Origin of the sequence: Desulfovibrio sp. SGI.133, assembly GCF_050313955.1 — a bacterium.
Taxonomy (GTDB): Bacteria; Desulfobacterota; Desulfovibrionia; order Desulfovibrionales; family Desulfovibrionaceae; genus Desulfovibrio.
Genome location: NZ_JBNPMK010000003.1, coordinates 171,654 through 402,339, shown reverse-complemented (window position 1 = coordinate 402,339; position 230,686 = coordinate 171,654). Strand labels below are relative to the sequence as shown.

At 64.4% G+C, this 230,686-nt stretch carries 194 protein-coding genes, 3 tRNA genes and 1 pseudogene (1 of these 198 running past the window's edge); 104 read left to right on the top strand and 94 right to left on the bottom strand.

Annotated elements, in window-relative coordinates:
- The 5 genes from selB to ACQRBR_RS06800 form a co-directional block, all read left to right on the top strand.
- A protein-coding gene (gene selB / locus ACQRBR_RS06820; protein ID WP_427812628.1) for a selenocysteine-specific translation elongation factor crosses the window boundary here: on the top strand, positions 1-1,313 show its 3' portion. 631 nt of this gene lie to the left of the window's left edge; the window shows 1,313 of its 1,944 coding nt (coding positions 632-1,944); its start codon lies beyond the left edge, outside the window; its stop codon occupies positions 1,311-1,313.
- Positions 1,314-1,502: 189 nt separating this feature from the next.
- Positions 1,503-3,212: an FAD-dependent oxidoreductase gene (locus tag ACQRBR_RS06815; protein ID WP_204626167.1), complete on the top strand. Its 1,710-nt coding sequence runs from the start codon at positions 1,503-1,505 to the stop codon at positions 3,210-3,212.
- Positions 3,213-3,895: 683 nt separating this feature from the next.
- A complete protein-coding gene (gene nifJ / locus ACQRBR_RS06810; RefSeq protein ID WP_427812627.1) occupies positions 3,896-7,444 on the top strand; it encodes a pyruvate:ferredoxin (flavodoxin) oxidoreductase in 3,549 nt (1,182 codons plus the stop codon).
- A gap of 293 nt (positions 7,445-7,737) precedes the next feature.
- Complete coding sequence (pta, locus tag ACQRBR_RS06805) at positions 7,738-9,840, top strand: phosphate acetyltransferase (protein WP_303881267.1); 2,103 nt, start codon at positions 7,738-7,740, stop codon at positions 9,838-9,840.
- Between the two features lie 100 nt (positions 9,841-9,940).
- Positions 9,941-11,149, top strand: a complete 1,209-nt coding sequence (locus ACQRBR_RS06800) for an acetate kinase (protein WP_303881264.1) — start codon at positions 9,941-9,943, stop codon at positions 11,147-11,149.
- 803 nt (positions 11,150-11,952) lie between these two features.
- Here the strand turns inward: ACQRBR_RS06800 and ACQRBR_RS06795 are convergent.
- The 8 genes from ACQRBR_RS06795 to epsC all read right to left on the bottom strand — a co-directional run bounded on the left by ACQRBR_RS06795 (position 11,953) and on the right by epsC (position 21,496).
- Positions 11,953-13,479, bottom strand: coding sequence for a YifB family Mg chelatase-like AAA ATPase (locus tag ACQRBR_RS06795; RefSeq protein WP_427812626.1), 1,527 nt, complete (start codon positions 13,477-13,479; stop codon positions 11,953-11,955).
- A gap of 281 nt (positions 13,480-13,760) precedes the next feature.
- Positions 13,761-14,381 (bottom strand): signal peptidase I, encoded by a 621-nt coding sequence (gene lepB / locus ACQRBR_RS06790; protein ID WP_168936401.1) that lies wholly within the window; start codon positions 14,379-14,381, stop codon positions 13,761-13,763.
- An 85-nt stretch (positions 14,382-14,466) separates the two neighbouring features.
- Positions 14,467-15,840, bottom strand: a complete 1,374-nt coding sequence (locus ACQRBR_RS06785) for a sodium-dependent transporter (RefSeq protein WP_303881469.1) — start codon at positions 15,838-15,840, stop codon at positions 14,467-14,469.
- A 330-nt stretch (positions 15,841-16,170) separates the two neighbouring features.
- Positions 16,171-17,550 carry a sodium-dependent transporter gene (locus tag ACQRBR_RS06780; protein ID WP_239463950.1) on the bottom strand — a complete coding sequence of 460 codons (1,380 nt, stop codon included), beginning with the start codon at positions 17,548-17,550 and terminating at the stop codon, positions 16,171-16,173.
- A 43-nt stretch (positions 17,551-17,593) separates the two neighbouring features.
- Complete coding sequence (locus tag ACQRBR_RS06775; protein WP_427812625.1) at positions 17,594-18,895, bottom strand: NCS2 family permease; 1,302 nt, start codon at positions 18,893-18,895, stop codon at positions 17,594-17,596.
- Positions 18,896-19,171: 276 nt separating this feature from the next.
- Positions 19,172-20,425, bottom strand: a complete 1,254-nt coding sequence (locus ACQRBR_RS06770; RefSeq protein ID WP_303881466.1) for an amidohydrolase family protein — start codon at positions 20,423-20,425, stop codon at positions 19,172-19,174.
- 16 nt (positions 20,426-20,441) lie between these two features.
- Positions 20,442-20,588: a hypothetical protein gene (locus ACQRBR_RS06765; RefSeq protein WP_204675233.1), complete on the bottom strand. Its 147-nt coding sequence runs from the start codon at positions 20,586-20,588 to the stop codon at positions 20,442-20,444.
- Complete coding sequence (epsC, locus tag ACQRBR_RS06760; RefSeq protein ID WP_040369750.1) at positions 20,585-21,496, bottom strand: serine O-acetyltransferase EpsC; 912 nt, start codon at positions 21,494-21,496, stop codon at positions 20,585-20,587. Before epsC ends, ACQRBR_RS06765 begins: the two co-directional genes overlap by 4 nt.
- A 289-nt stretch (positions 21,497-21,785) precedes the next feature.
- Between epsC and ACQRBR_RS06755 the strand changes: the two genes are divergently transcribed.
- On the top strand, positions 21,786-22,715 hold the full coding sequence (locus tag ACQRBR_RS06755) for a phosphoglycerate dehydrogenase (protein WP_303881462.1): 930 nt from the start codon (positions 21,786-21,788) through the stop codon (positions 22,713-22,715).
- Positions 22,716-23,290: 575 nt separating this feature from the next.
- Here ACQRBR_RS06755 and ACQRBR_RS06750 read toward each other — a convergent pair.
- The 4 genes from ACQRBR_RS06750 to ACQRBR_RS06735 form a co-directional block, all read right to left on the bottom strand.
- Positions 23,291-26,332 (bottom strand): hypothetical protein, encoded by a 3,042-nt coding sequence (locus ACQRBR_RS06750; protein WP_427812624.1) that lies wholly within the window; start codon positions 26,330-26,332, stop codon positions 23,291-23,293.
- Positions 26,333-27,113: 781 nt separating this feature from the next.
- On the bottom strand, positions 27,114-28,184 hold the full coding sequence (locus ACQRBR_RS06745; RefSeq protein WP_427812623.1) for a radical SAM/SPASM domain-containing protein: 1,071 nt from the start codon (positions 28,182-28,184) through the stop codon (positions 27,114-27,116).
- Positions 28,181-29,185, bottom strand: coding sequence for a hypothetical protein (locus tag ACQRBR_RS06740; RefSeq protein WP_427812622.1), 1,005 nt, complete (start codon positions 29,183-29,185; stop codon positions 28,181-28,183). Before ACQRBR_RS06740 ends, ACQRBR_RS06745 begins: the two co-directional genes overlap by 4 nt.
- Before the next feature lie 77 nt (positions 29,186-29,262).
- Complete coding sequence (locus ACQRBR_RS06735; protein ID WP_427812621.1) at positions 29,263-31,041, bottom strand: GNAT family N-acetyltransferase; 1,779 nt, start codon at positions 31,039-31,041, stop codon at positions 29,263-29,265.
- Between the two features lie 182 nt (positions 31,042-31,223).
- Between ACQRBR_RS06735 and ACQRBR_RS06730 the strand changes: the two genes are divergently transcribed.
- Positions 31,224-32,114, top strand: a complete 891-nt coding sequence (locus ACQRBR_RS06730) for a hypothetical protein (RefSeq protein ID WP_427812620.1) — start codon at positions 31,224-31,226, stop codon at positions 32,112-32,114.
- A gap of 453 nt (positions 32,115-32,567) precedes the next feature.
- Here ACQRBR_RS06730 and ACQRBR_RS06725 read toward each other — a convergent pair whose 3' ends face one another.
- The 4 genes from ACQRBR_RS06725 to ACQRBR_RS06710 form a co-directional block, all read right to left on the bottom strand.
- The gene (locus ACQRBR_RS06725) at positions 32,568-33,293 is read right to left on the bottom strand and encodes a sulfite exporter TauE/SafE family protein (protein WP_337619642.1); all 726 of its coding nucleotides are present in this window, start codon (positions 33,291-33,293) and stop codon (positions 32,568-32,570) included.
- Between the two features lie 626 nt (positions 33,294-33,919).
- Positions 33,920-34,213 carry an ErpA-related iron-sulfur cluster insertion protein gene (locus ACQRBR_RS06720; protein WP_204675142.1) on the bottom strand — a complete coding sequence of 98 codons (294 nt, stop codon included), beginning with the start codon at positions 34,211-34,213 and terminating at the stop codon, positions 33,920-33,922.
- A gap of 18 nt (positions 34,214-34,231) precedes the next feature.
- Positions 34,232-35,128, bottom strand: coding sequence for a glycyl-radical enzyme activating protein (locus tag ACQRBR_RS06715; protein ID WP_289616563.1), 897 nt, complete (start codon positions 35,126-35,128; stop codon positions 34,232-34,234).
- An 89-nt stretch (positions 35,129-35,217) separates the two neighbouring features.
- Complete coding sequence (locus tag ACQRBR_RS06710) at positions 35,218-37,662, bottom strand: glycyl radical protein (RefSeq protein WP_278338327.1); 2,445 nt, start codon at positions 37,660-37,662, stop codon at positions 35,218-35,220.
- A gap of 245 nt (positions 37,663-37,907) precedes the next feature.
- Between ACQRBR_RS06710 and ACQRBR_RS06705 the strand changes: the two genes are divergently transcribed.
- Positions 37,908-39,419 carry a sigma-54 interaction domain-containing protein gene (locus ACQRBR_RS06705; RefSeq protein WP_427812619.1) on the top strand — a complete coding sequence of 504 codons (1,512 nt, stop codon included), beginning with the start codon at positions 37,908-37,910 and terminating at the stop codon, positions 39,417-39,419.
- A gap of 87 nt (positions 39,420-39,506) precedes the next feature.
- Here the strand turns inward: ACQRBR_RS06705 and ACQRBR_RS06700 are convergent, their stop codons facing one another.
- Both ACQRBR_RS06700 and ACQRBR_RS06695 read right to left on the bottom strand, forming a co-directional pair.
- Positions 39,507-40,244: a sulfite exporter TauE/SafE family protein gene (locus ACQRBR_RS06700; protein ID WP_303867220.1), complete on the bottom strand. Its 738-nt coding sequence runs from the start codon at positions 40,242-40,244 to the stop codon at positions 39,507-39,509.
- A gap of 225 nt (positions 40,245-40,469) precedes the next feature.
- On the bottom strand, positions 40,470-41,936 hold the full coding sequence (locus ACQRBR_RS06695; protein WP_278338330.1) for an APC family permease: 1,467 nt from the start codon (positions 41,934-41,936) through the stop codon (positions 40,470-40,472).
- 644 nt (positions 41,937-42,580) lie between these two features.
- Here ACQRBR_RS06695 and ACQRBR_RS06690 point away from each other — a divergent pair.
- Positions 42,581-43,555, top strand: a complete 975-nt coding sequence (locus ACQRBR_RS06690; protein WP_427812618.1) for a DMT family transporter — start codon at positions 42,581-42,583, stop codon at positions 43,553-43,555.
- Between the two features lie 462 nt (positions 43,556-44,017).
- Here the strand turns inward: ACQRBR_RS06690 and ACQRBR_RS06685 are convergent, their stop codons facing one another.
- The 18 genes from ACQRBR_RS06685 to ACQRBR_RS06600 form a co-directional block, all read right to left on the bottom strand.
- Positions 44,018-46,756: a hypothetical protein gene (locus ACQRBR_RS06685; RefSeq protein ID WP_427812617.1), complete on the bottom strand. Its 2,739-nt coding sequence runs from the start codon at positions 46,754-46,756 to the stop codon at positions 44,018-44,020.
- Entirely contained in the window at positions 46,756-48,525 is a 1,770-nt protein-coding gene (locus ACQRBR_RS06680) for a hypothetical protein (RefSeq protein WP_427812616.1), read from the bottom strand. Before ACQRBR_RS06680 ends, ACQRBR_RS06685 begins: the two co-directional genes overlap by 1 nt.
- Entirely contained in the window at positions 48,525-50,603 is a 2,079-nt protein-coding gene (locus tag ACQRBR_RS06675) for a hypothetical protein (protein ID WP_304027476.1), read from the bottom strand. Before ACQRBR_RS06675 ends, ACQRBR_RS06680 begins: the two co-directional genes overlap by 1 nt.
- A gap of 48 nt (positions 50,604-50,651) precedes the next feature.
- Positions 50,652-51,632, bottom strand: coding sequence for a hypothetical protein (locus ACQRBR_RS06670; protein ID WP_427812615.1), 981 nt, complete (start codon positions 51,630-51,632; stop codon positions 50,652-50,654).
- Between the two features lies 1 nt (position 51,633).
- A complete protein-coding gene (locus ACQRBR_RS06665; RefSeq protein ID WP_040369748.1) occupies positions 51,634-51,816 on the bottom strand; it encodes a hypothetical protein in 183 nt (60 codons plus the stop codon).
- A complete protein-coding gene (locus tag ACQRBR_RS06660; protein ID WP_300644650.1) occupies positions 51,813-52,280 on the bottom strand; it encodes a hypothetical protein in 468 nt (155 codons plus the stop codon). The genes ACQRBR_RS06665 and ACQRBR_RS06660 overlap by 4 nt, the downstream gene beginning before the upstream one ends.
- Positions 52,267-52,404, bottom strand: coding sequence for a hypothetical protein (locus tag ACQRBR_RS06655; protein ID WP_155807045.1), 138 nt, complete (start codon positions 52,402-52,404; stop codon positions 52,267-52,269). The genes ACQRBR_RS06660 and ACQRBR_RS06655 overlap by 14 nt, the downstream gene beginning before the upstream one ends.
- A gap of 22 nt (positions 52,405-52,426) precedes the next feature.
- On the bottom strand, positions 52,427-52,906 hold the full coding sequence (locus ACQRBR_RS06650) for an ERCC4 domain-containing protein (protein WP_427812614.1): 480 nt from the start codon (positions 52,904-52,906) through the stop codon (positions 52,427-52,429).
- Positions 52,887-54,074 (bottom strand): primase-helicase zinc-binding domain-containing protein, encoded by a 1,188-nt coding sequence (locus tag ACQRBR_RS06645; RefSeq protein ID WP_427812613.1) that lies wholly within the window; start codon positions 54,072-54,074, stop codon positions 52,887-52,889. The genes ACQRBR_RS06650 and ACQRBR_RS06645 overlap by 20 nt, the downstream gene beginning before the upstream one ends.
- On the bottom strand, positions 54,062-55,168 hold the full coding sequence (locus ACQRBR_RS06640) for an AAA family ATPase (RefSeq protein WP_427812612.1): 1,107 nt from the start codon (positions 55,166-55,168) through the stop codon (positions 54,062-54,064). Before ACQRBR_RS06640 ends, ACQRBR_RS06645 begins: the two co-directional genes overlap by 13 nt.
- A gap of 3 nt (positions 55,169-55,171) precedes the next feature.
- Complete coding sequence (locus ACQRBR_RS06635) at positions 55,172-55,393, bottom strand: hypothetical protein (RefSeq protein ID WP_427812611.1); 222 nt, start codon at positions 55,391-55,393, stop codon at positions 55,172-55,174.
- Positions 55,386-55,697, bottom strand: a complete 312-nt coding sequence (locus ACQRBR_RS06630; RefSeq protein ID WP_427812610.1) for a hypothetical protein — start codon at positions 55,695-55,697, stop codon at positions 55,386-55,388. The genes ACQRBR_RS06635 and ACQRBR_RS06630 overlap by 8 nt, the downstream gene beginning before the upstream one ends.
- The gene (locus ACQRBR_RS06625; protein ID WP_278337793.1) at positions 55,690-55,887 is read right to left on the bottom strand and encodes a hypothetical protein; all 198 of its coding nucleotides are present in this window, start codon (positions 55,885-55,887) and stop codon (positions 55,690-55,692) included. The genes ACQRBR_RS06630 and ACQRBR_RS06625 overlap by 8 nt, the downstream gene beginning before the upstream one ends.
- A 540-nt stretch (positions 55,888-56,427) precedes the next feature.
- Positions 56,428-56,622 (bottom strand): helix-turn-helix transcriptional regulator, encoded by a 195-nt coding sequence (locus tag ACQRBR_RS06620; protein ID WP_006007491.1) that lies wholly within the window; start codon positions 56,620-56,622, stop codon positions 56,428-56,430.
- Between the two features lie 99 nt (positions 56,623-56,721).
- Entirely contained in the window at positions 56,722-57,321 is a 600-nt protein-coding gene (locus tag ACQRBR_RS06615) for a hypothetical protein (protein ID WP_427812609.1), read from the bottom strand.
- Positions 57,322-57,453: 132 nt separating this feature from the next.
- Positions 57,454-58,653, bottom strand: coding sequence for a tyrosine-type recombinase/integrase (locus tag ACQRBR_RS06610; protein WP_300644632.1), 1,200 nt, complete (start codon positions 58,651-58,653; stop codon positions 57,454-57,456).
- 180 nt (positions 58,654-58,833) lie between these two features.
- A tRNA-Lys gene (locus ACQRBR_RS06605) sits at positions 58,834-58,909 on the bottom strand.
- 159 nt (positions 58,910-59,068) lie between these two features.
- Positions 59,069-60,793: a glutamine--tRNA ligase/YqeY domain fusion protein gene (locus ACQRBR_RS06600; protein WP_006007487.1), complete on the bottom strand. Its 1,725-nt coding sequence runs from the start codon at positions 60,791-60,793 to the stop codon at positions 59,069-59,071.
- Between the two features lie 191 nt (positions 60,794-60,984).
- Here ACQRBR_RS06600 and ACQRBR_RS06595 point away from each other — a divergent pair.
- From ACQRBR_RS06595 to ACQRBR_RS06580, 4 genes are all read left to right on the top strand, one after another.
- Positions 60,985-61,079, top strand: a tRNA-Ser gene (locus ACQRBR_RS06595).
- A 75-nt stretch (positions 61,080-61,154) separates the two neighbouring features.
- Positions 61,155-61,844 (top strand): hypothetical protein, encoded by a 690-nt coding sequence (locus ACQRBR_RS06590; protein ID WP_427812608.1) that lies wholly within the window; start codon positions 61,155-61,157, stop codon positions 61,842-61,844.
- 203 nt (positions 61,845-62,047) lie between these two features.
- Entirely contained in the window at positions 62,048-62,425 is a 378-nt protein-coding gene (locus tag ACQRBR_RS06585; protein WP_204625914.1) for an HNH endonuclease, read from the top strand.
- 166 nt (positions 62,426-62,591) lie between these two features.
- Entirely contained in the window at positions 62,592-63,293 is a 702-nt protein-coding gene (locus ACQRBR_RS06580; RefSeq protein WP_303880464.1) for a YczE/YyaS/YitT family protein, read from the top strand.
- 315 nt (positions 63,294-63,608) lie between these two features.
- On the opposite strand, the gene ACQRBR_RS06575 is transcribed toward ACQRBR_RS06580, so the two are convergent.
- Positions 63,609-64,367, bottom strand: a complete 759-nt coding sequence (locus ACQRBR_RS06575) for a DUF4952 domain-containing protein (protein ID WP_427812607.1) — start codon at positions 64,365-64,367, stop codon at positions 63,609-63,611.
- Between the two features lie 353 nt (positions 64,368-64,720).
- Positions 64,721-65,575: a bifunctional methylenetetrahydrofolate dehydrogenase/methenyltetrahydrofolate cyclohydrolase FolD gene (folD, locus tag ACQRBR_RS06570; protein WP_040369739.1), complete on the bottom strand. Its 855-nt coding sequence runs from the start codon at positions 65,573-65,575 to the stop codon at positions 64,721-64,723.
- A 236-nt stretch (positions 65,576-65,811) separates the two neighbouring features.
- On the opposite strand from folD, the gene ACQRBR_RS06565 reads away from it, so the two are divergent.
- Positions 65,812-68,820 carry an EAL domain-containing protein gene (locus tag ACQRBR_RS06565; RefSeq protein ID WP_427812606.1) on the top strand — a complete coding sequence of 1,003 codons (3,009 nt, stop codon included), beginning with the start codon at positions 65,812-65,814 and terminating at the stop codon, positions 68,818-68,820.
- Positions 68,821-69,011: 191 nt separating this feature from the next.
- Here the strand turns inward: ACQRBR_RS06565 and eno are convergent, their stop codons facing one another.
- The 3 genes from eno to ACQRBR_RS06550 all read right to left on the bottom strand — a co-directional run bounded on the left by eno (position 69,012) and on the right by ACQRBR_RS06550 (position 72,603).
- On the bottom strand, positions 69,012-70,313 hold the full coding sequence (gene eno, locus ACQRBR_RS06560; protein WP_006007454.1) for a phosphopyruvate hydratase: 1,302 nt from the start codon (positions 70,311-70,313) through the stop codon (positions 69,012-69,014).
- 207 nt (positions 70,314-70,520) lie between these two features.
- Complete coding sequence (locus tag ACQRBR_RS06555) at positions 70,521-71,309, bottom strand: type III pantothenate kinase (RefSeq protein ID WP_040369738.1); 789 nt, start codon at positions 71,307-71,309, stop codon at positions 70,521-70,523.
- 355 nt (positions 71,310-71,664) lie between these two features.
- The gene (locus tag ACQRBR_RS06550) at positions 71,665-72,603 is read right to left on the bottom strand and encodes a TIGR01212 family radical SAM protein (RefSeq protein WP_427812605.1); all 939 of its coding nucleotides are present in this window, start codon (positions 72,601-72,603) and stop codon (positions 71,665-71,667) included.
- Between the two features lie 257 nt (positions 72,604-72,860).
- Between ACQRBR_RS06550 and ACQRBR_RS06545 the strand changes: the two genes are divergently transcribed.
- From ACQRBR_RS06545 to gap, 7 genes are all read left to right on the top strand, one after another.
- The gene (locus tag ACQRBR_RS06545; protein WP_006007445.1) at positions 72,861-73,901 is read left to right on the top strand and encodes a rod shape-determining protein; all 1,041 of its coding nucleotides are present in this window, start codon (positions 72,861-72,863) and stop codon (positions 73,899-73,901) included.
- 81 nt (positions 73,902-73,982) lie between these two features.
- On the top strand, positions 73,983-74,873 hold the full coding sequence (mreC, locus tag ACQRBR_RS06540; RefSeq protein WP_297140025.1) for a rod shape-determining protein MreC: 891 nt from the start codon (positions 73,983-73,985) through the stop codon (positions 74,871-74,873).
- Positions 74,874-74,876: 3 nt separating this feature from the next.
- Positions 74,877-75,347 (top strand): hypothetical protein, encoded by a 471-nt coding sequence (locus ACQRBR_RS06535; protein ID WP_427812604.1) that lies wholly within the window; start codon positions 74,877-74,879, stop codon positions 75,345-75,347.
- Positions 75,334-77,343, top strand: coding sequence for a penicillin-binding protein 2 (gene mrdA / locus ACQRBR_RS06530; protein WP_427812603.1), 2,010 nt, complete (start codon positions 75,334-75,336; stop codon positions 77,341-77,343). The genes ACQRBR_RS06535 and mrdA overlap by 14 nt, the downstream gene beginning before the upstream one ends.
- Before the next feature lie 18 nt (positions 77,344-77,361).
- Entirely contained in the window at positions 77,362-78,468 is a 1,107-nt protein-coding gene (gene rodA / locus ACQRBR_RS06525) for a rod shape-determining protein RodA (RefSeq protein ID WP_303880474.1), read from the top strand.
- Positions 78,469-78,720: 252 nt separating this feature from the next.
- On the top strand, positions 78,721-79,275 hold the full coding sequence (locus ACQRBR_RS06520) for a GAF domain-containing protein (RefSeq protein ID WP_204626458.1): 555 nt from the start codon (positions 78,721-78,723) through the stop codon (positions 79,273-79,275).
- 134 nt (positions 79,276-79,409) lie between these two features.
- Positions 79,410-80,426 (top strand): type I glyceraldehyde-3-phosphate dehydrogenase, encoded by a 1,017-nt coding sequence (gene gap, locus ACQRBR_RS06515; protein ID WP_303880477.1) that lies wholly within the window; start codon positions 79,410-79,412, stop codon positions 80,424-80,426.
- Between the two features lie 376 nt (positions 80,427-80,802).
- On the opposite strand, the gene ACQRBR_RS06510 is transcribed toward gap, so the two are convergent.
- From ACQRBR_RS06510 to ACQRBR_RS06485, 6 genes are read right to left on the bottom strand one after another with little or no spacing between them, the layout of a single operon-like run.
- Positions 80,803-81,483 carry a DVU0298 family protein gene (locus ACQRBR_RS06510; RefSeq protein WP_289616306.1) on the bottom strand — a complete coding sequence of 227 codons (681 nt, stop codon included), beginning with the start codon at positions 81,481-81,483 and terminating at the stop codon, positions 80,803-80,805.
- 16 nt (positions 81,484-81,499) lie between these two features.
- Positions 81,500-82,099 carry a lysine exporter LysO family protein gene (locus tag ACQRBR_RS06505; RefSeq protein WP_006007419.1) on the bottom strand — a complete coding sequence of 200 codons (600 nt, stop codon included), beginning with the start codon at positions 82,097-82,099 and terminating at the stop codon, positions 81,500-81,502.
- Entirely contained in the window at positions 82,096-82,458 is a 363-nt protein-coding gene (locus ACQRBR_RS06500) for a LysO family transporter (RefSeq protein ID WP_427812602.1), read from the bottom strand. The genes ACQRBR_RS06505 and ACQRBR_RS06500 overlap by 4 nt, the downstream gene beginning before the upstream one ends.
- A 10-nt stretch (positions 82,459-82,468) precedes the next feature.
- Positions 82,469-83,377: a hypothetical protein gene (locus ACQRBR_RS06495; RefSeq protein ID WP_427812601.1), complete on the bottom strand. Its 909-nt coding sequence runs from the start codon at positions 83,375-83,377 to the stop codon at positions 82,469-82,471.
- Positions 83,359-84,588 (bottom strand): bifunctional phosphopantothenoylcysteine decarboxylase/phosphopantothenate--cysteine ligase CoaBC, encoded by a 1,230-nt coding sequence (coaBC, locus tag ACQRBR_RS06490; RefSeq protein ID WP_427812600.1) that lies wholly within the window; start codon positions 84,586-84,588, stop codon positions 83,359-83,361. Before coaBC ends, ACQRBR_RS06495 begins: the two co-directional genes overlap by 19 nt.
- The gene (locus tag ACQRBR_RS06485) at positions 84,585-85,256 is read right to left on the bottom strand and encodes a hypothetical protein (RefSeq protein ID WP_303880483.1); all 672 of its coding nucleotides are present in this window, start codon (positions 85,254-85,256) and stop codon (positions 84,585-84,587) included. Before ACQRBR_RS06485 ends, coaBC begins: the two co-directional genes overlap by 4 nt.
- A 206-nt stretch (positions 85,257-85,462) precedes the next feature.
- On the opposite strand from ACQRBR_RS06485, the gene queA reads away from it, so the two are divergent.
- The 5 genes from queA (at position 85,463) to ACQRBR_RS06460 (ending at position 89,387) form a co-directional block, all read left to right on the top strand.
- Positions 85,463-86,575, top strand: a complete 1,113-nt coding sequence (gene queA / locus ACQRBR_RS06480; RefSeq protein ID WP_303740324.1) for a tRNA preQ1(34) S-adenosylmethionine ribosyltransferase-isomerase QueA — start codon at positions 85,463-85,465, stop codon at positions 86,573-86,575.
- Between the two features lie 156 nt (positions 86,576-86,731).
- Positions 86,732-86,953, top strand: coding sequence for a 4Fe-4S dicluster domain-containing protein (locus tag ACQRBR_RS06475; RefSeq protein WP_168934793.1), 222 nt, complete (start codon positions 86,732-86,734; stop codon positions 86,951-86,953).
- Entirely contained in the window at positions 86,950-88,038 is a 1,089-nt protein-coding gene (vorB, locus tag ACQRBR_RS06470; protein ID WP_204626452.1) for a 3-methyl-2-oxobutanoate dehydrogenase subunit VorB, read from the top strand. The genes ACQRBR_RS06475 and vorB overlap by 4 nt, the downstream gene beginning before the upstream one ends.
- A 1-nt stretch (position 88,039) precedes the next feature.
- Entirely contained in the window at positions 88,040-88,855 is an 816-nt protein-coding gene (locus ACQRBR_RS06465; protein ID WP_204626451.1) for a thiamine pyrophosphate-dependent enzyme, read from the top strand.
- Positions 88,848-89,387 carry a 2-oxoacid:acceptor oxidoreductase family protein gene (locus tag ACQRBR_RS06460; RefSeq protein WP_204674043.1) on the top strand — a complete coding sequence of 180 codons (540 nt, stop codon included), beginning with the start codon at positions 88,848-88,850 and terminating at the stop codon, positions 89,385-89,387. The genes ACQRBR_RS06465 and ACQRBR_RS06460 overlap by 8 nt, the downstream gene beginning before the upstream one ends.
- A gap of 146 nt (positions 89,388-89,533) precedes the next feature.
- On the opposite strand, the gene ACQRBR_RS06455 is transcribed toward ACQRBR_RS06460, so the two are convergent.
- From ACQRBR_RS06455 to ACQRBR_RS06435, 5 genes are all read right to left on the bottom strand, one after another.
- On the bottom strand, positions 89,534-90,001 hold the full coding sequence (locus tag ACQRBR_RS06455; protein ID WP_427812599.1) for a heavy metal-binding domain-containing protein: 468 nt from the start codon (positions 89,999-90,001) through the stop codon (positions 89,534-89,536).
- Between the two features lie 32 nt (positions 90,002-90,033).
- Positions 90,034-90,516, bottom strand: coding sequence for a DUF805 domain-containing protein (locus ACQRBR_RS06450; protein WP_427812598.1), 483 nt, complete (start codon positions 90,514-90,516; stop codon positions 90,034-90,036).
- Positions 90,517-90,608: 92 nt separating this feature from the next.
- Positions 90,609-91,172: an adenylate kinase gene (locus ACQRBR_RS06445; protein WP_427812597.1), complete on the bottom strand. Its 564-nt coding sequence runs from the start codon at positions 91,170-91,172 to the stop codon at positions 90,609-90,611.
- A gap of 146 nt (positions 91,173-91,318) precedes the next feature.
- The gene (gene proB / locus ACQRBR_RS06440; RefSeq protein ID WP_427812596.1) at positions 91,319-92,506 is read right to left on the bottom strand and encodes a glutamate 5-kinase; all 1,188 of its coding nucleotides are present in this window, start codon (positions 92,504-92,506) and stop codon (positions 91,319-91,321) included.
- Between the two features lie 149 nt (positions 92,507-92,655).
- Complete coding sequence (locus tag ACQRBR_RS06435) at positions 92,656-93,093, bottom strand: MerR family transcriptional regulator (protein ID WP_303880489.1); 438 nt, start codon at positions 93,091-93,093, stop codon at positions 92,656-92,658.
- Between the two features lie 140 nt (positions 93,094-93,233).
- Between ACQRBR_RS06435 and ACQRBR_RS06430 the strand changes: the two genes are divergently transcribed.
- A complete protein-coding gene (locus ACQRBR_RS06430; RefSeq protein ID WP_279137393.1) occupies positions 93,234-93,659 on the top strand; it encodes an ester cyclase in 426 nt (141 codons plus the stop codon).
- Positions 93,660-93,717: 58 nt separating this feature from the next.
- Positions 93,718-94,359, top strand: a pseudogene (locus ACQRBR_RS06425) (phosphatidylserine decarboxylase family protein); the annotation flags it as partial.
- A 424-nt stretch (positions 94,360-94,783) separates the two neighbouring features.
- On the opposite strand, the gene ACQRBR_RS06420 reads toward ACQRBR_RS06425, so the two are convergent.
- The 4 genes from ACQRBR_RS06420 to rplU all read right to left on the bottom strand — a co-directional run bounded on the left by ACQRBR_RS06420 (position 94,784) and on the right by rplU (position 97,170).
- A complete protein-coding gene (locus ACQRBR_RS06420; protein ID WP_168934785.1) occupies positions 94,784-95,209 on the bottom strand; it encodes a hypothetical protein in 426 nt (141 codons plus the stop codon).
- Positions 95,210-95,289: 80 nt separating this feature from the next.
- Complete coding sequence (gene obgE / locus ACQRBR_RS06415) at positions 95,290-96,393, bottom strand: GTPase ObgE (RefSeq protein ID WP_204674038.1); 1,104 nt, start codon at positions 96,391-96,393, stop codon at positions 95,290-95,292.
- Between the two features lie 139 nt (positions 96,394-96,532).
- The gene (gene rpmA, locus ACQRBR_RS06410; protein WP_040369732.1) at positions 96,533-96,805 is read right to left on the bottom strand and encodes a 50S ribosomal protein L27; all 273 of its coding nucleotides are present in this window, start codon (positions 96,803-96,805) and stop codon (positions 96,533-96,535) included.
- Positions 96,806-96,861: 56 nt separating this feature from the next.
- On the bottom strand, positions 96,862-97,170 hold the full coding sequence (rplU, locus tag ACQRBR_RS06405; protein ID WP_006007380.1) for a 50S ribosomal protein L21: 309 nt from the start codon (positions 97,168-97,170) through the stop codon (positions 96,862-96,864).
- Between the two features lie 365 nt (positions 97,171-97,535).
- Here rplU and ACQRBR_RS06400 point away from each other — a divergent pair, with 365 nt between their 5' ends.
- The 7 genes from ACQRBR_RS06400 to ACQRBR_RS06370 all read left to right on the top strand — a co-directional run bounded on the left by ACQRBR_RS06400 (position 97,536) and on the right by ACQRBR_RS06370 (position 103,429).
- Positions 97,536-99,074, top strand: coding sequence for a class I SAM-dependent RNA methyltransferase (locus ACQRBR_RS06400; protein WP_427812595.1), 1,539 nt, complete (start codon positions 97,536-97,538; stop codon positions 99,072-99,074).
- A 283-nt stretch (positions 99,075-99,357) separates the two neighbouring features.
- Positions 99,358-99,834, top strand: a complete 477-nt coding sequence (locus ACQRBR_RS06395; protein ID WP_427812594.1) for an AtpZ/AtpI family protein — start codon at positions 99,358-99,360, stop codon at positions 99,832-99,834.
- Positions 99,835-99,845: 11 nt separating this feature from the next.
- The gene (locus ACQRBR_RS06390; protein WP_300644589.1) at positions 99,846-100,262 is read left to right on the top strand and encodes a hypothetical protein; all 417 of its coding nucleotides are present in this window, start codon (positions 99,846-99,848) and stop codon (positions 100,260-100,262) included.
- 40 nt (positions 100,263-100,302) lie between these two features.
- Positions 100,303-101,007, top strand: coding sequence for a F0F1 ATP synthase subunit A (atpB, locus tag ACQRBR_RS06385; protein WP_040369730.1), 705 nt, complete (start codon positions 100,303-100,305; stop codon positions 101,005-101,007).
- 87 nt (positions 101,008-101,094) lie between these two features.
- Positions 101,095-101,418, top strand: coding sequence for an ATP synthase F0 subunit C (gene atpE, locus ACQRBR_RS06380; RefSeq protein ID WP_006007371.1), 324 nt, complete (start codon positions 101,095-101,097; stop codon positions 101,416-101,418).
- Between the two features lie 379 nt (positions 101,419-101,797).
- Positions 101,798-102,442: a redox-sensing transcriptional repressor Rex gene (locus ACQRBR_RS06375; protein WP_072336188.1), complete on the top strand. Its 645-nt coding sequence runs from the start codon at positions 101,798-101,800 to the stop codon at positions 102,440-102,442.
- 408 nt (positions 102,443-102,850) lie between these two features.
- The gene (locus ACQRBR_RS06370) at positions 102,851-103,429 is read left to right on the top strand and encodes a nitroreductase family protein (RefSeq protein ID WP_427812593.1); all 579 of its coding nucleotides are present in this window, start codon (positions 102,851-102,853) and stop codon (positions 103,427-103,429) included.
- A 386-nt stretch (positions 103,430-103,815) separates the two neighbouring features.
- Here the strand turns inward: ACQRBR_RS06370 and ACQRBR_RS06365 are convergent, their stop codons facing one another.
- Both ACQRBR_RS06365 and ACQRBR_RS06360 read right to left on the bottom strand, forming a co-directional pair.
- On the bottom strand, positions 103,816-105,375 hold the full coding sequence (locus tag ACQRBR_RS06365) for a cobyrinate a,c-diamide synthase (protein ID WP_427812592.1): 1,560 nt from the start codon (positions 105,373-105,375) through the stop codon (positions 103,816-103,818).
- Positions 105,376-105,455: 80 nt separating this feature from the next.
- Positions 105,456-106,736: an IMP cyclohydrolase gene (locus tag ACQRBR_RS06360; protein WP_278337909.1), complete on the bottom strand. Its 1,281-nt coding sequence runs from the start codon at positions 106,734-106,736 to the stop codon at positions 105,456-105,458.
- Positions 106,737-106,951: 215 nt separating this feature from the next.
- Between ACQRBR_RS06360 and ACQRBR_RS06355 the strand changes: the two genes are divergently transcribed.
- The 6 genes from ACQRBR_RS06355 to ACQRBR_RS06330 all read left to right on the top strand — a co-directional run bounded on the left by ACQRBR_RS06355 (position 106,952) and on the right by ACQRBR_RS06330 (position 115,755).
- Complete coding sequence (locus ACQRBR_RS06355) at positions 106,952-107,314, top strand: hypothetical protein (protein ID WP_427812591.1); 363 nt, start codon at positions 106,952-106,954, stop codon at positions 107,312-107,314.
- 283 nt (positions 107,315-107,597) lie between these two features.
- The gene (locus ACQRBR_RS06350) at positions 107,598-109,076 is read left to right on the top strand and encodes a phosphotransferase (protein ID WP_427812590.1); all 1,479 of its coding nucleotides are present in this window, start codon (positions 107,598-107,600) and stop codon (positions 109,074-109,076) included.
- Positions 109,073-110,407, top strand: coding sequence for a CDP-glycerol glycerophosphotransferase family protein (locus ACQRBR_RS06345; protein ID WP_427812589.1), 1,335 nt, complete (start codon positions 109,073-109,075; stop codon positions 110,405-110,407). The genes ACQRBR_RS06350 and ACQRBR_RS06345 overlap by 4 nt, the downstream gene beginning before the upstream one ends.
- Positions 110,408-110,443: 36 nt before the next feature.
- Positions 110,444-112,984, top strand: coding sequence for a YidC/Oxa1 family membrane protein insertase (locus ACQRBR_RS06340; protein ID WP_427812588.1), 2,541 nt, complete (start codon positions 110,444-110,446; stop codon positions 112,982-112,984).
- Positions 112,985-113,279: 295 nt separating this feature from the next.
- Positions 113,280-114,557 (top strand): adenylosuccinate synthase, encoded by a 1,278-nt coding sequence (locus tag ACQRBR_RS06335; protein WP_297139177.1) that lies wholly within the window; start codon positions 113,280-113,282, stop codon positions 114,555-114,557.
- A 304-nt stretch (positions 114,558-114,861) separates the two neighbouring features.
- On the top strand, positions 114,862-115,755 hold the full coding sequence (locus ACQRBR_RS06330; RefSeq protein ID WP_303880503.1) for a DNA polymerase III subunit delta': 894 nt from the start codon (positions 114,862-114,864) through the stop codon (positions 115,753-115,755).
- A 313-nt stretch (positions 115,756-116,068) separates the two neighbouring features.
- Here ACQRBR_RS06330 and ACQRBR_RS06325 read toward each other — a convergent pair whose 3' ends face one another.
- Positions 116,069-116,539, bottom strand: a complete 471-nt coding sequence (locus ACQRBR_RS06325) for a hypothetical protein (protein WP_239465015.1) — start codon at positions 116,537-116,539, stop codon at positions 116,069-116,071.
- A 254-nt stretch (positions 116,540-116,793) separates the two neighbouring features.
- Between ACQRBR_RS06325 and asnS the strand changes: the two genes are divergently transcribed.
- On the top strand, positions 116,794-118,158 hold the full coding sequence (gene asnS, locus ACQRBR_RS06320; protein ID WP_006007334.1) for an asparagine--tRNA ligase: 1,365 nt from the start codon (positions 116,794-116,796) through the stop codon (positions 118,156-118,158).
- A gap of 456 nt (positions 118,159-118,614) precedes the next feature.
- Here asnS and ACQRBR_RS06315 read toward each other — a convergent pair whose 3' ends face one another.
- The gene (locus ACQRBR_RS06315; RefSeq protein ID WP_427812587.1) at positions 118,615-119,130 is read right to left on the bottom strand and encodes a nucleoside deaminase; all 516 of its coding nucleotides are present in this window, start codon (positions 119,128-119,130) and stop codon (positions 118,615-118,617) included.
- Positions 119,131-119,485: 355 nt separating this feature from the next.
- Entirely contained in the window at positions 119,486-120,652 is a 1,167-nt protein-coding gene (hemW, locus tag ACQRBR_RS06310) for a radical SAM family heme chaperone HemW (protein ID WP_427812586.1), read from the bottom strand.
- 190 nt (positions 120,653-120,842) lie between these two features.
- Here hemW and ACQRBR_RS06305 point away from each other — a divergent pair, with 190 nt between their 5' ends.
- The 4 genes from ACQRBR_RS06305 to panB all read left to right on the top strand — a co-directional run bounded on the left by ACQRBR_RS06305 (position 120,843) and on the right by panB (position 125,486).
- Complete coding sequence (locus ACQRBR_RS06305; protein WP_303880509.1) at positions 120,843-122,342, top strand: leucyl aminopeptidase; 1,500 nt, start codon at positions 120,843-120,845, stop codon at positions 122,340-122,342.
- The gene (gene cobA / locus ACQRBR_RS06300) at positions 122,343-123,860 is read left to right on the top strand and encodes a uroporphyrinogen-III C-methyltransferase (RefSeq protein WP_427812585.1); all 1,518 of its coding nucleotides are present in this window, start codon (positions 122,343-122,345) and stop codon (positions 123,858-123,860) included. It begins immediately after the preceding gene.
- A gap of 3 nt (positions 123,861-123,863) precedes the next feature.
- Positions 123,864-124,538, top strand: coding sequence for a phosphoribosylglycinamide formyltransferase (gene purN, locus ACQRBR_RS06295; RefSeq protein WP_204625666.1), 675 nt, complete (start codon positions 123,864-123,866; stop codon positions 124,536-124,538).
- A gap of 126 nt (positions 124,539-124,664) precedes the next feature.
- On the top strand, positions 124,665-125,486 hold the full coding sequence (panB, locus tag ACQRBR_RS06290; RefSeq protein WP_303880511.1) for a 3-methyl-2-oxobutanoate hydroxymethyltransferase: 822 nt from the start codon (positions 124,665-124,667) through the stop codon (positions 125,484-125,486).
- A gap of 238 nt (positions 125,487-125,724) precedes the next feature.
- Here the strand turns inward: panB and ggt are convergent, their stop codons facing one another.
- The 6 genes from ggt to ACQRBR_RS06260 form a co-directional block, all read right to left on the bottom strand.
- Positions 125,725-127,479, bottom strand: coding sequence for a gamma-glutamyltransferase (gene ggt, locus ACQRBR_RS06285; protein WP_427812584.1), 1,755 nt, complete (start codon positions 127,477-127,479; stop codon positions 125,725-125,727).
- Positions 127,480-127,887: 408 nt separating this feature from the next.
- Positions 127,888-129,183, bottom strand: a complete 1,296-nt coding sequence (locus tag ACQRBR_RS06280; protein ID WP_303880515.1) for an amidohydrolase — start codon at positions 129,181-129,183, stop codon at positions 127,888-127,890.
- Between the two features lie 2 nt (positions 129,184-129,185).
- Positions 129,186-132,506, bottom strand: a complete 3,321-nt coding sequence (locus tag ACQRBR_RS06275; protein WP_427812583.1) for a DEAD/DEAH box helicase — start codon at positions 132,504-132,506, stop codon at positions 129,186-129,188.
- Between the two features lie 222 nt (positions 132,507-132,728).
- Positions 132,729-133,637, bottom strand: coding sequence for an ATP-binding protein (locus ACQRBR_RS06270; RefSeq protein ID WP_168934765.1), 909 nt, complete (start codon positions 133,635-133,637; stop codon positions 132,729-132,731).
- Positions 133,638-134,103: 466 nt separating this feature from the next.
- On the bottom strand, positions 134,104-135,054 hold the full coding sequence (locus ACQRBR_RS06265) for an aminotransferase class IV (protein WP_303880518.1): 951 nt from the start codon (positions 135,052-135,054) through the stop codon (positions 134,104-134,106).
- Between the two features lie 258 nt (positions 135,055-135,312).
- Complete coding sequence (locus ACQRBR_RS06260) at positions 135,313-136,359, bottom strand: aspartate-semialdehyde dehydrogenase (RefSeq protein WP_006007301.1); 1,047 nt, start codon at positions 136,357-136,359, stop codon at positions 135,313-135,315.
- 471 nt (positions 136,360-136,830) lie between these two features.
- Between ACQRBR_RS06260 and ACQRBR_RS06255 the strand changes: the two genes are divergently transcribed.
- From ACQRBR_RS06255 to lepA, 18 genes are all read left to right on the top strand, one after another.
- Complete coding sequence (locus ACQRBR_RS06255; RefSeq protein WP_006007298.1) at positions 136,831-137,640, top strand: dihydroorotate dehydrogenase; 810 nt, start codon at positions 136,831-136,833, stop codon at positions 137,638-137,640.
- Between the two features lie 28 nt (positions 137,641-137,668).
- Positions 137,669-138,595, top strand: a complete 927-nt coding sequence (locus ACQRBR_RS06250; protein WP_321127797.1) for a dihydroorotate dehydrogenase — start codon at positions 137,669-137,671, stop codon at positions 138,593-138,595.
- A 197-nt stretch (positions 138,596-138,792) separates the two neighbouring features.
- A complete protein-coding gene (locus tag ACQRBR_RS06245; protein WP_427812582.1) occupies positions 138,793-139,926 on the top strand; it encodes a hypothetical protein in 1,134 nt (377 codons plus the stop codon).
- Positions 139,923-140,975 (top strand): NAD-dependent epimerase/dehydratase family protein, encoded by a 1,053-nt coding sequence (locus ACQRBR_RS06240; protein ID WP_304036926.1) that lies wholly within the window; start codon positions 139,923-139,925, stop codon positions 140,973-140,975. Before ACQRBR_RS06245 ends, ACQRBR_RS06240 begins: the two co-directional genes overlap by 4 nt.
- Positions 140,972-142,978, top strand: a complete 2,007-nt coding sequence (locus tag ACQRBR_RS06235; RefSeq protein ID WP_427812581.1) for an ABC-F family ATP-binding cassette domain-containing protein — start codon at positions 140,972-140,974, stop codon at positions 142,976-142,978. Before ACQRBR_RS06240 ends, ACQRBR_RS06235 begins: the two co-directional genes overlap by 4 nt.
- Positions 142,975-143,376, top strand: a complete 402-nt coding sequence (locus ACQRBR_RS06230) for a (deoxy)nucleoside triphosphate pyrophosphohydrolase (protein WP_278338060.1) — start codon at positions 142,975-142,977, stop codon at positions 143,374-143,376. The genes ACQRBR_RS06235 and ACQRBR_RS06230 overlap by 4 nt, the downstream gene beginning before the upstream one ends.
- A gap of 543 nt (positions 143,377-143,919) precedes the next feature.
- Complete coding sequence (locus tag ACQRBR_RS06225; protein WP_303877989.1) at positions 143,920-144,999, top strand: M24 family metallopeptidase; 1,080 nt, start codon at positions 143,920-143,922, stop codon at positions 144,997-144,999.
- Positions 145,000-145,008: 9 nt separating this feature from the next.
- A complete protein-coding gene (aroL, locus tag ACQRBR_RS06220) occupies positions 145,009-145,527 on the top strand; it encodes a shikimate kinase AroL (RefSeq protein WP_297137668.1) in 519 nt (172 codons plus the stop codon).
- Between the two features lie 68 nt (positions 145,528-145,595).
- A complete protein-coding gene (locus ACQRBR_RS06215; RefSeq protein WP_427812580.1) occupies positions 145,596-146,657 on the top strand; it encodes a glycosyltransferase in 1,062 nt (353 codons plus the stop codon).
- A 303-nt stretch (positions 146,658-146,960) separates the two neighbouring features.
- The gene (locus ACQRBR_RS06210; RefSeq protein WP_006007274.1) at positions 146,961-147,380 is read left to right on the top strand and encodes an ATP synthase F0 subunit B; all 420 of its coding nucleotides are present in this window, start codon (positions 146,961-146,963) and stop codon (positions 147,378-147,380) included.
- Positions 147,381-147,528: 148 nt separating this feature from the next.
- Positions 147,529-148,074, top strand: coding sequence for an ATP synthase F0 subunit B (locus ACQRBR_RS06205; RefSeq protein ID WP_168934757.1), 546 nt, complete (start codon positions 147,529-147,531; stop codon positions 148,072-148,074).
- A complete protein-coding gene (gene atpH / locus ACQRBR_RS06200; RefSeq protein ID WP_006007270.1) occupies positions 148,071-148,622 on the top strand; it encodes an ATP synthase F1 subunit delta in 552 nt (183 codons plus the stop codon). The genes ACQRBR_RS06205 and atpH overlap by 4 nt, the downstream gene beginning before the upstream one ends.
- Before the next feature lie 3 nt (positions 148,623-148,625).
- Positions 148,626-150,134: a F0F1 ATP synthase subunit alpha gene (atpA, locus tag ACQRBR_RS06195; RefSeq protein WP_006007267.1), complete on the top strand. Its 1,509-nt coding sequence runs from the start codon at positions 148,626-148,628 to the stop codon at positions 150,132-150,134.
- A gap of 17 nt (positions 150,135-150,151) precedes the next feature.
- The gene (locus ACQRBR_RS06190) at positions 150,152-151,036 is read left to right on the top strand and encodes a F0F1 ATP synthase subunit gamma (RefSeq protein ID WP_303877986.1); all 885 of its coding nucleotides are present in this window, start codon (positions 150,152-150,154) and stop codon (positions 151,034-151,036) included.
- A 12-nt stretch (positions 151,037-151,048) separates the two neighbouring features.
- The gene (gene atpD / locus ACQRBR_RS06185) at positions 151,049-152,470 is read left to right on the top strand and encodes a F0F1 ATP synthase subunit beta (protein ID WP_072336072.1); all 1,422 of its coding nucleotides are present in this window, start codon (positions 151,049-151,051) and stop codon (positions 152,468-152,470) included.
- Between the two features lie 9 nt (positions 152,471-152,479).
- Complete coding sequence (locus tag ACQRBR_RS06180) at positions 152,480-152,881, top strand: F0F1 ATP synthase subunit epsilon (RefSeq protein WP_006007261.1); 402 nt, start codon at positions 152,480-152,482, stop codon at positions 152,879-152,881.
- A 154-nt stretch (positions 152,882-153,035) separates the two neighbouring features.
- A complete protein-coding gene (locus ACQRBR_RS06175; protein WP_427812579.1) occupies positions 153,036-153,239 on the top strand; it encodes a hypothetical protein in 204 nt (67 codons plus the stop codon).
- A 243-nt stretch (positions 153,240-153,482) separates the two neighbouring features.
- The gene (gene lepA / locus ACQRBR_RS06170) at positions 153,483-155,288 is read left to right on the top strand and encodes a translation elongation factor 4 (RefSeq protein WP_427812578.1); all 1,806 of its coding nucleotides are present in this window, start codon (positions 153,483-153,485) and stop codon (positions 155,286-155,288) included.
- A 127-nt stretch (positions 155,289-155,415) separates the two neighbouring features.
- On the opposite strand, the gene ACQRBR_RS06165 is transcribed toward lepA, so the two are convergent.
- Positions 155,416-156,519, bottom strand: coding sequence for a hypothetical protein (locus tag ACQRBR_RS06165; RefSeq protein ID WP_427812577.1), 1,104 nt, complete (start codon positions 156,517-156,519; stop codon positions 155,416-155,418).
- 264 nt (positions 156,520-156,783) lie between these two features.
- Here ACQRBR_RS06165 and ACQRBR_RS06160 point away from each other — a divergent pair, with 264 nt between their 5' ends.
- The 4 genes from ACQRBR_RS06160 (at position 156,784) to ACQRBR_RS06145 (ending at position 163,717) form a co-directional block, all read left to right on the top strand.
- On the top strand, positions 156,784-160,350 hold the full coding sequence (locus tag ACQRBR_RS06160) for an FAD-binding and (Fe-S)-binding domain-containing protein (protein ID WP_303877977.1): 3,567 nt from the start codon (positions 156,784-156,786) through the stop codon (positions 160,348-160,350).
- A 183-nt stretch (positions 160,351-160,533) separates the two neighbouring features.
- Positions 160,534-161,037, top strand: coding sequence for an aspartate 1-decarboxylase (gene panD / locus ACQRBR_RS06155; protein WP_427812576.1), 504 nt, complete (start codon positions 160,534-160,536; stop codon positions 161,035-161,037).
- 748 nt (positions 161,038-161,785) lie between these two features.
- On the top strand, positions 161,786-163,096 hold the full coding sequence (locus ACQRBR_RS06150; protein ID WP_006007250.1) for a malic enzyme-like NAD(P)-binding protein: 1,311 nt from the start codon (positions 161,786-161,788) through the stop codon (positions 163,094-163,096).
- A 210-nt stretch (positions 163,097-163,306) separates the two neighbouring features.
- Positions 163,307-163,717 (top strand): OsmC family protein, encoded by a 411-nt coding sequence (locus tag ACQRBR_RS06145; protein ID WP_168934742.1) that lies wholly within the window; start codon positions 163,307-163,309, stop codon positions 163,715-163,717.
- A gap of 317 nt (positions 163,718-164,034) precedes the next feature.
- On the opposite strand, the gene ACQRBR_RS06140 is transcribed toward ACQRBR_RS06145, so the two are convergent.
- The 11 genes from ACQRBR_RS06140 to ACQRBR_RS06090 form a co-directional block, all read right to left on the bottom strand.
- Complete coding sequence (locus tag ACQRBR_RS06140; protein WP_303877973.1) at positions 164,035-165,063, bottom strand: FAD:protein FMN transferase; 1,029 nt, start codon at positions 165,061-165,063, stop codon at positions 164,035-164,037.
- Positions 165,056-165,988: an RnfABCDGE type electron transport complex subunit B gene (rnfB, locus tag ACQRBR_RS06135; RefSeq protein WP_006007242.1), complete on the bottom strand. Its 933-nt coding sequence runs from the start codon at positions 165,986-165,988 to the stop codon at positions 165,056-165,058. Before rnfB ends, ACQRBR_RS06140 begins: the two co-directional genes overlap by 8 nt.
- 49 nt (positions 165,989-166,037) lie before the next feature.
- Positions 166,038-166,613, bottom strand: a complete 576-nt coding sequence (locus ACQRBR_RS06130) for an electron transport complex protein RnfA (protein WP_168934740.1) — start codon at positions 166,611-166,613, stop codon at positions 166,038-166,040.
- A 27-nt stretch (positions 166,614-166,640) separates the two neighbouring features.
- Entirely contained in the window at positions 166,641-167,321 is a 681-nt protein-coding gene (rsxE, locus tag ACQRBR_RS06125) for an electron transport complex subunit RsxE (RefSeq protein ID WP_168934739.1), read from the bottom strand.
- A 10-nt stretch (positions 167,322-167,331) separates the two neighbouring features.
- The gene (rnfG, locus tag ACQRBR_RS06120) at positions 167,332-167,910 is read right to left on the bottom strand and encodes an RnfABCDGE type electron transport complex subunit G (RefSeq protein WP_006007236.1); all 579 of its coding nucleotides are present in this window, start codon (positions 167,908-167,910) and stop codon (positions 167,332-167,334) included.
- Between the two features lie 2 nt (positions 167,911-167,912).
- The gene (locus ACQRBR_RS06115) at positions 167,913-168,872 is read right to left on the bottom strand and encodes an RnfABCDGE type electron transport complex subunit D (protein WP_006007235.1); all 960 of its coding nucleotides are present in this window, start codon (positions 168,870-168,872) and stop codon (positions 167,913-167,915) included.
- Positions 168,872-170,143, bottom strand: a complete 1,272-nt coding sequence (locus ACQRBR_RS06110; RefSeq protein WP_303877971.1) for an electron transporter RnfC — start codon at positions 170,141-170,143, stop codon at positions 168,872-168,874. The genes ACQRBR_RS06115 and ACQRBR_RS06110 overlap by 1 nt, the downstream gene beginning before the upstream one ends.
- Before the next feature lie 10 nt (positions 170,144-170,153).
- Entirely contained in the window at positions 170,154-170,966 is an 813-nt protein-coding gene (locus tag ACQRBR_RS06105; RefSeq protein WP_303877969.1) for a cytochrome c3 family protein, read from the bottom strand.
- A gap of 277 nt (positions 170,967-171,243) precedes the next feature.
- The gene (locus tag ACQRBR_RS06100; RefSeq protein ID WP_297230735.1) at positions 171,244-172,599 is read right to left on the bottom strand and encodes an alanine/glycine:cation symporter family protein; all 1,356 of its coding nucleotides are present in this window, start codon (positions 172,597-172,599) and stop codon (positions 171,244-171,246) included.
- Positions 172,600-173,098: 499 nt separating this feature from the next.
- Entirely contained in the window at positions 173,099-174,046 is a 948-nt protein-coding gene (locus tag ACQRBR_RS06095; protein ID WP_321128264.1) for a glycosyltransferase family 2 protein, read from the bottom strand.
- Between the two features lie 25 nt (positions 174,047-174,071).
- Positions 174,072-174,344, bottom strand: a complete 273-nt coding sequence (locus tag ACQRBR_RS06090; protein ID WP_427812575.1) for a hypothetical protein — start codon at positions 174,342-174,344, stop codon at positions 174,072-174,074.
- A 195-nt stretch (positions 174,345-174,539) separates the two neighbouring features.
- Between ACQRBR_RS06090 and ACQRBR_RS06085 the strand changes: the two genes are divergently transcribed.
- Positions 174,540-175,313 (top strand): hypothetical protein, encoded by a 774-nt coding sequence (locus ACQRBR_RS06085; RefSeq protein ID WP_427812574.1) that lies wholly within the window; start codon positions 174,540-174,542, stop codon positions 175,311-175,313.
- Positions 175,314-175,555: 242 nt separating this feature from the next.
- Here ACQRBR_RS06085 and pyrE read toward each other — a convergent pair whose 3' ends face one another.
- Genes pyrE through ACQRBR_RS06070 form a run of 3 tightly spaced genes read right to left on the bottom strand, consistent with a single transcriptional unit; the run spans position 175,556 to position 177,770 of the window.
- Positions 175,556-176,116 carry an orotate phosphoribosyltransferase gene (gene pyrE / locus ACQRBR_RS06080; RefSeq protein WP_040369879.1) on the bottom strand — a complete coding sequence of 187 codons (561 nt, stop codon included), beginning with the start codon at positions 176,114-176,116 and terminating at the stop codon, positions 175,556-175,558.
- A 21-nt stretch (positions 176,117-176,137) separates the two neighbouring features.
- Complete coding sequence (gene purB, locus ACQRBR_RS06075; RefSeq protein ID WP_168934734.1) at positions 176,138-177,433, bottom strand: adenylosuccinate lyase; 1,296 nt, start codon at positions 177,431-177,433, stop codon at positions 176,138-176,140.
- A 7-nt stretch (positions 177,434-177,440) separates the two neighbouring features.
- Positions 177,441-177,770, bottom strand: a complete 330-nt coding sequence (locus ACQRBR_RS06070) for an FmdB family zinc ribbon protein (protein ID WP_168934733.1) — start codon at positions 177,768-177,770, stop codon at positions 177,441-177,443.
- Between the two features lie 421 nt (positions 177,771-178,191).
- On the opposite strand from ACQRBR_RS06070, the gene rnhA reads away from it, so the two are divergent.
- The 9 genes from rnhA (at position 178,192) to ACQRBR_RS06025 (ending at position 184,033) form a co-directional block, all read left to right on the top strand.
- Positions 178,192-178,671: a ribonuclease HI gene (gene rnhA, locus ACQRBR_RS06065; RefSeq protein ID WP_427812573.1), complete on the top strand. Its 480-nt coding sequence runs from the start codon at positions 178,192-178,194 to the stop codon at positions 178,669-178,671.
- A 15-nt stretch (positions 178,672-178,686) separates the two neighbouring features.
- A complete protein-coding gene (locus ACQRBR_RS06060) occupies positions 178,687-179,673 on the top strand; it encodes a hypothetical protein (RefSeq protein WP_427812572.1) in 987 nt (328 codons plus the stop codon).
- Positions 179,674-179,861: 188 nt separating this feature from the next.
- A complete protein-coding gene (locus tag ACQRBR_RS06055; protein ID WP_050760298.1) occupies positions 179,862-180,113 on the top strand; it encodes a hypothetical protein in 252 nt (83 codons plus the stop codon).
- 17 nt (positions 180,114-180,130) lie between these two features.
- Positions 180,131-180,532: an MmcQ/YjbR family DNA-binding protein gene (locus tag ACQRBR_RS06050; protein ID WP_427812571.1), complete on the top strand. Its 402-nt coding sequence runs from the start codon at positions 180,131-180,133 to the stop codon at positions 180,530-180,532.
- Positions 180,533-180,612: 80 nt separating this feature from the next.
- Entirely contained in the window at positions 180,613-181,275 is a 663-nt protein-coding gene (locus ACQRBR_RS06045; protein ID WP_427812570.1) for a site-2 protease family protein, read from the top strand.
- Between the two features lie 28 nt (positions 181,276-181,303).
- Positions 181,304-182,296, top strand: a complete 993-nt coding sequence (gene trpS / locus ACQRBR_RS06040) for a tryptophan--tRNA ligase (RefSeq protein WP_168936428.1) — start codon at positions 181,304-181,306, stop codon at positions 182,294-182,296.
- A gap of 5 nt (positions 182,297-182,301) precedes the next feature.
- Positions 182,302-182,739 carry a Holliday junction resolvase RuvX gene (gene ruvX / locus ACQRBR_RS06035; RefSeq protein ID WP_006007180.1) on the top strand — a complete coding sequence of 146 codons (438 nt, stop codon included), beginning with the start codon at positions 182,302-182,304 and terminating at the stop codon, positions 182,737-182,739.
- Entirely contained in the window at positions 182,736-183,782 is a 1,047-nt protein-coding gene (mltG, locus tag ACQRBR_RS06030; protein WP_303877958.1) for an endolytic transglycosylase MltG, read from the top strand. Before ruvX ends, mltG begins: the two co-directional genes overlap by 4 nt.
- Positions 183,783-183,796: 14 nt before the next feature.
- The gene (locus ACQRBR_RS06025) at positions 183,797-184,033 is read left to right on the top strand and encodes a hypothetical protein (RefSeq protein ID WP_006007176.1); all 237 of its coding nucleotides are present in this window, start codon (positions 183,797-183,799) and stop codon (positions 184,031-184,033) included.
- A 318-nt stretch (positions 184,034-184,351) separates the two neighbouring features.
- Here ACQRBR_RS06025 and ACQRBR_RS06020 read toward each other — a convergent pair whose 3' ends face one another.
- The 3 genes from ACQRBR_RS06020 to hisH are packed head-to-tail and all read right to left on the bottom strand — an operon-like array spanning position 184,352 to position 186,538.
- Positions 184,352-185,134, bottom strand: coding sequence for a PP-loop family protein (locus ACQRBR_RS06020; RefSeq protein WP_427812569.1), 783 nt, complete (start codon positions 185,132-185,134; stop codon positions 184,352-184,354).
- Positions 185,128-185,907 carry an imidazole glycerol phosphate synthase subunit HisF gene (hisF, locus tag ACQRBR_RS06015; RefSeq protein WP_278337799.1) on the bottom strand — a complete coding sequence of 260 codons (780 nt, stop codon included), beginning with the start codon at positions 185,905-185,907 and terminating at the stop codon, positions 185,128-185,130. The genes ACQRBR_RS06020 and hisF overlap by 7 nt, the downstream gene beginning before the upstream one ends.
- Complete coding sequence (gene hisH / locus ACQRBR_RS06010; protein ID WP_006007168.1) at positions 185,900-186,538, bottom strand: imidazole glycerol phosphate synthase subunit HisH; 639 nt, start codon at positions 186,536-186,538, stop codon at positions 185,900-185,902. The genes hisF and hisH overlap by 8 nt, the downstream gene beginning before the upstream one ends.
- Positions 186,539-186,851: 313 nt before the next feature.
- On the opposite strand from hisH, the gene ACQRBR_RS06005 reads away from it, so the two are divergent.
- The 5 genes from ACQRBR_RS06005 (at position 186,852) to ACQRBR_RS05985 (ending at position 190,401) form a co-directional block, all read left to right on the top strand.
- Positions 186,852-187,730 (top strand): sulfite exporter TauE/SafE family protein, encoded by an 879-nt coding sequence (locus tag ACQRBR_RS06005; protein ID WP_427812568.1) that lies wholly within the window; start codon positions 186,852-186,854, stop codon positions 187,728-187,730.
- Between the two features lie 291 nt (positions 187,731-188,021).
- Positions 188,022-188,852, top strand: a complete 831-nt coding sequence (murI, locus tag ACQRBR_RS06000) for a glutamate racemase (protein WP_427812567.1) — start codon at positions 188,022-188,024, stop codon at positions 188,850-188,852.
- Positions 188,853-189,039: 187 nt separating this feature from the next.
- On the top strand, positions 189,040-189,315 hold the full coding sequence (locus ACQRBR_RS05995; RefSeq protein WP_006007160.1) for an HU family DNA-binding protein: 276 nt from the start codon (positions 189,040-189,042) through the stop codon (positions 189,313-189,315).
- Between the two features lie 239 nt (positions 189,316-189,554).
- A tRNA-Ser gene (locus ACQRBR_RS05990) sits at positions 189,555-189,644 on the top strand.
- 136 nt (positions 189,645-189,780) lie between these two features.
- Positions 189,781-190,401, top strand: coding sequence for a DUF4125 family protein (locus tag ACQRBR_RS05985; protein ID WP_427812566.1), 621 nt, complete (start codon positions 189,781-189,783; stop codon positions 190,399-190,401).
- Between the two features lie 326 nt (positions 190,402-190,727).
- Here the strand turns inward: ACQRBR_RS05985 and ACQRBR_RS05980 are convergent, their stop codons facing one another.
- The gene (locus ACQRBR_RS05980; protein ID WP_303877949.1) at positions 190,728-191,099 is read right to left on the bottom strand and encodes a hypothetical protein; all 372 of its coding nucleotides are present in this window, start codon (positions 191,097-191,099) and stop codon (positions 190,728-190,730) included.
- A 130-nt stretch (positions 191,100-191,229) separates the two neighbouring features.
- Positions 191,230-191,955: a DUF721 domain-containing protein gene (locus ACQRBR_RS05975; RefSeq protein WP_427812565.1), complete on the bottom strand. Its 726-nt coding sequence runs from the start codon at positions 191,953-191,955 to the stop codon at positions 191,230-191,232.
- A 1,420-nt stretch (positions 191,956-193,375) separates the two neighbouring features.
- Here ACQRBR_RS05975 and ACQRBR_RS05970 point away from each other — a divergent pair.
- The 3 genes from ACQRBR_RS05970 (at position 193,376) to ahcY (ending at position 196,601) form a co-directional block, all read left to right on the top strand.
- Positions 193,376-193,939, top strand: coding sequence for a hypothetical protein (locus ACQRBR_RS05970; protein ID WP_427812564.1), 564 nt, complete (start codon positions 193,376-193,378; stop codon positions 193,937-193,939).
- A gap of 66 nt (positions 193,940-194,005) precedes the next feature.
- A complete protein-coding gene (locus ACQRBR_RS05965; RefSeq protein WP_427812563.1) occupies positions 194,006-194,932 on the top strand; it encodes an ArsR/SmtB family transcription factor in 927 nt (308 codons plus the stop codon).
- Between the two features lie 247 nt (positions 194,933-195,179).
- Positions 195,180-196,601: an adenosylhomocysteinase gene (ahcY, locus tag ACQRBR_RS05960; protein ID WP_303877945.1), complete on the top strand. Its 1,422-nt coding sequence runs from the start codon at positions 195,180-195,182 to the stop codon at positions 196,599-196,601.
- Between the two features lie 252 nt (positions 196,602-196,853).
- On the opposite strand, the gene ACQRBR_RS05955 is transcribed toward ahcY, so the two are convergent.
- A complete protein-coding gene (locus tag ACQRBR_RS05955) occupies positions 196,854-197,861 on the bottom strand; it encodes a hypothetical protein (protein WP_321127610.1) in 1,008 nt (335 codons plus the stop codon).
- 94 nt (positions 197,862-197,955) lie between these two features.
- Between ACQRBR_RS05955 and ACQRBR_RS05950 the strand changes: the two genes are divergently transcribed.
- The 4 genes from ACQRBR_RS05950 to ACQRBR_RS05935 all read left to right on the top strand — a co-directional run bounded on the left by ACQRBR_RS05950 (position 197,956) and on the right by ACQRBR_RS05935 (position 206,331).
- On the top strand, positions 197,956-198,963 hold the full coding sequence (locus ACQRBR_RS05950; RefSeq protein WP_204626365.1) for an NAD-dependent epimerase: 1,008 nt from the start codon (positions 197,956-197,958) through the stop codon (positions 198,961-198,963).
- Entirely contained in the window at positions 198,960-201,131 is a 2,172-nt protein-coding gene (locus ACQRBR_RS05945) for a peptidase U32 family protein (protein ID WP_168935583.1), read from the top strand. The genes ACQRBR_RS05950 and ACQRBR_RS05945 overlap by 4 nt, the downstream gene beginning before the upstream one ends.
- A 329-nt stretch (positions 201,132-201,460) precedes the next feature.
- Positions 201,461-202,525, top strand: a complete 1,065-nt coding sequence (locus tag ACQRBR_RS05940) for a hypothetical protein (RefSeq protein WP_427812562.1) — start codon at positions 201,461-201,463, stop codon at positions 202,523-202,525.
- Between the two features lie 212 nt (positions 202,526-202,737).
- A complete protein-coding gene (locus tag ACQRBR_RS05935) occupies positions 202,738-206,331 on the top strand; it encodes a UvrD-helicase domain-containing protein (RefSeq protein ID WP_427812561.1) in 3,594 nt (1,197 codons plus the stop codon).
- Between the two features lie 440 nt (positions 206,332-206,771).
- Here the strand turns inward: ACQRBR_RS05935 and ACQRBR_RS05930 are convergent, their stop codons facing one another.
- Genes ACQRBR_RS05930 through ACQRBR_RS05920 form a run of 3 tightly spaced genes read right to left on the bottom strand, consistent with a single transcriptional unit; the run spans position 206,772 to position 208,608 of the window.
- The gene (locus ACQRBR_RS05930; protein WP_427812560.1) at positions 206,772-207,512 is read right to left on the bottom strand and encodes a septal ring lytic transglycosylase RlpA family protein; all 741 of its coding nucleotides are present in this window, start codon (positions 207,510-207,512) and stop codon (positions 206,772-206,774) included.
- A complete protein-coding gene (locus ACQRBR_RS05925) occupies positions 207,509-208,342 on the bottom strand; it encodes a hypothetical protein (protein WP_278337774.1) in 834 nt (277 codons plus the stop codon). Before ACQRBR_RS05925 ends, ACQRBR_RS05930 begins: the two co-directional genes overlap by 4 nt.
- Entirely contained in the window at positions 208,339-208,608 is a 270-nt protein-coding gene (locus ACQRBR_RS05920) for a hypothetical protein (protein WP_006007089.1), read from the bottom strand. Before ACQRBR_RS05920 ends, ACQRBR_RS05925 begins: the two co-directional genes overlap by 4 nt.
- Positions 208,609-209,200: 592 nt before the next feature.
- On the opposite strand from ACQRBR_RS05920, the gene dsrA (ACQRBR_RS05915) reads away from it, so the two are divergent.
- From dsrA (ACQRBR_RS05915) to amrA, 8 genes are all read left to right on the top strand, one after another.
- Entirely contained in the window at positions 209,201-210,514 is a 1,314-nt protein-coding gene (gene dsrA, locus ACQRBR_RS05915) for a dissimilatory-type sulfite reductase subunit alpha (protein ID WP_204674661.1), read from the top strand.
- 18 nt (positions 210,515-210,532) lie between these two features.
- Positions 210,533-211,678, top strand: a complete 1,146-nt coding sequence (dsrB, locus tag ACQRBR_RS05910; RefSeq protein ID WP_040369683.1) for a dissimilatory-type sulfite reductase subunit beta — start codon at positions 210,533-210,535, stop codon at positions 211,676-211,678.
- Between the two features lie 60 nt (positions 211,679-211,738).
- Positions 211,739-211,975 (top strand): dissimilatory sulfite reductase D family protein, encoded by a 237-nt coding sequence (locus ACQRBR_RS05905; RefSeq protein WP_006007078.1) that lies wholly within the window; start codon positions 211,739-211,741, stop codon positions 211,973-211,975.
- Positions 211,976-212,616: 641 nt separating this feature from the next.
- The gene (locus ACQRBR_RS05900) at positions 212,617-214,263 is read left to right on the top strand and encodes a sigma 54-interacting transcriptional regulator (RefSeq protein ID WP_427812559.1); all 1,647 of its coding nucleotides are present in this window, start codon (positions 212,617-212,619) and stop codon (positions 214,261-214,263) included.
- A 377-nt stretch (positions 214,264-214,640) separates the two neighbouring features.
- The gene (gene dsrA, locus ACQRBR_RS05895; RefSeq protein WP_303877934.1) at positions 214,641-215,954 is read left to right on the top strand and encodes a dissimilatory-type sulfite reductase subunit alpha; all 1,314 of its coding nucleotides are present in this window, start codon (positions 214,641-214,643) and stop codon (positions 215,952-215,954) included.
- A gap of 17 nt (positions 215,955-215,971) precedes the next feature.
- Positions 215,972-217,117 (top strand): dissimilatory-type sulfite reductase subunit beta, encoded by a 1,146-nt coding sequence (gene dsrB / locus ACQRBR_RS05890; protein ID WP_427812558.1) that lies wholly within the window; start codon positions 215,972-215,974, stop codon positions 217,115-217,117.
- A 60-nt stretch (positions 217,118-217,177) separates the two neighbouring features.
- A complete protein-coding gene (locus ACQRBR_RS05885) occupies positions 217,178-217,414 on the top strand; it encodes a dissimilatory sulfite reductase D family protein (RefSeq protein ID WP_204625834.1) in 237 nt (78 codons plus the stop codon).
- 570 nt (positions 217,415-217,984) lie between these two features.
- Positions 217,985-218,551, top strand: coding sequence for an AmmeMemoRadiSam system protein A (amrA, locus tag ACQRBR_RS05880; protein WP_427812557.1), 567 nt, complete (start codon positions 217,985-217,987; stop codon positions 218,549-218,551).
- Between the two features lie 512 nt (positions 218,552-219,063).
- On the opposite strand, the gene ACQRBR_RS05875 is transcribed toward amrA, so the two are convergent.
- From ACQRBR_RS05875 to mtnA, 3 genes are all read right to left on the bottom strand, one after another.
- Positions 219,064-219,639, bottom strand: coding sequence for a hypothetical protein (locus ACQRBR_RS05875; protein ID WP_303877930.1), 576 nt, complete (start codon positions 219,637-219,639; stop codon positions 219,064-219,066).
- A gap of 313 nt (positions 219,640-219,952) precedes the next feature.
- The gene (locus tag ACQRBR_RS05870; RefSeq protein WP_427812556.1) at positions 219,953-221,860 is read right to left on the bottom strand and encodes a TIGR04326 family surface carbohydrate biosynthesis protein; all 1,908 of its coding nucleotides are present in this window, start codon (positions 221,858-221,860) and stop codon (positions 219,953-219,955) included.
- A gap of 60 nt (positions 221,861-221,920) precedes the next feature.
- Positions 221,921-222,970 carry an S-methyl-5-thioribose-1-phosphate isomerase gene (gene mtnA / locus ACQRBR_RS05865; RefSeq protein WP_427812555.1) on the bottom strand — a complete coding sequence of 350 codons (1,050 nt, stop codon included), beginning with the start codon at positions 222,968-222,970 and terminating at the stop codon, positions 221,921-221,923.
- Between the two features lie 168 nt (positions 222,971-223,138).
- Between mtnA and ACQRBR_RS05860 the strand changes: the two genes are divergently transcribed.
- From ACQRBR_RS05860 to nspC, 6 genes are all read left to right on the top strand, one after another.
- Positions 223,139-224,320, top strand: a complete 1,182-nt coding sequence (locus ACQRBR_RS05860; protein WP_006007048.1) for an aminotransferase class I/II-fold pyridoxal phosphate-dependent enzyme — start codon at positions 223,139-223,141, stop codon at positions 224,318-224,320.
- A gap of 8 nt (positions 224,321-224,328) precedes the next feature.
- Entirely contained in the window at positions 224,329-225,648 is a 1,320-nt protein-coding gene (locus ACQRBR_RS05855) for a homoserine dehydrogenase (protein WP_303877927.1), read from the top strand.
- A gap of 227 nt (positions 225,649-225,875) precedes the next feature.
- Positions 225,876-227,066, top strand: coding sequence for an ATP-grasp domain-containing protein (locus tag ACQRBR_RS05850; protein ID WP_427812554.1), 1,191 nt, complete (start codon positions 225,876-225,878; stop codon positions 227,064-227,066).
- A 19-nt stretch (positions 227,067-227,085) separates the two neighbouring features.
- Entirely contained in the window at positions 227,086-227,418 is a 333-nt protein-coding gene (locus tag ACQRBR_RS05845; protein WP_303877925.1) for a CGGC domain-containing protein, read from the top strand.
- Positions 227,419-227,865: 447 nt separating this feature from the next.
- A complete protein-coding gene (locus tag ACQRBR_RS05840; RefSeq protein WP_006007027.1) occupies positions 227,866-229,068 on the top strand; it encodes a saccharopine dehydrogenase family protein in 1,203 nt (400 codons plus the stop codon).
- Between the two features lie 151 nt (positions 229,069-229,219).
- Positions 229,220-230,449, top strand: coding sequence for a carboxynorspermidine decarboxylase (gene nspC / locus ACQRBR_RS05835; RefSeq protein ID WP_204674645.1), 1,230 nt, complete (start codon positions 229,220-229,222; stop codon positions 230,447-230,449).
- Positions 230,450-230,686 lie beyond the last annotated feature (237 nt).

Below are 230,686 nucleotides of genomic sequence, written 5' to 3'. Positions count from 1 at the left end.
TCTGCTTCATGCCCGGTGCCCTGCCCACCCGCGCCCGCAGCCTGCAACGCCACGGCAGCAGCGTGGAGATGGTCCGCGCCGGCGAGCGCTGCGCCGTCAATGTGCAGGGGCTGGAAGTGACGGACATCCATCGCGGCAACACCCTCTGCCGTCCCGACACCCTTTTCCCCTCCCGCCGCTGGCTGGTGCGTTTGCAGTGCCTCAAGTCCGCGCCGCGGCCCCTGCGCCAGCGTACCGAGGTCCACTTCCACCACGCCACGCAGGAATGCGCGGCCCGGGTGGTCTTCTTCGACCGTGACCGTCTGGCCCCCGGCGACTCCTGCCTGGCCGAACTGCGCTTCTCCAGCGATATGGTGGGCGTGTTCGGCGACCATTGCGTGCTGCGCGCCTACTCGCCCCTGCGCACCGTGGCCGGCGGTACCATCGTCAGCCCCCTGCCGCCCCTGCTGCGCCGCAAGGACCCGGATTTCCAGAACAAGCTCGACCTGCTGGCCCGTCTGCCCGAACTGGCCGCCCCCGAATACATCACGGCCCACTCAGGCCTCGACCTCACCAGGGCGGCCCTGAGCCTCAGCGGCAGCGCGGGCGCCGGCCACAGCCAGTTGCAGGCCCTCACCGGCCAGAGCGCCGCGGCCCTGCAGAAACAGCTGGTCCAGCTTTCTTCCCAGGGCGAGGCCATCTGCTGGCACAAGGAAGGCCGCATGTGGATCTCCAGCCTGCATTTCGAGGCCCTGATCCGCGCCTGCCTGGACAGGGCCGCCGCCCTGCATGCCAAGAACCCGCTCAAGCCCTCGCTGCCCAGTGGCGCCCTGTGCGCCGGCTGGAGCGACAAGCTGCCCCAGCGTCTGGTGGCACGCGTGCTGGAAGCGGCCCAGAAAAAGGGCCTGCTGGTGGCCGAAGGCGACGGCCTGCGCCTGGCCAGCCACAAGGTCACGCTGGCTTCCGACCAGGAGGGCCTGAGCCGCAAGCTGCTGGAGGCCCACACCAGCGCGGGCCTGACCCCGCCCAACCTCAAGGACGTGCTCGAGGAACTGGGCGTGAGCAGCAAGGAGGCGGCGCCCGTCCTGCGCCTGTTGTGCGAACAGAAAAAACTGGTGCGCGTCAAGGACGGCCTCTACTACAGCAACGAAGCTGTGGAAGAGATCCTGGACAAGGTGCGCCTGTGGTTCAGCGACCATGAGGATCTGGACGTGAGCGGCCTCAAGGAGATCCTGGGCCTTTCGCGCAAGTACCTCATCGCCCTGCTGGAGTTCATGGACAGGGAAAAGATCACCGTCCGGGTGGGAGACGCCCGGCAGTATCGGGGCCGCTAGGGACAGGTATCCTGTCCCCGTCCGGTGGTCGGAAGGTCACCGCCCGAGGCCCGACCAACAACAGCGTCATGCTCCGGCGACCGCGCCCGCGGCCGCCCATGTCCGGGCGAGAGATCTCGTCCCCGGACGGCACAAAGTTTGAGACGCCCGGCGTTTCAAACGCCAAATGCTCTACAAGGAGAGTCTATCATGGCACAGAAAATCCTGGTTATCGGCGGCGTTGCCCTGGGTCCCAAGGCTGCCTGCCGCTGCAAGCGCCTGATGCCCGACGCCGAGATCACCCTGGTGGATGAAAACCTCTTCATCTCCTACGGCGGCTGCGGCATCCCCTATTATGTGTCCGGCGAGGTCAACAACCTCGACGACCTGCGCGCCACGCCCTACCACACCGTGCGTGACCCCGAATTCTTCCGTACCATGAAAGGCATCACCGTGCGCAACCAGACCCGCGCCATGGCCATCGACCGCGCCGCCAAGACCCTGCTGGTGCGCAACGTGGTCACCGGTGAGGAAGAAAAGCTGCCCTACGACAAGCTGGTGCTGGCCACCGGTGCCACCCCGCGCATGCCTCCGGTGGAAGGCCACGACCTGAAGAACGTCCTGACCCTCACCCGTCTGGAAGCCGCCGACGTCATCCGCAAAGCCTGCGAACACGGCCAGGTCAACGAAGCCGTCATCGTGGGCGGCGGTTTCATCGGTCTGGAAGCTGCCGTGGCCCTGTCCGACATGTGGGGCGTCAAGGTCAGCGTGGTGGAAATGATGGACCAGATGCTGCCCGGCGTGCTCTCCCACAACATGGGCAAGATGGCCGCCCACGACTGCGAGGCCCACGGCCTGTCCGTCTACACCTCTGAAAAGGTCGTCAAGCTGGAAGGCAAGGACGGCGCCGTGTGCAAGGTCATCACCGACAAGCGCGAACTGCCCGCCCAGCTGGTGATCTTTGCCGCCGGTTTCCTGCCCAACGGCCAGCTGGCCAAGGACGCCGGTCTGGAAGTGGCTCCCTTCGGCGCCATCGTGGTCAATGAAAAGATGCAGACCAGCGACCCCGACATCTATGCCGGCGGCGACTGCGTGGCCATCAAGAACCTCATCACCGGCAAGCTGGGCTACCTGCCCCTGGGCAGCATGGCCAACCGCCAGGGCCGCGTCATCGGTACCAACCTGGCCGGCGGCGATGCCAGCTTCCCCGGCTTCGTGGGCACCTGGGCCGTGAAACTGTTCGACATGTCCTTCTGCGGCGCCGGCCTCACTGTGGAACGCGCCCGCAAGGAAGGCTATGACGCCATCTCCGTGGCCGTGGAACAGCTGGACCGCGCTCACTTCTATCCCGAAAAGAACATGATGAGCCTGGAACTGGTGGTGGACAAGAGCGACCGCCGCGTGCTGGGCATCCAGGGCGCCTGCACCGCCGGTGACGCCCTCAAGGCCCGCATCGACGCCGTGGCCGCCGTGCTGCAGTACGGCAAGCCCACCGTGGAAGACATCTCCAACCTGGAGATCTCCTACGCGCCGCCTTTCGCCTCCGCCATGGACGTGGTCAACGTGGTGGCCAACGTGGCCGACAACGTGCTGGCCGGCCGTGTGAAGCCCATCACCTCCGAAGAGTTCATGGCGCTGTGGGAAAAGCGCGCCGAGAACAACATCTTCTTCATCGACGCCCGTCCCGCCAAGGCCGGTCAGGCCGTACAGGCCGTCCATCCCGAATGGCACTCCATCTCTCTGGAAGAGATGCCCAGCCGGGTCAACGAAGTGCCCAAGGACCGTCCTGTGGCCATCATCTGCAACACCGGTCTGCGCGCCTATGACAGCGTGCTGATCCTGGCCCGCAACGGCATCACTGACGTGGTCAACGCCGCCGGCGGCATGCAGGCCGTGCTCAAGACCGGCGGCAAGATCTAGCTGTCCGTCCTTGTGACCTGTTCAAGGGGCTCCCGTCAGGGGGCCCCTTTTTTATGGGCTGCCGGCGGGCGCCCTGTCCGGCACGGCGGCAGTCACCCCGAGGGCACCCGACCGACCGTCCCTGAAGGCCGGGGCACGACCTCTTGCCCGCCTTCCTTCCCTGTGCTTTCCCGGTCAGCAGCCTGCCGCAGCAAGGTGCCATGACCGGCAGGGCCCCGCCCCTTCCGCAGCCTGCCGGGAGGGCCTTCAAAGCCTTGCGCAGCGCCGTTTTGCGAGCTATGATCACATGACACATTTCATGGGATTTTCCGTAGTTGCCTTTTGTCGCCCTTTTTAGTAGGCAGCCTGAAGAGAGACAAAGGCGGTGGTCACGCGTCCTGCGGGGCCACAGCGGCTCCATATCTCCCTAACTCCTTTGTTTCTCTTGAAAAAATGCTTGCGCATTTTTTTTCACAGCCTGACCACATTAGACTGTTCAAACAAACAATTTTGTGGTAGGGCTCATCCATTGCGAACAAGCACGGTCCCGGCCGTTTTTTTCGGGCTTCTTCCGCCCGGGCCGCTCCGGCCTCATGCCGCGGCATGATGCGATGGATCCTCTCTGTTTGCACAAGACCACCGCTTGCCGGTGTGTCCATTCCGGAAAAACATGCGCGCCAAGATAGACGCGCAAGGAGGAACAGATGGCGAAAATGAAAACCATGGACGGCAATAACGCCACCGCGTATATTGCCTACGCTCTGTCGGACACGGCTGCCATTTACCCCATTACCCCTTCGTCCGTTATGGGCGAAGTCATGGACGAAATGGCCGCCAAGGGTTGCAAGAACCTGATGGGCCAGACCGTGACCGTGCGTGAAATGCAGTCCGAAGCCGGTGCCGCCGGTGCCGTGCACGGTATGCTGGCTGCCGGTTCTCTGACCAGCACCTACACCGCTTCCCAGGGCCTGCTGCTCATGATCCCCAACATGTACAAGATCGCCGGCGAACTGCTGCCCGGCGTCTTCCATGTTTCGGCCCGTGCCCTGGCTTCCCACGCCCTGTCCATCTTCGGTGACCACCAGGACGTCATGGCCTGCCGCCAGACCGGTTTTGCCTTCCTCTGCTCCTCTTCGGTGCAGGAATGCATGGATATGGCCCTGGTCGCCCACCTGTCCGCCCTTGACGCCAGCGTGCCCTTCTGCCACTTCTTCGACGGTTTCCGTACCTCTCACGAAGTGCAGAAGATCGAGACCATCGATTACGAAGACATCCGCAAGCTGGTTCCCTGGGACAAGGTCGAAGAGTTCCGCGCCAATGCCATGAACCCGGAACATCCCCATATCCGCGGTACCGCCCAGAACCCCGACATCTTCTTCCAGAACCGCGAAGCCAGCAACCTGTACTATGACGCCGTGCCCGGCATCGTGCTGGAAAACATGAAGAAAGTGGCCGCCATCACCGGCCGCAAGCATCGCCTGTTCGACTACGTGGGCCATCCCGAAGCCGACCGCGTGATCATCAGCATGGGTTCCTCCTGTGAAGTCATCCAGGAAACCGTCAACTACCTGAACGAACGCGGCCAGCGCGTGGGTCTGGTGAAAGTGCATCTGTTCCGTCCCTTCTCGGCCGAACACCTGCTGCAGGCCATCCCCGCCACCGCCACCACCATCACCGTCCTCGACCGCACCAAGGAACCCGGTTCCCTGGGCGAGCCCCTGTACCAGGACGTGTGCACCGCCTTCATGGAAAAGGGCGAAGCTCCCACCATCGTGGGCGGCCGTTACGGTCTGGGCTCCAAGGACTTCACCCCCGGCATGGCCAAGGCCGTGTTCGACAACATGCTGGGCCTGGCTCCCAAGAACCACTTCACCGTGGGCATCAACGACGACGTGACCAACCTGAGCCTCGACGTTGAAGAAGAAATCGACACCGTGCCCGCCGGCACCGTGCAGTGCAAGTTCTTCGGTCTGGGCGCCGACGGTACCGTGGGTGCCAACAAGCAGGCCGTCAAGATCATCGGTGACAACACCGATATGTACGCTCAGGCCTACTTCGCTTACGACTCCAAGAAGTCCGGTGGCTTCACCGTGTCCCACCTGCGCTTCGGTAAGAGCCCCATCCAGTCGTCCTACCTCATCACCCAGGCCGACTACATCGCCTGCCACAAGGCCGCCTATGTCACCCAGTACGACATCCTGGACGGCATCAAGGACGGTGGTACCTTCGTGCTGAACTCCAACTGGTCGCTGGAAGACATGGAAAAGCACCTGCCTGCTTCCATGAAGCGCACCATCGCCCGCAAGCACCTGAAGTTCTTCAACGTTGACGCCGTTGCCGTGGCCCAGGAAGTGGGTCTGGGCGGCCGCATCAACATGATCATGCAGACCGCTTTCTTCAAGCTGGCCAACGTGATCGACTTCGACAAGGCCGTGGCCCTGCTGAAGGAATCCATCAAGAAGACCTACGGCATGAAGGGCGACAAGATCGTCAACATGAACATCGCCGCCGTGGACAAGGGCATGGACGCCCTGGTCGAGATCAAGTACCCCGAATCCTGGGCTGACGCCACCGAAGGTGCCGAAGTCTGCCATTGCGGCGACGACGACTACATCGCCGGTGTTGTGCGTCCCATCCTGGCCCAGCGCGGCGACAAGCTGCCCGTGTCCGCCATGGAACCCGCCGGCATCATGCCCCTGGGTACCGCTGCCTGTGAAAAGCGCGGTGTGGCCATCAACGTGCCTGAATGGGTGGCCGACAACTGCATCCAGTGCTGCCAGTGCTCCTTCGTGTGCCCCCACGCCGCCATCCGCCCCGTGGTCGCCAATGACGAAGAACTGGCCGGCGCTCCCGAAAGCTTCGTGACCGTGCCTGCCAAGGGCAAGGAACTGACCGGCATGAAGTTCCGCATGCAGGTGTACGCTGAAGACTGCCTGGGCTGCGGTTCCTGCGTGGAAGTCTGCCCCACCAAGCCTGAAAAGCGCGCCCTGTCCATGAAGCCTCTGGATACCCAGATCGACGCCCAGGTGGCCAACCTGGCCTTCGCCGAAGCCAACGTCTCCATCAAGGACGACCTGATGGCTCGCGACACCGTCAAGGGTTCCCAGCTGCAGCAGCCCCTGCATGAGTTCTCCGGCGCCTGCGCCGGCTGCGGTGAAACCCCCTACGTCAAGGTGCTCACCCAGCTGTTCGGCGAACGCATGCTGATCGCCAACGCCACCGGTTGCTCTTCCATCTGGGGTGCTTCTTCCCCCACCACGCCCTACACCACCAACAAGGACGGCTTCGGTCCCGCTTGGGGCAACAGCCTCTTTGAAGACGCCGCCGAATTCGGCTGCGGTATCGGTCTGGGCTACAAGCAGCGCCGCGGCGCCCTGGCCCTGGCTGTCAAGGAAGCCCTGGCCACCGAAGGCATCGACGACGAACTGAAGGCCTCCCTGCAGGGCTGGCTGGACAACATGGACGACGCCGAAGGCTCCCGCAAGTTCGGCGAAGAGATCCTGGACAACCTGGACAGCCTGTCCGAAGCCAACCACGCTCTGGCCCACAAGCTGTGGGATATGGGCGACCTCTTCACCAAGAAGAGCGTGTGGATCTTCGGTGGTGACGGCTGGGCCTACGACATCGGTTACGGCGGTCTGGACCACGTCCTGGCTTCCGGCGACGACATCAACGTCCTGGTGATGGATACCGAAGTGTACTCCAACACCGGCGGTCAGGCCTCCAAGTCCACTCCTCTGGGCGCCATCGCTCAGTTCGCCGCTGCCGGTAAGCGCATCGGCAAGAAGGACCTGGGCCGCATGGCCATGAGCTACGGCTATGTGTACGTGGCCTCCATCGCCATGGGCGCCGACAAGCAGCAGGTGCTCAAGGCCTTCCGCGAAGCCGAAGCCTACAAGGGCCCCTCGCTGATCATCGCCTACGCTCCCTGCATCAACCAGGGTATCCGCAAGGGCATGGGCAAGAGCCAGGAAGAAGAAAAGCTGGCCGTGCAGACCGGCTACTGGCCCCTGTACCGCTTCAACCCCGAACTGGCCAAGGAAGGCAAGAATCCCTTCCAGCTGGACTACACCAAGGATCCCAACGGCGAACTGCAGGCCTTCCTGGCCGGCGAAACCCGTTTCGCCGCTCTGGACAAGAAGGATCCCGAAGTGTCCAAGCAGCTCAAGGCTGAACTGGACAAGGCCTACAACGAGCGTCACGCTCTGTACAAGCAGCTGGCCAGCCTGCCTCATCCCGGCAGCGAAAACTAAGCCGGCATACGCTGAATAAATGAAGGGGCGCGGCCGCAACGGCCGCGCCCCCATTATCTGGAGCGTGGGTCGAGCCCCAGCGTCCTCCGGCCCGCCGGCAAGGACGCGCCCATGCCGGGACGGCAGACCCGCATGGCGCAACACCATATTTCCGCCCGCAAGGGCAGCGGCCCTCGGGCCGCGGCGCGCATCGCGCCACCAGCCAACCCGCGCTTGGGAAGTTTCCGGCTCGCGAAACTTCAAACATAACGGCATCGATTCACCGGGGCCAGCGCCCCGTCCTGGAGGAAACCATGCATCGCGCCCTATATCTTACCGCCACGGGCCCGCGCACCGGCAAGCGCGCCATCGCCCTGGGCACCATGTCCATCCTGAGCCGCAACATGCAGGATGTGGCCATTTTCCGCCCCATCATCAATGAACCCCAGCTGGATGACCGCGCCCCGGACATCAACCTGCTGCTGGAACACTTCAAGCTCAAGCAGGACTACTGCGACACCTTCGCCTACACCTACCAGGAAGTGCGCACCATCATCAATCAGGGCGACCGCAACCTGGTCATCGAGAACATCATCCAGAAGTTCAAGGAACTCCAGAGCCGCCACGATTTCGTGCTCTGCGTGGGCACCGACTTCCTGGGCAAGGACCCGGTCTTCGAATTCGAACTGAACGCCGAGATCGCCTCCAACCTGGGCTGCCCCGTGATGCTCATCACCAGCGGTGAAGGCAAGAACGCCGAAGAAGTGCGCGACTCCCTGCTGGTGACCCGCGACTCCATGGCCCCCTACTCCCTGGACGTCATCGCCACCATCGTCAACCGCTCCAGCCTGACCCGCGCCGAAGCCGACGACCTGAGCGACATCTTTGCCGCTGACGACAAGCCCGGCCTGGTCTACGCCATCCCGGACGAACCCGCCCTGGGCCGCGCCACCATGCGCGACCTGCAGAAGGGCCTGAACGCCGAAGTGCTCTCCGGTGAGGCCCACCTCGACGCCCTGGTGGGCGACTACCTCATCGCCGCCATGCACGTGGACAACTTCCTGGGCTACCTGGCCAAGGACCAGCTCATCGTGACCCCCGGCGACCGCACCGACATCCTGCTGGCCTCCATCGCCTCCCGCCTGTCCTCCAGCAAGCCCGACATCGCCGGCGTGCTGCTGACCGGCGGCATCCGTCCCAGCGCCGAAGTGAGCAGCCTCATCGAAGGCTGGACCGGTGCTCCCCTGCCCGTGCTGCTGACCGAACAGCACACCTCCAAGGCTTTCATGTCCCTGCAGGAGATCTACGGCCTCATCGAGCCCACCGATACCCGCAAGATCAACACCGTGCTGGGCCTGTATGACCACTACGTCAACGGCAAGGAGATCAGCGCCCGCCTGAACATGACCAAACCCGGCCGCATGACGCCCATGATGTTCGAACTGAACCTCATCGAGCGCGCCAAGGCCAACAAGATGCGCATCGTCCTGGCCGAAGGCGAGGAACCCCGCATCCTGCAGGCCACCGACATCCTGCTGCGCCGCGAAGTGGCCGACATCATCCTGCTGGGCAATGAAGACAAGATCAACAAGCTGGCCCGCGAACTGCACCTCGACATCAGCAAGGCCACCATCATCGATCCTGCCACCTCGCCCAAGTTCGAAGACTACGCCGCCACCTACGCCGAACTGCGCAAGGCCAAGGGCGTGACCATCGAACGCGCCCGCGACGTCATGAGCGACGCCACCTACTACGCCACCATGATGGTCAAGAAGGACGACGCCGACGGCATGGTCTCCGGTGCCGTGAACACCACCGCCCACACCATCCGTCCCGCCTTCGAATTCATCAAGACCAAGCCCGGCTACTCCGTGGTCTCCTCGGTCTTCCTGATGTGCCTCAAGGACCGCGTGCTGGTCTTCGGTGACTGCGCCGTCAACCCCAACCCCACCTCCCAGCAGCTGGCCGAAATCGCCGTGGCCTCTGCCGATACCGCCAAGGTCTTCGGCATCGATCCTCGCGTGGCCATGCTCTCTTACTCCACCGGTACGTCCGGCAAGGGTGCCGACGTGGATGTGGTGGTGGAAGCCACGGCCCTGGCCAAGGAAAAGGCTCCCGAGCTCTCCCTGGAAGGCCCCCTGCAGTACGACGCCGCCATCGACCCCACCGTGGCCAAGACCAAGCTGCCCAACAGCAAGGTGGCCGGCAAGGCGACCGTCTTCATCTTCCCCGACCTCAACACCGGCAACAACACCTACAAGGCTGTGCAGCGTGCCGCTGAGGCCGTGGCCATCGGTCCTGTCCTGCAGGGCCTCAACAAGCCCGTCAACGACCTGTCCCGCGGCTGCACCGTGCCCGATATCGTGAATACCGTGGCCATCACCGCCATCCAGGCCGCTGCCGAAAAGCAGAAGTAGTACGGACACGCGCCGGCTCGCCCGGCATCCTGTCCGCAACCACCATATCAGGGACGGAGCCTAGGCTCCGTCCCTCCATTCCCCCCTGACGAGGATCCTCATGAAAGTACTGGTTATCAACGCTGGCTCTTCCTCCTGCAAATATCAGCTGCTGGAAATGGACACCGAGACCGTCCTGGCTTCCGGTCTGGCCGAACGCATCGGCCAGGGCATGGGCAAGCTGACCCACAAGATCGCCCCTGACACCGACCACGAAGAAAAGATCGTGCGCGAAAGCGCCTTCCCCACCCACGTGGAAGCCATGGAACTGGTCATCGCCCTGCTGACCGACCCTGAAAAGGGCGTCATCAAGGACAAGAGCGAGATCTACGCCATCGGTCACCGCGTGCTGCACGGCGGCGAATCCATCACCGAGACCGTGAAGGTGGACGAAAACGTGAAGCAGATCATCCGTGACTGCTTCCCCCTGGGCCCCCTGCACAACCCCGCCAACCTCATGGGCATCGAAGTGGCCGAAAAGCTCTTCCCCGGCGTGCCCAACGTGGCCGTGTTCGACACCGAATTCGGCATGGCCATGCCGCAGGAAGCCTACATGTACGGTCTGCCCTACGAGATCTACGAAGAGATGCACATCCGCCGCTACGGCTTCCACGGCACCTCTCACAAGTACATCGCCAAGAAGACCGCCGAATACCTGGGCAAGCCCCAGTCCGAGCTGCGCTCCATCACCATGCACCTCGGCAACGGCTCTTCCATGAGCTGCGTGAAAGACGGCAAGTGCTTTGATACCAGCATGGGCCTCACCCCCCTGGAAGGCCTCATCATGGGCACCCGCTGCGGTTCCATCGACCCGGCCATCGTCCCCTTCATCATGGAAAAGAAGGGCCTGACCCCCGAGGAAATGGATACCCTGATGAACAAGAAGTCCGGTCTGCTGGGCCTGTGCGGCTTCACCGACATGCGTGACGTGCACAAGGAGATCGAGAACGGCAACAAGAAGGCCGAACTGGCCCTCAACATGCTGGTCCGCAGCATCAAGAAGACCCTGGGCGCTTACTTCTTCCTGCTGGGCGGCAAGGTCGATGCCCTGGTCTTCACCGCCGGTATCGGTGAAAACGACGACATCGTCCGCGCCAAGGTCTGCGAAGGTCTGGAAGAGCTGGGCGTGCGCCTGAACCTGGAAGAAAACGGCACCCGCAAGCCCGGTGCCCGCACCATCTCCACCCCCGACAGCAAGATCAAGGTCCTCATCATCCCCACCAACGAGGAACTGCAGATCGCCCAGGCCACCATGGAAGTGCTGGCCTAAGGCACGAATATGTTGAGGAGGAAGGTCCCCTTTTGCCTGCGGCAACAAGCGGGCCTCTCCTCAAACTCCCCTCCCCAGACGCTCTTGGAAAGGCGCGGCCCACGCACCTTCCTCCGTTCAAAGCAGAGCAACATGGGACAGGGCGCGGCAACAATGGCCGCATTCGGAGCTGTGCCCGCCGCACCGGTGCCTCGCTTCCCGGCGTCAACGACAGCTCCCACGATACGAAACGGGGCCGTCTCTTCAAGAGACGGCCCCGTTTTTGTTTCATTGATGATCTGGCTAGCTGGCTTGAGGGGGAGGGCCCCTTTTTCCTGCGGTCAAAAGCGGGCCCTCCCCCTCAAACTCCCCCTCCCCCCCAAAACCGCTCATGGGAAGGCGCGCTCCACGCGCCTTCCTTCGTTCAGGGCAAAAAAACGCAAGGAGGAGAAGCGACAACAGAAATGTCGCCCAAAGGGTGTCCGCCATACCACACCCCAGCAGTCTAGCGGCGGGAACAGCGCGCCAGACCATGCTGTGCATCACGGAGACATCCCGCCACATGAGCCACCTATACAGCCACAGGTCTCGCTCAATGCTCCGGGGCAGCGATTTTTAAAGGGAGGGCGAAAGAGAACTTTGAAGGACTTTGGAGTGCGGGGAAAAGCCCTTCGCCTGCCCGGGCGGCCTGTACTTTCTTTTCCCCTCCCGGCAGAGGACAGGCCCTGATAAAGTTTTTTGGCGTGGAGGGGGAGCGCGAGGGGGAGGCCGCACCTTTTGTTCACAAAAGGGGGGCCTCCCCCTCGCATAAATCTTCTCCTCCCCTACTGCGGGCGATCCAGCACGCGCAGGGAGATGGCCTCGGCCACATGGGCGGGAGCGATGGCGTCCTTGCCCTCCAGGTCGGCGATGGTGCGGGCCAGACGCAGCACACGGGTGTAGGCGCGGGCGGAGAGGCCCAGGGCACGTACGGCCTGTTCCATGAGCGCGTGCCCGGAGGCATCGAGAGCGCAGAAGCGTTCCAGCAAAAAGCCGCCCAGATCGGCATTGCAACGGCAGGCTGTACCGGCATAGCGGTCATTTTGGCGCTCACGGGCCGCCAGGACGCGTTTTCGGATGGTGGACGAGTCTTCGGCAGGGCTGCCCCCGCGCAAGTCCTCATAAGGCACGGCAGGCACCTCCACGTGGACGTCGATACGGTCCAGCAACGGACCGGACAGCCGGTTGCGGTACCGGTGCAGGATGTCGGGGCGGCAGGTGCATTCGTGGTCGGGGTCCCCGTAGTAGCCGCAGGGACAGGGATTCATGGCGGCCACCAGCATGCAGGCGGCCGGATAGGTGAGGCTCTGCCCGGCTCGGGCGATGGTCACGCGGCCGTCCTCCAGGGGCTGGCGCAGCACTTCCAGCGCGTTCTTGCGAAATTCGGGCAGCTCGTCGAGGAAGAGCACGCCGCGATGGGCCAGGCTCACCTCACCGGGCAGGGGATGCAGGCCGCCGCCCACCAGGGCCACTTCCGAGACCGTATGGTGCGGCGCCCGGAATGGCCGCACGCGCACCAGCCCCTGACCGGGGGCCACCTTGCCCGCCACGCTGTAGACCTTGGTGACTTCCAGGGCTTCTTCAAAGTCCAGGGGCGGCAGGATGGTGGGCAAACGCTGGGCCAGCATGGTCTTGCCGCTGCCGGGCGGGCCGATCATGAGCAGGTTGTGCCCACCGGCGGCCGCCACTTCCAGCGCACGCCGCGCGCCCTGCTGGCCGCGGACCTCGGCGAAGTCCATGCCGGACAGGACGGCATCCTCCGGAGGCGCGGGCAGGGGCTGCCGGGCTTCGAGCTCTTCCCGCCCCAGCAGAAAGGCCACGCACTGGGAAAGATGCGCGGGCGTGTAGACCGCCACGTCCCGGACCACAGCCGCCTCGGCGCCGTTGTCCGGGGGCAGGATGACGGAAGCGAGGCCCAGCTGCCGGGCCATGATGGCCAGGGGCAGCATGCCGGGCACCGGCCGGAGCGCGCCGGAAAGGGAAAGCTCTCCGGCAAAGACCCGGCCCTGCAGGGCTTCCACGGGGATCTGCCCGCTGGCCGCCAGCAGGCCCAGGGCCAGGGGCAGGTCGAAGGCGGTCCCGCTCTTGCGGCGTCCGGCCGGGGCCAGGTTCACGGTGATGCGCGAGGGCGGCAGGCGAAAACCGCAGGCCCGCAGGGCCGAAAAGACCCGCTCCCGGGCCTCGCGCACGGCCGCCTCGGCCAGGCCCACCAGCGTAAAGCCGGGCAGGCCCTGACGCACCAGGTCCACTTCCACATCCACCGGGAAGGCATCCACCCCTTCCAGACCGGCGCTGTACAATCGTATGACCATACTCCTCCCCAGCGCCGCCGTCGCCCTCTTCGGAGGGGGCCATCCCCGTAAGGATGACCGTCGCTCCGGCTCCGTACGGCGGCTGTAAAAAAAGCGCTGCCGCATCTGCGACAGCGCCTGTGATCATGCTTCTGTGGAAAAAGTCCGCAGGACACGGCAGGGATCGTACCCGTCATGCCCTTCCGGCACTATGCACGGGAAAGAGGCCGCGGCCGGGAAAGGAGCGGCCTTCTGCCGGTATGATGCCCCTTCCCGCAACAGGATCTCCCCGGTCCCGCGCCCTAGCGGACGGCCTTGCCGATACGGCTCCAGCGCGGGCTGTTGTCCTTGTCGTCCCAGGACCAGTAGATGCGCCAGGCCTTGGCCTGGATGGCACCGCGATCCACAAAGCCCCAGAAGCGGGAGTCCAGCGAATTGTCGCGGTTGTCGCCCATGACGAAGTACTTGTCCGGCGGCACGGTCACGGGCCCGAAGTTGTCGCGGATGGGCTCGATGATGTTGGGCTGCTCGTAGCGGATGTACTTTTCTTCCACGGGCATGCCGTTGCGGTAAAGGCGCTTGTCACGCACGGTGATGACGTCGCCGGGCAGGCCGATGACGCGCTTGATGTAGTCCACCGAGGGATCGTTGGGGTATTCGAAGATGATGATGTCACCGTAGGCGGGATCATCGCCACGGTAGATGTAGCTGTGGGTGAAGGGGATCTTGATGCCGTAGGCGAACTTGCTGGCCAGCAGGTGGTCGCCCACCAGCAGGGTCTCGACCATGGATTCCGAGGGGATCTTGTAGGCCTGGACCACGAAGGTCCTGATGACGAACGCCAGGACCAGCGCCACCAGCAGGGCTTCGCCGTATTCACGGATCAGCGATTTCTTGGAGGATTTCTGCAGCAGAGTACTCATGGATCTTCCTTTTTCGGGATTGCCGCCCAAGCGTGCGGCCCTTGCACTATGCCCCGGCACGGCGCCGAGGGCAAGTACCCGGAGATTATTTGCCGAACTTGTCCACGTAGCCCATGACGAAGACCAGCAGAATGATGCAGGGCAGGCCGTAACGCAGATAATACTTCATGAAGCGCGGGAAGCGCACCCCCTGGCCCTGGTTGACCTCGGCCACGAAGTTGTCCCAGCCCCAGCCGCGCCGCCAGCTGCAGAAAAGCAGGAAGAGCAGGCAGCCGAAGGGCAGCAGGTTGTTGCTGAGCAGGAAGTCTTCCAGATCCAGCACGCAGGTGCCGGGGCCCAGGGGCTGGAAGTCGGCCAGCAGGTTGAAGCCCAGCGCACAGGGCAGCGAGGCCAGCCACAGGCAGACGAAATGCACGGCGCAGGCCCGGCGGCGCGGCATGCCGCTGACGTCCACGCTGTAAGAGATGATGTTCTCGAACACACCGATGACTGTGGAGAGCGCCGCGCAGCTCATGAACACGAAGAAGAGCGTGCCCCAGAGGATGCCGCCGTCCATGGCGTTGAAGATGTTGGGCAGAGTGATGAAGATCAGGCCCGGGCCGCTGTTGGGCGCCACGTTGAAGGCGAAACAGGCCGGGAAGATGATCAGGCCCGCCATGATGGCCACGAAGGTGTCCAGGCTCATGATCCACAGGGCCTCGCCGGTCAGGGAGCGGTCCTTGCTCTGGTAACTGCCGAAAATGGTCATGTTGCCGATGCCCACCGACAGGGTGAAGAAGGCCTGGGTCATGGCCGCATTGAGCACGGCGTACCAGCCCACGCTCTGCATCTTCTCCACGTCCGGGGCCAGATAGAAGCTCACGCCCGCCCCCGCACCGGGCAGGGTCAGGCTGCGGACCACCAGCAGCACCAGGATGGCCAGCAGGCCCACCATGATGACCTTGACCACGCGCTCCACGCCCTTCTGCACGCCCATGGCGCAGACCAGGCAGCCCACGCCCACCACGATGGTCATGCCCAGCACCTGTTCGAAGGGGCTGGCCAGGGTGCTGCCGAAAAAGGACGCCACGCCCGCGGTGTCCAGACCGGAAAGGTTGCCGGAAAAGCTGTGCCAGCAATAGGCCAGCATCCAGCCCGTGACCGTGGTGTAGAACATGGAGAGCAGGTAGCTGCCCCACAGGGGGATCTTGCTGAACATGTGCCAGCGTGTGCCCTCGGGCGGCAGGACTTTCAGGGCCCGCCCCATGTTGCTGCGGGACGCACGGCCCACGGCGAATTCCATGATCATCACCGGCAGGACGGCCAGCAGGCAGAGCAGGTAGACGCCCACGAAGACCGCGCCGCCGTAAGCACCGGTGATATAGGGGAAGCGCCAGACGTTCCCCAGCCCGATGGCGCAGCCCGCCGAAAGCAGCAGAAAGCCCAGACGGCTGCCCAGCATCTCTCTGGACTGAGACATGAAACCTCCCTGCCGGCCGCTGGGGTCGGCATGTGTCGTTGTGCACGGGAAGAGAGCCGGAGGTCTCTGCCCGGTGCCCTGCCCTTTGCGGTCCGCGCCGCCCCCGGCCGGAGGCGTGCAGCCGTCAGGCTGCTGCGGGGACGCTGCCCGGGCCATCTTCCGGGAGCAGGACATGATGATGCCGTCCCGCGGACGGCCAAAAATCTGTGGATGCGGCCGGAGCTCTCATGCTCCGGGCCGTGCATGACAGGACCGCCCCCCGGAGGCCGCCATGCGGCGCGGGGAACGGTCCCGACAGCGGGAGCGGCCCTTGCGGACCGCCGGGCCCGCCTACTTCCAGAACTTGTCCACGTAGCCCATGACGAACACGAAGATGATCAGACAGGGCAGGACGTAGGTCACATAGCCGCGCAGCCAGCGGGGGAACTTCATGCCCACGCCCTGGTCCACTTCGGCGATGAAGTTGTCCCAGCCCCAGCCGCGGCGCAGGCAGCAGAAGAGCAGGAAGAACAGGCCGCCCAGGGGCAGGATGTTGTTGCTGATGAGGAAGTCTTCCAGATCCAGCACGCAGGTGCCGGCACCCAGGGGCTGGAAGTCGGCCAGCAGGTTGAAGCCCAGGGCACAGGGCAGCGAGCAGACCCAGATGCCCACGGCATGCAGCCAGGTGGCGCGGCGGCGTTCCATGCCCCACACGTCGGCGCTGTAGGAGATGATGTTCTCGAACACGGCGATGACCGTGGAGAGGGCCGCGAAGCTCATGAAGATGAAGAACAGCGTGCCCCACAACTGGCCGCCGGCCATGACGTTGAAGATGTTGGGCAGGGTCACGAAGACCAGACCGGGACCGGAGCCGGGCTCCACGCCAAAGGCGAAACAGGCCGGGAAGATGATCAGGCCGGCCATCAGGGCGACGAAGGTATCCAGGCCCATGATCCACATGGCCTCACCGGTCAGAGAACGGTCCTTGCCCTGGTAGCTGCCGAAGATGCACATGGCGCCGATGCCCACGGACAGGGTGAAGAAGGCCTGGTTCATGGCCGCGTTGATGACCGGGAACAGGCCGGTTTTCTCCAGCTTGGAGGGATCGGGCGACAGGTAGAAGGAAACGCCCGCCTCGGCACCGGGCAGGGTCAGGGAGCGGATGACCAGAGCCATGAGGATGAAGAGCAGGCCCAGCATCATCAGCTTGACCACGCGCTCCACGCCCTTCTGCACGCCCATGGCGCACACGCCGCAGCCCATGAGCACCACCAGGGTCATGCCCACCACCTGGGCCACGGGGTCGCCCAGGGTGGCACCGAAGAACTTGCCCACACCGGCGGCATCCAGGCCGCTCAGGGCGCCGCTGGCCATGTACCAGCAGTAATAGAGCATCCAGCCCGTGACCGTGGTGTAGAACATCATCAGCAGATAGCTGCCGATAAGGGCCACCTTGCCGCCCCAGTGCCACTTGCTGCCCTTGGGCTCAAGGATGTGGAAGGCCAGGCCCATATTGCGGCGGGCGGCACGGCCCACGGCGAATTCCATGATCATGGTAGGCACCACAGCGAACAGGCAGAGCAGATAGATACCCACGAAGATGGCGCCACCATACGCGCCGGTGATGTAGGGGAAACGCCAGACGTTCCCGAGGCCGATGGCGCAGCCCGCCGAAAGCAGCAAGAAGCCCAGACGGCTTCCCAGCATCTCACGCTGTGTGTTACCAGACATAATTCCGCCTTGATCCTTTGAGAGTTGATATGGTCCAGCCCTGCTAGCCGCGCAACGCAAAGTTGGCGGCAAAGCAGACGGCAACAATGTACATGATGGGGCTCACCTCGCGCCAGCGCCCGGTCAGGACGCGCAGCACCACGAAGCTGATGAAGCCGAAGCCGAAGCCCGTAGCGATATTGAAGGTCAGGGGCATGGCGATGATGGTCAGGAAGGCCGGGATGGCCACGCTCAGATCGCGGAACTTGATCTGCACCACTTCCTGCATCATCAGGGCGCCCACCAGCACCAGCACGGGGGCCGTGGCATAGGCGGGCACCATGGCCACCAGCGGCGTGAAGAACAGGGCCAGCAGGAACAGGCCCGCGATGGTCACGGCCGTCAGGCCGGTACGGCCGCCTTCGGCCACACCGGCGGCGCATTCCAGATAGGACGTGGCCGTGGTGGCGCCCAGCACGGCGCTGCACATGGTACCGATGGAGTCGGTCACCAGGGCCCTGTCCAGATGGCGGATGTGGCCATCCTCATCCATGAAGCCGGCCTTGCGCGCCAGGCCGATGAGCACGCCCATATTGTCGAACAGGTCCACCATGGTCAGGGTGAAGATGATGGAGATCAGGCCGTGATGCAGAGCGCCCTTGAGGTCCATCTGCATGAAGGTCTCGGAGGGCAGGGGCAGGCTGAAGCCGGAAAAGGCCTGCTCCGGCATGGCGGTCACGCCGCAGAGCACACCGGCCACGGTGACGGTCAGGATGCCGATGATCATGGAGCCGGGCACCCGCAGGCACATGAGCATGGCCATCAGGGCCAGGCCGCCCAGGGCCAGCAGGGCTTCGGGCTTGGTCAGGGGCCCCAGGGTGACGAAGGTGGAGGGGTCCGCCACCACGATGCCGCAGTTCTTGAGGCCGATGAAGGCGATGAAGGCCCCGATGCCGACCACGATGGCGTATTTCAGATCCATGGGCACGGCGTCGATGATCATTTGCCGCACGCGGGTCACGGTCAGCAGCATGAAGAACACGCCGGAGATGAAGACGGCGCCCAGGCCCGTCTGCCAGCTGTAGCCGGCCGGACCGCAGACGTAATAGGCAAAAAAGGCCGTGATCCCCAGACCGGGCGCCACGCCCACGGGGAAGCGCGCCCACAGGCCCATGAGCAGGGTGATGGCGATGGTCACCCAAATGACGGCGGCCACGGCGCTTTCGCGCGGCATACCCGCATCGGCCAGCATGGAAGGCACCACGAAGATCAGGTAGCACATGGCCATGAAGCTCGTCAGACCGGCACGCAATTCCTGCCGGACCGATGTCCCGTTGGCCTTGAGGGCAAAAATCTTTTCCAGCATACATCCTCCTTTCGAGCCGGAGCGGCGCCGCCGTGGGAGTGCGGGCCCCGGCGCACCGGCAAAAAAGACAGGCCCCCAGGGGCCGGTCCCCGGGCATACGCCCGACCGGCCGGGGCCATACTTCCCTGGCCTGCGGCAGCGCGGCATCCGGCTGCGCTCCGCAACAGTGGTGCGAAGCGTTCTTATACCCGGCAAGGCCCGCTCTGCCAAGTGCGCCGCCAAAGCAAAAAAGGCGCGGCACCCCCGTCAGGGATGCCGCGCCGGCAAAAACGTTCCTCAGGCGGCCGGGCCGGTGCTGCCCTGCTCCGGGCCGCTCCAGACACCTTCGGTGACCACATGGCGGCCCCGCGCCCAGACATGGCGCGGCCAGCCCTGCACCTCAAGGCCTTCATAGGGCGTATAGTCGCCCTGATGCAGGCCGCGGACGCTCAGTTCCCGGCAGCAGACAGGGTCCAGCACCACCACGTCGGCGTCGAAACCGGCTTCCAGACGGCCCTTGTGCTCGCCCAGGCCCAGGAGGGCGGCAGGCGTGGTGCAGGCCACATCCACGAAGCGCGGCAGGGTCAGGCGGCTTTTGCGCACGCCTTCCGAGAACAGCAGGGGCAGGCGCGTCTCCACGCCGGGCATGCCCTGCGGGCAGGCAAAGACCGATTCCCGGCCGGTGGCCCACTTGCGGGCGTAGCTGACCTCGTCATGGGCGGAGACCACATGATCCAGCAGGCCGCGGGCAAGGGCTTCCCACAGCAGGCGCCCGTCGCGCGGGGCCCGCAGGGGCGGCATGCAGACATACTTCAGGCCCTCGGCCGCCCCCTCGCCATAGCTGGCGGCATCCAGCAGCAGATAGCGCGGTGCCGTGCAGGCATGGATACGGCCGCAGTCATGCCCGCCGGAAAGCGCCGTCAGGGCGCGTGCCGACGAGACGGGGCCCAGACACAGCGGGCTTTCCGCCGCATGGGCCAGGGTCAGTGCCAGACGCACGGCCGTTTCTTCGGCATAGGCCGGGAAGACCTGCGGCCAGATCTGCACGTCCCGCTGCCCCTCGGCTTCCAGACGGGCACGCATGCCCCTGACCACGGGCTCCAGCCCGCAGGCCGCCAGCGGCAGCATGCCCTGGCTCTTGAGACCGCGCAGGCGCGTGCAGGCGTCGGCAGCCGTCAGCAGCGACGCGGGGAAAGCCGCACAGGCCGCCGCATCCGGCAGTTCTCCGGCGGCATCGGCGTGCACGACCACATCCAGGGGCAGGCCGTCCGTGACCGGCGTGGAGCCGTCGCACGGCGGCAGCACGCCCAGGCTGGTGGTACCCCCCAGGAGCGCGGCCCGGGCCAGTCCGCCCAGCCCCGCACCGGCGGGACGCACCTGAGCGTCCACCCCACCGGGCAGCACATAGCAGTCCGTGGCATCCACCACGCAGGCGCCGGAAGCGGAAAGGCTTTCGCCCACTTCCACGATACGCTCGTCCTCGAACAAGACATCAGCCCTGCGCACGCCGTCATGGCGCACCACAAGACCACCCTGTACCAGAGTACGCATGATCCCGACCTCGCTGTTACAGGCCGCGTCCCATGGAGACGCCGCCGATCATCTGTCCTTTGGCCTTGACCTCCGTGCCGCAGCCGCTCAGGCAGGCCGCCAGCATCACCGCCGCCAGCAGGAGCAGCGGCAGGAAAAGGCGCCCCCTGCGCACGGGCCTCATGACGGGCGCTCCTGCGTGACCTTGGCCCCGGCGGGCACGTCGTCGGTGATCCAGACGTTACCGCCGATGACAGCGCCCCGACCCACGGTGACACGGCCCAGGATGGTGGCGCCCGCGTAGACCGTTACCTTGTCTTCCAGGATGGGATGGCGCGGGATGCCCTTGGTCAGGGTACCGTCGGCATTCTTGGGGAAGGAGAGCGCCCCCAGGGTCACGCCCTGGTAAAGACGGCAGCTGTTGCCGATGATGCAGGTCTCGCCGATGACCACGCCCGTGCCGTGGTCGATGAAAAAGTCGTTGCCGATGGTGGCCCCGGGATGGATGTCGATACCCGTACGGGAGTGGGCCATCTCGGAGATGATGCGCGGGATCAGCGGCACCTTGAGGCTGTACAGCTCATGGGCGATGCGGTGATGCACCATGGTGTACATGGAAGGGTAGCAGAAGATGGTCTCGCCGGGGCTGGTGGCCGCGGGGTCGCCTTCGTAGCCCGCCTGGGCATCCCCGGCCAGCTTGTGGCGGATGTCCGGCAGCTTGTCCATGAAGGCCAGCGCCAGCTCGCGGCTGTTGCGCTCACAGTTCTGGCAGCCTTCGCCCTCGCCCTTGCAGGAGAAGGATATGCCGCGCTGGATCTGTTCGGCCAGCAGACGGTAGACGCTGTCCAGATTGGCGGCCAGATGATGGCGCATGGATTCCCGCCAGACGCGCGCGGCCCCGAAATAGCCGGGGAACAGGGCGGCCCGCAGGCGATCCATGATCTCGTTCAGCCTGTCCAGGGAAGGCATGGCCATGCCGCGGGCCGAACAATGCCAGACCTTGTCCAGGGATTCGGGATGGCAAAGACGGTCGACCACGGAATCCAGCCGCTCCATGGCGGCGGAAGAAGTATTGTCCTGAAGAATGCTCATAGTCACCTGCGTTGCATTTTTTCGCGCATTGTACACGGCAGACGCCCGCAAGGCAAAGGAAAACGGGTACCTGCCCGCGACCGCGTCCGGCGTTGACAAATCCGCCCGCTGGGCTAGGTTCAGGACGCAGGCCCCTGCCGCCCGCGCAAAAACGGCCCGGCCCGCACAGCGTATCCGCAAGGGCATGAACAGCTCTTCCCCGGGCCTGCCCGGCCCCTTTCCCGCCGGGCATCCTGCGGGCAAGGAACGCCTGCCCCGCCGCACACCTTTCCTTACAAGGAGCCCCGTCATGAAAGTCCTCGCCACCCCGCGTTCCTTCGGTAAGAACAATCCAGAACTCTTCGACATCCTCCGCCATGCGGGGCTGGACGTCGTGCGCAACGATACCGGCGGCATCCTCTCCGCCGCCCGGATGCGCGAAAAACTGGCCGACTGTGACGGCCTGATCGTGGGCGTGGACCCCGTCGATGCCACGGTGCTGGCCGCCGCGCCCCGCCTGCGGGCCATCGCCAAGTACGGCGTGGGCCTGGACAATATCGACCTGGCCGCCTGCGAGGCCCGCGGCATCAAGGTCTCCCGCACCGTGGGCGCCAACAGCGAGGCCGTGGCCGACTATGCCCTGGCCCTCATGCTGGGCGTGGCCCGCAAGGTGGCCCTCATCGACCGCCGCTGCCGTGAACGGGACTGGAGCAAGATCACCGGCATTGACCTGTACGGCAAGACCGTGGGCATCATCGGCCTGGGCGCCATCGGCAAACGGGTGGCCCGCCGCTGCGGCGCGGGCTTCGGCATGAAGGTGCTGGGCCACGACATCGTCTGGGATGACGCCTGGGCCGGCGAGAACCATGTGGAGCGCGCCGATTTGGAACGCATCTTCCGCGAAGCCGACTTCATCAGCCTGCACACCAGCCTCGACGACAGCACCCGCCATCTGGTGGACGCTCCGCGCCTGGCCCTCATGAAGCCCACCGCCATCCTCATCAACACCGCCCGCGGCGAGCTGGTGGACGGCCCCGCCCTGCTGGAGGCCCTGGAGCAAAAACGCATCTACGGCGCCGGTCTGGACGTGTTCGAGCAGGAACCGCCGCAGGATGCCCGCTGGTACGCCCTGGACAACCTGGTCATGGGCTCCCACTGCTCGTCCTCCACCAGCGGCGCCGTGGCCACCATGGGGCACATGGCCGTCAGCAACCTGCTCCGCGATCTGGGCCTGAAGTAGGCGGCAGTACCCAGTGAAATGATGACGAGAGGGGGAGGGGCGTTTTTTGGTAAAAACTGCCCCTCCCCCTCTCGTGCTCTCCCCCACCCCGAAAAAACTTTTGCTCTGACCGGTATGGACGTCCCCGTCGCTGTCTGGACGGCCGCTGACATATCGCTGCTCCAGGCAAATGAAGCACAAGGCATATGGTGTGCCAGCCATCGTCCATCCGGCATCAGGGGAATCCGTTTTCCATCAAAGACTCACGGACACGGCCCCGCTACCGCCAGGAATCAACGCCATCACAAAGTTGAAGATTTTCCGTGTCACGCCGTGGCGCGCAACAGCCTGAAACTCGCAACAAAAAGACCGGGAACAGTAAATCCTCCTGTTCCCGGCATCTCATCAGTCTTCCGTGACGCAAACCTCTCCCCGGCGAATAACGGCGGGGACCATCAGCAACGGCAGTCCTTCAAGTTTCCCCGCCCTGCCATCCTCCCTGATAAAAGTTTTTGGAAAGGATGGAGGGAGGTTGAGGGGGGAGCCTTTTTCCAAAAAGGTTCCCCTCCCCCCTCATTCACATCTTGTCCGCGGGCCTAGAACTCATAACGTACCAGAGCCGTGCCGCTGACGCCCTGCCGCACGCCGGTGTGCCCCTGGACGCCGAAGTCCAGGCTCAGGCCGGAACCTTCCACGGGCGTGAGGGTCAGACCGGCTTCCAGCAGACCGCTGTCGCCCTTCAGGCTGGGCGCGGGAGCCTCAAGGCCGTAGGTGGTGGCGCGGGCCTTGCCGTTGAACTCGTGTTCCCAGGCCGCCCCGGCATAGCCGGTCACCTGCCGGCAGAAGTCATAGCCCAGCCGCGCTCCCAGACGCAGGCGCTGCGAATCCACACCGTCGAACGACCAGGGATCGTCCACGATATGGGTGGACTGGCCTTCGGTATGGGTCCAGAAGTATTTGCCGTAGACATCCAGGCTCAGACTTTCGGTCAGATCCCACACATAACCCAGTCCGGCGTGCAGGCCGTAATACGGCGTAGAAAGGTCATACTCGGCCTTACGACCACTGACGGCATCATGCAGGTCATCGCTCTGCCACTGGCTGTTGAGGCGGCCGTAACGGAAGGAACCTTCCAGATACAGGCCCTTGAGCAGGTCTTCCTTCAGGTCCAGACGGGCCAGCAGGCCGCCGCCGTAGTAGCTGCTCCGGCCATCGCCGTCCACGGAGGGGCCGTCAGAGAAGCTGTTGTGCGTGTCCACACGGGCAAAGCCCGCTTCGAAGAAGACGCCCGCCAGGATGTCCATCATGGACGTCTCTACCCGCTTGGCAAAGCCGGTCATGAAGGCAACACCACTCAGATCCACATGCGAGCCGGTCTGATAGCGCGAACGCGTGCCGGTGACGGCGGCAAAGGGGGCGATGCCCCAGGCCGGACCTTCTCCCCCGGCGACGGCGGCAGAGCGGGCCTGGTCTATGCCCTGCCCGGCCACGAGGTCGGCGCCGATATTGCCCAGGGCCACGTTGGCCAGTACGCCTTCCAGCGGTGCCTTGGCCTGCGACGCCAGACGGGCCCCCGTATCGCCGGACGGCCCGCCCTCCCGGCCTCGAGGCTGCACGCTATCGGTCACTGTGGCCATCAGCGAGGTATCCGTGGTCTTCAGATCGAAGTCATAGACCACGAAGACCCCCTGTTGTCCGCTAAGGCGCTGCTGGGTCATGCCTTCGGCCTTCAGGCCATGCTCATTGGCCAGCAGGGTGACGCTGTCCCCTTTATGGAGCAGAGGCGTGCCCCCGGCAACGGCAACACCCACGGAACTGTTGCTGATGTCCGTGCCCTTGGCATCCGTGAGGGTCAGGACGGTCGTACCGGCAGTGGTCTTTTCCGGCAGGATGAAGCGGTAATTGGCAAAGTTGCCCACATTGACGGCCTTCAGGCCCGAAGTCCGGATTTCCAGAGTATTGCCGGTGCGCATGTCCCCGTGGCCGTTCCCCGTGGCGCCGCCGTACAGGCGTGTGCCGCCCAGATCGGGGGCTCCTTCGAGGATGACGGTATTGCCGGTGGCACTGCCCGTGCCCGTCCAGACGAAACCGCCGCAGACCTCGTTGCCGGGCGTACCGCCGCTGATGAGGACCGTGTTGCCGTTGGCATCGCCCTCGTCCGTGTAACCGCCGTACAGGCCTTCATCGGCACCGCTGATGCTGCCGCCGCTGAACAGTACGGTATTGCCGTTGACCGAACCGGCGCCGCTTTCCACGTAACCGCCCATGACGCTGCGCAGGTTCCCGCCCTCGATGATGACGGTATTGTTGTCGGCACTGCCCGTGTTGCTGTAACCGCCGTGGACAAAGCCCTCGTCATTCTCGGTACCGATGGTGCCGCCCGTGACCCGGACAGTATTATTGCGGGCCGCCGCGCTGCGGCTCTCGCCGCCCATGACGTTCATGCGGACCGTACCGCCGCTGACCGTCACCTCATTGCCGACGGCATCGCCCCTGGCACTGTAGCCACCGACCAGGAACTCTGCAGTGGCTGTCCCGCCGAAGCTGATCTCGCTGCCCTCCGCTGTCTGGGAGCTGTTGTCTGCGATAAAGCTGCCATAGGCACTGCCGGCTATGGTACCGCCGTCGATGAGCAGCTCGTTGGCAGAAGCGCCGCCGCGATCGGTATGACCGGCATAGACGTGTTTGCCCACTTCGCCGCCGTGTATCTCTATCTTGTTGCCGGAAGCGAGGCCGCTCAGGGAATCCCCGCCGGTCAGGGACTCCCTGACGGTACCGCTGCTCATGACGAGACTGTTCCCGCGGGCGTCGGCTCCGCCGCTCCAGCCTGCGGTCAATCTGGTCACGGCACTGGTACTGCCGGAGAATTCCACCCGGTTGTCCGAGGCCTCGCCGGTCCCGGTCCGGACGTGGCCGCCGTAGGCTTCCGTTCCCAGCTCGCCGCCGGTGACGGTCAGGATATTGCCCCGCGCGTTGCCTTCATGGCTGAAACCGGCACTGACGAAATGGTCAGCGCTCGTGCGGCTGATGCTGCCGCCGCTGATGGTGAGCCCGTTGCCCGTGCTGTCGCCTTTTACCGCATACCCGGCAGACACCTCGGTGTGGGAGCCCTCGATGTAGCCGTTGCGGATCTCCAGCGTATTGTCGCGCGCGTCACCGGCCTCACTGAAACCTGCGTAGATGCGGCCACCGGCCCAGACACCGCCGATACGGCCATTTTCCACGCTCACCCTGTTGCCGGATGCCTGCCCGTTTTCCGTAAGGCCGCCGTAGATATTGGCGGCCCGGGATCTTTCGCCCCGCATCTCGACCTTGTTGTCCGTCACATCGCCCTTGCCGTCGGCATGGCCACCGTAAAACGAACTGGCGTCCAGATCCCCTGCCTGGTTGGAGATGATGACGTGCCCCTTGTCCGCCGTGTACGAACCGGAACCGCCATCCGTGGTGCCCGTGTAATGACTGCCCTCAGGATATCCTGGGCGGCCGACCTTGCCGCCGCTGTCGGCCGGCGAAACGGTGGGAGCCAGCAGGACAGCCCCCAGGAGCAGCCCTGCCAGCGCGTTTCGCAACCGGCACTTGCCCAGGATCAGACGGTAGCGGCGCAGCAGCATGCTCAGTGCACCTTGGGTCTCTTTCATGTTTCCTCCTTTTTTGAGCCGCCCCACTGCTCCCTATCACCATGGTATTATAGAAAATGAATTTCGTTTTTTGTTTAGATAAAATCAGACGTCCCTGTCAACTTTATTTTCCACTATTTCATGCTGTTACAAATGGTTGCGAGCGCAATCACTTAAATGGAGCAAGGCAAAGGAGCAAAATTTACTGACTTGGCCCTTTTTTTCGCCCTCCAGGCAACAGCAATGGCGAGAGGGGGAGGGGCGTTTTTTGGTAAAAACTGCCCATCCCCCTCTCGTGCTCTCCCCCACCCCGAAAAAACTTTTGCTCTGACCGGTATGGCCGGTCCCCGGCCCTGACTGGACGGCCGCTGACGTATCGCTGTTCCAAATGAATGGGGCACAGGTCGCGTGATGCACAAGCCATCGTCCATCCGGCATCAGGGGAATCCGTTTTCCACCAAAAACTTGTGGATACGGCCCCAGCTACCGCCAGGAATCAACGCCATCACAAAGTTGAAGATTTTCCGTGTCACGCCGTGGCGCGCAACAGTCTGAAGCCCGCAACAAAAAAATACCGGGAACAGGAAATCCTCCTGTTCCCGGCATCTCATCAGTCTTCCGTGACGCAAACCTCTCCCCGGCGAATAACGGCGGGGACCATCAGCAACGGCAGTCCTTCAAGTTTCCCCGCCCTGCCATCCTCCCTGATAAAAGTTTTTGGAAAGGATGGGGGGAGTTTGAGGGGGGAGCCTTTTTCCAAAAAGGTTTCCCTTCCCCCCTCATCCCAAAACTTCCACCAGCCCTACCAGATCTTCTCGAAGCGCTTGGAGCAGCCCGCGCAGGGCAGGTCGGGCCAGGGCCCGGCCAGAGCGGCACGGAAATCCCTGAAGCCCTTGGTACGCCACAGCTCGGCCAGCTCCTCAGCGGGGCGGCCGTATTCGGCGCGGGCGAAGATGCGCCGCTTGGGGTCTTCCTCGCTGGTGGGCAGGTTGACGTACACACAGGGCGAAAGATTGCCCTGCGTGTCCACATAGATGGTGCGGTCCACATTTTCCCGGCAGCCGTTGCGCACGCGCCCCACGGCCTCGGGATCAGGCAGGGCGTACCACAGCTCCCGGCCGCTCTGGTGCACTTGGGCCGCCACAGGCGCCAGCACGGCGGCCGCTGCGGCCACCTTGTCCGCCTCTTCGGGGCTGTAGGCCTCCACGGCCAGCTCCGGCGAAGCGATATAATCCATGGTGCTGACCACCGCACAGTGCACGTCCAGCTCTTCCATGAGCTCGGGCAGGCGCTTTACGGCTTCCAGCTGCGAAGGCAGGAGCAGGTAGGCCAGATGCACTTCCAGATGGACGCCCTGCTTTTTGCGGCGCACGTCCTGCAGGCAGCGGATGGCCTCGCAGACCCGGCTGAAGGGGATGCCCTGGCGGCTGGCGTTGCTGGCCTCGTCGGTACCGGCCAGGGAAAAGGCCACAACGTCCATGCCGCTGTCCACGATGGCGGCGGCCAGGGACTCGTCCATGTGCTGGCCGCAGGTGGTGGTGGACACGGCACAACCCGCCCGCCGGGCCACGCTGACGAAATCCATGAAGCGGGGATGCAGGAATGGTTCGCCCCAGCCCTGCAGATGGACGCGGCCGCACTGGCGCATGAGCGGCCAGAGGGCGGCGAAGGTCTCGGCGCTCATGAGACGCGACTGCCAAACGTCTTTTTTGGTGGTGTGCGGACAGTAGGTGCAGCGGCAGGCGCAAACGGACGAGACCTCCACCTGCATGCAGAGCAGGGGCGTGGGCCGCCCGGTGAAGGCCTCGCGCAGCCACTGGCGCAGTCCCGGCCCGGGCAGGGCCTTGGGGCTCAGAGGGTCGAGCGTGCTCATGCGGCCTCCTCTCCGCCCAGCAGGCGGCGCAGACGGGCGAACCAGCCGCCGCCCGAGGTGGTGGCTCGGGTGCTCCAGCCGGTCTCCAGACAAGGCAGCGCCGGACGGGCATGCCACTTGCGCTTGAAGAAGCGGATGCCGGGGTCGATGCCCAGCCCCAGGCAGAAACGCATATGGCCGCGAGCCTCGGCCTCGCTGACCAGCCCGGCCAGCAGGGCGTCGGCACAGCCGGGCACGGCCCCCTGCCGCCGGAAGGCGAACATGTAGAAGGCCGTGGTCAGGGAGGCGTAATCGCCCACGGCGAAGGCCTGGAGGCTGTTGTCCTCCCGATGACGGGCGGCCCAGAGCTGCACGTCGGGATGGGAGCCCACATAGTTTTCCAGATGGCTGAAAATGTGCACCGTGCCGGGCTCGAAGGGCTTGCGGCGCAAAAAGTCCTGCACCAGCGCGGCGTGATCCGGCTGCCAGGCCTCGCGCACCACCTCCACGTCGCGCAGGGCGCGGCGCTCCATGTTGCGCAGCTTCTGCCACGGCAGGGAGCCGTCCTCGCGCAGCAAGGGCAGATCAAGATCCCAGTAAGCATCCGGCGTACCCGTACCGGCATCCTGCGGAGCACGCGTGGGGCGCACCGGAGCCAGGACGGTGATCCGGCGCACTTCCGGCAGGGCAAGGGCCGCATCCACAGCGGCATCCACACGCAGCTGCACGCCCTCCGCCGTAGCGGCCTCGGCGCTCTGGCGTACGCTCACGGCCTCCAGACGGGCGGCGGCATCCGTGGCCTCCTTCACTCCGGCCACGGCCGCTTCCAGATCCGGCCCTCCGGAAAAGGTCTCCAGCATGGCCGCGTCGTAGGCCACCAGCACCAGATGCCCTTCCAGCAGATAGGCGGGAAAACCGGCGCAGGCCAGCGGCCGGGAACCGGCCACGGCCGTCACATAGTGCAGCAGCTGTTCCGGGACCACGGCCTCGGCCGTGAAATGCTGCAATCCCTGTGAAAACATGATGGTCTCCTTGTGGCGGAGCGCCCGGGCCACGACCTGCCCCAGCGGGACACGGACCAGCGGGACGCCCCCGGCTGTCAGCGATCCCCGTCAGCGGGGATGCGGTAAAGATCGTCCTCGCCACGCAGGCGGGCGCGCATCCTGTGGATCCAGGTAGGCCGTACCTGCCGCACGGTAAAGCCGTCCTCGGTGAGCATGCGGCGCAGGCGCAGCATGTGGGCCGCGCCCACAAAGACCGCGGCCCCGCCCTTTTCGATGAAGGGCCGCATGCGCTCGCGGAAGCGCTGGTCACGGAAGTCGATGACCTGCTGCGTGCGCGTGGGGAATTCCGTGCTAGTACCCATCATGGGTTCCAGCTCGCCACGCAAGTAGTGGTAGATATTGCGTTTCATGTAGGAGCGCCACTGGCCGCAGTGGCGGAAGAAATCCAGCACGCGCGGCACGGGCACCACTTCCAGGGAATGGAGCTGCTCTTCCATGGTCTCCATGCCCAGCACGGTCTTGCCCATGTCGCGGGCCAGATGCCAAGCCTCCAGATCCACGGAATCGCGCCAGCCCTGCCGCTCCAGAAAGGCCGTCCAGAGGGAGAAGAAGGCGTACCAGTGCCGGGTGGTATGCAGGCGCTCCCGCACGTCCGGCGCGTCCTCCCACTCCATGTTCAGGAAGCGCGCCACCGGCCCGCGCACGCCGCAGACCACGCGCTCCAGCCGCCGGATCTCGGCCTCTGTCATCAGACTGTCCAGCGGCACGGCCCCGGGATCGGGAGATTTGCCGCAGGCCTCCACCTGCGCCAGACTCTCGGCATCCAGCGGGCCTTCAAAGATGACGGTATCCACCTTGCGGAACAGGCGGCGGAACGAGTCGGCAAAGGAATAGCAGAAGAAATGCGCCGTGCCGCAGATCCAGGAGCGGCGGCCCTGCTTCTCCAGCTCCCAGAGCATGGCAAAGGGGCGCTGGTCGGGCAGCCTGTCCAGTATCTGGCGCTTGGAAAGGCCCTCGTCGCTGCGCTCCACCAGGGCCTGCATGAGCTCGTCCAGCACCACTTTATGCACGTCGGCACGCGGCCGCTCCTGCCACTGGGCCATGACGTAGGAAAGCTGCGGCGCTCCGCCCCACTTGCGCTTGAAGCGGGTGATGCCCTCGTTGACGCCCAGGCCCAGCTGGACGAAATCACAGCCCGCCGCGCGGGCCTTTTCCAGCATGACGGCAAAGAGCGCGTCTCCGGCGTGGGGTACGGGATGGCTGCGCGAACGGGCGCCCACAATATAGCTGATGAAGGCGGGCGTGCTGTAATCCAGCACCAGACAGGCCACCAGGCGGTCGCCGTCCCAGGCGTTGAGCAGGCGCACGTCGGCGCCTTCGGCGGCCAGCATCTGCGGCGTGCGGGCAAAGAGCTCGCGCACGTTGGCCCGCAGCACGGCCCGGCCCATGAACTCGGCCCACAGGCGGCGGTGCTGCGGACCGAACTCCCGCGTCTCGTCGATGCGCAGACGCTCCCGGGCCTTGCGCACGGGCGAGCGCAGGCGCGGCGGCACGGGCGCATCGGCCGGAAGGGTGTAGAATTCGTCCCGCTCCAGCACGTTGTCCGCCAGACGCGGCGGCAGATCGGGCCCCACGGCAAAGCAGGCCGTGGCCCCGGTCTCGCGCAGGGCCCCGGACAAGGCGGCCTCGAAACGCTGGTGGCTGTACTCGCCGCCGTCCCGCAAGGGGTAGGCGATGGCCATGAGCCAGTCTTCGGCGGCGTAAAAGACGAAGTTATCCACCATCAGCACCCGGCCCCCGGAAACGGCCTGCATGAAGGGCGCGGAATGCTCGGGGACCACGGCGCGGGCAAGGATGTCGGTGACGGGATTCATGACGCGGCCTCACTGCTGGAGTGCGGAAAGGATGCTCTTCGCATCTTTTCGCAGGATAGCCGCTTTGACGGCGGGCCGCAATGCGGGGTGAGGCGAAGGGATACGGGCCTTTCGGATTCCGGCGTTTGCTGTTAGCAATAGGCGGAGCTCTCCGCAAATTTCATTCCCGACAAGGATATGCCATGAATAATGCATGCACATCCCGCTGGTGCCGCAGGTCTCGCATCATCACCAAACGGCAGTGGCGGCGTTTTGAAAAACATCCCATGCGGCTTTTCTGGTGGCTGACGGGTATAATCACCGGCATTTTCATTCTCTGCATCATTTTTGCCGGGAGTAGTGAGACAGCCTACACGGCTTTCGGCAGTTACTTTACCGCACTGGCGTTCGTGGGCGTCATCGTGACCGTGCTCTTGCAACGCGCGGAATTGCAGGAACAACGCAAGGAACTGCGCGCCCAGCGCATCGAACTGGAAGGCCAGAAACGTGAACTGGAGATCCAGAATCGCACCGCCCAGCTTCAGCGCTTTGAAAACGGATTTTTTCATCTTTTGGATAATTTTAAAACTATTTTAGAAGAATCCAGAAACAGTCATTTAATGATGTCTTTGAAACCATCACAAGGACTATTGACACCTTACACTATAATAGAAAAAGAATATGATATAAATGAAGATATTCAAACATTCATAGCAACGCTATTTATAAATCTCCCAATATCACTAAAAAAACTGGTGCGTACTTACTACGCAATAATAGATTTTATCTATACACATGATGCATTTAAAAATAAAAAATACGACTATTCAAAATATATATCTATTCTAAATATCTATTTAGAAAATATCGAATACGCTATTCTTTTTTATACTTCAATTTTAGATAACAAAAAAATAAAGCTTGCTAACGAATTACATCTTTTCTCACACTATGCTCTTTTGGAGGATCGTTATATTCCTGTACGCCCGGAACATGTCCTCTTCTTCTCTCCACAGGCCTTTGGTGGAGATTATGAGGAATATATCAGACGGCACAACCTGCAAGGCAAGACGCTGGAAGACTTCCTCCAGTAGTGTGCAGCTGAGGCGATAGCCCTCCTTGCTGCCAGCCTCCGCCGCACCTTCCCATTGCCGCACAAGCGGCATTTCCCGGAAGGACTTCTCACAAACACAAAAGGCCGGTGCATAAGCACCGGCCTTTTCATTTTCAGGCATGTCTCCGGCATCCTGCCGCATCAGGAAAGAACTTTTCCGGTCACAGCAAAACCCGTCATATCCACCGTGCCCCCCGTCGCCTATTGAGCGCGCCGTTTGACGGCGTGCGCCGAAGGCGCGGTGCCGTCCGTCCCGGCGCGCCGCCACAGTACCGGGGACCCCACGCGGGGCAGGGGGTGCAGGGGGCCTGGGGCTGCGCAAGCCCCGGCCCCTTGCCGCATCGCCGCGCAGGCAACCAGCCCGTGATGCCGGGCAGCAGCCGCCATCCGGCGGCCCCAAAGGAAGGGAACCTGCCGTATCCGCGCAGGCGCCCTACCCCAGCGCCCGCACCAGGCAGACCAGGCCCGCCACGGCGATGACGCAGAGCAGCACCTTGCGGAAGGCCTGCTGGGAGATGTGCTTGACCACGGGGAAGGCGATGCAGGTGCCCAGGATGACGCCGGGCGCGCCGTACATGGCGCAGGTGAGCACCGTGGGCGTATAGAAACCGGCCATGCCCTGCAGCACCAGGGTCACGGTGGCGCGCAGCACGAAGAAGACGCCCAGCGTGCCCAGCAGCACGCGCGGTTCCCAGCCCATGCACAGGCCGTAAGCCCCCACGGGCGGGCCGTCGAAGGCGATGGCCGTGCCCAGCAGACCGGAGCCGAAACCGGCCACGGCGCCCAGCGCCCGGGGATGGGCGATGGTACCGCGGGCGCGGAAGGTCTTCTGCCAGTAGACGTAATAGAGCAGGAGCAGGCCTACGGCGCCTTGCAGCACGGGGCCGGAACAGATCTGGAGGATGTAGAGCCCGGCAAAGGACCCGGGCACCGAGGCCAGCAGCATGGGCCACAGGGCGCTGACGCGGCAGAAGCGGAAATGCAGGCTGGCCAGACAGATGTCCATGACCATGTTGACGATGCAGGTCAGGGCGATGGCCTCGTGCACCGGCAGGAGCATGGCCAGGAAGGGAAAGGCCACCATGGCGCCGCCGATGCCGCTGACGCCGGAAACGAAACCGCCTGCGATCCAGGCGAGGAACACACAGATTTCTGTCATCCCGGGCATACGCCCCTCCTGCGGCCACGGGCCGCCCCCATCAGTGCATGAAAAATCGAACTACCTTTCCGGCCGTTCCGCTCTGTCAGCGGACAGCCACGGTGCGGGACGATCGCGCGCAGTGCGTTGCTTGCCGCCCCATACGGCCATGACCGTCCCGTCAGGCATGCGCCGTACGGCCTTTTCCGTCCATCCGCAGAAAAACGGACTGTGCCGCCGGGCCCTGCGCCGCATACGGCTTCCTACTCCACAAGGAGCGGCACGAGCCGTGCGGCAGCCTTCCGCACCATGCGGCATCGCTCCCCGCAATGCTTGTCTTGCCTGCGGGCGCCTTCCGGGCCGCGGCCTCTCCCCTGCCCGTCCCGCACGTATGCGGAACAGGCCACCGCGCAGTCCATGCTTAGGGAGGTAGCGGCCTTTTGGCAACAGGAAGAAGGAAAAAAGGCATAAAAAAAGGGAGCCTGTCCAAAATGGACAGGCTCCCTGCGTATTCGCCCTGATGGCGGCAGTCGCCAGCGTCAGGACGGCGTCGTCGGACGGGGAATCCGGCGCTTACGGCAGCCCTTCGCGATGGCATGGCCAGGGCAGGAGGCTTTGCCGTACTCGCCCGGGACATCCCCGGGAGATTAGGCCTGGTTGGCGGTCAGGACCACTTCCTTGTTCTCGCCGTAGCTCAGCGTGAAGGCCGTCCCGTACTTTTCCAGAAAATCCTTCTCCGCGGCGAAAGGAACGCCGTCGATGTCGATCTGCTCGTCTTCGTCCTCATCAAATTCGTCCATGCCCAGACCGAGCACGATCTTGGCATGTCAGCCACCGCCGACCTTGTATTCGCGCAGGCGCACACAAGTACCTTCATCTTCGTCTTCCAGCATGCCGCGGAGCTTTTCCAGCATGCTCTCGTCAACAGTAACAGTGAACATTGTTTTCTCCATCAAGGGTTATACGATGACAGGGACAAGACCGTGGCGGGCAAAGCGCTCTTCCGCGGCCTTGAGACCTTCAGGGGTATATTGCTGCACATCGGGGTAAGGCTTGCCCAGAGCGGCGTACTTGCTCTTGCCGAAGGCATGGCAGGGCATGATCTCCACCTGCTTGCGGCCGAAGCGCCCCAAAAAGGCCGCCATGGCCGCCAGATTCTCGTCGGAATCGTTGAGGCCCGGCATCAGGGGCATGCGCACGCGCACTTCGGTGGAGGAAGAGAGCGCGGCCTCCAGGTTGCGCAGGATGAGGGCATTGTCCTGACCGGTGAGCTTTTTGTGCTGTTCCGGGTCCATGTGCTTGCAGTCGAACAGGAAAAGATCGGCCAGGCCGATGGTTTTGTCAAACCTGTCCTCGGGGCAGAAGCCGCAGGTATCCACCGTGACGTGCAGTCCCTCGTCATGGGCGGTCTGCACCAGATCGAGGAAGAACTGCCCGCCCGCCGTGGGCTCGCCGCCGCCAAAGGTCACGCCGCCGCCGGAGTTCTCGTAGAAGAGCCAGTCCTTGCGGACCACTTCCATGACTTCTTCCACGGTCATGATACGGCCGGACATGACGCGCGCCTTGTTGGGACAGACTTCGGTACAGGCGCCGCAGTGGGTGCACTTTTCCGTATCGCGGCCCATCTTGCCGCTTTCCAGCGGCACCACGGCGCCGTTGGGACAGACCTGCGCACAGGCGCCGCAGCTCACACACAAATTGTCGAACAGCAGCATCTGCGGCGTGAACTGCTGCGATTCGGGATTGCTGCACCACAGGCAGCGCAGAGGACAGCCTTTCAGAAAGACCGTGGTCCGCAGGCCGGGACCGTCCTGAACGGACATCCTCTGGATATTGTAGATCATTCCCTGGCTCATGGCGTCCTCCCCCGTTCTTACAACCGGAGGGACCGCGCCCTTGCGGACGCGGTCCCCAGGCCGGAGGTTATATAAGGATTGGCTGTTGGTTAGGAAGCGTACTCGGTACGCTTGACGATCTCGTTCTGCACGCCCTTGTCCAGACGGGTGAAGTAGGCGCTGAAGCCGGCCACGCGGACCACCAGGTCGGTGTAGTCCTGCGGGTTCTTCTGGGCGTCACGCAGGGTGTCGGAGCTCACGCAGTTGAACTGGATGTGAGAGCCGCCGAAGTCGCAGTAGGTCTTGATGAGCGAGATCAGCGTGCGGGCACCGTTGGGACCTTCCAGGGCGGAGGGCACGAACTTGACGTTGAAGTGGTTGGCGCCGTAGCGCACGGTGTCGATGGCTTCGGCGCCGGACTTGATGAGGGCGGTGATGCCTTCATGGTCGGTGCCGGGCATGGCGGACACGCTGCCGTCGGTCAGGGCCACACCGGCCTTGCGGCCCGTGGGCAGGGCGCCCATGAGGGAGCCGAAGTAGTTGTGGTAGGACAGCGAGTAGGCGTCCAGAGGCGTACGGTGGCCGAAGCAGTCCGGACCCACGGAGTGGTGGATCTCGTCCACGTCACGGTAGTACTGCTGCACGAAGCCTTCCACTTCGGGGTAGTCGTTGCCGTGCTTGGGAGCTTCGAAGCACATCTTGCGGATGTCTTCGTAGCCTTCGAAGTTGGCCTTGATGGCTTCCATCAGCTGGGCCATGGTGATCTTCTTGGTGTCGAACACCAGGTGCTTGATGGCCAGCAGGGAGTTGGCGGCGTCGATACCGGCGGTCATGATGGGGTTGACCTGGGGATAACGGGTGCCGCCGGCTTCTTCGCACATGCCCTTTTCGATGCAGCCGTCGTACATGACCGAGCGGAAGATGCTGGGCACCACCTGCAGGCGGGCCATCTGGCTCAGGTCGGAGTGCTTGCGGGAGATGCCGAAGATGTGGCGCAGCTGCTTCTTGTAGGCGTCGTACACTTCGTCGAAGCTCTGGAACTGGGTCGGATCACCGGTCTCGATGCCCAGCTGCTTCTTGGTCAGCGGATCCTTGCCGTTGTAGAGCATCAGTTCCACGATCTTGGCCAGGCAGGGCTGGTCTTCCTGGGTGATGAAGCTGCCCTTGCCGCAGATGCCGGTGGACACGCAGCCGTAGTTGCCGCAGTTGCGGGCGTCTTCCAGGGTGATGCCGCCTTCGTACTGGGAGAAGCGGGCCAGGTTGCGCTGGATGACCACGTTGTTGTTCAGGATCTGGGGCTGGCCGGAACCGCCGCGGATGCATTCCACCACCTTCTGCATGTAGGATTCCTTCAGCTTGGGATGGTAGAGCAGGGTCAGCGTGGGCTGGATGTTCTTCATCTGGATCTGGGTTTCCAGCAGCAGTTCTTCCAGCTCGGTGCTGGCGTCGTTGCCGTTGGCGTCCACGCCGCCGATGGTGATGCTCTGGCCGGTGTGGCCGGACAGGGTCATGGCGTAGGAGCCGCCCTGGTATTCGGCCAGCTCAAGATGCTTGATCCACTGGAACTTCAGCAGGGTCAGCACCTGTTCGCGAGTCAGATTGCCCTCTTCGATGTCCTTCTTGTAGAAGGGGTACATGTACTGGCCGTAGCGGCCCGGGGAGCAGGCGCAGGCCATCTGTTCCACTTCGATGGCCAGGTGGATGAACCAGAAGGACTGGATGGCTTCACGGAAGTTGCGGGCCGGGAATTCGGGCACGCGGCGGCAGATCTCGGCGATTTCCAGCAGTTCGGCCTTGGCCTTGGGATCGGTCTCGGTCTCGGCGGTCTTCTCGGCCAGATCGGCGTAACGGTGGGAGTGGGCGATGACGGCTTCCGTGGCCACGATCATGGCGCGGTACAGGTCATGCTTTTCCTTGTTGGCCAGGGTGGTGGGGCATTCCAGCAGGCGCTTCTTGATGTCGTCGATGACCCAGCGCAGACCCTTGTTCAGGGCCAGGGGGTAGTCGGCGATACCGGAGCCGCTGGCCACGCTGACGTTGTCATAGTACACGCCGGCCTTGGAGTACGGAGCGGGGTTGAAGCCGTACTTGTCCTTGAACATCTTGTTGTTCAGGTCGATGCAGGTGCGGCCCTTCCACTTCTTGTAGGTCTTTTCCAGCAGCTCGGTGGTCTCCTGGGGGATCTTCATTTCACCCAGAGAGGCCATCTTGGCCATCTGCATTTCTTCCTTGATCCAGGCCACGTTCCATTCAGGATAGGCGTACACGCCGGCGCGGGTACCGGTCAGGGTGCCCACGATGGGGTTGCCGTCCAGGAAGATCTTTTTCTTGGTCAGCACGCGTTCCAGCAGCTTGGCGCGGATGTAGAAAACGGGTTCGCCCTGGAACTCCTCATACACCTCGTTCAGGAACTGCAGCCGCTCGGGGTCCATAACCTGAGGGGCGTTCATGAGATAGGCCTTGAGGTCTTTCACGCGGGCTTCGGCGGTATCCCAGTTGATGGCGTAACCCTGGGCGCCCTTGGCGGCGTTGTCTTCGAACTGATGTACGGTCATGACGATCTCCTGAAAGGCGATGTTGTTTGCATGTCGGGGCAGGGACGCGCCGGGCGCGCTCCGTGCCGATACCCAGTTTAAAGCATAGGCTGTGCCAAAATGGACAAATTGCCGTTTTTCATATTTAACTATTTGTTTTTATTGAAATAAATAAACATCTTGACCGGAAAGAAAAAATAAAGAAATTTTAATGAAAATCAAAAAAACTTTCTCTTTATAAAAGTCCCTTATCCAGGGGGAAAAGCATGTTCAACAGCCGCCAGTTCTACAACGTCAACCGGGCCTCGGTACTGACGCCGCAAGTCCGGGCCATCTGGGATAATATGTGCATCGGTGTGGCCGTGGTCGATGCCGACGGCATCTGCGAATACATGAACCCCATCCAGCGCCGTGCCGACGGTTTCACCCGCATCCCCGTGGAGGGACAGCACATCACCAGCCTCTACGTCCCCCACGAGCTGGAGGTCATCCCCACCATGGAATGCCTCCAGACCGGCAAGCCCCTGCTCAAAAAAGCCTACTGGTACGCCACCTCCACCAACTTCCTGGCCAGCACGGTGACGGACTTCTTCCCCCTGTTCGACCACGGACGCAAGGACGGCGTCATCGCCTTCACCATCTGGACGGGCAACACCGCCCATGTTTCGGAGTCGCGCCGCCCCCTCAAGCCCTGCAACGCGGACACGCCTTACAGTTACTACACCTTCTCCAGCATCGTGGGCCGGGACGAAGCCCTGCAGGAATGCATCCATGAAGCACGCTCCGCGGCCACCAGCTCCTCGCCGGTCATGATCTGGGGCGAGAGCGGCACCGGCAAGGAACTGTTCGCCCAGGCCATCCACTCGGCCAGCAGCCGCGCCGGGCATCCCTTCATCCCGGTCAACTGCGCCGCCATCCCGGAAAACCTGCTGGAAGGTATCCTGTTCGGCACGGTCAAGGGCGCCTATACCGACGCCCCGGACAAGCCCGGCCTGTTCGAAAAGGCCAACTGCGGCACCCTGCTCTTCGACGAGCTCAACTCCATGCCCCTGGGCCTGCAAGCCAAGCTGCTGCGCGTCATCCAGGAAAAGCGCGTGCGCCGTCTGGGCTCCCATACGGAGATCCCCATCAACGTGCGCATCATCAGCATCCTCAACGAGCATCCCCTGCGGGCCGTGGATCAGGGCCTGCTGCGCCGCGACCTTTTCTACCGTCTGGCCGTGGTGGGCATCGCCGTGCCGCCCCTGCGCAAGCGCCAGAACGACATTCCCCTGCTGGTCCGACACATCATCAACCGCTCGGAACTGGCCATGAAGACCGCCGGCGTCACCCTGGACGACGAGGTCATGGGCATCTTCCGCCGTTACCCCTGGCCCGGCAACATCCGCGAACTGGCCCACGTCATCGAAGGCAGCCTGGCCCTGCTGGACGGCAGCGACGTCATCACCGTCCACAACCTGCCGCGCCACTTCCGCGAGGCCTGCAACCTCCAGCCCGCCGATGACGACCTGCGCCCGCCCCTGCCGAACATGATGCGCGCGGAGCCCCAGATGCCGGTCTCCGCGGCCACCACGCCGGACTACTTCGACTACCGCGGCATCCGGCGCGGCGACAGCGTCTCCATCAAGACCTGCCTGCACGAATACGAATCCAGCTGCATCCGCAACGTACTGCGCGTGACCGGCGGCAACGTGGCCAAGGCGGCCCGGATCATGGAGCTGACCCCGGCGGGCCTGCACTACCGCATGAAGGTGCTGCACATCGAGAACGAAGACTGATCCTGCCTCAGGATACCGGCAGACGACGAGAACGGCCGGCGGACATACGTCCGTCGGCCGTTCCGCATACATGCCCTGGAAAGGGGTCTACAGGAAGGCGCGCACTAGGCAGACCGCCCCGGCCACGCCGATGATGACCAGCAGCACCTTGCGGAAGGTCTCCTGCGGGATGCGCTTGGCCACGGGGAAGGCCAGCAGCGTGCCCAGGATGACACCGGGCGCCCCGTACAGGGCATAGCCCAGGACTTCCGGGGTGTAGAAGCCGGCCGTGGCCTGCAGGATCACGGTGAAGGAACCGCGGATCACGAAAAAGACGCCCAGCGTGCCCAGAAAGACGCGCGGCTCCCAGCCCATGCACAGGCCATAGGCGCCGATGGGCGGGCCGTCGAAGGAGATGGCCGTGCCCAGCAACCCGGCCCCGAAGCCCGCCGCGGCACCCAGCATCTGCGGGTGGGACACAGGTCCCTGTGCGGCGCGGTAGGTCATCTGCCAGTACACATAGTAGAGCAGCAGCAGGCCCACGGCCCCCTGCAGGACGGCGCCGGAACAGATCTGCAGGATATAGAGCCCGGCAAAGGACCCGGGCACGGAGCCCGCCAGCATGGGCCAGAGGGAAGAAAGCCGGCAATGGCGAAAATGCATACTGGCCAAGCAGCCGTCCATGACCACGTTGATGATGCACGTCAGCGCGATGAGCTGATGGACGGGGATGACCAGCGCCAGCAGGGGAAAGGCCACCATGGCCCCGCCGATGCCGCTCACGCCGGAGACGAAACCGCCCAGGATCCAGGCGAAGAAAACAAAAAGGTCCGTAGCTTCGGGCATAACCTTCCCTCCTGTGGACGCTGCCCCGCCGCCGGTCTTCCCGGGGCCGCGGCGTCCCGCATGATCTGGATTGCTGCTCCTGCATAGGGGCACCATGCCGTTTTGGCAAGGGGCGCCGGGAGCCCGATAAAAAAGCCGCCCCGGGGGGCAGGGCGGCTTCCATGAAAGGCGGTCCGGCGAACGGACAGCCAGTGTCCGGCTCCCCTTGCGGGGAGCCGCCGGAGGTTACTTCTTGAAGAAGACCGCTATGTCCTTGCGGCCCAGCACGTTCTCACGGACCTTTTCTTCAGGCAGGGAGATCCAGTGCTTCTTGTTGGAGAAGTAGAAGATGAAGCCCAGCACGACCCACACGGCCAGGCAGATGAAGGGGGCGGTACCGATGCGGGCGGGGGAACCGGGCACCAGCAGGAGCAGGATGCACATGACGGCGGTGATGGTACCCACGGCGCAGCAGAACAGCTTGAGGCCCTTCTTGTCCACGCCTTCGCTGCCCATGATCACGCGGCGGGCGGCCAGGCAGGTGAACAGGTAGCCGATACCGGTACCCACGGAGCTCATGTCCACGGTCCAGGCCACGGCGGAGCGGCCGGCGAAGGGAGTCAGCAGCACGACGATGATGGTGAACAGGATGGCCTTGTAGGGGGTGCGGTACTTGGGATGGATCTCACCGAACCAGGCGGGCAGGATGCCGCTGCGGGACATGCTGAGCAGCAGGCGGCTGGTGGCGATGAAGAAACCGTTGGTACCGGTGCACACGGCGCCGAACACGGCCACGGCCAGCACGATGGAGCCGAACTTGCCGAAGGCCATGGTGGCCACTTCACCGGTGCCCCAGGCGGCGCCGCCGGTGGCGCGCTGGGCGTCGAGCTTGGCCAGCAGTTCGGGATACGGCACGGCCATGCCCACGGAGAGCATCACCATGGCGTACAGGAGCACGCCGCAGAAGATGGCGACGACCATGATGTTACGGGCACGGGAAGGATCGAAGGCGAATTCTTCAGCAGCCTGGGGCACGGTATCGAAGCCCACGAACAGGAAGGGAGAGATGGCGAAGACCAGCAGCACGCAGGCCAGCATGCTGCGCTTGTCGGAGAAGGCGGGGCTCAGGTTGGCCACGCTGGCGGTATCCAGGGTCAGCACGCCGCCGAACAGGGCCAGGATGCCGAAGGTCAGCATGAAGGCCAGGATCAGCTGCAGGGCGCCGGCAAAGCCGATACCGCGGTAGTTGATGTAACCGAAGAAGAGGGTACCGGCCGTCATCAATATGACTTCACCGGAATACACGGTCCATCCGGCGATGGAATAGAGCTCTCCGAACTCAAACACACCGGGGAAGAGGAAGCGGAAAATGACCGAAAGGGCTGCGATGTCGATAGCAACAATGGCAAGATAGCCGATCACCAGCGCCCAGCCGCAAACAAAAGCGGCGCGGGGGCCAAAACCGATATACGCATAAGCAAAAGCACCGCCAGCAACAGGGGCGTATTTGACCATGTAGCTGAGGCATACAGCAACGAAGCTGATCAGGCAGGCACCCACAAAGAAACCAAGCAGGGTACCCACAGGACCGGCCTGGGGCAGGAACATATCACCGGGCAGCACAAAGCAACCCCAACCGACAATGGAGCCCAAAGCCAGTGCGCACACCTGCAATGGCGAGAGGGACTTTTCCAACTTGACCTGTTCCGACATACCATTTTCTCCGTTATGAATTTGATACCGCTGCGGATTGCTTGTTATGGCTGCCATACATGCACATGAAGCCTGGTCGTTGCACCTTTTGGCAAACTCCCGGGCGAAAACTATAGTCCCTCCCTGCACAGCAATAAGCGTGCCATATGTGAAAAACTTCCCTATGTCGGGCAATATCCCGTTTTCTCACGAAAAAAGAAATAATAACCATTATTTTAATTTAAAAAATAATAAGTAAAATAAAAAAATTTTAATTTTTATATTAAAATTTATATTACATTATGTAAAAAAAGACCTGCTTGTGATTATTTGGCTAACCGTACCCGCCTACCCCCCCTTCAGTCAGCCATCTCCTCCAGCACCCTGATTTATCTGTCTTATACAGCCCATCCCTACAGGCAGCCCCTCGACAGCGGCATCAGTCACCGGCCATGAATGCCCTGAGCCAGGGGCTCCCGGCCGCAGACAAAGGAAAAACAACCTTACGCAGCCAATATAATTGGCGATCGTCAAAATACCCCTGATGCGGCATGGAAATTGCTGACCACAGGCAAGCTTGTGCCCGACGGCACAGCCTTGTGACCCACATCACCGGCCTGCTCATGCGGACTGGCGAACGTCCTTACAGATGGAGTTGACGTACCATGAGCATCACAGCGAGCCCCGGGCGGATCTCCTGCGGCTCTTCTCTGCTGGCTGGCGGCCCTTTGTGCATCATCCTCGGCGCCCTGTGCTTCAGCACCACCGGCACCGTACAGGCCCTGGCCCCGGATGGCAGCCATCCTCTGGGCATCGGGGCCCTGCGCATGCAGATCGGAGCCCTGGCCCTCTGGGCCTGGTGCGCCTGCCGGCATTCCCTGCCCGCGGGGCTGCGGCACTGGCAGCTGCGCTGGCTCATTCCCGCCACGCTGGGACTGTTGGGCTTCCAGGTCTTTTTCTTCTGGGGCGTCCAGCAGGCGGGCGTCGCCGTGGGCACGGTGACGGCCATCGGCTTCTCTCCCGTCATGGCCGCCATCCTGGCCCGTATCGTCCTGGGCGAACGCCCTGCCCGCATCTGGTACCCGGCCACGGGCCTGGCCCTGGCCGGGCTCGTGCTGCTCAATCTGGGCGGCAGCCAGGAGACCAGCACGGCCGCCCTGCTCCTGCCCCTGCTGGCGGGGGCCTGCTACGGCGCCTACTTCGTCTTCAGCAAGCCTCTGGGCCGGGTCCACGCGCCGGAGCACATCATGCTCCTGCTCTGCGCGGGCAGCGGGCTCCTGCTGCTGCCCGTCCATTTCTGCACGCCGCCGCTCTGGCTGCTGCACCCCCAGGGGATGGGGATGGCCCTGTATCTGGGCGTCGTGACCGCCGCCCTGGCCTTCAGCCTTACCCTGGCCGGGCTGCGCCGCACCCCCACGGCCATGGCCGCCACGCTGGCCCTGGTGGAGCCGCTGGGCGCCGCCTGCTGGGGCATCTTTTTGCTGCATGAGCCTGTCGGCGGACAGGAGCTGGCCGGTATGGGCCTGCTTTTCGGCGGTGTGGCCCTGCTGGCCCTGGGCAAGAAAACGGAGGACACGTCCCCGACGGAGGAACATGCCCCCTCCCGGCCCCTGAGCGGGGAAGGTGCCCCCCAGCACTGATCAGGCAGACAATATCCCGGAGACTGTCGGCTGCAGACGACAGCTCCCAAGGGTCCGGAAAGGATGTTCTCCGTGTCCTCCCGGGCCCTTGTTTTTTACCGGCCTCCGTACCGGCCGTCTGGCTCCGAAACACCAACGGGCCGCCCCTTTCGGGACGGCCCGTTTCGTTATCCGCAGGACACAGCGGCCCCACAGACGCAAAAAGCCCCTGACGCTCTCGCATCAGGGGCTTACATGCAATGGTCGTGCGTCAACAAAAATCACACATTTTATACAATAAATTCTAAGTGTTATATTTTTGTAAAAATTGGGATACCAACAAAAATACCAACACTTTATTTTCATGCCATGGAGCCGATGCCCCCTGTACCCCTTTTGCCCTTGCATCCAGGTCTTGCGTTGGCGTCCCCGTCTTCCGTATCGCCGCCACCAGAAAGGTCTTCATTCCCGGCAGGTGTTGGTTTACCAGGGCCGCAGCCTGTCTTGCGTGGGAGAAACAAAATAGCGTTGTCCGTATTCCTTTTGGGCCTGGCGCTCCATGCGGCGCAGCACCCCCGGGGAAAGGGATTCCCGCACATGGTAGAGGAAGGCCCACTCCAGCACGCCACGCGTCATCCAGAAGTTAACGAAAGGCGCATTGTTCAGAGCAATGGCCGCCGCGTCCTTGCCCGCTGCCTCCCAGTCTCCGCGCAGTGCATGGCCCGGAATGGCAAAAGCGGCATTCAGCATGCTTGTGGCTACAGGGCCGGCTAGCGTCTCCACGGCCGTGTTGCCGTAGCGGTTGAGCTTGCCGAACAGGAAATCCCCGTAGATGCCCAGACCGCCGGATCGGGCCGCGGCAGCTGCCCAGGTCTCCCCTTTGCGGGGATCGCGCGGGGTCTTGCCCCGCACGAAATCGTTGAGCGTCTGCGAGGCATAGCCCAGGGCAAGGGAGATGATGGCGAAGCAGACCACGCCCGGGATGTCCCGTCCCAGCCCCTGCCCGACGGATCGGGCCGTCCAGCCGTAGGTCAGCCCCTGCTGACGCTCGCCGCGTATCCAGCGCCGCCCGCCGAGGATGCGTTGCATATAGGCGATGGGGAAGCTCTTGAACTGCATGACAAGGCGCCACATTTCCCCGGCGGGCGTCCCCGGTCGTGTCCCCTGCCTGGTGACGGCACGGGTGGCATCATCGGCTTCGATGACCCCGAAGGCCACTTCATCGGCCAGCATGGCAAGGGAATCCGTTTCCAGACGGTCGCGCAGGTTGTCCTGGGCCTGCCGGCGCGCTTCCATCCAGGCGGCCTTGTCCGGAGCCGCGGGAAGGGGTGTCCGCGCCGCTTCGGGGTCTTCCCCCATGCGGCGGCGGTTGTCGGCTTTGATGCGGCGGCGTATGGTGCGGGATTCCTGTACCCGGCGGGCAAAGGTCGCCTGCTGCAGAGTCTCCGGCAGGAGCGGTTCCAGCAGGCTTTCCGGCAGATCGCGTGCCGTCACGGGGGCAAAGTAGGCCGTGCCGCCCTCGTCGCGCTGGATCATGTGGCGCAGCACTTCCCAGCGGGGGGCGTCCACCCCGTGGTAACGGAGCATGGCCCGCCGCGCCTCGTCCAGCTGGTCGAAAGCCTTGCCAGCTGCGGCGCCGATATGGCGGGAGAGCCACAGCGTCATGGCGCTGCGCCCTTTTTCCGTGATCCAGTTCAGGCCGCTGTATTTGAACATGGCATTGTTCAGGTCGGCCAGCAGGCCCGGCAGGGAGGCATCCGCATCCCAGCGGGCGGCGAGCTCCCCGGAAAGATAATCGAGGAAGGCGCCTGTCTGCCCGGCGATCTCCTTTTGCCGTGCACTGTAGCGCCGGACATATTGCAAAACGCTTTCCTGGATGGCCTCGCCCCAGGTCAGGCCGTTGACGCGCATGCTGGCCGCCTTGGTGCCCACATCGGAGACCGAAGCCAGGGCCGCGCTCCCCAGCTTGGAAAGCGTCTGGACGCTGCGCAGCAGGTATCCAGCCCGTGCCAGCGTGGGGCTTGCCGCCCGGTTCGTCTCCCCGGTCAGTTCCGCAAGCCAGTTGTTCCCCTTGCCCGGCAAAAAACGATTGTGGCCGAAGGCGCTGTCCAGCTGTCTGATCTGCCTGTTTTTCTCTTCTTCGGAAAGGGACAGGTTCCCCCTGATGGCGGTGCGTTCATCCTCCACCAGGGACATGACCATGGCGCGCGGGTTAGGGCCCAGACGCTCGGCAAGGGAGACGCGCCGGGCCGCGGCATCCAGCTGGTGGATCATGGCGTCGAACAGATTCCCCCGGCCGAACGTGTCATGGTATTCGATGGCGGCATCGGCGTCCCGGAAATGCAGCACCCGGGCCTTGCTCATGATGGTGACGCGGCTGCCCCGCTCCCTGCTGTCCGGGGCCGTGGCGGCACTGTCTTCAGGATGGAGGCGCCGGGTGCGGTCCTCCCCCGTGACCAGCTCGGAATATGTCTCCCGGAGGATCTTCCGGGCCTCTTCGTCAGGGAAGGCATCGGCGCCGAAGGTGCGCGACCTGTCCAGCCGGGCAAGAATGAAGTCAACCCAGGCCTCCTTGCCTGCCTGGAGCATCTTGTGCTCGTCATGGATCTGCGGCGTCCAGCCCTTGCGCTTGCGGATGTCGGAGCCGTTGGCGTTCTGGCGGTCGATGGCCTGTTCCCCGTAGCGGGCAAAGATGTCCGCCACGGCGCGGGCATCGTCGTTGCCGGTGCTGTGCGGGCTGCGCATCTCGCGGAATACGTCGTCATGGAAGGCCTTGTCCTCCCGCAGCAGGGTCAGGGCCGTACCGTCGCCCACGGCCTCAAGCTCGCGGATCATGGGCACGGTCCAGGAAGCGAAGATCCCCTTGCGCTGAAAGGAGATGGAGGCCCGCGCCCCGTCAAAACGCTTGCTGCTGCCCACCAGCATGGCTTGCAGTCCGTCCAAGGAGGTGAAGCCCTGGGCCCGCACCGAAGCCAGGAAAGCCCTTGCCTCGTTGCGGCGTACGATATTGAGCGCGGCCTGCCGGCGCTTCATGGCGGCAAGCCGTTTGTTGTCGGCCTGCAGCTTGCTCCAGGCACGGGAAAGCTCCTGCGGACTGTTCTTCCCTGCGGCCTGCAAGTCCCTCTTTTCCCGCATCATGCGGTCGATGATGCCCGCGGCCTCCACGGCAGGGGCCCCTGCCTCTTGCAGGGCGCGGATACAGTCGGTCCGTGAGATAGCCATTATTCCGCCCTCCATACGCATTCCACGATGCTTTGCCCCAGCTCGTCCAGCCTCGCGGCCTGGAGTTCTGCCTCCCTGGCCTGTGCCAGCTCCAGCTGATCGCGTTCCGTCAGGGCCTGCGCCTGTTCCAGCTCCATGACCCGCATTTCCTCCGGCAGGGGGGAAAGTCCCTCCGGCCCGTCAGCGGACATCCCTTCCCGCAGCGGCGGGGCCGGTGCGTAGGCATCCTGCTGCTCCACGGCATAATTGACCACGGGGCGGCCTTCGGGCATACTGGAAGCAGTCATGTGACTGGCCCCTTGCTTGCCCGCCGGGTGTGAAACATCAATCCCCCGGCCGGTATCTTCGTTTCGGGAGGAACCTGGGACGGAGGACGCAGCAGGGGGCTTTTTTCGTGACACGCCCTCCCCTTCCTTCAACGGCCCCACATACATGCTGACCAGCCGTTCTCCCGGCCTGTCTTCCCCGTGTCGTGTAACGATGCGCAGCACATTGCCGTCTTCACGCGGGATGCGCCATACACGATGGCCGCCCTCAACAAACCCTTCGAAATCCCGTACCAGCCGCGGCAGGGAAATGACCTCTTCCCTCGTGACCGGCGGCATGTCCGGCGTTTTGTTGCCTCCTTCCCCGTGGCCGAAGATGATCTTCACCATACCGAAGCCGCTTTTTGAGCCCGTGACCCGCTGCAAGGCCCGGCCCTGCACCACGATCCGCCCGTCACGCTCCAGTGCCGGGCCTCGATGGACCAGGACGGCCTCGATGTCTTCCGGGCGGAGCGTAGCCAGCACCTCGTCCGGCGGGCCGCCCAACGGATCGGCCCGTACCAGATCATACGCCCGAGCCAGTGCGTCCGATTCCCGAAAAATGGGTGCCACATTCACAGGATGCCCGGCGGACAGATCGGCAAGCCCTTTTTCAAAGGCCTTGGCTATGGTCAGCCTGTCTTTTGCGGGCAGGCCCACGCGCAACAAATCAGTACCGGCATGGCGTCCTTCCGGGACAGCATCGCCCTGCCGCGTCCTGGTCTGCCACCAGTGGCCCGCACCGCCGCCGATACCACCCAGCAGCCCACCCAGTGCGGCACCGAACAGCGTGTCCAGCATGGCGTCGGCAAAGCCCACATCCTCTCCGCGTGCGGCCAGATCCGGCAGAACCAGGGCATCAGCTGCCAGGGAACCGGCCGCGCCCTCGATGGCGCCCGTTTTGAGGCCAGCCATGATGCTGCCGCGCAGACCGGCACCTGCCGCTTTCACGCCCCCGGCAAAGGGAATGAAGTTCACGGGATCGGGCAGACTGCCCAGCATGACGGCCCCCAGACCGAGCGCCCGCAGGGCAGGATTGAAGACCTCGTCCCCCCGGGAGATGAGCGCGTCACGGTAGCGGCGCCGGTCGTAGTTCTCCGCCATGATGCGCGCCCGTGTGGGCGTCATGTCCGGGCGGTAGGCCATGCCCTTGCGATACCAGGAGGACGCTTTCCAGTCCGCTTCCGACATGGCGGCAGGGTGCGGCGCCAGAGGGGTGGAAATCCCTGTCAGCCCCATGACGAGCTGCTGCTGCCGGTAGTCCTCACTGTATTCACCGGCGGCTTTTTCGGCCTGCCGGATGGTGGTCTCTTCCCACACGCGCCCGGTGGTGGTGAAGTCGAAGCCCTGGGCCGCATGCGCTCCCAGGTACTCCCCGGCATCGGGGACGGGCAGGGGCGTATCCTGGCTGAACAGCCGTTCGGGCGTCATGGGCTTCCTTTCCTGCTCGGCGTATCCAAACATCAGAACCCCTCCATGGCCGTGTCCACGGCTTCCTGCAGATCTTGCTTCATGCGTGCGTCCCTGGCCTTCCGGGCCCTGGCGGGAACCTCCGCATACGGGACGCGCACCAGCCTCCCGTCAGGCAGGGCCACCGGAGCACCAGACACAGGGTCCACAAGGACGGCTCCCGTACCGTCCCCGCTGGAAATAAAGATACCGTTCTCCGCCAGTGCCCGTGCCTTTGCGGCGTTGAGCCTGTCCTCATAGCTGCCGGCTGCGGCCGTGCTGGCCTGCATGTATGCCCGGAACACGTCCTTGCGGGCAGACCGCAGCACGTCTTCCAGATCGTCCGTATCCACCTGCGCGGAGCGGGGGATGACCAGACGCATGCCGCTGTCGTCGATCACGGTGAACATGCCGTCCAGCGTGTCGGGTGTAAGGCCCAGCAGGTCGGCATTGACCATGGCCTGGCGCATGTGCGTGGCCAGGGAACGCAGCTGGGGACTTGTGGGCAGGTCCTGTGCCATGCCCGTAACGGCCTGCATGATGTCCGAAGCGTCCACACGGGCCTCGGCTTCTTTGCGCAGATCGCTGTCATGGCCGCCGGGAATGTCGCCAGGTTTCAGACCAGAGGCCTCCAGGAACAGACCGGCTTCCCGCTGCGGCAGGGAAGAGAAGACAGGGGCCACAGCCATGACGGACGGAGGCATCTTGAGCTCGCGCAAGACCTGCGGAAAATAGTCTCCGGTTCCTGCCTGCAGCTTGCCGAGATACGCGGCCTTCGCTGCGGGGGATTCCTGCCGGTCATACTCGTTGCGGGCATTTTGGGCCTCGCTGTCCGTCAGGATGCGTGGCGTATAGGGTAGGCCCTGCCCCAGCTCCAGCTGCAGGGCAAGACGGCGGCGCGAACGGTCGGCAAAAGAGGCAGGCTGCTGCGGATCTGCCCCGTCCTGCTGCATGGCGGGAAGCATCGCCACATAGCCGGCAGGATCATTGAGAAACGCCGTCTGACGCTTGCGGAGCGTTTTTTCCACATTGTCCCGCAGGGCGATGGCGTTTTTTGCATTGTCCGGCGTCAGCAGGGCATTCATAGCATCCCTGGCCCGCATTTCCTGCTCCAGCAGGGGGCCTTCAGCGTTATCGCCAAGAGCAGCTTGCGCCGCTTGATAAAGCTGCAAGCTGGCGGAAAATTTTTCCGCTTCCCTGACAGCTCCCAAAGCACGCAACCGGGTGACGGTAGCGGTGGCCGCGGAGAAATCACCGGTATCCATGCCATAAGCGATCTGATCCCCAAAGCCGGATGCCGTGAGGGAGATGTCCGTTTTGCGCCGGCTCTCCAGTGCCCTGGCATGGGAGGCGATGGATGCCTCGACCCGATTCACCTCCCCGCCCAGCAGGTCACGATATTTGTCCAGCGCCCCGCGGGCACCGCTGATGTCATCGTGGGCAAGGTAGCCTTCGATGATGCTGCCCGCCGTCTGGCTGTCCAGGCGGGAAAAGAGCGCCCGGTTGTCCATGCCCGGCCGCATCCCTTCGATGCGCTGTCGCAGGGCCTCCCGGCTGAACTCGATCAGTTCCGGGTTGTCGTAGTTCTGCGCCACGAGCTTCCGGAACTCTTCCATATCGCCCTGCAGCACGGATTCTTCCCAGGCGCTTTTCTGCTGCCGGCCGTAGGCCTGTCCCTGTTCGGTGAAATGCAGGGCAGTCCCGGACGCCTGTTTCATGAACATTTCCGCAAAGCGGCCGGAGAATTTACCCTCTTGCAAGTATTTCTGGGCTGCCTTCTTGGCGAACTGCTCGAAATGCTGCCCGGCCCCGATGGCGTCCTGTCCCTTGTTTTCGGCCATGTAGCGGTCGCGCTCCGCATTGAGCTCCTGCTGCATCCCCAGCAAGGACTGACTGACGCGCGTGGTCTCGTCTTTGACGTATTCCTGGATGCCGATACCGGTGAGCTGTTTCCCCGCCGCCAGCACGTCCGCCAAAAGGCTGTCCTGCGCCGTACCGCGTACGTCCTGGATGGCCCCACGCGGCGCCCCGGGGTCGATGGGGCCCGCCTGGATGCGCCGGGGGACGGAATCGTAGGTCTGTACCCTGATCATACCAAGCCTTCTCCTGGGGCCCGCCACCCAAGTGCGGGCCCATCCCGGTTAGATGTTTTCCTTGCAGAAGTACGCTTCGCCATAAGGATCGCTCGGGCTCAAGGCACCATCAGGCGAAACTTTGCTCCAGCGCAGCCCCAAGGCAGGGATACGGATACGGTGCACGCCAAGGCCGCAAGTGCGGGGAAGGATGATCCCGGGCTCCAGGCGTTCGGACTGATCTTTCAGTTCAAGGAACCGCCGGACATGCTTTGCCAGTTTTGCTGCCAAAGCGTTGTATTCCGCCGCGATGATGCAGGCCTCAAAAACATGGCGCCGGGCCGTCACCTTCTCGTACAGCTTTTCCACCCTTTCACGGGAGGCGCGCAGGGCAGCGCAGCGTGCATCCAGCGCGGCAACGTCTCCGGCAGCCAGTCTTTTCTGCAGGTCATCCGCCGCGCGTGCCTCTGCCAGCGCCAGCAGTTCCTTGTCCAGTGCATGACAGTCCTTGCCGTCAAGGACAGCTTCCGTACGCTGCGCCTCCAGTTCCGCCAGCCTGGCATTCAGCGCAGGGTCTCCTCCCGTACGTTGCTGCGCATCTGCAAGGCGTTCTTCCGTGGCGCCGATCAACGCGGCCAGACCGGCACCGGCAGTATGGATACGCTCCAGGGCAGCGTCCATCTGCTGGATGTGGCTTTTTTTGACGCAGGAAATGTCCATGCTGCCGACATCGGCCACGAACCTGGGGACAGCGATGTCTTCAAGAGGCGCCGCGGCGATCCCTTCCGCTGCCTTGGCCGCGGCCTCCGCTTCGGCAAGTATCACGTCTCGGCCGAAGGTCCTCAGCAATTCATAGTCCGCAGCCCCGCAGTCTCCTTTAAGGCGCTCTTTGCTGGCGATATAGGCATTATGGACAAGATCAAGGTCATCGGTAAAAGGATCGGCCTTCCTCGCTTCACCCGGCGAGGGGGCAGCATGGGCTGTATCATCCATGATGCCCTGTTCGTTTTCCTTGGGCATTTCGTCGTCGGCTTCATAAAAAAGCGTCATGCTATTTCTCCTCATTGTTGCCGTGAGCATTCGGTGAGATCCACCGTACAACCAGCGTCACGCTGTCTTCCGTGTCCTCGTGTTCCGGGAAGGTCTCCCCCTCTTCAAGAAAGATGACCTTCACAGCGGGCGGCTTGTCGCTGCCCAGGAGCCGTTCCAGTTTTTCGATGCGTCGCTCGATCATCCCCATCCGTCATCCCTCCTGCATTTCCAGGCGGCTTCCAGAGCTTCCAGACGCTCCGCAAGGTTGAGGTTCTCGTCCAGCCGGGCCAGTACGCCCAGCAGCTCCATGCACCCCCGGGCCGTATCCAGCGTCATGGTCCCCTTGGTCACGGCGGCCATGATGGCCTTGCCCTGTTCCAGCAGGTTTTTGTCCGCCGGAAAGGACGGCACGGGCTCCGGCAGGGACACAGGCTTTTGCCGGGGGACAGCCAGTGTCACCAGCAACCTGGTCGCGTCCATGTCTCCCTCTTCGGCGGCCTTCATGAGCAGGGGCAGACCTTTTGTTTCCGCCCATTCCCTGGCCATGCGCACGGCCCGGCAGGAGGCGCCCGGTGGACGCCCCGCGGGGTTGCCGGACCGTCCGGCCCGGAATCGGCCACGGGCATCACGCCCTGCCTGTTCCGCCGTGCTTTTACTGGCTGTCATGGGCCCCATCCATGCTGTCCAGGATAGCCAGAAGTTCGCGGGATCCCGGCATGTCACCGCTCAGGACACGTTCATGCAGGGCGCGCAGGTCTTCCTCCGCGTTCCCCCTGAAATTGAGCTCCATATGCACCTCCGTGCGTTGATGGTTAGCGACCTTCCACCGCATCATGGGCCTTCACGATGGCGGCCCAGCGTTTCCGGGCCCCTTCCAGGTATTGCCGCAGGAAGCCCCAGGCCGTGTACTCCGCCGCGGTCCGGCTCCCGGCAAAGAAGAAGGGCAGGCGGTACCGTCCGGCGAAGGCCAGCACGCTTTGACAGGCCGCATGCGGGTTCAGCCTGCTGCGATACTGCCCGCCTGCCAGATCGGCCCAGCTCGCCTCCACCACCACACAGAAAGCGTCCAGGGCGGCGCCGCGGGCCAGCTCACGTTCAAAGCGTTCCCGCTCACGTCCCAGACAGGCCACCAGATCGGACAGCTCCTTGCGTTCCACAGCCACCTTGTCCGCCAGTCCGGCAAGGGAATAATCGCCCACGCCCAGGGTGCCCACTTCCACCGTCACGCCTTCATAGCGCGGCCCCCGGAAAGAAAAGGGAGCCTGCTCCCGGCTATCCACGATAACGCGCACCGCTGCCCTCCTCCCGCGTTTTCCCCTCGTTTGCGCCCTGTGAATCGTCCGCGCCCCTTTCGTGCGACAGGGCGGCGATACGGGTTTTTTTGACAGGGCTGGACAACGCCACCTCCAGCCATTGCGCGATGGTCGGCACCGGCTCCAGCGCCAGGGCCGCCCGGTGCATGTCGCCCAGGTCCTTGCCTCCGGCGGAGGGGACACATGCGGCGGCAGGGAAAAGGCCCCGCCAGCGCAGCCAGGCGCTTTGCCCGCCCGCGTCATTGTCGGGGCAGGCGATCAGCTGCGGCGCGGCCCGGATGAAATCCGCCGTGTCTGCATCCAGCCCCTTGCAGTTGCCCATCAGGGCCACGGCCGCCACGGACGCTTGGCTTTCCTGCCAGACAAGACAGGCATCCAGCGCGCTTTCCACCAGCACCACCGGCACCCCGGCCCGGCCGGCCACAAAGGGCACGTTGGCGCTCCCGGCCACCTGCCAGTATTTGGGCCGCTTCCCGTCCTGCCGGTCTTCGTCCGGCACACGGATGGCCAGCGCCACCACCCCGGCCTTGCGCCGTGTGGCGATGACGATGCCGCGCGGCAGCAACAGTTTGCGCCTGTCCTCCAAGGGCGGCAGGCCCCATGCCTGTCTGGTGGGGAAGGTGTCCGCCCCATTCCAGCCGACGCCCAGGGCGCGGCATGTGTCGGGGCGCAGGAAGCGGGCCGCGCAGATCCCGGCGGCTGCTTCGGGGGACCCCTCCACAGCGCACAGCCCGGCCAGAAAGGCCCCGGCCTGCTCCCGCCAGGCATCCGGGGGCAGCACGGCAGGGGGGAAGGTCTCTGGTGCGGACGGCACAAAAGGGGCCATGCCGGTCTGTGCCGCCCGTGTGCCGGTGGGGCGGGCGGGGCGTCTGCCCCGGCCCGTGGTCCCCCGTGGTCCTTCCCCGGACGCCAGCCCCAGGGTGCGGCAGGCATCGGCATAGGACAGGCGGCAGAAGTCCCGCAGGAACTGGATGCCGTCGCCCCGGGCACCGCACTGGCGGCACAGGTACGCGCCGCCGCGCGGGCGATCCGGCCAGACCAGGAAACGGTCCCGGCCGCCGCAGGCCGGACAGGGGCCCGCCAGCTCGTGCGGCCCCTTGCGCTTGAATCGCTCCGGGCAGGGAAGGAAGGTGCTCAGATCAGGCATTGTTCCCCTCCTGCACCGGGACATTGGGCTTGTCCCGCTCCCTGTTCCGGCACCCCCGGCAACAGGCCCCGGACACCTCCCGGGACCGGGACATCGGACCGGGACACACCTAAAGGTGTGTGTCCCGGTTGTCCCGCCCCCGGGGAAGGGGGGTGTCCCCCGGGACATGTCCCGCAGTTGTCCCGCTCTGTCCCGCCTGTCCCGGAAGGGACGGAGTACATGTCATCCTGCACAATGATGACCCCCAGGCTGACCAAACTTTCCCGTGCTCTGCCAAAAGCCTTTCGTTTGGCTTCTGTATTGTCCGCAGTGGACCGGGCATAAAAATGCCTGCGCCAGACGTCGATATGCACGGCATCGTCTCCCGCTTCCTGCAGGGCCGCCTTGAGGGAGGCAAGGCCGTATTCCTGCGAAGGGGTCAGGTGCGGCCGACGCTCGGCCCGCCTTGCCGTGACATCGGGAGCCACCACGCAGGAGGACAAGGGGTCCCCGTCCTCGTCGGTTCCCAGCGGCACGGCCTTGAGCAGGAACGGCCAGCGCATGCCGTCCACGCCTTCCTTGCTCTTGCGCAGCACCACGGCGCGGGCGCCGTTCTTTTCCCGCTCCACCTCCAGCACGGCGTCGGCATCGGCTGTCAGGCTGTAATGCCCCCGGGCCCCGCGGCCCTGGTCCTTGCCGGTATGGTGCACCAGCACCACCAGCCCGCCGGTCCGGGTCTGCAACCGCGTGGCTGCCTCGATGATCAGGCCCATGTCCTGGGAGCTGTTCTCGTCCAGATCAGGAGCCGCCGCGTGCAGGGTGTCGATAATGACCACCCCGCCGTCGGGGCTGACATTGGCCAGCGCCTCCACATCGTCCATAAGGCGCAGACGTTCGCGTACGAACTGGACGTCCCGGGGGTAGCTCTGTTCGTATTCTTTTTCCCAGGCCTCAAGGCGCGTCCGCAGCCCGCCGGAGCTTTCCAGGTTCACATAGACCACCGAGGCTTCCTTGACCCGGCAGCCGAACCAGCGGCGGCCAAGGGCGATATGCGCGGCCAGATCGAGCATCACGAAGGATTTGCCGGAGCCGCTGGCCCCAAAGACCACCGCCACGCCCTAGGCCGGCAGGACGCCTTTGACGCGCCAGGCCACGGGCGGCGTGGACAGGATGCCGGCCGCCGTCTCCAGATGGATGGCCCGCACCGGGACCACGGCGGCGCAAGGCTTCCTTCCTGCCGTGTCCGCCCGGGAGGTGAAGGCCGCGGCGTTGGCAAGGATCATGTCCGCATAGGGGGGCTGCCCGCCGCCGGGGATGATGTCGTCCGTGATGTTACTCATGGTCGCCCCCTTCCCGTTCGGGATCCCACAGCGGGGGCAGGTCGCGCTCATGCGGCAGCCCGGCAAGGGGGAAGGAGAGCTCCCCGCCGGCGATGGCGATCTTGTCCAGGAGCAGGTCGAAGCAGAGGGCAAGGCCCATATTGCTTTCATCAGAGGGCAGACCGTTGCCGTCCTGGGCAAACATGTCGCCCACGACGTTGCGCAGGAACATGGCCAGACAGGCGGCGTCTTCCAATGCGCTGTTGGGGGAGATGTGCCGCAGGCTCCGGGGGATGCTGGAAGAGCGGGCGCAATAGTTACGCATGGCGCACCTCCACCACGGTCAGGACATGGCCGAGCATGGCCCAGCGCACACGGGCCGACGTGGACAACGACGTGCCCAGCAGGGCCACAAGGGCGGCAGTTTCACCGGCACGGGCCAGCTTGCGAAGAAGGAAGGACAGGGACGCACGGCCACCGCAGGACGCGGGGCGGAAAAGGGGGATGGAATGCATGGGGGCCTCGCAAAGTTTGGGGAAAACAAAAAAGGCAGGGTATAACGCTCCCCGGCCTTTGCGAAGCCGCCAGTCCTCACGGATACTGGACGTTACAACCCTGCCAATATGTGCAAGCAGCCCGCCGGGCATACGTCCGGCAGGAGCGTTGACAGCAAAAGCAGTCTGTGCGGCAAGGCTTCTTCCGGCATTGGGGATGCTGGAAAGGCGCTTGCTACGCCTCGCAAAGTTTGGGAATTCAACCATGCCCAAAGCCAGGGCGCGCGTCAAGGGCCGCAGTTCTTCCCACTTGCCGGGCGCGAACAGGTCACACCACCCGGCGGCGGTACGGAGCTTTTCGCCGGTCATCATGCAGAGCTTGCGATCATGGCCGGAGGCCAGGGCCACAATACGGAAAAACTGGCAGCGGTCGCAGCTTTCGCCTTGTGCGGGAAGGGCGGGTGTGGCAGAATGGGGGCAAGCAAGATTGACCACCTTGCCGCCTTTTTTACCTGCCCCCACCGCCGCCAAGCCTCGGGGGCTTTTCTTTTGGATCATGGCCTAGGCCTCCCTGCTTGCGCCCTGCTGGCGGACAAAATCTTCCAGAGCCGTCACCGGCCACACCGTGCAGCGTGCAGACAGGCGGGTCCCCTGGGGCAATCGCCCTTCACGGATCCAGCGCCAAAAAGTCGAGGTGCCGATGCCCAACGCCTCGGCAAAAGCCTTTGCCCTGAGATAACGGGTAACTTCCGGCATGAAAAAAACCTCCTGGAGAGTTCGTGGAACTTTCCAAGAGGCTAAGAAAATGCGGACCGGGGAAACCGATCTCGGGGAAATTATTCCCGAATTCGGTTTTTATTTTTGCAGTTCTTCGATTTCTTTGATGATTTTTCTTGTGGTATCCTCGGAAACCGGAAAACCGAAATTTTCCGTTGCCCTGCTGATAGTCACCGCCGCCCCGCGCTCGTGCAGATCTATCTTGCCGTTCCTGTTGGCAAGGGCGGCAATGACCTTGAGGTAGGTATTTCTGCTCCTGGGATTGACCCCTTCCGCCTGCCGGGCCTTCTCCAGTTCCGCTCTGGTCTTCTCCAGCTCTGCTTGCAAGGCCGCCTTCTCTTGCCGGGCCTGCTCCAGTTCTGACTTGACCTGTAGCAGTCCATCTTTCATGTCGCGTAGATTTTTACTTTTATAGCTATTAGTCTGTATAATATCAGTATCTCCAACACTATCTCGAATTGATTTGTATAATACTTTATTTTTATTACTTAAATAAAGTATAGCAATTGACATAAGAACGAACATTAAACCTTGAGTCGTTGGAAATATGAATATGCCAAATGACATCAAATATTCTTGCATCCAAACTATAGGCCGGCTTAACAGCAATACAACTCCGATACATAACATAGGCCAGCCCAAAGATGGTGAAAACATATAGTCTAAAAATTTAGCCATATCCCCCCCTTGCAGGGTCTCCCTTGATAGATCCCCGGCAGGGCGGCAAGGGTTCCGCCTTTTCGGCATGGGTAGCTAGTCCATGCCTAGCCGGGGAAAAGCCCGGCTACAACACGCCACAGCAGGGGCAGGCTACCCTTCCCCGTCGCGCAGGCTGTCCAGGTAGTCAGCCCACTCCTGCATCATGCGGCGACGCTCGGGCAGGTATTCCGCATAATTGTAGGCGGCCCGGACGCTGTTGCGTTCACCGTGGGCAAGCTGCCGTTCGATCCAGTCCCGATTGTAGCCCTGCTCATTGAGCAAGGTGGAAGCCATGCTGCGGAAGCCGTGGACGGTCATCTCATCCTTGCCGTAGCCAAGGCGCCGCAGTCCGCCCAGCAGGGTCATGTCGCTGATGGGCGCTGTCCTGCTCCGCATGCCGGGGAACAGGTAGCGCCCTCCGCCAGAGTACAGCGCAAGCGCCCGGAGCTGTTCCACCACCTGTCTGGCCAGCGGCACGATATGCATGACGCGCATCTTCATCTTCTCGGCAGGGATGCGCCATTCCGCTCTGTCCAGGTCGATCTCCGCCCACTCCGCTTTCCGCAGCTCTCCGGGCCGCACGAAGACATAGGGAGCCAGACGCAGGGCCGCCCGCACGATGACGTTCCCTTTGTAGGCGTCGATGTCACGCAATAGGGCCCCGATGGCTTGCGGCTCCCTGATGCTGGCATAGCTCTGCGAACGGATGGGAGACAGCGCCCCCCTGAGACTGGCCACAGGATCCACGTCCGCACGGCCCGAGGCGACGGCATAAAGGAAAATGCGGCTGCAATCCTGCATGGCCCTGTGAGCGGTGTCCACGGCGCCGCGTTCTTCGATACGGCGGGCCACGGCCAGCACATCCGGCGCGGTGATCTCCCGTATGGGGCGCGATCCAAGCAGGGGGAAGACGTCCCGCTCCTGCCTGGCAAGGATCCTGTCCCTGTTGGACGCCGTCCAGCCGGGGGCATGCTTGGCGAACCATTCCCGCGCCACCACTTCGTATGTCATGGCCTGGGCAAGTACCGCAGCGGCCGCAGCGGCCTTGCGTTCCTTTTTCGCTTCGCCGGGATCGATTCCCCGGGCCAGCAGCTCCCGCGCTTCCTCGCGCCGTTTACGGGCCTCCACGAGGCTGACCGCAGGATATTGCCCCAGGGCGAGCGTTTTCTGTTTGCCACCAAAACGATAGGCAAGGCGCCAGAGTTTCCCCCCGGAGGGCGAAAGATGCAGGTACAGCCCCCCTTCATCGGAAAACTTCTGTGTCTTGCCGGTAGCCTTCAGGCTCCGAAGCTTGGCATCCGTGAGTTTCATGGCAATCTGTTGGTATTTTTTCGGCGGGTGTGTTGGTATTTTCCAAGATACCAACAAAAATACCAACAAATAGGTGAGAGGTACAGGGACTTTCTGGGACTACGCGAGAGAGGACAAAAGGAAAAAAGTTAAGCCCCACAAGGGGTTCGATACCTTGTGGGGCTTTCTGAGATTTTAATTTGGTGGGTCGTGCGGGGTTCGAACCTGCGACTCTCTGCTTAAAAGGCAGATACTCTACCTACTGAGTTAACGACCCGTTGAGACGTTTCAGATATACAAATCCCCACATGAAGTCAAGGATTATTTTACACAAATCCTTTTTTCCGGCCATTCCATGCCGCAACGGCATGGCTTTGTCCCCTCTCATCGTACGGGGCACCGCCACGGCCGGGCACTCTGACCTCTTTCGCCGGGGCTAGGCGTTCTTCTTTTCCTGCTTGGCCCAGGAGTCGCGCAGGCCCACGGTGCGGTTGAAGACCGGACGCTCGTCGGTGCTGTCCTTGTCCTTGCAGAAGTAGCCCACACGCTCGAACTGCACCTTGGCGCCCACTTCCTTGGCAGCCAGGGCCGGTTCCAGCATGGCGGTCACTTCGCGCAGGGAGTCGGGATTGATGGCATCCAGGAAGGTCTGGCCTTCGGGCATGGCATTGGGGTTCTCGGCCGAGAACAGATGCTCGTACAGGCGCACGGTGGCGGGCACGGCATGGCGCGCGGAGACCCAGTGGATGGTGCCCTTGACCTTGCGGCCGTCGGGGCTCTGGCCGCCGCGGCTCTCGGGATCGTAGGTGCAGCGCAGTTCCACCAGATTGCCGGCATCGTCGTACACGGCTTCGCGGCAGGTGATGAAATAGGCGTAACGCAGACGCACTTCCGCGCCGGGCGCCAGACGGTGATACTTCTTGGGCGGATCCTGACGGAAGTCGTCGCGTTCGATCCACAGTTCACGCGAGAAGGGCACGGTGCGGCTGCCGTAGGCGGCATCCTCGGGATGCCAGGGCATCTCGAACTCTTCCACCTGGTCTTCGGGGTAGTTCTCGATGACCACCTTCACGGGATCCAGCACGGCCATGGCGCGCGGGGTGTGGGCGTTGAGGTATTCGCGGATGCAGAATTCCAGCACCGCGTAATCCACCATGGAATCGGAGCGGGCGATGCCGATGCGGCTGCAGAACTCGCGCAGGGCTTCCGGCGGCACGCCGCGGCGGCGCAGGCCGCTCAGGGTGGGCATGCGCGGGTCGTCCCAACCCTTGACGTAGCCTTCCTTCACCAGCTGGATAAGCTTGCGCTTGGACAGCACCGTGTGGGTGAGGTTGAGGCGCGCGAATTCGATCTGCTGGGGATGATACACTTCCAAGGCATCCAGCACCCAGTCATAGAGCTCGCGGTTGTTCTCGAACTCCAGCGTGCAGATGGAGTGGGTGATGCCTTCCAGCGAGTCCGACAGGCAGTGGGTGAAGTCGTACATGGGATAGATGCACCACTTATTGCCCGTGCGGTGATGTTCGGCATGGCGGATGCGGTACAGGGTGGGGTCACGCATGACCAGATTGGGCGAGGCCATGTCGATCTTGGCGCGCAGCACATGCTCGCCGTCGGCGAATTCCCCGGCGCGCATGCGGCGGAACAGGTCCAGGTTCTCTTCCACGCTGCGGTTGCGGCAGGGGCTCTCCTTGCCGGGACGGGTCAGGGTGCCGCGGTACTCGCGGATCTCGTCGGCGCTCAGGTCGTCCACATAGGCCTTGCCCTTGAGGATGAGCTGCTCGGCGTATTCGTAGAGCTTGTCGAAATAGTTGGACGCATAGAATTCGCGGTCGTCCCATTCGCCGCCCAACCACTTCACGTCCTCGCGGATGGAATCCACGTATTCGGTGTCTTCCTTGACGGGGTTGGTGTCGTCGAAACGCAGGTTGCACATGCCGCCGAACTCGCGCGCCACGCCGAAGTTCAGGCAGATGGACTTGGCATGGCCCAGATGCAGGTAGCCGTTGGGTTCCGGAGGAAAGCGCGTGTGCACCTGACCCCCGAAACGACCCGACGCGTTGTCGTCCATGATGCGGGCGCGGATGAAGTCCACACCGGCTTTGGGATTGTCGTTGCTTTCCGCGGCAGCGGCCACGGTCTCGGCCTTGTTTTCGCTCATGGCGTTGTTCCTCCGTAAGATATTGAACGCAGCAGGATACGCCAAGCCGGTACGGGGGTCAACGCTGCCCGCCGGGCCTTCCCGGCAAAGACGAAGATTTTTTTGTGCCTTTGCCGCATTTTCCCTTGACAGATACCCCCTTCCCGACTAATGTACAGCCTCACGCGGGAATGACGATGTCTTCCCTGAGCGGAGAGGTGTCCGAGTCGGCCGAAGGAGCTCGCCTGCTAAGCGAGTATACGGGCTTAAACCTGTATCGAGGGTTCAAATCCCTCCCTCTCCGCCATCTAAAGCGCACAAAGCGGTTCATTCTGAAGAATGGGCCGCTTTTTTGTTATTCGTTCTTGCTAAGGAGGCCATCATGCAAGGAACAGACCTTATCGAGGCGCTGAAAACAGCTTTGCATAAAAACACCAATAGAGAATTGGCACCTTATCTGGGAATCACTGAAGCGCGTATCAGTCAGCTGTACCAGCAAAGAAAGAATCTGTCCGCACGTCAGATTGTTAGCCTCATCCGCCATACATACGAAGTGGCACAAAGGGAAGCACGAGAACAGGCTTTTCAAACAGCCATCAGTCCACTCGTGGAGTTTTACCCTATCGACCTGACACTCAGCAGAAGGGCAGCCAACTGGGAACTCTTCGATGCGAACAGTAGCACATATGCCGCCGGTCTCAGAGACTCACTGGAAGAACACCACGGGATTTACGTCTTCTTCGACAGCAGAGGAAAATCTATCTATGTTGGGAAAGCCAAAAGACAAAGTCTCTGGATGGAGATGAATTCTGCCCTCAATAGGAAAAGAAAAAATTTGCAACGTATGATGCTCGTTAGTCATCCTACACGGAACCAACAATTCATACCATCTTGCGATAAGCCGAGACATATCATTGAGTGCAATGTATTCCTTTCTGATATCGCGACCTACTTCAGTGCCTATAGCGTTGCCGATGAGTTCATCGATATTGCAGAATCCCTGCTGATACGCTGTTTTCCCAATAACTTGCTCAATAAAAAAATGGAGCAAGCTGTATTTAGCAACGACTAGTTTCCCAGCCGGCAGAATTTCCCCAAGCCATCCCAACCTATCGGGATGGCTTTCTTTTTTGATGATCCAGCTGCCCTTGAAAGATTTCCCCCACAGTGTCCGCATTCTGGAACACCGTCATGGCAACCTTGAAGGATCGGGCGTCTGCCCGGCAGGCCCGGCAAAGCGCCGAAGCTACACCGCAAACAGCAGGACGATACACCATGAGCGACAGACATGGACGCAGCAACAAGGAGCGCTTCCCGCGCCGCAAGGACGAGGAAGGGCGGATGCTTTGCCGCATGTGCGGCCAGCGCACCCTGGACAACCGCCACACCTTCTGCGGGCCCCGCTGCCTGCGGGACTTCTTCATGCTCACCGACTGGTCGCGTGTACGTCAGGTGGTCTATGTGCGCGACGGCGGCATCTGCATGAAGTGCGGCGCCCTGGTCAGCAAAAAGAACTTTCATGTGGACCATATCGTCCCCATCGCAGCCGGGGGGGACGAATGGGACCTGTCCAACCTGGAGCTTTCCTGTCCGCAGTGCAACCTGCAAAAAGGGACACGGGAAGAAAAAGAATACGTCGTCCTCAAGCGCTGACCGGCCTCCCCCGCCTGTCCGGCCGGCCCTGTGACCAGTGCCCCTCCTTGCAGTCTTCCCCGCAATGATTACTCTGTGTCTCACACGCCGGTCAGGAGCTCCCCGGCAGCCGTCCCAGGGGGGAGACGCGCTGCGTCCCGGGCATACCGCGTGCAAGGGGGCCATCGTGAAAACTTCGGATGTCGTCAAACGGTATAGCTGTCTTTCCGTTTCACTGTTCTTCAACGCTCTGGGCATCGCCCTGATCACCCAGGCCCACCTGGGCACCACCCCCATCACGACCCTGCCGTATACGCTGGCCGCCATCTTTGGCCTGACTCTAGGCACCACGACTTTTGCCTGCAACCTGCTCTTCCTGCTGCTCCAGCGCATCCTGCTCCAACGCAGGCTGGGCATCGCGGAGCTCTTGCAGATCCCGGCGGTGCTTATTTTCAGCGTGTTCATCGACTTCTGGATGCACCTCACCGGCGCGCTGGTCACGGACGTCTATGTCTGGCAGATCGTCATGTGTATCGTGGGCAGCGCCGTGCTGGGCGCGGGCATCAGTCTTGAGATCATGAGCAATGCCACGGTCATCCCCGGCGAAGGCCTAGTCATCGTCATCGCGGCACGTTCCCGCAAGAACTTCGGCAACATCAAGGTCCTGTTCGACTGCTCGCTGGTCCTGGCCTCGTGTCTTCTCGGCCTTGCCGTGCTGGGCAGCATCGTGGGCCTGCGCGAAGGCACCGTGATCTCGGCCGTCCTGGTGGGCATGTTCGCCCGCCTGTCCTCCCCCTGGACGCGCAAGCTGAAGCCCCTGCTCTGGTCTCCGGAACAGCGCCAGCTCCTGCGCCACATCAAGGAGGAGATGCCGCCCCGGCAAAAGTGACGCCTTTCCGGAAGGATGCCCCTCTGCCTGCCGACGCCGGCAGCACGGGACAGGCGTCCGACAGCCACGGCCACGGCGGACACGGCCATCCTTTTCGTGCTGTCCTCCCGGCGTTCCTGCCGTCTCTGGCCCCTGTGCGGCCTGACTGCTTGCACATGCCGTGATAAAGCCTTGCCGTGCCGCTGGCTCCCAACACCACCTCGCCCTGGTGACCGCGCTAGATGCCGCCCTGCACCGGCCTTCTGCATCCGCCCCGCAGGACATGCCAAAGCCCGTCCAAGCCACGCCCGCGAGCAGGCGTCACACGATCATCGTTTACCGGGGCAGCTCCAAACGCACTGTTACCGCGAACCAGATTACCTTGCCCCAGTCTTCCCGCTGCGGTGCGAAGGTCCCCTGCTGCGGGACCTCTCCCATGCTCACCGTGCAGAAGGGCCCCTTCTTTGGAGCTCTGTCCGCAAGGGCTGCGGCCCCCTCCTCAGCGGAAGCACTCGGTACAGCGGCCGGGCTCCCCTCCGCTATGCTTCCGGCAGCTATGACAGTCCCGTCCTTTGCTGCAGAAGCAGAGACGTCGACAGGCGGCAGGTCGTCCGCGCTACTCCCGGCGGTATCGGTGTCAGCTTCGGGCAGACCGTCCCGCAGTCCTTCGACCGACAAAAACGTGCCCGCCAGCTGTTCTCCGGGCCTGCCCTTCTCTAGGCTCTGCCACAGATCGAACCGCCCTTCCCCGCTTTCCGGCAGCTGCCAAATACCCATCTGGCGCTCCAGAGCGGCCATACCGGTGCGCTCCCGCAAGGCCTTCTCCACAGCAACGGCCTGCGGCCCCGGCACACGATACCGCGCCGTGAGCATCCGGCGGCCTGTGCGCGGCTCCGTGGCCGGACGGCAATACAAATATTCCAGCCCTTCCGGCTTGAGTTTCGCCTCTTCCAGAAAATCGGCACAGCGGTAGCCCGGCTCCACCTCCGCCGTCGGGCCGGACAGCCCCGGCAGGAGCAGGACCGGCCCGCTGTCGGCCGCCCGCGCGGGTACGACCAGATACAGGCCCAGCAGCAGGGCCATCATCATACGCATGATGCGTCTCCTTCCATTCCAGTTTCACAGCCCCGTCCTTTCGGGAACGCGGCTATTGGCCTACCACGGCCCGGCGGCGCAATCAGGGTATCTGCACCGCCCGCCGGACATCCGGCATGCCCGCTCTGCAGAGGATAAACGCCTCTGGCTGTCCGCCAAGATCCCAGCCCGGCATTGCGGAAAAATAGATGGAGGACAGCCAGCCCCTTCCATAGACAGCTCGGCATTCCCGACACCGGAACGACACAGGCAGATGGGGCGATCCTGCGGAAATATCCCCGGCGGGACAAAAAAAGGGGAAGGATGCAAGACGCTTCCTTCCCCAATAGTCGGGCTATGCCGGGGCCGAGCCGTTACGCACGGCTTTCCCAAGCCTGAACGGTGTTCTTCAGCAGCATGGCGATGGTCATGGGCCCCACGCCGCCGGGCACGGGCGTGATGGCCGCGGCCTTCTTGCTCACGGATTCGAAATCCGCGTCGCCGCACAGGCCGTCGTCCGTGCGGTTGATGCCCACATCGATGATCACCGCGCCTTCGCGGACCATGTCGCCCGTGATCATGCGCGGACGGCCGATGGCCAGAAAGAGGAAGTCCGCACTGCGGCATTCCGCAGCCAGATCGGGCGTGCGGGAGTGGCACAGGGTCACCGTGGCATCGCCGAATTCGCCGGGACGGGCCAGCAGCAGGGCCAGGGGCTTGCCCACGATGTCCGAACGGCCCAGCACCACGGCCTTCTTGCCGCGGGTGGGCAGGTTGTAGCGGCGCAGCAGCTCGATGACGCCCGCCGGCGTGCACGAGACCATGCCGGGCAGGTTGAGGGAAAGACGCCCCACGTTCTCAGGATGGAAGCCGTCCACGTCCTTGGCCGGGTCGATGGCCAGCAGGCAGGCGGAGGCGGAAAGATGTTTGGGCAGGGGCAGCTGCAGAAGGATGCCGTCCACGTCGTCACGGCCGTTGAGTTCGGCGATGAGGGCCAGCAGGGCCTCCTGCGTGGTATCGGCAGGCAGGCGGTAGGGGAAGGAAAGGATGCCCGCCTCGGCGCAGGCACGTTCCTTGTTGCGCACATAGACCTGCGATGCGGGATCTTCTCCCACCAGGATCACGGCCAGGCCGGGAGCGCGGCGGCCGGCCGACACAGCGGCCTCCACCTGGGCCTTGAGTTCCGCGCGGATGTCGCGGGCAGTCTGCTTTCCATCAATAAGGATCATGGCGACCTCGTGGCTGACGTTGGCGCCGGGGCCGGCGCGTGGAAGGGGCGGAGTATACTCCGGGAGCGCGCCAAGCTCAAGTCCGCGATATCCCTGACCCATAGGTACCGGAGCGCCTTGCGCTCCGAGCACGATACGTTGTACATTCAAACTTTGTACGGCCCTTCCTGCCCAAGGAAGTCCCTGCTGCCGTGATGCCATGTCCCCCATGCGGCGGCATGATGTGAGAACGTACTATGCTCCGAACTTTGCTGCTTTTCCTGCTTTGCCTGCTCCTGCCCGTTCCTCAGGGAGCTCTTTCCGCCTCCTCCGGGAAAGCCCCGGTCCAGGCGGAAACGGACCTGCCCCTGAACAGGACGACTTTCCACTTTTTCTCTCCCGAAGATATCGCCGCCAATTATAAAGCATCCAAGATCGTCCGTGTGGGCTATTTCGACCAGCACGGCGTTTTCGAAGGCGAAGGGGAACACCTCTCCGGCTATGCCGTGGCCCTGCTCACGGCCATCTCGCGCTATACGGGATGGGAATACAAGTGGGTCAAGATCCGCTTCGACGAGCTGGCCCAGCGCCTGGACGACGGTACCATCGACCTTTCCTGCGGCATCAGCTTCACGCCCGAGCGTTCCCGGCTCTACAGCTTTTCCAAACTGCGCGCCGGATACGAGAATACCTGTCTGCATGTCTCCAGCATGAGCGACATGCACTACATGGATCTGGAAGCCTTCAACGGCATGCGCATCGGCTTCTTCACCGATTCGCTCCAGCATGACGTGATGAAGCGCTTTGCCGCCCAGAACGGTTTTTCCTTCGAGTCGGTCTTCTTTGAGGAAAGCAACGAGATGTCCCAGGCCCTGGCCGAAGGCCGCATCGACGGCTATGTGGACGGCGTCCTCCAGGGCAAGGGCACCAAGGTGGTGGCCACCATCTCCACGGACCCCTTCTTCTTCGTCACCCGCAAGGATGACAGTGCGATCATGGACCCGCTCAACGAGGCCATGCGCCAGATCCTGCTGAACCACCCCACCTACCTGGCCCGCCTGTACGACAGTTATCTCAACATCTCCTCGGACGTGCCCGTGGTCTTCACCCGGTCCGAATGCCGCTGGCTGAAGACGAAACCTGCCATCCGCGTGGCCTACAGCCGCGAACAGGACATGATGGACCCCGAACACGGGGGCAATTTCCTCTATGCCTTCCTGAAGATGCTGGAACGCCAGAGCGGCATTCGCTTTGAGTTCCTTCCCCTGCCCTCCTATGATGCCTGCCTCAAGGCGCTGGCCGACGGTACGGCGGACATCATGCCCGACGTCTATCCCCAGCTTTCTTTCCTGCGCAGCCAGAACATCTTTTCGGGCAGGACCTTCTATAACGCCCCCATCACGGTGGTGGGCCGGCTCCACGCCAAAAAGATCCCCGGCCAGGCCTGCACGGTGGGCTTCACCCGCGAGATGCGCAGCGTGATGCTGGCCTACCAGAGCGCCTATCCCGAGGACATCCCCAGGGTCTTCCCCAATATCGAGGCCTGCCGCAAAGCTTTCGAGAAAGGGGAAGTGGACGTCTATCTCTGGCCCTATCCCGCCGCCGCCCTCCAGGACGATCCGCCCAAGGACGGGCTGCTGCTCCCCACCCGGGCCATGTATCCCATGGCACTGGGCATCTCGCCCCATGCCTCGCCCTTCGTGACCTCCGTGCTGGACAAGGTCATCACCTCCACCACCACGGCCACCATCGACGCCCTGCTCCTCTCCGCCGCGCCGGATTCCCTGCTGGACGTCATCCGCCGTTTCCTGCGCCGGAACCTTGTGGAGACGCTCTGCGGCCTGGGACTGCTGCTGGTCCTGATCATGCTCTTCGTCATGCGCCACAACAGGCGGCGTCTGGCTGATCTCCGCGCGGCGGCGCTCACCGATCCCGTGACGCAGGGCCCCAACCGGGCCAGGTTCCTTATAGATGCGGCCAAGATCCTGCAAAAGGACCCGCGGCGTTACTATCTGTCCACCATCAATATCCGCAAGCTCAAGCTCATCAACCGGGCCTGCGGCCTGCGCACCGGGGACAGCCTGATCCGCTTCTGCAACCGCGAGTTCGCCCTGCGCAGCCGCCAGGGGGAACTGGCCGCCTACAGCGGCTCGGGACAGTATCTCCTGCTCTGGAGATGCCCTGACGAGAGCACTTTCACCCAGCGCATGGAAGAGCTGTTCAGCGTCGCGGACATGGCCCGCAAGCTGTACCAGCGCCCGGTGAGCTTCTCCTGCGGTGTGTACGTCATCCGCAACGACGCCGACATGGAAGAACACGAGCCGCAGCCCACATCGGGGACGGGAAAAAACGTCAATGAATCCGAGCACTTCGTCTCCCGTTATCTGCTCTATGCCGAAACGGCGGAAGCCAGCATCGCTTCCGGCGGCTACCGCTCGCAATTCCTGATATACAACGAGCTCATCGGGGCCCGGCAGCTCAAGGCCAACGACATCGAGAACCGTATGGTCAACGCCCTGGAGCATGGGGAGTTCACCGTCTTCATGCAGCCCCAGGTCTGCCTTGCGGACAGGAGATTGCACGGGGCCGAGGCCCTCATCCGCTGGCAGGGCCCGGATGGGAAGATGGTCTACCCCGACGAATTCATCCCCCTGTTCGAGCAGAACGGCTTCATCCGTGAACTGGACCTCTTTGTCCTGGATACGGTCTGCGCCTGGATACGCCGCCGCCTGGACGAAGGCAAAAAGGTGCCCCCCATCAGCATCAATCAATCCAAGGCCCTGTTCTTCCACGACAACTATGTCGAGACCGTCCTCGGCATCGCGGCCCGCCACGACGTTCCCGCCCACCTGCTGCATGTGGAGGTCACGGAAAGCATGGCCTGGCTGGATGAAGAAGCCTTCATCCGTACCCTTGATGCCCTGCGCCGTGCGGGCATCGGCCTGAGCCTCGACGACTTCGGCAAGGGCTATTCCTCCATGGCCATGCTGCATTCCTTCGGCTTCGACACCATCAAGCTGGACCGGGCTTTCCTGGCCCCCGGACAGGATAAGCAGCGCTCGGTCTGGATCATCATCTCCTCGCTTGTGGACATGGCCCGCCGCCTCGGCATCGAGATCCTCTGCGAGGGCGTAGAGACCGAAGACCAGCTGCAAAAGCTCCTTGCCTCGCACTGCAAATACGGACAGGGCTATCTCTTCTCCCCGCCCATGAATCTGGAGACCTTCGACGCCTATGTGGACGCCCACGACCTGGAGCGGAAATAGCCGCATGCTCCAGAGGGTCTCTCCTTCGACGGAGAAGGGCTCCGTCTGACGCCCCCCAAATGCAAAGCGCCGCCTTCATCAAAAGAAGGCGGCGCTTTTGTCCGGCAAGCTCTCCCTGCCGCATAAAAAAGGGGGCCTTGCGGCCCCCTCGGGAATGCGGATGACGGCAGGTCGTACCTGCGTCTGCCGGATTAGTCTTCGCTCTCGTCCAGGGCGTAGTATTCCGCCAGCATGGGACCGAAGAATTCGGCGCCGTCGCCCAGTTCTTCTTCGATGCGCAGCAGCTGGTTGTACTTGGCCATGCGCTCGGAGCGGCACAGGGAGCCGGTCTTGATCTGGCCGGCGTTGACGCCCACGGCCAGGTCGGCGATGAAGCTGTCTTCGGTCTCGCCGGAACGGTGGGAGACCACCGTGGTGTAGGCGGCTTCTTTGGCCATCTCGATGGTGTCCAGGGTCTCGGTCACGGTGCCGATCTGGTTCAGCTTGATGAGGATGGAGTTGGCCACGCCTTCGGCGATGCCTTCAGCCAGGATGGAGGGGTTGGTCACGAACACGTCGTCGCCCACCAGCTGGGTGCGTTCGCCCAGGCTGGCGGTCAGCATGCCCCAACCGTCCCAGTCGCTTTCGGCCATGCCGTCTTCGATGGAGATCAGGGGGTACTTGCTGGTGAACTCGGCCAGCCACTGGGCCATTTCGGCATTGTTGAAGGTCTTGTTCTCACCCTTCAGCACGTACTTGCCGTCCTGATAGAATTCGGAAGCGGCGGCGTCGATGGCCAGGGCCACTTCGCTGCCGGGGATGTAGCCGGCTTCTTCGATGGCCTTGACGATGTAGCTGAAGGCTTCGTCGTGGTTCTTCAGGTTGGGGGCAAAGCCGCCTTCGTCGCCCACGCTGGTCACGTGGCCGTCCTTTTCCAGCAGCTTTTTCAGCACGTGGAAGATCTCGGAACCCATGCGCAGGGCATCACGGAAGCTCTGGGCGCGCAGGGGCATGATCATGAATTCCTGGATATCCAGGTTGTTGGGGGCGTGGGCGCCGCCGTTGATGATGTTCATCATGGGCGCGGGCAGCACCTTGGCGTTGACGCCGCCCAGGTACTTGTACAGGGGCAGGCCCAGGTATTCGCTGGCGGCACGGGCGCAGGCCATGGACACGCCCAGCATGGCGTTGGCGCCCAGACGGCTCTTGTTGTCGGTGCCGTCCAGGTCGATGAGGGTGTTGTCCAGCTGCACCTGCTGCAGGGCGTCCAGGCCCAGCAGGGCGTCAGCGATCTCGCTGTTGACGTTCTCCACGGCCTTGGTCACGCCCTTGCCGCCGTAACGCTTGCCGCCGTCACGCAGTTCCAGGGCTTCACGGCTGCCGGTGGAGGCGCCGGAAGGCACGGCCGCGCGGCCGCTGTGGCCGGACTCCAGAGAAACTTCCACTTCCACGGTCGGATTGCCGCGCGAATCCAGGATCTCGCGGGCATACACAGACGCAATGCTGCTGCTCATAATCGCTCCTTTGAAGGTTGATTCTTCCGCCGCGCGAAAGAGTCGTTTTCTCCGCTGCGCCCCCACGGGCGGTGGCGGGGCCATTGTCCGGCGACAGGGAAGCCCTGCCGCAAAAATCTTTCTTCCCCACAAGGGGGCGTCCGGGCCCTGCGCGCGACGGCAGGCCCGGGCCCACTGCCGCACGGGGCGGCACGGCCGGTACGGTCCTCAATAGGGGTGACGTTCGTAATACAGGCGGCGCAGGCCCTCCAGCAAGAGCGAAGGCAGCACGGCATCGAAGACGTCGGGGCTGATGCGCGCGATGGACGGGGCAAAACCGCCCGTGGCCAGCACCAGGCAGTCACCGGGCAGGCCTTTTTTCAGGCGCTGCGTCAGGCCTTCCACCATGCAGGCGAAGCCGAAGACCAGGCCGTGCTGGATACTCACCGACGTGCTGCGGCCGGGCGCGGGCTCCAGGGCGTCCACGTCCAGGTTGACGCGGGGCAGCTGGGCCGTTTCGCGCGCCAGGGCCGAGATGGCCGTGCGCGGGCCGGGAAAGATCAGGCCGCCGAGGTAGGCATTGCCGCTGATGCAGTCAAAGGTGACGGCCGTACCGAAATCCACCACGATGAGGGATTCCGGGCCGGGATGCAGACGGCGCGCCTCATAGGCGCCCACCAGGCGGTCGGCGCCCACTTCCTGCGGGCGCTCGTAATGGTTCTGCAGGGGGATGGGCATGTCCTGCGGCACCATCCACAGGGGGCAGCCCAGATAGCGCTGGACGGCTTCACGCAACAGGGGATCGAAACCCGGCACCACCGACGAGGCCACACAGGCCGTGAAACGGGGCTCGGCACCGGCGTGGCGCAGCAGCTCCAGCAGGGTCAGGCCCAGACTGTCCGAGGTCTGGGCGGGGTCCGTGCGCAGATTGTAGGAGGTCATCACCCCCCGGGAGTCGGCCAGACCGACCTTGATGCAGGTATTGCCGATGTCGAAAAGAAGAAGCTCTGGCTGCATGTCATACTCCTTGGGGAACAGATGCCCCGCGCACAGGAATCCGCAGGCAGAAAGTATGCCAGAAAGCCCGCCCGTTCGCAAGGAAGGGCACGGCCGTTGCCTGCCGGTCTGCCGTACATCCTACCTTGCGTCACCACGCTGCCCGACGCTTCCCTTCCCCTGTCATCGACCCTACGAGCGTTTTTTGAAGGGGTGGGGGGGAGGTTGAGGGGGCGGGGAAACTTTTTTCCGCTGGGAGCGACCGAATGGCGGCCCGCAGGGCCGTGCCCGTTACGACGAAGGAAGTTACGGGCATCGACAGCAACGCAAAGTTTCCCCGCCCCCCTCAAAAACACTCTTTCATCCTTCTAGTCCCCTACCCGCCGAACCACTCCGGCCGGGCCTCCGCGGCATCGGCGCGGCAGCCCTGCCAGAGGCCGCGGGCGGCCAGGGCACGGCGCAAGTCGGTGATGATGCCGCGTTTTTCCAGGGCCCAGGCAGGGGCCAGCAGCTCGCCCGGAGCGGGGTCTGCCTGGATGCGCTGCATGACTACGGTGGAGGGGATGCGCGGCAGGGCGGCGCACAGCATGTCCACATATTCGTCCCGGGCAAGGGGACGGTAACCGCCCGCCCGCCACTGCCGGGCCAGTTCCGTACCCTGCGGCACATAGACGTTGTGCAGCTTGAGGCCCTGCATGCCCAGCGAGACGGCCCAGTCCACACCGTCGAGGAAATCGTTCTCGTCCTCGCCCGGCAGCCCGGCCATGAGGTGCCCGCAGACCAGCAGCCCGGCATCCAGGGCGGCGCGCACGGCATCTTCGGCCTGACGTGCCGTGTGGCCGCGGTTGATGCGGCGCAGGGTGTCGTCCCGGCAGGTCTGGAGGCCCAGCTCCAGCCAGACCTCGTCCAGCCCGCAACCGGCCAGCAGGGCCAGCTTTTCCCCATCCAGGCAGTCCGGCCGTGTGCCCACGGCGATGCCCCGGCAGCCGGGCAGAGCCGCCATCTGCTCCAGCAGGCGGGCCAGGCGGGAGGCCGGGCCGTAGGTATTGGAAAAGGATTGCAGATAGGCCATGAACAGGCGGTCGCTGTCCGTGGTGGTGTACTTGGTGTACCAGGCGTCCCACTGGGCGCGCAGGTCGAGGCCGCGCAGGCCCATGCCGGAACCGGAGCCGCTGTCGTTGCAGAAGATGCAGCCCCGCGCGGAGAGCGTGCCGTCCCGGTTGGGGCAGGTGGCGCCCGCATCCAGTGGAATTTTTTGCACCCGGACGCCGTATTTGCGCCGGAAATAGGTGGCCAGGGTATGCCAAAGCAGCATGATTCACGCCTTTTTAGCGGATTTTTTGGGGCCGCGGACAGGAGAAAAAATTTGTACTGTGTCCGCAACAGCTTGACTTCAAGCCCATTTTAGCCGAACAAGTTTTGTCTGCTGCCGTGCGCTTTTCGCCTGCAAGGCCATGGTTCCCGCGGGAACCGGCCCGGAGCCTTACGGCATCCCCCACAGGTTCCGCCCTCCCTTCTCCGCACGACCGGCAGCACCATACGCATACCAGTAGAACGAGGCAAGCTAGCGTAATGTCCAAAATTGTGGATTTCTTCTTGGGAATGTTCTCCAATGACCTGGCCATCGACCTGGGCACGGCCAACACCTGTGTCTATGTCAAGGGGCAGGGCATCGTCCTGCGTGAACCGTCCGTGGTGGCGGTCAAGAAAGATTCGCGCGGCAACACCGTGGTCCTGGCCGTGGGCGCCGACGCCAAGCGCATGCTGGGCAAGACCCCCGGCAACATCAAGGCCATCCGTCCCATGAAGGACGGCGTCATCGCCGACTTCGAGGTGACCGAGGCCATGCTGCGCCACTTCATCACCAAGGTGCACAATTCCCGCCATCTGGTTCGCCCCCGCATCATGGTCTGTGTGCCCACCGGCATCACGCAGGTGGAAAAGCGTGCGGTCAAGGAATCGGCCCAGTCCGCCGGTGCCCGTGAGGTCTACCTCATCGAGGAGCCCATGGCCGCCGCCATCGGCGCCGACCTGCCCATCCAGGAGCCTACCTCCAACATGGTGGTGGACATCGGCGGCGGTACCACGGAAGTGGCCGTCATCTCCCTGGCCGGCATCGTCTATGCCCGCTCCGTGCGCGTGGGCGGCGACAAGATGGACGAAGCCATCATGACGCATGTCAAACGCAAGTATAACATGCTCATCGGCGAAGCCTCGGCGGAAGAGATCAAGATCAAGATCGCCTCGGCCTATCCCATGGATCCCGAACAGCAGATCGAGGTCAAGGGCCGCGACCTGGTGACGGGCATCCCGCAGAACATCATCATCACCTCCGAGGAAGTGCGCAAAGCCATCTCCGAACAGGTGGAAAGCATCGTGCAGGCCGTGCGCATCGCCCTGGAACAGACGCCCCCGGAACTGGCCGCCGACATCGTGGACCGCGGTATCGTGCTGACCGGCGGCGGCGCGCTGCTCAAGGGTCTCGACCAGCTGCTGCGCGAGCAGACCTCCCTGCCCATCACCGTGGTGGACGACCCCCTGTCCACCGTCGTCATGGGTACGGGCCGGGCCCTGGACAACATCCACGTGCTCAAAGACGTCTGCATCGACTAATCTTTGCAAGTGCAGGACGGCCCGTCGCCTTTTTCCGGCACGGCCGTCCTTTTTTTTCCTGCTGCTCTCACGGGTGCCACTGTGACATTCCGACGCTTTCTCCTCATGGCGGGCGGCCTTCTGGTGCTGTTTCTGGGCATGTATTCCTGGAACCAGCGCACGCACACGCTCGATGACATCGCCGCCAACGTCGGCCTGGAGATGAGCGGCACGGTGCTGGGCACCTTCGATTCCGTCAAGGGCAGCGTCATGGACGCCTGGCGGCGCTATGTGGATCTGGTGGGCGTGCGCGAAGAGAACGAGCGCCTGCGCGCCCAGGTGGCCGAACTGCAGGCCCGCATCGTCTCCCACGGTGAGGATCTGGCGGAACTGGCCCGGCTGCGCGAGCTGGTGCAGCTGCCCGTGGACAGCGCCTGGAAGCCCGTGGGCGCCCGCATCCTGGCCGGACGCATGGGCCCCAACGCCATCCAGGACAGCATCACCATCAACCGGGGCTACACCTCGGGCGCCCGCCCCGGCACCCCCATCGTCACCAACATGGGCCTTGTGGGCCGCGTGCTGCGGGCCAGCCCCCATGCCGCCACGGTCCTGCTCATCACCGACCCGGGCAGCCGCATCGCTGTGTTCGCCCAGCAGAGCCGCTCGGCCGGCATCCTGAGCGGACAGGGCCTGGAACAGCCGCTGGAAGTGGGCTTTGTGGAACGCGACGCCCCGGTGACCGCCGGGGAGATCCTCATCACCTCCGGCCTGGACGGCAAATATCCCAAGGGCATCCCCGTAGCCACCGTGGACAGCGTGGCCCCCTCGGACTCCACCCAGTTTTTGGCCGTCACGGCCCGACCCCTGGTGGACGTGCGCCGTCTGGAAGAGGTGCTGCTGCTGGAGCCCAGCGGCATCAACCGGCCCCTGCGCCCCAGCGAGCCCGCCCCGGATTTCGTGGGCCCGCCCCGGCCCCCCAAAAGGGAGCGCTAGCCCATGCAGGCCGTGCGCAACATCTTCTGGTGGCTGTGCTTCGTGGCCCTGGGCATCTGCGTGCAAAGCCTCGTCTCCTGCCTCGATGCCTTGGTGGTGGGGCTGGTCATCCTGTTGCAGGAAAGGGACTACAAGAACCTTTGCTGGCTGCTGCCGCTCTTCGTCCTGCTGCAGGAAGGCATAGGCACCAGCCCCTTCGGGGCCACCATCGTCTGGTACGCGCTGGTCTGCCTGATCTACCGCCTGCTGCGCTGGCTGCTGGGCCTGGGGAACTTCTTCCTCGTGCTGCTGCTCTCCGTCTGCCTGGGCGGGGCCTGCTTCGGCCTGGGCTGGCTGTTCTCCCCGCTCTATGCCGTGCATTTCGATCCGCAGGAATTTTTGGACAGGAGCCTGATCCAGGCCCTTTACCTGCCCGTGGCCTGGTTGCTTCTGACGGCCACGCGGCCCCTGGCATGTTCGCATGACGAAGAATAGGCGTATCTTCCCCTCTGCCGCTCTGGAACCGGCCTCTCCCCTGACGGAAGCCCCCCGCCGCAAGCGCAAGAACTGGCGTTCCTGGCTGACCATACAGGTGGAAAGCGAACGCTACCAGCCGCCGCGCAGCGGCATCCTGCTCCTGCAGGTGCTGGTGGGCATCTTCTTTTTCGTCTTCGTCACCCGCTTCTGGTACCTCCAGCTCCATCTGGGGCCGGAGATGACCACGCAGGCCCAGAAAAACCGCCTGCGCACGGAGCGCATCTTCGCCCCGCGCGGCCGCATCTTCGACGATCACGGTAATATCCTGGCCGACAACCGCACGGCCTACGGCCTGGCCATCATCCGCGAGGACTGCCCGGACATCCCCGCCACCCTGGCCCAGATCAGCCAGTGGACGGACACGCCGCTGGAGCAGCTCCAGAACCGCTACAATCAGGATCGCTTCAAGACCAAGCCCTTCGAGGCCCTGCCGCTGGTCTCCGGTCTGGATTTCGGCCAGGTGGCCCGCATCGAGGCCGAGCTGGTCAACTGGCCCGGCCTGGAGATCATGGTCCGCACCAACCGCTACTATCCCGAAAAAGACCTCTTCGCCCATGTGCTCGGCTATGTGGCCGAAGCCAACAGCGCCGAGATGGAGAAAGACCCCGATCTGGCCATGGGCGACCTGGTGGGCAAGGCCGGTCTGGAACTGGAGCTGGAAAAGCGTCTGCGCGGCCACAAGGGCCTGTACCAGATGGAAGTGGACGCCCACGGGCGCATGCTGGCCAAGAGCCTGAGCGAGGCCCCCAGCGCCGGACAGGAGCTGGCCCTTTCGCTGGACCGCGACCTGCAGCAGGCCGCCTGGGACGCTCTTGCCGGCGAGGCGGGCTGCGTGGTGGTCATGGAGCCGGACACCGGCAAGTTGCGCGCGCTGGTGACCTCCCCGGCCTACGACAACAATTTGTTCGCCGCGGGCATCTCCCGCCGCGACTGGGAAGCCCTGCGCACCAGCAAGCGCTATCCCCTGCAGAACCGCGTCATCCAGAGCGTCTACCCGCCGGGGTCGGTCTGGAAGCTGCTTATGGCCGTGTTCTTCCTCGAAAACGGCGTGGATCCCCGTGAGACAGTCTTCTGCGGCGGCCAGACCAAGCTGGGCAACCAGATTTTCCGCTGCTGGCGGCGCGGCGGTCACGGCAGCCAGACGCTGGAGCAGTCGCTCATCAACTCCTGCGACGTGTACTATTACATCATGGCCGAACGCCTGGGCATCGACAAGATCTCGGCCTTTGCCAAGCGCTGCGGCTTCGGCAGCCCCACCGGGGTGGACCTGCCCCACGAGCGTTCGGGCCTGGTGCCTTCGCGTGACTGGAAACAGCGCTACCGCAAGCAGGTCTGGGTACGCGGCGATACGTTCAACACCTCCATCGGGCAGGGCTTCACCCTGGTCACGCCCATCCAGATGGCCGTCTATGTGTCGGCCATGCTCAACGGCGGCGACCTGCTCAAGCCCCAGCTGCTGGAAGATGCCCCCCGCGAGGTACGAGGCCGCATCCCCGCCGAGCTGAGCCATCTGCGCTTCGTGGTCCAGGCCATGCGCCGCACGGCCGGGGGCGGCACCGCCAAGGTGGTGGGCCGCCACGATGCCGACATGGGCGGCAAGACAGGTACGGCCCAGGTGACCAAGCTGAAGATGACTGCCAACGACCGCCGTTTGCGCACCGCGGAGCTGGCCTACCTGCACCGTGACCATGCCTGGATCGCCACCTGGGGCAGCAAGAACGGCAAGACCTATGTGGTCATCGTCATGGTGGAACACGGTGGCGGCGGTTCCAGCGTGGCCGGGCCCGTGGCCAAAAAAGTCTACGAATACCTTTTCGGGCCGGATACCGCCGCGCCCGGCTACAGGGCCCCGGAAGCGCCCCAGCCCGCCGGCAGGATGCTGGGTCCCGCATCAGGTCCTCTGCCGGGCATGACCAACGACAGCAACGATTCCCCCAAGCGCCGTCGCCGCTGACGACAACAGGAACGCCCCATGGACAAGCGCCTTCTCGGCTATATCAACTGGGCACTGCTGGCCTGCATGCTGCTGCTCTATTTCACGGGCGTGGCCAACCTCTATTCCGCCAGCGGCACCCGCGTGGAAACCGGCTTCGCCTTCGAGAGCTTCTACCAGCGCCAGCTGATCTGGGGCCTGTGCGGCCTGGGCTGCATGCTGCTGGCCACGCTGTTCGACTACCGGCAGCTGCGCAACCTGGCCTGGCCCGCCTATCTGTTTTTTCTTGTGCTGCTGATGCTGGTGCCCCTGGTCGGCTCCACCTTTTACGGCGCCAAGCGCTGGATCTCCTTCGGCCTGTTCACCATCCAGCCTTCGGAACCCATCAAGATCGCCGTGCTCGTCCTGGTGGCGCGCCTGCTGGCCCGCGACAGCCAGCCCCTGGGCTGGAAAAACTTCTTTTCCGTCCTGGCCGTGGGTCTGGTGCCCGTGGTCTTCATCCTCAAGCAGCCCGACCTCGGCACGGCCATGATGGTGCTGCTCATCATGGGCGGCATGATCCTGTTCCACGGACTGCGCCGCTATGTGCTGGGCACCTGCCTGCTGGCCGTGCCCGGCGTGGCCGCCCTCATGTGGTGCGTGCTCATGCACGATTACCAGAAGCAACGCGTGCTCACCTTCCTCAATCCCGGCGACGACCCCCTGGGCGCGGGCTACCACATCCTGCAATCGCGCATCGCCATCGGTTCCGGCGAGCTGTGGGGCAAGGGCTACATGGAAGGCATGATGAACAAGCTCAACTTCCTGCCCGAGCGCCACTCGGACTTTGCCCTGGCCGTGTTCGGCGAAGAGTGGGGCTTTGTGGGCTGCGTGGTCCTGGTGACGCTGTTCTGCCTGTTTCTGCTGTCCATCTTCTCCACGGTGGTCCAGGCCAAGGACCGTTTCGGCAGCATGCTGGCCGTGGGGGTCTTCTTTTACTTTTTCTGGCAGATATGTATCAATATGGGCATGGTTATCGGGCTCATGCCCGTGGTGGGTATCCCCCTGCCCTTCATCAGCTACGGCGGCAGTGCCACAGTGGTGAACTTCACATTACTGGGTATCGTGCTTAATGTTTCTATGCGGCGCTTCATGTTCAAGAGCTGAGCCTGAGGCATGCCTGCCTGCACAGGCGTGCCGGGACGGAGATCTCCCACCTCCTTTCCCGGAGCACAGCCGGGAACCCGCCGCATGTCCCATCTGGATATCCCGTTGCCGGACGACCGGCCGACGACTATCCCATCCCCGCCGCCCTGCGCGCGTCCGTCATCCCCGGTAACGCGCTTACGCCCGGGGCGGCCAACGGCAATCACCGACGCCTGCCGGGGAAGGCGTCACCCCATCCAAAGGAGGTCTTCCATGCCCCAGGATTATTTCCGCGCCCTGCGTGATGTGGCCCTGGCCATCAATGCCAGCCTTGATCCCAAGGACGTGCTGCACAAGATCAGCGAGCACACGGCACAGACCATGAACTGCAAGGCCTGCACCATCCGCCTGCTGGACAGCACCGGGCACTTCCTGCTGCCCAGCGCCGCATACGGCCTCTCCGCCACCTACATGCGCAAAGGCCCCGTGGAAGTGAAACGCAGTGGCCTGGACAGCGAAGTGCTGTCCGGCAAGGCCATCCACCTGAAGGACGCCACCTCTGACGGCCGCTTCCAGTATCCCGAATCCGCCAAGGCTGAAGGCCTGGTCTCCGTGCTTTCCGCTCCCCTGAGCGTGGGCGGCAAGGTCATCGGCCTGATCCGCGTCTACTCCTCCGAAGAGCGTGAGTTCACCGCCGACGAAGACAGCTTCATGATGGCTGTGGCCGCCATCTCCGCCGTGGCCATCGAAAATGCCCGTCTGCATGACGCCCTGCGCAACAATTACGAGCTGATGGCCAAACACGCCTACTCGGTCTACGAAGACTAGCCGGCCTGCCGCACGTCCCGGCCCGCCGGGCCAGACGGCATGCGCCCCGGCATGACGGCATCAGGGGCCCTGCCCGCCGCCGTGCCGCTCCGCCCCCATCAAGACAGGAGCCCGCAAGGGCAAAGGTGAATACAATGAAAAAAGTTCGTGTCGGTATCAATGGTTTCGGCCGTATCGGCCGCCAGGTGTTCCGCGCCCTGCGCCAGACCTACGCTGATCGCGTGGAAGTGGTGGCCATCAACGACCTCTTCGACGCCACCACCAACTTCCAGCTGCTGGAGTACGACTCCGTCTACGGCCGCGCCTTCCTGGACGCCCAGGTGGACGGTCAGGAAGTGAAGGTCGGCGACTGGAACATCCACTGCTTCGCCGAGCGCGATCCCCATCAGCTGGCCTGGGGCCAGTATGACGTGGACGTGGTGGTGGAAAGCACCGGTATCTTCCGCAAGGCCTCCCAGGCGTCCGTGCACATGGACAACGGCGCCAAAAAGGTCATCATCACCGCTCCGGCCAAGGAAGAAGACATCACCATCGTCATGGGCGTGAACCACGACCAGTACGATCCCGAAAAGCACCATATCGTGTCCAACGCCTCGTGCACCACCAACTGCCTGGCGCCCGTGGCCCTGGTGCTGCAGCGCAACTTCGGCATCAAGCTGGGCAACATGACCACCATCCACTCTTACACCAACGACCAGCGCATCCTCGACATGGCCCACAAGGACCCGCGTCGTGCCCGCGCCGCCGCCTGCAACATCATCCCCACCTCCACCGGTGCCGCCCAGGCCGTGGCCAAGGTCATCCCCGAGCTGGCCGGCAAATTCACCGGCTACTCCCTGCGCGTGCCCACCCCCACGGTCTCCGTGGTGGACTTCAACGGCATCCTGGAAAAGGAAACCGACACCGAGACCCTGCTGGCCGCCCTCAAGGACGCCAGCGAGACCTACCTCAAGGGCATCCTGGGCTATAACACCCTGCCTCTGGTCTCCATGGACTTCAAGGGCGACCCGCATTCCTCCATCCTGGAAGCGCCCTACACCACCGTGCAGAACGGCAACCTGGTGAAGGTCGTTGCCTGGTACGACAACGAATGGGGCTACTCCAACCGCGTCTGCGACCTCATCTGCCTGATGCAGGAAAAGGGTCTGTAAACAATCCTCCAGAGCGGACCTCCTCTGCTCCGGCATCCCCATGAACACAAAAGGCCACCCGATTCGGGTGGCCTTTTTCATGCGCGCCATGCGCCCGGCAGCGTCAGAAGAGGGCCGCCGTCACGCAGATAGCCTGCTCCCCTACTTTTCTTTCCAGCCCAGGACGTCCGCGTCATCCTTCACGCTCCATCCACCAGACACAAAAAAATCCCCCGCAGCACCGGGGGACCATCGAACACGGTACGGACAGGGGCACCACGCTCCCTGTCCCATGACCAGAACAGCGTTTTTTGAAGGGAAAGGGGGAGCTTGAGGGGGAGAGGGGAACTTTTTCCAAGAAAAAAAGTTCCCCTCTCCCCCTCAACAGAGCATCACTCTATCCCAGGGCCTCGCGGGCCAGCTCGGAAACGGTCTTTTCCACCACCTTCTCGCCGTCGAAGACCTCGCAGATCTCCTCATGTCCGGCTTCGGCCAGACGACGCAGGGCCGGAGCATCCATAAAGTCGCGCGGCAGCTGGGCAAGGGCCCAGGCGGCCATACCACGGCAGGGGATATCCTCGTCCTCCAGTCCTTTCAGCAGCCAGGGACGGGCGATGACGGCCAGGTCCTGCCGGGCCTGCGCCAGACGACCGATGGCCCAGAAGCAGGAGCGGCGCAGCGGGCCGTGGTCGCAGAAGTTGTCGTCCCGGCCCAAGTCGATGACATAGGAGATGAGCACCCGGTGGAACTCCTTGGCCGCGCGGGGGCAGGCGGCCAGCACTTCGCCGAAGGCTTCGGGGATGCCCCAGCCGATATTGCCGGACTCCTCGTTCATGTGCCACATGAGGCGGCGCATGATGTTATGCATGTCTTCGGCGCTGCCCTCTTCCAGACCGGCCACCACCTGCCCCAGGGCCAGGGCGGCCTTGTGGCGCATGAGCGGTTCCAGCAGCAGGAAGGAGAAGAGCGGCCCCACGGCGGGCTGGCCCATGGAGCGCAGTTCAGGCAGATGGTCACGCCAGTCGGGCGCGGAAAGCAGATCTTTCAGTTGCTGTTTGACGGCACGCATACGGGCCATGGCGCAGCTCCTTGCGTTACAGGGTACAGAAGAAAGTCACCCAGAAAGGCACGCTGAAATCCAGGATCATGGCGTGCACGATGGAAACGAACACCCACTGTTTGCCCGCAAAGCGGGTGATGACCGGCAGGGTGGAATCCATGGTGGACGCGCCGCCGCACGAGATGGCGGCCAGCGGGCTGATCCAGCGTACCATGAGCGGCGTGAAAAGCAATGTGGCCAGCTCGCGCATGATGTTGGCCAGCAGGGCCACGGTGCCCAGCTCCGCGCCTTTGTACTGGGTGATGAAGATGGACGAAAGGGAATAATAGGCAAAGCCGGAACCCACGGCCAGGCATTCGCTGAGGGAATAGGCCAGCGTGATGCTGGCCAGGGCCGCCCCGGCAAAGGTGCCCACGGTGGTGGCCAGGGGCAGCAGCAACACCCGGGGCCGCAGGGTACGCAATATCTCGCCCAGACGGCGGTCGTGCCCGATGGAGATGCCCACAAGGAACATCAGCACATAGAGCACGTAGAGCGTGCCGTCGTGCTCCAGGAAATAGTCCGGTATCCAGCCCAGCCAGGCCAGCAGCACGCCCAGCACGAAACAGCCCAGGATCATCAGGCTCCCGCTCATGCCCGGCCCTCCCCGTCTTCCCGATCGTGACGCACGCTCATGGCCGCGCCCGCGTCCTCGCTGACGGTGTCAGCGGCCGCATGGCGCTGGGGCCCGGCACCGGGGAAGAAACGGCGCACGGCCACGATGCAGATAAGGCTGCCCGCCACGCAGGCCACGGTGAGCACCAGGGCCTTGCCGCCCAGCACGGGCAGGTTGGTCATCAGGGTCTCGTTGCCGCCCACGGCCACGCCGAGGGCGAAGAGCATGAGCATGATGGTGGGAGAGATGGCGCGGCCCAGCAGTTCGGGCCACTGAAAAGAGCGCAGGGCAAAGCCCAGGGCGATGCCCGTGAGCATCAGTCCGATAGCAGTGAACATGGCGTTGTTTTCAGCGTCTGGAGATCTGTTGCAGCGCCCGGCGCACAAAGGCCAGCATGGCCGCGTAGCGCTGCGGTTCATCAAGAAGGAATTCCACGTCCCAGAGCACCCAGACCAGCGTGCCGCGATGCCGCAACTGCTGGAGAGGGCGCACCCCGGCGGGCAGCCCCAGGGCGCGGGCCGCCACGGAACCCATGACCACCACGGCCCGGGCATGCAGGGCCTGCACACCGGACCAGAACACGTCGGCATTGGGCTGGTAGCGGGGCCTGTCCTCCCCCTCGGCCGGGGCCGGGGAGGCGGGCATGGCGTCAGGATCGGGCAGGCAGGCGGGCCAGAAGGTACTGGTGCCCGCCGGATAGGCCAGATCCTGCATGAGACGGCGGAAAAAGGCGCTGCGCTGCGCCTTGCCCGGGGCCTGTGCTTCGCAAAGGTCCGGGCCAAGGTTCCAGTAGGTCCAGACCACCCGTCCCTGCCGGGTGCGCGAAAGACGCTCCTGCCAGACGGCGGGCCAGACGTGGGGCGGCAGGGGCCGCCAGCTCCTGACCGGTGCGGCGGTCTCCGGGGCCTGTTCCGCAGGTTGCGGACGGGCCGGACGCCGCTGTTCCGGGGCGGACGCTGCGGGAGCAGACGCGCCGGGAGCGGAAGAAGCCGCAGGGGCATATCCCTGTCTCACGGCCTGTGCCGGTGCGGCGGGCGCACTGCCCCGGCCTTCCTGCTGCAGCTGGGAAGGCAATGGACGCACGGGACGGGGCGCCCGCGGGGCCGCAGGCTGCGGACGGCGCACGGGCGCGGCCGGGACGGCGTCCGGCATGACGCACAGGGAAAGCTCCGGGGGCAGATCCTCGGGCATGAGCAGCCAGTTGAGGCCGCGTGCCTGCCAGGGGGCCGCCAGCGGGTTTACAAGCGCAAAAGCCACGAACAAAGATCCCAGGCCACATCGGCCTTGCTCTGGTTGGGCCAGATCTCTTCATGGCCGGTACGGTCCACCACGGCCATGCTGTTGGTGGCCGCGCCGAAGCCGCTGTCGCCGCTGTTGACGCGGTTGCCCGCCAGCAGGTCGGCATCCTTGCGGGCGCGCTTGCCCCGGGCCAGCTCCAGCAGGCTGTCCATGTCGGGCGTGGTCTCGGCCGCAAAGCCCAGCACTTTCTGCCCTTCCCGCCGCTGGTGCGACAGGGTCCGCAAAATATCGGGATTGGCCGTGAAGCGGATGCTGAAGCCGTCCTGCCGCCCTTCTTTCTTGAACTTCTGCGGGCCCAGCGGTTCGGGCGAAAAGTCCGCCACCGCGGCGCAGAACAGGCCCATATCCATGCGGGGCCAGCAGTCGGACGCGGCCTCGAACATCTCGCGGGCGCTGCCCACGCCGATGCGCTCCACCCCGGCGGGCAGGTCGGGGCAACCGGGCCCGCACACGGCCGTGACCTCGGCCCCGCGCAGCCAGGCGGACGTGGCCAGCGCCGCGCCCATGGTACCGCTGCTGGGATTGGTCCAGTAGCGCACGCCGTCCCACTTTTCACGGGTGGGGCCCATGGTCAGCATGACGCGCTGTCCCGCCATATCCTGCGGCGAAAGGGCACGCAAGGCGGCCAGGAAAAGATCCTCCACCGGGGCCAGACGGCCCTGGCCGGTATCGCCGCAGGCCGTGCCGCCGCAGCCGGGCACGACGACCTGGGCTCCACGCCGCCGCAGGGTGGCCACATTGTCCTGGGTGGCCGGGTGCCGCCACATGCGCGGGTTCATGGCCGGGGCCACCACCAGCGGCCCGTCAAAGGCCAGCGCCTGCGCCGAGAGCATGTCCGACGCCGCTCCGGCCGCCAGACGCGACAGGGCGTCGGCCGAGGCCGGGGCCACCAGCATGGCCTGGGCCCGCTGGCCCGGCTCCAGATGATCGAAGACCTCGTCGCCCTCGAACATGCGGCCATAGACCGGCATGGCGCCCAGGGCCTCGAAAAGAAGAGGCGTCACGAAACGGCGCGCGCCGTCGGTGAGGGTGACGGAAACGTGGATGTCCAGGGCGTGCAGGGCGCGCAGCAGATCCAGCGCCTTATAGCAGGCGATGGAGCCGCACACGCCCAGATGCAGACGCTTGCCCGCGAAACGGCGGCTGTTGTGGAAGGGCGACGCGCTCACAGCAGACGCTCCTGCAGACCGCTGCCGCTGCTGCTGCCGCCCGAAGAGGAGCCCCAGCCCCCGCTATTGCCTACCGGAGGCGGCGTGCTGCCGCCGTCGGGCGTCTCGAAACCGCCGCCCGTGGCGGGCCCGTTGCTCTCGAAGCCGCCGCCGGAAGCACCGTCGGAGCTGCCGCCAAAGCCGCCGAAACCGCCGCTGTTCTGGCTGCCTTCGCCGCGCAGGGGCAGGAGATTCAGGGAGGAACCGTCGGCCAGCTTTTCCGAGACCCAGATCTCGGCCACGCAGCTGTAAACTGTCTGCGAATACAGACTGATCACGGCAAGGCGGTTACCGTTCTCAAAGGCCAGCATGATGCGGTCGGCCTTGCGCAGGCTCATGCGCACGTTCCAGCCCGCCCCCTGCATGTTGTTGAACAGACTCTGCGCCACCTGCATCCGGTCGGCCTGACCGTACGCGGTCTCCATGCCCTGGGGCTGGCCGTCGCTGCCGGTGGTGCGGGCGCAGTGCTGCGTGGAAAGTTCCATGCCCGCAGGCAGACTGATGCCCAAAAGCTGGCTGCTCGCGGCGGTCGGCGTGGATTCAAAGGGGTTGCTGATGCCCAGGTCCGCGCAACCGGCGGCGCTGGCCAGGAAGACCCCAAGGATCAAGGTGACAAGTAGGCGTCGCATTGGCTATACTCCTTCAACTGTCGTCCGGAAGGCCGGACAGCCCGAAAAGGATAGCCTCTCCGGCACGGACTGACAAGCGTCTCTCCGGCTGCCCGGCTGCCCCTCCCCCTGCGGAGCGGGTATGGAAAACGGCATCGCCCGGCCCTGTCCCGACGGCAGATGTTGCGGCCGCCACGCGGCCCGAAGAGAAGTGAAGGAAAAGACCCATGCCGCCTGTTTTCGTTTCCGAAGATGATTTTCTGCTGCAAAACTATACCTACGAGCTGCCTCAGGAGCAGATCGCCCAGTATCCGCCGGAACAGCGGGGCACGTCGCGCCTGCTGACCATGCGCCGCAACGGCGCCCTGGACCTGGAACACCACATGTTCAGCGACCTGCCGGACTGCCTGCCCGAAGGCGCCCTGCTGGTGGCCAACAACTCCCGCGTGCTGCAGGCCCGCCTGCTGGGCAGCCGCAGTACCGGCGGCAAGGTGGAATTCCTGCTGCTGACGCCCCTGCCGCTGGTACGGGCCGCCGCCACGCCCGTCAAGGGCCGTGAGGACACCTGGAGCGCCGAGGTCAACGGCCTGGTCCGTTCCGGGGGCAGCGTGCGCGAAGGCGAGACCCTGCACTTCGGCGCGGGCATCAGCGTGACCATCCTTGAGTGCGGCACCTTCGGCCACCGGCGTGTGCGCATGTGCTGGAAGGGCGACGTGGCCGATGCCTTTGCCGCCACCGGGCACATCCCCCTGCCGCCCTATATCAAGCGTTCCGACGCCGAAGAAGATTTCAGCCGTTACCAGACCATCTACTCCCGCGAGGAGAAGACCGGCTCCGTGGCCGCGCCCACGGCGGGCTTGCACTTTACCGACGAGCTGCGCGAGACCCTGCGCCGGCGCGGCTTCCAGTGGGCCGAAGTGACGCTCTATGTGGGCTACGGCACCTTCAGCCCCGTGCGCTGCGAGGACATCCGCAATCACCAGATGCACCGGGAATATGTGGAACTGCCCGAAGAGACGGCCAACGCCATCGCCGAGGCCAAGGCCCAGCACCGGCCCGTCATCGCCGTGGGCACCACCTCGGTGCGCACGCTGGAAGGCGTGGCCCAGGTCTGCGGCCGTGCCCAGCCCTTTGCCGGCTGGACGGACATCTTCCTCTACCCCGGCCGTCCCTTCCGCGTGGTGGACGGGATCATCACCAACTTCCACCTGCCCGAGTCCTCCCTGCTGATGCTGGTCTCGGCCTTCGCGGGCCGCAAACGCATCCTGGAAGCCTATCAGGAGGCCGTGAAGGAAGGCTATCGCTTCTTCTCCTACGGGGATGCCATGCTCATCCGGTAGGTGTTTTTTTGCGGCTGCCCGGCTCCCCGGTACGGACGAAGCCGGACGCATCCGCAACCGGCCCTTCGGGGCATGATAAGTGTCAACACCGCATGGTGCGGCACCCTGTGGCAGGATGCCGCGCCATGTGCAATCTGTATCGATCAGGGGAACAGCATGTCGCGAATTGTTTTTCTGGAAGAACGCTGCAAAGGCTGCGGCCTGTGTGTAGCGGTCTGCCCGGCGCACATCATTCGCCCCTCGGGACGGTTCAACCGCCAGGGCTATGAGGTGATGGAAACCGAAGGCCGCTGTACGGGCTGCGCCTCCTGTGCGCTCATGTGCCCGGACGTGGCCATCCGTGTCTTCAAATCCAAAAAAACGGAGAAGACCGCATGAGTCACGACCGCATTCTCATCAAGGGCAATGAAGCTGTGGCCTTTGGCGCCCTGGACGCCGGCTGCCGCTGCTATTTCGGCTATCCCATCACGCCGCAGAACGAGATCCCCGAAACCATGTCCCTCCGGCTGCCCGAATGCGGCGGCCAGTTCGTGCAGGCCGAAAGCGAAGTGGCCGCCATCAACATGCTGCTGGGCGCCGGCGCCTGCGGCATCCCGGCCATGACCTCTTCGTCCAGCTGCGGCATCTCGCTGATGCAGGAGGGCATCTCCTACATGGCGGGCAGCCATATCCCGGCCGTCATCGTCAACATGGAACGCGGCGGCCCGGGCCTGGGCGATATCGGCCCCTCGCAGGGCGACTACTTCCAGGCCGTCAAGGGCGGCGGTCACGGCGACCACCGCAATCTGGTGCTGGCCCCCTCCACCGCGCAGGAATGCTACGACATGATGTTCCGCGCCTTCGCTCTGGCCTTCAAGTACGCCAACCCGGTCATGCTGCTGGGTGACGCCATCGTGGCCCAAATCAAGGAACCCGTGCGCCGTCAGCCCCCGGCCGACGCCCTGAGCCCCGAGGCCCTGGCCGAACTGGCCGCGCCCTGGCGCATGGAAGGCTACGGCAAGCGCGGCCCCGGCGCCAAGCCCCGTCTGCTCAAGTCCGTGTACCTGGCCGAAGGCGCCCTGGCCGCCCGCAACCGCCTGCTCATGGAAAAGTACGCCGCCATGCAGGCCGAAGCCTGCGCCGAATGCTGGAACACCGACGACGCCGAGCTCGTGGTGGTGGCCTTCGGCTCCATGGCCCGCATCGCCCGCAGCGCCATCCGCAAGCTGCGTGAAGAAGGCCTCAAGGCGGGCCTGTTCCGTCCCAAGACGCTCTATCCCTTCCCGGCCGACGCCCTGCGCGCCCTGGCTCCGGGCCGCCGCTTCCTGGTCATCGAACAGAACACCGGCCAGATGGTGGAAGACGTGCGCCTGTCCCTGATGGGCGAGAACGCCAAGGTGGACTGGCACGGCGTCATGCCCGGCCTGTTCATCGGCGCCGATGCCCTGGAAGATCCCATCCGTCAGGCCTGCAAGGAGAACTAAGATGCACGCGCACGAACTTGAACAGGCCCTTGTGCCCCAGGATGGCGAGACCCTGGTCTTCGACACCAATCCCGTGCTCAACGAGCGCGTGACCCACTACTGCCCCGGCTGCCACCACGGCATCGCCCACCGTCTGGTGAGCGAGGTGCTGCACGAGCTGGGCGTGGCCGACAGGACCATCCTGGTGGCCTCCGTGGGCTGCGCCACCTTTACCTACGACTACTTCAACGTGGACGGCCTCGAAGCCCCCCACGGCCGTGCCTGCGCCGTGGCCACCGGCGTGCGCCGCGCCCGCCCCGAAAGCGTGGTCTTCACCTACCAGGGCGACGGCGACATGGGCGCCATCGGTCTGGCCGAGTCCATCCATGCGGCCAACCGCGGCGAGCTCATCACCGGCATCTTCATCAACAACACCGTCTACGGTATGACCGGCGGCCAGATGGCCCCCACCACCCTGCTGGGCCAGAAGACCACCACCAGCCCCCGCGGCCGCGACATGGCCCGCCACGAAGGCGGCCCCATCCGCATGGCCGAACTCATGGCCCAGCTCTCCGGCGTGGCCTATTCCGAACGCTGCGCCCTGGACAGCGTCAAGCATGTGCGCGCGGCCAAGAAGGCCCTGCGCAAGGCCTTCGAAGTGCAGCTGCAGGGCCTGGGCTTCGGCTTCGTGGAGCTGCTCTCCGGCTGCCCCACCAACTGGCATATGGACCCCGTCAGCGCCAACAAGCGCATCAGCGAGGCCATGATCCCTGTATTCCCTCTGGGCGTGTACAAAGACGTGACCGCCCCGGCCGAAAGCGAGGTGCAGCATGGCTAAGTATCAGGACGTCATCATCGCCGGTTTCGGCGGCCAGGGCGTCATGCTCATCGGCAACCTGCTGGCCCAGGCCGGTATGGAACACGGCCTCGAAGTGAGTTTCATCCCGGTCTACGGTGCCGAGATGCGCGGCGGTACCGCCAACTGCACCGTGGTGCTGGACGAGCATCCCGTGGGGTCGCCCCTGGTCAACACGCCCCGCTCCATCATCGTGCTCAACGAACCCTCGCTGGCCAAGTTCCAGCCCCGGCTGCACCCCGACGGCGTGCAGATCGTCAACGCCTCGCTCATCTCCGAAGGCCTGCTGGACGGCAAGCACCGCACGGTCTACATCCCGGTCAACGACATCGCCCACGAACTGGGCAATGTGAAACTGGCCAACATGGTGGCCCTGGGCGCCTGGATCAAGGCCACCGGCGCCCTGCCCCTGGAAGCCGTGCAGGAAGCCCTCAACCGCGTGGTCAGCGCCCACTACGCCAAGCTGATCCCGGTCAACGCCAAGGCCCTGCAGGCCGGCTACGACTTCGCGTAACGAACTGGACGGGGGAAGGGGCCCCCTCTGCTCGCGCGAGAGCTGTCCCCTTTCCCCGTACCCCCATCCCTCCCCAGCGCGCTTTATCGCTAGCTGTAACAGGAAACGGCCCGCATATGCGGGCCGTTTCCTGTTACAGCTATTAGCTATCCCCAAAAACTAAATTTTCTTGTAGGAGCATCCTGTTGTTTCTTCTGGCTCTCTGTTGAAAAATTTTTTACAGCACTGAGAGCATCAGTGATCTTTTTATTTTGAATATTAGACAAAATTGCTGTTCCAGAAACAGAAACGATTAGCATTCCTTTTCCACTAGTTGCTTCACTTACTTTTATATCACAACAATATACGCTATCTGCACCTTTTTTCAGGGCCTCAAGACGCATCATATTCAAAGCACATTCTTCAGCATATTTGAGCTTATCGCCGAAACAACCAGACTGCATTCCAAAAAAGTCAGTAACAGAGGCAAAAAATTCTGAAATTGGCCCTGTTCCAATTACGCTATACCCTGTAACGACACCATAATCCGTAAGTTCTGCAAGCGGTTCTTGAGCTGATATAAATACACAGGGAACAGCTTCTTTTAAAATATTCATAATATCATTTTTATCCATACTAAACTCTCTATATTTAATGTAAAATAAAATTAATCTATATTATCATTATATTCTTTTTCTCTCACGCACGGCGCCGGACCGTACTTGTTGGGGCCTTCCTGACCGCCGGCGAAGCAGAGGAAAAGCAGCAGCGTACCGGTGATGAACAGCCAGGCATAGTGCAGATAGAGCATGTAGTCCGACAGGTGGCCTTCATTGTTCATGTAGTTGGAAAGGCCGAACATGGGCAGGATGACGGTGATGGTCAGCCAGACCGTCCAGATGCCGCCGGGCAGGTTCAGGTCGTGCAGACGGCGGATGCCCACGGAGCTGAGCGGGATCATCAGCAGGGCCCAGAGCATGCCCACGATCATAGGCGAGGTGAACCACACGGCCAGCGCCCCCAGTACCAGGAAGAACAGCAGGAACCAGATGAACTCGGCCCGGCAGCTGCGACCGTAGCAGCGGGCGAATTTGCCGAAGCAGGCGGCGATGGCCGCACCGGGTTTCATGACAGTTGTTTTGCCGGACATGGTCCCTCCTTGATGACAGAGAGCAGTGGATTGACAGGATAGCCACAAGCTCTGCCCGCTACGGCAGACGCATGGAAAAAACGATTTCTACATCATCCCGCTACGGCATCGGCCTGTGGCACTGCCGTATGCAGAAGCCGCTGTATCATTTCGATATCCAGGGCATAGTCTTTGTCCATCAGAATGTGATCATAGGAATGCAGGATGCACTGCCGCAAATTGCGCTGATTTTCCTCAAGCAGGCTCTCAAGCGCAGGACATGCTTCCTTCCTGTTTTCGATCACGCTTTCATACCGGGCTATGTCCGCATATCTTTCTTTGATATAGCCCTCGCTGAACACAAGACAGACATAGGCGATTTCTTTTCTGTACTCGTCCGGGAAATCATTTTCCCAGCCAAAGGGAATATAGCATCCCTCGATGATCATGTGCCGGCGGTTCTCGATGCATGTCTTGATCATCTCCCGGACGATGGGCCACAGATAGCGTGTGAGCTCGGCATCATCGCTTTCAGGAGACAGCGCGCACCGGCCGCTCCTGATGAGCCCCATCTTCAGGTGATCCAGCGACAGGCAGGGATAGCGGTATGCCTCCAGCAGCTTCTGCGCCAGCAGGGTCTTTCCCGTATGTGTTGCCCCTGCGATCAATATGACCATCGCTCACCAACTCCGGGGATCTGCCCGTTTTCTGCTTTCCTTCCCTGGAAGAGAGGCTGATCCGCCTCCCGCACGGGGCCATGCGCCCCGCTCTTCAGCGCGGCATGCCACACGGATGCGGCCTGCCGCCCGGCAAACGCCGCTGCCTAGATGGCGGCATCCATGAGCAGGTTGTCGCGGTGGATGACCTCGGGATAGTGGGCATCGCCCAGGATGGCGGCCACCTCATGGCGCCGCAGGCCCATGATCTTGCGCAGGTCCGCCGCGCTGTAATTGGACAGGCCCACGCCCAGGCTGGCGTGGCTGTCGCTCTCGTCCAGACGGGCCACACGCACCAGCGCGCCTTTCTGGAAATTGCCCAGCACCTGGCGCACACCGCCGGGCAGCAGACTGCTGCCCTTGCTGAGCAGGGCCTCGGCCGCACCGGCATCCACCAGCACCGTGCCTGCCGGATCGGACTGGTAGGCCAGCCAGAATTTGCGCCGCGGGATGGCGTGTTCCTCGGGACGGACCCAAGTGCCCACGGCCTCACCGGCAAAGGCGCGCGCCAGCACGTCCGCTTCTCGACCGGGCAGGATGAGAGTGGGCACGCCCAGCTGGGCGGCGCGGCGCGCGGCTTGCAGCTTGGAATACATGCCGCCGGTGCCCACGCTGGTCTTGCCGCCGCACATGCGGCCCAGATCGAGGCCCGCCACGTCCTCCACGCATTCCAGGATGCCCGCATCGGGCACTTCCTGCGGGTTGGCCGCATAGACGCCCGGAGCCGAGGTCAGGTTGATGTAGAGGTCGGCGCCGATAAGGTTGACCAGCAGGCTGGCCAGACAGTCGTTGTCGCCGAATTTCAGCTCGCTGACCGAGACCGTGTCGTTCTCGTTGACGATGGGCAGCACGCCCCAGTCCATGAGCTCGGCGAAGGTGTTGCGGGCATTGAGGAAACGCTGGCGGGCGCGCAGATCGTCGCGGGTAAGCAGCACCTGCGAGGTGGGAAAATCATAGGCGCGGAAGACCTCGTCCCAGGCGCGCATGAGCTGGCCCTGTCCCACGGCGGCAGCCGCCTGACGGGCGGACAGGCCGGAGGTCTCGCCGCTGTGGCCGTGGGCGCGCAGGACGGCGCGACCGGCCGCCACGGCCCCGGAAGAGACCAGCACCAGACGGCGTTCATGCCCGTCCGGCGCGGTGCGCAGGGCGGCCATCTGACGGGCCAGGCTTTCCAGCACGGGGGTGCTCAGCCCCTGGGCATCAGTCAATACCGCACTGCCCACTTTGATGACCACCACACGGGCACGGGCCAGCGCCTGTGCTTTTTCCTGTCGCCAATCGGCCTGTCTTTCCATGATAGCTCCTGCAAGGGCTCTAAAAAATTCCTGTCCGCCTCCGGCGGACGCCGCCTGACCATAGCTCAAAGCACGACAAACAGCCAGCGTACAAACAGTTCGTGTCGCTCCAACCGAAGGGCCTGACTTCCCCCACTCCGTATGCCCTTTCAGGAAGGATCATGCGAGAACTTCGCATAATCGGAACAATCAGGACACGGCGCCCCCAGGGTCTCGATGATCCTGTCCCCTTTTTCCCGGCTGCCGGCCGGATCGGCGACCAGCTCGTCCAGCTTGCGGAGCAGGGCATCCAGCGAGGCTATCTGCGCTTTTATGTTCTTCCTGTGGGATTCGATGATGGCGACGATGTCCCCATCATGAAGGGCGCTGCCATCGTCCTTGATCGACAGCAGCTTTTCAATGTCGGCAAGCGACATGCCGTGGTTGCGGCAATGGCGGATGAAGCGCAGGCGCTCCAGATCGTTCTGATCGTAGATCCTGTAGTTTGCCGCCGTGCGCTTTGCGTTGGGCAGCAAGCCGATCTTTTCATAGTAACGGATGGTGACTGCCGGGCAGCGGGAAATTTTGGCGACCTCTCCTATCCTCATGTTCACCTCCCCGACGTGCAGGGGACGACATCGTACGAAAAGTGCTTGACCTTATAGCTGCTATAAGGATTAGCGTCAATTCAGACCTCCCGGAAGGATACGCGGATCCGCACTGCCAACATCCAGCAAGGAGCATATCCATGTCCCCTGAAGAAAACAAAGCTGTCGTCAAAAAATTCTACCAGCTCATCGAAGAGAACAACTACGATGCGCTGAAGGAGCTGTGCCACCCTGATTTCCGTTTCTACTCCCAGATAGACCATCCTCTTTCGGCCGATGAGTTCATCCGGCAGGAAAAGAACCATATGGACGCCTGCCCGGGCTTTACCATGCGCATCCACAACATGTTCGCGGAAGGTGACAAGGTGGCCTGCTATCTGGTCTATGAAGGGGTCCACACCAGACCTTTTCTCGGCCTTCCGCCCACGAACAAAAAAGTGCGCTTTTCCCTGATGTTCATGATCACCCTCAAGGACGGGAAATTCCTTGAGAAACGGGCCCACTATGACGGCGCCGACATTCTGAGACAGCACGGGATGGACATTTTGTGCCCGTCACTCGTGTAGCCTGACTGCGGGAGGCCTCCCTGCCCGTGCATGGAGGCCTCCCCCCGGAGACATGCTCATGAAACATCCCCAAACCGGCATATGTAGGGAAGGTCTTCCTTTCCTTGCCCTCGTCGCGTTCAGCGCGCTCCTGTTCGCCCTCCTGGGGCTCTGGCTACCGGCCCTGGCCTTCCTGCTCGTACTCTGGCTGTCCAGCCATTTTTTCCGTGATCCTGAACGGGTCAGCCCACAAGAGGAGCACTGCGCCCTCAGTCCGGCCGACGGCAGGATCGTGCGCATCGAGCAGGCCGACGAACCGTTCACGGGAAAGCGGCTCACCTGCATCAGCATCTTCATGAACCTGTTTGACGTGCACGTGAACCGGATGCCGGTCGATGCCCGCATCCAAGACATCCGCTATTACCCCGGCAAATTCTTCAACGCGTCCCTGGACAAAGCCTCCCGGGATAACGAACGCTGCGCCTATGCCCTGAAGACCGATGACGGGGACTTCGTCATGGTGCAGATCTCGGGCCTCATAGCCCGGCGCATCGTCAGTTATGCGGAGAGAGGCGATATGGGTAAAAAAGGGGAACGTATCGGCATGATCAAGTTCGGCTCCCGTGTCGATCTTTACCTGCCTCCGAACTACGCGCCCCGTGTCGCGGTGGGACAGAAGGTCTTCGCCGGTCAAAGCATCGTGGCGGTACGCCAACAGCCTTGCAGCCCTCTGCCCTCGGAAGACAGAAAAGGGAGCCCTTCCCCCGAAAGTCTGTTTGCCAAAGGAGCGGAATAAAATCCCCGACGTGTGATCCGCATGGTATCGACACGCCGGGCTCCTGCCGTTCCTCACGATATCATGGATGCCGGACACGGCAGCATGAGGAGCGCAGGCAGGCAATTTCTCCCCCCTATGACGGCATGGTCTTCCCGCCAAGGAGCCACAAAAAAGGACGCCGGGTATATCCGACGTCCTTTTTTATTTCTGTGGTCCGGGGCAGGAGAGCATCAGACGATGCCCGTCACCTCATGACGGATCGGCCGGCCTTCCGGCCTTTGCCCAAAGATGCCCGGGGCTTGCCCGCGCTCTCGGGAAGCAGGCAAAAAATGGCGGCCCCGCCCCCATAAAACTCTGGGGTACGGAACTACTTGTAGAACTCCAGCGAGTCCACGATACCCTGCAGGGCGGGATGGCCGGTACGGCCCACGATGCTGGCCACGCCGTGCATGCCGTCGAAGGTCCAGAGGCAGACCTCCAGCGGCAGATCGCCCGCCATGCCCTTGAGGCCGTAATAATTGCCGTTCTGCGCCACACGGGCGGCATGCAGCTTCTGCTCGTAATCGGCCGCCAGCTGTTCCGGGGTCATGGTCCCGCTGGCGGCGGTGACGATGGTGACGCTCACGGATTTGTCCGGGGCCACCAGGACCACGCCTTCGGTCACGTCCGGCACGGCGGTCACGGTCCAGCCCTCGGGGGCGACCACGCGGAAGGTCTGCTTCTCCACAGGGGCGGCCAGGGCCGTGGCGCACAGGGCCAGCAGCAGGAGGCAGGACAGAAGGATATGTTTCATGCTTCTCCTCCTGAGTGACAAAAAACGGGGCAGGAACGCGGCCTGCCAAGCGGCGGCACCGCATCCCTGCCCCGTACGCATCACTCGCGGGTGTAGATGACTTCGATGTCCTCGAATTCCTCTTCGTCCACGTTCTCGGCTTCCACGAAGTGGTGCAGGGGCTCGTGCACCTGCACTTCGTCGCGCAGCTTCCAGAGCGCGGCCACCAAGTCCTCGATGCCGATGCCGTCACGGGCCGAGATGAAGAAGACCTCGCGGCCGTCGGCGCGGGCGCGGGCCCGCAGCTCTTCCAGACGCTCTTCATCCACCAGGTCGATCTTGTTGACCACTTCGATCTGGCGGCGTTCGGCCAGTTCGGGGTCGAAGCGGCGCAGCTCCTCGTTGATGAGCTCGAAACCGGCCCAGGGATTGTCGTCGCTCACGTCCTCGATGCTGAGGATATGCACCAGGAAGCGGGTGCGCTCCACATGCTTGAGGAAACGGTGGCCCAGGCCCTGCCCTTCGTGGGCGCCCTCGATAAGGCCGGGGATGTCGGCGATGACCATGCGGCGGTCAGGATCGTATTCGTCGATCATGACGCCCAGATTGGGGGTCAGCGTGGTAAAGGGATAGGCCGCGATCTTGGGCCGCGCCGCCGAGACCTGCGAGATGAAGGTGGACTTGCCCGCATTGGGCAGGCCCAGCAGGCCAGCGTCGGCCAGGATCTTCAGTTCCAGGCGCAGTTCGCGTTCCTCGCCGGGCTCGCCGGGCTGAGCGAAACGCGGGGCGCGCATGGTGGACGTTTTGAAATGCTCGTTGCCCATGCCGCCGCGACCGCCCTGGGCGGCCACCACTTCCATGTCGGGCTCGCGCAGGTCGGCCAGCAGGTATTCCTCGCCCATCTCGTCGCGGGCATAGACCAGGGTGCCCACGGGCAGGCCCAGGATGAGGTCATCGCCCTTGCGGCCGTTGCACTGGCTGCCCATGCCGGGCTGGCCGTTGCGGGCCTCGTACTGGCGCTTGAGGCGGAAGTCATAAAGGGAAAGCAGGCGGCTGTCCGCCTTGAGGATGACGGAACCGCCCTTGCCGCCGTCACCGCCGTCCGGCCCGCCGCGGGGCACGAACTTTTCACGCCGGAAAGACACGCAGCCGTGGCCGCCCTTGCCGGCCCGGACCTGGATAGTAGCTTCGTCCACAAAACGCATGAAAAATCTCCCGGGTGTCACCACCCTGATCTTCGGGACGCCTTGCGGGCGTACCGCAGGCCGCAGGGGCCTGAAAAAAGCAAAAAAGGGAAGAAGCCCTGCGGCCTCTTCCCTTCAAAAATCACGCCTTGCCGCGCCGTTATTCGGCAACGGGGGCTTCCACATGCACGCGGGTGAGCACGCGACGCTTGCGGATGTACTTTTCAAAACGCACCACGCCGTCAACCTTGGCGAACAGGGTGTAGTCCCTGCCCATGCCCACGTTGGTGCCGGGATAGATCTTGGTGCCGAGCTGACGCACGATGATGTTGCCAGCCAGCACGTTCTGGCCGCCAAAGCGCTTCACGCCGCGTCTTTGGCCCGCACTGTCGCGGCCGTTACGCGAAGAGCCGCCTGCTTTCTTATGAGCCATGGTATACTCCTTACAAGGCAGATTGCCGTGCGTCCCCGCAGGGACACGCCGCCAAACTAGCCGTTAATGCTTTTGACGCGGATGGTGGTGCAGTCCTGACGATGACCGCGCAGCTTGCGCGAGTCGTTACGACGCCAGCGCTTGAACACCATAACCTTGGCGCCGCGGCCCTGTTCCACCACTTCGGCGGTCACGGCAGCGTTTTCCACATAGGGAGCGCCCACTTTCACGTCGGCGCCGCCAAGCATCAGCACCTTGTCCAGCTTGATTTCGCTGCCGGCTTCGCCAGCGAGCTTTTCCACAACGATCTTGGAACCTTCTTCGACGCGGTACTGTTTGCCGCCCGTTTCAATAATAGCGTACATGCTCTTAAACCTCCGAAAAGAGAGAGGCCTGTTTGCCTCATGCTACAAGAAAAGTCAAGTGATTTTTGTTCTTGGCCGCGCCACAGGCCACGCATCCAGTGGTGGGACGCGCGGTAGTCGGGGCCAGACAGAGGCGTAGGCCAGTTGCGTTGCATAGCACAGGAAGGGCCGGGAGGCAATGCTTTTTTGCCTTCCGCCGCTTTTTTTCCCGCGCCGGACGCGCTTTTCCCGCCAAAGGGGGACGGCCGCCCCCTTTGCACGCCCTGCCGCGCATTGCCAGCCCGGGGCAAAGCCGCTACAAGAAAGATCATCGTGCCGCAGGCCTCTCCGGCCTGTTCCCCGCCACTCCAACCCCCTGTTCCGCCATGACCGATGAGATCGTTTGCCGCATCGACGCCCTGAGCCACGACGGCCGCGGCCTGCACCGCCCCGAGGACGGCGGGCCTGTCATTTTCGTCGCGGGCTCCCTGCCCGGCCAGACGGTACGGGCCCGTATCATCCGCCGCCAGAAACGCTTCTGGGAGGCCCAGCGTACGGCGGTGCTGGAGGACGTGGCCCTGGCGGCGGACATTTGTCCCCACGGCGAAGATTGCGGCGGCTGTCCCTGGCAGCGTCTGCCCTATGCGGCCCAGCTGCGCTGGAAAGGCCAGCTGGTACGCGATGCCCTGGAGCGCATCGGCGGTCTGGGCCGTGATGCGGCCCTGCCCCTGCGGCCCGCCCTGGGCTCCCCGGAACAGCGGGCCTTCCGCAACAAGATGGAATTCGCCTTCGGTCCTGCCGACGGCAGCGGCCTGTGCCTGGGCCTGCGCCGACGCGGCGGCCTGCAGGTGCTGCCGGTGTCCGGCTGCGCCCTGCTGCCCGGCGAGGGGCTGGAGCTGGTCACGGCCTGCGCCGACCTGGCCGCCCGCAGCGGCCTGCCCGCCTATGTGCCCCCGCGCAGCGCCGCCGAGGAGGGCCGCCTGCGGCCCCGGGCGGACAAAAATCGCGGACGCCGCCCCCGGCGGGAACGTCCGGCTATGGAAGACTGCGGCTTCTGGCGTTTCCTGGTGGTGCGCTACGGCTGGCCCGATCCCGATCCGGCACAGGCCGCCGCGGACGATGCCCCGGGACGCCGCTGGTGGCTCACCTGCGTCACCAGTCCCGGCACGGCGGAACAGCGTCGCACCGTGGCCCGCATGGGCCGGGAACTGCTGGACGCCTTCCCGTGCGTTCAGGCCTTTGTCCATGAAGAACGTGCCACCCCTGATGCTCTGGTGGCCGGAGAGACGCGCGTGCTCTGCCTCGACCGCCGGGGCGAGGCCCTGCCGGAGGACGGAGCTCCGCTATATCTGCCCCTGGGCGGCCGCTGGTTCGGTATCGATCCCGCTTCCTTTTTCCAGGTCAACAGCCGGGCCGCCGAACTGCTGGCCGCCACGGCCGTGGATCTGCTCCTCTCCCCCCAGGCGGGCGTGACGCCCCGCCGCCTGCTGGATGTCTATTGCGGTGCGGGCGCTCCGGGCCTGCTGGCCGCGGGACACTTTGAAGACGTGCTGGGCATGGAGTACGACCGCCGCGCCGTGCTCCTTGCGGAGCGCAATGCCCGCCGTTTCGGCTTCGGCCATTGCCGCTACGAGGCCGGGGACGCCGCCCGCCTGCTGACGGCCCTGGCCCGCAAGCACGGCCCCGGCCACTGGGATCATGCCCTGCTGGACCCGCCGCGCGGCGGTGTGGCCCCGGAAGCCCTGGAGGCCCTGCTTCATCTGGCACCGGAGCGTCTGGTCTACATCTCGTGCAACCCGGCCACCCTGGCTCGCGATGCCCGGGTGCTGTCCACCGAGTATGAGCTGATGCAGGTGACCCCCCTGGATCTCTTCCCCCACAGCCCGCACGTGGAAAGCGTGAGCTGCTGGCAGCGCCGCGCCTGAGACGGCCCCCTTTTCCGGTGTCGCATGGTACGGATTTTTGACGCTTTCGGGGCTTTCGATCCTTTTTATAAAATATGTCAGATAGTTAAAAAATAATTTATTTTTCAATACGATAGAAGAATGCTTCACAGCATCTTCCGGACGGGGAGCCGGTGCAAATCCACAAATTGCATTGACGCAGCGATGCCATTGTGATAATTTGTACATTGACACGGCTTCAGGGGGTCCAAAGGATTTTGTGATCCTCACCCGCCCGTCATCACAGCCGGAGGCAGGAGAAAACGTGTCACTGAAGGACATTTTCAAACAGCAGAGCAAGGGCATGGAATCCCTTGCCACCACGGGCACCATCGGTATGCATATGGTAAGCGGCCCGCTGGTGGGTTTCGCCATAGGCTACGGACTCGACGCCTGGCTGGAGACGGGGCCCTGGCTGAAGCTGGTCTTCCTGGTCATCGGGATCATCGCCGGTTTCATGAACGTCTATGAGGATACCCAGCGCCTGCTGCGCAAGATGTCCCGCGAAGAAGAACAAAAACGTGCCGAAGCCCTGGCCGACAGGCCGGAGCGCGTCACGGTGAAGAAAAAAACGGTCGTCCCGGACAGCATCGCCCGGGCCTGTGCGGCGGAGACCGCCGCCGTCAGCCGGGAAACCGGCGGCAAGGCCCCCACGGCGCAGCTGCGCAACGGCACGACCAGCCCGGAAGCCCCCGAGGGCGAAGGCACGAAGACCGGCGGTCACGACCACAATGACGGATAATGTTAGGACCCTTGCTGAAAGATATTGACAACTGGCTCTGGCGTCGGGGTATAAGTCATCCGGTCATTCTGCCGCTGGTGCGGAATTTGATTTTGTTTACCGGCATTTGCCTTGTGATGGGCGGCGTCGGTTATGCGCACATGCCTGGCCTGTTCTGGTTTGGCGTGGGCGCGGCAATGATAACTTGGACTTTTTGGGGATTGGCCCGCTTTTTCTTGCGGCAGCCCCTTGGTGAATACAGTACGGCGTTCCTGCGCGTGGTGCTCTTGCGCTGGGGAGGCAGACTGGCCGTACTGGCCGTGGTGACCTATGTGGCCCTTGCAGTGTGCGGGGCGCCGCTGACGGCCCTGCTGGGAGGGTTGGCCGCCGCCACGGCATTGGCGCTCATTACCTACGCGTGGGCAAGCCGCGCGGCCGGAAAGCGCTAGCGCCGGATTTTTCACCTTAACCGAGCAGGAGGCATGTCTCATGGCTGGTGGTTTGCCGCATCCGGTATTACTCTCCACGTTCTGCAACATGGACCAGATCACGATCGGCGGACAGGTGGTGGAATTCAAACATGTCTTCTACTCCTGGGTCTGTATGGCCGTGCTTTTCGTGGTGGCCTATCTCGTGCGCCGTCGTCTGACCCTGGTGCCCGGAGGCATGCAGAACTTCTTTGAAGCTCTCATCGACACCATCGAGAACTTCATCTGCAACACGATGGGCGAGGCCGGCCGCCGCTTCGTGCCGCTGCTGGCCGGTATGTTCATCTACATTTTCGGCATGAACCTGCTGGGCCTGATCCCCGGCTTCGACGCCCCCACGGCCAACCTGAACACCACCGTGAGCATGGCCCTGTTCGTGCTCGTGTTCTACAACGCCCTGGGTATCATCCGCTGGAAGGCGCACTACGTGCACCACTTCACCGGGCCCTCCAAGTTCCTCATCCCGCTGATGTTCCCCCTGGAGATCGTGTCGCACCTGTCGCGTCCCGTCTCTCTGTCTCTCCGTCTTTTCGGTAACATCCGCGGTGAAGAAATCGTTATGGTGCTCTTCTTCATCATGGCTCCCATCCTGGGCACCATCCCGATTTACGCCCTGTTCCTGCTGGGCAAGACCATGCAGGCCTTTGTGTTCTTCATGCTGACCATGTTCTACATCAAGGGCGCCATCGAGGCCCCGGAACATTAATCAGCCCGCTGCCCTTACGGCAGCCCCGAATATGTGGGGAATGGTCGGAAACGACCCAACTTATACAAACTGTTGAAGGAGTGTCACATGCGCAAACTTCTGATGATCGCCCTGAACACCGTGGCCCTGCTGGGTATGGCTTCCATGGCTTTCGCCGCCAACCAGCTTGATTCCGCTTCCCTGGGTTACACCTGCCTGGCCGCCGCTCTCGGCATCGGCATCGCCGCTTTCGGTTGCGGTATCGGTATGGGTCTGGGCCTGAAGGGCGCCTGCGAAGGTATCGCCCGCAACCCTGACGTGAGCGGCAAAGTGACCGGTACCATGATCCTGGCCTTCGCCTTCATCGAATCCCTGGCCATTTACGCCCTGGTTATCAGCTTCATCCTGCTGTACGCCAACCCCTATGCGTAGGCCGTCCAGGCAGTAATGCTGCAACGGGGGGACTTCGGTCCCCCCTTTTTTTTGTCCTTGTGCAAAGCGCGGTTGTTCGCTCCTTCACGGAATTATTTCATAATGTAACAAAATATCCTTTTTTCCTCCCGGTCGTTCCAAGTGCGGCTCCTGGAAGGATATTCCTAAACTTTTTAAAATATTTTCTAAAATCGAATATTTTTCCCTCTTCCCCCATTCACACGGCCAGTAGACTGATTATATTGGCATATCATTTTGCCGGCACGGATATGCAAGGAATAAAGGTAGTATTTCCGGTGCTTGCAGATTCTTTTTTTTTCCAGTAAATTGAAAAGCCTAAATTTCACAAAAGCATCACAAGCTTGAGCAGGTATTGATTATGCCCACGGAACCCAAAAGCAAACACATCCCCCGCGCCACCATCCAGCGCCTGGCCACCTATGTGCAGGTGCTGGAAAATTTTGCGCGCGACGGCGTTGAAGTCATCTCCTCCAACCCCCTGGCCGAAGCCTGCGGGGTCAACGGCTCTCAGGTCCGCAAGGACCTGGCTTACTTCGGCGAATTCGGCATCCGCGGCGTGGGCTATCACATAACCTCCCTTATTGCGGCCATCACCTCGTCCCTGGGGGTCGATCGTGAATGGCGCATGGCGCTCGTGGGCGTCGGCAACCTGGGCAAAGCCATCCTGAACCACGGTGAATTCCGCGCCCGCGGCTTCAACATCGTGGGCATCTTCGACTGCGACCCCTTCAAGATCGGCGAGATCGTCCATGGCCTGGAAGTGCACTGCACCAAGGACCTCAAGGCCATGGTGGCCGAACAGAACATCGAGATCGGCATCATCACCACGCCGCCCGAACGCGCCCAGCGTGCGGCCCAGCACCTGATGGATGCGGGCATCACCTCCATCCTCAATTTTGCCCCGGCGCGTATCAAGACCCCGGACCATGTGCATGTGGAGTATGTGGACTTTTTCCATCATCTCTACGCCCTGGCCTTCGATCACACGAGCCAGCATCGCTAGGTCCATCCGCACAACAACTTTTCAGGGGGGGACGCCCACAGGCGCCTCCCCTTTCTTGTATCTCAGGCCTTCTCCACACCAGCCCCAGCGAAGCAAGGCTCTGACGCCGGTCCAAAGCCTGCGAACGACGCCTCCATCCCATTTCTTCCCGATCCCTCCGCCATCCTGAGCCGCTGCACATTGAACTTACAGGAAGCGTAGCAGTGGCTGCCTTTGGCCCAGCAGACCCTTGGCCGCCTGTACGTTCCACGCCTTCCTGATCTCACTGGACGTGATGCCGAGCCCGGCCGCGTGCCCACCGCGTCTACCGCAGCCACTCTGCCACGGTAGACGCGTGCTCCGGCAGGTGCTATTTTTTGTTCTCCTGCCGGGAGATCCCGGCGATCCTTTCTCACCTGCGGAGCCCATATGGATTTCAAGCAACTGGCACTGGCGGCCCGTACCTGCCGCCGTTTCGAGGAAGAACGTCCGCTGCAGATGGCGGATCTGGAATGGCTGGTGGACTGCGCCCGCCTGACCCCCTGCGCCCGTAACGCACAGCAACTGCGTTACAGCCTCGTGGGCCCCGGCGAGACCTGCCGGCGTCTGTTCGGCATGACCAAATGGGCGGCGGCCCTCAAGGACTGGGGTGGCCCCTTCCCCGGTGAGCGCCCCACGGGCTTCATCGTCATGAGCATGCCCAAGAACGCGGGCGACCTGGTCTGGCTGGATACCGGCATCGCGGCCCAGACCATCCAGCTGGCGGCCTCCAGCCGTGACTGGGGCTGCTGCATGATCGCCTCATTCGACCATACCGGCGTGAGCGAACTGGTCCAGCTTCCCGACGATCTGCGCCCCACGCTGGTCCTGGGCCTTGGCGTGGCCAAGGAAGTGCGCCGCGTGGCCGACGTGCCCGAAAGCGGCGCCCTGGGCTACTGGCGTGACGCCGAGCAGGTGCACTATGTGCCCAAGCTGGCCCTGGACAAGCTCATCCTGAACCGTTTTTAGGAACGCACAGGACACACCGGGGCCCATCTCTCTGCTGCCGAGCCCCGCAAGACGCCTGCATCAACCATGGGCAGGCCCTTCTGGCGGCCTCCGGGCACTGCGCACAGCAAAAAGGTGCCCCCTCCCGCGTCCTCCGTTCTCCACAGCAAAAAAGGCAGCGTTTCCGGAGCCAATACTCCGGGAACGCTGCCTTTTCCATCTCATCAAAACCAGACAGAGACATCCCTATCCGTTGACCGTACCCGCCGCGGCACTGTCAGCAGGCCCGCCATATCCTGCGACGCCTCCTGATAAAAGTTTTTGGAAGGGAAAGGGGGGAGCATGAGGGGGGAGAGGGAGAACCTTTTTCCAAAAAGGTGTCCCTCTCCCCCCTCATAAAAACCTTCTTATCCCCCAGTCCGTTCGCGGCGGTAGCAACGGGCCAGATCCACGAAACGGGGGGCCCATCCGGGCACTGCCGGGGCGAAGATATGACAGTAGGCGGCCCAGACCCGGCCGCTCACCAGACCATCCCGTCCGTGGCCCTCGGCATCGCGCCCCATGCCCGTGCCCTTGCGCAGGCGCAGGGCATGATCCAGACGGCCGCTGACGGCGGCAGGCTCGTAACAGAGGGAATAGTGGAACTCATGACCGCGCAGGACAGAGCCCTGGGGGAAATAGGGATTGGGCAGCACCACGTCGGCCCGCACATAGCCCAGGCCCTGCGGCTTGGGACAGAAGCGGGTCTCCACGGGAAAGATGCCGCTCATGGGCCAGCGCTGTCCGTCGCGCTCCAAAGCCGAAGCCAGGACCATGAAGCCGCCGCATTCGGCGTAGATGGGCAAGCCCCTGGCGGCCAGTGTGCCCAGCCGGGCCAGATGCGGCGAAGCGGACAGCTCCCGGGCCCAGTCTTCGGGAAAACCGCCGCCCAGATACAGGCCGTCCAGCTCCGGCCACGACGCGTCATCCAGCAGGGAAAGGCGTACCAGCTCCGCACCGGCCCGGCGCAGGGCTTCGAGGTTCTCCTCATAATAGAACCACAGGGCCCGGTCGCGCACATAGCCGATGCGCGGGGCATCCGCCCGGGGGGACTTCCCTGCTCCGGCAGCGGGGGCCGAAGCTTCGGAGCAGACCACAGGCTGCCCTTCGCCGGAAGAGGCCACAGCGCCCTCCCCGGCCCAGGCGGTCTCGTCCCAAAAATCCGGCTCTTCGGGCAGAGCGGGCAGATCGTCGGCGATGGACAGCACGCGGTCCATGTCCACATGGTCGCGCACCACATCGGCCAGTTTTTCCAGGATCTCCTGGGCCTGCGGGCTCAGATCGTCCCCGCACAGCGAGGCCAGCCCCATGTGCCGTTCCGGCAGAGGGTTCTCGCGCAGGCGGGGGATGGCCCCCAGCACGGGCACGTCCGTGTAGGTGGTGATGGCCTCACGCAAAATGCCTTCGTGCCGGGCCGAGGCCACCTGATTGAGCACCACGCCCGCCAGACGCAGGCCGGGCTCGAAATTCCGTACCCCGGCCACCAGAGCAGCAGCCGTACGGGTCATCTTGGTACAATCCAGACTGAGCAGCACAGGGCAGTCCAGCGTGCGGGCCAGTTCGGCCGTGGCGCAGGAGCCGCGCACGTCCATGCCGTCGAAAAGGCCGCGGTTGCCTTCCAGCAGGGCCAGCCGGGCCCCGCTGCGTCCCATCACATGGCGGAACAGGGCCCGCAGACGCGCGGGGGACAGGAAATAGGGGTCCAGATTGCTGGCCTGCCGTCCGGCCGCCAGCGAGAGCCAGGCCGCGTCGATATAGTCCGGGCCTTTCTTGAAGGGCTGGACGGCCAGCCCCTGCCGGGAAAAGGCCCGCGCCAGGCCCAGCGAGAGCAGGGTCTTGCCGCCGCCCCCGGACAGGGCGGAGATGCAGATACGGGCGGACGAGGCCCCGGTGCGGGGCGTGCGGGAATGGGAAGACACGGCGGGCATCCTTGGCTGACGGGAAGGCGGCAGGGCCGCAGGTATGAAAAAAGGGCACGACACCGGCCGGTGTCGTGCCCTGGGGGAGACTAGTGCTTGAAGGAACGCTGACCGGTGAAGACCATGGCCACCTGCGGGCTGGCTTCGTTGCAGGCAGCGATGACTTCGGTGTCACGCATGGAGCCGCCGGGCTGGCCGATGGCGGTGACGCCCTGGGCCATGGCGGCGTCCACGCCGTCACGGAAGGGGAAGAAACCGTCGGAGATCAGCACCGTGCCGGGCAGGCCGCCGCGGGCTTCCTGAGTACGGGCCTGGATGTCGTCCAGAGCGGCCTTGAGGGCGGCGTCGGTGGCGGCCTTCTGCTTGAGTTCGTAGAAGGAGAGGTTGTGCTCGCGGAAGGCCAGGGTATCGGCGTACTTGGTGTAGGCCTTGTGGATGGCCAGTTCCACGCAGCCCACGCGGTCCTGTTCACCGGTGCCGATGGCCACGGTGGCGCCGTTGCGGGCAAAGATGACCGAGTTGGAGGTCACACCGGCTTCCACGGCCCAGGCAAAGCGCAGGTCGGCCATTTCCTGGGCATTGGGCTTGCGGGCGGTGACGGTGACGCCGTTCTTGTCCGTGGCTTCGGCGGGCAGGAAGTCGGCATCGGTGAGGATGCGGTTCACGAAAGATTTCTGCACCACGATGCCGCCGTCGGCCAGGCTCTTGATGTCCAGGAAGGCGGACTGCGTCAGTTCGTCCAGGCGCCCCAGGCCGGGCAGTTCCATGATGCGCAGGTTCTTGCGGCCCTTGAGGATCTCCACGGCGCCTTCTTCATAGGCAGGAGCGGCCACCACTTCGAAGTAGCTGGCGGCCACCATCTCGGCGGCCTCGCGGGTGAAGGGGCGGTTGACCACCACCGCGCCGCCGAAAGCGGCGATGCGGTCGCACCAGAAGGCCTTGTCCAGGGCAGCGGCCACGCCGCCGTCGTCCCAGGCGGCGCCGCAGGGGTTGTTGTGCTTGAGGATGATGGCCGCGGGGCGCTCGCTGAGGTACTGCAGGATGTTGGCGCCGTTGTCCACGTCGGTGAGGTTGGTCTTGCCGGGGTGTTTGCCGGCCTGGATCATCTGGGCTTCGGTCATGGCCGACACGATGCCCTGACCGGGGCCACGCCAGCGCAGGCCGCCGCAGGTGATGCCACCTTCACGCAGTTCATACAGGGCAGCGGGCTGGTCGGGGTTTTCGCCGTAGCGCAGACCTTTTTCCTCGTTGTCCAGGGTCCAGACGCGCTTGTGGTACACAAGCTTTTCGTCACCCAGCAAAATGGTCATGGTCTCGGGAAAAGCGTCCTTGTGGACTTTCTTGTACATGGCCTTCAGGTCGGTCGTCATGATGCCTCCAGGTATGCCTAGCAAAAAAGGTGAAAGCGCTTCGCGGCGCGGCAATGGTGTAGCACAAAACGCCCCTCTCCACCAGTGCGTCCCCCAGGGGGGAGGAAGGCCCTCCGGCAGGCGCCTTCCCGGCCCGGAGGGGCGCCGGATTTGACGCAGGCCCGCAAATGGGCCATAACGACGGCGCGATATACGCGCTTCTGCCGGAGGAAACCATGGAAAAACTGCTCACCCGCCTTGCCCGCCAGCTGGACGCCCTCGACGAGGCGTCGCTCATGTCGCTGTGGAGCAAGTACGCCACCATCGCCAGCCGTTTCGAACCGACCCAGCGCTGGGAAGAGGCCGTCCTGGTCTTTTCCATGATCCAGGCCAAACGCTACAAGAACCAGCTGTTCAACTATTATTGGGCGCAGCAGGCCCAGCCGCATGAAGACGCCCCCGCCCCCGCGGCCCAGCCCCTGGCCCCCGACTTCGACCTGATGCAGGGCCAGGCGGAAGCTCCCGCGCAGCACCGCTGCCGCGTCCTTTCGTTCCGCCCCGCGCCGGGAGATACGGCCCCCTCCCGCAAGGACGACTGAGCCGGGCCCTTCCCGCGCTGCATCCCGCTCACAAAAAACTAACGCTTCGCCTTGTACAGCATGGGCCGGGCCGTCTTCCGCACCTCCCGGCCTGCCCCGTCCGGCGACAACCGCCAGACAGCCCTTGCCTTTTTTTGCGTGTCGTGAGAAACCTCCGCACCCCGGATACGGCATCCGGGATCGCGAACCCCGGGGGATAAGGTTTTCCTGCGCAAGCGCAGTCCCCCTCACCAGCATCGGGGATGTCCGTCACATCCCCGCACAACGCACAGGAGTGGTTCCCATGCGTGCCAACATTCTTTGTGCCGGCTTCGGGACGCGTCTGCGCCCCTTCACCTATCTGAAGCCCAAGCCCCTGCTCAACATCGGCGGTTATCCGCTGGTGGAACGTACCATCCGCCAGCTCCATGCCGACGGCGTCACCGACATCGCCCTGGTGGTCGGTTACAAGCACGAATGCTTCAACTATCTTGTGGATAAATACGGCGTCCAGCTCATCATCTCGGCGCAGTATGCCACGGCCAACAACTATTCCTCCCTTCAGCTGGTGGCCCACCGCCTGGGAGACAGCCTGGTCATCGACGGTGACACCTACATCCGCCGTCCGGTGGTGCCCCTGGTGCGTCCCGGGGTCTCGCAGTTCATCTGCCAGCAGACCCAGCAGGGCCACGAATGGGAACTGATCACCGATGCCGATGACCGCGTGGTCTCCGTGCGCAAGGATTCGCCCTCGGGCTACTGCATGTCCGGCGTCTCCTACTGGACCGAGGAGGCCGCGGCCCTCATCCGCGAGGAACTGGACAGGAGCGGCCCGGACGACTACTGGGAAGACTCCGTCATCCGCATCCTGGACCGCGTGCCCGTCTACGCCACGCGGGTGAAGATGCTGCTCTGCGAGATCGACAGCCTGAGCGACGCCCTTTCCCTGGGCCTGCTGACGCCCGACGAACTGGCCGACCAGTGCTCCGAGACCCAGATGGCCGAAAAGCTCAAGAGCCTGACCAACGATACCTATCACATCCAGCTGGACGGCAAGGGCCTGGTGCTGCGCATCCCCGGCCAGGGCACGGACAAGATCATCGACCGCAGCGTGGAAGCCGCCATGCTGGAGATGGTGAAGGATCTGGACATCACGCCCGAGTGCCACTTCTACGCGGGCGGCATCAAGACCACGGACTTCCTGGAAGGCTACCGCATCCTGAACCACGACACCCTGGACCGGTTCGAGGTGCGCGGGGTGGTGGACATCATGCGCCGCCTGCATGACATCCGCATGCCCGAAGGCTTCCGTGAAAAATACGGCCCCAGCGCCGTGCTCTCCGTGCTTTCCGAGGTCAAGCTCTACGAGCGCCAGAGCGGCGTCAACCTGCTGGCCGACCATGAACGCAGCCTGTTCTATGATTTTGCCCGCGAGATGGACAGCGACGAAAAGCGCTTCTGCCATCGCGACTTCGTGCTGGAGAACATCCTGCGCAAGGGCGACGACATCAAGCTCATCGACTTCGAGTACGCCTGCTTCTGCTCGCCCTACTGGGACTACGCCAGTTTCGTCACCGAGACCCGTCTTTCCGGCCCCCTGCTGGATGCCTTTATCGAAGCCAGCGGCGCTGACCGCACCCGCCTGCTCAAGGCCATGATCATCGTGGATTACATCTGGGGCCTGTGGGGCTTCTACCGCGAGTGCATCGACTACGGTCGTGGCCGCATCGCGGAAATGGACCGCAACCTGAAACTGCTGCAACGCGGAGAAAAACTGGCATGAAGCGCGGTTTTCTGATTTCCGTGGGCGCCTATCTTGGGATCTGGCTGGTGCTGGAAGCCCTGTTCCCCGCGCCCTCTTACGCCTACCTCGACCCCGGCACGGGCAACGTGCTGGTCTACCTGGCCATCAGCCTGGTGGGTACGGTGCTCTATTTCGTCAAGAACATCGTCTACGCCATCATGGGCAAGGCCAAGGGTGAGCGCCGTCCCGAAAAGCAGCTGCACCACGAGCGCATCCTCATGTTCTCCGAAGGCCGCAGCTACTATTACACCTTCAAGCCCGTCATCGACGCCTTCCTGCGCCGCGGCGTGCCCTTCTCCTACATCACCATGGATGTGGAAGACCCGGCCCTGACCATCGAGAACGACCTCATGAACTCGCGCTACATCGGCACGGGTTCCGCGGCCTTTGCCCGTGCCGCCGGTCGTCGTGCCGACATCATGCTCTCCACCACGCCCAACATCGGCACGCCCGGCTTCCCCATGCCGCGTCCGCGCCGTGTGACCAACCTGGCCCATATCTGCCACGGCGTGGGCGACATCGCCATGTACCAGAAAGGCTCCCTGGACCATTACGACGCCGTCCTGATGGTGGGCGACTTCATGCTGCCCAGCATCCGCAAGGTGGAAGAGCTGCGCGGCCTGCCGCCCAAGGAATGCGTCTCCCTGGGCCTGCCCTATCTGGACGAGCTGGCCGCCAAGGCCCACAAGAAGGAAGGCCGGAGCACCCCGCCCGTGGTGCTGGTGGCGCCCTCGTGGGGCAACAAGGGCTGCCTCAACATCTGCGGCCCCAACTTCCTGCTGGATCTGGCCAAGGCCGGCTATGACGTGATCCTGCGCCCGCATCCCCAGTCCCTCAAGGTGGAGACCGAGATGCTGGACACCATCCACGAGATGCTGCGCGACTACCCCAACGTCAGCTTCGATACCGAGATGGACGCCACCGCCTCCATGAGCCGGGCCGACGTCATGATCTCGGACAAGTCCTGCGTGCGCTTCGACTTCGCCTTCCTTTACGAGAAGCCCGTCATCACCCTGGACATCCCCGTGCGCAACCCCGAGCTCTACGAGGTGGCGGACCTGGGCGTCATCTGGGAAGACACCGTGGCCGCCCGTCTGGGCGAAGTGGTCTCGCCCGAGGACTTCAACAACATCGTGCCCGTGGTGGAACGCGCCCTCAAGACGCCTTCCTCCGCCATCGCCGCCTTCCGCGAGGAATCCGTGGCCTGCTGGGGCCGGAGCGGTGAAGCCATCGCCCAGTGGACCGTGGACACCCTGGCCCGCATGGACGCCGAACACGCGGCCGAAGCTGCCGCCCCCAAAACGAAATAGCACGGCCCTTGCCGGATATGCTTTCAAGGAAACGCCATGTCGCTTCTGTATGAAATATTCATCCTGCCCATCGAGATCATCTACCGGGCCATCTATCTCGGCAGCCTCCAGTTCACCCACAACTACGGCCTGAGCATCCTCGTCCTGTCCTGCATCAGCGCCGTGGCCTTCATCCCCCTGGGACGTCTGGCCGTGGGCACCCAGGCCCGGGAAAAGAAACTCCAGATGATCATGGCCCCGCAGCTGGCCCGCATCCGCAAGGAATCCAAGGGGGCCGAGCGTCAGCGCCGCATCAACAACCTCTACAAGCGCTACGCCTACCATCCGCTGCTGGCCGTCCGTTCGGCCTTCGGCGTGGCCCTGCAGATCCCCTTCCTGACCGGCGCGTACTACATGATCCTGGGGCTCACCCAGCTGCAGGGCCAGCCCTGCCTGATGATCCCCGACCTTTCGCAGCCCGACGGCCTGCTCTGGGGCGTCAACGCCCTGCCCATCGTCATGACCGTGGTCAACATCATCGCCACGCTGACCACTCCGGGCCTGACGCGCAAGGACACCCTGCAGGCCATCATCATCGCCTTCTTCTTCCTGGCGCTGCTGTACAACGCGGCCTCGGCCCTGCTCATCTTCTGGACCATGAACAACGTCTTCTTCCTGCTCCAGAACCTGCGCCTGCCCATCCGCCTGCCCCGCTTCCGTAAGCCCGGCTTTGCCCAGGGCGGCATGAACACCGTCATGGCCGCCACCATGCGCTCGGTCTACAGCCTGTCCTGCGCCGGTCTGGCCATCCTGATCTTCCTGTACGTGCCCTTCCAGTCCTACGCCAGCGACCCCAACTTCTTCGCCGCCGGTCCCCTGGACGTGCTGCTGGGCATGGTGCGCTACCTTTCGCTGACCTTCTTCGTGGTCTTCGTGCTCTGGCTCTGGTTCCCGGCCAAGGCCAAGACCATCCCGGCCTTCGTGGCCTTCTGGGCCCTGAGCCTCGCCTTCGTGAACCTTTTCGTGCTGCCCGGCCACTTCGGTGCTCTGGACGGCATCCGCTTCCTGCGCGAAGCCGCCCTCACCGGCCCCATGAGCACCTTCAAGGACGGCCTGCTGCCCGTGCTGGTGGCCCTGGGCCTGACGGCCCTGCTGTTCGCCTTCCCCAAGGTGCGCCTGCAGCTGCCGCGCGTGCTCTCCATCGCCGTGTTCTCTCTGGTGGCCCTCACGGCCTGGAACGCCCTGACCGCCGAAGAGCCCGAACAGGCCAAGACCAGCTTCACCCCGCCCGCCTATGTGGCTGACATGCAGTCCTATTCCAAGGACGGCGAGAACGTCATCGTCATCGTCATGGACATGTTCACCGGCGGCCATATCGAACGGATGCTGGACGACCCCTGGTTCACCAACGGCTTCCGCAAGGGCATGGACGGCTTCGTCTGGTACCCCGACACCATCTCCATGGCCGACGCCACGGTCATGAGCCTGCCCAGCATCTACGGCGGCCATGCCTACAGCCCGGCGGCCGTCAACGCCCGCCGCGACGTGACCTTGGAAGAGAACATCAACAGCGCCTTTGCCGTGATGCCCCGCAACTTTGCGGCCCACGGCTACGACGTCTGCATGCTCAACGGCCTGGAGTTCTTCAACCAGGACTTCTACGAGCGTCACCTCGGCAAGGTGGAGAACGTCACCACCGTGCCCCAGGTCAAGGACGACTTCCAGCTCAAGTACCACCAGGGCACCAGCCTGCGGGACTTCAGCAGCTTCTTCGCCATGCTGGGCCTGTTCCAGGCCTCGCCCAACATCATCAAGCAGAAGATCTACGACGACGGCAACTGGCATGACGCCGGCGACGGCATCCTGGTGGCCAGCATGGACGCCTGCCGCGCGGGCGACGCCTTCTTCCGCTTCGCCTTCACCTCGGGCATCACCACCGATGCCCCGCGCAGCACGGCCAAGGTCTTCTACACCATGCTGTCCCACTACATGTGGCACTACGCCCCCGACCTCAAGGACGGTCAGCCCGAGATCGTGGCCGACCCCTATCCGGCCACCGAGGGCCAGCTCTTCTTCGTCGACGGCGTGCTGCCCGAACACTACTACGCCGAGCGCCACCTGCTGCGCTACCTGATGATCTTCTTCGACCAGCTCAAGGAAGCCGGCATCTACGACAACACGCGCATCATCCTGGTCTCCGACCACGGCGAGAGCGACAGCCCCATGGTGGAGCGTACCTACAACGACGGCAAGGAATTCCCCGACGGCACCGTCTTCCAGACCGCGCCTTACGCTCCCGGCCGTCCCCACGCCCTCCTGATGGTCAAGGAACCCCATCAGCGCGGCGAGCTGCGCATCAGCGATGCCTTCATGTCCAGCGCCGACGTGCCCACCCTGGCCCTGCAGGGCGTCGGCACCTCCGACGAGTTCGAGATGCGTGACCCGGCCGCCCTGCCCAAGCCGCGCATCCTCACCCATGCCCGCGGCGGCGCGCGCTGGAGCGAACACCAGGAGAACGCCTACATCTTCGAACAGTACCGCATGGAAGGCACCCTGTTCGATGCCTCCAAGTGCACGCGTGAAGGCGCCTACCAATAACGGTCCCGCTGCTCCGGCAGCGTCATGAAAGGGGGAAGGAGCATCCCGGCAGGGATGTCCCTTCCCCCCTTTTTTTTGCGGCCCCGACCCTGTCGGAGCGCGGGTCTCATAAAATTTCCCCCATTTTTCTCCCCCGGCGGCCCCGGCATTTGACTTGTCCGCTGTTAGCGGCTAGAAAAAACTAAGGCATTGCGGCCAACGTTGTTCCCCTTAGTCGTCAGGCTACGGGGTTTTCGCGTGTGGACGACAAAACTTCAGCCTTGGCCCGCGCCATGCGGGCAGTGCAGGTGGATATATGGCAAATACGGTCATTATCGGCGCCCAGTGGGGCGACGAGGGCAAGGGAAAGATTGTGGACATGCTCAGCGCGCAGAGCGGGCTGATCGTGCGTTTCCAGGGCGGCAACAACGCCGGCCACACCATCAAGGTCCAGGGCAAGGAGACCATCCTGCACCTGATCCCCTCGGGCATCCTGCACGAGGGCAAAAACTGCCTGATCGGCAACGGTGTGGTGCTGGACCCCTTCGTCTTCCTCAAGGAAGTGGACGAACTGGCGGCCAAGGGCATCGACGTGTCCCCCAGCCGTCTGGGCATCAGCAAAAAGACCCACCTGATCATGCCCTACCACAAGAGCCTGGACAATGCCCGCGAAGCCAAGCGTGCCGGCAAGAAGATCGGCACCACCGGCCGCGGCATCGGCCCCTGCTATGAGGACAAGGCTTCCCGCGTGGGCCTGCGTGCCGGTGACCTCACCAACCCGCAGCTGGTGCGCGAAAAAGTGCATCACGCCCTGCTGGAAAAGAACGTCCTGCTGCGCGAGCTCTATAAGTACGACACCCTGGACGAGAACCAGGTCTGTGAAGAGCTGCTGGCCATCGCCCCGCGCATCACCCCCTATCTGAAGGACGCCTCCTCCGAGATCCAGAAGGCCCAGGCCGCCGGTCAGGACATCCTGTTCGAAGGCGCCCAGGGCATCCACCTGGACATCGACCACGGCACCTATCCCTTCGTGACCTCTTCCAGCACCGTGGCCAGCTCCGCCGCCGCCGGCAGCGGTGTGGGCCCCTCCGCCCTGGAGCGCGTGGTGGGCATCGTCAAGGCCTACACCACCCGCGTGGGCTCCGGCCCCTTCCCCACCGAGCTGGAAGACGACACCGGTCGCTACATCCAGACCAACGGTCATGAGTTCGGCGCCACCACCGGCCGTCCGCGCCGCTGCGGCTGGCTGGACGTGGTCATCCTGCGCGAGACCGTGCGCCTGTGCGGCCTTACCGACATCGCCCTGACCAAGCTGGACGTGCTCCAGAACCTGCCCGCCCTGCAGATCTGCGTGGCTTACGAACTGGACGGCCAGCGTCTGGAATACCCCCCGCAGGAAGAAGGCGCCCTGGGCCGCGTGAAGCCCATCTATGAAGAAATGCCCGGCTTCGAGGACGACATCAGCCAGTGCACCAGCGTCGAGCAGCTGCCCGAAAACGTGCGCGCCTACATCGCCCGCATCGAAGAGCTCACCGGCGTGCGCGTCTCCTTCATCTCCGTGGGTGCCGACCGCGCCCAGACCATCGTCCGTTAAGCGTTCGCGCTTGAGATAGATCCTGCGAGGGGGGAGAGGGAAACCTTTTTGAAAAAAGGTTCTCCCTCTCCCCCCTCGCGCTCCCCCCTCTCTTTTCCAAAAACTTTTGTCAGGGGGACGACGCGGCCACACCGGCGCTGCCTGTTCCTGCCGGGGAACAGGAGCCATAACCGGCAGCGGTGCAGGCCGTCGTACTGTCCGGCCGGTCCTTTTCCTGCCAACCATCTTTGGTGGAGCCTGAGGCGCATCAAGGCAGCCCTGCCCTGGTGCGTGACCGTCACGCTCCCGCACCGCGAGGGACGCCATGCCTCTTTTCCAGGACATCAGCACGCCGGACTTCGACCGCATCCGCGAGGTGCTCCACCGCCTGTCCGCCAACCCGCCGCAGGTCCTGCTGCTGGAAGGCGGCACCGAGCCCCAGCGCCTGGCCGCTGCCCGTTACTGGGCCGCCTGCGTCAACTGTCCGCAGCCGGGCGGCGAGGGAGGGCCCTGCCTCATCTGCCCCACCTGCATGCAGATCGATGCCGGTGAGCATCTGGATGTGCTGGCCTACGACGGCCGCATCAGCAATGCCGACGACGAGGCCCATCCCGGCCCCATCCGCGCCCTGAACATGGACAACATCCGCGAGCTCAAACAAAAACTGCGCGACGCTCCCCACGGTCAGGGCCGCCGCGTGGTGCTGCTCATGGGCGTGGAACAAAACCGCAGCAATGCGGCCAATGCCCTGCTCAAGGCGCTGGAAGAACCCTCGCCCTCCTCCTGCTTCGTCCTGCTGGCCGCCCAGCGCGAGCAGCTCCTGCCCACGCTGGTCTCGCGCTCTCTCTGCCTGACCCTGCCCTGGCCCGACAGTCTCTCCCGTGATCCGGCCCTCCAGCCCTGGGAAGAGGCCCTGGCCCTGTTCATCACCAGCGGTCGCGGTCTGTTCGAGCGCACCGGTGCCCGCAACGCCCTGGATGCCCGTCTGGCCGGGCAGATACTGCTGGCCTGCCAGAAATCCATGAGCCGGGTCATGTCCGGCAATGACGACGCCCTCTGCCCCCTGGACACGGCCCTGGCCCTGCTGCCCCGCGAGAAGCGCGTCCAGTGCTGCTTCTGGTTCAACGAGGCGCAGGAGGCCCTGGGCTTCAACGTCACGCCCGCCCGCGTGCTGGAGGCCCTGGCCGCCCGCCTGCACGTCACCCGTATGGGGAACTGACCTTTTCCCCCTCCGCTTCCTGCGTCTGCCCCGGTCTGTTCCATGGCGGCACGGCTGCTTGCAGCTCCCCTGACCGCCCGTCATGACGGATATTCGCGTCCTGTGCGGAGCACGGGACTCCATGAGCGCGTTTTGGGGAGAAAGGGGGAGCACGAGGGGGAAGGAGGCCCTTTTGTCGCGCCAGCCAAAAGGGCCTCCTTCCCCCTCGTCAACACATCTTCCCGCGTGCAAGCCATGCCATGCAAAAAGCCGCCGCCCCCAAGGGGACAGCGGCTTTTTCAACAGCGCAGAGCGACCTTTTCCCAGAAAAAAACTACTTCCAGAGGTTGCTGTACTTGACCGAGAGACCGTCGGTGCGCTCCACCAGCCGGTTGACCAGGGCGTCGATCTCCTCATAGGTCAGGGTGCCCACTTCGCGGGCCAGCAGATAGCCGAGATAGCCCTCGCCCTGGGTGAAGGTCCAGCAGATGGAGTACACGGAGCCCACGCCCGGACGGCCGGGGAATTCGGACTGCGTGCTCACCAGCAGGCGCATCTTGGGCATGTCCTTGTCCGTGAGGCTGAAGAGGTTGCTGCCGTTGAAAGCTTCCTTGAGGCGCATGCCCAGGCGGGCACCGATGCTGTCCGTCCCTTCCAGCTCAACCCAGACGGGCGTGCTGCGGGCATCGACTTTGGCGGGCTTGTCGGCCTTGGGCGCTCCGGCCTGGGGGGTGGCCGCCTGGATCACAGGGGCCGTCAGGGCCAGCATCAGGACGCACAGGGCCAGCGTGGCGATCTTTTTCATGTCCGAATCTCCTTGTTTCATGACTGCCGGGGATGGAGGGCAGTCCCATCCCTCCATCTAAGCATGTTCCTGCCCAAAATCCAAGCGCCATCCCCCGGCGCCGCCCCGGCTCCCGGCCTTGAAGGGCGCCGTCTTTGCCGTTATAGTAACGTGTTGGGGTGCGTTCCTCTCACAGGACCGCGCCCCCTGTCCCGAACATACGGCAAGAGCCTTATCCATACACATTCTACCTTTTTGCGACACAAGGAGTCGTCATGCAACGCACCCTTATCGTCAATGCCCTGGCCTCCGAGGCCCCGCAGCGCCAGATCACCGTCTGCGGCTGGATCCGCACCCGCCGCGATGCCAAGGACTTCAGCTTCGTGGAGATCAACGACGGTTCCTGCCTGACCAACATGCAGTGCATCGTGGATGCGGGCACCGCCGCCCACGAAGGCCTGGGCGATGCCAACACCGGCGCTTCCGTGGCCGTCACCGGCGAGCTGGTGGCTTCCCCCGGCAAGGGGCAGAAGTGGGAAGTGCGTGCCGAGAGCATCCGTGTGTTCGGCCTGGCCGATCCCGAATCCTTCCCCCTGCAGAAGAAGCGCCACTCCGACGAGTTCCTGCGCGGCATCGCCCACCTGCGCATGCGCACCAACAAGTACGGCGCGGCCTTCCGCATCCGCTCCGAAGCGGCGCGCGCCGTGCATGACTACTTCCACAGCCAGCACTTTTCCTGGGTGCATACGCCCATCCTCACCGGTTCCGACTGCGAGGGCGCGGGCGAGATGTTCCGCGTGACCGCCCTGCCCGCCGGTGAAAAGGATCTTTCCAAGGACTTCTTCGGCCGTCAGGCCAACCTGACCGTGTCCGGCCAGCTGGAAGCCGAAGCCCTGGCCCTGGGCCTGGGCCGCGTCTACACCTTCGGCCCCACCTTCCGCGCCGAGAACTCCAACACCCCGCGTCACGCCGCCGAGTTCTGGATGATCGAGCCCGAGATGGCCTTTGCCGAACTGGAAGACATCATGGAGCTGGGCGAAGGCCTGACCCGCCATGTGGTGGACCATGCCCTGACCCGCTGTGAAAGCGACCTCAAGCTCTTCGACAACTTCGTGGACAAGGGCCTCATCGACCGCCTGAAAGGCATGCTGGCCCAGCCCTTTGCCCGCGTGTCCTACCGCGACGCCATCCACATTCTGGAAGACAGCGGCAAGGAATTCACCTTCCCCGTGGCCTTCGGCGTGGACCTGCAGACCGAGCACGAGCGCTTCCTGGCCGAAGAACACTTCCGCCGTCCCGTCATCGTCTATGACTATCCCAAGGAGATCAAAGCCTTCTACATGCGCGGCAATGACGACGGCGAGACCGTGGCGGCCATGGACGTGCTGGTGCCCCGCATCGGCGAGCTCATCGGCGGTTCCCAGCGTGAAGAACGCCTGGACAAGCTGCTGGCCCGCATCGCCGAGATGGGCCAGAAGCCCGAAGACTACTGGTGGTATCTGGATCTGCGCCGCTTCGGCAGCGTGCCTCACGCCGGTTTCGGCATGGGCTTCGAACGCCTGCTGATGATGCTCACCGGCATCACCAACATCCGCGACGTCATCCCCTTCCCCCGCACTCCCGGCAGCCTGGAATTCTAGGCCGGGCCCTGCGGCGGCAGGCATGGCTTAAGGGGTGCCCCCTCAAGCCCCCAGCGCACTTTACCCGGGAGTGACGTGTCTCCCGCCATCCTGATGGCGCCCGGGTCCACAACAACGCAACACAGAAAAACGGTCGGCATCCTGCAAGGGATGCCGGCCGTTCTTTTTATCGGGGCAATGTCTGCCCTGTTGCTTGTTTTTTTGGGGGAGCCCCATCGTTGCTGTCGATGCCCGCAGCTTCCTGCACCGCAACGGGCACGGCCCTGCGGACCGCCATCCCGTCGCTGCTCGTGCGAGAAAGGTTCCCCCCTCTCCCCCTCCCCAGCGCCAGCGCCCTTTCCCGGGAGGGACGTGTCTCCAGCCATCCTGATGGGCCCGGACGGCAACGCCGTAAAAAATGACGGCCGGTGTCCCGGACAGGACATCGACCGCCATCATTCAAAGGCGACGCAGCCTCTAGTAGAGCTGCCGGTCCGCCAGGCCCTTCCATTCCTCATACAGGGCCGCGCCTTCCGGCAGGGCCAGCCGCAGGATGTCGAGCCCGGGCAGCCTGACCTCTTCCACCACCGAAGGTGTGCAGCCGAAGACCGTGCCGACCTCGCGCATGAAATCCTCGTCATCGAAGCCCGCCGCACGGGCCATGGCGTAATCGTTGCAGTAATAGAGCGTGGAAACGCGCGACCAGAGGATGGCGCCGAGGCACATCACGCAGGGAAAGCCCGTGGCATAGAGCGTATGGCCGCGCAGGTCCAGATGCCCCACCTTGCGCAGGGCGGCCACTTCCGCATGCATGGTACAGTCCCGGCTGGCCAGGACCTCGTTGCAGGCCACGGACACCACCCGGCCTTCCGGGTCGGTGATCAAGGCGCCGAACGGCCCGCCCCTGCCGGACAACATGCCCTCACGGGCGGCTTCGATGGCGGCCAGCATGTGCCGGCGATGGAGTGCGTCAGCATCCCGTGACATCATCATGTCCTCCTTGTTCTGTTCCGCGTCTTCCTGCCCTTTCCTGAAGGCGGGCATGCTTCAAAAAAATCCTTTTTCCCTGTGCATGTCCGGCTGCCGTGCGCCCGCGCATGCGGGCCTGCCCTCCATCTGCGGATCAGGGCAGCCTTAGCTCCACACCAGTATACACGATGGAAAGGTTTCGTTTCTCCTCCAGTCCCCATCCTCTCGGGAGACCAACACCCACGGCTGCCGGGGCGCTCCCGGCATCGTCCAGGGACCGGAGCAAACGTTTTGGGAAGGGAGAGGGGAGCACGAGGGGAGAGGGAGCACCCTTTTCCAAAAGGGTGTCCCTCTCCCCTCACCCGCCCAACATATCTCGTTACAGCCCCAGCCCGTCCAGCCGCTCGAACAGATCGGCCACCACGGCATTGGAGACCAGCAGGCCCTGCGGCGTGAGCGCCAGCCTGTCCCCGTCCGGACGGGCCAGCCCGGCGGCGACCAGCTCGCGGCACCAGTCGCCGTGGTCGGCCATAAAATCCCGCCCGCTGAGGGATGTGTATTCCGCCAGCTCGAAGCCCGCACAGGTACGCAGGGAAAGCATGAGCCGTTCCTCCAGCCGGATACGCGGTGTGATGGCCTCGGCATCATGGTCGGGGTGCCCGGCGTCGATGTCGGCCTGCCAGCGGGCCTGGTCGGGCGTGTCGGTCCAGCGGCGGCCCTCCAGGGTGGACGTGGCCGCCGGGCCCAGGCCCAGATAGTCGGCCCCCGTCCAGTAGCCCATATTGTGGCGGCTGAAAAAGCCGGAGCGGGCGTAGTTGGAGATCTCGTACTGTTCCAGGCCGTGCGCGGTCAACAGACGGATGCCTTCCAGATACATGCGCTCCTGCTCGTCATCTTCGGGCAGGGAAAGACGCCCGGCGCTCCAGTCGCGTTCCAGCGGCGTGCCCTCTTCCAGCGTCAGGCCATAGGCCGAGACATGCTCCGGTTCCAGGGCAAGGGCGTCTTCCAGCGTGGCCAGCCAGTGGGCCGCATCCTGTCCCGGCAGGCCCCACATGAGGTCCAGCCCCAGATTGCGGCAGCCCGCGGCCCGCAGATGCTCCACGGCCCGCAGCACGTCGGCGCGCCGGTGCGGCCGCCCCAGCAGGGAAAGAAAACGGTCGTCCATGCTCTGCACGCCCATGGAGATACGGTTGATGCCAGCGGCCAGATAGCCGTCCACGGCCCGGCGGGCCAGCAGGGACTCGGGATTGGCCTCCATGCTGATCTCGGCCCCGGCCGCCAGATGGAAATGCCGGTCGATGCGCTCCAGCACGGCGGCCTGGAAGGCGGGCGGCAGCAGGCTGGGCGTCCCGCCGCCGAAAAAGACGCTCTCCACCGGTCGCCTGCCCAGACGCGCGGCCCAAAGATCCAGCTCGCGCAGCAGGCTGTCCCGGTAGGCCGCCACCCGGGGCGAACTGTCGGGCGAGGCAGGGCCCAGCGGCAGGGAGTGGAAGGCGCAGTAGCGGCAACGGGAGCGGCAGAACGGGACGTGGATGTAGACGAGCATGGCGGAAAGGGACGCGGATGGGCAGGGATGACGGCACAGGCCGGAGAGAAAAGGGCCCCGGGGCGGCAAAGCGCCTCGCGGCTTGGCAAAAACGACGGCACAGCGTATATTCTGCTCCTCGCGATGGCAACCCGCCGTCGCCGTCCCGCAACGCGGGACGCCCGTTCATCTCGATGCTTCGGAGAAATCTATGGACATCCGTTTTCAATGCCTCGGCCCCGACCAGTGGAAGGCCGAGATTCTCATAGTGCCTGTCTGCCAGGGCGAGAACATGCTGGAAGCCTGCCCCGCGCTGGACAATCTGGCTCCCTGGCTGGCCATCGCGCCCGCCATGCGCGACTTCCAGGGCAAGAAGGGCCAGCAGGCCCTGCTGCACGGCCATCCCGAACTGCGCGTGCCGCGCGTGCTGGCCATCGGCCTGGGCGCCCGTGAAGACCTGACCACGGACGACATCCGCACGGCCGTGGCCACCGGTGTGCAGCGTGCCCACGAACTGGGCCTGGAATCCATCCTGCTGCTGGAACCCCAGCTGGCCACCCTGCCCGGCGGCCGTGAGCGCCTGGTGGAAGAAAGCGTCTACGCCGCCTGCCTGGCCCTGTACAAATACGATCTCAAAAAGCCCGCCAAGGACGCCCCCGCGGCTCCCCAGTGGCTGGCCGTGGCCTTTGAGGGCGATTTCGTGCCCGACGGCGGCCAGCAGGCCGCCCGCCGCGGCGAACGCGCGGCCGAGGCCGTGTGCCTGGCCCGCCGTCTGGACAACACGCCGTCCAACCTGCTCTCCCCCGCCCTGCTGGCCGAAGAAGCGCAGAAGCTGGCCGCCGATGCCGGTCTCAAGTGCACCGTGCTGGACGAAAAGGATCTGGCCGAAGCCGGCATGAACTGCCTGCTGGCCGTGGGCCAGGGCTCCGCCCGCCCGCCGCGTCTCATCGTGCTGGAGTATGCTCCCGAAGGCCATGAGCAGGAAAAGCCCCTGGTGCTGGTGGGCAAGGGCATCACCTTCGATACCGGCGGCATCTGCCTCAAGCCCGCTGCCAACATGCACGCCATGAAGGGCGACATGAGCGGGGCCGCCGCCGTGCTGGCCACGCTGGTGGCCTGCGCCGGGGACGAGCTGCCCCGCCGCGTGGTGGGCATCATGGCCTGCGCCGAGAACATGCCCGGCGGCAATGCCATGCGCCCCGGTGACGTGGTGCGCGCCGCTTCCGGCGATACCGTGGAGATCCAGAACACCGACGCCGAAGGCCGTCTGGCCCTGTGCGACGCCCTGGATTACGCCCAGAAGCAGTGGACGCCCGCGGCCGTGGTGGACATCGCCACCCTGACCGGCGCCTGCGCCGTGGCCCTGGGCACGCAGGTTGCGGGCCTGTTCTGCGATGACGACGCCCTGGCCGAGCACATCCGTGCCGCCGGTGCCGTGGGCGGTGAGAATTACTGGCCCCTGCCCCTGTGGAAGGGCTACGAAGACAACCTCAAGAGCGAGGTGGCGGACATCTGCCACATGGGCCCGCGTGAAGGCGGGGCCATCCACGCGGCGCTCTTCCTCAAGCATTTCGTGCGTGAGGGCGTGCGCTGGGCGCATCTGGACATCGCCGGCGTGGACTGGGCAACCAAGAAGACGGCGCTCTGCCCTGTGGGTTCCACGGGCTTCGGCGCCCGCACCTTGCTGGAACTGGCGCGTGGAGGCGTATAAATGAAGGTCTATCTTATCGGAGCCGGTCCCGGCGATGCCGGGCTGCTGACCCTGAAGGGCCGTGACGCGCTGGCCTGCGCGGACGTGGTGGTCTATGACGCACTGGCCAACGACTCGCTGCTGGGCCATGCCCGCCCCGATGCGGAACGCATCTACGTGGGCAAGGTGGCGGGCAATCATGCCCTGCCCCAGCACGAGATCAACGCCCTGCTGGTGCGCAAGGCCAAGGAAGGCAAGGTGGTGGCCCGCCTCAAGGGCGGTGACCCCTACATCTTCGGCCGCGGCGGCGAAGAAGCCGAGGAACTGCTGGCCGCCGGCGTGCCCTTTGAGGAAGTGCCCGGTATCAGCAGCACCATCGCGGCCCCGGCCTATGCGGGCATCCCGCTGACCCACCGCAACTTCGCCTCGTCGGTGACCATCATCACCGGCCACGAGAACCCGGACAAGCCCGGTTCCGTGCACAACTGGAAGGCCCTGGCCGCCAGCGCCTCCACCCTGGTCTTCGTCATGGGCATGAAGAACCTGCCCGACATCGCCCGGCACCTGCTGGACGCGGGCATGAATCCCGACACCCCGGCCGCTCTGGTCTACCGCGGCACCACGCCCTACCAGCGCAGCCTGGTGGCCACCATCTCCACCCTGCCCCAGGCCGCCGTGGACAACAAATTCAGCAATCCCTCGGTCATCGTGGTGGGCAAGGTCTGCTCCCTGCACGACCAGCTGGGCTGGTTCGAACAGCGTCCGCTGTACGGCCGCAGCATCGTGGTCACCCGCGCCCGCGAGCAGGCCAGCGGCCTGGCCCAGAGCCTGACCGAACTGGGCGCCAACGTCATCCAGTGCCCCACCATCGAGATCAGCCCCCTGGCCGACTACAGCGAGCTGGACGCCGCCGTGGCCCGTCTGGCCGAATACGGCTGGATCATCTTCACCTCGGTCAACGGCGTGCGCCACTTCTGGAAGCGCCTGGCCGCCTGCGGCCGTGACAGTCGCGCCATCGGCCAGTGCAAGGTGGCGGCCATCGGCCCCGCCACGGCCGACGCCCTGCGCGAACGCGGCATCGAGCCCGACTTCATCCCGGCCCGCTATGTGGCCGAGGGCGTGGTGGAAGGCCTGCTGGCCATGGGCCCTGTGGCCGGCGTCAAGATGCTCCTGCCCCGCGCCGCCAAGGCCCGCGAAGTGCTGCCTGACGAGCTGCGCAAGGCCGGGGCGCAGGTGGACGTCATCGCCGCCTACGAGACCGTGCCCGCTGCCGCCCGCAAGGACGAAGTGCTGGCCGCCATGCAGAACGGCACCCTGGACTGCGTGACCTTCGGCTCTTCCTCCACGGTGGAGAACTTCCTCTCCCTGATCCCGGCGGACGAGCTGCGCGCCCATCCTGAAGTGAAGCTGGCCGCCATCGGCCCGGTCACGGCCAAGACCCTGGCCGACAACGGCCTGCCCTGCCACATCCAGCCCGAAGCCTACACCATCCCCGCGCTGGTGGAGGCCCTGAAAGCCCACTACAGCCCGCAGAGGTAAACCATGGCCCTGAAAATCGCCATCCTGGCTTCCGGCAGCGGTACCAACGCCCAGTCCATGATCGACAAGGCCGCCCAGGGCGTGCTGGACATCGACATCCGCCTCATCGCGGGCAACCGTCCCGGCGCCAAGGTCTTCGAACGCGCCGAAAAGGCCGGCATCCCGCATGTCTGCATCGACCACAAGGCCTTTGCCGACCGCGAGAGCTTCGACCGCGAGATGGTGGCCGCCATCAAGGCGTCCGGCGCGGAATATGTGGTGCTGGCGGGCTACATGCGCCTGCTGACCAGCACCTTCCTCCAGGCCTTCCCCGGCCGGGTCATCAACATCCATCCCGCCATCCTGCCCAGCTTCCCGGGCGCCCACGGCGGCCCCGATGCCCAGGCCTACGGCGTGAAGATCACGGGCTGCACCGTGCACTTCGTGGAAGAGCTGGTGGACAGCGGCCCGGTCATCATCCAGGCCGCCGTGCCGGCCAATGCCGGTGAGGAACTGGATGACCTCATGAACCGCATCCATCCGCTGGAGCACCGCATCTACCCGCAGGCCCTGCAATGGCTGGCCGAAGGCCGCCTGCGCGTGGAAGGCCGCCAGGTCTTCCTGGCCCCGGCCGACCGCAAGACCGTGACGCCTGACGGTCCCTGGCTGGTCTGGCCGCCGCTGGAAGAAGGCTTCTAGCCATCCTGTCCATATCAGGGCGGGGGAAGGACATACGTCCTTCCCCCGCCTTTTCTTTTCCCACCCCGGGCCACGGGCCCGTTTTCCCGGGCGGGCACGCCCCCGCCCGCAGCAAGGGAGACCGCCATGAAACAGACCGCCGTCACTTTCCGCCAGGCCAAAGGACAACGCAAACTGGCCATGCTCACGGCCTATGACGCCACCGTCGCCCGGCTCATGGATGATCATGTGGACGCCGTGCTGGTGGGGGATTCGCTGGGCATGGTCATGCTGGGCCAGCCAGACACCCTGAGCGTGACCATGGATCAGATGATCCATCACTGCGCCGCCGTGTCCCGGGGGCTTACCAAGCCCCTGCTGGTCTGTGACATGCCCTTCATGTCCTACCACCTGTCGCCGCAGCAGGCCTGCGCCAATGCCGGACGCCTGGTGCAGGAAGGCCGGGCCCAGGCCGTGAAGCTGGAAGGCGGCCGCCATTTCTGCCCGCAGGTGGAAGCCATCGTGCAGGCATCCATCCCGGTCATGGGGCATCTGGGGCTCACGCCGCAATCCCTGCACAGCATGGGCGGCTACAAGGTGCAAGGCCGGGGCCGGGAAGCCGCCCAGGCCTTGCTGGACGATGCCCGGGCACTGGAACAGGCGGGGGTTTTCGCCATCGTGCTGGAATGCGTGCCCGCACCGCTGGCCGCTCTGGTCAGCCGCAGCGTCGGCGTGCCCACTATCGGTATCGGCGCAGGCCCGGACTGCGACGGCCAGGTGCTGGTCTGGCAGGACATGCTGGGCATGGTGGACGGTCTTTCGCCCAAATTCGTCAAACATTATGCCGAGCTGGGCACCGCCATGCGTCAGGCCTTCCAGACCTATGCCGACGAGGTGCGCGCGGGGACCTTCCCGGCGGCGGAACATACCTACGGCATGGACGAAAAGGAGCTGGAAAAACTGTACTGAACCGCCGCAGGCTACCGGTGTCCGTAAGGCCCCGCAGTGGCTGCCGGCTCATGAAAGGACTTTGGAATAACGAAAAAGCTCCGGCATTGCCGGGGCTTTTTTACGTCTGTTTGCCTGTGGCCGTCCTGCCGGACAACTCATCCCGCACTGCCGCCTCCCCGTACGGGAGACTGCAGCGGCCGGATACGGCCGTCATACCGGCAGCCGCTCCACCGGAAAAGAGGACTGACGCCCGGGTCTAATAGCCGCAGGCCAGGCCGTCGCCGCGCGGGTCCGTACCGCCCTGCAGGACGCCGGTCACAGGATCGATGCGGATGGCGCCCGCATGGCCCATGGTATCGGTATAGTCCTCCACCCGGCGCACGGGGTGCCCGCGCCGGGCCAGCTCGTCTGCCACGTCAGCGGGGATGCGGCCTTCCAGCTTGAGGTCGTTGCTGGACTTGCCCCAGGTGCGGCCGTACAGCCAGCGGGGCGCGTCGATGGCTTCCTGCGGAGTCATGCCGTAATCCAGCACGCGGGTGGCGATGGCGGCCTGCGTCTGGGGCTGGCCCTCGCCGCCCATGGTTCCGTAAACGAGGAAGGGCTTGCCGTCCTTGAGCAGCATGGCCGGGTTCAGGGTATGGAAGGTACGCTTGCCGGGCTCAAGGCGGTTGACGTGCGCAGGGTCGAGGGAGAAGAAGCTGCCCCGGTTCTGGAGCAGCACGCCCGTGCCCTGGGGCACGATGCCGGAGCCGAAGTCATGGTAGATGCTCTGGATCAGGGAGACGGCATTGCCCTGTCCGTCCACCACGCCCAGCCAGATGGTGTCGCCCTTGGGGTCCAGCGGCGCAAGCTTGGTGGCGGCCCTGTCCATGCGGATGCGGGCGGCCTGCCGCTTGCCGTGCCCGGCCGAGAGCAGACGATCCAGCGGGATGTCCACGAAGGCCGGGTCGGAAAGGTAGGTATCGCGGTCGAGGAAGGCCTCCTTGGTGGCCTCGATGATAAGGTGGTAATAGTCCGCGCTGCCTTCCCGTATCTGCGACAGGTCGAAGTTGTTGAGGATGTTCAGGATCTCCAGCGAGGCCATGCCCTGGGTGTTGGGCGGCAGGTTCCAGGCCCGGCAGTCGCGGTACGGCACGGAGATAGGTTCCACCCAGTCGGCCGTATGCCGGGCAAAGTCCCGTGCGGTGAGCAGGCCGCCGTTCTTTTCCAGATCCGCCGCTATGGCCGCGGCGATGGAGCCCTTGTAGAACTCGTCCGCGCCCTTGTCCGCCAGCAGGGCCAGCGTGGCCGCCAGCTCGGGCAGGCGTATGACCTCGCCCAGCTTGTAGGGCTTGCCTTCCCTGAGATAGGTGGCCGCAAAGCCCGGATAGCGTTGCAGATCGCGAAATTCCTGATCCGTGGGATCGGTGTCCACCTCGCTCCAGTAGGCCAGTGACGTACTGACGGGAAAGCCCCGCTCCGCCAGCTCGCGCGCCGTGTCCAGCAGGGAGGCGAAGGAAAGCTGCGAGCCCAGGGCCGACCGGCTGTACTTCCAGGCCTCATCCCAGCCCGAGACCACGCCCGGTACGGTATTGGCGGCCAGATAGCCGCGCGCCGGCACCTTGCTCAGCCCCCGGCTGCGGTAAAAGTCGATGGTGGCCTTTTCCCCGGCACGGCCGCTGGCATTGAGGCCCTTCATCTTGCCCGTGCGGGCATCATAGATAAGCCAGAAATTGTCGCCGCCCAGCGTGCACATCTGCGGATAGACCACGGCCAGGGTGGCGGCCGTGGCCACAGCCGCGTCGATGGCCGTGCCGCCGCGCCGCAGGATGTCCAGCCCGGCCTGGCTGGCCAGATAGTGCGGCGACGTGACCATGCCGTTGCAGCTCATGGGATTCTGTCTCTGGGAAGGTGTCATGGGCGCGCTCCCTTCCCTGCGTGCTGTCGTGGCGGCGGCGCTGCTCCGCGCGGCCGGGATGGCCGCCAGCGAGGCTGCGGCCAGTGCCGAATACAGGAACCTTCGTCTTTCCATCGTGCATCTCCTGCTCTGCCCGACGCCTTTGCCGGATGGCGGCGTCCGGGATGCCGGACATGATGCAGAAGCTGTGCCGTAAAGATTTTTCCTGTTATCTCAAACTATTGACAGAACAGACAGCAGCAGGGGCTGTTATTTTTCGACCCGAATGTGGAAAACAGCATTTTTCCACAGACCCTGCCGCTGACGGCAGGGGCTCCATCAAAAAATTATCCTGCGTATACAGGCAATTATAAAAAATATTCCCACATGTAGAAAAATCAGGGCAGCTGCGCACCGCACGGCGGCATACCCCTATCCCGCAGGCTTGCGGGGCCTTTCCCCGTCGCCGCGACGGCATCTTCCGAACGGTCGCTTTTCCCGCAAACCGCCAGGGGCGGCCCTTCCGCATGGCCCGGCAACGTCCTAGCCGGCCAGCTCCCGGCAGACCTTTTCCAGCCAGCGCACACCGGGCCAGAGCACGGCTTCGTCAAAATCGAAGCCCGGCTGATGGTGCCCGGCCGCCAGATCGGCCCCCAGAAAGGCATAGGCCGCCAGCCCGCCCTGTGCCTGTACGGCCCGCATCAGGGTCGTGGCGTCATCGCTGGCGCCCATATCGCCCTGCTCACGGATCCGGGGCAGCGGGAAACAGCCTCCGCCCCGGGCATCGGGCGGCAGTTCCCGGGCACAGCGGGCCAGCATGTCTGCAAAGGCTGCGTCGCTCGCCGCCGAGGGCGCACCGCCCACCACATCGAGCTGCCATTCCAGCCCGTGCATGGCGGCCGCGCCCGCGATGACGTCCCGGGCACGCCGCAGCATGTCGTCGTTGACCTCGCTGTTGTTGCCGCGCGTCTCGCAGGCCATGAAGGCCGAGGCAGGCACGGTGTTGCGGCTGCTGCCGCCTTCCAGACGCCCCACGCAGATGCGGCTGGTGCCGTGGCCATGACGCGGCAGGGCATGCAGGCCCAGCAGGGCCGACGCCGCGCCCTTGAGAGCGTCCCGTCCCTGTTCGGGGGCAGCGCCCGCATGGGCCGCCCGACCCGTGAAACGGACATCGAATTTGCTGGTGGCCAGAAAGGCGCCCACGCCGGTGACCAGATCGCCGCTGTGCGGGGCCCCCAGACCGATATGCACGGCCAGGAAATGCCGCGCCCCCGCCACATGGGAGACCATGGACGCCGCACCGCGCACGCCTTCCTCGGCAGGCTGGAACAGCAGGCGCACACGCTGCCGCAGGGGGGCCGCGTCCGGCGCCGTCAGCAGGGCCGCCAGCCCAAGGCCCAGAGCCATATGCCCGTCATGGGCACAGGCATGGCACAGGCCTTCATGCCGGGAGGCGAAGCCCTCGCGCACGGGCCGGTGGGAAGCCTCCTGCGCTTCCATGAGCGGCAGGGCGTCCATGTCGCAGCGCAGCACCAGCGCCAGCGGCGCGTCCGCCGGGCCCACATCGGCCACCAGGCCCGTGGTCCGGCCCATGCGCTCCAGCCAGTACGGCTCCAGCCCTTCCGCCAGCGCCCGCTGCCGGGCCCGGGCTTCGATCTCGGGCGCGGGCAGGCCCATGCGTGCGGCAGGGTCGATGACCTCTTGCCCCACACGCGGAGCAAGGCCCATGTCCGCCAGCTGCCGGGCCACGAAGCCCGTGGTCCAGAATTCCGTCCAGCCTTCTTCCGGGTGCCGGTGCAGCTCCCGCCGCCATTGGATGATCTTTTCCGCCGTCTCCATCGTCACTGCCTGAAATCCACGGGCACGCGCACACGCTGCCCGGCCTTGTTGGTGAAAAGCAACCAGCCGTGTTCCAGCCCGAAAAGGTAGAGCCGCCGCGTCAGATCCACGTCCTTGCGGCAGTAGGCGGCGATGTCGTCCAGCCGCCCTTCCTGCCACCAGCGCAGGGCCTGCAGGCCGTCGGCGCTCTTGGGCTCGTCCAGGGTCGCCTGCCCCAGATTGTCCAGGGACACGCGATACTTGAGACTGTCCTGCACCCGGCGCAAGAGGTCAAGGCCCGGCAGGGCCCGCAGATCGAAGGGTGCGAAGGCCGAAAGCACCGCGTAGTCGAAGCGGAAGGAATTGAAGCCCACCACCAGCTGCGCGGCCCGCATGCGGGCAAAGAGCTCCGGCAGGGCCTCCTGCGTATAGGTGAAGAAATCGTCGGCCCGACTGTCATAAGCCACGGCGATGCTCACGCCCATGCGGTCGGCCCTGTTCCAGCCGCCCACCTCGGCGGCGCTGCGCCGGGTCTCCACGTCAAAGACCAGATAATGTTCCGGCGGCCTGCCCACCGCGCCCACACCGGGTTCGGAGCGACCAAAGACGCTGCCCGCTCTGCCGGCAGACGCGGCAGGAGCCATGAGCCCCGGCTTTTGTACAACCGACAGGGGGGCTGTTGCCGCCGGGGATGACTGGGGCGAGGAGGCCACCTGTTTGCCGGAAGGCTTCCCGGCTGCGGCGGACGGCCAGCCCTGTGGGCTGCTGCCCATCACAGCGACATCTCCCCGGCTGTCCCCGATACGTTCCTCCTGCAAAGGAAGGCCTTCCGAGGCCACCGTCCCAGCCTTTCCGGCTCCAGCGGCGCTTGTCCGAACACCCGGCCCGGCCTGCCCCTCAGCTCCCGCCGGGGCCGGGGCGGGGGCCTGTCCGGCCCAGGCCGCCATGATGGCCGCCATGTCCGGCACGGGCGGCGGCACCGGGGCCGCGGGCTCGTCCACAGGCTTGGGCGGCAGCAGTTCCGGCGGCGGGCTGATGCGCAGGTCGGCGCACAGGGCCTCGCCCTCGGCATCCGCACCGGGCTCCAGCAGATCGCGGATCAGGCGCAGGGCCCCGGCCTTGCTGATGGGCCGGTTGCCCGAACCGCACTTGGGCGAATGCACGCAGGAGGGACAGCCGTCCTCGCAGGGGCAGGCCTCGATGACCGCCGCACAGACCTCCAGCAGCTCGCGGGCATGGCCGAAAGCCTGACGCGTCAGGCCCGCGCCGCCGGGCAGGCCGTCATAGATGAAGACGCAGGCCAGGCCGGTCTGGGGATGGAGCGGGATGGAGATACCGCCGAAGTCGTTGCGGTCGGCCATGACCAGCAGGGGCAACATGCCGATGGCCGTATGCTCGCAGGCATGGATGGAGCCCATGAAGTGCACGAAATCATCTTCAAGGCGCTGGCGGCAGCTCTCGGGGATGACGTACCACAGGCCCTCGGTCTCAAAGATCTGCGGCGGCGCTTCCAGCGGCACGATGGTCAGCAGGCGGTTGTCGCGCGTGCTGCGCTTCTCGTAGCCGGTGATGGTGTCGATGATGCGCAGGCGCCCCCGGCAGACCACGCCGCGCCCCAGGGGACGGCGTTCCAGCTCCTCGAGGATGTCCGTGCTCTTGTGGCCGCGCACCCGTGTGAACCAGTCCACTTTGGCCTGTCGGGCCCGCACCCGGCCCGCTGCCGGGTCCATCTCCTCGATGACATAGCTGCGGCCCCGGTGCAGGTAGACCGCGCCCACATGGGTCTCGCGCCAGGCCCGGAAGCCGTCCACGGAGCCGATGACCGTGCCCTCGCTGTCCTCGATGACGAAGCTTTGGCCCGTCCCGCGCAAGTCCACCAGCCGCTGCGGCCGCTTGCGGGCGGCCAGCCACTGGCTGCCGTCGGCGGAGAGCAGCAGGCGCCCCTGGCCCGCCAGGGCGCGCAGGGCCTCCTGCGCCGGGGCCGGGGCCAGCCAGAGATCACGGGCGGACAAGGGCAGCTCGGCGGCCGCGCATTCCAGATGCCGGGCAAGGATGACCTCGTTCCAGGGATTGACCACGGCCTTTTCCGCCGGGCGGCTGAAAAAGTCTTCGGGGTGGCTCATAAAATACTGGTCCAGCGCATCCTCGCCCGCCACCAGCACCACGGCCGATTCCTGCTGTGCCCGGCCCACACGTCCGCCCCGCTGCAGGGTGGACATGATGGTGCCCGGGTAGCCCACCAAAATGCAGACATCCAGCCCGCCGATGTCGATGCCCAGTTCCAGGGCGCTGGTGCTGACCACGGCCAGCAGCTCGCCCGAGGCCATACGGGCCTCGATCTGGCGGCGTTCCTCAGGCAGGAAGCCCGCGCGATAGGCGGAGATGCGGCCCGCCCACGGCCCGGAAAGGCTCCCGGCCCACAGGCTGACCAGCTCCGTCATGCGGCGGGAACGGCAGTAGACGATGGTGCGCAGCTTGCGCGCCAGCGCGGCCCGCAACAGGTCGATGGCCGCCGTGGCCGGGCTCTGGTCGGGATCGAGAAAGACGTAATGCCGTGCGCCCTGCGGCGCGCCGGACTGGTCCACCACCACGGGCGGCTGGCGGCCGGGCAGCAGGTCAAGGCCGGAGAGCGACGCGGCCAGCTCGCCGGGATTGCCCACCGTGGCCGTGCAAAAAACATAGGACGGCGTGGCGCCGTAATGGGCGGCCAGCCGGTTGAGGCGGCGGAACACACCAGCCATGTGCGCGCCGAACACGCCGCGGTAGGTGTGGGCCTCGTCCACCACGATGTGGGACAGCCCGGCCAGGAAGGGGGCCCACTGCTCATGGTGCGGCAGCAGGGCCAGATGCAGCATCTCGGGATTGCTGATGAGCACCGTGGGCGGGTCGCGGCGGATCTTGCGCCGGAAGTGGTCGCTGGTGTCGCCGTCGTAGAGGGCGGCCGTGGGCCGGGCCTCCTCGGGCCAGCCGGAGACCAGGCGCTGCAGCCCGGCCAGCTGGTCCTGGGCCAGGGCCTTGAGCGGGAAAAGATAAAGGGCGCGGGCCTCGCTGTCACGCAGATGGCGCTCCAGCACCGGCAGATTGTAGATGAGGCTCTTGCCGCTGGCCGTGGGCGTGGCCACCACCACGGAATGCCCGGCGCGAATGTGGTCCGTGGCCAGGGCCTGATGGCTGTAAAGGCCGCTCAGGCCGCGTTCCTCCAGCGTGCGCCGGATGGCCGCGGGCCAGGGCAGACGGCTTTCCGCATAGACGGCCGCCCGCGCGGGCTCGCAGCGGTGATGCCGTACCTGCGGCCCCAGCTTGTCCGAGGCCAGCAGGGCCCGGACATATTCAGCGACGCCCATGACGGGCCTCCCTGGCGATCGTGGCCCCGGCCGCCGTACCGCCTGCCGTCAAACAGGGCCGGGCATGGAGGCTCCGGCGCACGGACAGCCGGAAAAGGGCTGCCGGTGCTCCGGGCAAATCCCCGGCTCTGCGCGAGCGCAGCGGTCTCCGGGCGGGGAAGAAGGCAAGGACAGGGAGGGGCGCCGCCCCTCCCCGCCATGATCTTTCCGGTGCAGCCAAGGCTACTTGCTGTCCTTGAGGGCTTCACGGATGCGGCACACGCCGCACATGTCGCCGGACGAGGTGGGATAGCCGCAGCTGGTGCAGGGCGCCAGTTCCACGCCCTCTTCGGCCTCGCGGCGGGCGAACACCGGCCGGGCGCGGGCCAGGAAGCCCTGGTAGAAGTCCAGCTTGCGGCCGGGCATGGCCGCCTCCAGACGCTGCAACAGAGCCTTGAGCGTGCTGAAGCTGGCGCCGGGGCTGTAGGGGCAGGGGGCGTAGTGATGCTCGATCCCCATGAGGAAGGCGTAATTGGCGGTCTCGAACTCCGTCAGGCGCCACAGGGGCTTGACCTTGCGGGCAAAGCCGTCCTCGCCGTCCAGGCGCGGGCCCTGGTCCGAAAGATAGGCCGTGTCCCAGCGCAGGGTGTTGCTGAACAGGCGCGCCACCTCGTCGTCCAGGTTGTGGCCCGTGGCCAGGGCGTCGAAACCTTCGTCCAGGGCCACCTTGTTGAAGAAATGCCGTTTGATCTTACCGCAGGCCGAGCAGACGGGACGGTTGAGACGCTCCTTGACCAGCGGGATGGCCAGCCCCTCGGCGGCCAGTTCCTTGACCATGAGCTTCAGGCCGTGCTTGGCGCAAAAGCGCTCCACCACGCCGCGGGCCACGGGCGAGGATTCCGGGATGCCCAGGTCGATGTGCAGGCCGGTGACGTCATAGCCCTGCCGGGAAAGCTCCAGCATCAGGGCCAGCGAATCCTTGCCGCCCGAAAGGGCCACCAGGATGCGTTCGTCACGGGTGAAGAGCTTTTGGCCTTCGATGCCCTTTTCCACCTGACGGGCAAAGAACTTGAGGTAACAGTCGGGGCAGAAGGCGGCGTTGTGGCTGCGCAGGGCCACCACGGCCGTCGCCTTGCAGATCTTGCATTTCAATGGCGTCTTCCTTGGAAAGAGTGGATGCCCCGGCGTGCTCCGGCGGCATGTCATGGCAAAAACAGGAAAAAAGCCCGCACGGGGCCTTTCCTGTATAAAAAACATCCCGCCCGCCGTCCAGACGACGGCCGGCGGGGCGGGTGGTCATGCAGGAGCATCCGGGGGGAAGGCCCCCCCATCCCCCAAACGCGCTTCGTCAGGAGACAAGGGCATCCGTCACGGGCAACCTGCAAGCATCACAGCATATGTCTGTATGGATTGTCGCTGCATCCGTACGAGCTGGGGAAAAATGAAAAGCCATACAGGTGAAGTTCTCTTGCCGCACGTCACCTGGCTGTCGCCGACCATAAGGGGACAGCCTTTCCCGGGTAACGTACGCTGGGGAAAAGAATGGGAGTTTGCGGGAAGGGCCCTTCGCGTCGAAGCAGCGCAAGGGGCCCCTTCCCTCTGCAAATGTCTTATGACGCTAGAACGGCGTACCGGTGGCCAGCATGTGTTCCAGCAGGGCGTCACGCAGCCAGCGGGCCACGGGGCCGGGGCGGCCGGCGTCGGGGCCCTGGCCGATAGGACGGCCCTCGAAATGGCTGATGCCCACGCACAGGCTGGCGCTGGTGAAGAGCAGCATCTCGCGGGCGGTGAAGATCTCTTCGCGGCGGATGGGGCGTTCCACCACAGGCAGGCGCTGCGGCGCGATCTTGCGGGCGGCCAGCATGGAGGTGCCGGGCAGGATGCGGCGGCCTTCGGGACAGCACAGGCGGCCTTCGGCATCCACGATGCCCACATTGGCGATGGCGGCCTCGCCCAGATGGCCGTCCTCATCAAAGGTCACGGCCACGTCCATGCCCCGCTGCCGGGCCTCGGCCGCCATGAAGACATTGGGCAGATAGTTGGTGCTCTTGATGCGGGCCAGATATTCCTGCTTGGGCGGGATGGCGCTGGCAAAGGCCGTGAGGCCCTTCTCGTAAAAGGCTTCCGTGGGCAGTTCCTTGCGCAGGGCCACGATGTAGAGGCTGGACTGCGGGCACTCCTCGGGCGAGACGCCGAAACCGCCGGGCCCCCGGCCCACCAGCACGCGGATGTCGCCATGATCGGTGCCCGAAGCGCGGGCCACGTCCAGGATGCGGGTGCGCAGCTCGTCCCACGAACAGGGCGGCAGCAGGGAAAGGGCGCGGCTGCCGTCGCGCAGGCGGGCCAGGTGTTCCTCAAGGGCAAAGATGCGGCCCTCGCGGTAGCACAGGCTCTCGAACAGGGCATCGCCCCGGTGGCACATGTGGTCGTCCAGGGGCAGAAGCAGACAGCGCGCGTCACGACAAACGGCGTCCACACGCGCATCGTAAAAGGCCAGGATCTTGTCGGCCCCGGGCCGGGGCGCGGCCATCAGGGCCGCCATCCAGGCATCGGCATCCAGAATCTTCATGGCATCCCCGCGAAAGGCCCTCCCGCGCGGGAGCGGCCTGTTGTGGTTGCTGATCGGGGGCAGGGCCCCTGCCGGCGGCTGCCGCCGGTGAAACGTCTTTTTCTAGCACGAACGGCAGCGGCGGGGAATACCTCGCCCCGCTGCCGGGGATCACGCCCGTACCTGCGCTCCGCACGGAAAAAGCAGGGGGAAGGACCTGCCCCGCCACGGCGGGAACGGGCCCCTCCCCCTCTGCTGTCCGTATCCTGTCGCTGCGGACTAGGACATGAAAACGTTCTTGTCGGGCACGCGCACCAGATCGCGCTTGAGCAGTTCCTCGGCGATCTGCACGGCATTGAGGGCCGCGCCCTTGCGCACGTTGTCGGCCACGATCCAGAGGTTCAGACCGTTCTCGATGGTCTCGTCCTCGCGGATGCGGCCCACATAGGTCTCGTCGTCGCCCACGCAGTAGGCGGGCATGGGGTACATCTTTTCGCGCGGGTTGTCGAAGACGCGCACGCCGGGGGCCTGCGAGAGCAGGATGCGGCATTCCTTGGCGGTCATCTTCTTGTGGGTCTCGATGTTCACGGACTCGGCATGGCAGTAGAACACGGGCACACGCACGCAGGTGGCGGTCACCTTGACCGTGGGATCATTGAAGATCTTCACGGTCTCGTTGACCATCTTCATTTCTTCCTTGGTGTAGTCGTTCTCCAGGAAGACGTCGATGTGCGGCAGCACGTTGAAGGCGATGCGGTAAGGATAGACCTTGTTTTCGGGCTCGCGCATGTTGAACAGGTCGCGGGTCTGGCGTTCCAGTTCTTCCAGGCCCTTCTGGCCGGTACCGGACACGGCCTGATAGGTGGAGACCACGATGCGCTTGATGCCCACGGCGTCATGGATGGGCTTGAGGGCCACCAGCATCTGGATGGTGGAGCAGTTGGGGTTGGCGATGATGCCCTGATGGCCTTCCAGATGTTCGGGGTTCACTTCGGGGACGACCAGGGGGCAGCGGTCGTCCATGCGCCACTGGGAGGAGTTGTCCACCACCACGCAGCCGGCATGGGCGGCATGGGGAGCGAATTTTTCGGAAGTGCTGCCGCCGGCGGAGAAGATGGCGATGTCGATACCTTCAAAGACATCTTCCTTCAGTTCCTGCACCACCAGCTCGTCATCGCCGAAAGGCACCTTGGTCCCGGCGGAACGGGCCGAGGCGAAAGCACGCACTTCCGTGGCCGGGAACTGGCGATCGTGCAGGGTTTTCAGCATTTCACGGCCCACGGCGCCCGTGGCGCCCACAACGGCAACAGTCAACTTCTTGCTCATGCTCAATTCTCCATGCAGGGCAAATCAAAGGCTATACGGGGTCTGCAGCAGCATCATTCCGGCCCGGCCCCAAAAGAAACCTGACTATAGCGGGCATCATGGCAAAAGGGAAGATGTGACGGCGCGTCTGTACTGACAATTTTCGTGTGAAAAATTACACAGTTATCCTGCAATGCCTTGGCCCTTCGCCGCCTTTTTTGCCGACCGTGCGACATGGGGCGGCGCAACACGCTGAAATCGAAACGATTTTCCGCAGCGTTCCCGCGCCACCGCCGGACAGATATGCGGAGCATCCCTCGGCCAGGACGCCCGCCGTCCGCCTCTCTGGCGCAGGCTCTCCCCGGGGTATGGCCGAGCCTTTTTGCCTGCGCTTTTCCCGGCTTGCGGCACAGGCAGAAAAAAACGCCTTCCGCCCGCTTCTGACGGGCCCGGAATGTTGACCGTTCCGGCACAAGCTCCTATACTTGCGCGATGACACAACCTAGCTCCTGCCTACTTACGGTGCTGGATCTGGTCCCCTTCGGCCAGACCGGCCAGGAAAGCCGCTTCTTCGCCCTGCGCCTCACCCGCCCCGACTGGCCGTCGTGGCGTCCCGGCCAGTTCGTGATGGTGCGGCCCACGTCGTTCGGTCTCGAGATGCCCTGGGCCCGTCCCTTCGGCATCTGCCACATGACTTCCCGTCACCTGATCTGCTTCTTCCAGGTCGTGGGGCGCGGCACCCGTCGCATGGCCGAACTCAAGGCCGGCGACACCGTGCGCGTCTGGGGGCCCCTGGGCAACGGCTTCGCCATGGAGCCCGACACCCCCACCCTGCTGCTGGCCGGCGGCATGGGCATCGTGCCCTTCGTGGGCTATGTGAGCGAGCACCCCAAGCCGTGGAACGTGACCATGCTCTTTGGCCATCGCGAGCCGCTGAGCTGCTACCCCGTGGACAGCATCAACGAGCATGTGCCCCTGGACAGCCTGCGCGAGACCGTGCCCGGCGACCTGGACAACTTCATCTTCACCATCCAGGAACGCATGCGCGAATACGCCGAGCAGAAGGGCCTGATCCTGGCCTGCGGCCCCCTGCCCTTCCTCAAGACCGTGCACGGCTTCGCCCGTGAGCTCAACGCCCGCGTGCAGCTCTCGCTGGAAAACCGCATGGCCTGCGGCGTGGGCGCCTGCCTTGGCTGCGTGACCCGCACCACCGAGGAATGGCCCGTGGCCGACAAGCGCAACGGCCTTGTCCAGACCTGCAACCACGGCCCCGTGTTCTGGGCCAACCAGATCGAGCTCTAGGCCGGGGGACAGCATGAACCAGCACTCTATGGATCTTTCCGTCACCCTCAAGGGGCCCACGCAGAGCCTGCACCTCAAGAACCCGGTGCTCACGGCTTCCGGCACCTTTGGTTACGGCATGGAATTCGCCCCTTACGGCGACCTGACCAGCCTGGGCGGCATCATCGTCAAGGGCCTGTCCCTGCTGCCCCGCGACGGCAACCCCTGCCCGCGCATCGTGGAGACCACGGCCGGCATGCTCAATGCCGTGGGCCTGCAGAACGACGGCGTGGAAGCCTTCTGCAAGGAAAAGCTCCCCCGCCTGCCCTGGCAGCAGCTGCCCGTCATCGCCAACCTGTACGCCACCTCCCCCGCCGAATTCGGCGAGCTGGCCGCCCGCCTCAATGAAGAGGAAGGCGTGGCCGCGCTGGAAGTGAACGTCTCCTGCCCCAACGTCAAGAGCGGCGGCATCCTCTTCGGGCAGGACCCCAAGCTGGCCGCGGCCGTCACCCGCGCCGCCCGTGACGCGGCCCCCAACAAGCCGCTCATCATCAAGCTTTCGCCCAATGTCACGGACATCGCCCTCATGGCCCGCAGCGTGCAGGATGCCGGTGCGGACATGATCTCGTGCATCAACACCCTTTCGGGCATGGCCGTGGACGTGGCCCGGCGCAAGCCCCGCCTGGCCAATGTCATCGGCGGCCTGTCCGGTCCGGCCATCAAGCCCGTGGCCCTGCGCTGCGTGTGGCAGGTCTGCAAGGCCGTGGACATCCCCGTCATCGGCCTGGGCGGCATCTGCTCCGCCGAAGACGTGCTGGAGTTCATCCTGGTGGGTGCCCATGCCGTCCAGATCGGCACGGCCAACTTCATCAGCCCCGACCGCGCCTTCGAGATCGTCAAGGAACTGCCCGCCGTCTGCCGCCAGCTGGGCGTGACCAGCCTGGACGAGCTGCGCGGCTCCCTGAAGACGGCCTAACGCACGTCCGCTCCTTTTCCCGTGCGGGAGGGTACCGTAAGGCGCTCTCCCGCGCGGTGTTTTTTGTCCGGGGCACTGCGCCCCTTTCCGGCCTTGCTTCCGCCTCCCGGCGCCTGCCGGGACGGCCCGGCCAGCCCCGAAGATCCAACCGCAACAGGGTACGGCAGCCCCTGCAAGTCTGCTCCATGGAGGCCCGCGTGGCAGAACTGAGCATCATCCCCGTCAACACTGCGGAAGACCTGGACCGCTTCGTCGAACTGCCCTGGAGCATCTACACGCCGGATTCCCTCTGGGTGCCCAACCTGAAAAAGCAGGACCGCGAGCTGCTCTCGCCCGGCGAGCATCCCTTCTGGAAGACCGCCCGGCGCGAACTGTTCCTGGCCCTGCGCGACGGCCGCCCCGTGGGCCGCATCGCGGCCATCGTGGACGAAAAATACAACGCCTATGCCGACGAACGCTGCGGGGCCTTCGGCTTTTTCGAGTGCCGGGATGACCGCGAGGCCGCTCACGCCCTGCTGCAGGCCGCCTACGACTGGCTGCGCCGCCAGGGCATGGCCTTCATGCGCGGGCCCCTCAATCCGTCCACCAACTACACCTGCGCCATGCTGGTGGACGGCTTCGACGAGGCCCCCGCGCTCATGATGCCCTGGAACCCGCCCTACTACCCCGCCCTGCTGGAATCCTGGCACATGCGCAAGGAGCAGGACCTGTTCGCCTACCTCATCGAGCGCGACAAGCTGCACGTGGAGGACTGGCTCAAGGACGAGATCCGCCACCTCAAGGATCAAAAGCGCTTCACCTGCCGCGTCTCCTCCAAGGCCACCCTTACCGAGGACATCCGCATCATGCTGGACCTCTACCGCATCTCGTGGGCGGGCAACTGGGGCTTCGCGCCCCTTTCCGACGGCGAGGCCGACGTGCTGGTGAAGGAGCTCAAGGGCCTGCTCAATCCCGATTTCTTCGTCCTCTTCTTCCATGACGGCGAGCCCGCCGCGGGTATGGTGGCCCTGCCGGACTTCAATCCCCTGCTCAAGCGCCTCAACGGCAAGCTGGGCCTGAGCGCCCTGTGGCATTACTGGCAGGCGCGCGGCGAGATGCGCGGCAAGTACCGCATGATCCTCTTCGGCATCCGCGAAGAGTTCCGCCTGCTGGGCCTGCCCCTGCTCCTGCTGGACTACATGCTGGAACAGGCCCGCCGCCATCCCGAGTTCTGCCAGGTGGAAGGCTCGTGGGTGCTGGAGGACAACATGGCCGTCAATGACCTCATCGAAGACTTTTCCGGGCGGATCACCAAACGTTACCGCCTGTACCGCAAGGAGATCGTGTCATGAGCCATAGCGCCGATACTCCCCTGGGCATGCCCGCTCCCTGGCTGGACGGCAAAAAAATCGTCGTCACCGGCGGCACCGGCTTCGTGGGCCGTCACCTGCTGCCCCAGCTGGTGGCTGCCGGGGCCCGCGTCACCTGCATCACCCGCGCCACGTCCCGCCGCGACCATCTGCCCGCCGGGGTGGAGGTCGTCCGCGCCGACCTGCGCAGCGGCGCCGGGCTGGAAGAAGCCCTGCGCGGCCAGGACATCTGCATCCACATGGCCGCCCTGCTCTTCGGCCTGGGCTGGCAGGACTATCTGCGCGCCAACAGCGAGGCCGCCCGCGCCCTGGCCACGGCCTGGCAGCGTCTCGACGCGCAGGGCCAGGCCCCGCAGCGCATGGTGCTGGTCTCCAGTCTGGCCGCCAGCGGCCCCTGCGACACGCCCGCCGGCAGAGGCGACGATGCCCCCGGCGCGCCCGTGTCCGCCTACGGCTGGTCCAAGCTCATGGTGGAACAGATCCTGGGCCGTGCCCTGGGCGAGCGCATGGTCACCCTGCGGCCGCCCATCATCTACGGCTCCGGCGACCGCGGCCTGCTGCCCGTGTTCCAGGGCCTGCGCTACGGCGTGGCCGTCACGCCCGGCATGTTCCGCCGCTTCCCGGTCTCGGCCGTGCATGGCCGCGACGTGGGCCGCGCCATCGTCTGCTGCTGCCGCCCCGAAGCGCACGGCGTCTATCACGTCAATGACGGCGGCTGCTACGCCATGGCCGACTTTTACCGCGCCATGGCCCGGGCCATGGGCAAAAAGGCCTGCATCCTGCGCCTGCCCCTCTGCTTCCTGGGCCTGACCGCGCTGCTGTCCACGCTGGGCGGCAGCCTGCTGGCCGCGCTGGGACGCAAGGGCCGCGCCCCCAACTGGAATCTGGACAAATACCGCGAAGCCCGCCAGTCCGGCTGGACCTGCGACGCGTCGCGCCTGCGCGAGGAACTCGGCTATGCCCCCGCCCTCACGCTCGACCAGGGCATGCAAGAAGCCGTGGAAGGCTACAGGCGCGAGGGCCTGCTGTGAAAATAACCATCCAGGAACTGTCCAAGTCCTTCGGCGGACGGGACATCTTCAACAATTTCTCGCTGGAAGTGGACTCCGGCGTGCGTCTGTGCGTCTGCGGCCCCAACGGGACCGGTAAATCCACCCTCCTCCGCCTGCTGGCCGGTGTGGAACCCGCCGACGGCGGCCGTGTCATCCTGCCCAGGGGCTGCCGCCTGGGCTTCGTGGAACAGGAGCTTTCCGAAGAGGCCCTGGACACGCCCCTGCTGACCTATGTGCTGGACGTGCTCCATGACTGGAACGAGTTCTGGGCCGAGTGGGAAGAGGCCGCCCAGCAGAAGGACGAGGCGCGCCTGACCCAGCTCATGCACCGCCAGGCCGAGCTGGAAGCCACCCACGGCTATAATCCCGAGCACCGCGCCAAGGCCGTGCTCTCCGGTCTGGGCTTTGCCGAAAGCAAGTGGCTGCGCACCCTGCGCGAGCTCTCCGGCGGCTGGCGCGAACGCGCCAAGCTGGCCCGCGTGCTCACCGCCGGGGCCGACGTGCTGCTGCTGGACGAACCCACCAACCATCTGGACATGGAAGCCGTGGAATGGCTGGAGTCCTTCCTCATGGACTTCAAGGGCGCCCTGGTCTTCGTGGCCCACGACCGCGTGTTCATGGACCGCGTGGGCACGCACGTGCTCTATCTGGGCCTGTCCCGCCCGGTCTTCCGCAAGGCCACCTACACCCAGTTCCTCTCCCTTCAGGAGGAATACAACGCCCAGCGTGAACGCGAAGCCAAGGCCCTGCAGGACGAACTGGCCCGCAAGATGGCCTTTGTGGAACGCTTCCGTGCCAAGGCCACCAAGGCCCGTCAGGCCGGTTCACGCCAGAAGATGGCCAAAAAGCTGGAAAAAGAGCTGGAAGATTACCGTCCCGAGCCCAAGCGCAAGGAACTGAACTTCACCTGGCCCGAAGCCCCGCACATGGAAAAGGTGGCTCTGGCCGCCGCCGATCTGGCCTTCCACTTCCCGGACGGCAAGCAGATGTGGCCGCCGCTGACCTTCACCCTCTACAACGGCCAGCGCGTGGCGCTGGTGGGACACAACGGCTGCGGCAAGTCCACCCTGCTCAAGCTGCTGGCCGGGACCCTGGAACGCTGCGGCGGCAACGTGGTCACCGCGCCCCAGATGCGCCTGGGCTACTACACCCAGCACCAGATGGACACCTTGCGCCCGGACACCACCGTGCTGGGCGAGATCCGGCGCCTGTCCGACCCCCGCACCACCGAAGAAGAGCTCATGAGCGTGCTGGGCCTCTTCCTGCTGGGGCAGGAATACTTCGACCGGCAGGTGAGCAAGCTCTCCGGCGGTGAAAAGAGCCGTCTGGTACTGGCCAGCCTGTTCCTCAAGCGCTGCAACTTCCTGCTGCTGGACGAACCCACCAACCATCTGGACCTCGAAAGCCGCGAGGCCCTGGGCACGGCCCTGCAAAAATTCGACGGCACCCTGCTCATGGTGGCCCACGACCGCTGGCTGCTCTCTCAGGAGGGTGCCGAGGCCTGGGCCCTGGATGAGAAAGGCATCACCGTCTACCCCGACTTTGCCAGCTACGACACGGCCCGCCGTGCCGCGCTGGAAAGCGGCAGCGTCAGCCCCAGCCTCAATGCCTCCAACAAGGCCGAAAAGCCCGACAACGCGCCCCGCGCCAACCTCTCCCGCGAGGAGCAGAAGCGCCTCAAGCGCGAGCAGGCCGAGCGCCGCAACGCCCTGCACAAGGAGCTCAAGCCCCTGCAGCAGAAATACGCCGCGCTGGAAGGCGAGCTGGAAAAGGCCATGAACGAGCAGGCCGACGTGGAAACCCAGCTGGCCGATCCGGCCGTCTACGCCGACGGCGCCCGCTCCACCGAGCTGCTCAAGCGCTTCAACGAGCTGCGCGACCTGACCGAGCGTCTTATGGAAGACATGGCCGCCCTGGAAGAGCAGATCGCCGCCATCGAAGCCAAGCGCGCCGATATCGACAGCATGGGGGATCCGGCATGACCTCCATCGTCGTGGCCGGCGGCATCATCTGGCAGGACGACCACCTGTTGGCCGCCCTGCGCCCGCAAGGCAAGCCCATGGCCGGTTACTGGGAGTTTCCCGGCGGCAAGCTCGAACCCGGCGAGACCGCCGAACAGGCCCTTTGCCGCGAGCTGCGCGAGGAGCTGGGCATCAGCGTGCGCGCCTGCCGGCTCTGGCAGATCGTGGAGCATGATTATGCCGAGCGCGACCTGCACGTGCAGCTGCACTTCTTCCACGTCACCGCCTTTGACGGCACGCCCTGCGCCCGGGAACGTCAGGAGCTGCGCTGGGTCACGCCCGCCCAGGCCCGTGACCTGCCCTTCCTGCCCGCCGACGCCGATCTGGTGGCCGGCCTGCCCGCCTGCGCGCCGCGGTAGCGCGTCAGGCTCTGCAACAATGATTTTGTTGAGGGGGGAAGGGAACCCCTTTGGCTAGCGCACAAAGGCGGTTCCCTTCCCCCCTCAAACTCCCCCCTTCCTTCCCCAAACGCGCTTTCACGGCCTGTGTCCCTGCGGGAACACAGGCTTTTTTGTTTTTTGGGGAAAGATCCATGGAAAAGAGACCGGGAGACTGACCACACCCCTCCTCAGACACATAGCCGGGACCCCCAAAGAGCCGCCCGGCATCCGCATAGGCTTCCGGCAGAGAGCCGCCCGGCATCCCTGCCGTATTTTCTTCCACAAACCGGGCCATTGCGTCCGGGCCGGACGGCGGCTAAGATGCCACCTTGTCCCCAAAGCCTCGCCCGACGGCAGCGCACGATGCCATGCCCTGTATCCGCCAGACGGGGACCTGCCATACCGGCCTGAATAAAAGTTTTTGGAAGGGTTGGGGGGTCCGGGGGGAAGGGGGACCTTTCTCCAAAAAGGTCCCCCTTCCCCCCGCGCATCCGCCCTGCCTTCCCTGCAAAGGAACCTCGCATGAACACGCCCTATGCTGCCCGACGCGACCGCCTGCGCCAACTGATGCGCGCCCGCGGTCTGGATGCCCTGCTGGTAAGCCACGCTGCCAACCGTTTTTATCTTTCCGGCTTCGAGCTGCATGACGTGCAGCTCAACGAGAGCGCGGGACGCCTGGTCATCTGCGCGGACGGGCGGGACTGGCTCTGCACGGACGCTCGCTACAAGGATGCGGCGGCCCGTCTCTGGGACGAGGACCATATCCTCATCTACGGCCCGGATGCGGCCACGGAGATCGGCCAGCTCATGCGGCGTTGCGGCAGCCGCCTGGGCCTGGAGGCGGAGATCGTGAGCCTCAATTTCGCCCGCTCGCTGGGCCGTGCCGTGGGACGCGGCGCGCATCTGCAGGCCGCCGACGGCCTGGTGGAAGAGCTGCGCGTCATCAAGGATGCGGACGAGATCAAAGCCCTGGAGCGTTCCTTCGCCCTCAATCACGCCATGCTGCGCTGGCTGGAGGAAAGCCAGCTGCAACCGGGCCGCAGCGAAGCCGAGCTGGCCTGGGCCATCGAAAAATATTTCCGCGACAACGGCGCCTCGGAACTGGCCTTCCCGTCCATCGTGGCCGTGGACCAGAACGCGGCCCTGCCCCACGCCATCCCCGGCGAGAAGAAGCTGCCGGACAACGGCCTGGTGCTGGTGGACGTGGGCTGCCGCGTGGACGGCTATTGCTCCGACCAGACGCGCACCTTCTGGGTGGGCGATGCGCCGCACAAGGAGTTCCGCGAGACCATGAAGCTGGTGCGCGACGCCCAGCAGGCCGCCCTGGACAAGATGCGTCCGGGCCTGCCTCTGCACGAGGCCTATACGCTGGCGCGGGGCGTGTTCGAGAAGGCGGGCGTGGAGGCCTGGTTCACCCACGGTCTGGGCCACGGCGTGGGCCTGGAGACACACGAGGCCCCCAGCCTGGGCCGTCGCGGCGACAAGGTCCTGCAGGAAGGCATGGTAGTCACGGTGGAGCCCGGCCTCTACTATCCGCAATGGGGCGGCATCCGCTGGGAATACACGGTGCTCATCACGGCCGACGGCAACCGCATCCTCTAAGGAGGCACCATGTCCCTGATCTACCTTGTGGGCCCGCGGGCCTGCGGCAAGACCACGCTGGGCAAGGCCCTGTCCGAAGTGCTGGACGTGCCTTACTGCGATACGGACCACCACCTTTGCGAGCGTCTGGGCATGGACGTGGCGACCATGGTGGACCGCTGGGGCTGGGAAGGCTTCCGCAGCCGCGAAAGCGAATCCCTGCGCCTGGCCAGTGAGGAGCTGGCGGGACGTGGCGTTGTGGCCACCGGCGGCGGCATGGTGCTGGCGGAGGCCAACCGGCGCTACATGCGCGAACATGGCCGGGTCTTCTTTTTGTCCGCCCCCGTGGAGGTGCTGGCCGCCCGCCTGCGGCGCAATCCGCTGGAGGCCCAGCGCCCCAGTCTCACCGGCAAGAGCCTGGACGATGAAGTGCGCGAGGTGCTGGAAGCCCGCCTGCCCCTGTACCGGGACGCCGCCCACCACGAACTGGACGCCCGCCAGAGCATCACGGAACTGTGCCTGGCGGTGCGGACCCTGCTGCGTCATTGATCATCACGGGGAGCGCGTCACGCCCATAGCGGCCTGATGCGCTCCCCGTGCGTTTTTTGGGAGGAGACATGTCTGCTAGCCCGCTGGTGACCGTCCTGCTGCCGGTCTGGAACGGCGCTTCCCTGCCCCTGACGGCAGAGGGGGAAGAGCCCCTGCGCGTGGCCATCCGTTCCCTGGCCCGGCAGGAAGCCGCGCCGGACGCCCCCGTACCGGGCTTCGAGGTGCTGGCCGTCGATGACGGTTCCACCGACGGCACGGCGGCGCTGCTGGATGCCCTGGCGGCGGAATATCCCTGCCTGCGCGTCCTGCACCGGCCGCATGAGGGCCTGCCCGGCGCGCTCAATGCCGGTCTGGAGGCCGTCCGGGGCGCGCTCATCGCCCGCATGGACGCCGATGATGTCTGCCACCCGCAACGCCTGGCCCTGCAGGCCGCCTGGATGGCGGAACATCCCGAAACGGGCCTGCTGGCCACGCGGGTACATTTTGGCGGCGACCGCGAGACCGCGCGCGGCTTTGCCCATTTCGTGGACTGGCAGAACGGCCTGCTGGATCATGAGGCCATCAGCCGCAACCGTTTTCGCGATACGCCCGTCAGCCATCCCTCGGTCATGTTCCGGCGCGAATTGCCCCGGCTGTACGGCGGCTATGCCGACGGCTTTTTCGCCGAGGACTGGGAGTTGTGGCTGCGCTGGCTGCATGCCGGTGTGCGCATGGCCAAACTGCCGCAGGAGCTGCTGGTCTGGAACGACCCGCCGCGCCGCACCACCCGCAGCGACAGCCGCTATTGCGAGGCCGCCAACAACCAGTTGCGCGCCCTCTGGCTGGCCCGCTGGCTGGAGCGCCACAACCCCTGGCACCCGCAGGTCTATCTGCTGGGCGCGGGCAAGGTGGCCCGCCGCCGTCTGGCCCCCCTGTGGGAAAGGGGCGTGCAGGTGGCCGCTTTCGTGGACATCGATCCCAAAAAGATCGGACAGAAGGTGCACGGCGTGCCGGTCATCGGCCGGGACGGCCTGCCCGGGCCGGGACGCTGTTTTCTGCTCAACGCCCTCACCGCCCACGGCGCCGACGAGGATGCCGCCCGCTGGCTGGCTGCCGCCGGCTACGATGCGGAGCAGTGGCTGCTGGTCTGAGAGGTCCCGGATAGTCCGCGAAGCGTGAGCCGCTGTCCAAAAATTGACGGCTCCTGCCTCATTCCACCTTCTTCCGCCCTTGCGGCCACGCATTTTTCCCAAGAGATCCCGCTTTTTATTTTTTGAGATAATAGCTTAAAATTACTTGATTTTTACGAAAACATATGAAAAATATCATAAAATTGTTTGTGCAGATGCGAAGACTTTGCGAATTTTGTCACCAATACCCTTTGACATAACCCCTTGTTGAGGGTATTTTATAAAAGCTTTGAACATCACACCGTCCAGAGGGAGGATACGGTAATGTTGGACCTTAATATCACCTTGGTTTTCCAGTTGGTGAACTTCTTCATTGCACTGTACGTGCTGAACCTCCTTCTGATTCGCCCCATCCGCGAAATCATCCGTAAACGCAAAGCCGTCATGGACGATATGTCCGGCGAATCCGAATCCTACGAATACCAGGCCGAACAGCGCCTTTCCGACTATGACAACCAGCTGACCCGCGCCCGTCAGGATGCAGGCCAGAACCGCGAAAAGGCCCGCGAAGCCGGCGCCGCCGAACAGGCCAGCCTGGTGGCTGAAGCCCAGAAGCGCGCCCAGGAAATCATTGCCGAGACCCGTCGCAACCTGCAGGCCGAAGCCGATGCTTCCCTGAAGGAACTGCGCGGTCAGGTCGCCACGCTCTCCGGCCAGCTGGCCGAGCGTGTGCTGCGTGGCTAGTACGCCGTTTCTGCCACTGTGCCACGCGCGAGCTCGGTGGTTTTTCGGGCGGTCTTCGGACCGCGAGGGTAAAGAATCAAGAGAAACCCAATCAAGGGGGTGGGCTTTGAGCAAATGGAAACACGCTGGGCTGGGCTTGACGCGAGTTATGGTGCCTGTCCTTGCGCTTACGCTGCTTTTCGCCGTGGGGGCGCAGGCCTCTGAAGGGCATGACGCGCCGCGCTGGGGCGACTTTGGCTGGCGTGTGCTCAACTTCATCATCTTCGCCGGTATCCTGTGGTACTTCGTGGGCGGTCTGGCCCGCAAGTTCTTCTCCGGCCGCCGCGCCCGCATCAGCCAGGACCTCCAGGATCTGGAAGCCCGCCGCGCTGAAGCCCAGAAGCGCCTGGATGAAGTGGAAAAGCGCATCAGCAACCTTGAGTCCGAACGCAAGGCCATCCTCGATGAAAGCCTCGCTCAGGCCGAAAGCGTGAAGCAGGCCGTCGTCGAAGAAGCCAAGCGTCAGGCCGAACAGATTGTGCAACAGGCTCGTCGCACTGCCGAAAACGAAGGCCGCGCCATGCTGGCCGAAGTGCGCGCCGCCATTGCCGATGAGATTGTGGACGCAGCGGAAAAGGTCCTGGCTGAAAAGCTGACCGCCGCCGAGCATGAAAAGCTCATTACCAACTCCCTCAACAAGGTGGTGCTCCATTGACGGACGCGATAGTTGCTCGCAGATATGCCGGCGCCATATTTGCGCTGGGCAAACAACAAGGGGATGAGGCCCTCTCGCGTTACGGGAGCGATCTCGCCGCGCTGGGAGACATGCTTGCCGCCTCGCCGAAGCTGGACGCCGCGCTGAAAAGCCCGGTCATCAGCATCGATGAAAAAAAGGCTGTGATGGGCAAGCTGCTTAAGAAAATCAAGGCGGACAAAACCGTCAGCAACTTCTGCCTGCTGTTGGCCGACAAAGAGCGTCTGGCTTATCTCGGCGAGATTGTCGGCTGGTATGGCAAGTTGCTTGACGACGCCAAAGGAATTATCCGTGGTACGCTCACTACCGCCGTGGAGCTTACGGATAACAAGCGGGCCGAACTCAAGGCCGAGCTTGAAAAGAAGGCGGGGGCGAGCATTGAGCTTGCCTTTGATGTGGATGCTTCCATCCTTGGGGGCGTGGTGCTCAAGGTTGGTGATCGAGTGCTGGACGCAAGTCTGCGCGCGCAGTTGGCGATCCTTCGGGAGACATTCAAGAGGGGTGAATAGCACATGCAGATCAAAGCTGAAGAGATAAGCAAGATCATTGAAGATCAAATCAAAAACTACGAGCAGCGCGTAGAAATGAGCGAAACCGGCACCGTGTTGTATGTCGGTGACGGTATCGCCCGCGTCTACGGGGTTCAGAATGCCATGGCCATGGAACTGCTGGAATTCCCCGGCGGCGTCATGGGTATGGTGCTCAACCTCGAAGAAGACAACGTGGGTGTCGCGCTGCTCGGCTCCGATGTGGGCATCAAGGAGGGCGATCCTGTCAAGCGTACCGGCAAGATCTTCTCCGTGCCTGTGGGCGACAAGGTTATGGGCCGCGTGCTCAACCCCCTTGGCCAGCCCATCGACGGCCTCGGCCCGGTCGAAGCCGAAGAAGTCCGCCCGGTGGAAATCAAGGCCCCTGGTATCATCGCGCGTAAGAGCGTGCATGAGCCCATGCCCACGGGTCTGAAGGCCATCGACGCCATGACTCCTATCGGCCGCGGCCAGCGTGAACTGATCATTGGCGACCGTCAGACCGGTAAGACCGCCGTCTGCATCGACGCCATCCTGGCCCAGAAAGAAACCGACATTCACTGCTTCTACGTGGCCATCGGCCAGAAGAAAGCGTCTGTCGCCCTGGTGGCCGACACCCTGCGCAAGCACGGTGCCATGGAATACACCACCATCATCTCGGCCACCGCTTCCGACCCGGCTCCCTTGCAGTACATCGCGGCTTACACCGGTTGCACCATGGCCGAGTACTACCGCGACAACGGCAAGCATGCCCTGATCATCTACGATGACCTCTCCAAACAGGCTGTGGGTTATCGCCAGATGTCCCTGCTGCTCCGTCGTCCTCCCGGACGTGAAGCTTTCCCCGGCGACGTGTTCTACCTGCACTCCCGCCTGCTGGAACGCGCTGCTAAGGTGAGCGACAAGCTCGGTGCCGGTTCCCTGACCGCCCTGCCCATCATCGAAACGCAGGCCGGTGACGTGTCCGCCTACATCCCGACCAACGTGATCTCCATCACCGACGGTCAGGTGTACCTGGAACCCAACCTGTTCAACGCCGGTGTGCGTCCGGCCATTAACGTGGGTCTGTCCGTGTCCCGCGTGGGTGGCGCCGCTCAGATCAAGGCCATGAAACAGGTTGCCGGTACCATGCGTCTGGACCTGGCCCAGTACCGCGAACTGGCCGCTTTCGCCCAGTTCGGTTCCGACCTGGACAAGGCCACCAAGGCCAAACTGGAACGCGGCGCCCGTCTGGTGGAACTGCTGAAGCAGCCCCAGTACCAGCCCATGCCCGCCCAGGAACAGGTGGCTTCCATCTACGCCGCTACCCGCGGCTACATGGACGACGTGCCGGTGGATCAGATCCGTCGCTTTGAAAGTGAAATGCTGGCCTTCATGCGCGATACCCGCAAGGACGTGCTGGACGCCATCAAGGATAAGAAAGTCATTGATGAAGCTGTGGAAAAGGCGCTGAACGAGGCGATTACCGCCTTCAAGCAGGGCTACCAGGCTTAACGCCGGGGGATACCCATATGCCTTCACTCAAAGACGTAAAAATGAAAATCGTGGGGGTCGGCAAGACCAAGCAGATCACCAAGGCCATGAACATGGTGGCCTCGGCGAAACTGCGCGGCGCGCAGGCCCGCATCGAACGCTTCCGGCCGTATGCCGGCAAGTATCGCCAGGTTCTGGCCGAGCTTGCCCGCAAGGTGGAGGGCACTGCCCATCCGCTGCTGGCCGAGCATGAGGAAAAGAAAAACTGCGCCATCGTGCTGGTCACGTCCGATCGTGGTCTGTGCGGCAGCTTCAACGGCAACATCATCACCACGGCCCTGAAGCTCGCTGCTGAAAAAACCAATGCCGGTATGAAGGTCACCTTCGCCTGCATGGGCCGCAAAGGACGCGACGCTGTGCGCAAGGCCGGCTACGACATCTCGGTCTCCTACGGTGACCGTATGGGCAGCCTGGACTTTTCGCTGGCCAGCTCCATCGCGCAGGAAGTCATTCACGGCTACGAAACCTTTGCTTTTGATGAAGTCTGGATGGTGTACGGCGAGTTTGTGTCCATGGGGCATCAGCCCCCGCGCACACTGAGCCTGCTGCCCCTGGCTGCCCCTGAGGCGGAAGCGGAAGAAGGTCAGGAAGAAGCCGCCCACTGCGAGTACGTTTACGAACCGCAGGAAGAAGCCCTTCTGGCCGAGCTGCTCCCCCGCTACATCAAGGTTCAGGTCTACCGGGGAATGCTGGATACGTCTGCCAGTGAACACGCTGCGCGCATGGCCGCTATGGACAACGCGACGCGTAACTGTAACGAGATGATCAATACGTTGACCCTGCTCTACAACAAGACACGGCAGGCTTCCATCACCAGCGAACTCATCGACATCGTCGGCGGCGCAGAAGCGCTGAACGGGTAACAGGAGCCAAGCATGAGCAAAAACATTGGTAAAATCGTCCAGGTTATCGGCGCCGTCGTGGACGTTGAGTTCAGCGACGGACACCTGCCTGATATCCTGACCGCCCTGGAAATCAAAAACCCCAACAACAGCGACGCGCCTGACCTCGTCTGTGAAGTGGCCCAGCACCTCGGTGATAACGTGGTGCGTACCATCGCCATGGACGCCACCGAAGGTCTGGTGCGCGGCATGGAAGTTGTGGATACGGGCAACCCCATCATGGTGCCCGTGGGCAAGGCGGCTGTGGGACGTATCCTCAACGTTATCGGCCGTCCCGTGGACGAAATGGGCCCGGTCAACGCTGAGAAGTACTACCCCATCCACCGTCCCGCCCCCGAGTTCACCGAGCAGAACACCAAGGTGGAACTGCTTGAAACCGGCATCAAGGTCGTGGACCTGCTCGTGCCCTTCCCCAAGGGCGGCAAGATGGGTCTGTTCGGCGGCGCCGGCGTGGGCAAGACCGTTATCCTGATGGAAATGATCAACAACATTGCCAAGCAGCACGGCGGCTCTTCGGTGTTCGCCGGCGTGGGTGAACGTACCCGTGAAGGCAATGACCTGTATAACGAACTGAAAGAAGCCGGTGTTCTGGAGCGCGCTACGCTGGTTTACGGCCAGATGAACGAGCCTCCGGGAGCCCGTGCCCGCGTGGCCCTGACCGCCCTTGCCTGCGCTGAATACTTCCGCGACGAAGAAAACCAGGACGTGTTGCTCTTCATCGACAACATCTTCCGCTTCACGCAGGCCGGTTCGGAAGTGTCCGCTCTGCTGGGCCGCATGCCCTCGGCCGTGGGTTACCAGCCCACCCTGGGTACTGACCTGGGTGCCCTGCAGGAACGCATCACCTCCACCAACAAGGGTTCGATCACCTCTGTGCAGGCCGTTTACGTGCCCGCTGACGACTTGACCGACCCCGCCCCGGCTACCACGTTCTCGCATCTGGACGGTACGCTCGTGCTTTCCCGTCAGATCGCCGAACTGGGTATCTACCCCGCCGTGGACCCGCTGGACTCCACCTCCCGCATCCTCGACCCCAACGTCGTGGGTGAAGAGCACTACAGCGTGGCCCGTCAGGTGCAGATGGTGCTGCAGAAGTACAAGGAACTGCAGGATATCATCGCCATTCTGGGTATGGACGAACTGTCTGACGAAGACAAGCTCACCGTTGCCCGTGCGCGTCGTATCCAGCGCTTCCTGTCCCAGCCCTTCCACGTGGCCGAAACCTTCACCGGTACCCCCGGCCAGTATGTGAAGCTGGAAGACACCATCAAGGGCTTCAAGGGCATCCTGGAAGGCAAGTACGACCATCTCGCCGAATCCGACTTCTACATGCTGGGCAGCATCGACCAGGCCGTGGCCAAGTACGAAGCCCGCATCCAGCAGGAAGCTAAGTAAGGAGCGCCCATGAGCATGCTGCAACTGGAAGTGGTGACACCTGACAAGACCGTTGTCAGCGCTCAGGTGGAAATGGCCGTGTGCCCCGGCGTCATGGGTGAGTTTGGCGTGCTGCCGCATCACGTCTCCCTGCTCTCTGCCCTCAAGATTGGCAACCTGCGCTATACTGAAGGCGGCAAGCAGCACAACGTGTTCATCTCCGGCGGCTTTGCCGATGTGAACAACAAGGTCCTGACCGTGCTGGCGGAATCGGCCGAACTGGCCGAAGATATCGACACCGCCCGCGCCCAGGCCGCCAAGGAGCGCGCCGAAAAGCGTCTGGCCAGCCAGGCCGATGATGTGGACCATGCCAGAGCGGAAGCCGCTCTGCAGCGCGCCGTCGAGCGCCTGCATGTGGCCCAGTTGCGCTAGCGCCTCCCTGATCCGATAAACAAAGGGGCCGGAAGGAAACTTCCGGCCTCTTTTCGCGTCTTTTAGCGGATGTGCCCTTCTTGCCCATAGCTATGCAGCATATCCTTTTTCTATTATTTAACGGAAAAAGGATTCCATAGCTTGAGGCAAATACATGAAACGGGTCTACAAAAAACGCTTCACCAAGATAGGCCTGCTCATCGGTCTTCTCGCCGGGGCCTTCTGGGGCAGCAGAATCGGTATCGCCACAGGTGGCTGGGCCATAGCGGGCACCCTCCCCGTGGGCATCATCAGCGGCATCATTATGGGGCTGCTGGGCAACAAGCTGGGGACGGAACTGGACAGACGGGAGGACTGACAGCCATTGCTGACGACCCACCGTCACATCCTTCCCGATTACGGTCATGACAGCCATGTGGCCGCCCTTTCCGCTCCATGGCGGCCATTCCTCTGCGTTCTCCCTCTCCTCCCTATACCGCGTGCTGCTGGGGCATGGACTTTGCAGCCGCTTGCCGATATAATATTGCACTTTTCCGGCAGGGCCACGGCTCTGCCTCCACCTCTTCCCGCGGCTTTCGACGCGGTCACAGTCACGAGTCCCATGCCCAGTCTGGATCATATTCGCAATTTCTGCATCATCGCCCATATCGACCACGGCAAGTCCACCCTTGCCGACCGTATCCTTGAGCTGACCAAGGTCGTCAGCCAGCGCGAGGCCCGCCAGCAGTATCTGGACAAGATGGATCTGGAACGCGAGCGCGGCATCACCATCAAGGCGCAGACCGTGCGCATCCCCTATGTGGCTGCCAACGGAGAGGAATATGAGCTGAACCTCATCGACACGCCCGGACACGTGGACTTCAACTACGAAGTGTCGCGCTCCCTGGCCGCCTGCGAAGGCGCGCTGCTGGTGGTGGACGCCACCCAGGGCGTGGAGGCCCAGACCCTGGCCAACGTCTATCTGGCCCTGGACCACGACCACGAGATCGTGCCCGTGCTGAACAAGATCGACCTGCCCAGCGCCGAGGTGGACCGCGTCAAGGAAGAGATCGAGGAAGCCATCGGCCTGGACTGCACCGACGCCCTGCCCGTGTCCGCCAAGACCGGTCTGGGCGTGGACGCCGTGCTGGAAGCCATCGTCAACCGTCTGCCCGCCCCGGGCGGCGATCTGGACGCCCCCCTCAAGGCTCTGATCTTCGACTCCTGGTACGACAGCTACCAGGGTGTCGTGGTGCTCTTCCGCGTGGTGGACGGCCGGGTGAAGCTGGGCGACATGGTGCGCCTCATGAGCACCGGCAAGGAGTATGAAGTGCTGCGCCTGGGCGTGTTCTCGCCCGAGGCCACGGACGTGAAGGAACTGCACGCCGGTGAGGTGGGCTTCCTTTGCGGCAGCATCAAGTCCCTGGGCGATGCCCGCGTGGGCGATACCATCACCCTGGTGGCCAATCCGGCCACCGAGCCCGTGCCCGGCTTCAAGGAAGTGAAGCCCATGGTGTTCTGCGGCCTCTATCCCTCGGAATCCGACGATTACGAGAACCTCAAGGCCGCGCTGGAAAAGCTCCAGCTCAACGACGCCGCCTTCAGCTTCGAGCCCGAGACCTCCCAGGCCCTGGGCTTCGGCTTCCGCTGCGGCTTCCTCGGCCTGCTGCACATGGAGATCATCCAGGAACGCCTGGAACGCGAATTCGAGGTGGACCTCATCGCCACGGCGCCCTCGGTCATCTACCGGGTGGACACCACCGACGGCAAGACGCTGGAGATCGACAATCCGGCCCACCTGCCCGACTCCACCAAGATCAAGGCCCTCTACGAGCCCTATGTGAGCATGGACATCCACGTGCCCAACGAATACGTGGGCAACGTCATGAAGCTTTGCGAGGACAAGCGCGGCACCCAGAAGAACCTGCACTACCTGGCCGCCAACCGCGTGGTGGTGACCTACGAGCTGCCCTTCGCCGAGATCGTCTATGACTTCTTCGACCGGCTCAAGTCCTGCACGCGCGGCTACGCCAGCATGGACTACCAGCCCATCGACTACCGCGAGTCCGATCTGGTGCGTCTGGACATCCTGCTCAACAGCGAGCCCGTGGACGCCCTGGCCGTCATCGTGCACCGCGACCGCGCCTATACCTATGGCCGCTCGCTGGCCCTCAAGCTCAAGCGCACCATCCCGCGCCAGCTCTTCCAGGTGGCCATCCAGGCGGCCATCGGCCAAAAGATCATCGCCCGCGAAACCGTGTCCGCCTTCCGCAAGGACGTGACCGCCAAGTGCTACGGCGGTGACATCACCCGTAAGCGCAAGCTGCTGGAAAAGCAGAAGGAAGGCAAAAAGCGCATGAAGCGCATGGGCAACGTGGAGCTGCCGCAGGAAGCCTTCCTGGCCGCCCTCAAGGTGGGCGACGAATAAACCGCTTTTGTACGGACGTAAAAAGGCCACCCCGCAGGGTGGCCTTTTTTTATGCATCACGACAGGACGGCACCGGAGCCGGAGAAGCGCTCGCTGGCCGATGCCAGCCGCCATCCCGACCGGTCCGTCAGCTGGCGGCTTTCTTCTTTCCGGCCGGAGGACGGGGCATCGTGCGCCGGGCCCGGCGTTCCGCAGCGCCGAACACGCATTCTTCCCGCGCCACGGGCAGGGCCGCCTCCCGGATCTTGCGGCGCTGCCGCCAGGCTTCCAGATGCGGCTTGCCGTAGAGCACGCCCTCTCGCGCTTCCGCGGGCTCCGGCATCTTGCCGTAGGACGGGGGCAGATGCTCCGTCTCGCGGGACGAGGCTGGCAGCTGGGGGCCGCGCAGGGCCGCGGGCCGGAAGTATCTGGTGGCCCAGGTCAGGGCCAGCACGTAGGCGGCCGCGAACAGGCTGGCGGCCGTGTCCCACGGCGGGGTGGCCGAAAGGGCCAGGCGCATCATCAGCGTGCCGATGACGAAACCGGAGTTGCGGAACACCGCATGGAAGGACGGCATGTAGCGCTGCGAGATGAGGACCAGCGCGATGTCGGCGAAGATCAGCACCGTATAGATGGTCTCGAAAAAGCGCATGTCCTCGCCGGTGTGGATGTGGATCCAGGCATCCCGGATGCCGATGCCCAAAAAGATGACGAACAGCGTCAGCGAAAGCAGCTTTTTGCTGATGACGAAGCGCATGCGCATCTCCGGGCTCTGGATGTAGGCATAGCTGGAGGCCAGCTTCCCGTAGATGCCCAGGGCCACGAAGATGCCCAGGGCCCCCATCGCCGTGACCGCGATATGGATGACGGGATCGAGGTTGCCGGCGATGCTCACCGGCTCGGGCAGATGCGCCAGTTCCTTGAAGGCATTGCGCAGCAGGATCAGCGCCAGGATCTCGAACTGCTTGCCCACGGACCGCGAAAAGGACGTGGAGATGATGAAGATCAGGCTCATGACCTCCAGGCCCAGGATCAAGGTGAAGGCCAGCTGGATGGCGCTGAAATGGCTGTGGGGCGTCAGCTGGGCCAGTGCGGGCGGCAGCATGCCCTGGCGTTTGAGCTCCACGCAGCACAGGGCCGCCACGTAGATCCAAAAGATGACCAGCGCCACCTTGCGCTGGACGTGGGTACGCTCCCAATTATGGTGCAGCCAGTCAAAAATATCTGTAAGCCATTGCAGCTTGAGCAGCATGTGGAGTCTCCTTTCCGGGGATCAGGTGTGGCGCACAGCATCTTTCAAGTTCGAGAAAATGTAAAGAGGACAAGGCATGACAGGCATGACAGGAATCGTTCCTGACGCTTTTTCCCTGCCTGGTGAAGACAGCAGCCCCAGTATGGGGCCATGCTTGCCTTACGCGGAAAATCGCAGTAAAAAACAAGGTTTCTCCACTTGTGCATCCGGCCCGCCCAGGCCCGCGCACAAGGAAAATGCAGAAGACAACGAGGTACCTACGCCATGGCTCATAAGGGTCCGCACATATCCATCTCACCTGACTATGTGGTCAACCGCATCCTGCGTATCAATATCGACGACTTCGCGGAGTGGCCCGAGTCTGTGCGGCATCTGGCCATTGCCATTGCCGAAGAACTGTTCCTGGTGGCCTACAATCCCTTCATCAACGTGGAGACCGTGCGCAACAGCGTGCACGCCCGCTTCGAACGGGAATCCATGGCCCTGGCCCACTATTTCGCCAACGCCATCGGCGAAGGCATCACCATGTTCTGGTCCGCTTACGAGGCCGAACGCAGCTTCCGCGAAGAGCTGATCTCCGCCCTGCGCAACATCCTGCCCGGCGAGTGCATCCTTTCCTCGCCCTCCGCCCTGGTGGCCTCGGCCACGGACGCCACGGACCTGCGCATGGAACTGCCCCTGCTGGTGGTGGAGCCCGACAGCGCCGAGCAGGTGGCTGCCCTGGTGAAGCTGGCCAATGACATGAAGTTCGCCCTCATCCCGCGCGGCGGCGGCTCCGGCATGACCGGCGGCGCCGTGCCGGCCCGCAAGCGTACGGTCATCGTCAGCCTCACCCGTCTGACCAAGATCGGCCCCATCGACCTTGAAAATATGACCGTCACCGTGGAAGCCGGCGCCATCACCCAGAACGTCATCAAGGCCGTGGACGCGGCCGGGGCGCTCTTCTCCGTGGACCCGGCCTCCAAACAGGCCTCGTCCATCGGCGGCAACGTCTCCGAGAACGCCGGCGGCCCCAGCGCCTTCGAATACGGCACCACCCTGGACAACCTGCTCTGGTGGCGCATGGTCACCCCCACGGGCGAGATCATCAGCGTGGAACGCGAGAACCATCCCCGCCACAAGATCCTGCCTGAAGAAACGGCCGTGTTCGTGGTCAAGGACATCAGCGGCGGCGTGCGCAACGTCATCCACCTGCGCGGCGACGAGATCCGCCTGCCCGGTCTGGGCAAGGACGTGACCAACAAGGCCCTGGGCGGCCTGCCCGGCATGCAGAAGGAAGGCGTGGACGGCATCATCACCGAGGCCTGCTTCATCATCCATCCCAAGCCCAAGTTCAAGCGCGTCATGGTGCTGGAATTCTTCGGCCGCTCCATGCACCCCGCCGCCGTGGTGGTGCGCGAGCTGGTGGGCCTGCGCAACCGTATCCGCCAGGAAGGCGACTACGCCCACCTGTCCGCCCTGGAAGAATTCAACGCCAAGTACGTGCAGGCCATCGAGTACAAGCGCAAGTCCCAGAAGTACGAGGGCCTGCCCATCTCGGTCATCATCCTCCAGGTGGACGGCGACGATCCCTACCTGCTGGACAAGTGCGTCAACGATATCGTCTGCGTGGTGGAAGAACAGGACAACGTGGACATCATCGTGGCCCAGGACGACAAGGAAGGCGAACGCTTCTGGGAAGACCGGCACCGCCTGTCGGCCATCGCCAAGCGTACCTCCGGCTTCAAGCTCAACGAGGACGTGGTCATCCCCATGGACCGCATCCCGGACTTCGCCCTCTTCCTCGAGCAGCTCAACCTGGAATGCACGGCCCAAGCCTACCGCTACGCCCTGCAGGAAGTGGGGCGCCTGCCCGGTTTCCCCATGGAAGACAAGGAATTCAACCGTGAATTCTCCTTTGCCTCCAAGGTGGCGTCCGGCGACAATCCGCAGGCCGAGCTTTCCGATACCGAGCTCTGGAAGCGCGCCGAGGCCTTTTTGGCCGGCATGGGCCAGAAGTACGCCCATCTGGACAAGAAGATCGGCAAGATCCGCGATTACATGGAAGCCAGCCGCATCGTGGTGGCCAGCCACATGCATGCCGGTGACGGCAACTGCCATGTGAACATCCCGGTCAACTCCAACGACGCCCACATGCTGGAAGAAGCCGAAGAGACCGCGGCCCGCGTCATGGCCGAATGCCAGGAAATGGGCGGCGAGGTCTCCGGTGAGCACGGCATCGGCATCACCAAGATCTCCTTCCTCGGCAAGAGCAAGATGGACGCCCTGCGCGCCTTCAAAGAGCGCGTGGACCCCCGCGACGTCATGAACCCGGCCAAGCTGGTGCATCGCGAGCTGCCCGTGCGTCCCTTCACCTTCTCCTTCAACCGGCTCATCAACGACATCCACGCCAGCGGTCTGCCGGACAAGGAAAAGCTCATCAGCCTGCTGTCCACGGTGCAGGTCTGCACCCGCTGCGGCAAGTGCAAACAGGTCTGCTCCATGTGCTACCCCGAGCGCTCCATGCAGTACCATCCCCGCAACAAGAACATGGTGCTGGGCATGCTGCTGGAAGCCGTCTATTACTCGCAGGTCAACAAGGGCGCCATCGACGACAACCTGCTGCGCTGGCTGCGCGACCTGGTGGAACACTGCACGGCCTGTGGCCGCTGCCTGGCCAACTGCCCGGTCAAGATCCCGTCCGGTGAAGTGGCCCTGACCCTGCGTTCCCTGCTGGAACACGAGAACGCCGGCGGTCATCCCATCAAGAAGCGTGCCCTGGAATGGCTGGTGCATGACGTGTCGTCCCGCGTGCCCAAGGCGGCCAAGATGGCCTCGCTGGGCCAGAAGGTGCAGAACAAGCTGCTGGGCGTGGTGCCCTCCGTGTGGAAGAAGCGCATGCAGAGCCCCATCTTTGCGGGCAGCGGCCCCAAGATGGGCTACACCAACCTGTACGAATCCCTGCGCCTGCACCGCGGTTCCGTGTTCGCGCCCAAGGAAGTGACGCCGGGCATGCCCTGCGTGCTCTACTTCCCCGGCTGCGGCGGTTCGCTCTTCTATGACCGCATCGGCCTGGCCGCCATCATGCTGCTGCTGCACACCGGCTACGCCGTGGCTGTGCCGCCGCGTCATTTGTGCTGCGGCTATCCCCTGCTGGCCGCGGGCATGGATACCGAATACGAAGACAACATGGCCCAGAACCGCCAGTATCTGGCCTCCATGCTGCGCAACCTCATCAAGCAGGGCTTCGATGTGCGCTATCTGGCCACGGCCTGCGGTTCCTGCCGTGACAGCCTGGCCCGCATGAAGCTCAACGAGCAGTTCCCGCAGCTGGAACAGAAGGACGTGAGCCAGATCGTCCTGCCCCTGCTCCAGCACGAGGGCATGGAAGCCCCGGTGGCCCCCGGCACCAATGTGCTCTACCACGCGGCCTGCCACTGCGAATGGGCGGGCGTGCCCACCCTCAAGGGACAGGCCCAGCTCACCGGCGCCCTGGAACAGCTCTGCAAGGTCAAGGTCTCCACCATCCCCGGCTGCTGCGGCGAGTCCGGCATGGGCGCCGTGACCTCCCCCACCATCTACAACCTGCTGCGCGCCCGCAAAAAGGAACGCCTGGCCAAGGCCTTCGAGCCCCAGCCGCAGACCGGCGCCTGCTACGCCGGGCCCATCCTGGTGGGCTGCCCCTCCTGCAAGATCGGCATCGCCCGCTGCCTCATCCAGCTCAAGGAAAAGCACCCCGTGCTGCACGTGCTGGAATGGCTGGCCAACCAGGTGGACGGTGAGGACCGCCGCCAGCGCTTCCGCCGCCGCGCCAACGAGACCCGCGGCGATGTGCGCATCGTCCAGTGCTAGACGAAAATGATGACGATGAAATGATATGAGGGGGGAAGGGAACGTTTTCCGCTGGAGAAGTTCCCTTCCCCCTTCATGCTCCCCATCCTTCAAAACCGCCCACAAGGAGCCTGACGGCTCCTCCAGACCCTGCCCGCCGGTACGCGCTGCCGCATGACGGACAGGCCACCCAAAGAGAACGACATGGAAAGAAAGGAAGTCACCCGCATGCTGGTGGGTGTCCAGCCCCAGGGGCAGGGCACCATCCGCGTCGTAGGCGCCAAGCTGCACGGTATCGTGGTCACGGAATCCAAGCTCAACTACCACGGCTCCATCACCATCGACACCGACATTCTCGAAGCGGCCCGCCTGTTGCCGCTGGAATACGTCTATATCTGGAACAAGCACAGCGGTTCCCGCATCGAGACCTATGTGCTGCCCGGCCCGCGCGGCAGCGGCGTGGTCTGCCTCAACGGCGCCGCGGCCCGCACCTGTCAGGTGGGTGACGAGATCATCGTGGCCTCTTCCCGCGAGATCCCCGTCAGCGACTATCACGACGGCTTCTCCTGCCGGGTGCTGACCTTCGACCAGAGCGGCGAGCTGCCCAACCGGGTAGCCGAAAAGCTGGAATACCGCGTGGCCGCCAAGGACGGCGGCACGGAATTCGTCATCATGGACATGGCCACCGGCCAGGAATGGATCGGCTAGACAGTTCTTTTACCATAGGGGGAAGGGGGCGCCATCACCGCTGCCGATGCCCGGAGCGACCTGCGTCATGACGGGCAAGCCCCGGGGCCGCCTCCGGCCATCTCCAGCGGAAAAACTCCCCTTCCCCTCATGTCCTCTCCGGCCTTCCAAGTCCCCGCACAAGGAGCCCGTCCGACGGCGCTCCTCCCCTGCCCTGCTGATGGCCGCCCCGCATGCCGGAACCAAACGGCGCACCTAGGGACATCGGTCGTCCTCTTCCCGTCCCCGCTCCATAGGTGACCTACTCCCTACATCCTGCGGAAGTAGCGGGCATCCCGCCATATTTTCCATTGCCCCTCTCCCACAGTACCGGGGGACCATCAGAGGCGCGCATCCTGCCGCGCCACACCACCTGTCCATCCTTCTGAAAAAAGCGCGTTGGGGGGAGGATGGGGGGCCCGGGGGGAAGGAGGGCCCCTTGTGCGCCGGCCAAGGGTCCCTCCTTCCCCCCGGAACCAGCCACGTCCGCCCCCCTGCCCGCACTTGCGAAAGCGGCAACGGATTTTTATACTCATGTGTTGGCCGGGCGACCGCATGGCATACAACCATGTCCCGCGGCCCGGGGCCGAAAACGCCCGTCATGGCGCGAGAAGGCGCGTTCCTCCCCGCTCCGACCAAGGAGCCATGCAAACAGAAGAACGCTGTCCACGCGCCGGTCAGGGCCCGTTTTTCACTATCTCACCGCTCCAGCCGAGCAGCAGAGGATACTATGAGCTATACCAAGGAAGATGTCTGGAAATATCATGCGGAGCCCCGCCCCGGTAAGGTGGAAGTGCTGCCCTCCAAGCGGGGCGAGACCCAGGACGACCTGACCCTGGCCTACTCGCCCGGCGTGGCCGACGCCTGCCGCGCCATCGAGGCCGATCCCGCCGCCGCGGCCAGCCTCACCGCCCGCAGCAATCTGGTGGCCGTGGTCAGCAACGGCACGGCCGTGCTGGGCCTGGGCAACATCGGCCCCCTGGCGGGCAAGCCCGTCATGGAAGGCAAGGGCATGCTCTTCAAGATGTTCGCCGACGTGGACGTCTTCGACCTGGAGCTGGCCACCACCGATCCCGACGAGCTCATCAACGTGGTCAAGACCCTGGAGCCCACCTTCGGCGGCATCAACCTGGAAGACATCAAGGCCCCCGAGTGCTTCTACATCGAACAGAAGCTCAAGGAGATCATGAACATCCCCGTCTTCCATGACGACCAGCACGGCACCGCCGTCATCTCCGGCGCGGGCCTCATCAACGCGGCCCACATCGCCGGCCGCAAGATGGAAGACATGAAGGTCGTGGTGGTGGGCGCCGGTGCCGCCGGCATCGCCTGCGCCAACTTCTACGTCAGCCTGGGCGTCAAGCGCGAGAACATCTGGATGTTCGACAGCAAGGGCCTGATCCACAAGGGCCGCCAGGACAAGCTGCATCCCACCAAGGCCGCCTTCGCGCAGGAAAAGGACGCCACCCTGGCCGAAGCCATGCAGGGCGCCCATGTGTTCCTGGGCCTGTCCAAGCCCGGTCTGGTCACGCAGGACATGGTGCGCAGCATGGCCTCGCATCCCGTGATCTTTGCCTGCGCCAACCCCGTGCCCGAGATCACCTACGCCGAAGCCAAGGCCGCCCGTGACGACCTGCTCATGGGCACCGGACGCTCCGACTGCCCCAACCAGATCAACAACGTGTCCGGCTTCCCCTTCATCTTCCGCGGCGCCCTGGACGTGCAGGCCACGGAGATCAACGAAGCCATGAAGCTGGCCGCTGCCGAGGCCCTGGCCATGCTGGCCCGCGAAGACGTGCCCGAAGAAGTGAGCAAGGCCTACGGCGGCAAGAAGTTCAGCTTCGGCCCCGATTACATCATCCCCAGCCCGCTGGATCCGCGCATCATCGAATGGGTGACGCCCGCCGTGGCCCGTGCCGCCATGGAAAGCGGCGTGGCCCGCGCCCGCATCGAGGATCTGGACGCCTACCGCGCCGGTCTGCGTGAACGCGTGGCCCGCATGCGCCGTCGCGCCGACGCCGCCCGTCTGGCCAACGATTAAGACAGCGGACGATCCAGCTGTTCCGGAACGTAGAGGGGAGGCAGCCGCCTCCCCTTTTTTCATGGCCGGAACGGTCCGGCATCCCGAACATAGCCCGGCATAACGCCACAAGGCCCCCAGAAGGCACGAAAGCGTTTCTCCTGACACGGACATACCTCTTGCGTCCGGGGAGCGGACAGGGCATTCTGGGGCAAAAAAAGGAGTTCCCTCATGGCAGACATCACCGCCAAATATCTCGGCGACCTGCGCGTGGAATGCGTGCACCAACAGAGCGGTACCGTGCTCGTCACCGACGCCCCCAAGGACAACAACGGCAAGGGCGAGGCCTTCTGCCCCACCGACCTTTGCGCCACGGCCCTGGCCGCCTGCGCCATGACCATCATCGGCATCTACGGCCGGAACCACGGCGTGGACGTGACCGGCACCACCATCGAGATCAGCAAGACCATGAGCGCCAACCCGCGCCGCATCGGCAAGATCGAGATCATCTTCAACATGCCCGACCGTGAGTTCTCCGAAAAGGAAAAGACCATGATCGAACGGGCCGCCCACACCTGCCCCGTGCATCTGAGCCTGCACCCCGATACCGAGCAGGTCTTCACCTTCAAGTGGAGCCGCTAGATCCCGCACCCACGACAAACAAAAAGGGAGGACGACGTCCTCCCTTTTTTCATGCCTTGCGGCAGCCGCCGGATGCGGCGACGGACCAGATAGCTCCCCCCGGATGGCCGCCGGCGGCCGAAAGACGTCCCGGACGTTGTTTTTCCTCCCCTCCTGCCTCCTTTTGCCGACCCTCTTTTGAGGCCCGGCGGCAGGATACCGCAGCAGATCGCGGAGAGCGGGCTTTCCGGGATGGGGAACAGGAACGGCCGGTGCCGGAAACGGAAAAAGCCCGTCCCCCCAGGGGACGGGCTTTTTGCATCCATGAACGATCAGTATCAGGCTTCCGCAGGCCAGCGGCGGGAGACCTGCAAACGGCCGTCCCGACGCAGCAGGCCGCAGGCGCAGCCCGAAAGGCTGTCGGCCAGCGTCAGGGCTTCCCCGGCGGGCAGGACGGACAGACCGGTGGCCAGCGCATCGGCCTGCATGCAGGTGGCGGCCAGCACGCTCATGCTGCCCAGCACAGGGCTGCGCCCGGTGGACGGGTCCAGCAGGTGATGATGGCGCCCCTCGGCATCATAGTGCATCTCATAGCCGCCGGACGTGGCAATGGCCTGATTGTACAGCTCCAGCACCTGCGGGTAATGGCCGCGCTTTTCCGGATCTTCCACGGCCACGCGCCAGAACACGCCCGGGGCCTTGTGGCCGCGCGCCAGGATGTCGCCGCCGGCATTGATGAGATGGTTCTCGCAGCCCGCGCGCAGCAGCACGGCGGACATGGCATCCACGATATGCCCCTTGGCGATACCGTCCAGGGTCAGGCCCATGCCCTGCCGTTCCAGACGCATCCCGTCGCGACCGGCGTACACGGCCTCGGTATCCACCAGGGCCAGGGCCTCGCGCAGGTCGCTCTCGGGCAGCTCCAGCTCGCCTTCGGGATTGCTGCGGCTCTCCAGCAGGCGCACCAGGGGCAGGACCGTGGCATCGAAGGCGCCGCCGGTCAGGTGGCAGATGCCGTGGGCCCGCTGCCAGACATTGAGCAGCTCGGGCGGAACGTCACGCAGGCTGCCCTGGCTGTTGAGCACGCCCAGGGGGGCCGCCGCGTCATGCCGGGTCAGCAGGGCTTCCAGACGGCGCCCCTCGGCAAAGGCCAGATCCATGGCATCGTGGGCCTGAGTGGACGAGGAACAGGCCACGGTGATGCTCACCATGGTGCCCATGAACAGGGCCGTCTGCTGCGCGGGTGCGCCAAGGCGCGTCACGGCCCGGGCGGGCGCGGGCTCCAGGACGGAGGCCGCACCGGCCAGCAGCAGGCCGCTGCCGGCCAGCGTCCAGCGCAAAAAATCTCGGCGAGAGGTCTTAGGCATTGCAGTTCTCCTGTGCGGGGCGGTCATTCTTTCCGGTCACAGGCACGGTGCCGCCCCCAGCAGCGCCGTCGCCATCGCTGTCATCCTTCATCCTGGCCACATTGGCGGCCTCGATGCCCGTGGGGCAGGTTCGGCGCAGGATGTGGCGGGCACAGGCCTCCACGCAGGCCTCACCGCAATCGGGCCCGTAAGATACACACTTGATCTGGTCCACCACCATGCGCCCGGCCACGTTGCTCACGGCCTTGGCCGGACAGGCCTTGGCGCAGCGGCCGCAATTGATGCAGCCCGCGTCGCAGACTTCGGTCACGGCACGCAGCTTGTCGCGCGTATTGCAGAACACGGCCACACGATGGCGGCGCGGCACCAGCTCCAGCACCCCGCGCGGGCAGGCCGACACGCACATGCCGCAGCCCGTGCAGCGGGACATGTCCACGCGCACCACACCGTCCTTGACCTGCATGGCGTCAAAGGGGCAGACCTGCACGCAGTCGCCGAAGCCCATGCAGGACCAGTGGCAGGTATCGGTGCCGCCGCGCAGCATGGCCGCCGCCGCGCAGGAGGGCATGCCCTGGTACTGGTAACGCAGGGCCACGTTGCCGGCCAGCTTGTCACAGCGCCGCAGCGAGAACAGGGGTTCCGCCTCGGCCACGGTCTTGCCGGTCAGCTCGCCCACGGCGATGGCCGTATCGGCACCGCCGGCGCAGCATTTGTTGGCCGGGATGTCGGGATCGGAGACCACGGCCGCGGCGTAGCCTTCGCAGCCGGCAAAGCCGCAACCACCGCAGTTGGCCCCGGGCAGGACTTCCAGCACGGCCTCCACCCGCGGGTCTTCCTTGACGTAGAAGACGCGCGAGGCGATGGACAGCAGGATGGCGGCCACGAGCCCCAATCCGAACAGGGTGATGATGGAAACGAAAACCATATATGCCTCTCCTTGCCGCCCAGCGGCAGTCAAAAGCCCGTAGTCCGCGTTATTGCGCCATGCCCTTGAAGCCCATGAAAGCCAGCGACATCAGGCCGGCCATGATGAGGGCAATGGGCGTCCCGGCCATGGCCTTGGGCAGGCGGCAGGTATCCAGCCGCTCGCGGATGCCCGCCATGAGCAGGAGGGCCAGGGTGAAGCCCACGGCCGAGGCCCCGCCGTACAGTACGGAGGTGAGCAGGTCGTATTCCTCGCGCTGCACCAGGATGGCCACGCCCATGACGGCGCAGTTGGTGGTGATCAGCGGCAGGAAGATGCCCAGGGCCGCATACAGGGGCGGCACCATCTTCTTGAGGAACATCTCCACGAACTGCACCAGCGAGGCGATGACCACGATGAAGACGATGGTCTGCAGGTAGCCCAGGCCAAAGGGCTCCAGCACGTAACGCTGCATGAGCCAGGTGCAGGCCGTGGCCACGATGATGACGAAGATCACCGCGCCGCCCATGCCCAGGGCCACGCCTTTTTCCTTGGAGCAGCCAAGGTAGGGGCAGTTGCCCAGGTACTGGGCCAGCACGATGTTGTTGACGAAGATGGCCGAGATGAAAAGCTGGAAGATATCCATACGCGCATCCTTGCGAAAGCCCGCGGGCTACTGTTCCTGACGCTGCTGGAGCATGCTGCACGCCTTGCAGCCGCCGCAGCTGGAGGTTTCCACCACCTGGCCGCCCTTGCGGCGCGCCTGCCAGACATTGATGACGTTCATGGTGGCCAGGATGAGGCCCAGGCAGATGAAGGCGCCGGGGGCCTGCACCATGATGGCGAACGGCTGGAAGCCGTCCCACATGACCGGGTGCCCGAACCAGGTGCCGTTGCCCAGGATCTCGCGCAGCGACCCCAGGAAGGTCAGCGACATGGTGAAGCCCAGACCGATGCCCAGGCCGTCGGCCACCGAGGCGGCCACGCCGTTCTTGGCGGCGAAGGCCTCGGCGCGGGCCAGGATGATGCAGTTCACCACGATGAGCGGCACGAAGATGCCCAGCTGCTGGTAAAGCGGATAGGCATAGGCCTGCATGAGCAGTTCCACCGCCACCACCAGCGAGGCCGCGATGACGATGAAGCAGGCGATGCGCACTTTCTTGGGGATGATGCCGCGCACCATGGAAATGATCATGTTGGAGAGCACGAGCACGAAGATGACCGCCGCACCCATGCCCAGGCCGTTGTTGGCGGAGTTGGTGACCGCCAGCGTGGGACACAGACCAAGCACCAGCCGGAAGGGCGGCAGGTCCTTCCACAGCCCCTTGGTGAATTCTTGCATGACGCTGCTCATGGCCGGCTCCTTATTTGTTGCCCCAGGTCTTGAGGATTTCAGGCTTAAGGGCTTTGTAGGCCTCGGCGGCCAGGTTCACGGCCGTCACCGCACCCGAAGAGGAGATGGTGGCGCCGGAGATGCCGTCGATGCTGCCCCCCTGGCTCTTGAGGCCCACCGGCGCGGCGATGCCCCTGAACTGCCCGGTGAAGCCGGGCTCCGCGATACGCATGCCCAGACCGGGCGTTTCCTTGAGGGTGGTGGTGCCGATGCCAGCCAGCGTGTCGTTGGCCACATTGAAGCCCACCATCACGCCCACGTCACCGCCGTAGCCCTTGCCCTTGGCTTCCAGGGCCACGCCCACCAGCTTCCCGTCACGCATGGCGGGAAAGACCAGCACCCGGCCTTTCTCGGTCTCGAAGGCCTTGCGGTCGGCGATGGGCTGGTTGTCGATATCAGTGAACACCCCGGCAATGGCCGGTCCCTGCACATAGGTCAGCACCTGCTCCTCGATGACGGGCGCAGTGACCATCTTGAGGTAGGACAGGGCAAAGCCCGAAAGGCCGCACAGGGCTGACAGGACGACGATCATTCGCAGGATATCGGCCATGGCTAGCGCACTCCAAAAGGTTTGGGCCGGATGGAATCCAGCAGCGGGGCCACCAGATTGGCCAGCAGGATGGCAAAGGGCACACCGTCAAGGTAGATGCCGTACTTGCGGATGGTCATCACCAGCGCGCCGCCCAGCAGGCCGTACAGGAACATGGGCAGGGGGCGCGACGGCGCGTTGGCCGGATCGGTGATGAGGAAGAAACCGCCCAGCATGACCGAGCCCGTGCACAGGTGGAACAGGGGCGACGCGTCGGTGGCGGGGCTGTTCATGTAGAAGAGCGCGGCCAGACCGGCCACCCCGGCAAAGAAGCCCAGGGCGATCTGCCAGCGGATGATGCCGCGGGCCGCCAGCAGGGAGCCGCCCAGGAAGAGCGCCCCCACCTGCCCGGCGCCGAGTCCGTTGATCTGCTGGCCCAGCAGCAGGTCCTGCAGGGGGATGCGACCGGCATCGGCCCAGCCGAAGAACTTGAGCCGCACCAGCGGGTCCACCATGGACGCGGCGTTGAGCTGCACGGCATTGGGTTCCATAAACAGGGGGAAGGAGACGAAGAGCACGGCCCAGCCCACCACGGAGGTGTTGACCGGGTTGGCGCCCAGACCGCCAAAGGCCATCTTGCCCAGGCTGATGGCGATGAGCGGCGCCATGACCGCGATCCACCAGGGAGCGTCGGCCGGCAGCATGAAGGACAGCAGCAGGCCGGAACAGACGGCCGTGTAGTCATCAATGGCCAGCTCGCGGCCCATGAGTTTCTGACAGGCGGCCTCGGTGAGCACGGCCACGGCCACACACAGGGACATGACGCGCACGGCGGGCAGTCCCCAGGTCCAGACGGCCCCGATGACGGCAGGCAGCAGGGCCGCGAGGGTCATCAGGCTCTGGCGGCGCACGGTGCGCCCGCAATGCCAGTACGGCGGGGCGCTCATGGCCAGCAAAACGGAAGATTGAGCGGCAGCGGGCATCAGTTTTCTCCTTCCTTGGCTTCGGCGGCAGGCTGCGCCGCGGGACGCAGCTCCCGTTCTTTCAGACGGCGGGCCTCATCGGCCTGGGCCAGCTTGTGCTTGGCCAGACGGATGTATTGCAGGACCGGACGGCGGGCGATGCAGACATAACCGCACAGGCCGCATTCCAGACAGCAGTCCACATGTTCGTCGCGGCAGCGCTCGTGCAGGGCGAATTCCGCGTTGCGGCTCAGCATGCTGGGGCTCAGGCGCGCGGGACAGATCAGCACACAGGCGCCGCAGTTGATGCAGGGGCTGTGGCCTTCCATGGGCGGCACGGTACCGGCCTCCACCACGAAGACGCCCGTGGCCCCCTTGGTGATGCTGCGGTCCAGGCGGTCGATGCTCTCGCCGCGCAGCGGGCCGCCGCGTACCAGGGTGTCGCCGCTGTTGAGCTTGATGTGGGCGAATTCCAGCAGCTCGCCCAGCATGCTGCCTTCCTTGACGATATAGTTGCCGGAGTGGGTGTAGCTGCCCAGGGTGATGACCGACTCGATGAGCGGCAGGCCCGTGCGGGCCACGCGGCCCAGGCTCCAGACATTGTGGAGCCCCACCACGCCCACGCCTTCGGGGTTCTCCTTGCCGGTGACGCTCTTGACCAGCAGGGCGTTGACGCTGGCCGGATAACGGGCCGTCACGCGCACCACTTCCACGTCGTCGAAGTGCAAATGCATCTCGCGCGGCACGGCCAGCAGGATGCGTTTGGCCGGAGAAAGGCGACGCAGCACGGCCAGACCGGCCCGCAGCGTGCCCTGATGGGTCAGCAGCATGGGCTCGGCCCAGGTGACGCCGGGGTCGGGGTTGAGGCCGTTGATGATCAGGGTCTCGCACTGCTGGCCCAGGCTCTTGGTGTTCAGGCCCAGGCTCTTGAGCAGCACGGCCAGTTCCTGGCCCGTACGTTCGTCATTGATCAGGTCCACCTTCTCCACGCTGTCGGCCAGGGCGCGCAGGGCCTCGTCGGGCTCGATGGCCTCCACGAAGAGGCTGCGCTCGGTCACGTCGGTGATGCGGCCGAAGATGGGCGAGAACGCGTCCCCCTTGAGCGGCGAAGGATGCACCGCCAGGCGCATGCGCGGATAGACCAGGGCTTTCTTGGTTACGCCTTCCACGAGCTTGTAACCTTCGCGGTTAAGGCGCACACGGCGCGGTTCCGGGCCGTTGCTGTACCGTTGCGTCACCCCGTACACCAGGTGGAAACGCGGGTCCTTCAACATCTGGAATACTTCTTTCATACCCGCCTCACTACTTGGTATGGCACTGGGCACACTTGTCCTTGCCGAAGGGGCCCTTGCCGAGCTTTTCATGACAGCCCATGCACTGGCCGTGGAAGGCGTCCATACGGCCGGGGATCAGCTTGTCCGGCGTCTTTTTCACATGGCAGACCGTGCAGTCGGCATACAGGGCGTTCACCTTGCCCTTCACGGCAGCCTCATCCTTGCGCGTGGGCTTCAGCTCATGGCAGGAAGCGCAGTTCTTGGCCTTGCCGAACAGATCCTGATGGCAGGCCACGCAGCGCGCGTGCACGGCATCGGCCAGCACCGGCGGCGTACCGGGCTCGGCAGCCTTGTTGGTGGGCCGGGCCCCGGCCTCATGGCAGTTGGCGCAGCTCTGCGGTTCGGGCTCGATGTCCGTGTCGGCATGGTGGCAGGAGGTACAGTCCACGCCGAACTCCTCGCTGTGCTGCTGGTGCCCCCAGTCCTTGGCCGCCAGTTCGTAATGGTGGCAGGTCACACAGCTTTCCGCCGGATAGCTCTTGGCATGCCCCGCCTTGAAGGCATCGTCCAGGGCCACGCCGTGGCAGCTGGCACAGGCCATGGCCTTGTCGGGCGTCTTCTGCAGGCTCTCGTGGTGGCAGGTGGCGCAATCTTCCTTAAGCAGACGGCTGTGCTTCTGATGGTCGAAGACCACGGGACCGCCCGCATTGTCGAACAGGATGCGACGCGTGGCAGGTTCCTTGTCCCCCGCGACCGGGCCCGTCGGCAGCAGATAGCCGGCGATCCCCGTCACAGCCAGGACGGCCGTCAGGATGGCGATGGAAAGGTAACGTTTTTGCAATGCCTTGCCCCTCTTCCAAAAGGTGAACGGGATGGGAGCCTCCGGCGTCCGGCCGGCAGTCCGTCATGCCGGACCATCACGGAGGCGCCGCTGCGCCCTTGCCAGCTCCGCAGCCTTCATCCCTGCCGGTCTTTTTCCATGGAAAAGGCCGTTTTCAGGGTGAGCGCCAAGACCCGCTCCCCGATGACGGAGAGCGCCGGCCCGAAGGCTGCCTTCCTCAGGCTATGTCATGGAATATGTTGCAAAGGGGCGGGCCCGGGGCCCGCCCCCCGGTTGCCTACACGACGAAACGGTCGTCCCGGGCCACCTCGTCCCGTACGATCTTGAACAGCACGGGGCTCAGCAGCAGGACGCCGGTAAGGTTGGGCAGCGCCATCAGGGCGTTGCAGGTATCGGCCAGGAGCCACACGGCATCCAGGGCCAGGACGGAACCCACGCCCACCGCCAGGCAGTACACCAGGCGGAAGACCATCTGGGCCCGGTCGCCGAACAGATAGATGGCGCAGCGTTCACCATACACGCACCAGCCGAGGATGGTGGTGAAGGCGAAGAAAGTCAGGCAGATGGTGACCGCGAACTGGCCCACACCAGGCAGCGCCTGTTCGAAGGCCATGGAGGTCATCATGCTGGCGGCGGAAGAACCGGCGGTCCAGGTGCCCGTCACCAGGATCACGAAGCCCGTCATGCTGCAGACGATGATGGTATCGATGAAGACGTCGAGCATGCCGATGGAGGCCTGCACCAGCGGGGTCTCGGCCGTGGAGGCCGCGTGGGCCATGGGAGCGGTACCCAGGCCGGCTTCGTTGGAGAAGATACCGCGGGCCATGCCCTGACGGATGGCCATCATCACCGTAGCGCCCACAAAGCCGCCGGTGGCCGCCGTGGGCTGGAAGGCATCGGAGATCACCCACCAGAACACGGAGGGAACCTTTTCGATGTTCATGCCGATGATGAGCAGGCACATAAAGACATACATGATGGCCATGAAGGGCACGATCTTGCCCGCCACGGCGCCGATGCGGCGCACGCCGCCCAGCAGCACGGCCACGCACAGGCCCACCAGGATCAGGCCGCACAGCCACGTGGGCAGGCCGAAAGTACCGGAGATATTGTCAGTGATGGCCTTGGCCTGCACCATGCCGCCCGTACCGATACAGGCGCAGATGCCGAACACGGCAAAGCAGGTGCCCAACCAGACCCATTTGGGGCCCAGGCCGTTCTTGATGAAGTACATGGCGCCGCCCACCCAGTTGCCGGCGGGGGTCTTTTCGCGGAAGTGCACGGAAAGCAGCACTTCGCTGAACTTGGTCATCATGCCCACCAGGGCCGTGACCCACATCCAGAACAGGGCGCCGGGGCCGCCCACGGCGATGGCCAGGGCCACGCCCACCACGTTACCGGTACCGATATCTGCGGCCAGAGCAGTCATGAGGGCATTCCACGGCGAGATTTCGCCGTGTTCGGACTGATGGGACCGCCCCTGCCACAGGCACTTGTAAGCTCGTACCCAATTGCGGAAGGAGAAAAAGCGCAGCGCTATATTCAGATAGATGCCCGTGCCTACCAGCAGCACCAGCATGACCGGGCACCACAAAAATCCGTTAAAGGTTTCCAACAGCTTGTAAAGCTCCACTTTTCCATCCTCCCGGGGTTCGCCCCTGTCCTCTCGTTGATATCTTCCGCCCGGACAGCCCTCTGCATCCGGCCGGAATGCCCGTGCCACAGCGGATGGCACAAAAACACGCTAGCACGCTTTCAGCCCCGCTGCAAAGGGCCGGGCTCTGCTTCATGCCGGTTTTACACGGAAAAACGCGCACTTTGTTACGCAATGCACATGCTCTTGCCATGACTGTTCGCACAAACAGTCATGAGTACTTCCATATACTTTAAGAAATAACGAACAAGCCAAACAAATGAACATCATCAAACTGTATATGAATTAAAATATACTTTAATTTTTTGTGTTACTGCGTCAAAACTACATTGCAATCTAAAATAGATATGCATCCAGCATTTTTTACCATCAATGTGACAAACTTTTTCAGCCTGTACATTTTCCACAGCGACACGTCATCACATTTCCCGGCTGCCTCTGGAAAAATTTCCTGAAAAAAATTTCAAAAAATTTTTTCCTACGGCCTTTTCCCGCTGTCCCCCAAGCCGATACGCCGCCGGACGACATACTGGGGCCGCCCCTTGACCTCTTGGAACACGCGTCCGAGATATTCGCCCACGATCCCCAGAGAGCACAAGATCAGGCCGCCAAGGCACAGGGTTACGACCATCAGCGACGCATAGCCCGGCACATCCACCCCCCAGACCAGCGTCTTGAAAATAAGATATCCGGCATAGGAAAAGCCTGCCAGGGCCACGGCCATCCCCAGATAGCTCCACAGGCGCAGCGGCAGCGTACTGAAGGAAGTGATGCCATCCAGCGCAAAATTCCACAGCTTCCATCCCGGCCATTTGCTGCTGCCAGCCACACGGGCCGGACGCTCATATTCCACAATGGCACTGCGGAAGCCTACCCAGCCATACAGACCTTTGGTGAAACGTACGCGTTCAGGCAAGGCATTCAGAGCATCCACCACGACGCGATCCATGAGCCGGTAATCCCCGGCATTGGGGACGACCCGTCCCTTGGTCAACCGGCTGAACAGCCGGTAGAACAGCCCGGCGCTCACACGCTTTGCCCAGCTGTCTGCATCACGCCGGGAACGCACCCCGATGACCGTTTCATAGCCCTGTTCCCACAGACGAAGAAACTGCTTCAGCAGCGCCGGCGGATCCTGCAGATCCACATCCATGGGCACTACGGCATCCCCACGGGCCGCCTGCAATCCCGCGGCCAGAGCCAGTTCCTTGCCGAAGTTGCGCGAAAAGGAGATGCCGCGGACACGCGGATCCCGCGCATGAAGCTCTTCGATGATCTCCAGCGTCTTGTCCGTACTGCCATCATCGACAAACAGGATCTCCAGCTCATAGGGCTCGTCACGCAGGACTTCCTGCACGGCCTCGTAAAACAGCGGGATGGACTCTTCTTCATTGAGGACCGGAACGATCAGGGAAAGCAGTTTCATCTATTGTCTCCTTACAGGTCTGCGCCTATAGTGTCTTTGCCACGGACAGCACGATGATACAATCAAACTGCCATAACAACCTTTTTTCTATATGCGCCAGTCTACCGATAATTTCCTTGCTCTGAGCCTTTTCGTGCTCTTTTTTGCAAACTTCATCTATTCCGTTATCTATTTCTATAACGACTTCCCCAATGGTTACGTATGGGGAGAACTTTTTATCAAATATACTGACGGATTCGTACGAAGAGGACTGACGGGCTACCTGCTGTATCATGCCGCGAACTTTTTGAATGTCCATATCGTGTGGACAGTATTCATATCGCTTGTTTATATTCTGTTTTTTGTAAAGATATATTCTTTCATCAGGGAAAATGTAAGCTATTTCTTTACGATAGTCCTGTTCTTCTCTCCAGCCTTACTGGCATTCCTCGTCAAGGATCCTGACCTCTTCGGTCGCAAGGACATCCTCTTCCTGGCCCTGCTGGCCATCATTATGGCCAAAGCCAGTGCCATCATCATCTCACCGGGAAAACAGGGAAAGGCATGGCTGACCATCGCCCTGTGCTATCTTGTGGCCTTCCTTATCCACGAGATCACGCTGTTTTTTGCCCTGCTGCCGGCCCTGCTTGTTCTGCACGCCAATAAAAAGCATACGCCGGCCACCGTGGCGGCCATCGGTGCCGTTTTTCTGCTGAGCATCCTCTTTGCCGTCCATTTCCAGGGAACAGCGGCCATGCGCGAAGCCATGTTCCATGACTGGCAGGCGCTCATCCCGGATTTCACCACACAAGGAGGCATGCGCTTCATCGGCAAGGATATTTCTTCCCACGCCACACCCTTCCCCTGGCTCCAGAATGGCAACCTGCGCTTTTCTTATATAGCAGCCTGGCTGCTGGCCCTGCTCCCCCTGGGCCTGCTCATGTATGTCTACCGCTTCCACACGGTCTGCACGGACGTCCTGGGCCGGGGCATGACCTGGCTCGCCTATGGAGGCGCCCTCTTCCCTGCCGTGGTCCTGACCTTCATGATCAATGACTTTGGCCGGACGATCTCATACAGCTGCCTGATGTTCCTGCTTTTTGCCCTTCATATCTTGCACATCTATCGTGACCGCCACGGGGACCTGCCGGTCCGCCCCTGTTTCACACAGCTGCATTTTGCGAACACGCCTGTCCTCATCGGTAGTCTGTATTACCTGCTTTGCTGGAAGCTCTACCATTATGTTCCACTGAGCATGGAGCCCCGGATCATTTCCCTGTCGTTCTGACCATCTTTCCGGCGCTCACGGAACGCGCACCACGACAGCTACTGCAAGGCAAAGGGATGTCTCTTCCCCGGCATCCGGCGTACCGCTCCCGGCCGGGAAAGGACAACATACAAAAAGGGCAGCCCGAAGGCTGCCCTTTAATAATCAGTGTATCCCCGCTCCGGGACAGATCTGAGAAGGAACCACGCTGCGGCCCCCCTCATATCCCCGGATCATGCCGGGAACGCTCCAGCGGGAAACTCCTAGGAGCGGGCCATCTCCACCAGTTCCTTGCGAGTGAAGAGGGAGTGCAGTTCGTAGCCGGCTTCCTTCAGCTTTTCGCGGCCGCCTTCTTCACGATCCAGGATGCAGCACACGGCCACGATGTCCAGACCGGCAGCGCGCACGCGGTCACAAGCCTTGAGCAGGGAGCCGCCGGTGGTCACCACGTCTTCCAGCATGGCCACTTTGTCGCCGGGTTTGAAGTTGCCCAGACCTTCCACGAACTGGCCGGTGCCGTGGTCCTTGGCTTCCTTGCGCACCAGCAGGCCGTTGAGGGGACGGCCCAGTTCATGCGAGATGGCGGTGGTGGCGGAGACCAGCGGGTCGGCGCCCATGGTCATGCCGCCCACGCCCACCACGGGCACGTCCTTGAGCAGGTCGTTGAACAGCGTACCGATGAGCCAGGAACCTTCGGCATGCAGGGCGGTCACGCGGCAATCGAAGTAATAGTCGCTGCGACGGCCGGAAGCCAGGACGAAGTCGCCTTCACGGTAGGACTTTTCCACCAGCAGGCGGGCCAGACGACGCTTGATCTCCAGGATGGACTGCTGCACGGGAGCCTCCTAATTGCCGAAGACGCGCTTGTAGATGACGTCTTCGTATTTAAGGTAGTAGGTGGGATCGAAAAGTTCGGCCAGCTGGGCATCGCCCAGACGTTCATGCATGTCGGGATCGGCGCACACCAGTTCGGGGAAGGGCTTGCGGGTCTCCCAGCTCTGCATGGCCAGGCGCTGCACGGCCTCATAGGCCTTCTGGCGCGGCAGGCCGGTGGCGATGAGGGCGGTGAGCACGCGCTGGGAGAAGTACAGGCCGTAGGAACGCTCCATATTCTCCTTCATGCGCTCGGGCTTGACCACCAGACCGTCCAGCAGGCGGCACAGGCGGTTGAGCACGTAGTCGGCCAGGATGGTGGAGTCGGGCATGATGACGCGCTCCACGGACGAATGGCTGATGTCGCGCTCGTGCCACAGGGCCTGGTTCTCCATGGAAGCCACGGCATTGCTGCGGATCAGGCGGGCAAGACCGGCCATGTTCTCTGCGGAGATGGGGTTCTTCTTGTGCGGCATGGCCGAGGAGCCCTTCTGGCCCTTGGCGAAGCCTTCTTCCACTTCCAGCACCTCGGTGCGCTGCAGATGGCGCAGCTCCACGCACAGGCGCTCGATGCCGCCGGCCAGGATGGCCAGGGAGGTGAAGAAGTGGGCATAGCGGTCACGCTGCACGATCTGGGTGGAGTGCGGGTCCACGGCCAGGCCCAGACGGGTCAGGGCCTTTTCCTCCAGTTCGGGGGAAAGGAAGGCGTAGGTGCCCACGGCGCCGGAGATCTTGCCCACGCGCACGCTCTCGATACCCGCCTTGACGCGCTCCAGATGGCGCTGGAACTCGGCGTGGAAGCCGGTCATCTTAAGGCCGAAGCTGGTGGGTTCGGCATGGATGCCGTGGGTGCGGCCCATGCAGAGCACGCCCTTGTGCTTGCGGGCCAGGGCTTCCAGAGAAGCCAGCACCTTTTCGATGTCTTCCACGATGAGCTTGCCGGCCTGCATGAACAGATAGCCGTTGGCAGTGTCCACGATGTCGGAAGAAGTGCAGCCCAGATGGATGTAGCGGGCGTCGGGGCCCACCTTTTCTTCCAGCGAGGTGAGGAAGGCGATGACATCATGACGGGTGGTCTGCTCGATCTCAAGGATGCGGTCCACGTCGATGTCGGCCTTTTCCCGGATGGTCTTCACGGCCTCGGCGGGCACGCGGCCCAGTTCGGCCCAGGCTTCGCACACGGCCACTTCCACAGCCAGCCAGGCGCGGTAACGGTTCTCCAGGGTCCAGATGCGGCCCATGGCGGGCCGGGTGTAGCGCTCAATCATAGGTACCTCACGCGGAAGGGGTCGACGAAGAGGAGGTGGAAGAACCCGAGCCTCCGGAAGTGCTGCTGGCAGTGCTGCCGGAAGAAGTGGAACTCGTCGACGAGGAGGCGGAAGAAGAAGGGGTGGACGTGCTGTTCTCGTCCTTGATGCCCTTGCGGTAGCCGTAATCGCTGACATACCAGCCGCCGCCCTTGAGCACGAAAGACGTGTGCGACATGACCCGCGGCGAGGGGGTGCCGCAATCAGGGCAGGGCTCCTGGGCCTGCATGTCGGTCACATGGGTCCATTCTTCAAAGACTTTCTGACAGTTGGGACACTGATATTCGTAGATGGGCATAGCTATAACGCCAAGAACGGCCACGACAGCCCCTTCTTTTGTCCGGGGCCATCGGCCGTTGTGCTGAAATTCGCGGCTCCCCGCAGGGAACCGGCAATGAACTGTCCGCGGAAACTAGGCCTTGGCGGCCTTGGCTTCACGCACGCGCTGCTTCAGACGTTCAGCGCGACGATGACGGCGGCGATCCAGTTCCTTTTTACGCTCAATTTTCTTGTGAGCCATGATGTCCTCCACGGGGGTGATGCCCCCATTAATTTTTGGTAGAAAAGCATATCCCAAAGGTTCCGCAAAGTCCAGCCTGCAGAACGAAGACCACGGCCTTGCCCGCGCTCTCCCCCGTTTTGCGGTCCCGCTGTGCGCGCGAACACACCAGGGGAGGCCCCGTTGCCAGCGCCCCGCTTCTTGCCTACACTGCGCGATCATGAAGAAAGTCATCATCTATACGGACGGTTCCTGCCTGGGCAATCCCGGCCGGGGCGGCTGGGCCGCCATCCTCTGCCTGGTGGGCAGCACGGCCCGCCGCGAACTGGTGGGCGGCGCCCGCCTGACCACCAACAACCGCATGGAACTGGGCGGCGTCATCGCGGCCCTCTCCGCCCTGCGCGAAGCCTGCGAGGTGGACCTCTACACCGATTCCAAATACGTCTGCGACGCCGTGGAAAAAGGCTGGCTGGCCGGCTGGCAAAAGCGCAACTGGATCAAGAGCGACAAAAAGCCCGTGCTCAACGTGGACCTCTGGAAGCAGCTCCTGCCCCTGCTGCGCACCCACAAAGTGACCTTCCACTGGCTGCGCGGCCATACCGGGCACCGCGAGAACGAACGCTGCGACGAGCTGGCCCGCGCCTTCGCCGCCGGTCCCGACCTGCCCGAGGACACGGGCTTCACGGCCGCCCAGGCCTGATCCCGCGCCCTGCCCATGAACGATATCCTTTCCCCTGATACGCTGCATTCCCTGGCCCTGCTCTGGAAAGGCCTGCTCTGGCCCCTGCTGCGTCTGCTGCTGGGCCTGTGCGTGGGCCTGCTGCTGGCCAATCTGCTGGAAGCCCTGCGCTGGACGCGCCACCTGGCCCGTCTGGCCACCCCGCTGGCCCGGGCCGCCCATCTGCGCGACGTGGCGGGCGCGGCCTTCTCCCTGGCCTTCGTCTCCCCGGCCGCGGCCAACGGTCTGCTTTCCGAAAGCCACCAAAAAGGCGAGATCGACGGCCGGGAACTCATGCTGGCCAATCTGTTCAACAGCTTCCCGGCCTATCTGGTCCACACGCCCACCATTTTCCTGCTTACCTGGCCCGTGCTGGGCTGGCCCGCCGTGGTCTATGTGGGCCTGACCCTGCTGGCCGCCGTGGGCCGTACCGGCCTGACCATCGCCTTTTCCCGCCGCCTGCTGCCCGCACCGCCGCAGGGCTGCCTGGCCTGCACGGCCGCGACTGACGGCGAGACCGGCTGGCGCGCCGCCGCCCGCAAGGCTTGGAAGCGCTTCCGCCGCCGCGTGCCCAAGCTGGTCTGCTTCACGGTGCCCGTCTACATCATCATGTATCTGTTGCAGCGCTACGGCCTGTTCACCGCCGCCGAGGAGTGGCTGGCCATGCACATGGAATGGCTGGCCTTCCTCAAGCCCCAGGCCATGGGCATCATCGTGCTGCACCTGGCCGCCGAGCTGGGCGCGGCTCTGGGCGCCGCAGGCAGCGTGCTCCAGACCGGCGGCCTCGAGGCCCGCGACGTGGTACTGGCCCTGATGGTGGGCAACATATTGTCCACGCCCATGCGGGCCATCCGCCACCAGCTGCCCGCCTACGCCGGTTTCTACCGCCCGGCCCTGGCCCTGCGCCTGATCCTGGCCAACCAGGGCCTGCGCGCCGCCAGTATGGCCGTGGTCACCCTGCTGTACTGGTGGGTGGCGTTTTAGTAAGGAACAGGCGAGGGGGAGAAGGAAACCGTTTGGGAAAACGGTTCTCCCTCTCCCCCTCGCGCTCCCCCTTTTCCCTTCCCAAAACTTTTAACAGGGGACAGCGCGGCAAGGAGCAGGTAGTGTCCCGCAACTCCTTGCTCTCCCCGGCAACCGCGCTGCCTGACTTCAAGCATAAGGAAACGACCATGAGCGAGACTCCCCGCCACATCCACTGCGTCAAACCCGAACACACCGGTGCGCGCGTCACCGTGCGTCTCCAGCCCGAGGACCACTGGCTCTCCATCCCCCGCCCCAAGACCTCCCGCCAGCTGTTGACGGCCCTGGGGCTGGCCGAGGAATGTGCCCTGGTGGCCCGCGACGGCGAACTGCTCACCCCCGACCGCCAGATCTGGCCCAACGACGAGCTGCTGGTCCGCAAAGTCGCCAGCGTGGGCTAGGCCCGCGGAGGCCGGTCATGCCCACGCGGGGAGCCATCCTCACCTACGTCAGGAAGAAGTTCGGCACGGAACCGGAATACCCCTGGGCCCGGTATCCGCACTATGCCGTCCTGCGCCACCAGCAGGGACGGAAGTGGTACGCCCTGATCATGGACGTGCCCCCGGACCGGCTGGGCCTGGACGGAGACGGACCGGTGGAGATCATCAACCTGAAGTCCGACGGCGTCCTGGATCTGCTCATCAGCGGGACGCCGGGCATCCTGCCCGCCTACCATATGGATAAAAGGCACTGGGTCTCCATCCTTCTGGACGGGGGCATCACGCCCGAAGAGCTGTTCGCGCTCATCGACGAGAGCCACGCCCTGACCGGCGGCAGAACCGGCGCCCCCCGTCGCCACAGGATGCCCCTTGCCAAATGACATCTACGGGGCCGGGGAGGCCCCCTGCCCTTCCCGCCCCTCATATCGACATTTGACCCGTTGCATGGTACTTGCGGCAGATGTTCGATTTTGCATTCAACGCACAGCGCTTCGCTGTCTACCTGATCCCCACCCTGCTCGGCATCATCATGCATGAAGTGGCCCACGGCTGGATGGCCTCCCGCAAGGGGGACCAGACCGCCCGCTTCATGGGCCGCCTGACCCTCAATCCCGTCTCGCATTTCGACGCCCTGGGCGCGGCCGTGTTCCTGCTCACCAGCCTGGGCACGGGCTTCATCTTCGGCTGGGCCAAGCCGGTGCCGGTCAATGTGCGCAACCTGCGCGACCCCGCCCGCGACATGATGTGGGTGGCCCTGGCCGGGCCCGTGACCAACTTCCTGCTGGCCATCTGCTTTGCCCTTGTCCTGGGCGCCGTGGTGGCCATGCTGCCCAGCCCCGACATCTCGGACACCACGCGCTACTTCCTACTTATGCTGGTGGCCGGGGTGAACATCAACCTCTGCCTCGCCTGGATCAACCTGCTGCCCATCCCGCCGCTGGACGGCAGCAAGATCGTGGCCTATTTCCTGCCGCCGCGCGCCGCCTGGGCCTATATGAGCGCCGGGCGCTACGGCTTCATCATCCTGGTGCTCCTGCTGGCCACGGGCCTGTTGGGGCACATCCTCGGGCCTCTTATCGGCGGGGGCAGCGATTTGCTGCTTTCGCTTGTCGGTATCAAGTAAGTAACGGAACTTCTAAAGGAATCTTGAAATGAGCACTGTTCGTCCGCGTACGGTTTCGGGCATGCGTCCCACCGGGCCGCTCCATCTGGGTCACTACTTCGGCGTCCTCAAGAACTGGGTGGAACTCCAGCACACCGAGGAAGCCTATTTCTTCGTGGCCGACTGGCACGCCCTGACCAGCGATTATGCCGACCCCTCCAACATCGCCACCAACGTGGAAGAGATGGTCAAGGACTGGGTGGCCGCCGGGCTGGATCCCGAAAAGTGCGTCATCTTCCGCCAGAGCGCGGTCAAGGAACACGCCGAGCTGAGCCTGCTGCTCTCCATGATCACCCCCGTCTCCTGGCTGGAACGCAACCCCACCTACAAGGAACAGCAGCAGCAGATCACCAACAAGGACCTGGGCAATGCGGGCTTCCTCTGTTACCCCGTGCTCATGGCCGCGGACATCCTCATGTACCGTCCCCACGGCGTGCCCGTGGGTGAAGACCAGCTGCCCCACATGGAGCTGACCCGCGAGATCGCCCGCCGCTTCAACTACCTCTATGGCGGCAACTTCTTCCCCGAGCCGCAGGCCATGCTCACCCCCGCGGCCAAGTGCCCCGGCCTGGACGGCCGCAAGATGTCCAAGAGCTACAACAACGGCATCTTCCTGCGTGACACCATGGCCGACATCGAGCCCAAGGTGCGCGGCATGTTCACCGACCCGGCCCGCCTGCGCAAGAGCGATCCCGGCAACCCGGACGTCTGCAACCTCTTCCCCTACCATGTGCTGCTGGCCAGCCCCGAAGAGCAGGCCGAGATCCGCACCGGCTGTACCGGCGCCAGCTTCGGCTGTGTGGAATGCAAGAAGCGCTTCCTGAAGAACCTGGAAGCCTTCCTGGCTCCCCTGCAGGAACGCCGCGCCGCCCTGTCGGCCCGTCCCGGTGCCGTGGCCGAGATCCTGGCCGCCGGCAACGAACGCGCCCGCGCCTTCGCCTCCGCCACGCTGGCCGAAGTGCGCGCCAAGATGGGGCTGTAAACGCCTTGAAATGGGTAGGTATTGATTACGGCCTGGCCCGCACGGGCCTGGCCGCCACCGACCCGGAAGGCATCATGGCCTATCCGCTGACCACCATCCGCCTGGCCGACTACGCCAACCGCAAGGAATTCCTGGCGGCGCTGGCCGGGCGGATCCTCGAGGAGCGCCCCGACGCCGTGGTCATGGGCCTGCCCCTGCTCACCGACGGCACCGAGAGCATGACCACCCGGCAGGTGCGCAACGTCACCGAGCGCCTCAAGCGCCGCGTGCCCCTGCCCTTCTATTTCATGTCCGAGCTGCTCAGCTCCGAGGCCGCCGAGCGCGAACTGCGCGAGGTGGGCCGCACGGGCCGCCGCTGCAAGGCCGTGCTGGACCAGCAGGCCGCCGTGCGCATCCTGGAGTCTTTTCTTTCCCTCAGCCCTGACCAGCGGAGGCCGGCATGAAGACCGTACTGCGCATCGTGGCTGTCCTTGTCCTGCTGGCGGCGGCCGCTGCCGGCTGGGCGGGATACGAGGCCTGGACCTTCCTCAAGACGCCCCCGGCCACACCGGGGCAGGAAGCCTTCTTCGACGTGGAACCCGGCGCCAATGTGCGCCGTGTGGCCGACAAGCTGGAAGAACGCGGTCTCATCACCGATGCGCGCAAGTTCCTGCTGCTGGCCCGCTACAAAAAGTGGGACAGCCGCCTGCAGGCCGGCCGCTTTGCCCTCAATACGGGCTGGCTGCCGGAACAGGTGCTGGATACCCTGGTCAACGGCCAGCCGGTGCTGTTCCGCGTCACCGTGCCCGAAGGCCTGACCTGGTGGCAGACCGCCAAGGTGCTGGAAGACGCCGGGCTGGTGCGCTTTGAGGATTTCCGGGCCGTCATCACGGATCCGGCCTTTTTGCGCCACTACGGCATCCCCTTCGATTCGGCCGAGGGTTTCCTCATGCCGGACACCTATCTGCTCAAGAAAGCCGACGTGCCCGACAAGGCCCAGGCCCGTGCCGTGGCCGGCCGCATGGTGGACAACTTCTGGCGCAAGGGCGACGCCCTTTGGCCCGGCGGCAAGCGGCCCTCCCGCGACGAGCTGCGCCGTCTGGTGATCCTGGCGTCCGTCGTGGAAAAGGAGACCGCCTTTGCCGACGAGCGGCCGCGCGTGGCCGGCGTCTATGCCAACCGTTTGCGCATCAACATGGCGCTCCAGGCCGACCCCACGGTCATCTACGGGCTGGGGCCCAACTTTGACGGCAACCTGCGCCGCCGCCATCTGGACGACGCCAACAACATCTACAACACCTACCAGCGTCCCGGCCTGCCGCCCGGCCCCATCTGCTCGTTCGGCGCCAGTGCCCTGGCCGCGGCCATCACGCCCGAAGAGCACAAGTACCTCTATTTCGTGGCCATCACCGACGGCGGCCGCCACGCTTTTTCCACCAACCTCGACGATCATAACCGCGCCGTGCGACAGTACCTCAAGAACCGTCGTGCCCAGCGCCAGCAATAACAGGAAGGCAGGTCATGAAGTATTTGATCATGGAAGATTTTTCCGGCCAGCCCGTGCCCTTCATCTTTCCCCGCCGCGTGGACCACGCCGACATGCGCGACCAGCTCCCCTACGGGCAGGTCATCTCCGCCGGTGTGGTGGAACACGGCCCCGAGGGCTTCGTCTGCCACGGCGGCAACGCCGAACTCAATGTCAAAGCCCGGCCGGAGGAAGACGCGGCCATCATCACCGAGGCCCTGCGCGTCCGGTAAGGCCCTATCTGCGAAGGACGGGGAGGAATCTTTGAGGGGGGCCCCCTCAAACTTCCCTTTCCCCAGCGCGCTTTCATAACAGGACATCCCTCCAGCTCATGGGAGGGCATATCCCTGTCAAAAACAAACGCGCCCGCGAGAACTCCGTCTCGCGGGCGCGTTTTATTCTTTCCGGGGGAAACATCCTCCCCCCTTTATCAGGACGCCGGGGAAGGCCTTCGTGTACCGGCAGCGACCGGGAGGAGGCCCTACCCGTTGCACGATGCAGAAAGCTGCGGGCATCGACAGCGATGATGAGGGGTTTCCCCCCAAAAAAAATCACGCTCGGCGGTCAAAAAAGCCGCTGACCGTCCCTTCCACGATCCCGGCCCCGCCAAAACCGTGGGCCTCCAGCACCTGCATCACCTGCGGCCGCAGGCCGTCAGGCAGCACGGCCGCCTGCAGGACAGGCTCCGGCGTCAGGCGCAGGCGAAAATCCCCCAGGCCGGACAAGGCGGCCAGATCGGCTTCGGCAGCGGCCAGACGGGCCAGCAGGGCCGGTTCCGGGTTCATTCCATAGGCCAGCCGGGTCAGCAAACAGGGCCGGGCGGCCTGCTGCGGGTCGTCCAGGCCCCAGGCCGCGCCCAGATCACGCAACTCCTGTTTGTGGAGCCCGGCCAGCGCCAGGGGCGAGAGCACACCCGCTTCGCGCACGGCCCTCTGTCCGGGCCGGAAGGCGGTCAGATCGTCGGCATTGCTGCCGTCACAGAGGATGCGGCAACCGCCCGCGGCGGCCAGGGCGTCGCGCAGACGACGCATGAGGGCCCGCTTGCAGGCATAGCAGCGCTCCCGGCTGTTCACCGCCACTTCGGGCAGGGAAAGGGGATCGTGCCGCACTTCCAGCAGGGACAGTCCCTGCGCCCGGGCCCAGCGCCGCGCCGCCGCGCTCTCGGCCTGCGGCACATGCGGCCCCGTGGCGTGCAGGGCCAGCACATCGCAGCCCGCACGCCGCAGGGCGAAACAGAGGAAACGGCTGTCCAGCCCGCCGGAAAAGGCCACGGCCAGCGGCCAGTGCCGCAGCACGGGCAGCAGGGCCTGCCAGCGGGCTTCGGGAGCTACCACGTCAGGCGGACCTTGGCGCCCTTCTCGGCCATGACTTCCTTGCACTGGCGGATGGTGTACTGCCCGTAGTGCACGATGGAAGCGATGAGCGCCGCCGAGGCGCCGCCCTTGCTCACGGCATCGTACATATGTTCGGGCGCGCCCGCGCCGCCGGAAGCGATGACCGGGATGGACACGGCGTCCACGATGGCCCTGGTCAGGGTCAGTTCGTAGCCGTCACGGGTGCCGTCGGCGTCGATGGAGTTGACGCAGAGCTCGCCCGCGCCCAGCTCCTGGCATTTGCGCGCCCATTCGATGGCGTCGATGCCCATGCGACGGCGACCGCCCTGAATGACGATCTCGTAGCCGGAGGGGATGCTCTCGCTCACGGGCACGCGCAGCACGTCCATGCCCACCACGATGGCCTGCGAGCCGAAAGCCGCCGCGCCGTCGGCCACCAGATCGGGATTGCGCACGGCCGCGGAGTTGATGGAGACCTTTTCGGCCCCGGCATTGAGCACGGCGCGCATGTCGGCCACGGACGAGATGCCGCCGCCCACGCTGAAGGGGATGAAGATCTGCGAGGCCACGCGCTCCACCACGTCCAGGAAGATGCCGCGCTCCTCGGCCGAGGCCGTGATGTCGTAAAAGACGATCTCGTCCGCGCCTTCCTCATAATAGCGACGGGCGCTCTCCACGGGGTCGCCGATGTCCACGTTGCCCTGGAATTTGATGCCCTTGGTCAGGCGGCCGGCGCGCACGTCCAGGCAGGGGATGACTCGTTTGCTAAGCATGGCGCACCTCGTCGCAGTAATCGTAGAAATTGCGCAGCACGGTCAGGCCGGGACGACCGCTCTTTTCCAGATGGCACTGCACGGCCCACAGGCCGTCGCGGCCGTAGACCGAGCAGAACTCCTTCCCGTAGACCGTGGTGGCCATGACCAGCTCGGGCGCGGGCTCCACATAATAGCTGTGGACGAAATAGAATTCCGCACCGGGTTCGATGCCGTGCAGCAGACGGCCCGGACGCACCACATCGAGGCTGTTCCAGCCCATATGCGGCACGGGGGCGGGGCTGCCGTCCTCTTCCTTCATATGATCGGGGAAACGCACGCAGCGGCCGGGCACGATGCCCAGGGTGCGCACGTCGTTCTCTTCGCTGTGCTCCAGCAGGATCTGGCAGCCCAGGCAGATGCCCAGCAGGGGCTGGCCTTCGGCCACGGCACGGCGCAGCACGCTGTCCAGACCGGCGGAGGTCAGGGCCTCCATGGCCTGCCCGGCGGCGCCCACACCGGGAAAGATGATGCCCTGGGCCTGCTCCAGTTCCGCAGGATCGGCGGTGATGCGGCAGGGGATGCCCAGATGTTCCAGCGCGCGGCGCACGCTGGTCTGGTTGCCTGCCTTGTATTCGAGAATGGCGAGCATGAAGAAATCCTTTGCTGCACGGTGATGGGAAAGCCTGAAATATACGCGTTTCGCCCGGCACAGGCAATGTGCCCCCGGGGGACGCGCTGCGTGACCGGGCCGCAGCCCCGGCCTGCGGGGCCGGAGGGCCGCCGCATAAGCCAATTTATCACTATTTTATATAAAATAGTGATGAAAGTACCTTGAAAAATCACGCTTATTTTATTTTTATCTCTTTATTTTCCATAAGTTAGTAAAAAAATAAAACGTGACAAAAATATCCATATCAGTTTACTCTGCTTTTACCCCGTCGCACAACCTGTGGAGGTGGTCCATGTTCTTTCCCGTTTCCGGTATCGAGTGTCACCCCCTGGTGCCCGTCCTGGCGGCCATGGGCATCTCGTTCGTCACGTCCATGGGCGGCCTGTCGGGAGCCTTCCTGCTCCTGCCTTTCCAGATGAGTTTTCTGGGCTACACCAGCCCCGGCGTCAGCGCCACCAACCATCTTTTCAACGTTCTGGCCTGTCCCGGCGGCATCCTGCGCTACGCCCGCGAGGGGCGCCTGCTCTGGCCGCTGGCCCTGACCGTGGCCGTGGGCACCCTGCCCGGCATCGTGCTGGGCTCGCTGATCCGCGTCTACTGGCTGCCGGACGAGAGCCGTTTCAAGGTCTTTGCCGGTCTGCTGCTGCTCTGGATCTTCTGGCGCATGCTCCGCGACCTGCGCAGGCCCGCCGCGCCCGCCCGCAAGGGGGGCGGCATGGCCCGGATCCATGTGGAGCGATGGGACCGTTCCCGCCTGGTCTTCACGTTCGGTGAGGCACGGCACTCCGTCAGCTGCCCGCGCCTGGCGGCCCTCAGCCTGGGCATCGGTCTGGCGGGCGGCATCTACGGCATCGGCGGCGGCGCCATCCTTTCCCCCTTCCTGGTCAGCATCTTCGGCCTGCCCGTCCATGCCATCGCCGGGGCCCTGCTGCTGGGCACCTTCCTGGCCTCGCTGGCCGGAGTGCTGGGCTATGGCTTCCTGGGCCTGTTCTCCTCGCTGGACGGCATCGGCGCCGATCCCCTGCTGGGCCTGCTGCTGGGCCTGGGCGGGCTCATGGGCAGTTATCTGGGGGCGCGCTGCCAGCGCTTCGTGCCCGCGCGCCGCATCAAGTGGGGGCTGGCCCTGATCCTGCTCTTCACGTCCCTGCGTTATCTGTGGCAGGGATTCTAGCGGCCCGTACCGCCCGGCCGGCACACCGGTATGACACCCGGGACAGGAGAAGTGCGTCCCGTAAGCCTCCGGCGCCCGTTTTCCCTTGCCCTGCCGCGTGAAAAAAGCCATCCTTCCGCAGTCGGGACATGGATGCCCCTGACCGGATGCCGTCGCCCCCTTCGGGGCACGCCCGGAAAGGAGGTCGCGTCCCGCCCTACCGGCAGGCAGGGGCGCCTTGCGCCCTTCCGTCCCCACAACGTGCCAGCCCGGGGAGGCCCCACCGGAGCCATCCCCCATCGAAGGAACGTCATGAATCCCTCAGCTTCCCTGCCCATCGGCATCTTTGATTCCGGCATGGGCGGCCTGACCGTGCTCAAAGCCATCTCCGGCCGCCTGCCCGGCGAGAACCTGCTCTACCTTGGTGATACGGCCCGTCTGCCCTACGGCACCAAAAGCCGCGACACCATCATCCGCTACACGCTCAAGGCTGCGGGACGCCTGGTGGACGAAGGCGTCAAAATGCTGGTGGTGGCCTGCAATACCGCCACCTCCGCCGCCCTGCCGGAACTGCGCGAACACTTCGCGCCCCTGCCCGTCCTCGGGGTCGTGCGTCCCGGTGCCGAAGCCGCCGTGGCCGCCAGTCGCAACAAGCGCATCGTGGTCATCGCCACCGAAGCCACCATCGCCGGCGGCGCCTACCAGCAGGCCATCGCCTCCCTGTGCCCCGAGGCCCGCGTCCAGGGCAGGGCCTGCACCCTTTTCGTGCCCCTGGCCGAGGAAGGCTGGATGGACGGCCCCATCGTCGAGGGCATCGCCAGCCGCTATCTGGGCGACCTGTTCTCCCCGGAACGTCCCGACAGGCCCGACACCCTGGTGCTGGGCTGCACGCACTTTCCCCTGTTCCGCGAAGCCCTGCGCCATGTGGTAGGCGATGACGTGCGCATCGTGGATTCGGCCGAGACCGCCGCTGTGGCCGTGGAAAACCGCCTGCGCGAGCTGGATCTGCTGCGCCGGGAAGACGCCCCCGGCTCCCACCGCTTCATGACCACGGACAACGTGCTGCGCTTCATCCGTACCGGCAGCCTTTTCCTGGGGCACCCGCTCAAAAGCGCCGAAGTCAGCCTGGTGGACCTTTCCTGAGCATCCGCTGATGCGTCCCGGGGCCGCCCCGCCCGAAAGCGATGCGAAACGTATGCCGAAAAGGCTCTGATGCCCGGAAAACTTTGATATATGGGCATTTTCCATTGACACGGCCCAAGCCCATAACGTATGGATGCCCTGTCTGGTTACAGATTGAAACCCGAAACTCTTTTTTTGGAGTATAACTATGACCAAAGCTGAGCTTGTTGAAAAGATCCATGCCAAGGCCGGCCTGCCCACCAAAGCCAAGGCCGAAGAAGCCCTCGACGCCGTCGTGGCTGCGCTGCGCGAAGCCCTCGCTTCCGGCGAATCCGTGACCTTCACCGGTTTCGGCAGCTTCAAGGTGGTTGAGCGCGCCGCCCGCAAGGGTCGCAATCCCCGCACCGGCAAGGAAATCACCATCCCTGCCAGCAAGGTTGCCAAGTTCACCCCCGGCAAGGGCCTGAAGGACGCCATCAAGTAGTATTTCGCTCAGCGGATCCGGCGGCGTCCTCTTCTGGAGGGCGCCGCTTTTTTTATGGTCCGCCGGGCTCTCCGGCAGCTTGCCCTTTACGCTCCGGGCCCAAAAGTGCTATATGCTTCTGGCTGTTCTGACGGGCAGGCCCTGTGCCGTGGCCCGGCAGCCCGCAGACGAAGCACCGCCCAAGGCCATGGGCCCTGCCCGCAGGATGACTGCAGGAGACGGCGCGGTCTGCTCCGCACGGAGGGGTGGCAGAGCGGTTGATTGCGGCGGTCTTGAAAACCGCTGAAGGTTCACGCCTTCCGGGGGTTCAAATCCCTCCCCCTCCGCCACGTGCTGACACAAGGGCGTCCTGCTTCCGCAGGACGCCCTTTTTTTCATACCTGCCGGCCATGCCGGAAAACCCTTCTTGCCGAAGATGGCCGGACAGCCGCGATGCCCGCGGTCCTTCCCGGCCAAGGAGACGATATGGAACACAAGACCCTTGTGGATGCTGTGGTCACAGCCGAATGGGAAATGTTCAGCAACGTGCAGAACGTGGGCGGCAAGGCCTCCTGCCAGATGGATCCCAAGACCTTCCGCATCATGCGGTCCAGCCAGATGGACAACTGGGATGACGAACTGCTGAGCAGCTATCTGGAAGACCTGCTGAACGCCCGCCTGGAAGGCCGCAACCTGGTCACGGAAAAATACGCCCGCATGATGGAATCCACCTTCCCCGAGGAGTACGCCCAGCTGGCCGACAGCCTGCCGCCGCTGGACCCCGAAGCCATGGCCCAGGTGGACGACATCGTGGCCGCCCATGTGTCCTGGAAGGAAGATCTCGACAACCGCTTCCCCTCGCTGGCCGACAGGGGCCGCCCCCTGCGCAGCCGTGACGACCGTCCGGGCTGGGTCTCCATGGAAACCTACCTGCGCGCGGAACTGCGCACCTATTCCCCCAAGACCATCGCCCTCTATCATCGGGCCACCATGGAACGCCTGCGCAAGGGCGAGAGCGAAGCCGAACAGAACCTGCTCCATCAGGTGCAGCAGTACGGCTTCGAGGACATCGAGAGCGCGGAAAAGCATTTCCGTTCCCGCCGCTAAGGCCACCGGCAGCGCTTGGCAGCGCTCCGCCGGGATCTGGCCCGCACAGGGTGCTTCCGGCAGGGGCGCCGCCCCTCCTGGAAAGGCCCCTGTCTTCGGGGCAAGAAGAACGGAGGAACGGCTCGCCTGTTGCCGGGGCATTTGTCCGGCAGCTTTCCGGGTCCTGCCGGGGCTCGCTACGAGAGCTGCAAACCCAAAGAGCCGCCCGAATGGGTGGCTCTTTGGGTTTGTATGCCCGGCGCACGAACAAATGCCGTAAAAACGAAAAGGGATGCTTCCGAAGAAGCATCCCTTTCCTCTCTTTTCGGGGAAAAAACGGACGGCGGCTAGGCGTTGGCAGCCTTGAGCATTTCTTCCACCATGGCAAGGCTGGTCGCGTTCCGGGCATCCATGCCGCACAGACCGCGCACAGCCAGCATCAGCAGGGCAATGGGCATGCGCACTTCAGCTTTGCCGTTATGGATGATGCAGGTCTGGTCCTGCACCTTCAGGCGATAAGCCCGGCGGCTGTGTTCTTCCGCCCCGGTGCGCATGATGTAGTAGATCTGGTCCTTGTTCTCCGTCACATACAGCTTCTGGCGGCACAGCACGCCATGCTCCTCGTCATACCAGGAACACTCGGAGGAAAGGCTTCCACGAAAGCGCATGTCCTCGCCGTTATCGTGCTTGAGGCTGATATTTTCCAGCGTATCCTGCATGGCACCCTCCCCTTGAGCTGCAGCGTGACGGCAGCCACAGCGACAAAGCAGCAAGGCCAGCACGACACCGGCTGACCCTAGCATCGCAAGAAAAGCTTTGTCAATCCCGCCTCCCGGCGGCTCCAGCCCGTCATTTGCGGGGATCGGGCAGCTCCATGCCCAGGAAGCGGGCATAGCAGCGGGCCACGGCCGATTCGGGATCCATGAGCCCCAGACTGGCCCCGGAAGGCGCAGGGACCTCTTCCTTCGGGCGACCGACGGAGCGCTCCAGCACCGGGCTGGGCGCATCCAGATCCTGGTGGTCCAGCATCAGAGAGACCTTCACCGCCGTGAAAAAGTCCTCCTGCAGGAACTCATTGACCCGGCGCACGATCTCCGGCCCCATATAATAGAGCTCCTGCAGCAGCACGGCATCTTCGGCGCCGATGAGCAGCTTGTCGTCATGGTGGCCCAGCGGACGAGCCAATGGCGCCAGATCCGGTCCCAGCACGGCATCCCAGCTGCGCCACAAGCGGCTCAGCTTCGCCTGCTCCGGAGACGCGCCCAGAGAGATGAAGACCTTTTCCAGCACGCTCCCTGTCCGTGCCGGGCCGTGCCATTCCTCGAAGCGGGCCTCGTGCCCGGGTTCGGTGCTGCGTCGCCGCGTGATCCACGCCCGCGGGCGCGGGGCCTCCGCGTCTGCCTGTGCCTTCTTTGCCGTCCGGCGTTTCCTTCCGCCCGTATCCGTCGGCGGCGGCAGCACGACCAGCGCGTCTTTGCGACGTGCCGCCCGGTCTTCCTCCGCTTCCAGCCCGGCATCGAAACGGGCCTGCATGTCCGCGGCCCACTGCCGGAACGCGGCCTCGCGCCGCCCCATGCCTGTCCCGGAAGACGGTGCAGGGCAAGGAGCCCCGGCCCCAGGGGACGCTGCGGGCCGGGCTGGCCCGTTCGCCTTCCCCTCTGCGCGGTGTCCGGCAGGTGCGGAAGAAACAGCCCCCGGTACGGGAGCGGGGCTTCCCTCCGGTGTGCGCGCATCTCCAAGGGGTGCGGCTGATGTCGCTCCTCCCTGCCCACCGGCCAGCGGCATGGAAGCGTTCCCGCTGCCGGCTACCGGCGCAGCTGCCGTGCCGCCCCCACGGCGACGCCTGGGCGAGCTTTTGACTTCTGCAGGTGTGGCTTCGGGGACAAGAGCGACAGGAGACGCCGCAGCGAATGACGCCGCTGACGGTACGGGCTCAGGGAAAGGAGCGGAAGGAACCGTCTCCGTAACGTGAGCCGCCGTCCGGGCGGACGACGCTTCCCTATCCAGGGGAGGGGGAAAATCATCCCAGTCATCGTCCCCGGGCAGCACCACCAGACCGCCGCCCGATGACGAAAGGCCGTATTCCGCAGCCAGACGATCCGCTTCGGCAGCCAGCGCCGCCGCATCCATGGGACGTTCCGCAGGCTGTTGCTCCGGTACCGGCGCTGTGGTCGGCACGGCTTCCCCAGCGGATGCGGGAGTGGTCGCAGCAGTCTTCTTGCGGGCGCGCCCGCCGGAGGTAGATGCACGCCCGGCACGGGGAGCGGCCCTTTTCCCTGCGGCAGGCTGGGGCAGCCCCGCAGCAGGCACAGCGGCATCCGCAGCAGCTATATTTGAAGTAGCGAAAGGCTCCGCTACAGGTGGGGCCATCTGTGCGACAGCCTCGGACGCGGGAACCGGCCCGCTCTCGGCCACAGGCGCAGCCTTCGGACTGCCCGCACGGCGACGTTTGGGTGAACTTTTGACCTCCGCAGGTGTGGCCTCGGGGACGGGAGCGGCAGGAGCCGCCATAGCGAAGGGCGCCGCTGCCGGTACGGGCTCAGGGAAAGAAACGGAAGGAACCGTCTCCGTACCACGAGCCACCGTCCGGGCGGACGGCGCTTCCCTATCCGGAGGAGCGGGAAAATCATCCCAGTCATCGTCCCCGGGCAGCACCACCAGACCGCCGCCCGATGATGAAAGGCCGTATTCCGCAGCCAGACGGTCCGCCTCGGCAGCCAGCGCCGCCGCATCCATGGGACGTTCCGCAGGCTGTTGCTCCGGTACCGGCGCTGTGGTCGACACGGCTTCCCCAGCGGATGCGGGAGGGGTCGCAGCAGCCTTCTTACGGCCGCGCCCGCCTGAGGTGGATGGATGCCCCGCACGGGAGACGGCTCTCCGCCGTGCGCCGGAGTGAAGCTGATCCTCTCCCGGCACGGATGTCGCCGCCTCCACAGCGGCCTGGCCAACAGAAGGCCCCGCTACCGATGAGGCCATCTGTCCGACAGTCTCGGACGTGAAAGCCGGCGCTGTATCGGTCACCGGCGCGGTCTTTGTGCCGCTCGCACGACGACGCCGGGCAGATGTCTTCTTCGAAAGGATGGCAGATCCCGGCGGTACCGTGGCCGCTGTCGTGTCGGCGGGCGAGATCACCGGAGAAATTTCCGGGAACGCGGCTTTGGTGGCGGCAACGCCCTGCGATGCAGCTTCCTGTGGGACGGCGTCCGCCACTTCCCGGGGAGCCCTGTCCGACGCAGATCTCTTTTTCCGCCCGCCGTTCCGCTCGCGGGAAGACGCCGAGCCTGCCGCCTGCTGTTCCCCAAGGCCATCCGCCGATGCCTTTTCGGCCGGCGGTTCTCCCTGCGTCGCCTTTTTCCCCTTCCCGGCCGTCTTTTCCGAGCGCGCCGGAGACGGCTCAAGACCACAGGCCTCCAGCAACGAGAGGGCCGTGGCTGTGATGACGGTCACCCGCTTGCGCGACAACCGTCTTTTTGTCTCCTCCCCGGCAGCGGAAGACCGGTCGGGGGCAGCATCGGAAGGCGAGGACATGGAACTCCTTGACTATATCCAGATAGGCTGATATTTGCATCAAGCAAATTTGATACATAGATCGCAGGCGCGCCCGGCGCGCCGTACAGGGGCACGCATGGCACTGGTATATTTCAAGGCACTTTCAGACGAGACCCGTCTGCGACTGGTGCATATCTTGCTGCATTACGAACTCTCGGTCAACGAGCTGGTGCGCATTCTCGGCATGGGACAATCCCGCGTCTCGCGCCACCTCAAGATCCTGACCGAAGCGGGCCTGCTGACCTCGCGCCGGGACGGCCTGTGGGTCTTCTATGCCGCCACGCGCTGCGGCGAGGCCAGCGACTTTTTGCAGGCCATGGGGCCCTTTTTGCATACGGACACGGCCATGCGTGAGGATCTGGCCATGGCGGCCCAGATCCTGGAGGAACGCGCCCTCAAGACGCGCCAGTTCTTCAACGCCATCGCCGAGGACTGGGACGAGCTCAACCGCGAAGTGCTGGAAGATTTCGACCTGCCCGCCGCCGTGCTGGCCGCCGTGCCCGAGGGCTGCCGCGTGGCCGTGGACCTGGGCTGCGGCACCGGCGCGGTGCTGGAGCGCCTGCTGCCCGCCAGCCGGAGCCTCATCGGCGTGGACGGCTCGGCCCGCATGCTGGAGATGTGCCGCCGCCGTTTCAACCCCGTGGATCTGGCCAACGAGAACCGCATCTCCCTGCGCATCGGCGAGCTGGACCACCTGCCCCTGCGTGACCAGGAAGCGGACTTCGCCTGCATCAACCTTGTCCTGCACCACCTGTCCGACCCCGGCGAGGGCCTGCGCGAGATCCGCCGCAGCCTGACCACGGGCGGGCACCTGTTCGTGGCCGATTTCCTCCAGCACCACGACGAGACCATGCGCAGCCGCTACGGCGACCGCTGGCTGGGCTTCGACGAAGAGCGCCTGCAGGAACGCCTGCGCCAGGCCGGTTTCGAGGTCCTGTCCTGTACGCGGCAGGCCGTGGGCCGCAGCCTGTTTCTGCTGCTGGTGCAGGCACGCGCCTGTTAGGGATAGTTTCGGGGGGAAGGCCCCCCGTGCCCCATCTTCCCCCAAACGTACTTCATCCAGGAAAGCCTGCCCCCGATGGGGAGCGGCGCACCTGCCCCGGGGGGATATGGCCCGGAAAAGGCACACAAGATTTCCCGCGCGGTCTTACCGAAGGCTGCGCACCATCCCCGCACAGGGGACAACGACCATGCCGCAGACCGCCCTTTTGTGGAGCGGCCCAACATACTTCCTCAAGGAGAATGGAACGATGACCAAAGCCCTGGACCTTTCCCTGGCCTACAAAGTGGCCGACATGGCCCTGGCCGATTTCGGCAAGAAGGAAATGCAGCTTTCCGAGCGCGAGATGCCCGGCCTCATGGAGTGCATCCGCAAGTACGGTGACCAGAAGCCCCTCAAGGGCCTGCGCGTGACCGGCTCCCTGCACATGACCATCCAGACCGCCATGCTCATCAAGACCCTGCACGCCCTGGGCGCGGACATTCGCTGGGCCTCGTGCAACATCTTCTCCACCCAGGACCACGCCGCTGCCGCCATCGCCGAGCAGGGCATGGCCAAGGTCTTTGCCTGGAAGGGCGAGAGCCTGGAAGATTACTGGTGGTGCACCGAAATGGCCCTGACCTGGCCTGACGGCAAGGGCCCCGACCTGATCGTGGACGACGGCGGCGACGCCACCCTGATGATCCACAAGGGCGTGGAAGTGGAAAACGATCCCTCCCTGCTGGAAAAGACCTACGACAACAAGGAATTCCAGATCATCATGGATCGCCTGGCCCTGCGCTACAAGGAAGATCCCAACCACTGGCATGAAGTGGCCGCCAAGGTGAAGGGTGTTTCCGAAGAGACCACAACCGGCGTGCACCGCCTCTACCAGCTGGAAGCCGAAGGCAAGCTGCTCTTCCCGGCCATCAACGTCAACGACTCCGTGACCAAGTCCAAGTTCGACAACCTCTACGGCTGCCGCGAGTCCCTGGCCGACGGCATCAAGCGCGCCACCGACGTCATGGTGGCCGGCAAGGTCGTGGTCGTGGTGGGCTACGGCGACGTGGGCAAGGGCTGCGCCCAGTCCATGCGCGGCTTCGGCGCCCGCGTGCTGGTGACCGAGATCGACCCCATCTGCGCCCTGCAGGCCGCCATGGAAGGCTTTGAAGTCACCACCATGGAAGACGCCCTGGCCGAAGGCGACATCTACGTCACCTGCACCGGCAACCTGCGCGTCATCACCGGCGAACACATGGAAGGCATGAAGGACGAAGCCATCGTCTGCAACATCGGTCACTTCGACAACGAGATCGACATGCACTACCTGGAGTCCACCCCCGGCATCACCAAGCTGAACATCAAGCCCCAGGTGGACAAGTGGACCCTCAAGTCCGGCCGCAGCATCATCGTGCTGGCCGAAGGCCGCCTGGTGAACCTGGGCTGCGCCACCGGCCACGCCAGCTTCGTCATGTCCAACAGCTTCACCAACCAGACCCTGGCCCAGATCAAGCTGGCCAAGGGCGACCTGGAAAAGAAGGTCTACACCCTGCCCAAGGAACTGGACGAAGAAGTGGCCCGCCTGCACCTGGCCCGTCTGGGCGTCAAGCTGACCACCCTGACCCAGGAACAGGCCGACTACATCGGCGTGAAGATCGAAGGCCCCTACAAGCCCGACCACTACCGCTACTAGGTCACAACGGATCGTCGTCTTTGTCCGGGCCTCGTACCGGACACAGACGGCAAGCAATGATAAAAAAGGAGAGGCTCCTTGAGGAGCCTCTCCTTTTTGAAATAAAACACACGGGGCAGGGATGGGGACCGACCGGAGGCCGACCGCACGCTCCCCGTTGCGATGGAAGCGATCACGGCAGCGGGAGCAGCCACCTTTGAGGGGAGGAGGAACTCCTCCGCTCAAAAATGCCGGTGCCTCAGGCCGTATTGCTTAGGCCTTGGGCTTTTCATCCTCCACGACCACATCGGCGTCGGTCACGTCGTCCTTGCGGGGCGCGGCCGTGTTCTTGGGCGCTTCGCCCAGGTCTTCGGGGTCCACGTCCACGATGTCCTCGGCAGGCGCGTCGCCCTTCTTTTCCCCGGCTTCAAGGGCCGCGGCATCGGCGGCGGCTTCCTCAGGCGTGTAGGCGGGGCCGGGCGGCAGGGCATAGCCGCCACCATCCACGGCCTGCAAGGGTTCGATGCCCCGGTTGAGGGGGATGCTGCCCTTGCTCACCAGTACGATGCCGGTCTTTTCCAGCACCTCGCGCCGGTAGGCGTATTCCTGTTCCATGCGGCGGTGGCGGTAGATGAGCAGCAGGCGCCCCAGATAACAGGCCGCCAGCAGGGCCGCGATACTGCCCGCGATCCACGGGATGTAGGGCTTGAGCGCGGCACCGAAGGCCAGTACGGCCGAGAACATGCCGTCCACGAAGACCAGGGCCGCAGCCAGCAGCAATATGCCCAGCAGGATGACCACCGTGGGCGCGTGCTGCACACAGGCGTAAAAATAGCGCAGCCGCTTGGGCACCATGCGTTCCGAGCCGGGCTTGCCGGGCTGGCGCTCCCGCTCCAGAGTGTTGGAGACCCAAAGGCCGGAAAGATGCACGATGAGCAGCAAGGCCACCGGAGCGGCCACAGCGCCGATGGCCCAGCCCAGGATGGGGAACTGGGCTTCGGGCGGGCCGCCGGCCAGCGACGGCTTGGCGTGCATGATGCCGTAAAAGAAGGCGATACCGCCGATGATCAGCTCAAGGAAGAAGATCGCGATGAGCAGATAAATGATGGTGTCGCGATTCTCGCCCTTGTACCAGTGACGGATGGCCTCGTCCCTGCCGGCGTCGGTAGCGGCTCCGGTCTTGCCAGCGGCGGGACCGGCGGCTTTCTTGCCGGTCCCGGCGGCGCTGTTGCGCATTTCGGAAGCGTTGCTGGACGCAAAGGTGGATTCGTTATTTTTCATGTTCCCGAACATAGCCGGGCGGGGCAGCGGAGGCAAGAGCAAACCCTTGCCCCGGAAGCGCTTCTGGCTTAGTCTGCGCCAACAGGAGGACAGCATGCATATTCTCGTTACCGGAGCCGCGGGCTTCATCGGCTATCATCTCTGTGACCGTCTGCTGGCCCAGGGCCACACCGTGGTGGGCCTGGACAATCTCAACGACTATTACGACGTCCAGCTCAAGAAAGACCGTCTGGCTCAGCTGGAAGGCCGTCCCGGTTTCCGCTTCGTGCTGCAGGACATGGCCGAACGCGAAGCCATGAGCGCCCTGTTCGCGGCCGAAAAGTTCACCCATGTCATCAACATGGCGGCCCAGGCCGGTGTGCGCTACAGCCTCATCAATCCCATGGCCTACGTGGATTCCAACCTGGTGGGCTTCGCCAACCTGCTGGAAGGCTGCCGCCACAACGGCGTGCAGCACTTCGTCTTCGCGTCCTCCTCGTCGGTCTACGGGCTCAACACCAGCCAGCCCTTCTCGGAACACAACAACGTGGACCATCCCGTGAGCCTGTACGCGGCCACCAAGAAGAGCAACGAGCTCATGGCCCACTCCTACAGCCATCTGTACGGCCTGCCCTGCACGGGCCTGCGCTTCTTCACGGTCTACGGCCCCTGGGGCCGCCCGGACATGGCCCTGCAGCTCTTTGCCCACGCCATCATGAAGGACGAGCCCATCAAGGTGTTCAACGGCGGCCGCATGCGCCGCGACTTCACCTATATCGACGACATCGTGGAAGGCGTGGTGCGCCTGCTGCCCCTGGCGCCCAAGCCCGATCCGCAGTGGGATGCCGCCACCCCCGACCCGGCCACCAGTTCCGCGCCGTGGCGCATCTACAATATCGGCAACAACCAGACCGTGGAACTCAACGATTTCATCGCCGCCCTCGAAGAGGCGCTGGGCAAGAAGGCCATCCGTGACCTGCTGCCCATGCAGCCCGGCGATGTGGAAGCCACCTGGGCCAACATCGACGCTCTGTCGCAAGCCACGGGCTTTGCGCCCGTGACGCCCCTCAAGACCGGCATCGAGCGCTTTGTGGCCTGGTTCAAGGAATATTATTACGCATGAGTGACATCATCCTGCCCGCCCCTACCCCGGAACGCCCGGAGATCCTGGCCCCGGCCGGTGACGCCCAGTGCTTCACCGCGGCCCTGGCCGCCGGTGCCGACGCCGTGTACCTGGGCCTGAAGCACTTCTCGGCCCGTATGCAGGCCGAGAACTTCGGCCTTACCGACCTTTCGCGCCTCACCGACCTGGCCCACGAGGAACAGGCCCGCGTCTATGTGGCCATGAACGTGCTGGTCAAGCCGCAGGAGACCGCGGCGGCCTACCGTCTCATTCATCGTCTGGCCCGGCAGGTGCGCCCCGACGGCATCATCGTGCAGGATCTGGCCATGCTGGATCTGGCGCGGCAGGCCGGTTTCGAGGGCGAGATCAACCTCTCCACCCTGGCCAACATCACGCACCCGCAGGGCCTGCAGACCGCCAAGGACCTGGGCGCCAGCCGCGTCATCCTGCCGCGTGAGCTCTCCATCGACGAGATCCGCGCCATGGGCGAGGCCTGTCCCGAAGGGCTGGATCTGGAATGCTTCGTCCACGGCGCGCTGTGCTACTGCGTGTCGGGCCGCTGCTACTGGTCCAGCTACATGGGCGGCAAAAGCGGCCTGCGCGGCCGCTGCGTGCAGCCCTGCCGCCGCGTCTACCGTCAGGGCGGCGCCGCTGCCGCGGCCATGGCCAAACAGGCCGAACAGCAGGCCCGCGAACAGGGCCGCAACGGACGTGACGGCGGCCGCGACATGCGCCGTCCCCGTCCCCAGCGCAGCAACCCCGGCAAGGGGCGCGACGGACGCTTCTTCTCCTGTCTGGACCTTTCGCTGGACGTGCTGGCCAAGACCCTGCTGCACATCCCGCATCTGGTCTCGTGGAAGATCGAAGGCCGCAAGAAGGGCCCGCACTACGTCTATCACGTGGTCACGGCCTATCGCATGCTGCGCGACAATCCCGGCGACCCGCAGGCCCGCAAGGACGCCGAGGCCATCCTCGAAATGGCGCTGGGCCGTCCCGGCAGCCGTGCCCGCTTCCTGCCGCACAAGGACAACCTCATCCCCACCGATCCGTCGGGGCAGACCAGCTCCGGCCTGCTGGCGGGCAAAATCAATGTGACGCCCGAAGGCCAGGTGCTGCTCAAGCCCCATTTCGAGCTGCTGCCGCAGGACTATCTGCGCGTGGGCGTGGAAGACGAACGCTGGCACGCCACCCTGCCCGTGACGCGCCGCACGCCCAAGGCGGGCACCCTGATGCTGCGCCTGCCCAAGCACAAGACGCCCAAGGCGGGCACGCCGGTCTTCCTCATCGACCGCCGCGAGCCCGAACTGATGCAGATCCTCAGGGAGTGGCAGGCCCGGCTCGACCGCATGCCCACCCGGCCCAGCAAGGCCGTGGAGAGCGAGCCCCGTCTGCCCCGGCCCGTCAGGCCCGCGCCCCGGCCCGAGATGGTGGTGCGCGCCAGCATGCCGCAGGGCCGCGAGACACGCGGCTGCCGCAGCCAGAACACCGGCCTGTGGCTCTCGCCGCGCACGGCCGAGATCTCGCGTACCATCGCCCCGCGCATCTGCTGGTGGCTGCCGCCCGTCATCTGGCCCGAAGAGGAAGAGGCCATCCGCCGCCGTCTGGCCCATCTGACCCGCGAAGGCGCGCGCCACTTCGTCTGCAACGCCCCCTGGCAGCGTGACCTGTTCCCGGCGGAACTGCTGGCCCGCATGAACGACGAACCCGAGGATCCCAAGCACAGCGATGCCCTCGACCTGCTGGCCGGTCCCTTCTGCAACGTGGCCAATGCCGCCGCGCTGGGCGTGCTGGCCGACATGGGCTTCAAGGGCGCGTACATCAGCCCCGAACTGCCCGCCGACGACATCCTGGCCCTGCCCCGCCAGAGCCCGCTGCCGCTGGGCATGGTGCTGGGCGGCTTCTGGCCCGTGGGCATCAGCCGCTTCGGCCTGCTGGGCATCAAGCCCAACGAGCCGTTCATGAGCCCCAAGGGCGAGGTCTTCTGGGCCCGCCAGTACGGCGGCAATGTCTGGCTCTATCCCGGCTGGCCCCTGGATCTCACCGCCAAGCGGCAGGAGCTCCAGCAGGCAGGCTACAGCTTCTTCGCCCGCCTGGAAGAGAACCCGCCCTCCAGCCTGCCCGAGATGCGGCGCCAGGGCCTGTTCAACTGGGACGGTGCCCTGCTGTAACATAGCAAAATAAACGGAAAACGAGGGAAGGAACCCCTTTTGCCGGCGGCAAAAAAGGGTTCCCTCCCCCGTACCCCCTTCTTCCCCCAAACCCGCACATAGGAAAGACAAACGGCATTGCCCACGGGGATACCGTCTGTGCCAAAGGTATTCGATAATACCAAAGGAAATGGCTCCGGCACGTTTTCCGGTACTGTCTCCCGCGCAACCGTAAAGCATCACAGGGCCATGCCGCAGGCATGGCCCTGTTTTTTCATATGGCCGCCCTTTCAGGTGGGGACGCTTTTCCATGTTTCGCGGCAAGCCACCGGAGACGGCCCGCGAGCGCCATGTCCGTTGCAACAGAACGAACCACGGCATCGACCACAGCGCCCTCCTCCCCTCCAACAAGCCGCCATCACCACCGTACGCCCATGAACGATACCGCCATCTCGACCGCCCGAGCCCTCTTTCCCCGGGGCCTGCACCAGCCTCAGGACAGCTACCGTTTCGGCGCGGACGCCTTGCTGCTGGCGGCCTTCGCGGCGGAAAGCCTTACCTCCCTGCCGGGAACGGCCCCCCGGAAGGTAGTCGAGCTGGGCAGCGGCTGCGGCGCGGCCCTGCTGGGCCTGTGCCTGTATCTCTCGTCCGGCACGGCGGAGACGGCAGAGCACTGCCATCAGGCAGACGCGCTGCCCCGTCAATGCTCCAGCATGCAGCCTTCAGGAGCACCGTCCGTTACCGCTGACGGGCAACCGACGGGAGAAGGCTGCGGAGGAAACAACACCCTCCGCCTGGACGCCCTGGGACTGGAGCAGGATTCGGCCCTGTGCGCTGCGGCCACGGCAAACGCCCGTCTTCTGGGACTGGAAGATGTATGCCGCTTCCGGCAAGGCGACCTTGCCGACACGCATTTTTTGCGGGACTGCGGCGAGAATGCCTGCCATCTCGTTCTGGCAAACCCGCCCTATGCGCTAGGGGGCAGCGGCCGTCCCTCGGCCAGTGCCCGACGCGATGCCGCCCTGCGTGGCCCCGCCTCTCTGCACGACGGCCCGCACTCCCGCCAGCGGCGGCCCGGCCCCAAGCCCGGTACGTCTGATCCGCTGGCCGTGTTCTGCCATGCGGCCCGGCGCCTGCTGCGCCATCACGGTCTGTTCTGCTGTATCTTCCCGGCGGAGGACCTGTCCCGCCTGCTCTCCACATTGGAGCGGGAGCGTCTGGGCTGCCGCCGCATCCTGCCCCTCTGTCCCCGCGCCGGAGAAGCCGCCAAACGGGTGCTGGTGCTGGCGCGCAAGGACGCTGCCGCCCAATGTCTGCTGGAGGCCCCCCTGCCCCTGCACTACGGGCAGGGCTGGAGCCCCGAGGCCCTCGCCTTCTGCTCCTGGCTGGGCGCGGGCCACGAGGAAAAAAGATAGCGCACCATCCGTCCCTGAAAACAGGGAGCCACGACGGACAGCGGCCCGGTGTCGCGATGGCAGCCACCCGGAAGTGCCTGCATCCCCCGAGGACGGTCCGAGCTCCTCACCGCAGGTGACAGGTGCGGTCGCGGGAATGCACCGCCCTTGCCTTGCGACCGGCTTTCCATAACAATATCGGTTTCCTCATCCTGACATCGCGGAGCCTGTCCATGAATTTCATCGCCGACCTGCACATCCATTCCCGCTTTTCCCGTGCCACCAGCAAACAGCTCTCGCCCCGGCATCTGGCTGCCTGGGCCCGCTGCAAGGGCATCAACGTGCTGGGCACCGGCGACTTCACCCACCCGCAATGGCGGGACGAGCTGCGCCGGCAGCTGGTGCGCGACGAGGCCAGCGGCCTGTACCGCCTGTCCGGCCCGGCGGAGGAGCTGGACTTTTTGCAGGGGAAGACACCGCCGGATGCCGACGGGCCGCTCTTCCTGCTCCAGACCGAGATCAGCTCCATCTACAAGCGTCAGGGCAAGGTCCGCAAAGTCCACAACCTGATCTTCGTGCCCACGCTGGACGATGCCGACCGCCTTTCGCAGCGGCTGGAGCTGGTGGGCAACCTGCATTCCGACGGCCGTCCCATCCTGGGCCTGGACTCCCGCGACCTGCTGGAGATGACGCTGGATGTCTGCCCCGAGGCCGTGCTCATCCCGGCCCATGTCTGGACGCCGTGGTTCGCCCTGTTCGGCTCCAAGTCCGGCTTCGACCGGCTGGAGGACTGTTTCGACGACCTTTCCTCCCACATCTTCGCGCTGGAGACGGGCCTTTCCTCGGACCCGGGCATGAACCGCATGGTCAGCCAGCTGGACGGTTACGCACTCATCTCCAATTCCGACGCCCACTCCGGGGCCAATCTGGGCCGCGAGGCCAACTTCTTTGCGGGCGCGCCCTCCTATGACGGCATCTTCGCCGCCCTGCGGGCCGCGGCCCGTCGCCTGCCGCCCGACCGGCAGCCCCAGGACTGCCGCTTCCTGGGCACCATGGAATTCTACCCCGAAGAGGGCAAATACCATCTGGACGGCCACCGGGCCTGCAACGTAGTGCTGGAACCGCGCGAGGCCCTGGCCCTGGACAACATCTGCCCGGTCTGCGGCAAGCCCCTGACCATCGGCGTGCTGCACCGCGTCTGCGAGCTGGCCGACCGCGAAACGCCCGCCAGCCTGCTCCATGAGCCGGAGGCCCGGCCCCTGATCCCCCTGCCCGAACTGGTGGGCGAGATCCTGGGCGTGGGCAGCAGTTCGCGCAAAGTACAGGACAAGTACGCGGCCCTGCTGCGCGAGCTGGGGCCCGATCTGGACATCCTCTGCCGCATGGATGAGGAGCAGGTGCGCCGCCACTGGGAGCCGCTGGGCGAGGCCGTATCCCGCATGCGCCGGGGCCAGGTCATCCGCAAGGGCGGCTATGACGGTGAATATGGCGTGGTGCGCGTCTTCAGCCCCGAAGAAGCCGCGGAATGGCAGGGGGCGGCCCGCAGCCGCAGCCTGCTGGACGGCGCCGCGCCCCGCAAGCGCGGACGGCCCAAAAAGGTGGCGGAACCCGCCTCGCAGGCCCCGGAGCAGGAGACCGCCGCCACCGTGGCGGCCATCCGGGTGCGCCGCAAGAAGGACAGCGCCGCGCCTGCCGAAAGCGAGCCCGAGCCCGCCACGCCCGACGGACGCACGCTGGGCGGCTTTTCCCCGGCACAGGCCGAGGCCCTGACCGCCGGTCTGGAGACGGGCACGCCCGTGCTGGTGCTGGCCGGACCCGGCGCGGGCAAAACGCGCGTGCTGGTAGGCCGTCTGCAATATCTGCTGGCCCACGATGTACCGGCCTCGCAGCTGCTGGCCGTGACCTTTACCCGGCGTGCCGCGCAAGAGATGCGGCAACGCCTGCAGGCCCCGGCCGGGGATGGCGCGGCCCCTGCGGCCCTGCCCCGCTGTGACACCCTGCATGCCCTGGCCTGGAGCGTGGTGCAGCGCGAGCTGCCCTCGGCGCTGCTCCTGCCCGAAGACGCGGCCAAGGCCCTGTTCGTGGATGCCGGGCACCCGGAGAGCCGCGAAGAACGCAAGACCCTGCGTCGCCTTTGGGAGCGTTTGCAGTGGTCTCGTGAGCAGGGCCTGTCCGCCGACGAGCTCCCCGACGACCTGCGTGCCGCCGTGGCCGACTGGCAGGCCGCTCGTACCGTACGCAGCCAGAGCCCGCTGCTGGACTACGCCGACCTGCTGGAATTCTTCCTTTTCCATCTGCGCGCCCGTCAGGGCGAGGACATCCGGCCCGATCTGGAGCACAGCCTGCTGCCGCCCGTCTGCCGGGCCCTGCTGACTGCCGTCGTGACGGAACGGCACCGGCAGGCCCGGACGTCTGCCCCCTCTCCCGCGACTTCCGCCGGGCCGGACACGACGGCCGATCATCATGAAGCCCCGCACAAGGGCCACGCCGTGCCGCGCCAGATGTCCCTGCTGGGCATGGTGGCCGCCACGGCAGCCCCCGCCCCTGTTCCTGCGCCCTCCCGCCGGGCTTCGGCCCTGCCCTGGCGGCATGTGCTGGTGGACGAGGTGCAGGACCTTTCCCCGGTGCAGCTGCGCCTGATCCGCGCCCTGCTGCCCGAGGACGGCAACGGCTTTTTCGGTATCGGCGACCCTGACCAGGCCATCTACGGCTTCCGTGGCGCCAGCGGCCAGAGCGAGGACAGCCTGCGTGCACTCTGGCCATCCCTGCGCGTCTGCCGTCTGGGCCAGAGCTACCGCGCCAGCCAGGGCGTGCTGGACATGGCCCAGAGCCTGCTGCAGGGCCGCGGGCACTGCGGCGCCCTGCAAGCCATGCGCCGGGAGCAGGCCCGCCTGCATCTTTTCTCCGCCCCCGACCAGCAGGCCGAGGCCCGCTGGATCGCGGGCCGCATCCGTCAGCTGCTGGGGGCCACGGCCCATACGCTCATGGACCAGATCGCGCAGGAAGACGAGCTGGCCGGGACCCTTTCGCCGGGCGACGTGGCCGTGCTGGTACGCCTCAAGGCCCAGATACCGGTCATCCGCCGCGCACTGGAGCAGGAAGGTATCCCCTGCGCCGCGCCCGCGCAGGAGGACTGCTGGCAAGATCCTCTCTGCGCCGCCGTGCTGCGTCTGGCCATCGCCCGCGGCCAGGGCGAGGCCCCTGTCCCTGTCAGCGGCGAAGCCGAAAGCGACGATCTGCTGCCCCTGCTGGAACAGGCGCTGGATCTGGCCCCGGACGCGCCCCTGCCCGATCCCCAGGCCCTGCAGGCCCGCCTTTCCGGGCACAGCCGCCTGCCCGCCCCGCTCTGGCAGGGCACGGCCTGGAAGCAGCTTTGCCGTGCATGGCAGGACTGCGGCCAGTGGGAGGCCCTTGTGCAGCAGCTGGGCCTGCAACATGAGGCGGAACTCATCCGCGCCCGCTCGGAACAGGTGCAGATCCTGACCCTGCACGCCTCCAAGGGCCTGGAATTCCAGGCCGTGTTCCTGCCCGGGCTGGAAGAAGGCCTGCTGCCCATGCGCCGGGATCTGCTGCTGGAGAACCCGGACGACGACATGTCGCCCGCCGCGCAGGCCGCCCGCCTGGAAGAAGAGCGCCGACTGTTCTATGTGGGCTTGACCCGCGCCGCCCGTGCCCTGTATGTGAGCCACAGCGCCGGGCGCCGCCTCTTCGGCCGGGAACTGGCGCTGGAACCCTCCAGCTTCCTGCCGCTGGTGCGCGACTTCTGCCGCCAGAGCACCCTGGCCCGCCACACCAAGGCCGTGCGGGAACATCTGTCACTTTTCTAGATGGAAAGGATGTCTTGAGGGAGGGAGGAACCCCTCCACTAGCGCGAGAGGGGGTCCCCCTCCCTCAAACTCCCTCCCCTTCCCCAGCGCGCTTCGTTCGATCAGCCATTCCCGCAGAACGATCCATCATCCTGTTTCCGCATGACCGTCCTCCGTCCTGCCCTCACCGGGCAGGAAGCAGCAGCCCATGTCGCCCAGCGGCAGGCCCCGATGAAGAGGAGCACCGCCCCGCGCGCGCTGACGCCCTTGCCGGACAACGACGGAGACCTGCCATGCCTCCAAAAGAAAAGTTTTAGGGGGGATGGGGGGAGTTTGAGGGGGGAAGGGAGACCCTTTTTTAAAAGGGGCCCCTTCCCCCCTCAAGCCGTCCCCATGCCATAAAAAACGGGCCGTTCCCCGCAGGGAACGGCCCGTTCGACATCTCAAAGGATGGCAACACGCTAGCTCGCGCCGCCGTCGCCCACCACGAAGGCGTGGGGGTACAGGGCACGCAGCACGCGCATCATCTCGTCGGCCTTGCGGGAGTCTTCCCACGGGCCCACCTGCACGTTCCAAAGGTTGTTGCTGCCGAAGATCATACGGCCCTTCTGGCCGCTGCGGGTGAGGCGCTCGATGAGGCCCTGGGCGTTGTCCTTTTTGGAGAACGCACCGATCTGGACGAAGAAGTTGCCGCGCACCACATCGCCGTCTTCCACCTGGGGCACGTCGCCCAGGCTCTGGATACGCACTCGCGCCGTGCCCTTGCCGATGACGCCCAGCCGCTGGGCGGCCCCGCGCGAAAGGTCGATGACACGGTCGTCCACGAACGGCCCGCGGTCGTTGATGCGCAGGATGAGGGAACGGTGGTTCTCCAGGTTGGTCACGCGCACTTCCGTGCCCAGGGGCAGGATCTTGTGCGCAGCGCTGATGTTGTACTGGTTGAAGCGCTCGCCGCTGGCCGTCGTCTTGCCGTGGAAGCCGGGGCCGTACCAGGAGGCCACGCCCTCTTCCACGAAGCCGTGGGCCGACTTAAGCGGATAGTAGGTCTTGCCGCGCACGGTATAGGGCTTGGAGCCCGGCACGCCGCCCTTGCGCCAGGAGGTATCCTTACTGCCGCAACCGGCCAGCAGCACGGCCGCCAGCAACAGGCAGGACAAGTTCACCAGCAGACGGGGAAAGGAAAACTGTCGCTCCGTCATCATCGTCCCTCTTCCTGGAGTTGTTCCAGCTGACGCAGCAGGGTCAGGCTCTCGGCATCCAGGCGGCCCATACGGGCGGCGCATTCCAGCATGCAACGGGCCTCCTCGCTGCGACCGGCCTCCAGCAGATCCCAGGCCGCCAGCATGTACAAGCGCTGGGGCCGGCTCCCGTACAGGGCGGAAAGCAGATCGTCATACAGGTCGGCAAACACCGCCCGGGCCCGGGCTTCTTCCATGACCAGCCAGCGGGCCAGATGAGTGTTGTCCTCCTGCCCTTCCAGATAGCGCAGCAGCAGGAACAGGCCGTGCCGCAGCACATGCAGGATGCGCTGCAGCTCGCGCGCGGAGCTCTCGGCGGTCTGCTCGCCCAGCCGGCGCAACGGATCGTAGAGCTCGGCCGTCACGCCCTGATGACGTCCCAGCTGGGCCAGGCGGTTAGCGTAGTGCTGGCGCTGGAAGGCGTCCTCGCGCAGCTTGGCGCACTCGTGGAAGGCGTAGCCCACGCACCAGTCGATGAGCGCCTCCACCGGCTGCTGGCTGACCAGGCCGTCAGGATGACGACTGCCGGAATACTGCCAGAGCAGGATGGCGTCCTTGTCCGGGGTTTGGGACTGGCTGTTGCGGAACAGATGATGTGCCGTGTCCTTGAGGCGCCAGAACACGCCCTTGCGCATGGCCTCGCCCAGGAGGTCACGGATGGACGAATAGGAAACGGCGCCTTCGTGATCGAAACGGCGGCGCTGCTCTTCCAGCCCCTCATAGACCTGGCAGTAGTCACGCACCAGGTCACGCACTAAAAAGGCCTTGCGTTCCGGCGACCAGCGCCCGTTCACAGACCGGCCTCCTCCAGCAGGGCGCGGGCCACGGCCGCATCGTAGAGCTTGAGGGGGTCGGCATCGGCGTTGCGCTCCTCACGGTACAGGCGCGCCGCGTCCTCGATGACCTGCAGATCCAGCCACTGGTGGCGGTCCCAGACCTCGGGATGGTCGGACTGCCAAAGGCGGAACTGCACGCCGCCGTCCTCACCGCGCCGCACGTACATGCGGGCCCTGCGGTCCGCGGCATTGGGGAAATAGTACAAACCACGCTCGTCTTTCATGCTTTTTTCCTTGCTGGGCCGCTCCCGGCGGCACTGTGAAATACTGCCCGAACCATAGCCGCTAATGCTTTTTTTGCCAAGGCGAGCACAGGAGGCGCTCCCACACAGGACAGTGGGGTGAACTGCACGGACTGCCCGGCAAGGTGCCGGCCCTTCCACTGCACCGTGTCTATCAGGGCGGCATAGCGTATATTTTTTGAGAAGTTGATATGACATTTTTTTCACATAGTTATCCGCACCATACAAACAACATGGCTGCGCAGCCCGCATTGTGACTGTGCTGTGAAAAAGCGGTCAATCACAAGAAACAGCGGTTGTCATCGCCAAAGAAATACGCTAAAAGAAGCAGAACTGCATTGCAGCCCGCAGTGCCGGACGTCCAACAGCGTCTGCCGCTGCGCCTGCGATCCCCCGTCTGACTACGCCGGACAGGGAACAGCACCTGGGGCGGCACACATATGTGTGCAGGCCGCAAGACGAGGCCGCCCCGGCGGCGTTTTGTCGTGTGCGGTTCCGGGCTACTCCGGCCCCAAGCGTCATGACGAAGGCACATCACGCGATGTGATACAACAAACCATGTGGAGGTATGGCAATGGCGAAACATGCAACCCCCCTGTTGGACCAGCTTGAAAGCGGCCCCTGGCCGAGCTTTGTGTCCGACATTAAACAGGAAGCGGCTCACCGCGCGGCCAATCCGGACGGGCTGGACTATCAGATCCCCGCTGACGCCCCCGAAGACCTGCTCGGTGTGCTGGAACTTTCCTACGAAGAAAAGGAAACCCACTGGAAGCACGGCGGCATCGTGGGCGTGTTCGGTTACGGCGGCGGCGTTATCGGCCGTTACTGCGACCAGCCCGAAAAGTTCCCCGGCGTGGCCCACTTCCACACCATGCGTGTGGCCCAGCCCGCTGCCAAATACTACCACACCAAGTTCCTGCGTGACCTGTGCGACATCTGGGATCTGCGCGGTTCCGGTATGACCAACATGCACGGTTCCACCGGTGACATCGTGCTCCTGGGCACCCAGACCCCGCAGCTGGAAGAAGTCTTCCACGACCTGACCCACAAGCTGAACGTCGACCTCGGTGGTTCCGGCTCCAACCTGCGTACCCCCGAAGCCTGCCTCGGTCAGTCCCGCTGCGAATATGCCTGCTACAACACCCAGGACATGTGCTACCAGCTGACCCAGGACTACCAGGACGAACTGCACCGTCCCGCCTTCCCCTACAAGTTTAAGTTCAAGTTCGACGGCTGCCCCAACGGCTGCGTGTGCGCCATGGCCCGTTCCGACTTCGCTGTGGTGGGTACCTGGAAGGACGACATCAAGATCGACCAGGACGCCGTGAAAGCCTACGTGGGCGGCGAATTCAAGCCCAACGCCGGTGCTCACGCCGGTCGTGACTGGGGCAAGTTCGACATCCAGGCCGAAGTGGTGGATCGCTGCCCCTCCAAGTGCATGAGCTGGGACGGCAACAAGCTGTCCATCAAGACCGCCGACTGCGTGCGCTGCATGCACTGCATCAACACCATGCCTCGCGCTCTGCACATCGGTGACGAACGCGGCGCCAGCATCCTCGTGGGTGCTAAGGCCCCCGTGGTGGACGGCGCTCAGATGGGTTCGCTGCTGGTGCCCTTCATCTCCTGTGAAGCTCCCTACGATGAAATCAAAGAAGTCATCGAAAAGATTTGGGACTGGTGGATGGAAGAAGGCAAGAACCGCGAACGCGTGGGCGAAACCATGAAGCGTCTTTCCTTCCAGAAGCTGCTCGAAGTCACCGACACCGAAGCCGCTCCTTACCACGTCACGGCTCCCCGCTCCAACCCGTACATCTTCTTCAAGGAAGAAGAAGTGCCCGGCGGCTGGACCCGCGACCTGGCTGAATTCCGCAAACGCCATCAACGCTAGTTTAAGGGGGAGAAGAACATGGCTTTTATTTCTTCCGGGTACAATCCCGCCAAACCGATGGAAGGCCGCATTACCGACATCGGCCCCCACAAGTACGACGAATACTTCCCGCCGGTCATCAAAAAGAATTTCGGCAAGTGGCTGTACCACGAAATTCTTGAGCCCGGCGTGCTGATGCACGTGGCCGAAGGTGGCGACAAGGTGTACACCGTCCGCGTGGGCGGCACCCGCACCATGTCCATCACCCACATCCGCGAACTGTGCGACATCGCCGACAAGTACTGCGGCGGTTACCTGCGCTGGACCACTCGTAACAACATCGAATTCATGGTGGAAGACGAAGAAACCATGAAGGCCCTGCGCGACGACCTGAACAGCCGCAAGTTCGACGGCGGTTCCTTCAAGTTCCCCGTGGGCGGCACCGGCGCTGGTATCAGCAACATGGTGCACACCCAGGGCTGGGTGCACTGCCACACCCCCGCCACCGACGCCTCCGGCCCGGTGAAATGCGTGATGGACGCCATCTTTGATGACTTCAAGGACATGCGTCTGCCCGCTCCCGTGCGCATCGCCCTGGCCTGCTGCATCAACATGTGCGGCGCCGTGCACTGCTCCGACATCGGCCTGGTGGGTATCCACCGCAAGCCGCCCATGATCGACCACGAATGGGCTGACCAGCTGTGCGAAATTCCTCTGGCTGTGGCCGCCTGCCCCACCGCTGCCGTTCGTCCTACCAAGGTTGAACACAACGGTCAGAAGGTGAACTCCATCGCCATTAAGGAAGACCGCTGCATGTACTGCGGTAACTGCTACACCATGTGCCCCGCCCTGCCCATCGCTGACCACGAAGGCGACGGTATCGCCATCATGGTGGGCGGCAAGGTGTCCAACCGCATCAGCATGCCCAAGTTCTCCAAGGTCGTCGTGGGTTACATCCCCAACGAACCTCCCCGTTGGCCCAGCCTGACCAAGACGGTGAAGCACATCGTCGAAGTCTACGCCGCCAACGCCAACAAGTACGAACGTCTGGGCGACTGGGCCGAACGCATCGGTTGGGAAAGCTTCTTCAAGCTGACCGGCCTGAAGTTCACCCACCACCTGATCGACGACTTCCGCGATCCGGCTTACTACACCTGGCGTCAGAGCACCCAGTTCAAGTTCTAAGCCGAGCTTGAAAATACCCCGGCGGCGCTTTCCGGCGCCGCCGGGTTCAGGAGAAAAAAAATGGCTGACGAAAAAGACGTTGTTGTCGAATTCCTGAAGAGCAAGTCCTCCTCCAAGTCCAAGTTCTACTTCAAGGACTTCACGGACCTGTTCCCCGATAAGGGCCCCCGCGAAGTGAAGAAGATCCTCACCAAGCTGGTGAACGAAGAAGTCCTGGAATTCTGGTCTTCCGGCTCCACCACCATGTACGGCCTGAAGGGCGCTGGCAAGCAGGCCCACACCGAAGGCGAAGACTAGTCTTTTTGCCTTCGGCTTTTGAACGCCCCGACTGCAACGTCTGTGCGTTTACAAAGGCCATTGGAGCTCGACTCCTTTCTCAAGAAATGCCGCAACCTCTGTTGTGGCATTTCTTGTTTTTGTCCTTGCCAAAATCTTTCGGGCCTGCGGTATTTCCAGCCCCGGCAGCCAGTCCTGCCATCATCACGCTCCGTTACCGGCGTTTGCGGCCCCTCAATGCCGCCGTGCGCAGAATCGGCCGCATTCCCCTCTCTCCACTCTTCTTTCCAGCCTTCCTTGCGACCGTGTCGGCATCACACACCCCTTCTGCGGCATTTCCTTCCCCAGTCATGGCACCGGCACCGGCCGCCTTTTTTCCCGGTCGTGACAGTACGCCTTACGCTCGCTGTCAGACGACGAAGCTCCGCACGGACAGGGAGATTCGTCCCTCACCTCTGTCCATGAAGGAGCCCCTCCCCACGAACATGGGAGCATCGTTGCCGCTCCAACTATTTTTCGTTGAAAAAGCCTGCCGTCACCAGTAGTCTGTGGCTGCAACACGTCCAAAAGAGCCTGCCCACAATATCTTGCTGGGCACGAGGGCCACGAAAAGCGCCTTCCCCCATCAGCTCTGGATACAGCAGCCATCAGACGGAGAGACCATGCACGACCACCATCCAGCTTTTCCCCGCACCGGGGCCACAGCGGATCTGCCTGCCGAAACCCCAGCCCCCGAACAGGACATGGGACAGACCCGGGCCCTGCTTCTGGAGATGGCCCGCTGCCAGTCGCTGGACCAGATCTTCCGTCTGGTGGCGGAGACCTTCGCCGCCCGTCAGGATGTGGCCCTGTGCCGCATCTGGCTGCTGGAACAGACCGAGCCGAGCCTCTGCGCCAGCTGCCGCCATTTTTACGATTGCCGTGACCATCGCCAGTGCCTGCGGCTGGCGGCCAGTACCGGACGCTCCCGCGTGGACGGGCATGTCTGGACGGCTCTGGATGGCGAGCACAGCCGTTTTTCCCTGGGTCTGGGCAAGGTGGGACTCATCGCCCAGTCAGGCACAGCCTATCATGTGGATGCCGTCCACCCGGATATGGACTGGGTGACCTCGCCCGACTGGATACACCGGGAAGGCATCCGCACCTTCCTGGGCCAGCCGCTGGTGCACCGGGGCCGCGTGCTGGGGGTCTTCGCGGTCTTCAGCCGCGAAGTGCAGGATGCCCAGGCCATGGACCGCCTGCGCATGATCGCTGACTATCTGGCGGTCTCCATCGCCAATGCCCAGGCCTTTGAAGAGCTGACCCGCCTGAAACGGCAGCTGGAGATCGAGAACGCCTACCTGAAGAACGATGCCCTTCCCCCGGCCGCCCTAGCGCTGACGGGGGACAGCCCCTGCATGCGCACGCTGAAGGAAAAGATCCGGCAGGTGGCCTGTACGGACGTGCCCGTCCTCATCACCGGCGAAGCCGGTAGCGGCAAGGAAGCGGTGGCCGCCGAGCTGCACCGGCAAAGTTTCGTGGCCGGCGGGCCGCTGGTGCGGGTCAACTGTGCCGCCATCGCGCCCGACAGCTTCGAAGATGAATTCTTCGGCCATGCGGCCCGTATGGGCTTTCTGGAGGCCGCCTCGGGCGGGACGCTCTTCCTGGATGCCGTGGACGAGCTCCCCCTGCCTCTGCAGGCCAGGCTCCTGCGCGTCCTGCAGGACAAGGAGTTCCGGCGCGGCGGCGAAGACAGCGGACACCGGCTCAGCGTGCGTCTTGTGGCCGCCACCAGCCGCGACCTCTACGACCTGGTGCGCGCTGGGCATTTCCGCGAAGACCTTTATTACCGCCTCAACGCCTTCCCCATCCGCATCGCTCCCCTGCGTGAGCGCCCGGAAGACATCCTGCCGCTGGCCCAGGCCTTTCTGGAACATGACCGCGCCCACCTCCAGCGGCCGGAACTGGCCTTTGCCGACGACGCCCGGGGACGTCTGCAGGCCTATGCCTGGCCCGGCAATGTCCGCGAACTGCAGGAATGCCTCCTGCGCGCAGCCGCAGGCAGCACGGACGGGCTCCTGCACCTGGAGGCCCTGCCGCCGTCCCCTCCCTCGACGCCTCTCCGGCCCGTCCTGCCTGCCGACGACAACGCCATCGTCTTTACCGAGGCGGAGATGCAGGCCCTGGAGCGGACCAATATCGCCAATGCCCTGCAACGGTGCCACGGCAAGATCTATGGTGAGGACGGGGCCGCGGCCCTGCTGGGCATCAGCCCCACCACGCTCTGCTCCCGCATCAAGAAGTTCGGCCTCCGCAAACAGGACGCCTGATCCGGGCCGAAAGGCACACCGCGCCGGGGAGCCCGGCCCGACCAGCCCTCACGGCCCGAACGCCCTGCCATGCCACCCTCCAACGCCGCAGGATGGCGGCGCATTCTCGCACGGTTCTGACTGTGCCGGAGCCCTGCGCCCTTTGCCCCTCCTCTAATCAACGATTTTTCGTTAAAATAATACCGAGAGCATAATTTTTACTGTCTAAAAACGAAAATTCCTCTTTTTCTATTGCCAAGTACAACGATTTTTTGTTACCAAGAAGCCATGCCGTGGCTGAAAAGGCCATCTTTACCCCCGAGGATGCGCCATTTTTCAGCATTTGGTAAAATATTCAACGATTATTCGTTGAAATATGCACTCATGGAGGTATGGCAATGCCGAAACATGCGACTCCCCTGCTGGACCAGCTCGAAAGCGGCCCCTGGCCGAGCTTTGTGTCCGACATCAAACAGGAAGCCGCCGCCCGTGCGGCCAATCCCAAAGGACTCGACTATCAGATCCCCGCTGATGCCCCTGAAGACTTGCTGGGCGTCCTGGAACTTTCCTACGAAGAAAAGGAGACCCACTGGAAGCACGGCGGCATCGTGGGCGTGTTCGGTTACGGCGGCGGCGTCATCGGCCGTTACTGCGACCAGCCCGAAAAGTTCCCCGGCGTGGCCCACTTCCACACCATGCGTGTGGCCCAGCCCGCCGCCAAGTACTACAACACCCAATTCCTGCGCGACCTGTGCGACATCTGGGACCTGCGCGGTTCCGGCATCACCAACATGCACGGTTCCACCGGTGACATCGTGCTCCTGGGCACCCAGACCCCGCAGCTGGAAGAGATCTTCCACGATCTGACCCACAAGCTGCATAACGACCTCGGCGGTTCCGGCTCCAACCTGCGCACCCCCGAAGCCTGCCTCGGCCAGTCCCGCTGCGAATACGCCTGCTACAACACCCAGGACATGTGCTACCAGCTGACCCAGGACTACCAGGACGAACTGCACCGTCCCGCCTTCCCCTACAAGTTCAAGTTCAAGTTCGACGGCTGCCCCAACGGCTGCGTGTGCGCCATGGCCCGTTCCGACTTCGCTGTGGTGGGTACCTGGAAGGACGACATCAAGATCGACCAAGATGCCGTGAAAGCCTACGTGGGCGGCGAATTCAAGCCCAACGCCGGTGCTCACGCCGGTCGTGACTGGGGCAAGTTCGACATCCAGGCCGAAGTGGTGGATCGCTGCCCCTCCAAGTGCATGAGCTGGGACGGCAACAAACTGTCCATCCGCACCGCCGACTGCGTGCGCTGCATGCACTGCATCAACACCATGCCCCGCGCCCTGCACATCGGTGACGAACGCGGCGCCAGCATCCTGGTGGGCGCCAAGGCCCCCGTGGTGGACGGCGCCCAGATGGGTTCGCTGCTGGTTCCCTTCATCTCCTGTGAAGCGCCGTATACCGAGATCAAGGAAGTCATCGAAAAGATCTGGGATTGGTGGATGGAAGAAGGCAAGAACCGCGAACGCGTGGGCGAGACCATGAAGCGTCTTTCCTTCCAGAAGCTGCTCGAAGTCACCGACACCGAGGCCGCTCCGTACCACGTCACGGCTCCCCGCTCCAACCCGTACATCTTCTTCAAGGAAGAGGAAGTGCCCGGCGGCTGGAACCGCGACCTGGCCGAATTCCGCAAACGCCATCAACGCTAGTGTAAGGGAGAAAGACCATGGCTTTTATTTCTTCCGGCTACAATCCGGCCAAGCCCATGGAAGGGCGCATCACCGATATCGGTCCCCGCAAGTACGATGAGTTCTTCCCGCCGGTCATCAAAAAGAATTTCGGCAAGTGGCTGTACCACGAGATCCTCGAACCCGGCGTGCTGATGCACGTGGCCGAGGGCGGCGACAAGGTGTACACCGTCCGCGTGGGCGGCACCCGCACCATGTCCATCACCCACATCCGCGAGCTGTGCGACATCGCCGACAAGTACTGCGGCGGCTACCTGCGCTGGACCACCCGCAGCAACATCGAGTTCATGGTGGAAGACGAAGACACCATGAAGGCCCTGCGCGACGAGCTCAACAGCCGCAAGTTCGACGGCGGCTCCTTCAAGTTCCCCGTGGGCGGCACCGGTGCCGGTGTCAGCAACATGGTGCACACCCAGGGCTGGGTGCACTGCCACACCCCCGCCACCGACGCTTCCGGCCCTGTGAAATGCGTCATGGACGCCATGTTCGAGGACTTCAAGAACATGCGCCTGCCCGCGCCCGTGCGCATCTCCCTGGCCTGCTGCATCAACATGTGCGGCGCCGTGCACTGCTCCGACATCGGCCTGGTGGGCATCCACCGCAAACCGCCCATGATCGACCACGAGTGGGCCGACCAGCTGTGCGAGATTCCTCTGGCCGTGGCCGCCTGTCCTACCGCTGCCGTCCGCCCCACCAAGGTGGAACACAACGGCAAGAAGGTGAACTCCATCGCCATCAAGCAGGACCGCTGCATGTACTGCGGCAACTGCTACACCATGTGCCCCGCCCTGCCCATCGCTGACCACGAAGGTGACGGCATCGCCATCATGGTGGGCGGCAAGGTGTCCAACCGCATCAGCATGCCCAAGTTCTCCAAGGTGGTCGTGGGCTACATCCCCAACGAGCCGCCGCGCTGGCCCACCCTGACCAAGACGGTGAAGCACATCGTCGAAGTCTACGCCGCCAACGCCAACAAGTACGAACGTCTGGGCGACTGGGCCGAACGCATCGGCTGGGAAAGCTTCTTCAAGCTGACCGGCCTGAAGTTCACCCACCACCTGATCGACGACTTCCGCGACCCGGCGTACTACACCTGGCGCCAGAGCACCCAGTTCAAGTTCTAGGCCGGTCTTGAAAACGCCCCGGCGGCGCGCCGCAGTGTCGCCGGGGCCAGGAGAAAAAACATGGCTGACGAAAAAGACATCATCGTCGAATTTCTGAAGGGCAAATCCGCTTCCAAGTCCAAATTCTACTTCAAGGACTTCACGGAGCTGTTCCCCGACAAGGGCCCCCGCGAAGTGAAGAAGATCCTCACCAGGCTGGTGAATGAGGAAGTGCTGGAATTCTGGTCTTCCGGCTCCACCACCATGTACGGCCTCAAGGGGGCCGGAAAACAGGCCCATACCGAGGGCGAAGATTAACTACCGGGCGGTCGTGCCTCCCGCACCGGCAACAGTCCGCAGCCCACGCAGTCGGGACCGCGACGGACGAGATATTATACGGTATGCCGCCAAATACCGTTCAGGAGCATGTGCTCTGCCTTACCCCACAGAAATGCCGCGAGCCATCGCGGCATTTCCGTTTCCCGCACGGATGCAACGCCTGTTCGGCGAGGGTAAGGGGCCCTACCCTGCGTATCGTCCCCGGCGGCCTGCGTACGGAAGCGCCCCGGTGTTTCCCGTCCCGCTTTCCGGCGGCGGAAGGCTGGGCAAGGGCCTGCACCAGTCCCTCCGCCTCCTGTCTGCCTGAGCGGCCCTTGTACGCGCGTGCTGAGGACATCCTCTGTACCGGGCTGAACGTTCCCGCCTCCCCATGCCCGCCCCTCCTGCGCCCGCATCACATCCCACCGTCTTGAATCCTCCGCCCGCCCCGCCTACACTGCGGCCATATGCCGCGACCTGCCGCCCTTCACGGCTTCCCGTGCGGGCATCAGGCGGCCGCGAGCCCCTCGAGATCGCGCACTCCCTGCGCGCCCGTTACGGAGGTCTGTCATGGGCGTCACTTTTTCCCTCAATGACGAAGAACGGCAATGGCTCTCCCGGCTGGCCCGGGAAAGCATCACCACGGCCCTTGAAGGCCGGGAGGCCAGCCCGCCTCCCCTGCCGTCCGCGCTGGCCGGAGGGGCGCTGGCTCAATCCCTGGGCTCCTTCGTGACCCTGAACAAGGATGGCGACCTGCGGGGCTGCATCGGCAACATGGTGGGGCGGGAGCCGCTCTGGCAGAACGTCTGGCGCATGGCCCGCGCCGCCGCCTTCGAGGACCCCCGCTTCCCTGCTCTGGATGCGGCGGAATGGCCGCACTGCCACCTGCATATTTCCGTGCTGGGCCCCCTGAGCCCCTGCCCGGACCCGGCGCGGATCATCATCGGCCGTCACGGCCTGCTGCTGCGCCTGGGCATGCGCCAGGGCGTCTTCCTGCCGCAGGTGCCCGTGGAACAGGGCTGGGATCTGGGGCAATATCTGGAACATCTCTGCCGCAAGGCCGGTCTGCCCGCAGGCAGCTGGCGTGATCCGCAGGCCCTGCTCTTCTGGTTCGAGAGCCTGGTCTTCGAGGCCTGAACCAAAGAGCTCTCTGAGGGGAGAAGGAGGCATCCCTGCCTGTTGCCGCGCCCCTTCGCAGCAACAGGCGGAGGACAAAATGGCCCGCTCACGCCAGCACGAAGAGGACCCAACCCTCGCGCGTTTTCTCCGGGGAAATGTCTCCATAGAGGACCGGCGGGACTGCCCTCTTGATTTTTTCACGCCGGGGACGGCATCCCGCCACCGTGTCCGACAGCGGATGCCCCACGGTTGCGGCCTTCTCGAACCCTGCGAGCCTCTATCCTTCCCCTGAGCTATCGGCCCACAGACGAAAAACCGCCGCCTGAAACATCCCAGCCGACATACGGGAAGGCGTGCAGTCCGCCAAGCCCAAAACAAAAGGGACGTTCCCTGTTCGGGAGCGTCCCTTGTTCTTTGCTGTGCCTGTGCCCTCTTTCCCTGCCTGCAGGAGTGCATTGGGAAAAGATGAAAACCGGAAGGAACAGCCCCCTTTCCTGCGCCGGACAGGGGGCTCCTGGAAAATTTTGTCTCTACGACGTGGGCGGCACGATGGGGTCGCCGTACATCTTCCAGGTCAGCGGGCGGTAGATGGAGATCAGGGCCATGGCGAAGATGATGGTCACCTGAACCAGACTGGCCCAAAGCTCTTCCGGCAGGATGCAGGAGCGCACGAAGCGCAAGGGCCAGTCCAGCCCCATGGGCGTGAGCCATTCGATGCAGCGGTCACCCACGGGCAGCCAGAAAAAGGTGCCCCAGAAACCGGCGCAAAAACTGATGATCCACTTGAAAGTGACCCAGGCGAATTTGAAGAAGCCCAGCGAAGTGAAGATGGAATAGAACAGGCCGGTAAGCACACAGCCGATGAGCCCGGGCATGACCACCCAGGAATCCACGATATAGCGACAGTATTCCACCAGCTTCACGGTCGCCGGATCGTCCATGCCCAGTTTGAGGAAGCCGAGGGCCTGCATGGAAAAGGCGCCGCCCGCCCAGGCCAGGGCCGCCAGCAGGTGCAGAGCCTTCATGCCCTTGATGATATGGTTGTCACGTGCGCTCACGCCCTTGCCGCGCGAGCCGTAATTCCTGACCCGTTCGCTGAACACCATGACATCCTCCCACACGCCCCCTGCGGGGCTGCTCCGCGGTGCGCCCTTCCCGGGGCAGCCGCTCTTTTGACGCTACCCAGCGGAGCCTGTTTTTTCAAGCCCCCGCAGGATGGCTGCCGAGGGACGCAGGCAGCCGGGCACGCTTCGAAGCCGCCCGTCCATGTGCCGTGCTCCCGGTCACAGGAAGTCCCTTCTCCCTGCCGGGCCTTTAGAAACGATCCGCCGGGCCATGGTAATAAAAAGCCGCCCTGCGCCTCCATCAGGCACCGGGCGGCCTCACAGCGCGGGGAAAGCCCCTTGGGCACAAGGTCGGCTACAATTCCAGCAAGGCCCGCCAGCGGGGCAGCTCGGGCTGTAATTCCAGATAGTCGTCCGGCAGGGCGGGCGGCGCGGCCTGGGCCAGGGCCCGTTTCACATCGTCCAGGCTGCCGGTACGCAGCAGACCGGGGACATCCTGCAAGGGGCACAGGTCGAAGCCGTCCGAGGGCAGCATGACCATGACGGGCAGCTTTTTGAGGGCCGCTTCCAAGACCACGGTGGTGGAAGCGGACGACCAGACCACGGTACCGGGCACCAGATGGGTGGCAATGGGGCCGTCGGCAAAACGCAGGCACCCGGCCTGGGCCCCCAGCTCGTGACGCAGGTCGGCCTCCACGGAAAGATAGGGATGCGGCTTGACCACGATCTCCCAGCCGTCCAGCAGGCCCGCGTGCACGGCCCGGGCCAGCAGGCGCACATGGTCGGCGGTCTCGTCGGCAAAAAAGCCGGTCACCACCAGCAGGCGGTGGTGCGTCTGGCCTTCCTGGGGCGGCACGGCGGACTTGCGGGCATCGACAAGGTACATGTAGCGCAGGGCCTCCACCAGCTCCAGACGCTCCTGCGGCACACCGGCAGCCTGCCACTGCCGCAGGGCCCCCTGCCCGTTGGCGCAGATGCGGTCGGGCTGGAAGACCGCGCAGGCGCTGTCCGTGAAGGTGGCCGGATCGTCGAAATAGCGGAAGTCCGTGGGCCGGATGGTGGAGTGCTGCGCCCCGTACACGGGCCCGCCCGCGCCGGGCGTGGTGTGGGCGGCATGGGTCAGCATGCGTTCCCAGGGGCAGTTCTCCAGGGGGAAGGTGAACCAGCGCTGGGGCCCGGCGGCCTTCACATAATTGTCGATGCCGCGCTGCTGCAGGCAGCGCTCCAGACAGCGCCAGCCCCGGAAGGTCTCGGCCCAGTCCTCGGCCATATAGGCCCAAAAGTTCAGGCGGGAGCCCTCGAAACGGCAAAGCTCGCGCATGGAGGCCTCCAGACGGCGGCTGGTCCAGGCCAGACGCAGATAGCGCTTCCAGGCGGCCCGCAGGTCGGCGGTCGTGAGGAATTCCTCCAGATAGTGGAAGCTCACGCCGTCCTGCCGTGCGGCCCGCAGACGGTCCCGCATCCTGATGCAGCCGGCCAGGTCCATCTGCGGCGACGGGAAGCGGATGAACAGCCAGCGCACGGGCGTTCTGGCCGCCGCCGCGCACAGGGCGTCGTGCAGGCCCTCCCAGTAACGGGAGCGGAAGCGGCCCGCTGCCGCGGCTTCCATGTCCACATTGGGGAAATAGGTAGCGATGGTGCCCGTGGTCACATGCGCGGGCGGCAGGGTGGGCAGGGCCCCCCCCTTGGGCCGGAGGGGCAGGCGTACCCGGAACCACCAGTGGAGGAAGCGTCCGGCCGCGCGCAGCAGGGAGGGACAGGCCTCATAGATACGGCGCAACCGGCTGCGGTAGCGTCCGTCACGGCACTTGGGATCGTGATAGTCCGCGAACTGCCGCCCCGTGGCCTGGCAGAGCGCCAGCAGGGTCTCGCACAGCCGGTCGTCGCCGCCCACCAGACGCAGGGCCGTGAAGCCGCCCTCGTCCAACAGATGCTCCAGGGTGCGCAGCTTGTAGATCTCGTAAAGCAGGGGCGTCATCTTGGGATGGCGCTCATAGAGCAGCGAACACCACCACATGGACAGCTTTTCCCCGGCCTGGAAATGCTCGTGCAACAGCGCCCCCTCCACGGGCCTGAGGCCCGTCCGGCAGGCCCATGTGGCGTGCTCGCGCCGGATCTCCGTCAGCCGGGCATCGCACAGGGCAGGCAGCGAGATGTGGTCGCCGGGCACGTCCCGCAGGTTCCAGTGGGCCACGGCGGCGGACGTCTCCAGATGGAAGGCCAGCGGCGCTCTGCTGTCGGCCAGCAAGGTAAGTTCTTTCATGGGCGCTCCTTTCCGGACAGGGGAAGAAAAAACGGACGGCATGGTGCCGTCCGTGCAGGCTCAGGCTTTGAGGGCCGCGGCGATGGCCGGGCCGTAGGGCGCACGCAGGACGCCTTTTTCCGTGATGATGCCCGTGATGCAGTCAGCGGGCGTCACGTCGAAGGCAAAATTGAAGACCGGCACCCCTTCGGGGACGATGCGGGTCTCGCCCACATGGGTCACTTCCCGGTCGGGGCGCTCCTCGATGGGGATGTGCGCGCCGTCGGGCGTGCGGGGGTCGATGGTGGACAGGGGCGCCGCCACATAGAAGGGGATGCCGAAATGCCTGGCCAGCAGGGCCACACCGAAGGTGCCGATCTTGTTGGCGGCGTCGCCGTTGGCCGCGATGCGGTCGGCACCCACCACCACGCACTGCACCAGGCCCTTCTGCATCAACAGGGCGCAGGCATTGTCGCAGGCCACGCGCACGTCGATGCCGTCCTGCTGCAGTTCCCAGGCGGTCAGGCGCGCGCCCTGCAGGAAGGGCCGCGTCTCGTCGGCGATGACCCGCACCTTCTTGCCCGCTTCCAAGGCGCCGCGGATGACGCCCAGGGCCGTGCCGTAACCGGCCGTGGCCAGGGCCCCGGCATTACAGTGGGTGAGTACGGTGTCGCCGTCATTGATGCAGGACGCCCCGTGGCGGCCGATCTCGCGGCAGATCTCCACGTCCTCGCGGCGCATGGTCTCGGCCTCGGCCAACAGGACGGGGATGAGGGCCTCCATCTCCAGACCGGCATGGGCCCGCCACAGGGCCCGCATGCGCTCCACGCCCCAGCGCAGGTTCACGGCCGTGGGCCGGGCCGCCTTCAGGCGCACCAGGGCCTGGTCATAGGCCGTGCGCCAGTCGGCACCGGCAGGCAGGCCGCGGCGCAGTTCCTCAAGGGCCAGCACACAGCCGAAACCGGCCGTGACGCCGATGGCCGGAGCGCCGCGCACCACCATCACCTGCAGGGCCCGGATGGTCTCGTCCAGGGTGCGGATGGGCAGGTAGTCCTCGCGCCCGGGCAGGGCGCGCTGGTCCAGCAGATACAGGGTCATGGCGTCAGCGTCGAAACGGATATGGTGTTCCATGCGGTCCTCGATGGTTGAAGGGCGATAAAGGGTCCGTGAGATGGCGTAGCCTGTCCAATACCGACCACGGTAGCGCAAAGCCCTTATCTTGGCAAAGTGCTTTACAAATGCCGAACGCACTGGCTAAGCTGGCTAAAGTTTTTGAACTTCAGCAGGAGAAGCGTCCCCATGGAAGAGTTCTCGCGCATCCAGCGCCTGCCCCCCTACGTTTTCGCGGTGGTAGGCGACCTTAAAATGAAGCTGCGTCGCCAGAATATCGATATCGTTGACTTCAGCATGGGAAATCCCGACATTCCCACCCCGCCGCACATCGTGGACAAGCTGGTGGAAGCCGCACAGAAGCCGGTGAATCATCGCTATTCGCTCTCCCGCGGCATCCCCCATCTGCGCGACGCCGTGTGCGAACGCTACAAGCGCCTGTATGATGTGGACCTCGATCCCAACACCGAAGCCATCGTGACCATGGGTTCCAAGGAAGGTCTTGCCCACCTTTCGCTGGCCATGCTCTCGCCCGGCGACGTGGTGCTGGCTCCCGACCCCACCTATCCCATCCACAAGTATGCGCCCATCATCGCCGGCGCCGACGTGCGCAGCGTGCCCATCGGGCCCGGCCGTGACTTTTTTGAGGACCTGACCGCCGCCACCAAGCAGGCCTGGCCCCGTCCCAAGCTGCTTTTCCTGTGCTATCCCCACAACCCCACCACGGAAGTGACCGACCTGGCCTTCTTTGAAAAGGTCGTGGAATTCGCCAAGGAGAACAACATCTGGGTCATCCATGACCTGGCCTATGCCGACCTGGTCTTCGACGGCTACAAGGCCCCCAGCTTCCTGCAGGCCAAGGGCGCCAAGGACGTGGGCGTGGAATTCTACACCATGTCCAAGAGCTACTCCATGCCCGGCTGGCGCGTGGGCTTCTGCCTGGGCAACCCCAAGCTCATCCACGCCCTGAGCCGCATCAAGAGCTACCTGGACTACGGCATCTTCCAGCCCATCCAGATCGCGGCCACCGTGGGCATGCGCAGCGGTGACGAAGAAGTCACCAAGATCTGCGACATCTACCGCCAGCGCCGTGACTGGCTCATCGACGGCCTCAACCGCATCGGCTGGGAAGTGCCCGCACCCAAGGCGACCATGTTCGTCTGGGCCCGCATCCCCGAAGAATTCCGCAAGATGGGTTCCGTGGAATTCTCCAAGCTGCTGCTCACCGAAGCGCAGGTGGCCGTCTCGCCGGGCCTGGGCTTTGGTGCCTACGGTGACGAGTACGTGCGCTTCGCCCTCATCGAGAACGATCACCGCACCCGTCAGGCCGTGCGCAACATCCGCCGCCTGCTCAGCGGCTCCAGCGATTAGGGGACACTATGGCCGAAAGCAACAAGCCTCTGGTAGTGGGTCTGGCCGGGTTCGGCACCGTGGGCGGCGGTCTTGCCCGCCTGCTGGAAGAGAACGCCGGCATCATCCGTCAGCGTACGGGCCGGGACATCCAGGTCAAGAAGGTGCTGGTGCGCAATGCCCAGAAGGCGCGCACCGTGCCCCTGCCTCCCGGAGCCGACCTGACCACCAATCCTGACGAGCTGATCAACGATCCCGAGATCGACGTGCTGGTGGAGCTCATGGGCGGCATCGACGCCCCGCGCACCATCATCGACCGCGCCCTGGACGCCGGCAAGCACATCGTCACCGCCAACAAGGCCCTGCTGGCCGAGGAAGGGCTCGCCCTGTTCCAAAAGGCAGCCAGCAAGGGCCGCATCCTGCGCTACGAGGCCAGTGTTGCCGGCGCCGTGCCCGTGGTGGAGGCCCTGCGCACCAGCCTGGCCGGTAACCGCATCTCGTCCCTGATGGGCATCCTCAACGGCACCAGCAACTACATCCTGTCCGAGATGACCTCCAACGGTCTGGACTTTGATGTGGCCCTCAAACAGGCCCAGCAGCTGGGCTATGCCGAAGCCGATCCCACCCTGGACATCGACGGTCACGATGCGGCCCACAAGCTGACCCTGCTCATCCGCCTGGCCTACGGGGTCAATTACCCCTACACGGCCATGCCCGTGCGCGGCATCCGCGGCATGTCCAGCCTGGACATCGCTCTGGCCCGCGAGTTCGGCTACCGCATCAAGCTCATCGCCCAGGTGCGCGAACGCCGCGAGCCAGGCCAGGCCGACGACAAGGTGCGGCTGGAGGCGGGCGTGTTCCCGGCCCTGGTGCCTTATACGGTGCTGCTGGCCCGTGTGGGGGGCGTGTACAACGCCGTGCGCGTCAGCGGCAATGCCTGCGGCTCGCTCTTCTTCCACGGCCGCGGCGCGGGCGACCTGCCCACCGCCGGTGCCGTGCTGGCCGACCTTATGGCCGTGGCCCGTGACGAGAACCCGCACAACACCGGCTATGCCTGTGACGACCTGCCCCGCGCCAGCATCGTGCCGCCCGCGGAATGGCGTTCGCGCTACTATGTGCGCGTCATGGTCGAGGACGAGCCCGGCGTGCTGCGCGATCTGGCCGGCTGCATGGCCGACCAGGGCGTGAGCATGGCCCAGGTCATCCAGCGTACCGACGAAGGCAAGGGCGTGCCGCTGGTCTTCATGACCCATGAGACCACCGAGGAAGCCATGAGCACCGCCCTGCAGCGCACCCTGGATACCGGCATGCTGCGCCAGCCTGCCGTGTACTTCCGCGTGCTGGATTAACAAAAACGAACGCAGGGGGAGGCTCTCCTTCCCCCTGCATGCTTGATCCCAATGGTGGTGCCCGGCTCCGCGGGAAAGTCCGTGCCACCGTGAGACATTTCCCGCCACTGCCGGAGCCGTTCCCTGCGGGGAGGGGTTCCGGGTGCTTCTCCAGCAACCACATCGCGCAGGGTCAGGAAACATCCCGGCCCTGCGCTTTTTACGCAGCCATGCTGCATGAGGGGCCCATGATCATTCTGGAAGATCCGTATGTCTCGCCGGAGCTGGCCACCTTTGCCGCCGACCGGCAGGAACCCGTCCTGGATACGCCCGCTGCCCGGCAGGCCGGGCTGGATTACGGGCTGCACCTCAACCTTGTCTCCAGCCGCGACTTCGGCCGTCTGTGCTGCCGGGGGCAGCGCCTGTACAGCAATTCGGAAAACGCCCTGGACTGGCTCTACAGCCGTTCGGGCAATGCCGGGCTGGTGCGCGCCACCGAACTGCTCAAGAACAAGCTGCTGTTCCGCCAGCGCCTGGCCCCGCTCTTCCCTGATTTCCATTTCCGCGAGCTGACCCTGCGGGACGTCATGGAGACGCATTTCGACAGCCTGCCCGGCCCCTGCGTACTCAAGCCCGCGGTGGGCTTCTTCAGCCTGGGCGTCTACAGCATCGAGAACGCCCAGCAGTGGCGCGCCGCCCGTGACGACATCGCGGCCAGCGCCGTGCGCTGGCGCAAGGAATATCCCGCCGCCGTGCTGGACAATCAGGTCTGGCTGCTGGAATCCCTCATCCAAGGCACGGAATACGCCGTGGACGTCTATTTCAACAGCCGCGGCGAGGCCGTCATCTGCAACATCCTCCAGCACGACTTTGCCTCTTCCGAAGACGTGAGCGACCGCCTGTACTACACCAGCGCGGACATCATCCGCCGCATGGCCGGGCCGCTGGAAGCCTGGTTCGACCAGCTCAACGAACGCCTGGGCCTGCGCGATTATCCCGTGCATGTGGAACTGCGCCGCGACGCCGACGGCCATATGGTGCCCATCGAGTTCAACCCCCTGCGCTTCGCGGGCTGGTGTTGCACGGACATCAGCCTCTTCGCCTGGGGCTTCCCCACCTACGGCTGCTATCTGGATGACCGGCGCCCGGACTGGGACAGCATCCTGCCCGGCCACGAGGACAAGCTCTACACCCTCATCGTGCTCAACAAGCCTGCCGCCTGCCCGCCGGTGCGGCGCTTCGACTACGACGCCCTCTGCGCCCGCTTCCGCAAGGTCCTGCACCTGCGCCGCGGCTTCTACGACCGTTATTCCCACTTCGGCTTCCTGTTCACCGAGACCCCGGCCCATGACCGGGCGGAACTGGACGCCATCGTGCGCGACGACCTGCTGGGCTACGTCATCCCCGAAGACCACGAGGAGACGCCCCAGGCCCGATAAGCAAAACAAGGAGGCTCCCATGAAGAAGATCGGCATCATCCGCTGCATGCAGACCGAGGACATCTGCCCCGGTACCACGGACTTTTCCTTTGCCGCCCAGGGCAAGGGCGCATTCGAGGAACTGGGCCCCTGCGAGGTCATCGGCTTCGTCTCCTGCGGCGGCTGTCCCGGCAAGCGGGCCGTGGCCCGCGCCAAGATGCTGGTGGATCGCGGCGCCGAAGCCGTGGCCCTGGCCTCCTGCATCTGCAAGGGCAACCCCATCAGCTTCCCCTGTCCGCACCACGAGACCATGCTCGCCGCCATCCGCAAGAAACTGGGCGACGGCGTGCCCGTGCTGGACCACACACACTAGGGATACGCATGAGATAGGAGCGGGAGGGTCCCGTACTGCCCCTTTCCGGCGCGTACGCTCCCGGGCCATGCAGGGCGGCTTCCTGCACTGTCCGCAGCCAGCGGGACAGCTGTGGGCCATTGCCGCCACGACGGCGCAATGCCGTCCGCCGGAGGCACGGGCAGCATATCTTCCTGTCCTGTCGCCGACCCGTCACCGTCATGACGACCGGCGGTCACACAACGCAGGCATGCTGGGCATGGCATGTCCCCGGCTCCCCGACGCGCACCCAGGATGTCCCCAACCCGGGCGGGCCGTAAATATCGGGAAGGCCAAGGCGGCGCGGCCGGGCCCTCCCCCTGCCCTTTACCTTCCTGCCGCTGTGGGCTATGGAGGGGATGACCGCCTGTTCCGGCGGGCCGCATTTCATCATCAATCACGGACAAAACGGATTTAAAAGGAGAAGTCATGGCGGATATTCTGATCATCGGCGCCGGTGGCGTGGGAAGCGTGGTGGCGCACAAGTGCGCCCAGTTGGCCAAAGAAGGGGCCTTCGGCAAGATCACTCTTGCCAGCCGTACGCTTTCCCGGTGTGACGAGATCGCCCGCTCGGTCAAAGCCCGTCTGGGCGTCGACATCGCCACCGCCCAGGTGGATGCCGACAACGTGCCCGAGCTCTGCGCCCTCATCCGTCAGGTGAAGCCCCACACCGTGCTGAACATCGCCCTGCCCTATCAGGACCTGCACATCATGGACGCCTGCCTGGAATGCGGCGTGCATTATCTGGATACGGCCAACTACGAGCCCCTGGATACCGCCAAGTTCGAATACAAATGGCAGTGGGCCTACCAGGAGCGCTTCAAGCAGGCCGGCCTCACCGCCCTGCTGGGCTCCGGTTTCGACCCCGGCGTCACCAACGTCTTCTCGGCCTGGGTCATGAAGCACGAGCTGGACGAAGTGCACGTGCTGGACATCATCGACTGCAACGCCGGTGACCACGGCCAGCCCTTCGCCACCAACTTCAACCCCGAGATCAACATCCGCGAAGTGACCGCCCGCGGCCGTTACTGGGAACGCGGCGAATGGGTGGAGACCGATCCCCTGTCCTGGTCCATGACCTACGACTTCCCCGACGGCATCGGTCCCAAGAAGTGTTTCCTCATGTACCACGAGGAACTGGAATCCCTGGTGCAGAACCTCAAGGGCCTGAAGCGCGCCCGCTTCTGGATGACCTTCTCGGAAAACTACCTGAACCACCTCAAGGTGCTGGGCAATGTGGGCATGACCCGCATCGATCCCGTGCGCTTCCAGGGCCAGGACATCGTGCCCATCCAGTTCCTGCGCGCCCTGCTGCCCGACCCCGCCTCCCTGGGCCCGCTGACCAAGGGCAAGACCTGCATCGGCAACGTCATGCGCGGCATCAAGGACGGCAAGGAAAAGACCGTCTACATCTACAACATCTGCGACCATGAAGCCTGCTACGCCGAAGTGGGCTCCCAGGCCATCTCCTACACCACCGGCGTGCCCGCCATGATCGGTGCCAAGATGATGGTCTCCGGCCAGTGGCTCAAGCCCGGTGTGTGGAACATGGAACAGTTCGACCCCGACCCCTTCATGGCCGACCTCAACGCCTACGGCCTGCCGTGGCAGTGCGTGGAAGTGAAGGACTAGTCCCTTTCACGCCGGCAACGCTGTTTCAGGGGGAAGGGGCCCGCGGGCTCCTTCCCCCGTTGCGCTCCGGCCCGGGAAAAGAACCGCGCCCCTGCGGCAGTTCCCGGACGGCAGCCCCTTCTTCACCCCAACCCCTGCAAAAGACCGAAACATGAAGCATCTCCTGCCCCTGCTGGATCCCCGTACCGTCCCCTCGCCCTGCTTCGTGCTGGACGAAGCCCGTCTGGCGGCCAATGCGGCCATTCTGGACAGCGTGCAGCAGCGCACCGGCGCCAAGATCCTGCTGGCCCTCAAGGGCTTTGCCGCCTGGGACAGCTTTTCCCTGCTCTCCCGCGCCAAAGGCCACGGCCCCCTGTGGGGCACCTGCGCCAGCTCCGTGGATGAGGCCCGCCTGGGCCGCGAAGAATTCGGCGGCGAAGTGCACGCCTTTGCCGCGGGCTGGACGGAAGAAGAGCTGGACGAGCTGCTGCCGCTGGTGGATCACCTGGTCTTCAACTCCCTGGCCCAGTGGGAACGCTTCGGCCCCAAAGTCCGGGCCTGGTGCCGGGACAACGGCCGCGAGATCAGCTGCGGCCTGCGCATCAATCCCGAACATTCCGAAGGCGCCGTGGCCATCTACAATCCCTGCTCCCCGGGCTCCCGCCTGGGCATCCGACCGCACCAGCTGCCCGAAACGCTGCCGGAGGGCATCTCCGGCCTGCATTTCCATACCCTGTGCGAACAGGGCTCCGACGCGCTGGAACGTACCCTAGATGCCGTGGAGGCCCGTTTCGGCAAGCAGCTGGCCCAGTGCAAGTGGATCAATTTCGGCGGCGGCCATCACATCACCCGCGAAGGCTATGACCTGGACCGCCTCTGCCGCTGCATCACGCGCATGCAGCAAAACTACGGCGCGCAGATCTATCTGGAGCCCGGCGAGGCCGTGGCCCTCAATGCGGGCTGGCTGGTGGCCACGGTGCTGGACGTGGTGCAGGCCGACATGCCCATCGCCATCCTGGACACCTCAGCCTCCTGCCACATGCCCGACGTGCTGGAGATGCCCTACCGTCCCAACCTGCTGGCCCCGGAAGACGGCGAGCTGCGCCTGGCGGGCGAAAACGGCGAAAAGGCCTGGACCTGCCGCCTGGCGGGCAAGTCCTGCCTGGCCGGGGACGTCATCGGCGAATACAGCTTCGCCGCGCCCCTCAAGGCCGGTGACCGCCTGATCTTCACCGACATGGCCATCTACAGCATGGTCAAGACCACCACCTTCAACGGCCTGCGCCTGCCGTCCATCGGCAGCCTGGCCGCCGACCTCGACGCCGCCGACCCGGCCGCTACGGCCCGTTTCCGTCTGGTGCGCCGCTTCGGTTACGAAGACTTCAAGACCCGCCTGTCCTAGGACGGTCGGGACCACAGACCTTTTCCTGAACGCAAACAGCCCCCGCATGACATCATGCGGGGGCTGTTTGCTTCCCTGCACCAGCTGTTCCCTGGATGGAACACACCGGGAAAGGGGGAGCACAGGGAGAAAGGGGCCCTTCTCGTATGGGCAGCGACCGAAGGCGGCCTCAGGCCGTGCCCGTTAGCGACAAAGGAGCGTTACGGGCGACAGCAGGGACGCGGGCCCTCCCCTCAT

Coding starts and splice junctions, on each gene's coding strand:
- ACQRBR_RS06590 (WP_427812608.1), top strand. CDS start 61,155: ATGCAAGGAACAGACCTTATCGAGGCGCTGAAAACAGCTTTGCATAAA.
- ACQRBR_RS06450 (WP_427812598.1), bottom strand. CDS start 90,516: ATGTCCGGCAAAACAACTGTCATGAAACCCGGTGCGGCCATCGCCGCC.
- ACQRBR_RS06165 (WP_427812577.1), bottom strand. CDS start 156,519: ATGCTGCTCAAGCTGCAATGGCTTACAGATATTTTTGACTGGCTGCAC.
- ACQRBR_RS05855 (WP_303877927.1), top strand. CDS start 224,329: ATGGCCGAAAGCAACAAGCCTCTGGTAGTGGGTCTGGCCGGGTTCGGC.
- ACQRBR_RS06375 (WP_072336188.1), top strand. CDS start 101,798: ATGCCCACGGAACCCAAAAGCAAACACATCCCCCGCGCCACCATCCAG.
- ACQRBR_RS05945 (WP_168935583.1), top strand. CDS start 198,960: ATGAGTGACATCATCCTGCCCGCCCCTACCCCGGAACGCCCGGAGATC.
- ACQRBR_RS06745 (WP_427812623.1), bottom strand. CDS start 28,184: ATGAGCACGCTCGACCCTCTGAGCCCCAAGGCCCTGCCCGGGCCGGGA.
- ACQRBR_RS06545 (WP_006007445.1), top strand. CDS start 72,861: ATGTCCAAAATTGTGGATTTCTTCTTGGGAATGTTCTCCAATGACCTG.
- ACQRBR_RS06680 (WP_427812616.1), bottom strand. CDS start 48,525: ATGTTTGGATACGCCGAGCAGGAAAGGAAGCCCATGACGCCCGAACGG.
- ACQRBR_RS06775 (WP_427812625.1), bottom strand. CDS start 18,895: ATGCTGGAAAAGATTTTTGCCCTCAAGGCCAACGGGACATCGGTCCGG.
- ACQRBR_RS06260 (WP_006007301.1), bottom strand. CDS start 136,359: ATGAGCAAGAAGTTGACTGTTGCCGTTGTGGGCGCCACGGGCGCCGTG.
- dsrA (WP_303877934.1), top strand. CDS start 214,641: ATGCCGAAACATGCGACTCCCCTGCTGGACCAGCTCGAAAGCGGCCCC.
- ACQRBR_RS06205 (WP_168934757.1), top strand. CDS start 147,529: ATGGTGCCTGTCCTTGCGCTTACGCTGCTTTTCGCCGTGGGGGCGCAG.
- ACQRBR_RS06475 (WP_168934793.1), top strand. CDS start 86,732: ATGTCGCGAATTGTTTTTCTGGAAGAACGCTGCAAAGGCTGCGGCCTG.
- epsC (WP_040369750.1), bottom strand. CDS start 21,496: ATGAGCATTCTTCAGGACAATACTTCTTCCGCCGCCATGGAGCGGCTG.
- ACQRBR_RS06665 (WP_040369748.1), bottom strand. CDS start 51,816: ATGATCGAGCGACGCATCGAAAAACTGGAACGGCTCCTGGGCAGCGAC.
- purN (WP_204625666.1), top strand. CDS start 123,864: ATGGCCCTGAAAATCGCCATCCTGGCTTCCGGCAGCGGTACCAACGCC.
- ACQRBR_RS06330 (WP_303880503.1), top strand. CDS start 114,862: ATGCCTCTTTTCCAGGACATCAGCACGCCGGACTTCGACCGCATCCGC.
- dsrA (WP_204674661.1), top strand. CDS start 209,201: ATGGCGAAACATGCAACCCCCCTGTTGGACCAGCTTGAAAGCGGCCCC.
- ACQRBR_RS06740 (WP_427812622.1), bottom strand. CDS start 29,185: ATGTTTTCACAGGGATTGCAGCATTTCACGGCCGAGGCCGTGGTCCCG.
- asnS (WP_006007334.1), top strand. CDS start 116,794: ATGCAACGCACCCTTATCGTCAATGCCCTGGCCTCCGAGGCCCCGCAG.
- ACQRBR_RS06335 (WP_297139177.1), top strand. CDS start 113,280: ATGGCAAATACGGTCATTATCGGCGCCCAGTGGGGCGACGAGGGCAAG.
- ACQRBR_RS06265 (WP_303880518.1), bottom strand. CDS start 135,054: ATGAAGATTCTGGATGCCGATGCCTGGATGGCGGCCCTGATGGCCGCG.
- ACQRBR_RS05950 (WP_204626365.1), top strand. CDS start 197,956: ATGCATATTCTCGTTACCGGAGCCGCGGGCTTCATCGGCTATCATCTC.
- atpE (WP_006007371.1), top strand. CDS start 101,095: ATGCGCAAACTTCTGATGATCGCCCTGAACACCGTGGCCCTGCTGGGT.
- ACQRBR_RS06620 (WP_006007491.1), bottom strand. CDS start 56,622: ATGCCGGAAGTTACCCGTTATCTCAGGGCAAAGGCTTTTGCCGAGGCG.
- ACQRBR_RS06555 (WP_040369738.1), bottom strand. CDS start 71,309: ATGCAGCCAGAGCTTCTTCTTTTCGACATCGGCAATACCTGCATCAAG.
- ACQRBR_RS06325 (WP_239465015.1), bottom strand. CDS start 116,539: ATGAAAAAGATCGCCACGCTGGCCCTGTGCGTCCTGATGCTGGCCCTG.
- mltG (WP_303877958.1), top strand. CDS start 182,736: ATGAAGACCGTACTGCGCATCGTGGCTGTCCTTGTCCTGCTGGCGGCG.
- ACQRBR_RS06140 (WP_303877973.1), bottom strand. CDS start 165,063: ATGCCTAAGACCTCTCGCCGAGATTTTTTGCGCTGGACGCTGGCCGGC.
- hisH (WP_006007168.1), bottom strand. CDS start 186,538: ATGCTCGCCATTCTCGAATACAAGGCAGGCAACCAGACCAGCGTGCGC.
- rsxE (WP_168934739.1), bottom strand. CDS start 167,321: ATGAGCAGCGTCATGCAAGAATTCACCAAGGGGCTGTGGAAGGACCTG.
- ACQRBR_RS05905 (WP_006007078.1), top strand. CDS start 211,739: ATGGCTGACGAAAAAGACGTTGTTGTCGAATTCCTGAAGAGCAAGTCC.
- ACQRBR_RS06645 (WP_427812613.1), bottom strand. CDS start 54,074: ATGCCTGATCTGAGCACCTTCCTTCCCTGCCCGGAGCGATTCAAGCGC.
- ACQRBR_RS06225 (WP_303877989.1), top strand. CDS start 143,920: ATGAACACGCCCTATGCTGCCCGACGCGACCGCCTGCGCCAACTGATG.
- ACQRBR_RS06350 (WP_427812590.1), top strand. CDS start 107,598: ATGCGTGCCAACATTCTTTGTGCCGGCTTCGGGACGCGTCTGCGCCCC.
- ACQRBR_RS06360 (WP_278337909.1), bottom strand. CDS start 106,736: ATGACGACCGACCTGAAGGCCATGTACAAGAAAGTCCACAAGGACGCT.
- folD (WP_040369739.1), bottom strand. CDS start 65,575: ATGATCCTTATTGATGGAAAGCAGACTGCCCGCGACATCCGCGCGGAA.
- panB (WP_303880511.1), top strand. CDS start 124,665: ATGAAACAGACCGCCGTCACTTTCCGCCAGGCCAAAGGACAACGCAAA.
- ACQRBR_RS06420 (WP_168934785.1), bottom strand. CDS start 95,209: ATGAAACATATCCTTCTGTCCTGCCTCCTGCTGCTGGCCCTGTGCGCC.
- ACQRBR_RS06600 (WP_006007487.1), bottom strand. CDS start 60,793: ATGAGCGAAAACAAGGCCGAGACCGTGGCCGCTGCCGCGGAAAGCAAC.
- ACQRBR_RS06765 (WP_204675233.1), bottom strand. CDS start 20,588: ATGAGGCCCGTGCGCAGGGGGCGCCTTTTCCTGCCGCTGCTCCTGCTG.
- rplU (WP_006007380.1), bottom strand. CDS start 97,170: ATGTACGCTATTATTGAAACGGGCGGCAAACAGTACCGCGTCGAAGAA.
- ACQRBR_RS06755 (WP_303881462.1), top strand. CDS start 21,786: ATGAAAGTCCTCGCCACCCCGCGTTCCTTCGGTAAGAACAATCCAGAA.
- ACQRBR_RS06240 (WP_304036926.1), top strand. CDS start 139,923: ATGAGCCATAGCGCCGATACTCCCCTGGGCATGCCCGCTCCCTGGCTG.
- ACQRBR_RS06730 (WP_427812620.1), top strand. CDS start 31,224: ATGAATAATGCATGCACATCCCGCTGGTGCCGCAGGTCTCGCATCATC.
- ACQRBR_RS06700 (WP_303867220.1), bottom strand. CDS start 40,244: ATGCCCGAAGCTACGGACCTTTTTGTTTTCTTCGCCTGGATCCTGGGC.
- ACQRBR_RS06160 (WP_303877977.1), top strand. CDS start 156,784: ATGGCTCATAAGGGTCCGCACATATCCATCTCACCTGACTATGTGGTC.
- ACQRBR_RS06585 (WP_204625914.1), top strand. CDS start 62,048: ATGAGCGACAGACATGGACGCAGCAACAAGGAGCGCTTCCCGCGCCGC.
- ACQRBR_RS05955 (WP_321127610.1), bottom strand. CDS start 197,861: ATGAAAAATAACGAATCCACCTTTGCGTCCAGCAACGCTTCCGAAATG.
- ACQRBR_RS06145 (WP_168934742.1), top strand. CDS start 163,307: ATGGCAGACATCACCGCCAAATATCTCGGCGACCTGCGCGTGGAATGC.
- ACQRBR_RS06025 (WP_006007176.1), top strand. CDS start 183,797: ATGAAGTATTTGATCATGGAAGATTTTTCCGGCCAGCCCGTGCCCTTC.
- ACQRBR_RS06340 (WP_427812588.1), top strand. CDS start 110,444: ATGTCGCTTCTGTATGAAATATTCATCCTGCCCATCGAGATCATCTAC.
- ACQRBR_RS06430 (WP_279137393.1), top strand. CDS start 93,234: ATGTCCCCTGAAGAAAACAAAGCTGTCGTCAAAAAATTCTACCAGCTC.
- ACQRBR_RS06685 (WP_427812617.1), bottom strand. CDS start 46,756: ATGGCTATCTCACGGACCGACTGTATCCGCGCCCTGCAAGAGGCAGGG.
- ACQRBR_RS06710 (WP_278338327.1), bottom strand. CDS start 37,662: ATGACCGTACATCAGTTCGAAGACAACGCCGCCAAGGGCGCCCAGGGT.
- ACQRBR_RS06750 (WP_427812624.1), bottom strand. CDS start 26,332: ATGAAAGAGACCCAAGGTGCACTGAGCATGCTGCTGCGCCGCTACCGT.
- atpD (WP_072336072.1), top strand. CDS start 151,049: ATGAGCAAAAACATTGGTAAAATCGTCCAGGTTATCGGCGCCGTCGTG.
- proB (WP_427812596.1), bottom strand. CDS start 92,506: ATGGAAAGACAGGCCGATTGGCGACAGGAAAAAGCACAGGCGCTGGCC.
- ACQRBR_RS06630 (WP_427812610.1), bottom strand. CDS start 55,697: ATGCGTAACTATTGCGCCCGCTCTTCCAGCATCCCCCGGAGCCTGCGG.
- mtnA (WP_427812555.1), bottom strand. CDS start 222,970: ATGGAACACCATATCCGTTTCGACGCTGACGCCATGACCCTGTATCTG.
- ACQRBR_RS06060 (WP_427812572.1), top strand. CDS start 178,687: ATGAACGATATCCTTTCCCCTGATACGCTGCATTCCCTGGCCCTGCTC.
- ACQRBR_RS06150 (WP_006007250.1), top strand. CDS start 161,786: ATGAGCTATACCAAGGAAGATGTCTGGAAATATCATGCGGAGCCCCGC.
- ACQRBR_RS05920 (WP_006007089.1), bottom strand. CDS start 208,608: ATGAAAGACGAGCGTGGTTTGTACTATTTCCCCAATGCCGCGGACCGC.
- ACQRBR_RS06230 (WP_278338060.1), top strand. CDS start 142,975: ATGACCTCCATCGTCGTGGCCGGCGGCATCATCTGGCAGGACGACCAC.
- ACQRBR_RS06610 (WP_300644632.1), bottom strand. CDS start 58,653: ATGAAACTCACGGATGCCAAGCTTCGGAGCCTGAAGGCTACCGGCAAG.
- ACQRBR_RS05860 (WP_006007048.1), top strand. CDS start 223,139: ATGGAAGAGTTCTCGCGCATCCAGCGCCTGCCCCCCTACGTTTTCGCG.
- rnfB (WP_006007242.1), bottom strand. CDS start 165,988: ATGGTTTTCGTTTCCATCATCACCCTGTTCGGATTGGGGCTCGTGGCC.
- ACQRBR_RS06315 (WP_427812587.1), bottom strand. CDS start 119,130: ATGATGATGTCACGGGATGCTGACGCACTCCATCGCCGGCACATGCTG.
- murI (WP_427812567.1), top strand. CDS start 188,022: ATGAATCCCTCAGCTTCCCTGCCCATCGGCATCTTTGATTCCGGCATG.
- ACQRBR_RS05940 (WP_427812562.1), top strand. CDS start 201,461: ATGTCCGTTGCAACAGAACGAACCACGGCATCGACCACAGCGCCCTCC.
- eno (WP_006007454.1), bottom strand. CDS start 70,313: ATGAGCAGCAGCATTGCGTCTGTGTATGCCCGCGAGATCCTGGATTCG.
- vorB (WP_204626452.1), top strand. CDS start 86,950: ATGAGTCACGACCGCATTCTCATCAAGGGCAATGAAGCTGTGGCCTTT.
- ACQRBR_RS06625 (WP_278337793.1), bottom strand. CDS start 55,887: ATGCATTCCATCCCCCTTTTCCGCCCCGCGTCCTGCGGTGGCCGTGCG.
- ACQRBR_RS06655 (WP_155807045.1), bottom strand. CDS start 52,404: ATGGAGCTCAATTTCAGGGGGAACGCGGAGGAAGACCTGCGCGCCCTG.
- rnfG (WP_006007236.1), bottom strand. CDS start 167,910: ATGGCCGATATCCTGCGAATGATCGTCGTCCTGTCAGCCCTGTGCGGC.
- obgE (WP_204674038.1), bottom strand. CDS start 96,393: ATGCGTTTTGTGGACGAAGCTACTATCCAGGTCCGGGCCGGCAAGGGC.
- ACQRBR_RS06635 (WP_427812611.1), bottom strand. CDS start 55,393: ATGAGTAACATCACGGACGACATCATCCCCGGCGGCGGGCAGCCCCCC.
- ACQRBR_RS06485 (WP_303880483.1), bottom strand. CDS start 85,256: ATGCGACGCCTACTTGTCACCTTGATCCTTGGGGTCTTCCTGGCCAGC.
- ACQRBR_RS06280 (WP_303880515.1), bottom strand. CDS start 129,183: ATGGAGACGGCGGAAAAGATCATCCAATGGCGGCGGGAGCTGCACCGG.
- ACQRBR_RS06535 (WP_427812604.1), top strand. CDS start 74,877: ATGCAGGCCGTGCGCAACATCTTCTGGTGGCTGTGCTTCGTGGCCCTG.
- ggt (WP_427812584.1), bottom strand. CDS start 127,479: ATGGAAAGACGAAGGTTCCTGTATTCGGCACTGGCCGCAGCCTCGCTG.
- ACQRBR_RS06550 (WP_427812605.1), bottom strand. CDS start 72,603: ATGCTGCTTTGGCATACCCTGGCCACCTATTTCCGGCGCAAATACGGC.
- ACQRBR_RS06735 (WP_427812621.1), bottom strand. CDS start 31,041: ATGAATCCCGTCACCGACATCCTTGCCCGCGCCGTGGTCCCCGAGCAT.
- atpB (WP_040369730.1), top strand. CDS start 100,303: ATGGCTGGTGGTTTGCCGCATCCGGTATTACTCTCCACGTTCTGCAAC.
- ACQRBR_RS06675 (WP_304027476.1), bottom strand. CDS start 50,603: ATGATCAGGGTACAGACCTACGATTCCGTCCCCCGGCGCATCCAGGCG.
- ACQRBR_RS05845 (WP_303877925.1), top strand. CDS start 227,086: ATGAAGAAGATCGGCATCATCCGCTGCATGCAGACCGAGGACATCTGC.
- dsrB (WP_427812558.1), top strand. CDS start 215,972: ATGGCTTTTATTTCTTCCGGCTACAATCCGGCCAAGCCCATGGAAGGG.
- ACQRBR_RS06070 (WP_168934733.1), bottom strand. CDS start 177,770: ATGCCCATCTACGAATATCAGTGTCCCAACTGTCAGAAAGTCTTTGAA.
- lepA (WP_427812578.1), top strand. CDS start 153,483: ATGCCCAGTCTGGATCATATTCGCAATTTCTGCATCATCGCCCATATC.
- ACQRBR_RS06215 (WP_427812580.1), top strand. CDS start 145,596: ATGTCTGCTAGCCCGCTGGTGACCGTCCTGCTGCCGGTCTGGAACGGC.
- ACQRBR_RS06725 (WP_337619642.1), bottom strand. CDS start 33,293: ATGACAGAAATCTGTGTGTTCCTCGCCTGGATCGCAGGCGGTTTCGTT.
- rodA (WP_303880474.1), top strand. CDS start 77,362: ATGGACAAGCGCCTTCTCGGCTATATCAACTGGGCACTGCTGGCCTGC.
- ACQRBR_RS06005 (WP_427812568.1), top strand. CDS start 186,852: ATGTTCTTTCCCGTTTCCGGTATCGAGTGTCACCCCCTGGTGCCCGTC.
- pta (WP_303881267.1), top strand. CDS start 7,738: ATGCATCGCGCCCTATATCTTACCGCCACGGGCCCGCGCACCGGCAAG.
- ACQRBR_RS06445 (WP_427812597.1), bottom strand. CDS start 91,172: ATGGTCATATTGATCGCAGGGGCAACACATACGGGAAAGACCCTGCTG.
- ACQRBR_RS06250 (WP_321127797.1), top strand. CDS start 137,669: ATGGATCTTTCCGTCACCCTCAAGGGGCCCACGCAGAGCCTGCACCTC.
- ACQRBR_RS06130 (WP_168934740.1), bottom strand. CDS start 166,613: ATGGATATCTTCCAGCTTTTCATCTCGGCCATCTTCGTCAACAACATC.
- ACQRBR_RS06055 (WP_050760298.1), top strand. CDS start 179,862: ATGAGCGAGACTCCCCGCCACATCCACTGCGTCAAACCCGAACACACC.
- ACQRBR_RS06660 (WP_300644650.1), bottom strand. CDS start 52,280: ATGACAGCCAGTAAAAGCACGGCGGAACAGGCAGGGCGTGATGCCCGT.
- ACQRBR_RS06175 (WP_427812579.1), top strand. CDS start 153,036: ATGAAACGGGTCTACAAAAAACGCTTCACCAAGATAGGCCTGCTCATC.
- ACQRBR_RS06090 (WP_427812575.1), bottom strand. CDS start 174,344: ATGGACATTCAAAAAGTTCGCGGCATGATACAGCAGGTAGCCCGTCAG.
- ACQRBR_RS06255 (WP_006007298.1), top strand. CDS start 136,831: ATGACACAACCTAGCTCCTGCCTACTTACGGTGCTGGATCTGGTCCCC.
- ACQRBR_RS06505 (WP_006007419.1), bottom strand. CDS start 82,099: ATGAGCGGGAGCCTGATGATCCTGGGCTGTTTCGTGCTGGGCGTGCTG.
- gap (WP_303880477.1), top strand. CDS start 79,410: ATGAAAAAAGTTCGTGTCGGTATCAATGGTTTCGGCCGTATCGGCCGC.
- ACQRBR_RS06115 (WP_006007235.1), bottom strand. CDS start 168,872: ATGCCCGCTGCCGCTCAATCTTCCGTTTTGCTGGCCATGAGCGCCCCG.
- ACQRBR_RS06460 (WP_204674043.1), top strand. CDS start 88,848: ATGGCTAAGTATCAGGACGTCATCATCGCCGGTTTCGGCGGCCAGGGC.
- ACQRBR_RS05995 (WP_006007160.1), top strand. CDS start 189,040: ATGACCAAAGCTGAGCTTGTTGAAAAGATCCATGCCAAGGCCGGCCTG.
- ahcY (WP_303877945.1), top strand. CDS start 195,180: ATGACCAAAGCCCTGGACCTTTCCCTGGCCTACAAAGTGGCCGACATG.
- ACQRBR_RS06045 (WP_427812570.1), top strand. CDS start 180,613: ATGTTCGATTTTGCATTCAACGCACAGCGCTTCGCTGTCTACCTGATC.
- ACQRBR_RS05850 (WP_427812554.1), top strand. CDS start 225,876: ATGATCATTCTGGAAGATCCGTATGTCTCGCCGGAGCTGGCCACCTTT.
- cobA (WP_427812585.1), top strand. CDS start 122,343: ATGAAGGTCTATCTTATCGGAGCCGGTCCCGGCGATGCCGGGCTGCTG.
- ACQRBR_RS05840 (WP_006007027.1), top strand. CDS start 227,866: ATGGCGGATATTCTGATCATCGGCGCCGGTGGCGTGGGAAGCGTGGTG.
- ACQRBR_RS06785 (WP_303881469.1), bottom strand. CDS start 15,840: ATGTCTCAGTCCAGAGAGATGCTGGGCAGCCGTCTGGGCTTTCTGCTG.
- lepB (WP_168936401.1), bottom strand. CDS start 14,381: ATGAGTACTCTGCTGCAGAAATCCTCCAAGAAATCGCTGATCCGTGAA.
- ACQRBR_RS05935 (WP_427812561.1), top strand. CDS start 202,738: ATGAATTTCATCGCCGACCTGCACATCCATTCCCGCTTTTCCCGTGCC.
- ACQRBR_RS06510 (WP_289616306.1), bottom strand. CDS start 81,483: ATGGCCCGTATGCGTGCCGTCAAACAGCAACTGAAAGATCTGCTTTCC.
- aroL (WP_297137668.1), top strand. CDS start 145,009: ATGTCCCTGATCTACCTTGTGGGCCCGCGGGCCTGCGGCAAGACCACG.
- ACQRBR_RS05985 (WP_427812566.1), top strand. CDS start 189,781: ATGGAACACAAGACCCTTGTGGATGCTGTGGTCACAGCCGAATGGGAA.
- ACQRBR_RS05885 (WP_204625834.1), top strand. CDS start 217,178: ATGGCTGACGAAAAAGACATCATCGTCGAATTTCTGAAGGGCAAATCC.
- rnhA (WP_427812573.1), top strand. CDS start 178,192: ATGAAGAAAGTCATCATCTATACGGACGGTTCCTGCCTGGGCAATCCC.
- panD (WP_427812576.1), top strand. CDS start 160,534: ATGGAAAGAAAGGAAGTCACCCGCATGCTGGTGGGTGTCCAGCCCCAG.
- ACQRBR_RS06455 (WP_427812599.1), bottom strand. CDS start 90,001: ATGGATAAAAATGATATTATGAATATTTTAAAAGAAGCTGTTCCCTGT.
- ACQRBR_RS06795 (WP_427812626.1), bottom strand. CDS start 13,479: ATGGTCATACGATTGTACAGCGCCGGTCTGGAAGGGGTGGATGCCTTC.
- ACQRBR_RS06305 (WP_303880509.1), top strand. CDS start 120,843: ATGGACATCCGTTTTCAATGCCTCGGCCCCGACCAGTGGAAGGCCGAG.
- ACQRBR_RS06210 (WP_006007274.1), top strand. CDS start 146,961: ATGTTGGACCTTAATATCACCTTGGTTTTCCAGTTGGTGAACTTCTTC.
- ACQRBR_RS06110 (WP_303877971.1), bottom strand. CDS start 170,143: ATGAAAGAAGTATTCCAGATGTTGAAGGACCCGCGTTTCCACCTGGTG.
- nifJ (WP_427812627.1), top strand. CDS start 3,896: ATGGCGAAAATGAAAACCATGGACGGCAATAACGCCACCGCGTATATT.
- atpA (WP_006007267.1), top strand. CDS start 148,626: ATGCAGATCAAAGCTGAAGAGATAAGCAAGATCATTGAAGATCAAATC.
- ACQRBR_RS06770 (WP_303881466.1), bottom strand. CDS start 20,425: ATGCGTACTCTGGTACAGGGTGGTCTTGTGGTGCGCCATGACGGCGTG.
- nspC (WP_204674645.1), top strand. CDS start 229,220: ATGAAGCATCTCCTGCCCCTGCTGGATCCCCGTACCGTCCCCTCGCCC.
- ACQRBR_RS05875 (WP_303877930.1), bottom strand. CDS start 219,639: ATGGTGTTCAGCGAACGGGTCAGGAATTACGGCTCGCGCGGCAAGGGC.
- ACQRBR_RS05930 (WP_427812560.1), bottom strand. CDS start 207,512: ATGATGACGGAGCGACAGTTTTCCTTTCCCCGTCTGCTGGTGAACTTG.
- ACQRBR_RS06465 (WP_204626451.1), top strand. CDS start 88,040: ATGCACGCGCACGAACTTGAACAGGCCCTTGTGCCCCAGGATGGCGAG.
- dsrB (WP_040369683.1), top strand. CDS start 210,533: ATGGCTTTTATTTCTTCCGGGTACAATCCCGCCAAACCGATGGAAGGC.
- ACQRBR_RS05965 (WP_427812563.1), top strand. CDS start 194,006: ATGGCACTGGTATATTTCAAGGCACTTTCAGACGAGACCCGTCTGCGA.
- ACQRBR_RS06815 (WP_204626167.1), top strand. CDS start 1,503: ATGGCACAGAAAATCCTGGTTATCGGCGGCGTTGCCCTGGGTCCCAAG.
- ACQRBR_RS06565 (WP_427812606.1), top strand. CDS start 65,812: ATGCTCCGAACTTTGCTGCTTTTCCTGCTTTGCCTGCTCCTGCCCGTT.
- ACQRBR_RS06365 (WP_427812592.1), bottom strand. CDS start 105,375: ATGCCCGCCGTGTCTTCCCATTCCCGCACGCCCCGCACCGGGGCCTCG.
- ACQRBR_RS06355 (WP_427812591.1), top strand. CDS start 106,952: ATGGAAAAACTGCTCACCCGCCTTGCCCGCCAGCTGGACGCCCTCGAC.
- ACQRBR_RS06085 (WP_427812574.1), top strand. CDS start 174,540: ATGGCCAAAGCCAGTGCCATCATCATCTCACCGGGAAAACAGGGAAAG.
- rpmA (WP_040369732.1), bottom strand. CDS start 96,805: ATGGCTCATAAGAAAGCAGGCGGCTCTTCGCGTAACGGCCGCGACAGT.
- ACQRBR_RS06275 (WP_427812583.1), bottom strand. CDS start 132,506: ATGGGCGTCGCTGAATATGTCCGGGCCCTGCTGGCCTCGGACAAGCTG.
- trpS (WP_168936428.1), top strand. CDS start 181,304: ATGAGCACTGTTCGTCCGCGTACGGTTTCGGGCATGCGTCCCACCGGG.
- queA (WP_303740324.1), top strand. CDS start 85,463: ATGCCGCCTGTTTTCGTTTCCGAAGATGATTTTCTGCTGCAAAACTAT.
- ACQRBR_RS05980 (WP_303877949.1), bottom strand. CDS start 191,099: ATGCAGGATACGCTGGAAAATATCAGCCTCAAGCACGATAACGGCGAG.
- purB (WP_168934734.1), bottom strand. CDS start 177,433: ATGATTGAGCGCTACACCCGGCCCGCCATGGGCCGCATCTGGACCCTG.
- ACQRBR_RS06670 (WP_427812615.1), bottom strand. CDS start 51,632: ATGACGCTTTTTTATGAAGCCGACGACGAAATGCCCAAGGAAAACGAA.
- ACQRBR_RS05870 (WP_427812556.1), bottom strand. CDS start 221,860: ATGAAAGAACTTACCTTGCTGGCCGACAGCAGAGCGCCGCTGGCCTTC.
- ACQRBR_RS06715 (WP_289616563.1), bottom strand. CDS start 35,128: ATGAGCCAGGGAATGATCTACAATATCCAGAGGATGTCCGTTCAGGAC.
- ACQRBR_RS05900 (WP_427812559.1), top strand. CDS start 212,617: ATGCACGACCACCATCCAGCTTTTCCCCGCACCGGGGCCACAGCGGAT.
- mrdA (WP_427812603.1), top strand. CDS start 75,334: ATGACGAAGAATAGGCGTATCTTCCCCTCTGCCGCTCTGGAACCGGCC.
- ACQRBR_RS06780 (WP_239463950.1), bottom strand. CDS start 17,550: ATGTCTGGTAACACACAGCGTGAGATGCTGGGAAGCCGTCTGGGCTTC.
- ACQRBR_RS06575 (WP_427812607.1), bottom strand. CDS start 64,367: ATGCGTATGATGATGGCCCTGCTGCTGGGCCTGTATCTGGTCGTACCC.
- ACQRBR_RS06400 (WP_427812595.1), top strand. CDS start 97,536: ATGACCGATGAGATCGTTTGCCGCATCGACGCCCTGAGCCACGACGGC.
- ACQRBR_RS06705 (WP_427812619.1), top strand. CDS start 37,908: ATGTTCAACAGCCGCCAGTTCTACAACGTCAACCGGGCCTCGGTACTG.
- ACQRBR_RS06180 (WP_006007261.1), top strand. CDS start 152,480: ATGAGCATGCTGCAACTGGAAGTGGTGACACCTGACAAGACCGTTGTC.
- ACQRBR_RS06050 (WP_427812571.1), top strand. CDS start 180,131: ATGCCCACGCGGGGAGCCATCCTCACCTACGTCAGGAAGAAGTTCGGC.
- ACQRBR_RS06800 (WP_303881264.1), top strand. CDS start 9,941: ATGAAAGTACTGGTTATCAACGCTGGCTCTTCCTCCTGCAAATATCAG.
- ACQRBR_RS06690 (WP_427812618.1), top strand. CDS start 42,581: ATGAGCATCACAGCGAGCCCCGGGCGGATCTCCTGCGGCTCTTCTCTG.
- ACQRBR_RS06190 (WP_303877986.1), top strand. CDS start 150,152: ATGCCTTCACTCAAAGACGTAAAAATGAAAATCGTGGGGGTCGGCAAG.
- ACQRBR_RS06500 (WP_427812602.1), bottom strand. CDS start 82,458: ATGTTCACTGCTATCGGACTGATGCTCACGGGCATCGCCCTGGGCTTT.
- ACQRBR_RS05975 (WP_427812565.1), bottom strand. CDS start 191,955: ATGGGGCGGCGCGAGGCCGCGTTCCGGCAGTGGGCCGCGGACATGCAG.
- ACQRBR_RS06345 (WP_427812589.1), top strand. CDS start 109,073: ATGAAGCGCGGTTTTCTGATTTCCGTGGGCGCCTATCTTGGGATCTGG.
- ACQRBR_RS06095 (WP_321128264.1), bottom strand. CDS start 174,046: ATGAAACTGCTTTCCCTGATCGTTCCGGTCCTCAATGAAGAAGAGTCC.
- hemW (WP_427812586.1), bottom strand. CDS start 120,652: ATGCTCGTCTACATCCACGTCCCGTTCTGCCGCTCCCGTTGCCGCTAC.
- hisF (WP_278337799.1), bottom strand. CDS start 185,907: ATGCTTAGCAAACGAGTCATCCCCTGCCTGGACGTGCGCGCCGGCCGC.
- ACQRBR_RS06435 (WP_303880489.1), bottom strand. CDS start 93,093: ATGAGGATAGGAGAGGTCGCCAAAATTTCCCGCTGCCCGGCAGTCACC.
- amrA (WP_427812557.1), top strand. CDS start 217,985: ATGGGCGTCACTTTTTCCCTCAATGACGAAGAACGGCAATGGCTCTCC.
- ACQRBR_RS06520 (WP_204626458.1), top strand. CDS start 78,721: ATGCCCCAGGATTATTTCCGCGCCCTGCGTGATGTGGCCCTGGCCATC.
- ACQRBR_RS06695 (WP_278338330.1), bottom strand. CDS start 41,936: ATGTCGGAACAGGTCAAGTTGGAAAAGTCCCTCTCGCCATTGCAGGTG.
- ACQRBR_RS06370 (WP_427812593.1), top strand. CDS start 102,851: ATGGATTTCAAGCAACTGGCACTGGCGGCCCGTACCTGCCGCCGTTTC.
- ACQRBR_RS06615 (WP_427812609.1), bottom strand. CDS start 57,321: ATGGCTAAATTTTTAGACTATATGTTTTCACCATCTTTGGGCTGGCCT.